This window comes from Variovorax sp. V15 (assembly GCF_041154425.1).
GTDB lineage: Bacteria > Pseudomonadota > Gammaproteobacteria > Burkholderiales > Burkholderiaceae_C > Variovorax > Variovorax guangxiensis.
The window spans coordinates 113,356-336,085 of record NZ_AP028659.1 but is presented as its reverse complement, the minus strand read 5'-3'; the positions used below and the strand labels follow the sequence as shown (position 1 = coordinate 336,085).

At 68.6% G+C, this 222,730-nt stretch carries 211 protein-coding genes and 1 tRNA gene (2 of these 212 running past the window's edge); 83 read left to right on the top strand and 129 right to left on the bottom strand.

Annotation, left to right across the window (positions count from 1 at the left end; all coding sequences use genetic code 11):
• From ACAM57_RS01610 to ACAM57_RS01565, 10 genes are all read right to left on the bottom strand, one after another.
• Nucleotides 1-2,671, bottom strand: partial view of a DUF4118 domain-containing protein gene (locus ACAM57_RS01610; protein WP_369660489.1) — the 5' portion only. Its footprint begins 71 nt before the window's first position; only the first 2,671 of its 2,742 coding nucleotides appear in the window; it begins with the start codon at nt 2,669-2,671; its stop codon lies off the left edge, out of view.
• Nucleotides 2,672-2,683: 12 nt separating this feature from the next.
• A complete protein-coding gene (locus ACAM57_RS01605) occupies nt 2,684-2,818 on the bottom strand; it encodes a hypothetical protein (protein ID WP_276312274.1) in 135 nt (44 codons plus the stop codon).
• Nucleotides 2,808-3,122, bottom strand: a complete 315-nt coding sequence (locus ACAM57_RS01600) for a hypothetical protein (protein ID WP_240650833.1) — start codon at nt 3,120-3,122, stop codon at nt 2,808-2,810. Before ACAM57_RS01600 ends, ACAM57_RS01605 begins: the two co-directional genes overlap by 11 nt.
• 67 nt (nt 3,123-3,189) lie before the next feature.
• Nucleotides 3,190-3,819 carry a potassium-transporting ATPase subunit KdpC gene (kdpC, locus tag ACAM57_RS01595; RefSeq protein ID WP_369660488.1) on the bottom strand — a complete coding sequence of 210 codons (630 nt, stop codon included), beginning with the start codon at nt 3,817-3,819 and terminating at the stop codon, nt 3,190-3,192.
• 13 nt (nt 3,820-3,832) lie between these two features.
• On the bottom strand, nt 3,833-5,932 hold the full coding sequence (gene kdpB / locus ACAM57_RS01590) for a potassium-transporting ATPase subunit KdpB (RefSeq protein ID WP_369660487.1): 2,100 nt from the start codon (nt 5,930-5,932) through the stop codon (nt 3,833-3,835).
• A gap of 10 nt (nt 5,933-5,942) precedes the next feature.
• A complete protein-coding gene (kdpA, locus tag ACAM57_RS01585) occupies nt 5,943-7,742 on the bottom strand; it encodes a potassium-transporting ATPase subunit KdpA (protein ID WP_369660486.1) in 1,800 nt (599 codons plus the stop codon).
• A gap of 1 nt (nt 7,743) precedes the next feature.
• On the bottom strand, nt 7,744-7,842 hold the full coding sequence (kdpF, locus tag ACAM57_RS01580; protein ID WP_019657711.1) for a K(+)-transporting ATPase subunit F: 99 nt from the start codon (nt 7,840-7,842) through the stop codon (nt 7,744-7,746).
• Nucleotides 7,839-7,976, bottom strand: coding sequence for a hypothetical protein (locus tag ACAM57_RS01575; protein WP_184639632.1), 138 nt, complete (start codon nt 7,974-7,976; stop codon nt 7,839-7,841). Before ACAM57_RS01575 ends, kdpF begins: the two co-directional genes overlap by 4 nt.
• Before the next feature lie 31 nt (nt 7,977-8,007).
• Nucleotides 8,008-8,583: a hypothetical protein gene (locus tag ACAM57_RS01570; protein WP_369660485.1), complete on the bottom strand. Its 576-nt coding sequence runs from the start codon at nt 8,581-8,583 to the stop codon at nt 8,008-8,010.
• Nucleotides 8,584-8,587: 4 nt separating this feature from the next.
• Nucleotides 8,588-8,851 carry a M35 family metallo-endopeptidase gene (locus tag ACAM57_RS01565; RefSeq protein ID WP_369662509.1) on the bottom strand — a complete coding sequence of 88 codons (264 nt, stop codon included), beginning with the start codon at nt 8,849-8,851 and terminating at the stop codon, nt 8,588-8,590.
• A gap of 324 nt (nt 8,852-9,175) precedes the next feature.
• Here ACAM57_RS01565 and ACAM57_RS01560 point away from each other — a divergent pair, with 324 nt between their 5' ends.
• From ACAM57_RS01560 to ACAM57_RS01540, 5 genes are read left to right on the top strand one after another with little or no spacing between them, the layout of a single operon-like run.
• Nucleotides 9,176-10,288, top strand: a complete 1,113-nt coding sequence (locus ACAM57_RS01560) for an efflux RND transporter periplasmic adaptor subunit (RefSeq protein ID WP_369660484.1) — start codon at nt 9,176-9,178, stop codon at nt 10,286-10,288.
• Nucleotides 10,285-13,365: a MexW/MexI family multidrug efflux RND transporter permease subunit gene (locus ACAM57_RS01555; protein WP_369660483.1), complete on the top strand. Its 3,081-nt coding sequence runs from the start codon at nt 10,285-10,287 to the stop codon at nt 13,363-13,365. The genes ACAM57_RS01560 and ACAM57_RS01555 overlap by 4 nt, the downstream gene beginning before the upstream one ends.
• Nucleotides 13,366-13,367: 2 nt before the next feature.
• Entirely contained in the window at nt 13,368-14,801 is a 1,434-nt protein-coding gene (locus ACAM57_RS01550; protein WP_369660482.1) for an efflux transporter outer membrane subunit, read from the top strand.
• Between the two features lie 35 nt (nt 14,802-14,836).
• Nucleotides 14,837-15,511 (top strand): helix-turn-helix transcriptional regulator, encoded by a 675-nt coding sequence (locus ACAM57_RS01545; protein WP_369660481.1) that lies wholly within the window; start codon nt 14,837-14,839, stop codon nt 15,509-15,511.
• 43 nt (nt 15,512-15,554) lie between these two features.
• The gene (locus tag ACAM57_RS01540) at nt 15,555-16,136 is read left to right on the top strand and encodes a superoxide dismutase (RefSeq protein ID WP_369660480.1); all 582 of its coding nucleotides are present in this window, start codon (nt 15,555-15,557) and stop codon (nt 16,134-16,136) included.
• A 12-nt stretch (nt 16,137-16,148) separates the two neighbouring features.
• On the opposite strand, the gene ACAM57_RS01535 is transcribed toward ACAM57_RS01540, so the two are convergent.
• Nucleotides 16,149-16,526, bottom strand: coding sequence for a VOC family protein (locus ACAM57_RS01535; RefSeq protein WP_369660479.1), 378 nt, complete (start codon nt 16,524-16,526; stop codon nt 16,149-16,151).
• A 259-nt stretch (nt 16,527-16,785) separates the two neighbouring features.
• Here ACAM57_RS01535 and ACAM57_RS01530 point away from each other — a divergent pair, with 259 nt between their 5' ends.
• Both ACAM57_RS01530 and ACAM57_RS01525 read left to right on the top strand, forming a co-directional pair.
• Entirely contained in the window at nt 16,786-17,781 is a 996-nt protein-coding gene (locus ACAM57_RS01530) for a tripartite tricarboxylate transporter substrate binding protein (protein ID WP_184639614.1), read from the top strand.
• 60 nt (nt 17,782-17,841) lie between these two features.
• Entirely contained in the window at nt 17,842-18,852 is a 1,011-nt protein-coding gene (locus ACAM57_RS01525) for an MBL fold metallo-hydrolase (protein ID WP_369660478.1), read from the top strand.
• A gap of 156 nt (nt 18,853-19,008) precedes the next feature.
• Here ACAM57_RS01525 and ACAM57_RS01520 read toward each other — a convergent pair whose 3' ends face one another.
• Both ACAM57_RS01520 and ACAM57_RS01515 read right to left on the bottom strand, forming a co-directional pair.
• Nucleotides 19,009-19,266, bottom strand: coding sequence for a hypothetical protein (locus tag ACAM57_RS01520; protein ID WP_126021248.1), 258 nt, complete (start codon nt 19,264-19,266; stop codon nt 19,009-19,011).
• A gap of 19 nt (nt 19,267-19,285) precedes the next feature.
• A complete protein-coding gene (locus ACAM57_RS01515; RefSeq protein WP_369660477.1) occupies nt 19,286-20,050 on the bottom strand; it encodes an SDR family NAD(P)-dependent oxidoreductase in 765 nt (254 codons plus the stop codon).
• Nucleotides 20,051-20,223: 173 nt separating this feature from the next.
• Here ACAM57_RS01515 and ACAM57_RS01510 point away from each other — a divergent pair, with 173 nt between their 5' ends.
• On the top strand, nt 20,224-20,499 hold the full coding sequence (locus tag ACAM57_RS01510) for a helix-turn-helix domain-containing protein (RefSeq protein ID WP_369660476.1): 276 nt from the start codon (nt 20,224-20,226) through the stop codon (nt 20,497-20,499).
• Complete coding sequence (locus ACAM57_RS01505) at nt 20,489-21,709, top strand: type II toxin-antitoxin system HipA family toxin (RefSeq protein ID WP_369660475.1); 1,221 nt, start codon at nt 20,489-20,491, stop codon at nt 21,707-21,709. Before ACAM57_RS01510 ends, ACAM57_RS01505 begins: the two co-directional genes overlap by 11 nt.
• Before the next feature lie 15 nt (nt 21,710-21,724).
• Here the strand turns inward: ACAM57_RS01505 and ACAM57_RS01500 are convergent, their stop codons facing one another.
• Both ACAM57_RS01500 and ACAM57_RS01495 read right to left on the bottom strand, forming a co-directional pair.
• On the bottom strand, nt 21,725-22,192 hold the full coding sequence (locus ACAM57_RS01500) for a hypothetical protein (RefSeq protein ID WP_126021244.1): 468 nt from the start codon (nt 22,190-22,192) through the stop codon (nt 21,725-21,727).
• On the bottom strand, nt 22,189-22,968 hold the full coding sequence (locus ACAM57_RS01495; RefSeq protein ID WP_369660474.1) for a Crp/Fnr family transcriptional regulator: 780 nt from the start codon (nt 22,966-22,968) through the stop codon (nt 22,189-22,191). The genes ACAM57_RS01500 and ACAM57_RS01495 overlap by 4 nt, the downstream gene beginning before the upstream one ends.
• An 84-nt stretch (nt 22,969-23,052) precedes the next feature.
• Between ACAM57_RS01495 and ACAM57_RS01490 the strand changes: the two genes are divergently transcribed.
• From ACAM57_RS01490 to ACAM57_RS01460, 7 genes are all read left to right on the top strand, one after another.
• The gene (locus tag ACAM57_RS01490; RefSeq protein ID WP_369660473.1) at nt 23,053-25,008 is read left to right on the top strand and encodes a long-chain fatty acid--CoA ligase; all 1,956 of its coding nucleotides are present in this window, start codon (nt 23,053-23,055) and stop codon (nt 25,006-25,008) included.
• 161 nt (nt 25,009-25,169) lie between these two features.
• A complete protein-coding gene (locus tag ACAM57_RS01485) occupies nt 25,170-25,952 on the top strand; it encodes an ABC transporter ATP-binding protein (protein ID WP_126021241.1) in 783 nt (260 codons plus the stop codon).
• A gap of 160 nt (nt 25,953-26,112) precedes the next feature.
• On the top strand, nt 26,113-27,042 hold the full coding sequence (locus tag ACAM57_RS01480) for a branched-chain amino acid ABC transporter permease (RefSeq protein ID WP_369660472.1): 930 nt from the start codon (nt 26,113-26,115) through the stop codon (nt 27,040-27,042).
• A 164-nt stretch (nt 27,043-27,206) separates the two neighbouring features.
• Nucleotides 27,207-28,271, top strand: coding sequence for a branched-chain amino acid ABC transporter permease (locus tag ACAM57_RS01475; protein ID WP_125950549.1), 1,065 nt, complete (start codon nt 27,207-27,209; stop codon nt 28,269-28,271).
• A gap of 58 nt (nt 28,272-28,329) precedes the next feature.
• On the top strand, nt 28,330-29,661 hold the full coding sequence (locus ACAM57_RS01470) for an ABC transporter substrate-binding protein (RefSeq protein WP_369660471.1): 1,332 nt from the start codon (nt 28,330-28,332) through the stop codon (nt 29,659-29,661).
• Nucleotides 29,662-29,760: 99 nt separating this feature from the next.
• Nucleotides 29,761-30,573 (top strand): ABC transporter ATP-binding protein, encoded by an 813-nt coding sequence (locus tag ACAM57_RS01465; RefSeq protein WP_026346745.1) that lies wholly within the window; start codon nt 29,761-29,763, stop codon nt 30,571-30,573.
• Nucleotides 30,574-30,622: 49 nt separating this feature from the next.
• Nucleotides 30,623-31,873, top strand: a complete 1,251-nt coding sequence (locus ACAM57_RS01460; protein ID WP_369660470.1) for a phenylacetate--CoA ligase family protein — start codon at nt 30,623-30,625, stop codon at nt 31,871-31,873.
• On the opposite strand, the gene ACAM57_RS01455 is transcribed toward ACAM57_RS01460, so the two are convergent.
• A complete protein-coding gene (locus ACAM57_RS01455; protein ID WP_369660469.1) occupies nt 31,864-32,883 on the bottom strand; it encodes a hypothetical protein in 1,020 nt (339 codons plus the stop codon). The two genes, ACAM57_RS01460 and ACAM57_RS01455, sit on opposite strands and share 10 nt — an antisense overlap.
• 103 nt (nt 32,884-32,986) lie before the next feature.
• On the bottom strand, nt 32,987-34,108 hold the full coding sequence (locus ACAM57_RS01450; RefSeq protein ID WP_369660468.1) for a citrate synthase/methylcitrate synthase: 1,122 nt from the start codon (nt 34,106-34,108) through the stop codon (nt 32,987-32,989).
• An 82-nt stretch (nt 34,109-34,190) separates the two neighbouring features.
• On the opposite strand from ACAM57_RS01450, the gene ACAM57_RS01445 reads away from it, so the two are divergent.
• Nucleotides 34,191-35,423: a citrate synthase gene (locus tag ACAM57_RS01445; RefSeq protein WP_369660467.1), complete on the top strand. Its 1,233-nt coding sequence runs from the start codon at nt 34,191-34,193 to the stop codon at nt 35,421-35,423.
• Here the strand turns inward: ACAM57_RS01445 and ACAM57_RS01440 are convergent.
• A complete protein-coding gene (locus ACAM57_RS01440; RefSeq protein ID WP_369660466.1) occupies nt 35,368-35,943 on the bottom strand; it encodes a type 1 glutamine amidotransferase domain-containing protein in 576 nt (191 codons plus the stop codon). The genes ACAM57_RS01445 and ACAM57_RS01440 overlap by 56 nt on opposite strands.
• Nucleotides 35,944-36,078: 135 nt before the next feature.
• Entirely contained in the window at nt 36,079-37,545 is a 1,467-nt protein-coding gene (locus ACAM57_RS01435; protein ID WP_369660465.1) for an NAD-dependent succinate-semialdehyde dehydrogenase, read from the bottom strand.
• A gap of 242 nt (nt 37,546-37,787) precedes the next feature.
• Here ACAM57_RS01435 and ACAM57_RS01430 point away from each other — a divergent pair, with 242 nt between their 5' ends.
• The gene (locus ACAM57_RS01430; RefSeq protein WP_369660464.1) at nt 37,788-38,762 is read left to right on the top strand and encodes a tripartite tricarboxylate transporter substrate-binding protein; all 975 of its coding nucleotides are present in this window, start codon (nt 37,788-37,790) and stop codon (nt 38,760-38,762) included.
• A 170-nt stretch (nt 38,763-38,932) separates the two neighbouring features.
• On the opposite strand, the gene ACAM57_RS01425 is transcribed toward ACAM57_RS01430, so the two are convergent.
• Nucleotides 38,933-41,047: a PQQ-dependent dehydrogenase, methanol/ethanol family gene (locus ACAM57_RS01425; RefSeq protein WP_369660463.1), complete on the bottom strand. Its 2,115-nt coding sequence runs from the start codon at nt 41,045-41,047 to the stop codon at nt 38,933-38,935.
• Nucleotides 41,048-41,178: 131 nt separating this feature from the next.
• Here ACAM57_RS01425 and ACAM57_RS01420 point away from each other — a divergent pair, with 131 nt between their 5' ends.
• Complete coding sequence (locus ACAM57_RS01420; protein ID WP_184639585.1) at nt 41,179-42,459, top strand: helix-turn-helix domain-containing protein; 1,281 nt, start codon at nt 41,179-41,181, stop codon at nt 42,457-42,459.
• Between the two features lie 7 nt (nt 42,460-42,466).
• Here ACAM57_RS01420 and ACAM57_RS01415 read toward each other — a convergent pair whose 3' ends face one another.
• From ACAM57_RS01415 to ACAM57_RS01385, 7 genes are all read right to left on the bottom strand, one after another.
• A complete protein-coding gene (locus ACAM57_RS01415) occupies nt 42,467-44,914 on the bottom strand; it encodes a membrane-bound PQQ-dependent dehydrogenase, glucose/quinate/shikimate family (RefSeq protein WP_369660462.1) in 2,448 nt (815 codons plus the stop codon).
• 68 nt (nt 44,915-44,982) lie between these two features.
• Entirely contained in the window at nt 44,983-46,149 is a 1,167-nt protein-coding gene (locus ACAM57_RS01410) for an ROK family transcriptional regulator (RefSeq protein ID WP_184639581.1), read from the bottom strand.
• 28 nt (nt 46,150-46,177) lie between these two features.
• A complete protein-coding gene (locus ACAM57_RS01405) occupies nt 46,178-46,978 on the bottom strand; it encodes an ATP-binding cassette domain-containing protein (protein WP_184639579.1) in 801 nt (266 codons plus the stop codon).
• 1 nt (nt 46,979) lies between these two features.
• Nucleotides 46,980-48,179: a sugar ABC transporter permease gene (locus ACAM57_RS01400; protein WP_126021227.1), complete on the bottom strand. Its 1,200-nt coding sequence runs from the start codon at nt 48,177-48,179 to the stop codon at nt 46,980-46,982.
• Nucleotides 48,180-48,342: 163 nt separating this feature from the next.
• Nucleotides 48,343-49,377 carry a D-xylose ABC transporter substrate-binding protein gene (gene xylF / locus ACAM57_RS01395; protein WP_369660461.1) on the bottom strand — a complete coding sequence of 345 codons (1,035 nt, stop codon included), beginning with the start codon at nt 49,375-49,377 and terminating at the stop codon, nt 48,343-48,345.
• A 142-nt stretch (nt 49,378-49,519) separates the two neighbouring features.
• Nucleotides 49,520-50,221, bottom strand: a complete 702-nt coding sequence (locus ACAM57_RS01390) for an alpha/beta family hydrolase (protein ID WP_369660460.1) — start codon at nt 50,219-50,221, stop codon at nt 49,520-49,522.
• A complete protein-coding gene (locus ACAM57_RS01385; RefSeq protein ID WP_126021223.1) occupies nt 50,218-50,850 on the bottom strand; it encodes a response regulator transcription factor in 633 nt (210 codons plus the stop codon). The genes ACAM57_RS01390 and ACAM57_RS01385 overlap by 4 nt, the downstream gene beginning before the upstream one ends.
• A 320-nt stretch (nt 50,851-51,170) precedes the next feature.
• Here ACAM57_RS01385 and ACAM57_RS01380 point away from each other — a divergent pair, with 320 nt between their 5' ends.
• From ACAM57_RS01380 to ACAM57_RS01350, 7 genes are all read left to right on the top strand, one after another.
• Nucleotides 51,171-52,160 (top strand): AraC family transcriptional regulator N-terminal domain-containing protein, encoded by a 990-nt coding sequence (locus tag ACAM57_RS01380; RefSeq protein WP_369660459.1) that lies wholly within the window; start codon nt 51,171-51,173, stop codon nt 52,158-52,160.
• Nucleotides 52,161-52,426: 266 nt separating this feature from the next.
• Nucleotides 52,427-53,077 carry an aldehyde dehydrogenase iron-sulfur subunit PaoA gene (paoA, locus tag ACAM57_RS01375; protein ID WP_369660458.1) on the top strand — a complete coding sequence of 217 codons (651 nt, stop codon included), beginning with the start codon at nt 52,427-52,429 and terminating at the stop codon, nt 53,075-53,077.
• On the top strand, nt 53,074-54,024 hold the full coding sequence (locus tag ACAM57_RS01370) for a xanthine dehydrogenase family protein subunit M (RefSeq protein WP_369660457.1): 951 nt from the start codon (nt 53,074-53,076) through the stop codon (nt 54,022-54,024). Before paoA ends, ACAM57_RS01370 begins: the two co-directional genes overlap by 4 nt.
• Nucleotides 54,025-54,026: 2 nt before the next feature.
• On the top strand, nt 54,027-56,237 hold the full coding sequence (paoC, locus tag ACAM57_RS01365; protein WP_369660456.1) for an aldehyde oxidoreductase molybdenum-binding subunit PaoC: 2,211 nt from the start codon (nt 54,027-54,029) through the stop codon (nt 56,235-56,237).
• 97 nt (nt 56,238-56,334) lie between these two features.
• Nucleotides 56,335-57,378 carry a thiamine pyrophosphate-dependent dehydrogenase E1 component subunit alpha gene (locus ACAM57_RS01360; RefSeq protein ID WP_369660455.1) on the top strand — a complete coding sequence of 348 codons (1,044 nt, stop codon included), beginning with the start codon at nt 56,335-56,337 and terminating at the stop codon, nt 57,376-57,378.
• Nucleotides 57,369-58,334, top strand: coding sequence for an alpha-ketoacid dehydrogenase subunit beta (locus ACAM57_RS01355; protein ID WP_369660454.1), 966 nt, complete (start codon nt 57,369-57,371; stop codon nt 58,332-58,334). Before ACAM57_RS01360 ends, ACAM57_RS01355 begins: the two co-directional genes overlap by 10 nt.
• A 12-nt stretch (nt 58,335-58,346) precedes the next feature.
• The gene (locus ACAM57_RS01350; RefSeq protein WP_369660453.1) at nt 58,347-58,772 is read left to right on the top strand and encodes a MarR family winged helix-turn-helix transcriptional regulator; all 426 of its coding nucleotides are present in this window, start codon (nt 58,347-58,349) and stop codon (nt 58,770-58,772) included.
• A 127-nt stretch (nt 58,773-58,899) separates the two neighbouring features.
• Here ACAM57_RS01350 and ACAM57_RS01345 read toward each other — a convergent pair whose 3' ends face one another.
• Nucleotides 58,900-59,676 carry an SDR family oxidoreductase gene (locus tag ACAM57_RS01345; protein ID WP_369660452.1) on the bottom strand — a complete coding sequence of 259 codons (777 nt, stop codon included), beginning with the start codon at nt 59,674-59,676 and terminating at the stop codon, nt 58,900-58,902.
• Nucleotides 59,677-59,801: 125 nt separating this feature from the next.
• Here ACAM57_RS01345 and ACAM57_RS01340 point away from each other — a divergent pair, with 125 nt between their 5' ends.
• Together ACAM57_RS01340 and ACAM57_RS01335 are read left to right on the top strand one after the other, a co-directional pair.
• Nucleotides 59,802-60,749 carry a LysR family transcriptional regulator gene (locus tag ACAM57_RS01340; RefSeq protein WP_369660451.1) on the top strand — a complete coding sequence of 316 codons (948 nt, stop codon included), beginning with the start codon at nt 59,802-59,804 and terminating at the stop codon, nt 60,747-60,749.
• A 91-nt stretch (nt 60,750-60,840) separates the two neighbouring features.
• Nucleotides 60,841-61,866 (top strand): tripartite tricarboxylate transporter substrate binding protein, encoded by a 1,026-nt coding sequence (locus ACAM57_RS01335; protein WP_126021213.1) that lies wholly within the window; start codon nt 60,841-60,843, stop codon nt 61,864-61,866.
• A gap of 121 nt (nt 61,867-61,987) precedes the next feature.
• Here ACAM57_RS01335 and ACAM57_RS01330 read toward each other — a convergent pair whose 3' ends face one another.
• Together ACAM57_RS01330 and ACAM57_RS01325 are read right to left on the bottom strand one after the other, a co-directional pair.
• The gene (locus ACAM57_RS01330; protein WP_126021212.1) at nt 61,988-62,311 is read right to left on the bottom strand and encodes a DUF1840 domain-containing protein; all 324 of its coding nucleotides are present in this window, start codon (nt 62,309-62,311) and stop codon (nt 61,988-61,990) included.
• A gap of 11 nt (nt 62,312-62,322) precedes the next feature.
• Nucleotides 62,323-63,594: a class I SAM-dependent methyltransferase gene (locus ACAM57_RS01325; RefSeq protein ID WP_369660450.1), complete on the bottom strand. Its 1,272-nt coding sequence runs from the start codon at nt 63,592-63,594 to the stop codon at nt 62,323-62,325.
• A 131-nt stretch (nt 63,595-63,725) separates the two neighbouring features.
• Between ACAM57_RS01325 and ACAM57_RS01320 the strand changes: the two genes are divergently transcribed.
• From ACAM57_RS01320 to ACAM57_RS01295, 6 genes are read left to right on the top strand one after another with little or no spacing between them, the layout of a single operon-like run.
• Nucleotides 63,726-66,110 carry a bifunctional salicylyl-CoA 5-hydroxylase/oxidoreductase gene (locus tag ACAM57_RS01320; RefSeq protein WP_369660449.1) on the top strand — a complete coding sequence of 795 codons (2,385 nt, stop codon included), beginning with the start codon at nt 63,726-63,728 and terminating at the stop codon, nt 66,108-66,110.
• Between the two features lies 1 nt (nt 66,111).
• Nucleotides 66,112-66,594, top strand: coding sequence for a MarR family winged helix-turn-helix transcriptional regulator (locus ACAM57_RS01315; protein ID WP_184639551.1), 483 nt, complete (start codon nt 66,112-66,114; stop codon nt 66,592-66,594).
• Nucleotides 66,591-67,445 (top strand): enoyl-CoA hydratase family protein, encoded by an 855-nt coding sequence (locus tag ACAM57_RS01310; protein WP_184639549.1) that lies wholly within the window; start codon nt 66,591-66,593, stop codon nt 67,443-67,445. Before ACAM57_RS01315 ends, ACAM57_RS01310 begins: the two co-directional genes overlap by 4 nt.
• A gap of 4 nt (nt 67,446-67,449) precedes the next feature.
• Complete coding sequence (locus ACAM57_RS01305) at nt 67,450-68,643, top strand: acyl-CoA dehydrogenase family protein (protein ID WP_369660448.1); 1,194 nt, start codon at nt 67,450-67,452, stop codon at nt 68,641-68,643.
• 5 nt (nt 68,644-68,648) lie between these two features.
• On the top strand, nt 68,649-70,271 hold the full coding sequence (locus ACAM57_RS01300) for an AMP-binding protein (RefSeq protein WP_369660447.1): 1,623 nt from the start codon (nt 68,649-68,651) through the stop codon (nt 70,269-70,271).
• Nucleotides 70,268-70,666 carry a RidA family protein gene (locus ACAM57_RS01295; RefSeq protein WP_126021205.1) on the top strand — a complete coding sequence of 133 codons (399 nt, stop codon included), beginning with the start codon at nt 70,268-70,270 and terminating at the stop codon, nt 70,664-70,666. The genes ACAM57_RS01300 and ACAM57_RS01295 overlap by 4 nt, the downstream gene beginning before the upstream one ends.
• 129 nt (nt 70,667-70,795) lie before the next feature.
• Here ACAM57_RS01295 and ACAM57_RS01290 read toward each other — a convergent pair.
• The 18 genes from ACAM57_RS01290 to rplN all read right to left on the bottom strand — a co-directional run bounded on the left by ACAM57_RS01290 (nt 70,796) and on the right by rplN (nt 79,729).
• Nucleotides 70,796-70,872, bottom strand: a tRNA-Met gene (locus tag ACAM57_RS01290).
• Nucleotides 70,873-70,890: 18 nt separating this feature from the next.
• Nucleotides 70,891-71,289 (bottom strand): 50S ribosomal protein L17, encoded by a 399-nt coding sequence (gene rplQ / locus ACAM57_RS01285; RefSeq protein ID WP_126021204.1) that lies wholly within the window; start codon nt 71,287-71,289, stop codon nt 70,891-70,893.
• A gap of 97 nt (nt 71,290-71,386) precedes the next feature.
• Nucleotides 71,387-72,376 carry a DNA-directed RNA polymerase subunit alpha gene (gene rpoA / locus ACAM57_RS01280; protein WP_009124827.1) on the bottom strand — a complete coding sequence of 330 codons (990 nt, stop codon included), beginning with the start codon at nt 72,374-72,376 and terminating at the stop codon, nt 71,387-71,389.
• 142 nt (nt 72,377-72,518) lie between these two features.
• Nucleotides 72,519-73,142, bottom strand: coding sequence for a 30S ribosomal protein S4 (gene rpsD / locus ACAM57_RS01275; RefSeq protein ID WP_126021203.1), 624 nt, complete (start codon nt 73,140-73,142; stop codon nt 72,519-72,521).
• A gap of 131 nt (nt 73,143-73,273) precedes the next feature.
• Entirely contained in the window at nt 73,274-73,678 is a 405-nt protein-coding gene (gene rpsK / locus ACAM57_RS01270) for a 30S ribosomal protein S11 (RefSeq protein WP_009124825.1), read from the bottom strand.
• A 12-nt stretch (nt 73,679-73,690) separates the two neighbouring features.
• Nucleotides 73,691-74,056 carry a 30S ribosomal protein S13 gene (gene rpsM, locus ACAM57_RS01265; RefSeq protein ID WP_013544105.1) on the bottom strand — a complete coding sequence of 122 codons (366 nt, stop codon included), beginning with the start codon at nt 74,054-74,056 and terminating at the stop codon, nt 73,691-73,693.
• A gap of 23 nt (nt 74,057-74,079) precedes the next feature.
• Nucleotides 74,080-74,193 (bottom strand): 50S ribosomal protein L36, encoded by a 114-nt coding sequence (gene rpmJ / locus ACAM57_RS01260; protein WP_013544106.1) that lies wholly within the window; start codon nt 74,191-74,193, stop codon nt 74,080-74,082.
• A gap of 64 nt (nt 74,194-74,257) precedes the next feature.
• The gene (gene secY, locus ACAM57_RS01255) at nt 74,258-75,571 is read right to left on the bottom strand and encodes a preprotein translocase subunit SecY (protein WP_019653976.1); all 1,314 of its coding nucleotides are present in this window, start codon (nt 75,569-75,571) and stop codon (nt 74,258-74,260) included.
• 27 nt (nt 75,572-75,598) lie between these two features.
• Nucleotides 75,599-76,030, bottom strand: coding sequence for a 50S ribosomal protein L15 (gene rplO, locus ACAM57_RS01250; protein ID WP_019653975.1), 432 nt, complete (start codon nt 76,028-76,030; stop codon nt 75,599-75,601).
• Between the two features lie 11 nt (nt 76,031-76,041).
• Nucleotides 76,042-76,224 (bottom strand): 50S ribosomal protein L30, encoded by a 183-nt coding sequence (gene rpmD / locus ACAM57_RS01245; protein WP_019653974.1) that lies wholly within the window; start codon nt 76,222-76,224, stop codon nt 76,042-76,044.
• A gap of 35 nt (nt 76,225-76,259) precedes the next feature.
• Entirely contained in the window at nt 76,260-76,778 is a 519-nt protein-coding gene (rpsE, locus tag ACAM57_RS01240; protein WP_125950502.1) for a 30S ribosomal protein S5, read from the bottom strand.
• Nucleotides 76,779-76,796: 18 nt separating this feature from the next.
• Nucleotides 76,797-77,162 (bottom strand): 50S ribosomal protein L18, encoded by a 366-nt coding sequence (gene rplR, locus ACAM57_RS01235; protein ID WP_026346312.1) that lies wholly within the window; start codon nt 77,160-77,162, stop codon nt 76,797-76,799.
• 14 nt (nt 77,163-77,176) lie between these two features.
• The gene (rplF, locus tag ACAM57_RS01230) at nt 77,177-77,710 is read right to left on the bottom strand and encodes a 50S ribosomal protein L6 (RefSeq protein ID WP_369660446.1); all 534 of its coding nucleotides are present in this window, start codon (nt 77,708-77,710) and stop codon (nt 77,177-77,179) included.
• A 24-nt stretch (nt 77,711-77,734) separates the two neighbouring features.
• A complete protein-coding gene (rpsH, locus tag ACAM57_RS01225) occupies nt 77,735-78,130 on the bottom strand; it encodes a 30S ribosomal protein S8 (protein ID WP_081267428.1) in 396 nt (131 codons plus the stop codon).
• Between the two features lie 20 nt (nt 78,131-78,150).
• Nucleotides 78,151-78,456, bottom strand: coding sequence for a 30S ribosomal protein S14 (gene rpsN / locus ACAM57_RS01220; RefSeq protein WP_019653969.1), 306 nt, complete (start codon nt 78,454-78,456; stop codon nt 78,151-78,153).
• Nucleotides 78,457-78,464: 8 nt separating this feature from the next.
• The gene (gene rplE, locus ACAM57_RS01215; protein ID WP_093196100.1) at nt 78,465-79,004 is read right to left on the bottom strand and encodes a 50S ribosomal protein L5; all 540 of its coding nucleotides are present in this window, start codon (nt 79,002-79,004) and stop codon (nt 78,465-78,467) included.
• A gap of 11 nt (nt 79,005-79,015) precedes the next feature.
• The gene (gene rplX / locus ACAM57_RS01210) at nt 79,016-79,348 is read right to left on the bottom strand and encodes a 50S ribosomal protein L24 (RefSeq protein ID WP_019653967.1); all 333 of its coding nucleotides are present in this window, start codon (nt 79,346-79,348) and stop codon (nt 79,016-79,018) included.
• Between the two features lie 12 nt (nt 79,349-79,360).
• The gene (rplN, locus tag ACAM57_RS01205; protein ID WP_009124801.1) at nt 79,361-79,729 is read right to left on the bottom strand and encodes a 50S ribosomal protein L14; all 369 of its coding nucleotides are present in this window, start codon (nt 79,727-79,729) and stop codon (nt 79,361-79,363) included.
• Between the two features lie 253 nt (nt 79,730-79,982).
• Here rplN and ACAM57_RS01200 point away from each other — a divergent pair, with 253 nt between their 5' ends.
• Entirely contained in the window at nt 79,983-81,116 is a 1,134-nt protein-coding gene (locus ACAM57_RS01200; RefSeq protein ID WP_369662508.1) for an esterase-like activity of phytase family protein, read from the top strand.
• Nucleotides 81,113-81,970, top strand: coding sequence for a pyrroline-5-carboxylate reductase (gene proC, locus ACAM57_RS01195; protein ID WP_369660445.1), 858 nt, complete (start codon nt 81,113-81,115; stop codon nt 81,968-81,970). Before ACAM57_RS01200 ends, proC begins: the two co-directional genes overlap by 4 nt.
• Before the next feature lie 48 nt (nt 81,971-82,018).
• Here proC and ubiA read toward each other — a convergent pair whose 3' ends face one another.
• The 15 genes from ubiA to ACAM57_RS01120 all read right to left on the bottom strand — a co-directional run bounded on the left by ubiA (nt 82,019) and on the right by ACAM57_RS01120 (nt 102,989).
• On the bottom strand, nt 82,019-82,918 hold the full coding sequence (ubiA, locus tag ACAM57_RS01190) for a 4-hydroxybenzoate octaprenyltransferase (RefSeq protein WP_369660444.1): 900 nt from the start codon (nt 82,916-82,918) through the stop codon (nt 82,019-82,021).
• Nucleotides 82,908-83,483, bottom strand: a complete 576-nt coding sequence (locus ACAM57_RS01185; protein WP_126021199.1) for a Dps family protein — start codon at nt 83,481-83,483, stop codon at nt 82,908-82,910. The genes ubiA and ACAM57_RS01185 overlap by 11 nt, the downstream gene beginning before the upstream one ends.
• Before the next feature lie 153 nt (nt 83,484-83,636).
• A complete protein-coding gene (locus tag ACAM57_RS01180; RefSeq protein ID WP_126021198.1) occupies nt 83,637-84,602 on the bottom strand; it encodes a LysR substrate-binding domain-containing protein in 966 nt (321 codons plus the stop codon).
• 74 nt (nt 84,603-84,676) lie between these two features.
• Complete coding sequence (locus tag ACAM57_RS01175; RefSeq protein WP_369660443.1) at nt 84,677-85,915, bottom strand: acyltransferase family protein; 1,239 nt, start codon at nt 85,913-85,915, stop codon at nt 84,677-84,679.
• A gap of 166 nt (nt 85,916-86,081) precedes the next feature.
• A complete protein-coding gene (locus ACAM57_RS01170) occupies nt 86,082-86,303 on the bottom strand; it encodes an MbtH family protein (RefSeq protein WP_126021196.1) in 222 nt (73 codons plus the stop codon).
• 30 nt (nt 86,304-86,333) lie between these two features.
• Nucleotides 86,334-87,656 carry a glycosyltransferase gene (locus ACAM57_RS01165; RefSeq protein ID WP_369660442.1) on the bottom strand — a complete coding sequence of 441 codons (1,323 nt, stop codon included), beginning with the start codon at nt 87,654-87,656 and terminating at the stop codon, nt 86,334-86,336.
• Between the two features lies 1 nt (nt 87,657).
• Nucleotides 87,658-95,187, bottom strand: coding sequence for an amino acid adenylation domain-containing protein (locus ACAM57_RS01160; RefSeq protein ID WP_369660441.1), 7,530 nt, complete (start codon nt 95,185-95,187; stop codon nt 87,658-87,660).
• 70 nt (nt 95,188-95,257) lie between these two features.
• Nucleotides 95,258-95,446, bottom strand: a complete 189-nt coding sequence (locus ACAM57_RS01155; RefSeq protein WP_184639530.1) for a hypothetical protein — start codon at nt 95,444-95,446, stop codon at nt 95,258-95,260.
• Nucleotides 95,447-95,482: 36 nt separating this feature from the next.
• Nucleotides 95,483-96,481, bottom strand: a complete 999-nt coding sequence (locus ACAM57_RS01150) for a TRAP transporter substrate-binding protein (protein WP_369660440.1) — start codon at nt 96,479-96,481, stop codon at nt 95,483-95,485.
• A gap of 10 nt (nt 96,482-96,491) precedes the next feature.
• Nucleotides 96,492-98,222 (bottom strand): biotin carboxylase N-terminal domain-containing protein, encoded by a 1,731-nt coding sequence (locus ACAM57_RS01145; RefSeq protein WP_369660439.1) that lies wholly within the window; start codon nt 98,220-98,222, stop codon nt 96,492-96,494.
• Nucleotides 98,223-98,232: 10 nt separating this feature from the next.
• Nucleotides 98,233-99,795, bottom strand: a complete 1,563-nt coding sequence (locus tag ACAM57_RS01140; RefSeq protein WP_369662507.1) for a 5-oxoprolinase/urea amidolyase family protein — start codon at nt 99,793-99,795, stop codon at nt 98,233-98,235.
• Nucleotides 99,796-99,800: 5 nt separating this feature from the next.
• On the bottom strand, nt 99,801-100,565 hold the full coding sequence (locus ACAM57_RS01135) for a LamB/YcsF family protein (RefSeq protein WP_369660438.1): 765 nt from the start codon (nt 100,563-100,565) through the stop codon (nt 99,801-99,803).
• 22 nt (nt 100,566-100,587) lie between these two features.
• A complete protein-coding gene (pcp, locus tag ACAM57_RS01130) occupies nt 100,588-101,277 on the bottom strand; it encodes a pyroglutamyl-peptidase I (protein WP_369660437.1) in 690 nt (229 codons plus the stop codon).
• Between the two features lie 9 nt (nt 101,278-101,286).
• Nucleotides 101,287-102,243 carry a DUF979 domain-containing protein gene (locus tag ACAM57_RS01125; RefSeq protein WP_126021188.1) on the bottom strand — a complete coding sequence of 319 codons (957 nt, stop codon included), beginning with the start codon at nt 102,241-102,243 and terminating at the stop codon, nt 101,287-101,289.
• A gap of 2 nt (nt 102,244-102,245) precedes the next feature.
• On the bottom strand, nt 102,246-102,989 hold the full coding sequence (locus ACAM57_RS01120; protein WP_126021187.1) for a DUF969 domain-containing protein: 744 nt from the start codon (nt 102,987-102,989) through the stop codon (nt 102,246-102,248).
• Between the two features lie 301 nt (nt 102,990-103,290).
• On the opposite strand from ACAM57_RS01120, the gene ACAM57_RS01115 reads away from it, so the two are divergent.
• Entirely contained in the window at nt 103,291-103,998 is a 708-nt protein-coding gene (locus ACAM57_RS01115; protein WP_126021186.1) for a GntR family transcriptional regulator, read from the top strand.
• A 43-nt stretch (nt 103,999-104,041) separates the two neighbouring features.
• On the top strand, nt 104,042-104,674 hold the full coding sequence (locus ACAM57_RS01110) for a LysE family translocator (RefSeq protein WP_369660436.1): 633 nt from the start codon (nt 104,042-104,044) through the stop codon (nt 104,672-104,674).
• Nucleotides 104,675-104,785: 111 nt separating this feature from the next.
• Here the strand turns inward: ACAM57_RS01110 and recG are convergent, their stop codons facing one another.
• Genes recG through ACAM57_RS01095 form a run of 3 tightly spaced genes read right to left on the bottom strand, consistent with a single transcriptional unit; the run spans nt 104,786 to nt 109,094 of the window.
• Nucleotides 104,786-106,918 carry an ATP-dependent DNA helicase RecG gene (gene recG / locus ACAM57_RS01105; RefSeq protein WP_369660435.1) on the bottom strand — a complete coding sequence of 711 codons (2,133 nt, stop codon included), beginning with the start codon at nt 106,916-106,918 and terminating at the stop codon, nt 104,786-104,788.
• A gap of 11 nt (nt 106,919-106,929) precedes the next feature.
• Nucleotides 106,930-108,420, bottom strand: a complete 1,491-nt coding sequence (locus ACAM57_RS01100) for a TIGR01777 family oxidoreductase (protein WP_369660434.1) — start codon at nt 108,418-108,420, stop codon at nt 106,930-106,932.
• Entirely contained in the window at nt 108,417-109,094 is a 678-nt protein-coding gene (locus tag ACAM57_RS01095) for a DUF4166 domain-containing protein (protein ID WP_369660433.1), read from the bottom strand. The genes ACAM57_RS01100 and ACAM57_RS01095 overlap by 4 nt, the downstream gene beginning before the upstream one ends.
• Nucleotides 109,095-109,248: 154 nt before the next feature.
• Between ACAM57_RS01095 and queA the strand changes: the two genes are divergently transcribed.
• Both queA and tgt read left to right on the top strand, forming a co-directional pair.
• Complete coding sequence (gene queA, locus ACAM57_RS01090) at nt 109,249-110,292, top strand: tRNA preQ1(34) S-adenosylmethionine ribosyltransferase-isomerase QueA (protein ID WP_369660432.1); 1,044 nt, start codon at nt 109,249-109,251, stop codon at nt 110,290-110,292.
• A 5-nt stretch (nt 110,293-110,297) separates the two neighbouring features.
• Nucleotides 110,298-111,470: a tRNA guanosine(34) transglycosylase Tgt gene (gene tgt / locus ACAM57_RS01085; protein ID WP_369660431.1), complete on the top strand. Its 1,173-nt coding sequence runs from the start codon at nt 110,298-110,300 to the stop codon at nt 111,468-111,470.
• Nucleotides 111,471-111,488: 18 nt separating this feature from the next.
• On the opposite strand, the gene ACAM57_RS01080 is transcribed toward tgt, so the two are convergent.
• Complete coding sequence (locus ACAM57_RS01080) at nt 111,489-111,866, bottom strand: hypothetical protein (protein ID WP_369660430.1); 378 nt, start codon at nt 111,864-111,866, stop codon at nt 111,489-111,491.
• 122 nt (nt 111,867-111,988) lie between these two features.
• On the opposite strand from ACAM57_RS01080, the gene ACAM57_RS01075 reads away from it, so the two are divergent.
• Nucleotides 111,989-112,771, top strand: a complete 783-nt coding sequence (locus ACAM57_RS01075; RefSeq protein ID WP_369660429.1) for an SDR family NAD(P)-dependent oxidoreductase — start codon at nt 111,989-111,991, stop codon at nt 112,769-112,771.
• A gap of 81 nt (nt 112,772-112,852) precedes the next feature.
• Here ACAM57_RS01075 and ACAM57_RS01070 read toward each other — a convergent pair whose 3' ends face one another.
• From ACAM57_RS01070 to ACAM57_RS01040, 7 genes are all read right to left on the bottom strand, one after another.
• The gene (locus ACAM57_RS01070; RefSeq protein ID WP_019653942.1) at nt 112,853-113,236 is read right to left on the bottom strand and encodes a DUF3597 domain-containing protein; all 384 of its coding nucleotides are present in this window, start codon (nt 113,234-113,236) and stop codon (nt 112,853-112,855) included.
• Between the two features lie 137 nt (nt 113,237-113,373).
• The gene (locus ACAM57_RS01065) at nt 113,374-114,444 is read right to left on the bottom strand and encodes a serine endopeptidase (protein WP_369660428.1); all 1,071 of its coding nucleotides are present in this window, start codon (nt 114,442-114,444) and stop codon (nt 113,374-113,376) included.
• Between the two features lie 22 nt (nt 114,445-114,466).
• The gene (locus ACAM57_RS01060) at nt 114,467-115,267 is read right to left on the bottom strand and encodes a DUF2145 domain-containing protein (protein ID WP_369660427.1); all 801 of its coding nucleotides are present in this window, start codon (nt 115,265-115,267) and stop codon (nt 114,467-114,469) included.
• Complete coding sequence (locus tag ACAM57_RS01055) at nt 115,264-115,725, bottom strand: hypothetical protein (protein WP_369660426.1); 462 nt, start codon at nt 115,723-115,725, stop codon at nt 115,264-115,266. The genes ACAM57_RS01060 and ACAM57_RS01055 overlap by 4 nt, the downstream gene beginning before the upstream one ends.
• A gap of 29 nt (nt 115,726-115,754) precedes the next feature.
• On the bottom strand, nt 115,755-116,264 hold the full coding sequence (locus ACAM57_RS01050; protein ID WP_369660425.1) for a YiaA/YiaB family inner membrane protein: 510 nt from the start codon (nt 116,262-116,264) through the stop codon (nt 115,755-115,757).
• Between the two features lie 127 nt (nt 116,265-116,391).
• Nucleotides 116,392-118,353: an MFS transporter gene (locus ACAM57_RS01045; RefSeq protein WP_369660424.1), complete on the bottom strand. Its 1,962-nt coding sequence runs from the start codon at nt 118,351-118,353 to the stop codon at nt 116,392-116,394.
• 14 nt (nt 118,354-118,367) lie between these two features.
• Nucleotides 118,368-119,222: a hypothetical protein gene (locus tag ACAM57_RS01040; protein WP_369660423.1), complete on the bottom strand. Its 855-nt coding sequence runs from the start codon at nt 119,220-119,222 to the stop codon at nt 118,368-118,370.
• 145 nt (nt 119,223-119,367) lie between these two features.
• Between ACAM57_RS01040 and ACAM57_RS01035 the strand changes: the two genes are divergently transcribed.
• Nucleotides 119,368-120,102, top strand: a complete 735-nt coding sequence (locus ACAM57_RS01035) for a helix-turn-helix transcriptional regulator (RefSeq protein WP_019653935.1) — start codon at nt 119,368-119,370, stop codon at nt 120,100-120,102.
• 112 nt (nt 120,103-120,214) lie between these two features.
• Here the strand turns inward: ACAM57_RS01035 and pyrF are convergent, their stop codons facing one another.
• From pyrF to ACAM57_RS01010, 5 genes are read right to left on the bottom strand one after another with little or no spacing between them, the layout of a single operon-like run.
• Nucleotides 120,215-121,039, bottom strand: coding sequence for an orotidine-5'-phosphate decarboxylase (pyrF, locus tag ACAM57_RS01030; protein ID WP_369660422.1), 825 nt, complete (start codon nt 121,037-121,039; stop codon nt 120,215-120,217).
• 33 nt (nt 121,040-121,072) lie between these two features.
• Nucleotides 121,073-121,882: a uracil-DNA glycosylase family protein gene (locus tag ACAM57_RS01025; protein ID WP_369660421.1), complete on the bottom strand. Its 810-nt coding sequence runs from the start codon at nt 121,880-121,882 to the stop codon at nt 121,073-121,075.
• Nucleotides 121,879-122,421, bottom strand: a complete 543-nt coding sequence (gene rimI / locus ACAM57_RS01020; RefSeq protein ID WP_126021165.1) for a ribosomal protein S18-alanine N-acetyltransferase — start codon at nt 122,419-122,421, stop codon at nt 121,879-121,881. The genes ACAM57_RS01025 and rimI overlap by 4 nt, the downstream gene beginning before the upstream one ends.
• 10 nt (nt 122,422-122,431) lie before the next feature.
• Entirely contained in the window at nt 122,432-123,148 is a 717-nt protein-coding gene (tsaB, locus tag ACAM57_RS01015; protein ID WP_369660420.1) for a tRNA (adenosine(37)-N6)-threonylcarbamoyltransferase complex dimerization subunit type 1 TsaB, read from the bottom strand.
• A gap of 8 nt (nt 123,149-123,156) precedes the next feature.
• Complete coding sequence (locus ACAM57_RS01010; protein ID WP_369660419.1) at nt 123,157-123,978, bottom strand: DeoR/GlpR family DNA-binding transcription regulator; 822 nt, start codon at nt 123,976-123,978, stop codon at nt 123,157-123,159.
• A gap of 79 nt (nt 123,979-124,057) precedes the next feature.
• Here ACAM57_RS01010 and ACAM57_RS01005 point away from each other — a divergent pair, with 79 nt between their 5' ends.
• From ACAM57_RS01005 to ACAM57_RS00995, 3 genes are all read left to right on the top strand, one after another.
• Nucleotides 124,058-124,645: a GDP-mannose pyrophosphatase gene (locus tag ACAM57_RS01005; RefSeq protein ID WP_369660418.1), complete on the top strand. Its 588-nt coding sequence runs from the start codon at nt 124,058-124,060 to the stop codon at nt 124,643-124,645.
• Between the two features lie 7 nt (nt 124,646-124,652).
• Nucleotides 124,653-126,074 carry a D-alanyl-D-alanine carboxypeptidase/D-alanyl-D-alanine-endopeptidase gene (gene dacB, locus ACAM57_RS01000; protein ID WP_369660417.1) on the top strand — a complete coding sequence of 474 codons (1,422 nt, stop codon included), beginning with the start codon at nt 124,653-124,655 and terminating at the stop codon, nt 126,072-126,074.
• 143 nt (nt 126,075-126,217) lie between these two features.
• A complete protein-coding gene (locus ACAM57_RS00995; protein WP_369660416.1) occupies nt 126,218-127,822 on the top strand; it encodes an alpha/beta hydrolase family protein in 1,605 nt (534 codons plus the stop codon).
• 115 nt (nt 127,823-127,937) lie between these two features.
• Here the strand turns inward: ACAM57_RS00995 and ACAM57_RS00990 are convergent, their stop codons facing one another.
• From ACAM57_RS00990 to purE, 3 genes are read right to left on the bottom strand one after another with little or no spacing between them, the layout of a single operon-like run.
• On the bottom strand, nt 127,938-128,939 hold the full coding sequence (locus ACAM57_RS00990) for an L-threonylcarbamoyladenylate synthase (RefSeq protein WP_184639481.1): 1,002 nt from the start codon (nt 128,937-128,939) through the stop codon (nt 127,938-127,940).
• Entirely contained in the window at nt 128,936-130,144 is a 1,209-nt protein-coding gene (locus ACAM57_RS00985; protein ID WP_369660415.1) for a 5-(carboxyamino)imidazole ribonucleotide synthase, read from the bottom strand. The genes ACAM57_RS00990 and ACAM57_RS00985 overlap by 4 nt, the downstream gene beginning before the upstream one ends.
• On the bottom strand, nt 130,141-130,692 hold the full coding sequence (gene purE, locus ACAM57_RS00980; protein WP_019653924.1) for a 5-(carboxyamino)imidazole ribonucleotide mutase: 552 nt from the start codon (nt 130,690-130,692) through the stop codon (nt 130,141-130,143). Before purE ends, ACAM57_RS00985 begins: the two co-directional genes overlap by 4 nt.
• 36 nt (nt 130,693-130,728) lie before the next feature.
• On the opposite strand from purE, the gene ACAM57_RS00975 reads away from it, so the two are divergent.
• Together ACAM57_RS00975 and ACAM57_RS00970 are read left to right on the top strand one after the other, a co-directional pair.
• Nucleotides 130,729-131,649, top strand: a complete 921-nt coding sequence (locus tag ACAM57_RS00975) for a tetratricopeptide repeat protein (protein ID WP_369660414.1) — start codon at nt 130,729-130,731, stop codon at nt 131,647-131,649.
• Nucleotides 131,650-131,794: 145 nt separating this feature from the next.
• Complete coding sequence (locus tag ACAM57_RS00970; RefSeq protein WP_184639475.1) at nt 131,795-132,244, top strand: META domain-containing protein; 450 nt, start codon at nt 131,795-131,797, stop codon at nt 132,242-132,244.
• Nucleotides 132,245-132,250: 6 nt separating this feature from the next.
• Here ACAM57_RS00970 and ACAM57_RS00965 read toward each other — a convergent pair whose 3' ends face one another.
• The 6 genes from ACAM57_RS00965 to ACAM57_RS00940 all read right to left on the bottom strand — a co-directional run bounded on the left by ACAM57_RS00965 (nt 132,251) and on the right by ACAM57_RS00940 (nt 137,694).
• The gene (locus ACAM57_RS00965) at nt 132,251-133,873 is read right to left on the bottom strand and encodes a hypothetical protein (RefSeq protein ID WP_369660413.1); all 1,623 of its coding nucleotides are present in this window, start codon (nt 133,871-133,873) and stop codon (nt 132,251-132,253) included.
• 111 nt (nt 133,874-133,984) lie between these two features.
• Nucleotides 133,985-134,890, bottom strand: coding sequence for a phosphoribosylaminoimidazolesuccinocarboxamide synthase (locus ACAM57_RS00960; protein ID WP_126021143.1), 906 nt, complete (start codon nt 134,888-134,890; stop codon nt 133,985-133,987).
• A 102-nt stretch (nt 134,891-134,992) separates the two neighbouring features.
• Entirely contained in the window at nt 134,993-136,057 is a 1,065-nt protein-coding gene (fba, locus tag ACAM57_RS00955) for a class II fructose-bisphosphate aldolase (RefSeq protein ID WP_126021141.1), read from the bottom strand.
• 64 nt (nt 136,058-136,121) lie between these two features.
• On the bottom strand, nt 136,122-137,054 hold the full coding sequence (locus ACAM57_RS00950; protein WP_369660412.1) for an alpha/beta hydrolase: 933 nt from the start codon (nt 137,052-137,054) through the stop codon (nt 136,122-136,124).
• Between the two features lie 36 nt (nt 137,055-137,090).
• Nucleotides 137,091-137,576 (bottom strand): Lrp/AsnC family transcriptional regulator, encoded by a 486-nt coding sequence (locus tag ACAM57_RS00945; RefSeq protein ID WP_184639469.1) that lies wholly within the window; start codon nt 137,574-137,576, stop codon nt 137,091-137,093.
• Nucleotides 137,554-137,694, bottom strand: a complete 141-nt coding sequence (locus ACAM57_RS00940) for a hypothetical protein (RefSeq protein ID WP_184639467.1) — start codon at nt 137,692-137,694, stop codon at nt 137,554-137,556. The genes ACAM57_RS00945 and ACAM57_RS00940 overlap by 23 nt, the downstream gene beginning before the upstream one ends.
• Before the next feature lie 35 nt (nt 137,695-137,729).
• Between ACAM57_RS00940 and ACAM57_RS00935 the strand changes: the two genes are divergently transcribed.
• Entirely contained in the window at nt 137,730-138,746 is a 1,017-nt protein-coding gene (locus ACAM57_RS00935; protein ID WP_126021135.1) for a 1-aminocyclopropane-1-carboxylate deaminase, read from the top strand.
• Between the two features lie 103 nt (nt 138,747-138,849).
• Here the strand turns inward: ACAM57_RS00935 and pyk are convergent, their stop codons facing one another.
• The 3 genes from pyk to ACAM57_RS00920 all read right to left on the bottom strand — a co-directional run bounded on the left by pyk (nt 138,850) and on the right by ACAM57_RS00920 (nt 142,610).
• Nucleotides 138,850-140,298 (bottom strand): pyruvate kinase, encoded by a 1,449-nt coding sequence (gene pyk, locus ACAM57_RS00930; protein ID WP_369660411.1) that lies wholly within the window; start codon nt 140,296-140,298, stop codon nt 138,850-138,852.
• A 107-nt stretch (nt 140,299-140,405) separates the two neighbouring features.
• Nucleotides 140,406-141,599, bottom strand: a complete 1,194-nt coding sequence (locus ACAM57_RS00925) for a phosphoglycerate kinase (RefSeq protein ID WP_369660410.1) — start codon at nt 141,597-141,599, stop codon at nt 140,406-140,408.
• 102 nt (nt 141,600-141,701) lie between these two features.
• Nucleotides 141,702-142,610 (bottom strand): LysR family transcriptional regulator, encoded by a 909-nt coding sequence (locus ACAM57_RS00920; protein WP_369660409.1) that lies wholly within the window; start codon nt 142,608-142,610, stop codon nt 141,702-141,704.
• A 93-nt stretch (nt 142,611-142,703) separates the two neighbouring features.
• Between ACAM57_RS00920 and ACAM57_RS00915 the strand changes: the two genes are divergently transcribed.
• The 6 genes from ACAM57_RS00915 to ACAM57_RS00890 are packed head-to-tail and all read left to right on the top strand — an operon-like array spanning nt 142,704 to nt 148,218.
• A complete protein-coding gene (locus tag ACAM57_RS00915) occupies nt 142,704-143,249 on the top strand; it encodes a VOC family protein (protein ID WP_369660408.1) in 546 nt (181 codons plus the stop codon).
• Complete coding sequence (locus ACAM57_RS00910; RefSeq protein ID WP_369660407.1) at nt 143,242-144,363, top strand: alpha/beta hydrolase family protein; 1,122 nt, start codon at nt 143,242-143,244, stop codon at nt 144,361-144,363. Before ACAM57_RS00915 ends, ACAM57_RS00910 begins: the two co-directional genes overlap by 8 nt.
• Nucleotides 144,364-144,376: 13 nt before the next feature.
• Entirely contained in the window at nt 144,377-146,029 is a 1,653-nt protein-coding gene (locus tag ACAM57_RS00905) for an FAD-dependent oxidoreductase (RefSeq protein ID WP_369660406.1), read from the top strand.
• Entirely contained in the window at nt 146,026-146,238 is a 213-nt protein-coding gene (locus tag ACAM57_RS00900; protein ID WP_369660405.1) for a DUF2783 domain-containing protein, read from the top strand. The genes ACAM57_RS00905 and ACAM57_RS00900 overlap by 4 nt, the downstream gene beginning before the upstream one ends.
• A complete protein-coding gene (locus ACAM57_RS00895) occupies nt 146,235-147,200 on the top strand; it encodes an MBL fold metallo-hydrolase (protein ID WP_369660404.1) in 966 nt (321 codons plus the stop codon). The genes ACAM57_RS00900 and ACAM57_RS00895 overlap by 4 nt, the downstream gene beginning before the upstream one ends.
• A 40-nt stretch (nt 147,201-147,240) precedes the next feature.
• Nucleotides 147,241-148,218 carry a tripartite tricarboxylate transporter substrate binding protein gene (locus ACAM57_RS00890; protein WP_126021123.1) on the top strand — a complete coding sequence of 326 codons (978 nt, stop codon included), beginning with the start codon at nt 147,241-147,243 and terminating at the stop codon, nt 148,216-148,218.
• 4 nt (nt 148,219-148,222) lie between these two features.
• Here the strand turns inward: ACAM57_RS00890 and ACAM57_RS00885 are convergent, their stop codons facing one another.
• From ACAM57_RS00885 to def, 5 genes are read right to left on the bottom strand one after another with little or no spacing between them, the layout of a single operon-like run.
• Complete coding sequence (locus tag ACAM57_RS00885) at nt 148,223-148,534, bottom strand: AzlD domain-containing protein (protein ID WP_056594401.1); 312 nt, start codon at nt 148,532-148,534, stop codon at nt 148,223-148,225.
• Between the two features lie 32 nt (nt 148,535-148,566).
• Nucleotides 148,567-149,307, bottom strand: coding sequence for an AzlC family ABC transporter permease (locus ACAM57_RS00880; protein WP_184639450.1), 741 nt, complete (start codon nt 149,305-149,307; stop codon nt 148,567-148,569).
• Complete coding sequence (gene fmt / locus ACAM57_RS00875; RefSeq protein WP_369660403.1) at nt 149,307-150,272, bottom strand: methionyl-tRNA formyltransferase; 966 nt, start codon at nt 150,270-150,272, stop codon at nt 149,307-149,309. The genes ACAM57_RS00880 and fmt overlap by 1 nt, the downstream gene beginning before the upstream one ends.
• Nucleotides 150,269-150,784, bottom strand: a complete 516-nt coding sequence (locus tag ACAM57_RS00870) for a hypothetical protein (RefSeq protein WP_369662506.1) — start codon at nt 150,782-150,784, stop codon at nt 150,269-150,271. Before ACAM57_RS00870 ends, fmt begins: the two co-directional genes overlap by 4 nt.
• Before the next feature lie 5 nt (nt 150,785-150,789).
• Nucleotides 150,790-151,308 carry a peptide deformylase gene (def, locus tag ACAM57_RS00865; protein ID WP_126021118.1) on the bottom strand — a complete coding sequence of 173 codons (519 nt, stop codon included), beginning with the start codon at nt 151,306-151,308 and terminating at the stop codon, nt 150,790-150,792.
• 158 nt (nt 151,309-151,466) lie between these two features.
• Here def and ACAM57_RS00860 point away from each other — a divergent pair, with 158 nt between their 5' ends.
• The 3 genes from ACAM57_RS00860 to ACAM57_RS00850 are packed head-to-tail and all read left to right on the top strand — an operon-like array spanning nt 151,467 to nt 154,432.
• A complete protein-coding gene (locus ACAM57_RS00860; protein WP_369660402.1) occupies nt 151,467-152,684 on the top strand; it encodes a LysM peptidoglycan-binding domain-containing protein in 1,218 nt (405 codons plus the stop codon).
• 34 nt (nt 152,685-152,718) lie between these two features.
• On the top strand, nt 152,719-153,879 hold the full coding sequence (gene dprA, locus ACAM57_RS00855) for a DNA-processing protein DprA (protein WP_184639441.1): 1,161 nt from the start codon (nt 152,719-152,721) through the stop codon (nt 153,877-153,879).
• A gap of 34 nt (nt 153,880-153,913) precedes the next feature.
• Nucleotides 153,914-154,432 carry a DUF494 family protein gene (locus tag ACAM57_RS00850; protein ID WP_369660401.1) on the top strand — a complete coding sequence of 173 codons (519 nt, stop codon included), beginning with the start codon at nt 153,914-153,916 and terminating at the stop codon, nt 154,430-154,432.
• A 117-nt stretch (nt 154,433-154,549) separates the two neighbouring features.
• Here ACAM57_RS00850 and ACAM57_RS00845 read toward each other — a convergent pair whose 3' ends face one another.
• From ACAM57_RS00845 to ACAM57_RS00825, 5 genes are all read right to left on the bottom strand, one after another.
• Nucleotides 154,550-156,982, bottom strand: a complete 2,433-nt coding sequence (locus ACAM57_RS00845; RefSeq protein ID WP_369660400.1) for a DUF1631 family protein — start codon at nt 156,980-156,982, stop codon at nt 154,550-154,552.
• A 159-nt stretch (nt 156,983-157,141) separates the two neighbouring features.
• Entirely contained in the window at nt 157,142-158,095 is a 954-nt protein-coding gene (gene secF / locus ACAM57_RS00840; RefSeq protein ID WP_126021111.1) for a protein translocase subunit SecF, read from the bottom strand.
• 24 nt (nt 158,096-158,119) lie between these two features.
• The gene (secD, locus tag ACAM57_RS00835; protein ID WP_369660399.1) at nt 158,120-160,003 is read right to left on the bottom strand and encodes a protein translocase subunit SecD; all 1,884 of its coding nucleotides are present in this window, start codon (nt 160,001-160,003) and stop codon (nt 158,120-158,122) included.
• Nucleotides 160,004-160,081: 78 nt separating this feature from the next.
• Entirely contained in the window at nt 160,082-160,411 is a 330-nt protein-coding gene (gene yajC / locus ACAM57_RS00830) for a preprotein translocase subunit YajC (protein WP_093196024.1), read from the bottom strand.
• Between the two features lie 280 nt (nt 160,412-160,691).
• A complete protein-coding gene (locus ACAM57_RS00825) occupies nt 160,692-164,303 on the bottom strand; it encodes an indolepyruvate ferredoxin oxidoreductase family protein (protein ID WP_369660398.1) in 3,612 nt (1,203 codons plus the stop codon).
• 175 nt (nt 164,304-164,478) lie between these two features.
• On the opposite strand from ACAM57_RS00825, the gene ACAM57_RS00820 reads away from it, so the two are divergent.
• A complete protein-coding gene (locus ACAM57_RS00820) occupies nt 164,479-164,979 on the top strand; it encodes an Lrp/AsnC family transcriptional regulator (protein WP_184639432.1) in 501 nt (166 codons plus the stop codon).
• Nucleotides 164,980-164,985: 6 nt separating this feature from the next.
• On the opposite strand, the gene ACAM57_RS00815 is transcribed toward ACAM57_RS00820, so the two are convergent.
• The 5 genes from ACAM57_RS00815 to ACAM57_RS00795 form a co-directional block, all read right to left on the bottom strand.
• Nucleotides 164,986-166,677: a M28 family metallopeptidase gene (locus ACAM57_RS00815; protein ID WP_369660397.1), complete on the bottom strand. Its 1,692-nt coding sequence runs from the start codon at nt 166,675-166,677 to the stop codon at nt 164,986-164,988.
• Between the two features lie 190 nt (nt 166,678-166,867).
• Nucleotides 166,868-167,227, bottom strand: a complete 360-nt coding sequence (locus ACAM57_RS00810) for a hypothetical protein (protein ID WP_184639429.1) — start codon at nt 167,225-167,227, stop codon at nt 166,868-166,870.
• Between the two features lie 106 nt (nt 167,228-167,333).
• The gene (locus ACAM57_RS00805) at nt 167,334-167,717 is read right to left on the bottom strand and encodes a roadblock/LC7 domain-containing protein (protein WP_126021100.1); all 384 of its coding nucleotides are present in this window, start codon (nt 167,715-167,717) and stop codon (nt 167,334-167,336) included.
• On the bottom strand, nt 167,714-168,256 hold the full coding sequence (locus tag ACAM57_RS00800) for an ATP/GTP-binding protein (RefSeq protein ID WP_369660396.1): 543 nt from the start codon (nt 168,254-168,256) through the stop codon (nt 167,714-167,716). The genes ACAM57_RS00805 and ACAM57_RS00800 overlap by 4 nt, the downstream gene beginning before the upstream one ends.
• Before the next feature lie 13 nt (nt 168,257-168,269).
• Nucleotides 168,270-168,920, bottom strand: coding sequence for a hypothetical protein (locus ACAM57_RS00795; protein WP_126021098.1), 651 nt, complete (start codon nt 168,918-168,920; stop codon nt 168,270-168,272).
• Nucleotides 168,921-169,201: 281 nt separating this feature from the next.
• Here ACAM57_RS00795 and ACAM57_RS00790 point away from each other — a divergent pair, with 281 nt between their 5' ends.
• The 11 genes from ACAM57_RS00790 (at nt 169,202) to ACAM57_RS00740 (ending at nt 180,059) form a co-directional block, all read left to right on the top strand.
• Complete coding sequence (locus ACAM57_RS00790) at nt 169,202-169,966, top strand: basic amino acid ABC transporter substrate-binding protein (protein ID WP_369660395.1); 765 nt, start codon at nt 169,202-169,204, stop codon at nt 169,964-169,966.
• Between the two features lie 119 nt (nt 169,967-170,085).
• Nucleotides 170,086-170,856, top strand: a complete 771-nt coding sequence (locus ACAM57_RS00785) for an amino acid ABC transporter permease (RefSeq protein WP_126021096.1) — start codon at nt 170,086-170,088, stop codon at nt 170,854-170,856.
• Between the two features lie 29 nt (nt 170,857-170,885).
• Nucleotides 170,886-172,511: an MFS transporter gene (locus ACAM57_RS00780; RefSeq protein WP_184639420.1), complete on the top strand. Its 1,626-nt coding sequence runs from the start codon at nt 170,886-170,888 to the stop codon at nt 172,509-172,511.
• Nucleotides 172,512-172,689: 178 nt separating this feature from the next.
• Complete coding sequence (locus tag ACAM57_RS00775; protein ID WP_369660394.1) at nt 172,690-173,511, top strand: creatininase family protein; 822 nt, start codon at nt 172,690-172,692, stop codon at nt 173,509-173,511.
• Complete coding sequence (locus ACAM57_RS00770; RefSeq protein WP_369660393.1) at nt 173,508-174,320, top strand: ABC transporter ATP-binding protein; 813 nt, start codon at nt 173,508-173,510, stop codon at nt 174,318-174,320. The genes ACAM57_RS00775 and ACAM57_RS00770 overlap by 4 nt, the downstream gene beginning before the upstream one ends.
• Entirely contained in the window at nt 174,298-175,188 is an 891-nt protein-coding gene (locus ACAM57_RS00765; protein WP_369660392.1) for an ABC transporter permease, read from the top strand. The genes ACAM57_RS00770 and ACAM57_RS00765 overlap by 23 nt, the downstream gene beginning before the upstream one ends.
• Nucleotides 175,178-176,563: an FAD-binding oxidoreductase gene (locus ACAM57_RS00760; RefSeq protein ID WP_369660391.1), complete on the top strand. Its 1,386-nt coding sequence runs from the start codon at nt 175,178-175,180 to the stop codon at nt 176,561-176,563. The genes ACAM57_RS00765 and ACAM57_RS00760 overlap by 11 nt, the downstream gene beginning before the upstream one ends.
• Nucleotides 176,564-176,622: 59 nt before the next feature.
• Nucleotides 176,623-177,651, top strand: a complete 1,029-nt coding sequence (locus ACAM57_RS00755) for an ABC transporter substrate-binding protein (protein WP_126021091.1) — start codon at nt 176,623-176,625, stop codon at nt 177,649-177,651.
• A gap of 155 nt (nt 177,652-177,806) precedes the next feature.
• Nucleotides 177,807-178,397 carry an NAD(P)H-dependent oxidoreductase gene (locus tag ACAM57_RS00750; RefSeq protein ID WP_369660390.1) on the top strand — a complete coding sequence of 197 codons (591 nt, stop codon included), beginning with the start codon at nt 177,807-177,809 and terminating at the stop codon, nt 178,395-178,397.
• Between the two features lie 31 nt (nt 178,398-178,428).
• Nucleotides 178,429-179,397 carry a 2Fe-2S iron-sulfur cluster-binding protein gene (locus ACAM57_RS00745; protein WP_369660389.1) on the top strand — a complete coding sequence of 323 codons (969 nt, stop codon included), beginning with the start codon at nt 178,429-178,431 and terminating at the stop codon, nt 179,395-179,397.
• Nucleotides 179,394-180,059, top strand: a complete 666-nt coding sequence (locus tag ACAM57_RS00740) for a TetR family transcriptional regulator C-terminal domain-containing protein (protein WP_184639405.1) — start codon at nt 179,394-179,396, stop codon at nt 180,057-180,059. Before ACAM57_RS00745 ends, ACAM57_RS00740 begins: the two co-directional genes overlap by 4 nt.
• On the opposite strand, the gene ACAM57_RS00735 is transcribed toward ACAM57_RS00740, so the two are convergent.
• From ACAM57_RS00735 to mdeB, 10 genes are all read right to left on the bottom strand, one after another.
• Complete coding sequence (locus ACAM57_RS00735; protein ID WP_369660388.1) at nt 180,052-180,537, bottom strand: RidA family protein; 486 nt, start codon at nt 180,535-180,537, stop codon at nt 180,052-180,054. The two genes, ACAM57_RS00740 and ACAM57_RS00735, sit on opposite strands and share 8 nt — an antisense overlap.
• Nucleotides 180,534-181,733: an amidohydrolase family protein gene (locus ACAM57_RS00730; protein ID WP_369660387.1), complete on the bottom strand. Its 1,200-nt coding sequence runs from the start codon at nt 181,731-181,733 to the stop codon at nt 180,534-180,536. Before ACAM57_RS00730 ends, ACAM57_RS00735 begins: the two co-directional genes overlap by 4 nt.
• Nucleotides 181,730-182,551 carry a 2-oxo-tetronate isomerase gene (gene otnI / locus ACAM57_RS00725; protein ID WP_369660386.1) on the bottom strand — a complete coding sequence of 274 codons (822 nt, stop codon included), beginning with the start codon at nt 182,549-182,551 and terminating at the stop codon, nt 181,730-181,732. Before otnI ends, ACAM57_RS00730 begins: the two co-directional genes overlap by 4 nt.
• A gap of 12 nt (nt 182,552-182,563) precedes the next feature.
• Entirely contained in the window at nt 182,564-183,232 is a 669-nt protein-coding gene (locus tag ACAM57_RS00720; RefSeq protein ID WP_369660385.1) for an aldolase, read from the bottom strand.
• Nucleotides 183,233-183,240: 8 nt separating this feature from the next.
• Entirely contained in the window at nt 183,241-184,512 is a 1,272-nt protein-coding gene (gene otnK / locus ACAM57_RS00715; RefSeq protein ID WP_369660384.1) for a 3-oxo-tetronate kinase, read from the bottom strand.
• A gap of 5 nt (nt 184,513-184,517) precedes the next feature.
• On the bottom strand, nt 184,518-185,534 hold the full coding sequence (gene denD, locus ACAM57_RS00710; protein ID WP_369660383.1) for a D-erythronate dehydrogenase: 1,017 nt from the start codon (nt 185,532-185,534) through the stop codon (nt 184,518-184,520).
• A 20-nt stretch (nt 185,535-185,554) separates the two neighbouring features.
• A complete protein-coding gene (gene ltnD / locus ACAM57_RS00705; protein WP_369660382.1) occupies nt 185,555-186,499 on the bottom strand; it encodes an L-threonate dehydrogenase in 945 nt (314 codons plus the stop codon).
• A 158-nt stretch (nt 186,500-186,657) separates the two neighbouring features.
• Nucleotides 186,658-187,983, bottom strand: coding sequence for an MFS transporter (locus ACAM57_RS00700; RefSeq protein WP_369660381.1), 1,326 nt, complete (start codon nt 187,981-187,983; stop codon nt 186,658-186,660).
• Between the two features lie 122 nt (nt 187,984-188,105).
• Nucleotides 188,106-188,882, bottom strand: a complete 777-nt coding sequence (locus ACAM57_RS00695) for a FadR/GntR family transcriptional regulator (RefSeq protein ID WP_369660380.1) — start codon at nt 188,880-188,882, stop codon at nt 188,106-188,108.
• A 65-nt stretch (nt 188,883-188,947) separates the two neighbouring features.
• A complete protein-coding gene (gene mdeB, locus ACAM57_RS00690; protein WP_369660379.1) occupies nt 188,948-191,602 on the bottom strand; it encodes an alpha-ketoglutarate dehydrogenase in 2,655 nt (884 codons plus the stop codon).
• A gap of 105 nt (nt 191,603-191,707) precedes the next feature.
• On the opposite strand from mdeB, the gene ACAM57_RS00685 reads away from it, so the two are divergent.
• Complete coding sequence (locus tag ACAM57_RS00685) at nt 191,708-192,181, top strand: Lrp/AsnC family transcriptional regulator (RefSeq protein ID WP_369660378.1); 474 nt, start codon at nt 191,708-191,710, stop codon at nt 192,179-192,181.
• A 17-nt stretch (nt 192,182-192,198) separates the two neighbouring features.
• On the opposite strand, the gene ACAM57_RS00680 is transcribed toward ACAM57_RS00685, so the two are convergent.
• Together ACAM57_RS00680 and ACAM57_RS00675 are read right to left on the bottom strand one after the other, a co-directional pair.
• Nucleotides 192,199-194,469, bottom strand: coding sequence for a PhoX family phosphatase (locus ACAM57_RS00680; protein ID WP_369660377.1), 2,271 nt, complete (start codon nt 194,467-194,469; stop codon nt 192,199-192,201).
• A 158-nt stretch (nt 194,470-194,627) separates the two neighbouring features.
• The gene (locus ACAM57_RS00675) at nt 194,628-195,776 is read right to left on the bottom strand and encodes a murein transglycosylase A (protein WP_369660376.1); all 1,149 of its coding nucleotides are present in this window, start codon (nt 195,774-195,776) and stop codon (nt 194,628-194,630) included.
• Between ACAM57_RS00675 and ACAM57_RS00670 the strand changes: the two genes are divergently transcribed.
• The 3 genes from ACAM57_RS00670 (at nt 195,775) to ACAM57_RS00660 (ending at nt 197,446) form a co-directional block, all read left to right on the top strand.
• Nucleotides 195,775-195,939 carry a hypothetical protein gene (locus tag ACAM57_RS00670; RefSeq protein WP_165909574.1) on the top strand — a complete coding sequence of 55 codons (165 nt, stop codon included), beginning with the start codon at nt 195,775-195,777 and terminating at the stop codon, nt 195,937-195,939. The genes ACAM57_RS00675 and ACAM57_RS00670 overlap by 2 nt on opposite strands.
• Nucleotides 195,940-196,134: 195 nt before the next feature.
• Nucleotides 196,135-196,794 (top strand): OmpA family protein, encoded by a 660-nt coding sequence (locus ACAM57_RS00665; protein ID WP_126021074.1) that lies wholly within the window; start codon nt 196,135-196,137, stop codon nt 196,792-196,794.
• An 88-nt stretch (nt 196,795-196,882) separates the two neighbouring features.
• A complete protein-coding gene (locus tag ACAM57_RS00660; protein ID WP_184639379.1) occupies nt 196,883-197,446 on the top strand; it encodes an OmpA family protein in 564 nt (187 codons plus the stop codon).
• A 206-nt stretch (nt 197,447-197,652) separates the two neighbouring features.
• Here the strand turns inward: ACAM57_RS00660 and ACAM57_RS00655 are convergent, their stop codons facing one another.
• The 4 genes from ACAM57_RS00655 to ACAM57_RS00640 form a co-directional block, all read right to left on the bottom strand.
• A complete protein-coding gene (locus tag ACAM57_RS00655) occupies nt 197,653-198,279 on the bottom strand; it encodes a response regulator transcription factor (RefSeq protein ID WP_126021072.1) in 627 nt (208 codons plus the stop codon).
• Nucleotides 198,280-198,322: 43 nt separating this feature from the next.
• The gene (locus ACAM57_RS00650; protein ID WP_369660375.1) at nt 198,323-200,368 is read right to left on the bottom strand and encodes a nitrogen regulation protein NR(II); all 2,046 of its coding nucleotides are present in this window, start codon (nt 200,366-200,368) and stop codon (nt 198,323-198,325) included.
• 135 nt (nt 200,369-200,503) lie between these two features.
• Nucleotides 200,504-201,319, bottom strand: coding sequence for a carbon-nitrogen hydrolase family protein (locus ACAM57_RS00645; protein WP_184639375.1), 816 nt, complete (start codon nt 201,317-201,319; stop codon nt 200,504-200,506).
• Nucleotides 201,316-205,518, bottom strand: a complete 4,203-nt coding sequence (locus tag ACAM57_RS00640) for a YhdP family protein (protein ID WP_369660374.1) — start codon at nt 205,516-205,518, stop codon at nt 201,316-201,318. The genes ACAM57_RS00645 and ACAM57_RS00640 overlap by 4 nt, the downstream gene beginning before the upstream one ends.
• Nucleotides 205,519-205,543: 25 nt before the next feature.
• Here ACAM57_RS00640 and glnE point away from each other — a divergent pair, with 25 nt between their 5' ends.
• On the top strand, nt 205,544-208,357 hold the full coding sequence (glnE, locus tag ACAM57_RS00635; RefSeq protein ID WP_369660373.1) for a bifunctional [glutamate--ammonia ligase]-adenylyl-L-tyrosine phosphorylase/[glutamate--ammonia-ligase] adenylyltransferase: 2,814 nt from the start codon (nt 205,544-205,546) through the stop codon (nt 208,355-208,357).
• Entirely contained in the window at nt 208,350-209,513 is a 1,164-nt protein-coding gene (locus tag ACAM57_RS00630; RefSeq protein ID WP_369660372.1) for a septal ring lytic transglycosylase RlpA family protein, read from the top strand. The genes glnE and ACAM57_RS00630 overlap by 8 nt, the downstream gene beginning before the upstream one ends.
• A gap of 3 nt (nt 209,514-209,516) precedes the next feature.
• Here ACAM57_RS00630 and ACAM57_RS00625 read toward each other — a convergent pair whose 3' ends face one another.
• From ACAM57_RS00625 to ACAM57_RS00615, 3 genes are all read right to left on the bottom strand, one after another.
• Entirely contained in the window at nt 209,517-209,978 is a 462-nt protein-coding gene (locus ACAM57_RS00625; RefSeq protein ID WP_369660371.1) for a carboxymuconolactone decarboxylase family protein, read from the bottom strand.
• Between the two features lie 90 nt (nt 209,979-210,068).
• The gene (locus ACAM57_RS00620; RefSeq protein WP_184639367.1) at nt 210,069-210,959 is read right to left on the bottom strand and encodes an RNA polymerase sigma-70 factor; all 891 of its coding nucleotides are present in this window, start codon (nt 210,957-210,959) and stop codon (nt 210,069-210,071) included.
• Nucleotides 210,960-211,053: 94 nt separating this feature from the next.
• Entirely contained in the window at nt 211,054-211,911 is an 858-nt protein-coding gene (locus ACAM57_RS00615; RefSeq protein ID WP_093195975.1) for a ferritin, read from the bottom strand.
• A 129-nt stretch (nt 211,912-212,040) separates the two neighbouring features.
• On the opposite strand from ACAM57_RS00615, the gene ACAM57_RS00610 reads away from it, so the two are divergent.
• Nucleotides 212,041-212,655, top strand: a complete 615-nt coding sequence (locus ACAM57_RS00610) for a glutathione peroxidase (RefSeq protein WP_184639364.1) — start codon at nt 212,041-212,043, stop codon at nt 212,653-212,655.
• 530 nt (nt 212,656-213,185) lie between these two features.
• On the opposite strand, the gene ACAM57_RS00605 is transcribed toward ACAM57_RS00610, so the two are convergent.
• Nucleotides 213,186-213,797 carry a glutathione S-transferase N-terminal domain-containing protein gene (locus ACAM57_RS00605; RefSeq protein ID WP_126021063.1) on the bottom strand — a complete coding sequence of 204 codons (612 nt, stop codon included), beginning with the start codon at nt 213,795-213,797 and terminating at the stop codon, nt 213,186-213,188.
• Between the two features lie 130 nt (nt 213,798-213,927).
• Between ACAM57_RS00605 and purB the strand changes: the two genes are divergently transcribed.
• The 4 genes from purB to ACAM57_RS00585 all read left to right on the top strand — a co-directional run bounded on the left by purB (nt 213,928) and on the right by ACAM57_RS00585 (nt 219,440).
• The gene (gene purB, locus ACAM57_RS00600; RefSeq protein WP_126021062.1) at nt 213,928-215,307 is read left to right on the top strand and encodes an adenylosuccinate lyase; all 1,380 of its coding nucleotides are present in this window, start codon (nt 213,928-213,930) and stop codon (nt 215,305-215,307) included.
• 130 nt (nt 215,308-215,437) lie between these two features.
• Nucleotides 215,438-216,592 (top strand): PepSY-associated TM helix domain-containing protein, encoded by a 1,155-nt coding sequence (locus tag ACAM57_RS00595; protein ID WP_369660370.1) that lies wholly within the window; start codon nt 215,438-215,440, stop codon nt 216,590-216,592.
• Nucleotides 216,593-216,687: 95 nt separating this feature from the next.
• Nucleotides 216,688-218,829: a TonB-dependent receptor family protein gene (locus ACAM57_RS00590; protein ID WP_369660369.1), complete on the top strand. Its 2,142-nt coding sequence runs from the start codon at nt 216,688-216,690 to the stop codon at nt 218,827-218,829.
• 50 nt (nt 218,830-218,879) lie between these two features.
• Nucleotides 218,880-219,440 (top strand): YaeQ family protein, encoded by a 561-nt coding sequence (locus ACAM57_RS00585; RefSeq protein WP_369660368.1) that lies wholly within the window; start codon nt 218,880-218,882, stop codon nt 219,438-219,440.
• Between the two features lie 15 nt (nt 219,441-219,455).
• On the opposite strand, the gene ACAM57_RS00580 is transcribed toward ACAM57_RS00585, so the two are convergent.
• Both ACAM57_RS00580 and ACAM57_RS00575 read right to left on the bottom strand, forming a co-directional pair.
• Nucleotides 219,456-219,761, bottom strand: a complete 306-nt coding sequence (locus tag ACAM57_RS00580; RefSeq protein ID WP_369660367.1) for a DUF2007 domain-containing protein — start codon at nt 219,759-219,761, stop codon at nt 219,456-219,458.
• 2 nt (nt 219,762-219,763) lie between these two features.
• On the bottom strand, nt 219,764-220,246 hold the full coding sequence (locus tag ACAM57_RS00575) for a DUF3717 domain-containing protein (RefSeq protein ID WP_369660366.1): 483 nt from the start codon (nt 220,244-220,246) through the stop codon (nt 219,764-219,766).
• A 499-nt stretch (nt 220,247-220,745) separates the two neighbouring features.
• Here ACAM57_RS00575 and ACAM57_RS00570 point away from each other — a divergent pair, with 499 nt between their 5' ends.
• The 3 genes from ACAM57_RS00570 (at nt 220,746) to ACAM57_RS00560 (ending at nt 222,496) form a co-directional block, all read left to right on the top strand.
• Nucleotides 220,746-221,495 carry a TerC family protein gene (locus tag ACAM57_RS00570; RefSeq protein ID WP_126021057.1) on the top strand — a complete coding sequence of 250 codons (750 nt, stop codon included), beginning with the start codon at nt 220,746-220,748 and terminating at the stop codon, nt 221,493-221,495.
• 85 nt (nt 221,496-221,580) lie between these two features.
• On the top strand, nt 221,581-222,045 hold the full coding sequence (locus ACAM57_RS00565) for a hypothetical protein (RefSeq protein WP_369660365.1): 465 nt from the start codon (nt 221,581-221,583) through the stop codon (nt 222,043-222,045).
• Between the two features lie 97 nt (nt 222,046-222,142).
• Nucleotides 222,143-222,496, top strand: coding sequence for a phage holin family protein (locus ACAM57_RS00560; RefSeq protein ID WP_126021055.1), 354 nt, complete (start codon nt 222,143-222,145; stop codon nt 222,494-222,496).
• Nucleotides 222,497-222,515: 19 nt separating this feature from the next.
• On the opposite strand, the gene ACAM57_RS00555 is transcribed toward ACAM57_RS00560, so the two are convergent.
• Nucleotides 222,516-222,730, bottom strand: the 3' portion of a protein-coding gene (locus ACAM57_RS00555; protein WP_369660364.1) for a M48 family metalloprotease. It continues 1,351 nt past the right edge of the window; 215 of the gene's 1,566 nt are visible here — the last part of the coding sequence; its start codon lies beyond the right edge, outside the window; it ends in the stop codon at nt 222,516-222,518.

Genomic DNA, 222,730 nt, shown 5'->3' with positions numbered 1-222,730 from the left:
CGCGCGCATTCTCGGCGGCGATCTCGCCCCCATGCGCGCTCACCACCGCCTTGCAGATCGCCAGGCCCAGGCCCACGCCCGGCGTGGCGGATTCGGCCTCGCCGCGCGTGAACTTGTCGAAGAGCTTCTGTTCGTGGCCCAGCAGCGCGGCCGGCAGGCCGGGGCCGTGGTCGCGCACGGTCAGCACCAGCGCGCCGGGCTCGGCACGCGCGCCGACCACGATGGGCGGCGCGCCGTACTTGGTGGCGTTCTCCAGCAGGTTGACCAGCACGCGCTCGATGAGCACCGCGTCGAACTCGACCAGCGGCAGCTCGGGGTCGAGCGCGGTCTGCACCACGGTGCCGCCCAGCGAGGTGCGCGCCGCGCGGATGGCCGAGCCCACCACCTCCTCCACCGACTGCCAGTCGCGCCGCAGGTTCACCGCGCCGCCGGCGATGCCGCTTTCGAGCCGCGCCATGTCCAGCAGGTTGCTCACCAGCGCATGCAGCTCGTGCGCCTGCGCGACGATGGCGCGCCCGGCCTCGGCGTGCGCTTCGGGCGGCAGCGTCTGCAGCGATTCGGCCAGCGCGATGAGCGCGGTGAGCGGCGTGCGCACGTCGTGCGAGATGGCGCCGAGCAGCGCGTTGCGCAGGCGCTCCGATTCCATCTCCACCACCGCCTGCTGCGCCACCTCGACGTAGTGCACGCGCTCCAGCGCGATGGCGATCTGCCGCGCCAGCGTGTCGAGCTGCTGCGCCTGTTCGGGAATGAGCAGCCAGCGCGGCTGCGCGGGCGAGAGCGCGAGCACGCCGCGAACGCGCATCGGCGCGCGCAGCGGCACGTAGTGCCAAGGCTGGGCCGCGAGGGTGGCGGTGGCGAGGCCCGCGCTCTGGCCATGGCGGAAGGCCCAGTCGGCCACCTGCGCATCGAAGCCGTCGGGCGCGTCGGCGGGCATCACGAGCTGGTCGGCCGCGTCGGTCACCAGCACCAGCGCATCGCCGCCGAAATGGCCCCGCACGGCGGCCGTGCCGAGCGCGACCACCTGCGAGCTCTCCAGCGCCGCCGAGAGCTCGCGCGTGAGCTCGAACAGCGAACGCGCGCGCCGCTCGCGGCTGGTCGACACGCCCGCCGCGAAACGCAGCCCGGCCGTGAGCTGCCCCACCAGCAGGCCCACGCCGAGCATGATCGCGAAGGTCAGCACGTACTGCACGTCGCTCACCGCGAACGACAGGCGCGGCGGCACGAAGAAATAGTCGAAGGCCGCGACGTTGAGCAACGCCGCCAGCGCCGACGGCCCGCGCCCGAAGCGCATCGCCACGCCCACCACCCCGAGCAGGAACAGCATGACGATGTTCGACAGCTCCAGCACGTTGGCCAGTGGCGTGCACACCAGCGTGAGCGCGACGCTTGTGGCCGTCGCCCATGCATAGCCGGGCCAGTGGATGGGCGCCTTCTCGTGGTCGTCGCTGTCGATGCTCGCGCCCTGCAGCGGCGCGCGAGAGAGGCGGCGCGAGCTTTCGGCGGGCGCGACTTCCATGATGTCGAGCGCCGGCGCGCGTAGCGCCAATGCGCGCGCGAGCGGCACCGCCTTTGCGGGCCACCAGCGCCGCCAGCCGGCCTCGGGCTGCGAGCGCCCCAGCACCAGCGTCGCGCAGTTCAGGCGCCTCGCCTGTTCGGCCAGTTGCTCGGCCACGTCGGAGCCGGTGAGCACCGCCGTGGCCGCGCCCAGTTCTTCGGCGAGCTTGAGCACCGCGAGGATGCGGTCGCGCTCGGTGGCGGCCAGCCGCTGCAATCGAGGTGTCTCGACATACGCCGCATGCCAGCGCACGTTGAGCTGCCCCGCGAGCCGCGCCGCCGTGCGCACCGTCTGCGCCGCGCCTTCGTGCGGGCCGACGCACGCGAGGATCGCGCCCGATGTGTTCCAGGCCTGCAGGTCGCGCCCGCTTCCGACCGCGCCCGATTGCTCCACTCGCCAGCCGCGCACGTCGTCTTCCACATGCTCGGCGGTGCGCCTCAACGCGATCTCGCGCAGCGCGATGAGGTTGCCCTTGCGGAAGAAGTTCTGCGCCGCGCGCTCGGCCTGCTGCGGCAGGTAGACCTTGCCGGCCGCGAGCCGCGCGGTGAGCTCGTCGGGCGTGACGTCGACCAGCACCACCTCGTCGGCCTCGTCGAGCACGGTGTCGGGCACGGTCTCGTGCACGCGCACGCCGGTGATGGCGCCGACCGTGCCGTTGAGGCTCTCGAGGTGCTGCACGTTGAGCGCGGACCACACCTCGATGCCGGCGGACAGCAGCTCCTGCACGTCCTGCCAGCGCTTGGCGTGGCGCGAGCCGGGGGCGTTGGTGTGGGCCAGCTCGTCGACCAGCAGCACGGCGGGCTTGCGCGCGAGCGCGGCGTCGAGGTCGAACTCGGCGAGCGTGCGGCCGCGGTACGCAATCTCGCGCTGCGGCAGCGCCTCCAGCCCCGCAAGCAGCGCGGCGGTCTCGCTGCGGCCATGGGTCTCGACCACGCCGATCAGCACGTCGCCCCCCGCAGCCCGCTCGCGCTGCGCCGCGCTGAGCATGGCCCATGTCTTGCCGACGCCCGCGCTGGCGCCGAAGTAGATGCGCAGCTTGCCGCGCTGGGCGCGCGCCTCGTCGCTGCGCAGCTGCGCGAGCAGCGCGTCGGGGTCGGGGCGGAGCACGTCGTTCATCGGCGGCACAGGTTAGCGCATCGGGCCGTCCTTGCGGCGCGAACGCTGGTGGCGCCGCGCGGTTCGCGACAGCACCCACCACGCGAAGCCCAGCGGCACGAACAGCGCCGCCATGGCCAGCAGCGCCATCAGCAGGTCAGTGGCCATGGCGCAGGCCGCAGCGTGCGAGGTGCTCGCGCCAGCTCACGAGCCGGCCGATCTCGCCCGAGGGGACGCATTCGATCAGCCGGTGCAGCACGTCGGCGTAGCGCGCGAGCGGCAGGCGGATCATCAGGCGCACGCAGGGCGCGTCGCTTTCCTGCGAGCTGCAGGCATGCAGCAGCGGCTCGCAGCGCACCACGCCGGCCTCGGGGCAGCCGGCGATGCTGCGGCGCACGCGCAGGGCATCGGCGCAGCAGACCGTGACGTCGAGCACGTAGAACGGGCTGCCGTTGCCCTTGCCGGTGTTCATGGAAGCGCGCGTTCTCGGCGCACCGGGATGTTCTCGATAGGCGGCATAGGCCATGGCTTGTTTCTCCTCAACGCGGTGTCGAAGGACTGAATGAACCGGAGGCGGCGTCCAGCGCGATGTTCAGCGCCAGCACGTTGACGCGCGGCTCGCCCAGGAAGCCCAGCAGGGGCTGCTGCGTGTTCCTGTCGATCAGCGACTGCACCTGCGCGAGCGGCATGCCGCGCACGCGCGCCACGCGCGCCGCCTGGTACTGCGCGGCGGCGGGGCTGATGTCGGGATCGAGCCCGCTGGCCGAGGCCGTGACGAGGTCGACCGGCACCCGCGCCGCGTTGTCCGGGTCGGCTGCGCGCAGCGCTTCCACGCGCGCCTTCACCGCATCGGTCAGCGCGGGGTTGAGCGGACCCTGGTTGGAGCCGCCCGAGGCGCTCGCGTTGTAGGGCTGCGGCGCGGTGGCCGAGGGGCGGCCCCAGAAGTGCTTCGGGTCGCTGAAGTTCTGGCCGATGAGCTTCGAGCCGACGGTGGTGCCGTCGAGCACGATCAGGCTGCCGTCCGCCTGCGCGGGGAAGGCCGTCTTCGCGACGCCGGTGACGGCCATCGGGTAGATCAGGCCGGTGAGTGCGCTCAGCAGCACGAAGAGCACGAGCGCGGGGCGGACGATGCCGCCCTCGCCGCCATTGCCGTTGATGGTGTTGTTCATGACGGAATACTCCTCAGACGAGATGCACTGCGACAAGCAGCCAGTCGATCAGCTTGATGCCGATGAAGGGCACGAGCAGGCCGCCCAGGCCGTAGATGGCCAGGTTGCGGCGCAGCAGCGCAGCGGCACCCACCGGCCGGTAGCGCACGCCCTTGAGCGCCAGCGGAATCAGGAACACGATCACCAGCGCGTTGAAGATCACCGCGCTCAGGATGGCCGACGACGGGCTCGCCAGCCGCATCACGTTGAGCGCGCCCAGCTGCGGGTAGGTCGAGATGAAGATCGCCGGGATGATGGCGAAGTACTTCGCCACGTCGTTCGCGATCGAGAAGGTGGTGAGCGAGCCGCGTGTCATCAAGAGCGCCTTGCCGGTCTCCACCACTTCCAGCAGCTTGGTCGGGTTGGAGTCGAGGTCGACCATGTTGCCGGCCTCCTTGGCGGCCTGCGTGCCGCTGCCCATGGCCACGGCCACGTCGGCCTGCGCGAGCGCGGGGGCGTCGTTGGTGCCGTCGCCGGTCATGGCCACGAGGCGGCCTTCGGACTGGTACTGGCGGATGAGCGCGAGCTTGTCCTCGGGCGTGGCCTCGGCCAGGAAGTCGTCCACGCCGGCCTCTGCGGCGATGGCCGCCGCGGTGAGCTTGTTGTCGCCGGTGATCATCACCGTCTTGATGCCCATGCGGCGCAGCTCGGCGAAGCGCTCCTTGATGTCGGTCTTGACGATGTCCTTGAGCTCGACGATGCCGAGCACGCGGTTGCCCTCGGCCACCGCCAGCGGCGTGCTGCCACGGCGCGCGGCTTCCTCGGCGGCGCGAAGCACCTCAGGAGCCGCCGTGCCGCCGATGGCCTCGACGTGGCGGCGCACCGCGTCGACCGCGCCCTTGCGCAGCAGCACGGGGTCGGTGTCCAGGCTGTTGGGGGCGGCCGGCAGGTCGGCGCCGCTCATGCGCGTCTGCGCAGTGAAGGCGACGAAGCGGGCGCCCTCCACCGGCGTCGGCTCCAGGCCTTCGCGGCGCGCGAGCTCGACGATGCTCCGGCCCTCGGGCGTCTCGTCGGCCAGCGAGGCGATCATCGCGGCGCGAGCGAGCCGCGCCTTGGTCACGCCCGGCGCAGGCAGGAAGGCGCTGGCCTGGCGGTTGCCGTGCGTGATGGTGCCGGTCTTGTCGAGCAGCAGCACGTCGACGTCGCCGGCGGCTTCGACCGCGCGGCCCGAGGTGGCGATCACGTTGGCCTGCATCATGCGGCTCATGCCGGCCACGCCCACGGCCGACAACAGGCCGCCGATGGTGGTCGGAATCAGGCACACCAGCAGCGCGACCAGCGCGGTGAGCGACACCACCGTGCCCGCACCCGCGGCCTCCACGCTGAAGATGGAGAAAGGCAGCAGCGTGACCGTGACCACCAGGAACACGATGGTCAGCGCCACCAGCAGGATGGTCAGCGCGATCTCGTTGGGCGTCTTCTGGCGCTTGGCGGCCTCGACCATGCCGATCATGCGGTCGAGGAACGACTCGCCCGGGTTCACCGAGATGCGCACCACCAGCCAGTCGGACAGCACGCGGGTGCCACCGGTCACGGCCGAGAAGTCGCCGCCCGATTCGCGCACCACGGGTGCCGATTCGCCGGTGATGGCGCTCTCGTCGACCGAGGCCACGCCTTCGATCACTTCGCCGTCGAGCGGAATCACGTCGCCGGTCTCGACCAGCACCACGTCGCCCTTGCGCAGGTTGGGCGCCTGCTCGGGAAGCCACTGGGCGCCGTGATGCGGCTCCTGCAGCTTCTTGGCCCAGGTGTCCTTGCGCAGTCCGCGCAGCGATGCGGCCTGCGCCTTGCTGCGGCCCTCGGCAAGTGCTTCGGCGAAGTTGGCAAACAGCACGGTGAACCACAGCCAGATGGTCACGGCCAGCACGAAGGCGGGCTTCATGCCGGTGTCGCCCGGGAAGCTCAGCGCATGCACCCAGAGCACCGTCGTGAGGATGCTCCCGATGTAGACGATGAACATCACCGGGTTGCGCCACTGCGTGCGCGGGTCGAGCTTGGCGAAGGCAGCCCACAGCGCGGGCCTGACCAGCGCCGCGTCGAAGAGCGAGAGAGAGGTTTTTGTATTGGCGGTCATGGCGGGCTCCTTACTTCCAGAGCACCAGGTGCTCGACGATGGGCCCCAGGGCCAATGCCGGCACATAGTTGAGCAGGCCGACCAGCAGCACCGTGCCGATCAGCAACGAGACGAACAGCGGACCGTGCGTGGGCAGCGTGCCGCTGGTGACGGGCAGGCGCTTCTTGGCGGCCAGCGCGCCCGCCACGGCGAGCACCGGCACGATCATCGCGAAGCGGCCGAGCCACATGGCCAGCGCGAGCAGGCCGTTGTAGAAGGGCGTGTTGGCCGACAGGCCCGCGAAGGCGCTGCCGTTGTTGTTGGCGGCGGAAGTCAGTGCGTACAGGATTTCGGAGAAGCCGTGCGCGCCGGGGTTCGCGATGCCGGCCTTGCCAGCGCCCGCGATCACCGCCACCGCGGTGCCGGCCAGCACCAGGATCGGCGTGACCAGGATGGCGATGGAGATCAGCTTCATCTCGCGCACCTCGATCTTCTTGCCGAGGTACTCGGGCGTGCGGCCGATCATCAGGCCGGCGATGAACACCGCGAGCATCGCGAAGATCAGCATGCCGTACAGGCCCGAGCCCACGCCGCCGAACACCACCTCGCCGAGCTGCATCAGCACCAGCGGCACCATGCCGCCCATCGGGGTGAGCGAGTCGTGCATGCCGTTGACCGCGCCGCACGAGGCGGCCGTGGTGATGGCGGCGAAGAGCGAGGAAGCGTCGATGCCGAAGCGCACTTCCTTGCCTTCCATGTTGCCGCCGGCCTGCAGCGCGCCGTGCATCTGGTCGACGCCCAGCGGGGTCAGCAGCGGGTTGCCGGCCTGCTCGGCGGGCGTGATGACGATGACGGCGACGACGAACAGCACCGTCATTGCCACGAGCACCGCCCAGCCCTGGCGCATGTCGCCCACCACGTGGCCGAAGGTGAAGCACAGCGCCGCCGGAATCAGGAAGATCGCGAGCATCTGCAGCAGGTTCACCAGCGCCGTCGGGTTCTCGTAAGGATGCGCCGAGTTGGCGTTGAAGAAGCCGCCGCCGTTGGTGCCCAGCATCTTGATCGCTTCCTGCGAAGCGACCGGGCCCATGGCGAGCGTCTGCACCTTGGTGGTGGCGTCTTCCATCACCGGCTGGCCCTTGTCATCCTTCAGCGGCTGGCCGTCGGCGCCGTTCTTCGGCTGCTGGAAGGCGGTGGTCTCGAGCGTGCTCACCTCCTTGTAGGCGTCGAAGTTCTGGATCACGCCCTGGCCCGCGAAAACCACGGCCAGCACGAAGGAGATCGGCACCAGCACCCACAGTGTGACGCGCGTGATGTCGGCCCAGAAGTTGCCCACCAGCCCCTTGCCGTCGCCCCGGCGCGCGAAGCCGCGCACCAGCGCGAAGGCCACCGCGATGCCGGTGGCGGCGGAGAAGAAGTTCTGCACCGCGAGCCCGAGCATCTGCGTGAGATAGCTCATGGTCGACTCGCCGGCATAGCCTTGCCAGTTGGTGTTGGCCACGAAGCTCACCGCGGTGTTGAAGGCCGAGTCGGGCGACACGGCCGCCATGCCCGCGGGGTTGAGCGGCAGCCATGCCTGCAGGCGCTGCAGCGCATAGACGAAGATCGCGCCGATGGCATTGAAGGCCAGCAGCGCGAAGGCATAGCGCAGCCAGTGCATCGACTGCTCGGGCTTCGTGCCCGCGAGCTTGTAGAGCGGCGCCTCGATGCGCTGCATCCAGCGCGGCACGCGCTCGTTGCACAGCGCGGCAAGGAACTTGCCGACCGGCCATGCGAGCACGCCCAGCAGGACGAGGAAAAGGGCCAGCAGGCCCCAGGCGGAGGAGCTCATTTCAGAACTCCTCCGCGCAGATCAGCGCGAACACCAGGTACGCGAAAAGAACCACGGCGATCAGCGCGCCGAAGCCGTAAAGCACTTCGAGGCTGATCACGATGAGGCTCCATCGGCGGCGTTCGTCGCCTTGCTCGACGGGTTCTTCGGCGCATCGAGCCTGTTCAGCCCGACCACCATGGCCCCCACCACGGCCCATAGCGCCAGCAAGGCGCCCATCCAGACGATGTCCATGCATCACTCCTGCATACGAGAAAGATGGGAGTCAGTCTCGGCAGTCGGGCGTCAAAACGGGGGAAAGAGTGGTGGGGTGGGCGTAAAGAAAGCGTAAAAACGCCACCTCAGTGCCCGTGAGGTGGCGCCGGGAACGGCCCGAGCATCCTTGTCGGGCCAATATTCCCGGCAAGGACACGACACACAATTCGATCAGTACTTGAAGCCAGGTATCGGGACCGGACTGCAGTCCGGCGCATTCACCGGGTTCAGCTGGACAACGGCGTAATTTCCGCTCGATCGGATGAAGTCCGTCGGATAGACGTTCGAGCTGGAATGAATGGGCAAACCTCCCAGCAGTTTTCAAAGCGCTGGCCGCTGCATCGGCTCGGCGCCTTGCGAGTTCCTTTCGGTCCTTGCCGGCCTCATTGCCAACGGCCACGCCCTCGACATCGGCATCGCCGTACTGGAAAAGGCCGCGCACGTCGACCAGCCATCTCGCCAGCCGCAAGATCTGCTTGGATTCGAGTTGCGCAGAGTCTTCCTGGAAATCCAGTGTGATCTGGATCACCCGTGAACATCCCTGCGCGTTGGCGGAGGCCAACGTCAGCGCCAGGACCAGAGACATCAACCTAGTCGACATAGAGCACGTAGCCAGTGATGCTGTCCGCGTTGAAACGCGCTTCCTCGGGGTTCGAGGCCAGAGGGAGGCTTTTCCGCACAGTTCCGACGGTGTCCTTCGAGGAAAAGGTGTCATCGAAGTGAGTCACCTCGTGGATGAGCGTGCTGAGCCGTGAGTCGGTCGAAAAGGCAGCATCAGGAATGCTGCAGAACCCCGGGGGCGATGCCGATGGTATGCGTCCTGGTGGATCACCCACCACGATCACCTTTCGCATCATTGCAATGAATCTCCGAGTTGAGGACATCGACTTGTAGAGAGACCGGGCGGCATCGCTCGCCAAGCACCGCAGACAAAGCTCCGCGACGCGACTTACTTCACGCGACGCATTCAGCCGGACAGAAGAGCCCGACTGTCACAACAAGCCCGGCCGGCACGTCTCAGGTCTGCGGCATTTCCCGCTCGACTCCCGGAGACCCAGACATGCACTGCCTTGCGCGAATAGCCCCGGCCTATGACGGCCATTGCGATGCCTTCATCGACAGGCAAACGACATCAACAAATAATCAAAGTACTTTCTTTGATTAATAATGGACGTCGTATGAACAAGCAATCAAGGGCCTGGCTGGGTGCCGGCCTTGCGACACTGGTATTGGGAGGCGCCGGCTTCGGGCTCGCCACCAAGCTGCGGCCCGCGCATGCGGAGGGTGGAGGCGGCATGCCGCCGGCCAAGGTGGCAGTCGCCGCTGCGCAGAAGACGGAAGTGGCGCGCTTCCTCGGCGGCATCGGCACGCTGGAGGCCAACCGGCAGGTGGAGGTGCCGGCCGAGGTGGAGGGACGCATCGCGAAGATCCTTTTCACGCCCGGCGCCGAGGTGCGCGCGGGGCAGGTGCTGGTGCAGCTCAACGACGCGCCCGAGCAGGGCGACCTGGAGCGGCTGAAGGCCCAGCGCGCCAATGCGAGGGCGCTGCTGGAGCGCACGCGCCGGCTGGTGCCGCAGCAGGCGGCCACGCAGGAGCAGCTCGAACAGGCGCAGGCCGCCTTCGACCAGGCCAGCGGCGAGCTGCGGCGGGTGCAGGCGCTGCTGGAGCAGAAGCGCATCAAGGCGCCGTTCGACGGCGTGCTCGGCATCCGCCGCGTCAACCTCGGGCAGTTCGTGCGCGCGGGCGATGCGCTGGTGTCGCTCACCGACAGCCGCACGCTCTTCGCCAACATCACGCTGCCCGAGACCGCCCTGCCCGCGCTCAAGCGCAACCAGCAGGTGGCGCTGTCGGTCGACGCGTATCCGGGACGCGTATTCCAGGGCAGGCTCAGCACCATCGAGCCACAGATCGGCAGCGACACCCGCACGGTGCGCCTGCAGGCCACGGTCGACAACGCGGACGGCGCGCTCGCGCCGGGCATGTTCGTCAACGGCCGGGTCGCACTGCCGGCGCGCACCGACGCCATCACCGTGCCCGAGACGGCCATCACCTACAGCACGCACGGCGACTCGGTGTTCATCGTGGTTCCCGCTGAAAAAGGCGGCGGCTTCTCCGCGCAGCAGGTCTTCGTGAAGGCCGGCGAGCGGCAGGACGGGCTGGTGGTGATCGAGAAGGGTCTCTCGCCCGGCGACAAGGTCGTCACCTCGGGCCAGTTGCGCCTTTACACCGGCGCGGCGGTCGCACCCGGCGACAAGGACACGCTGTCGCTCACGCAGGAATCGAAGTCATGAAGTTCACCGACCTCTTCGTGCGCCGGCCCGTGCTGGCGCTGGTGGTGAGCACCCTCATCCTGCTGCTGGGCGCGCGCGCCCTGGGCGACCTGCCGGTGCGGCAGTACCCGCTGACCGAGAGCACCACGCTCACCATCACCACGCAGTACCCCGGCGCCTCGCCGGAGCTGATGCAGGGCTTCGTCACGCAGCCGATCGCACAGGCGGTGGCGACGATCGAGAACGTCGACTACCTTTCCTCCTCGTCCACGCTGGGCCGCAGCGTGATCAGCGTGCGCATGAAGCTCAACGCCGACGCCAACCAGGCGCTTACGCAGGCGATGGCGCAGGTCAGCCAGGTGAAGTACCGCCTGCCGGCGGAGGCCTTCGACCCGGTGATCCTGAAGTCGTCGGGCGAGGCCACCGCCGTGGCGTACGTGGGCTTCTCCAGCAAGACGATGCCGATGCCCGCGCTCACCGACTACCTCTCGCGCGTGGTGCAGCCGCAGTTCGCCTCCATCACCGGCGTCTCGGGCGTGGAGGTGTCGGGCGGGCAGACGCTGGCGATGCGCGTATGGCTCGACCCCAATCGCATGGCGGCGCGCGGCATCTCGGCCGGCGAGCTGGCCGACGCCCTGCGCCAGAACAACGTGCAGGCCGCGCCGGGGCAGGTGAAGGGCCTGTACGTGGTGTCGAACATCCGCGTGAACACCGACCTGGTGAACGTGGCCGAGTTCCGCGACATGGTCGTCAAGCGCGAGGGCGATGCCATCGTGCGACTGGGCGACGTGGCCACCGTGGAGCTCGGGGCGGCCAGCGCCGACAGCAGCGCGACCATGGACGGCGTGCCCGCCATCTACCTCGGCCTGCAGGCCGCGCCCAACGGCAATCCGCTGGTGATCGTCAAGCGCATCCGCGAGCTGCTGCCCGGCATCAAGCAGAACCTGCCACCAGGCGTGGAGGTGCAGCTGCCCTTCGAGCTGGCGCGCTTCATCGAGGCGTCCATCGACGAGGTGCGCCACACGCTGCTGGAGGCCATCGCCATCGTGGTGATCGTGATCTTCCTGTGCCTGGGCTCAGTGCGCGCGGTGCTGATTCCGGTGGTGACCATTCCGCTGTCGATGCTGGGCGCGGCCGCGCTGATGCTGCTGTTCGGCTTCAGCATCAACCTGCTGACCTTGCTGGCGATGGTGCTGGCCATCGGGCTGGTGGTGGACGACGCCATCGTGGTGGTCGAGAACGTGCACCGCCACATCGAGGAAGGCAAGTCGCGCGTGCAGGCCGCGCTGATCGGCGCACGCGAGGTGGCCGGCCCGGTGATTGCCATGACGCTCACGCTGGCAGCGGTGTACGCGCCCATCGGCCTCATGGGCGGGCTCACCGGCTCGCTCTTCAAGGAATTCGCCTTCACGCTGGCGGGCGCGGTGGTGGTGTCGGGCGTGATCGCGCTCACGCTGTCGCCGGTGATGAGCTCCTTCCTGCTGCCGCAGGACGCCACCGGCAGCCGCATGGCGCGCGCGGCCGAGAGCTTCTTCCACCGGCTCGCCACGGGCTACGGCAGGCTGCTCGACGTGTCGCTGCACCATCGCTGGGCCACCGGCATCTTCGCGGCGCTGGTGCTGGCGAGCCTGCCCTTCCTCTACAACGCGGCGCAGCGCGAGCTCGCACCCGGTGAAGACCAGGCCATGGTGCTGACGGCCATCAAGTCGCCGCAGCACGCCAACATCGACTACGTCGAGAAGTTCGGCAAGAAGTGGGACGACGTGTTCGCCTCGCTGCCCGAGAACACCGGCCGCTGGCTCATCAACGGCTCGGACGGTGTCTCCAACAGCATCGGCGGCGTGCAGCTTTCCGACTGGAAGGACCGCAAGCGCAACGCCGACCAGATCCAGGGCGACACGCAGGGCCGCATGAACGAGGTGGAAGGCAGCAGCGTCTTCGCTTTCCAGCTGCCCTCGCTGCCGGGCTCGACCGGTGGGCTGCCGGTGCAGATGGTGATCCGCAGCGCGGGCGATCACCGCACCGTGTTCGAGGCGATGGAGGCGCTGAAGAAGTCGGCGCGCGACAGCGGCAAATTCATCGTGGTCGACAGCGACCTGGAGTTCAACAACCCCACGGTCGAGATCCGCGTGGACCGCGCCAAGGCCAACAGCATGGGCGTGACGATGAAGTCCATCGGCGACACGCTCGCGGTGCTGGTGGGCGAGAACTACGTCAACCGCTTCGGCATGGACGGCCGCTCGTACGACGTGATTCCGCAGTCGCCGCGCGAGCAGCGGCTGACGGCCGAGGCGCTCTCTCGCTACTTCGTGAAGAGCGCGAGCGGCCAGCCGGTGCCGCTGGCCAACCTGGTGCAGCTGTCGACCAGCGTGGGCCCGAACAAGCTCACGCAGTTCAACCAGCTCAACGCGGCCACCTTCCAGGCCATTCCGGCGCCGGGCGTGACAATGGGCGACGCGGTGGCCTTCCTGAGCGAGGAGGCGAAGAAGCTGCCGGCCGGCTTCAGCTACGACTGGCAGTCGGACGCGCGGCAGTTCACGCAGGAAGGCTCGGCGCTGGTGATGGCCTTCGTGTTCGCCATCGTCGTGATCTACCTGGTGCTGGCGGCGCAGTACGAGAGCCTGCGCGACCCGCTGATCATCCTGATCAGCGTGCCGATGTCGATCTGCGGCGCGCTGGTGCCGCTGGCGCTGGGCTTCGGCACCATCAACATCTACACGCAGATCGGGCTGGTGACGCTGATCGGGCTCATCAGCAAGCACGGCATCCTGATGGTGGAGTTCGCCAACGAGATCCAGATGCACAAGGGCCTGGACCGGCGCTCGTCCATCGAGGAGGCCGCGCGCATCCGGCTGCGCCCCATCCTGATGACCACCGCCGCGATGGTGGTGGGCCTGGTGCCGCTGCTCTTCGCGAGCGGGGCCGGCGCCAACAGCCGCTTCAGCATCGGGCTGGTGATCGTGGTCGGCATGCTGGTGGGAACACTCTTCACGCTCTTCGTGCTGCCCACCATGTACACGCTGCTGGCGCGCGACCACCGCGCCGAGGGCCGCTCGCAGCGCGCGGCCGAACTCGAAGCGCTGGCCGAAGGAGCGTGACCATGAACAGACTCTTTTCCTACGCGGCTCCCTTCGCGCTGGGCATGCTGGTGCTCGCCGGCTGCGCCGTCGGGCCCGACTACAGGGCTCCGGCGGATGCGCCGGTGGTCATCCGCGCACCGGAGAGCTCGCTCTTCGCCAACGACGCGGTGCAGCGCGACTGGTGGAGCCAGCTCGACGATCCGCAGCTCGACGCGCTCGTCGACCGCGCGCTGGCCGAGAACCACGACATCCGCATCGCGCAGGCCCGCCTGCTCGAAGCCCGAGCGGTTCAGACCGGAGCGGAGCTAGACCGGCTGCCGGTGGTGACCGCCAGCGCGAGCAAGACACGCGGCATCGCCCAAGGCAACAGCGGCGCGCAGCCCGATGTGCGCTCGCTGGCACAGAGCAGCCGCGCGGGTTTCGACGCCTCGTGGGAGATCGACCTGTTCGGCCGCCTGAAGCGCCTGGACGAGGCCGCGACCGCACGCGCCGAGGCCAGCGCGGCCGACCTGGAGCAGGTACGCATCGTCGCGGTGGCCGAGCTGGCGCGCAACTACTACGAGATGCGCGGCGCCGAGCAGCGCATCGCGGTCACGCGCCGCACGCTGGACAGCCTGCGCCAGAGCCTGCGCGTGACCGAGGCGCAAGTGCAGACCGGCCGCGCCCTCGAAGGCGACCTGGCGAGCGCGCAGGCCAACCTCGCGACCACCGAGAGCCAGCTGCCCGCGCTGGAAACCACGCGCCGCCAGTCGGCCTACCGCGTCGCGGTGCTGGCCGGCCTGCGCCCGGGCGAGCTGGAGCCCATGCTGCAGCCGCGCCAGCTGCGCGCGATCGACAAGCGCCTGCCCGTGGGCGACCTGAGCGAACTGCTGCGCCGCCGGCCCGACGTGCTGCGCGCCGAGCGCGGGCTTGCCGCGAGCACGGCCGACGTGGGCGCGGTCACGGCCGAGCTGTATCCGCGCTTCGACATCGGCGGCTTCCTCGGCTTCGTCGCGTTGCGGGGTTCGGACCTCGGCAGCTCGTCGAGCCGGGCCTTCAGCGTGACGCCGGGCGTGAGCTGGCCTGCCCTGCGGTTGGGCTCGGTGAAGGCCCGCGTGCGCGGCGCCGAAGCCCGCGCCGAGGGCGACCGCGCACTCTACGAGCAGACGGTGCTGCGCGCCATCGAGGACGTGGAAGGCGCGCTCACCGGCTATGGCCAGAACCAGCTGCGCCTGCAGCGGCTGGTGGAAGCATCGGCCCGCAGCAGCCGCGCCGCCGAACTGGCCGAGGTGCGCTACCGCGAAGGCGCCGCGCCCTATCTCAGCGTGCTCGATGCCCAGCGCAGCCTGCTGCGCGCGCAGGACGCCGTGGCCGAGGCCGAAACCGCCTCATACACCAGCCTCGTCGCGCTCTACAAGGCGCTGGGCGGTGGCTGGCAAGCACCCGCGGTGGCGAAGGGAGCGCCAACCACCTGACAATGGTGCTGTTTTCCATGCCAGAAGCCGCCGCCATGTCCGCCCCCGATGCAAAGCCAACCTGGATGCCGCACCAGCCGGCAGACCGCATCCTCTCGACGCTCAAGACCCGAGGCGCGCTCGGCATACCCGACATCGCCAAGGTTCTCAACGTCACGGTGGAGGCGGTGCGCCAGCAGATGGCCAAGCTGGAGGCCGAGGGGCTGGTCGACTCCGAGAGCCGCTCCAGCGGCCGGGGCAGGCCCACGCAGATCTGGCGGCTCACCGGGGAAGGCCACAAGCGCTTTCCCGACACGCACGCCGAGATGACGGTGCAGATGATCAGCGCCGTCATCAGCGTGTTCGGGCAGAAGGGCATGGACCAGCTCATCAACGCGCGCGAAGCCACGATGCGCACCAACTACGCCGAGGCCATGCGCGGCGCGCGCAGCCTGAAGATGCGGCTGGAGCGGCTGGCCGAGATCCGCAGCCGCGAGGGCTACATGGCCGAGTTCCGGCCCGACGAGGAGGGCCGGGGCAACGGCTTTCTCTTCATCGAGAACCACTGCCCCATCTGTACCGCGGCGCAGGCCTGCACGGGCTTCTGCCGCAGCGAGCTGCAGCTCTTCAACGAGGTGCTGGGCCCCGACGTGAACGTCAGCCGCGTCGAGCACGTGCTGGCGGGCGCGCGGCGCTGCGCCTACCGGGTCGAGCCCAAGGCGGCCGCCTGAGATTTCTTTCTCCCTGCTCTTTCACCAACCCAAAGGAACCACGATGGAACACAAGCTCCCACCCCTGCCCTACGCGCTCGACGCACTGGCACCCGAGTATTCGAAGGAAACCCTCGAGTACCACTACGGCAAGCACCACAACGCCTATGTGGTGAACCTCAACAATCTGCAGAAGGGCACCGAATTCGAGTCGATGACGCTCGAGGAGATCGTCAAGAAGTCCAGCGGCGGCATCTACAACAACGCCGCCCAGATCTGGAACCACACCTTCTTCTGGAACTGCATGAAGCCGCAAGGCGGCGGTGCTCCCACCGGCGCGCTGGCCAAGGCCATCGAAGCCAAGTGGGGCAGCTACGACGCCTTCAAGGAAGCCTTCGTGAAGTCGGCCGTGGGCAACTTCGGCTCGGGCTGGACCTGGCTGGTGAAGAAGGCCGACGGCTCGGTGGACATCGTGAACACGGGCGCAGCCGGCACGCCGCTGACCACCGCCGACACCGCGTTGCTGACGGTGGACGTCTGGGAGCACGCCTACTACATCGACTACCGCAACCTGCGCCCGAAGTTCGTCGAGACCTTCCTGGCCAAGCTGGTCAACTGGGACTTCGCAGCCAGGAACTTCGGCTGATCGATCGTTCGATCAGTCGTTGATCAGGTTCAGGATGTTCCCGTCCGGGTCCTTGAACCACGCGACCTTCATGTCGCCCATGACATGGAGGTCGCCGACCAGCTGCGTGTCGGGCATGTCGTAGTGCTCGAAACGCACGCCCCGCGACTTCAGCGCGTCCACGAGGCGTTCGATGTCGCCATCGACCGACCACGTCACGGCCGTCGCCTGGTTGGTGCCCGCGAACTGCGATCGGTACACATTGATGCGCGTGTTGCCGCTGCGATAGACGATGACCTCGTCCCCTTCCGCATCGACCTGGTTCAGGCCCAGCGTGTCTTCGTAGAAGCGACGGGCCACGGCGAGATCCTTCACCGCGAGATTGGCCACTGCGTTGATGTTTCCGAGCATGCGAGTCTCCTTCCAGGCCCCGCGCGCCATCGAAAATGAAGGGCGCCGAGCTTGCCAAAATTACTCAACCATGCGGTGCAGTATTTGCGTCGGACAGGGCCCTGTCAAGGCATCGGAAAATGGGGCCCCGCAAGTCGATACGTGCCCCATCGCGAATGAAGAAATCCTTCTTACGCGGCTTCCGGCACACTGCACCCCCGGTGCAGTGACCGCAGGCGACGGCTGCAACCCCCGATCCATTCCGACGAAGAGACAACCCATGATCCGCAGACATCTCGGCAAGCTGGCCACCTCGCTGGCGTTCTCGCTGGCACTCCCGCTGGCCCTTACCGCCACCGCCCACGCACAGGCCACCGCCTACCCCGCCAAGCCCGTGCGCCTGATCGTGCCCTTCCCGCCCGGCGGCGGCACCGACATCCTGGCCCGCCTGGTGGCCCAGAAGCTCACCGAGGCCAAGCACTGGACCATGGTGCCCGACAACCGCGCGGGCGCCGGCGGCACCATCGGCATCGCCGAGGCCGCGCGCGCGGCGCCCACGGGCTACGACATCGTGATGGGCCAGAAGGACAACATGGTCGTGGCGCCCTGGCTCTACAAGAACCTGAGCTACAACCCGGTGAAGGACCTGACCGCGGTAGCCCATGTGGCCTACACGCCGGTGGTGATCGTCACGCAGGCCAACTCCAAGTTCAAGACGCTCGACGACGTGGTGAAGGCCGCGCGCGCCGCGCCCGACACCGTCACCTACGGCTCGCCCGGCAACGGCACCACCATCCATCTGGCCGGCGAGATCTTCAACGGCGCCGCCAGGATCAAGATGCGCCACGTGCCCTACAAGGGCTCCAACGCGGCCATGATGGACGTGCTCGCGGGCAACGTCGACCTGATGGTGTCGTCGGTGCCCTCGGCCATGGCGCAGATCAAGGCCGGCAAGCTGCGTCCGCTGGCCGTCACCTCGGCCAAGCGCAGCACCTCGCTGCCCGAGACGCCCACCGTGGCCGAGCTCGGCTACAAGGACTTCGACGTGAGCACCTGGTACGGCATCTTCGTGCCGGCCGGCACGCCCAAGGACGTGGTGACCACGCTCAATGCCGAGATCAACAAGCTGCTGGCCACGCCCGACATGAAGGCGGCCATCATCGCGCAGGGCGCCGAGCCGCAAAGCATGACGCCCGAGCAGTTCGGTGCGCTGCTGAAGACCGACTACGAGAAGTGGAAGGGCATCGTGCAAGCCTCGGGCGCGACAATCGAATAAGACTTCGCGTCGCAGAATGGTGTCTCCAGAACAGGCCGCAACGACGGCATGGAGACACCGATGGTTCCTTCGCTTCCCCTGAAGACGGCTGCCCTCGCGGCGGCCGTCGTCCTTTTCCAGGGCTGCGCGCAGACGCCTGCCGCGCAGAAACCTTCAGATGCCACCGTCGCCGCCCACGTCGCGGCAGCCACGAAGGCCGCGGGCACCGACCTCGGGCCGCTGCTGTCGCTGTGCAAGCCCGCCCCCGCCACGCGCCCGCCGCAGGAAGAGCTCGACAAGGGCCTGCCGCTGCTCATCAACAAGCCGGCACCGCCGCCCGCCAAGGCCTTCGACAACCTCTACTTCGTGGGCGCCGACTGGGTCAGCGCCTGGGCCATCAAGACCTCGGACGGCATCATCCTCATCGACGCGCTCAACAACCAGGTGGAAGCCGCAGCGCTGATCGAGGGCGGCATGCGCAAGCTGGGCCTGGACCCGGCGCAGATCAAGTACGTGATCGTCACGCACGGACACGGCGACCACTACGGCGGCGCGCCGTATCTCGCGCAGAAGTACCGCGCGCGCGTGGTGATGAGCGAGCCCGACTGGACGATGACCGAGACCAAGCTCGAATTCGCCACGCCGATCTGGGGCGCGCCTCCGAAGCGGGACATCTCGGTGAAGGACGGCGACCGCGTCACGCTGGGCGACACCACCGTCACGCTCTACCTCACGCCGGGCCACACCATGGGCACGCTCTCGCCGGTGTTCGACGTCAGCGAGAACGGCAGGAAGCACCGCGCCATGCTCTGGGGCGGCACGGGCTTCAACTTCGGCAAGGACATCCCGCGGCTGGACAACTACATCGCCTCCACGAAGCGCATGGATTCGATCGTGAAGGCGCAGAACATCGACGTGATGCTGTCGAACCACTCGAACGTCGACAGCTCGCAGGCCAAGATGGCCGCGCTGCGCCAGCAGCCCGCGGGCGCAGCAAACCCGTTCGTGATTGGCACGCCGACTGTGGAGCGTGCGCTGGGCGTGATGGGTGAATGCGCGCAGGCGCAGCGCGACAGGTTTGCGATGCAGTAGCAAACAGCAGCGCCTCCCCGATGGTTTCACTCCCTCTCCCCTCGGGGAGAGGGCTGGGGTGAGGGGGTAACGGCGGTAGCGAAGGTCGCGCATCTTCCTGAGCCGCTGACCTCACCCTAACCCTCTCCCCAAGGGGTGAGGGAACAACGCCCGAACTCAGTCAGGCACGAACTTCCTGTTGAAGACGTCCACATCCGCCGCGTCCTCGAACGTCGCCACCTGCCCCATCTTCCCGTCGCTCATGCGGCAGGCCGAGAACAGGCTGTAGCGCCCCTTGAAGCCGAATTCGTTCATCACGATCAGCGCATAGGGGTGCGGCACGAACACCTGGTGCTCGAACACGATGCGGTGCACGTTGCGCGGCGAGGGAAAGAGCTTGTACTCGCCGGTGTCGATGGCCTGGGCCGTTGCCATGGGGTCGCTCGCCTTCCGCTCAGTCGGGGTCGCGCACGTCGGCCACGGGCTTGGCGCCGAAGTCCGCGCGCGAGAGGTACTTCAGCACCTTGGCCGCGGCCGTGGCGGGGCTGTCGAGCATGCCTTCGTTCTTCATCTTCTCGAAGCGCGTGCGGTCCGGAAACTTCTCGGCCGAGGCACCGCGCAGCTGCACCTGCATGTCGGTGTCGATCACGCCCGGCGCCAGCGAGACGATGCGCGCGCCGTTCGGCGCATTGGCCTCTTCCAGCGCCACGGCGCGCGAGAAGTGGTCCATGCCGGCCTTCGCGGCGCAGTAGGGCGCCTGGCTGCCCATGGCGTTGCGGCCCAGGCCCGAGGAGATGTTCAGCACCTTGCGCGCACCGCGCCATTCGCGCGTGGCGCCGAGGAACGCCGCCGTCAGCAGCATCGGCGCTTCCAGGCCGATGCGCAGGGCCAGCGACAGTTCCGACTCCACGGCGCGCGACAGCGGCGCGGGGTTGCCCACGGTGCCGGCATTGTTGATGAGCGTGACGCTGTCGAAGCGCTGCGCGTCGACGGTCTTGAGCCAGGCCGAGAGGCGCTCGGCCGCGGCCACCGGGTCGGACAGGTCCTGCTCCCATTGCGTGAGCTCGGCACCGCCAGCCTTGGCTGCCTCGGCCAGCGCGGACGACTGCTTGCGCGAAATGCCGACGACCGTGTGGCCGGCCTGCAGCAGCTGCTCGGCAATGGCCTGGCCCAGGCCGCGCGAGGCGCCGGTGATGAGGGTGAGGTGAGAGGTAGACATGGGATTGCGGTGGAGACGGAAAGAAAACCGCGAGCTTAGGCGATGCGATGAATTTCGATCGGGCCCACGGTTGAATCCGTCGCCGCGGCACCGAGTCCTGAACGTACCGGCGATAGATGGAGTTTTGTCCTTCAAAATGGACAAATTCCGTTTTGAGTCACAAAATGTGGCGAATGAAGGACAAAATCAGGCTTCCCGGCGAGCTTGGACAAGCCATCAAGCGCGCGCGAAAAGAAGGCCGCCTGAAGGCGACCGACATCGCCTCACGGTCGGGCCGCGCGCGCAACGTTCTCTACCGCCTGGAGCGCGGAGAAGACGTCACCCTCGCCTCGCTTTTCGACATCCTGCGCGCCATGGATCTCACGATCAGCCTGGAGCGCCTGGGCATGCCAACGCTGGAGGAAGTCACGCAACGCTTCGGACAGAACGAGGACGACGATGCTTCCTGAAAAGATCAGGCAGCTCGACGTCGAGATCGCCGGCGCGCCCGCCGGGCAGTTGCTCAGGCACTCCGTCTACGAGTTCCGGTACCTCGACGGCCGTGCGGACCAGCCCTCGGTCGCGCTCCTCATGCCGCCGACCCGGCCCACATACCAGGACGGCGACCTCTTCGCGGTCATGGATCAGAACCTGCCGGAGGGCGACCTGTACCTGCGCCTGCGGGCGATGTTCCCCAAGCAGCAGCTCACCCCGATGCACCTGCTCGCGGTGATCGGCTCCAACGGCATCGGGCGGCTGGGCTTCCAGCTGCCGGGAGCGCAGCCGCTTGCGGCGCCTCGGACCATCGACCGCAAGACCTTGCTGCAAACCCGCTACACGCCCGAGGTGTTCGACGAACTGGTGCGGGCGTATCTGAGCACGGGCGCAGGCATCGCCGGCATGCAGCCGAAGATCATGGTGCCGGATCGGGTCACCCTCCCGGTGCCCACGATCATCGTGAAGGCCGCCGCTCCTTCCTACCCGGGCCTGTCGGCCAACGAGTTCTTGTGCCTGACGGCCGCCGGCCACGCCGGCATCGAGACACCCGGCTTCGATCTCTCGGACGACGGACAGCTGCTCCTGGTCGACAGGTTCGACATCGCGGCGGACGGCTCGCGCATCGGGTTCGAGGACATCGCGGCGTTGATGAACCTCCGGGTGCGCGACATCCAGTCCGATCGGAAGTACCACGGCAGCTACCAGCGCATCGCCGAGCTGATGCAGTACCTTCAGCTGCCCAGCGAGAACCTGGCGCGCTTCTTCGAGCAGGTCGCCTTCAGCATCATGGTGCGCAACGGCGACGGCCACCTCAAGAACTACGGATTGCTCTACACCTCGACGGCGGACTGCCGCCTCGCGCCCATGTTCGACGTGGTGACCACCGCGATCTACAGGTACACGCGCTACGAGGGCGGGCCCGAGCTGGAGGACCGCACGCTTGCGCTCAAGCTCTTCGCGGGCAAGGGCCACACCAGGGCCTATCCGACGACCGAGGAGCTGCTGCTTTTCGGCAGCAAGGTATGCGGGGTCGCCAAGCCCGCCCTCGTTCTCGAGCGAATCGCCGAGGGGATGCGAAAGACGCTGGACGAGGCGCGCGGCGACCAGCGGATCCCGAAAGACCTGCTGGCGAAGATGCGAGACACGTGGACCGACGGGATGATCCACGCCAAGACGCGATAACAGCCGGAGGCGGCTCTAGCGGAACTGCTTCCTCAGGAAGTTGCGATGCCGCGCAATGTGCTGCATCTGCGCCGGCGCGATGGTGCCGCCCAGGTCGACCTCGTCCGCACCGTTGAGCACCGCGTTGGCATTGGCCATGGCGCGCGCCACGACTTCTTCCTCGCTCACGCCGAGCTGCGCCGCGAGGTCGAGGGCAACGCGGCGCATGGCGCGCTGCGAGAGCATCCACATCGCGCCGAAGCGATCCCAGGCGAGCGCAGCTTCCTCGGCCTTCTCGCGGTCGGCCAGGATCTCGGCGAGCGGCTTGGCCAGCACCGCGTCGAGCGCTTCTACCTTTTCGGTGAGCGCCTCGTTGCGCTCGATGACTTCCTCCAGCGTGGGGCCGGCGCTTTCGGGCTTGGCCTTGGGTGGTTCCGGAGGCGGGATGAATGCGGCCTCGGCATTCGCGGGCACGATCTGGAGCTTGTCGGAGAGATTGGTCATGATTTTTCCGCCTGGGTTGGCACCGGCTGGGTCTTCTTGTTCGACATCGCGGTCGCGCGCAGGCCCGGCAGGTCGAGCACGCGCAGCCCGCCGTACTCCACGCGGATCAGCCCCTGCGCCGAGAGCGCGTTCAGCGCCTCGTTCACGCGCTGGCGCGAGAGGCCGACGAGGTAGGCCAGTTCCTGCTGGGTGATTCGCAGGACTTCGCCCACGCCCGGATACAGCACCGGATTGAACAGCGACACGAGGTTGCGCGCCACGCGCGCGTCGGGGTTGTTGAGCCGGTCGATCTCGAGCGCGGCGATGAACTGGCCCAGCCGCTCGTTGAGCTGGTTCATCACGAAGCGGTTGAAGCCGATGGAATGGTCGAGCAGCCAGTGGAAGCTGTCGGTGGGCAGGCCGGCGATGAGGCTGCGCCGCAGCGCCTGGATGTTGTAGCGGTAGGGCTCGCGCTTCATCACCGTGCCTTCGCCGAACCAGCCGCCGGGCGGCACGCCGGTGTAGGTGACGGAGCCGCCGTCGGCGTTGTCGTTGCTCATCTTCAGGAGCCCCTCGACCACGCCGAACCAGTAGGTGGGCGAGCGCCCGACGCGGCAGACGAGGTCGCCGGGCTCGGCCTCGCCGACCACCAGCGCGGCCTCGGCGCGGCGCCGCTCGGCGGGCGTGAGCGTGGGCAGCCACGGAATGCCTTCCAGTTCCTGCGCATTGGCTGCGCGCACCCGGTCCCTGATGGTCGAACCGCCGAGCGCGCTGTGGGTGGGATGGCCATGAGGCATCGGGAAACTCCGGGGAGTAGTGTCCCTAGGATTGTCGTTGGAACGACAAGCGGGCGTCAAAGTGAGTCCTACGATCCGGCCACTGTGCAAACACCCGCCCCCACCTTTCCCCGTCTGCTGCTCGCGCACGCCGAGGCCCAGCCCGAGGCCCCAGCCATGCGCGAGAAGGACCTCGGCATCTGGCAAACCTGGAGCTGGAGCGCCGTCGCGCAGGAAGTGCGCGAGACCGCCTGCGGCCTCGCGAGCCTGGGCTTCAGGCCCTTCGACAACCTGGCCATCGTCGGCGCCAACCGGCCCCACCTGTACATGGCGGCGGTCGCGGCGCAGAGCCTGCGCGGCGTGCCGGTGCCGCTGTACCAGGACGCGGTGGCCGGCGAGATGGTCTTCATGCTGCAGGACGCCGGCATCGAGTTCGTGATCGTCGAAGACCAGGAGCAGGTCGACAAGCTGCTCGAGTGCCGCGAGATGCAGCAGGGCAAGCAGCCCGGCATCCGCTACATCGTCTACGACGACCCCAAGGGCCTGCGCCACTACGACCAGCCCGGGCTCATGAGCCACGAGCAGCTGCGCGCGCTGGGCCGCGAGTTCGACAGGGCCAACGTCGGCTACTACGACCGCGCGGTGGCCAGCGGCGAAGCGACGGACGTGGGCGTGATCCTCTACACCTCCGGCACCACCGGCCGCCCCAAGGGCGTGTGCCAGACGCACGCGAGCTTCATCGCGGCGGGCCGCGGCGGCGTGGAGACCGACAGGCTCGGCCCCGGCGACAACATCATGAGCTACCTGCCGATGGCGTGGGTGGGTGACCACCTGTTCTCGGTGGCGCAGTGGCTGGTGGGCGGCTTCACGCTCAACTGCCCCGAGTCGTCGGAAACGGTGATGAACGACATGCGCGAGATCGGCCCGAGCTACTACTTCGGCCCGCCGCGCACCTTCGAGGGGCTGCTGACAGCCGTGTCGATCCGCATGGAAGACGCCGCGGCTCCGAAGCGCTGGCTGTACGCGAAGTTCATGGCGCTGGCGCAGCGCGTGGGCGCCGACATCCTCAACGGCGCGCCGGTGAGCATGGGCGACCGCCTGATGTACCGCCTGGGCGACCTGCTGATCTACGGCCCGCTGCGCAACGTGCTGGGCATGAGCCGCATCCGCGTGGCATACACCGCGGGCGCGGCCATCGGGCCCGACCTGTTCCGCTTCTACCGCTCCATCGGCGTCAACCTGAAGCAGTTCTACGGCCAGACCGAGACCTGCGCCTACGTGTGCCTGCAGCAGGACGGCAAGGTCAAGCTGCAGACCGTGGGCACGGCCGCGCCCGGCATCGAGCTGAAGATCGCCGAAGACGGCGAGGTGCTGGTGCGCGGCGTGTCGGTGCTCAAGGAGTACTACAAGCGCCCCGACGCCACCGCCGAGGTGCTGGACGCGAACGGCTACTTCCACACCGGCGACGCGGGCGTGCTCGACAGCGAAGGCCACCTGCGCATCATCGACCGCGCCAAGGACGTGGGCCGCCTCGTGGGCGGCGCGATGTTCGCGCCCAACTACATCGAGAACAAGCTCAAGTTCTTCCCGCAGATCAAGGAAGCCGTGTGCTTCGGCAACGGCCGCGACGAGGTCTGCGCCGCCATCAACATCGACTACGAGGCCGTCGGCAACTGGGCCGAGCGCCGAGGCCTGGCCTACGGTGGCTACGTCGACCTGGCCGGCAAGCCCGACGTGCTCGCGCTGGTGGCCGAGTGCATCGCCAAGGTGAACGCCGACCTCGCCGCCGAAGACGGCATGGGCGAGACGCAGATCGCGCGCTTCCTCGTGCTTCACAAGGAACTCGACCCCGACGACGACGAGCTCACCCGCACGCGCAAGGTGCGCCGGGGCTTCATCGCCGACAAGTACGCGGTGCTGGTCGACGCGCTCTACGGCGGCAGGAAGGAGCAGTTCATCGAGACCCAGGTCAAGTTCGAGGACGGACGCACGGGCGTGGTGAGCGCGACGCTGAAGATCGTCGAGGCGAAGCGGTTCGCGCCGTTGGGAAAGGCGGCGTGAGATGAATGCACTCGAATTCGGACAGCCGAACGCAGAAGAAATACAAAAACTGCGCAGAAGTCGCAGAGGGAATCGGATGAACTTTTCATGGTCTTCTTTCGCGACTTCTGCGAAACCTTCGCGACTTCTGCGTTCGGCCGTCCGCGTCCAGGAGCCCGTCCATGGCTAGAAAAACCGGCGACGTCATCCTGGACGTGCAGAACATCTCGCTGAGCTTCGGCGGCGTGAAGGCGCTCACCGACATCAGCTTCAACGTGCGCGAGCACGAGGTGCGGGCCATCATCGGGCCGAACGGCGCGGGCAAGAGCTCGATGCTGAACTGCATCAACGGCGTGTACTGGCCGCAGCAGGGCTCCATCACCTTCCGGGGCCAGACCTTCAAGCACATGAACTCGCGCCAGGTGGCCGAGATGGGCGTGGCGCGCACCTTCCAGAACCTGGCCCTCTTCAAGGGCATGAGCGTGCTCGACAACATCATGACGGGCCGCAACCTCAAGATGAAGAGCGGCCTGTTCGCGCAGGCGCTGCGCTGGGGACCGGCCGAGCGCGAGGAACTCGCGCACCGCGAGTTCGTCGAGCACATCATCGACTTCCTCGAAATCCAGGCGCACCGCAAGACGCCGGTGGGCCGCCTGCCCTACGGCCTGCAGAAGCGCGTGGACCTGGGCCGCGCGCTCGCGATGGAGCCGCAGGTGCTGCTGCTGGACGAGCCCATGGCCGGCATGAACGTGGAGGAGAAGCAGGACATGAGCCGCTTCATCCTCGACGTGAACGACGAGTTCGGAGCCACCATCGTGCTGATCGAGCACGACATGGGCGTTGTGATGGACATCTCCGACCGCGTGGTGGTGCTGGACTACGGCAAGAAGATCGGCGACGGCACGCCCGACGAGGTGCGCAGCAACGAAGACGTGATCCGGGCCTATCTGGGTGTGGAGCACTGATGGCCGCGCACGACCGCTTCCTGTCTTGCCCCCTCTCCCGCCTGCGGGAGAGGGTTGGGGTGAGGGTCGACGGCCTCATCACAAACGGCAGCATCTCCAACGCCGCTTGCCCTCACCCCTGCCCTCTCCCGCAAGCGGGAGAGGGAGAAAGAAACTGACCATGGGCTTTTTCCTCGAAACCCTCTTCGGCGGCCTCATGGTCGGCATGCTCTATTCGCTGATCGCCATCGGCTTCGTGCTGATCTACAAGGCCTCCGGCGTCTTCAACTTCGCGCAGGGCGCGATGGTGCTGTTCGCGGCGCTGGCCATGGCGCGCTTCGCCGAGTGGTTCCCGCAGTGGTTCGGCTTCGAAAGCCAGGTCCTCGCGAACATCCTGGCCTTCGTCGCGGCCATGGCGGTGATGGTTCTCGTGGCCTGGCTCATCGAACGGCTCGCGCTGAGCAAGCTGGTGAACCAGGAAGGCATCACGCTGCTGATGGCCACGCTGGGCATCGCCTACTTCCTCGACGGCGTGGGCCAGACCATCTTCGGCAACGACATCTACAAGATCGACGTCGGCATGCCCAAGGAACCGTTGATGGTGCTGGAGAACACCTTCCAGGGCGGCCTGCTGCTGAGCCAGGAAGACCTGATCGCCGCACTCGTGGCCGCGGGCCTCGTGGTGGTGCTGGCCATCTTCTTCCAGAAGACCGCCACCGGCCGCGCCCTTCGCGCGGTGGCCGACGACCACCAGGCCGCGCAGTCCATCGGCATTCCGCTCAAGCGCATCTGGGTGATCGTGTGGTCGGTGGCCGGCTTCTCGGCGCTGGTGGCCGGGATCATCTGGGGATCGAAGCTGGGCGTGCAGTTCTCGCTGTCGCTGGTGGCGCTGAAGGCGCTGCCGGTGGTGATCCTGGGCGGCCTCACTTCCATTCCGGGCGCCATCATCGGCGGCCTCTTGATCGGCGTGGGCGAGAAGCTCTCCGAGATCTATCTGGGCCCCATGTTCGGCGGCGGCATCGAGATCTGGTTCGCCTATGTGCTGGCGCTGGTGTTCCTGCTTGTGCGCCCGCAGGGCCTCTTCGGCGAAAAGATCATCGATCGGGTGTGAGATGAAGAACTTCGAATACGGACAACCGAACGCGGAAGAAATGCAAAAGCTGCGCAGAGGTCGCAGAAGAAAACCTCAAGATTTTCTGCATTCCTTCTGCGACCTCTGCGAGGCCTTCGCGACCTCTGCGTTCGGCTGTCCGATCCCGCTTTCGACCTACTGACATGTTCTACAGAGAAAACGGCCAATTCAAGTCGAGCTACCGCGCCGACCAGCAGATCTTCCCGATCGCGCAGGACCGCCTGGCCATCCTCGTTCTGCTGCTCGTGGCGTTCGTGGTGGTGCCGCTGGGCGTGTCGGACTACTGGATGCGCGCCATCCTCACGCCCTTCCTCATTCTTTCGCTCGCCGCACTGGGGCTGAACATCCTCGTGGGCTACTGCGGCCAGATCTCGCTGGGCACCGGCGCCTTCATGGCGGTGGGCGCGTACGCGGCCTACAACTTCCAGGTGCGCATCGACGGCATGCCGCTCATCGCATCGCTGCTGCTGGGCGGACTGTGCGCCACGGTGATCGGCGTGCTCTTCGGCATTCCGAGCCTGCGCATCAAGGGGCTGTACCTGGCCGTGGCCACGCTGGCGGCGCAGTTCTTCACCGACTGGGCCTTCCTGCGCATCCAGTGGTTCACCAACAATTCTTCCTCCGGCTCGGTGAGCGTGGCGGGGCTCAACGTGTTCGGCGTGCCCATCGAGTCGCCGGCGCAGAAGTATCTTTTCTGCCTGATCTTCGTCTCGGTGTTCGCGCTGCTGGCCAAGAACCTGGTGCGCAGCGCCATCGGCCGCGAATGGATGGCGATGCGCGACATGGACGTGGCCGCCGCGGTGATCGGCATCCGCCCCGTCTACGCCAAGCTCACGGCCTTCGCGGTGAGCAGCTTCATCGTCGGCGTGGCCGGCGCGCTGTGGGGCTTCGTGCACCTGGGCGCGTGGGAGCCGGCGGCCTTCAGCATCGACCGCTCGTTCCAGCTGCTGTTCATGGTGATCATCGGCGGGCTGGGCTCGATCATGGGCAGCTTCTTCGGTGCCGCCTTCATCGTGCTGCTGCCGCTCCTGCTCAACCAGCTGCCGGGCTGGCTGGGCTTCTCGATTTCCACCGCGCTGGCCTCGCACCTGGAGACCATGATCTTCGGCGCGCTGATCGTGTTCTTCCTGATCGTCGAGCCGCACGGCCTCGCGCGGCTGTGGTCCACGGCCAAGGAGAAGCTGCGGCTGTGGCCGTTCCCGCATTGATTGATGAGTTCCCGTTCGTAGAAAACCCGGCACCGAGGTGCCCACAAAGGAGACAGGCATGAAACTGAAATCGCTCGCTCTGACCGCCGCCCTGGTGGCCGGCACCCTCGGCGCCGCGCTCGCGCCATCCGTGGCCGGCGCGCAGGCCAAGGAGCAGTTCTTCCCGCTGCTGGTGTACCGCACAGGCCCCTACGCACCCAACGGCACGCCCTGGGCCAACGGCAAGCAGGACTACATCAAGCTGGTCAACGCCACCGGCGGCATCAACGGCGTGAAGATCGCGTACGAGGAGTGCGAGACCGGCTACGCCACCGACAAGGGCGTGGAGTGCTACGAGCGCCTGAAGGGCCGCCCCGGTGTCGCGCTCTTCGACCCGCAGGCCACCGGCATCACCTTCGCGCTGACCGACAAGGTGCCCACCGACAAGATCCCGCTGATCACGCTGGGCTACGGCCTGGCCGCCTCGCAGGACGGCGGCGTCTTCAAGTGGAACTTCCCGCTGATGGGCTCCTACTGGACCGCGGCCGACATCCTGATCCAGCACATCGGGAAGAAGGAGGGCGGCATGGACAAGCTCAAGGGCAAGAAGATCGCCCTCGTCTATCACGACTCGCCCTTCGGCAAGGAACCGATCCCGCTGCTGCAGGAGCGCGCCAAGCAGAACGGCTTCGAGCTCTCGCTGATCCCGGTGACCGCGCCCGGCGTGGAGCAGAAGTCGGCCTGGCTGCAGGTGCGCCAGCAGCGGCCCGACTTCGTGCTGCTGTGGGGCTGGGGCGTGATGAACTCCACCGCCCTGAAGGAGGCCGTGGCCACCGGCTACCCGCGCGAGAAGATGTACGGCGTGTGGTGGGCCGGCGCCGAGCCCGACGTGAAGGACGTGGGCGCCAACGCCAAGGGCTACCACGCGCTGGCGCTGAACACCTCGGGCACGCAACCCAAGGTGATCCAGGACATCCTCAAGCAGGTGCACGACAAGGGCCAGGGCACCGGTCCGAAGGACGAAGTGGGCTCAGTGCTCTACACGCGCGGCGTGATCATCCAGATGCTGACCATCGAGGCGGTGAAGCGCGCGCAGGAGCGCTTCGGCAAGGGCAAGGTCATGACCGGCGAGCAGGTTCGCTGGGGCATGGAGAACCTCGCGCTCGACCAGAAGAAGCTGGACGCGCTGGGCTTCTCGGGCGTGATGCGCCCGGTGAGCACCTCGTGCCAGGACCACATGGGCTCAACCTGGGCGCGCGTGCACACCTGGGACGGCGCGAAGTGGGGCGACATGTCCGACTGGTACCAGGCCGACGAGCAGATCATCAAGCCGATGGTGAAGGCCGCGGCCGACAAGTACGCGGGCGAGAAGAAGCTCACCCGCCGCGAAGCAGCGGATTGCCAGTCCTGATGCGCTGAGCGAGCGTTCCGTGGCGGCTCGCGAGAGCCGCCATTCGCAAGAGCGGCGGGCACCCCGTGCGCCGTTCTTGCGAATGCTTCGGACCACACCATGAGCGAATCCAACATCCTCCTCAACGTCAACGGCATCGAGGTCATCTACAACCACGTGATCCTGGTGCTCAAGGGCGTGTCGCTCACCGTGCCCGACGGCGGCATCGTGGCGCTGCTCGGCGGCAACGGCGCGGGAAAGACGACCACGCTGCGCGCGGTGAGCAACCTGCTCGCGGGCGAGCGCGGCGCGGTCACCAAGGGCACCATCGAGCTGCGCGGCGAGCGCATCGAGGCGCTGTCGCCGGCCGAGCTGGTCAAGCGCGGGCTGATACAGGTGATGGAAGGCCGCCACTGCTTCGCGCACCTGACCATCGAGGAGAACCTGATGACCGGCGCCTACACGCGCACCGACGGCAAGGCCGCGGTGCAGCAGACGCTGGAGAAGGTCTACGCGTACTTCCCGCGCCTGAAGACGCGCCGCACCTCGCAGGCGGCCTACACCTCCGGCGGCGAGCAGCAGATGTGCGCCATCGGCCGCGCGCTGATGGCCAATCCGACCATGGTGCTGCTCGACGAGCCCTCGATGGGCCTCGCGCCGCAGATCGTGGAGGAAGTGTTCGAGATCGTGAAGGACCTGAACGCCAAGGAGCGCGTGACCTTCCTGCTGGCCGAGCAGAACACCAACATGGCGCTGCGCTACGCCGACTACGGCTACATCCTGGAGAACGGCCGCATCGTGATGGACGGCGAGGCGAAGAGCCTGCGCGAGAACGAGGACGTGAAGGAGTTCTACCTCGGCGTCGGCGGCGCGGACCGGAAAAGCTTCCGCGATGTCAAGAGCTACAAGCGGCGCAAGAGGTGGCTGGCCTGACTCTCCCCCGCCGGAGGCTGAACCGAACAGAAAGACAAAGGGTACGGACATGACCGACCACTACGACAAACTCGAGATCCGAGACCCCGCCGAACGCGAGCGCGACCTGCTGGCCGCGCTGCCGAAGCAGATCGCACAGGCCCAGACAGCGGCGCCCGCCTTCGCGAAGATCCTCGACGGCGTGAAGCCCGCCGACGTCACCACGCGCGAGGCGCTCGCGAAACTACCGGTCACGCGCAAATCGGAATTGCTCGAATTGCAGAAGGCACGGCGCGCGGACGACCCCTTCGGCGGCTTCTCGACGATCGTGCGCGGGCCGCGGATGCCGCGCGTGTTCGCGAGCCCCGGCACCATCTACGAGCCCGAGGGCGAGGCGCGCGACTACTGGCGCACCGCGCGCGCATTGCATGCGGCGGGTTTTCGCGGCGGCGAGCTCATCCACAACAGCTTCAGCTATCACATGACGCCCGCGGGCTCGATCATGGAAAGCGGCGCGCGCGCCATGGGCTGCACCGTGTTCGCGGGCGGCACCGGGCAGACCGAGCAGCAGCTCGAAGCCATGGTCGACCTCAAGCCCGAGGGCTACGCGGGCACGCCCAGCTTCCTGAAGATATTGCTGGAGAAGGCCGAGGAGAAGAGCGTCAAGCTGCCATCGCTCACCAAGGCGCTGGTGTCTGGCGAGGCCTTCCCACCGAGCCTGCACGACTGGATCGCCGCGCGCGGCGTGAAGGGAACGCAGTGCTACGCCACCGCCGACCTGGGCCTCATCGCTTACGAAACCAGCGCGCGCGAGGGGCTGGTGCTCGATGAAGGCGTGCTGGTCGAGATCGTGCGCCCCGGCACCGGCCACCCGGTGCCCGACGGTGAAGTCGGAGAGATCGTCGTCACCACCTTCAACCCCGACTACCCGCTGGTGCGCTTCGGCACCGGCGACCTCTCGGCGGTGCTCGCGGGCACCTGCCCCACGGGCCGCACCAACAAGCGCATCAAGGGCTGGATGGGCCGCGCCGACCAGACCACCAAGGTTCGCGGCATGTTCGTGCACCCGTCGCAGGTGGCCGAGATCGCGCGGCGCTTTCCCGAAGTGCAGCGCGCGCGCCTCGTCGTCTCGGGCGAGATGGGCGACGACAGGATGACGCTGCAGCTCGAATGCGCGGGCGCCGCGCCCGAGGGGCTGGAAGCGCGCGTGAGCGCGGTGATCCGCGAGGTGACCAAGCTGCGCGGCGAGGTCGTCGTCGTGGGCGCGGGCTCGCTGCCCAACGACGGCAAGGTGATCGAGGACGCGCGCAGCTACAAGTAGCGGCGGTAGAAGCCGCGCGTCGCGGCGCGCGTGAGCAGCACCGCGAGCAGCGTGTAGACCAGCACGAGCGCCAGCGCGAAGCCGACGAGGCTACCCGCGCTGTTGAAGCCGTGCAGCCAGACCGCCAGCGCCAGCCAGGCCAGTGCAATGGCGATGCAGCCGATCTGCACCAGGGCGAAAGCCAGCACCGATGCCGCCACGGCCCTGAAGGGCCGCACCCTCGAAAGGCCCGCCGTCGCGCCCAGCCAGCCGCCCCAGAAAGCCAGCGCGAAGGCGGCCAGCGGCGGCACTACCCATGCCACCAGCAGCCCGGCGCCGTCCAGGCCTTGCGACACGGAACTCCAGCGGCTCAGCGCCGCGCCGCTCCACATCTGCAGCGACGCGAACACCGACGCCCCCACCAGCGCCACCGCGCGGCGCGGCGAAGAGCCCGCGGGTACGTCATCGCCCCGCGTATCCGAGGCATCGGCACGGCCGGCCCTCAGCGCGAACCATGCCGCGACCCACACGCCGAGCACCAGCACGATCAGCTGGGCCACGGACTGCAGGAACATGAACACCGGCATCGCCGCGCGCATCGAGGTGTCGCCCAGCGATTCGTGCAAACGCCCGCCCGGCATGAAAAGCAGCTGCAGGTCGTAGAGCAGCGGGCTCAGCGCGTAGAAGTTCAGCAGCAGCACCACGACGTATGCCGCGCCGTAGCGCACGCGCGGCTGGGGCAGCCGTACCACGCTGTCCACGCCGCGCTTTTCGAGCGCATTGCGCCCGTGGCTCCAGGCCAGCGCGGCCGCCAGCACCCAGGCCATGCCGATGCTGAACACCATCGGGACCCACACGCCCGGCAGCGCATAGGCGCTGCGCAGCTGCTCGGCATTGGGCGAGTCGGGCCAGAGCTGCAGGGTCATGTTGACCAGCACCATCACGGCGTCGATGGCCACGGTGATGAGCGCGAAGTCGCGCGGCAGGCGCAGTGCCTGCCGTGCTTGCGGATGGGAAGAAGTCGCCGTCATGGAAGAGATACTTTCGCCTTTCACGACGCATGGCGCGGCCGGCGCGGCCGCGTCATGCAAAAAAGGCGAGCGTATCGGATGACGGCGGGTGCGCCCTGTAGGCTCAGTGCGCGAGTGCGGCCTCGCCCGATTCCTCCGGTGCAGGCCCGACGTAGACCGACTGCGGACGGATCAGCCGCCCCTTCTTCACCTGCTCGCGCGCATGCGCCACCCAGCCGCTCACTCGGCCCGCCGCGAACACGCAGGTGAAGCTCTCGCGGCCGAAGCCCAGCGCTTCGAGCAGCAGCGCGGTGTAGAACTCCACGTTGGTCTCCAGCGCACGGCCCGGCTTCTTCTCGCGCAGGATGGCGAGCGCGGCCTGCTCGGCGGCTTCGGCCAGCGCGAAGCGCGCGGCGTTCACGCTGCCTTCCTCGCCGAGCCTGCCGAGCGCGCCCTTGAGCGCATCGGCGCGCGGATCGCGCACGCGGTAGATGCGATGGCCGAAGCCCATCAGCCGCTGGCCGTCGGCCACGGCCTGCTCCAGCCATGCGCGCGCGTTGGCGGCAGTGCCGATGGCATCGAGCGCATCCAGCACCGGGCCGGGCGCGCCACCGTGCAGCGGCCCCTTGAGCGCGCTGACGCCCGCGAGCACCGCCGATGCGAGACCCGCGCCTGTCGATGCAACCACGCGCGCCGCGAAGGTCGATGCGTTGAGGCCGTGATCGCACACGGTGACGAGGTAGGTGTCGAGCGCGGCGCTCTGTGCGGGGGTAGGCGATCGGCCATGCAGCATGCGCAGCATGTCGGCGGCGTGCGTCAGCGCCTCGTCCGGCGCGAGCGCCGGCACGCCCAGGCGCCAGCGCATCACGGCGGCGGTGTAGACGGCCGGCGCGGCCACCAGACGCAGCGCGGTCGACAGGTCGTCGCCATCGGGAAGCCGAGCCATCAGCGCGCGCACGGCCTCGATGGGCGGCATGCGGCGCAGCTGCGCATCGTCGTTCGGCTGCAGCAGCTCGAAGGCCTCGCGGCGCGCGCGGCCGAGGGCGCGGCGCAGGGCCGAGGCGGCGGGCAGCGTGTCGAAGAAGCCTTCGAACAGCAGGCCCACCACGTCTTCATAGCGCCAGCGCTGCGCGATCTCGTCGAGCTCGTGGCCACGGATCACCAGCCGGCCGGCCTCGCCGTCCACCTCGGACAGCACGGTATGCGCTGCCACCACGCCTTCGAGGCTACCGTCATCGTTGTTCATCGCTCTTTGCTCCTGGGTTGTCACGATGACATCGATTCTGGTCCGATGGATATTGACGTCAATCTTGATCTATTCTGTCAACATGACCATGAAGAGAAGCACGCCCCTGTGGCTGCCGGCCACCGAGGCGCTGGAGCTGATGCAGGTGCGTCCGCAGACGCTCTACGCGAGCGTGAGCCGCGGCCGCATCCGCGCCAAGCCCGATGCGGCGGATCCGCGCCGCAGCCTCTATCACCGCGACGACGTGCAGCGCGTCGCGGCGCGCGCGCGGGGCAGGCGCAGTGTCGAGACAGTGGCCAGCGAAGCCATCCAGTGGGGCGAGCCGGTGCTGGCCTCTGCCATATCGACGGTGGCCGAAGGGCGGCTGCTGTATCGCGGGCAAGATGCCTGCGTGCTGGCGGAGCAGGCCGCGCTGGAGGATGTGGCGGGGCTGCTGTGGGAAAGCACGCCACCGCGCTTTCCTGCTTCGGCCGCATCCGCTGCTTCAGGCAACGCACCGCTGCAGGCCGGCCTGCTCGCGCTCGCGGCGCGCGCCGCCACCGACCTGCCATCGCGCGGCCGCTCGCGCAGCGTGCTGCAGGCCGAGGCGGCGGGCGCGATCGGCGCGCTGGCCGATGCGATGCTGGGCACCACGCCTGCCGCGCGCGAGATGCCGCTGCACATGCGGCTGGCCACGGCGTGGCGCCGGCCGCGCGCCGCCGACGACCTGCGCCGCGCCCTGGTGCTGCTGGCCGACCACGAACTCAACGCTTCGACCTTCGCCGCGCGCGTGACGGCATCGACCGGCGCGTCGATGGCGGCCTGCCTGCTCACCGGCCTCTCGACGCTGACCGGGCCGCTGCATGGCGGCGCCTCGGCAGCGGTGCAGGCACTGATGCACCGTGCGTCGGACATCGGCGCCGAGGCCGCGGTGCGCGAGTGGCTCGCGCACGACCGGCCGCTGGCGGCCTTCGGCCATCCGCTCTACCCGGGCGGCGACGCGCGCTGCGGCGCCCTGCTCGCGAACATCGAGCTGCCGCCCGCCTTCGAGGAATTGCGTGGCGTCGGCGAGAGACTGCTGGGCGAGGCCGCGAACATCGATTTCGCGCTGGCCGCCCTCGCTGCCGTACACAGGTTGCCGCCGGGCGCGCCGCTCACGCTCTTCGCGCTCTCGCGTACCGTCGGCTGGACCGCGCACGTGCTGGAGCAGCAGGCCACGGGGCAACTGATCCGTCCGCGAGCCCGCTACACGGGGCCGATGCCCGGCGCGGCCGAAGAGATCAGTGAGCCGCGGTTTCCCGCGCGAGCGCGAAGGCCTTCGTCATCTCGCGGTTGAAGGCGGGCAGGTCGTCCGGCTTGCGGCTGGTGACGAGGCTGCGGTCGACCACGACTTCCTCGTCGGTCCACTTCGCGCCGGCGTTCTTCAGATCGGCATGCAGCGAGGGCCACGAGGTCATCTTGCGACCCTTGACGCCGCCGGCATCGATCAGCGTCCAGGGTCCGTGGCAGATCGCCGCGATGGGCTTGCCGGCCTCGACGAAGGCACGCACGAAAGCGACCGCCTTCTCGTCGATGCGCAGCGCGTCCGGATTCACGACGCCGCCGGGCAGCAGCAGTGCGTCGAAGTCGTCGGGCCTCGCATTCGTCAGCGGCACGTCGACGGGGAAGCTGTCCGCCGGGTCGTGATGGTTCCAGCCGCGCACGCGCCCGACGGGCGAGACGATCCGCGTCTGCGCGCCGGCGAGGTCGAGCGCCTTGCGCGGCTCGGTCATCTCGACCTGCTCGAAGCCGTCGGACACGAGGATGGCAACCTTCATTCCGTCCAGCGAGGATGACGATGTGGTGGTATTGGGCATGGGTTGAATCTCCTTCAAAAGCCCTTCACCCTAGGTCCGGCATGCGCCGGCCGCATCGTCCGGCGCCGGCTCCGCCTGTCGGACAGTTCGACGGCCGGCAAACTTCCTTTACGAAGAATGTGCAGCCGCTTGCTGCTACTTGTCGATCCCCGCGAGGCAGACGTACTTCACCTCGAGGAAATCGTCGAGACCGTACTTCGAGCCCTCGCGGCCGAGCCCCGACTGCTTCACGCCGCCGAAGGGCGCTTCGGCCGTGGACACGAGCCCGGTGTTCACGCCCACGATGCCCGACTCCAGTGCCTCGGCCACGCGCATGATGCGGCCGATGTCGCGCGCGTAGAAATACGAGGCCAGGCCGAACTCGGTGTCGTTCGCGGCGGCGATGGCTTCCTCCTCGGTGTCGAAGGCGAAGATCGGTGCGAGCGGCCCGAAGGTTTCTTCGCGCGCGAACAGCATGCCGGCGGTGGCGCCGCCTATCACCGTGGGCTCGAAGAAGAGGCCACCCAGCGCGTGGCGCTTGCCGCCGGTGAGCACCTTGCCGCCCTTGGCCACGGCGTCGGCCACGTGCTCCTCGATCTTCTCGACGGCCTTGGCGTCGATCAGCGGCCCCTGCGTGACGCCGGGCGCGGTGCCGTCGCCCACCTTCATCGCCTCGACCTTCGCCACCAGCTTGCGCGTGAAGTCGTCGAGCACGCCGCGCTGCACGTAGATGCGGTTGGCGCACACGCAGGTCTGGCCGGTGTTGCGGTACTTCGAAACCATCGCGCCCTCGACGGCCGCATCCACATCCGCATCGTCGAACACGATGAAGGGCGCGTTGCCGCCGAGCTCGAGCGAGAGCTTCTTGATGGTGTCGGCCGACTGCTTCATCAGCGTGCGCCCCACTTCGGTCGAGCCCGTGAAGGTGAGCTTGCGCACGACGGGGTTGCGCGTCATCTCGCCGCCGATCTTGCTGGCCGAGCCAGTGAGCACCGACAGCAGGCCCTTGGGCACGCCCGCGCGCTCGGCCAGTTCGGCGAAGGCCAGCGCGGAGAACGGCGTCTGCGTGGCGGGCTTCACCACCATCGCGCAGCCGGCAGCGAGCGCGGGGCCGGCCTTGCGCGTGAGCATGGCGGCGGGAAAGTTCCACGGCGTGATGGCGGCCGTCACGCCCACGGGCTGCTTGAGCGCGAGGATGCGGCGGTCGGCCTGCGGCGCGGGAATGGTGTCTCCGTACACGCGGCGCGCCTCCTCGGCGAACCATTCGATGAACGAGGCTGCGTAGGCGATCTCGCCGTGGCTCTCGGCCATGGGCTTGCCCTGCTCGGTGGTCATGATGAGCGCGAGGTCGTCCACATTGGCCAGCATCAGGTCGTTGAGCCTGCGCAGCACGGCGCAGCGCTCCTTGGCCGGCACCTTCGCCCACGCACGCTGGGCAATCTCGGCGGCGGCGATGGCGCGCGCGGTCTCTTCGGCGCCGCACATCGGCACGGTGCCGATCTGCTGGCCGTTGGCCGGGTTGGTGACGGCCACAGTCTCGCCGCCGTCGGCGTCGGCCCATGCGCCTGCGATGTAGGCCTGCTGGCGCAGCAGGGTCGGGTCTTTGAGCTGGATGGTCTGCATCGGTGGTGGTCTCCTGGTGTCGGGATGGATGAGGGGGCCTGCAGGACGAGAGGACCACGCCGGCGGCATCGCCGCAAGCGGCCCACCGCAAAACCCGTTCGCGAGGCCCGGGTTTGCAAGCCCCGCCATGCACCCCGCCGAGGTGCGCAAGACGGCCTTTGGCTAAGGGCTATTCGCTATAGGTCAGGCCCTGGTCAGCCCTTAAGATCGCGGCGTTTTTATTCCCCCCTTTCGGAGACGACATGAAGAAACTGTTCGCCCTCGCGGCGATTGCCGCCGCGGCCGTCGGTGCACACGCCCAGGACTTCCCCGCGGGCAAGACCGTGACGCTGGTGGTGCCTTTCGCCGCCGGCGGCCCGACCGACCGTGTCGCGCGCGACCTGGCCGAAGCCATGCAGAAGACGCTGGGCACCACCATCGTGGTGGACAACACCGCCGGCGCGGGCAGTTCCATCGGCACCGCCAAGGTGGCGCGCGCCAACCCCGACGGCTATACCCTGCTGCTGAACCACATCGGCATGTCGACGATGCCGGCGCTCTACCGCAAGCTGCCCTTCAACGTCGAGAACGACTTCGAGTACCTGGGCATGGTCAACGAAGTGCCGATGACGCTGATCGGCAAGCCCGGCCTGCCGGCCAACAACTACAAGGAACTGACGACCTGGATCGCGGCCAACAAGGGCAAGATCAACCTCGGCAACGCCGGCCTGGGCGCCGCCTCGCACCTGTGCGGCCTGCTGTTCCAGAGCGCACTGAAGGTCGAGATGACGCCGGTTCCCTACAAGGGCACCGCACCGGCCATCGCCGACCTGCTGGGCGGCCAGATCGACCTGCTGTGCGACCAGACCACCAACACCACGTCGCAGATCGAGGCCAAGAAGGTCAAGGCCTACGCCGTGACCACCAGCAAGCGCCTGACCACCCCCGCGCTGAAGGACCTGCCGACGCTGGACGAGTCGGGCCTCAAGGGCTTCGAAGTGACGATCTGGCACGGCGTGTACGCGCCCAAGGGGACGCCCGCGCCGGTGCTGAAGAAGCTCAACGAAGCCATCAAGGCCGCGATGAAGGACCCCGGCTTCATCAAGCGTGAAGAGGCGCTGGGCGCGGTGATCACCACCGACAAGCGCACCGAGCCGGCGGAACACAAGAAGTTCGTCTCGGCCGAGATCGCGAAGTGGGGGCCGATCATCAAGGCCGCCGGCGTCTACGCCGATTGACCTGGTTCGCCCCCAGGCTGCGCGCACTTCGTGTCGCTACGCCAACCCCCTTCCGGGGGCAACACCTGAGGCCCGGCGAAGCCGGTTCCTCGGTGTTCCTGGAATTGACAAATTGAAGCCGCTGTCCTTTGGGACGGCGGCTTTCTTTTTTGTTGGTGCTGCTGCGTCCTCTACTTCGGGCGGATGGCGTCGGCGGTTCCCTGGATGAAGGCCTTGATGCTCTCGATGTCGTCGTTCGAGAGCTTGCCCGTGAAGTCGGGCATGCCGCGCGACATGGCCGGGCCCTTGAGCACGAACTTGTCGAGGTTCTCGATGTAGGCCGCGTCCATGTAGCCGAGGTTGGGGATGTTGCCGCCGCGGTCCACGCCCGGCACGCCGTGGCAGAACACGCAGTTGCTCACGTAGAGCATGGTGCCGGCCTGGACCTTGGCGGGGTCGTACTTCACGCCCTGCACCAGTTTGTCCATGCGGTACTGCACGAACTCGGGCATCTTGGCGGTACCGCCCACCGCGAAGGTGTAGACCGTGCCCGGCCCCTGCCGCTCGGTGGCGCGCTGCGCGAGGCCGTAGACGCCGCCCCAGCCCACCGCGACCGACACGTACTGCTTGCCGTCGACCATGTAGGTCGATGGCGCGGCAACCACACCGGTGCCGGTGGGCGTTTCCCAGAGCTTCTCGCCGGTCTTCGCGTTGTAGGCCAGCAGGCGGCCATCGGCCGTGCCCTGGAACACGAGGTTGCCGGCGGTGGTGAGGGTGCCGCCGTTCCAGGGCGATGCATAGTCCACGCCCCAGGCTTCCTTCTGCGCCACCGGGTCCCAGGCCACGAGGCGGCCGAAAGGCTTGCTCTTGGGAGGCTCGGCGTTGGCGAACTTGCCCAGGTTCCAGCCCAGGCCCGAATGCGGACGGCCGGGCACGTTCTCGTCGAACTTCCAGTCCTTGTCGTCCATGAGGTTGATCGGCACATGCTGCGCGGGCAGGTAGGCGAAGCCGGTCTGCGGGTTGAACGACATCGGATGCCAGTTGTGCGCGCCGAAGGGCCCGGGGATGCTGTCGCCGGGCTTGGTGGCGTCGCGCGCGGCGGCGATCTCGATGGGGCGGCCGTTCCTGTCGTAGCCGGTGGCCCAGTTGACCTCGACGAAGTTCTTCGCCGAAATGAACTTGCCGTTGGTGCGGTCGATGACGAAGAAGAAGCCGTTCTTCGGCGCATGCAGCAGCACCTTGCGCTGCTTGCCGCCGATCTTCACGTTGGCGAGGATCATCGACTGCGTGGAGGTGTAGTCCCAGTTGTCGCCGGGCGTCTCCTGGTAGTGCCACACGTACTTGCCGGTGTCGGGGTCGAGCGCCACCACCGAGCCCAGGTAGAGGTTGTCGCCGCCCTTGGGGCTGCGCGCCTTGTGCGACCAGGGCGAGCCGTTGCCGGTGCCCACGTACATCAGGTTGAGCTCGGGGTCGAAGGCGAAGCTGTCCCAGGCGGTGCCGCCGCCGCCGGCCTCCCAGTACTTGCCACTGGGGTCCCAGGTCTTGGCGGCGCGCGCCATCGACTCGTCCTCGAAGGGCTTGCCCGGGTCGCCCGGCACCACGAACCAGCGCCACTTCTGGTCGCCCGTCTTCGCGTCGTAGGCGGTGACGAAGCCGCGCACGCCGTATTCGGCCCCGCCGTTGCCGATGATGACCTTGCCCTTGAACACGCGCGGCGCGCCGGTGATGGTGTAGCTGCCCTTCTGGCCCTCGATGGTGTTCTTCTCCCAGACCTTCTGGCCGGTGGCGGCATCGAGCGCGATCAAGCGCCCGTCGTAGGCCGCCACGTAGACCTTGCCCTCGTAGATCGCGACGCCTCTGTTCACCACGTCGCAGCAGCCCCTGAAGCCCTTGGACCTGTCGACCTGCGGATCGAAGGTCCACAGCCGCTGGCCGGTGCGCGTGTCGATGGCGTGCACCACGCTCCAGGAGGCGGTGATGTACATGATGCCGTCCACCACCAGCGGCGTGGCTTCGACGCCGCGCGTGGACTCGAGGTTGTACGACCAGACCAGCCCGAGGTCCTTCACGTTGCCGGCGTTGACCTGGTCGAGCTGGCTGAAGCGCGATTCCGAATAGTCCAGGCCCACGCTGGGCCAGTCCGGCGTCTTCTTCTGCGCGGCGTTGGCGCGGATGAAGCCGCCGTCGACGCGTTTCGTGGCGGCTGCCGCGCGGTCCTGTGCGTTCTGGGCCGTGGCTGCGGTGGTGGCGCCCAGGCACAGCAATGCGCCGGCGAGCACGAGCAGCCCGGAGTGTGTTTTTTTCATCGCAGGTCTCCTTTGTGCGCCAAGAATCGTCGGGACGGGCCGCGCGTTCATCTTCGGGATTTCCCCAGTCCGGCGCTGTTCCATTGCGGAACACATTCGACGCTGGTCCTGAACCGGGAGGCAGCTCACCCATGGCCCTCGACAGAAGCCTTGTCGGAAGAATCGGTACACCCGATGCCCCGCGCCAGCTCTTCGCCAGCACGCCCGCGCAGCGCGTGGCGCTCGCGCGGCGGCAGTTCTTCGAGGAAGGCGTGCGCCCCTCGGGGCTGGTGGGCGAGGCGGTGATCCAGTCGTGGATGCGCTGCAGCCGCACCCACGCCGACCGCCAGCGCATCGTGCCCTTCGATCCGGTCACGCCCAGCCGGCTGCACGCCACGCTCGCGCGCAACCGCCAGCTGCTCGAAGCGGCGCGGCAGGAACTCGGGCAGATGGAGCACGCGCTCGCGGGCACCGACTGCCGCGTGATCCTCACCGACCGCGAGGGCGTGGTGGTGCACGTCACGCAGCATCCCGCCGCCGCGCACCAGCCGGTGCTGCGCAAGACCGCGCGCGTGGGCGTGAACATTGCCGAGCACATCGTCGGCACCACGGCGCCGGGCATCGTGGCGAGCACCGGGCAGGCCTGCACCGTCGACGGCGCCGAGCACTACTTCGACCTGCTGTGCCACATGCAGTGCGCGGCCGCGCCGATACGCGATGTGACAGGGCAGCTCGCCGGCGTGCTCGACCTCACGGTGGAGGCGCGGCGTTTCGGCTTCGACGCGGCGTCGATGGTGTCGCTGTACGCCACCACCATCGAGAACCGGCTGCTGCAGGCGCAGTCGCGCGACCACCTGATCCTGCGCTTCCAGGCCAGCCCCACGCTGCTGGGCACGCCGCTCGAAGCGCTGGCCGGCATCGCGCCCGACGGCACCATCGCCTGGCTCAACAACGCGGGCGCGCGGCTGCTGGGTCGGCTGCCCGAGGCGGCGGACGAGCGCGACGTGGAGTTCCTGCTCGGGCACGATCTTGCGAGCCTGCTGCGCTTGGGCCGACGCGAGGCTGCTCAGCCGTTGCGGCTGGCAAGCGGCCTTGGCGTGTGGGTGCAGGCACAGTTGAAGGGCGGCGCGGATGGCGCGGACTTCCGGCACGCAGTGGCGATGCCGGGCGAGGCTGCCCCACTGGCCATCGAGCGGCACGATGCGATGCCGGCCGCACAGGCCAGCGAGCACGCAGATGGTGACGAGGCCGCGCCGCACGAGCAGACCACGCTGCGCGAGCACAGCCGCAAGCTGATCGAGGAGACGCTCGCCGCGCATGGCGGCAACGTGTCGCAGGCGGCGCGGCAGCTGCGCGTGTCGCGCGGCACGCTCTACCGGCGGCTGCGGGGCTGGCGCGACGAAGCCGCGGCCGTGGCCGACGCACGCGACTGAAGGCCGTTCAGCGCCTGGGCAGCGCGTAGGCGATCACATGGTCGCCGGTGCGCGTGCCCAGCGAGCCATGGCCGCCGGCCACCACCAGCAGGTACTGGCGCCCGTCGGTGCCGCGGTAGGTCATCGGCGTGGCCTGACCACCGGCCGGCAAGCGGCTGCGCCAGAGCTCCTTGCCGTCGTTCACGTCGTAGCCGCGCACGAACTGGTCGAGCGTTCCCGAGAGAAAGGCCACGCCGCCGGCCGTCAGGATGGGGCCGCCGAGGTTGGGCACGCCCATCGCGAAGGGCAGCGGCAGCGGCGAGCTGTCGCGCACCGTGCCGTTCTTGTGCATCCAGGCGACCCGGCCGGTGCGCAGGTCGGCCGCGGCGACGTAGCCCCAGGGCGGCGCCTGGCACGGCAGGCCGAGCACCGAGGTGAAGGCGCTGAGCTTCACCGCGAAGGGCGCACCGAAGTTCTCGTTGAGCGCGGGCAGGCTGTCGTTGGGGCGCTGCTTGCCCTGCACGTAGAGCGAGGTGTCGTCCGCACGCGGCACGAGCCTGGAGACGAAGGCCAGCGACGCGGGCGTGGCGAAGACGATCTGCCTGCGCGGATCGACCGCCACGCCGCCCCAGTTGAAGACGCCGAAGTTGCCCGGATGGATCAGCGAGCCCTGCGTCGACGGCGGTGTGAACCGGCCCTCGTAGCGCAGCCGGTGGAAGGCGATGCGGCAGGCCAGCTGGTCGAAGATGGTCGCGCCCCACATGTCCGACGGCTTGAGCGCGGGCGGATCGAAGGACAGGGCCGATGACGGCTGCGTCGGCGCGGTGGCGTCACCCGCAGCGGCGCCCTGCGGCGCGGCGCGCTCGTTCACCGGAAGGATCGGCTTGCCGTTGCGGCGGTCGAGCACGAAGAGCTCGCCCTGCTTGGTCGGCTGCACCAGCGCGGGCACGGTCTCGCTGCCCGCGCGCAGGTCGACCAGGCTAGGCTGCGCGGGCACGTCGTAGTCCCACAGGTCGTGGTGCACCGTCTGGAAGCTCCAGCGCACGCGGCCGCTGGCCAGGTCGAGCGCCACCACCGCCGACGAATACTTCTTCGCGCCTTCGCTGCGCGCGCCGCCCCACTGGTCGGGCGGCTGGTTGCCCATGGGCACGTAGACCAGGCCCAGCGCCTCGTCCACGCTGGAGATCGACCAGCTGTTGGGCGAGTTGGCGGTGTAGGTGCGGTCGGCCGCGATGGGGGCGGTGTCCTCGGGGTTGCCGGAGTCCCAGTTCCACACCAGCGCGCCGGTGTTCGCGTCGAAGGCGCGGATCACGCCGGAGGTTTCCTTCGTCGAGACGTTGTCCAGCACGGTACCGCCCACGATGAGGAGCGAGCGCGTCACGACCGGAGGCGAGGTCGAGTAGTAGGAGCCTGCCTTCACGTTCGGCATGTTCTTCCAGAGATCGATCTGGCCAGCGCCGCCGCCGAAGGCCGGGCAGGGCTGGCCGCTGGCGGGATCGAGCGCGATGACGCGGCCATCGGCTGTGGGCATGAACAGCTTCGCGTCGCAGGCGGCCGGCGACCCGGATGCGGACGCGGATGCGGGCGTGGATCCGGCAGATGGCGCCGCCGCAGCACCCGGGTAGTACGAGAGCCCCCGGCAGGTCAGGTGCTGCAGCGCGAGCGGCCGCGCGATCTGGGGCGTGTAGCGCCAGACCTGCTGGCCGGTGGTGGCGTCGAGCGCGATCACCGACTGGTGCGGCGTGCACAGGAACAGCCTGCCACCGATCTTCAGGGGCGTGACCTCGAAGGTCGTCTCCTCGGGGTCGCCCGGCTGGCCTCGCACGTCGCCGGTACGGAAGTGCCAGGCCTCCTCGAGCTGGCTCACGTTCTGCGGCGTGATCTGGTCGAGCGCCGAGTAGCGCTGGCCGAAGCCGGTGCCGCCGTAGGCCGTCCACTCGTCCGTCGCGGCCGTGGGGCCCGCGGGCGCGCTCGCCGTGGCGGCCGTGGCATCGGCCGGGGGCGAGATGCCTTCGATGCGGCGGGGATCGCGCATCCACGAGAACACCGCCGCCACCAGGAAGGCCACGAGCACCACGCCGAGCACGGCGCGCGCGCTTCCAACGCCCGCGGCATTGCGCAGGGCGAGCGCACGCGCCACCCACGGCGTGAGCAGCAGCAGGCCGATCACGAAGAACACGTCGCCGCGCGCGGCCATCGGCCACCAGTCGAGCCCCACCTCCCACAGTGCCCAGGCCAGCGTGAGCAGGACCACCGCCGCGTACACCATCAACCCGGCACCGCCGCCGCGCCGCAACAGCAGCGCCGCCGCCGCCAGGCCCAGTCCCGCGACGAGGTAGTACCACGAGCCGCCGAGCGCGATCAGCCATGCACCGGCCACGGCGAGCGCCACGCCTGCAAGCCCGATCAGCACGGCCATCGCGGCCAGCAACACGGAAGCGGAACGGGCGGGCTCGGCGGACGGGCGCGGATTCATGGCGGGAACTCCAGGGACGGAGTCCGAACGCTAGACCGCTGCGGGCAGCCCGTGCGTAGGCCGAAGGCTCAGGTGGCGGCGAGAACCTGCGCGGCGCGCGCCCTGCGTGCCTTCGCATCGGGCTGCAGCGGCCTTAAGTATTCGTGCAGCGCGAGCGCCGCCGCGCCCACCGCGGGCGCCAGCTCGCCGTAGCGCGCTGTGCGCAGGTCCGGTGCCGGCATGCCGGCGTCGTCCGCGTGCCGCTTCATGCATTCGAAGGCAGCCTGCGCGAAGCCCTTGTGGTCGGCGCAGGCCTTGCCGCCGAGCACGATGGCGCGCGGATTGAAGGTGACCCACAGGTTCTGCAGCAGCACGCCGAAGAATGCGGCGGCGCGCGGCAGATCGGCGCCTTCGCGCTCCAGCACGCGCGAGCCGAAGAAGGCCTCGGCGCAGCCACGACGGCCGCACGAGCACAGCGGCCCGTCGAGCTGGAGGATGGTGTGGCCGATCTCGCCGGCCATGCCCTGCGCGCCGGTGAAGAGCCGGTCGTTGAGCACCACGCCCGCGCCAACGCCCACGTCGCAGTTGACGAAGATCAGCGGGTCTTCGCCCTCCTGGCCGACGCTGGAGGCGAACTCGTATTCGCCCAGCGCGGCGGCATCGGCGTCGTTCTGCAGCTGCACCGTCACCCCGGGTAGCCCGACGGCGGCGAAGGCTTTCTCGAGCGCCGGCAGCAGGCTCACGTTGCGCCAGCCGAGGTTGGGCGCGAAGCGGACGACGCCGGTGCAGTCGTCCACCGCGCCGGGCACGCACACGCCGATGCTCGACAGCTGCAGGCCGAGCTGCTGCAGCTTCGCGTGCGCGGCCGCTGCCATGCGCGCGACCTGCGCGCACACGCCGGCGGGCGAACCGTCGGTCAGGTCGTGGCTCTGCGAATGCAGCACCTCGCCCTGCAGCGACATGCACACGAGGCGCACGGTCTCCACGGCGATCTCCACGCCCATGAGCGCGCGCACGCCCACGTCGATCTGCAGCGGCGTGGAGGGGCGGCCGAGCCCGTCGGCCACGGTCGCGCCGGCCTCGCTGAGCCAGCCCTCGTCGATCAGCTCGCGCACCAGCAGGCTCACGGTCGACTTGGTGAGGCCGCTCTCGCCGGCCAGCCGTGCGCGCGAAAGGCCGGGCTGCGCGCGCAGCAGCCGCAGCAGCACGCTGCGGTTCATGCGCTTCACCAGTTGCAGGTCGGCCGTGGTGGTCACGTCGGGTCTGTCTCCGTCTACCTGTGCGTCAGGCGGGTGCCGCCGCGGTATCGGCGTGATGGGCCTGCTCCTTGCCCTCGGGCCGCTTGCCGGCAATGATCATCCCGAGCACCTCGTCCTCGGTCACGTCGGCGGTGCGGTAGGTGCCCACGAGCCTGCCGTTCTTCATCACCGCGAGGCGGTCGCTCAGCGAGAACACGTCGGGCATGTCATGCGTGATGAGGAAGATGCCCACGCCGTCGGCCTTGAGCTGCTTCACCAGGCCGCCGACCATCGCCGTTTCTTCGGGGCCCAGCGCGGCGCAGGGCTCGTCCATGATGAGGATGCGCGCATTGAAGTACAGCGCGCGCGAGATCGCCACCACCTGCCGCTGCCCGCCCGAGAGCCGGCGCACCGGCACGCGGATATTGGTGAAGTTCCTGTTCAGGCGCTGGAACACCTTGCGCGCCTGCACCTCCATGAAGTGGTCGTCGAGCGTGTTCCACGGCGTCATCTTCTCGCGGCCGAGGAAGAGATTGGCCACCGAGTCGAGGTTGTCGGCGAGCGCGAGCGTCTGGTAGATGGTCTCGATGCCCTGCGCCTGCGCCTCGGCCGGCGTGCGGATGTTGACCTTCTCGCCCGCGATCAGCGTGTCTCCCGAGTCGATGGGGTAGGCACCCGCGAGCATTTTCATCAGCGTGGACTTGCCCGCGCCGTTGTGGCCCAGCAGCGCGACCACCTCGCCGGGGTAGAGGTTCACGCTCACGCCGTCCACGGCCTTCACGCCGCCGAAGGCCTTGCGGATCTCGCGCAGTTCGACGAGGGGTCTGGAGGTGTCGATATCTGCCATTTCAGTTTTCCCCAAACTTGCGGCGGTAGAGCACATCGAACACCACCGCCACGATCAGCACCTGGCCGATGATGACCATGCGCTTGCCGATGGGCACGTCCAGCAGCAGCATGCCGCTGTCGAGCGACTGCATGATGAGCGCGCCCAGCACCGAGCCGAAGATCGAGCCGCTGCCGCCCGCGAGCGCGGTGCCGCCGATGACGGCCGCGGCGATCACGTACAGCTCCATGCCCGTGCCCAGCGAATTGGTGCCGGCGTTCAGGCGCGCGATCGACACGATGGCCGCGACGGTGACCAGCACCGCCAGCAGCGCGAACAGCATCAGCGTGACGCGCTTGACCGGAATGCCCACCAGCGCCGCGGCGTCGGGGTTGCCGCCCATCGCGAACACGTAGCGCCCGAAGCGCGTGCGGTGCACGATGAACGACAGCACGATGGCCACCACCGCCCAGATCAGCACCGGGATCGGAATGCCCTGCGGCTCGTTCTTGGACGAGATCTGGTAGCTGTTCATCACCCAGGCGAAGCCGAACACCACCGCCACCGGCACGGCCGTGATGAGCACGTCCAGCCACAGCGCCTCGGTGGGCATGTCGTAGCGCTGGCGCGCGCGGCGCTTCTGCACCATGCGCGCGAACAGCACCACCGCCACGAACGCCGCGAGCACCCAGCTCGCGGTGACGCCGATGCCGCCGTCGTAGCCGCCGCCCAGGCGCTGGAAGAATTCGTCGTTCACCGGCTGCGTCTTGCCGTCGGCCACCAGGAAGGCCGCGCCGCGGAAGGACATGAGGCCGCCCAGCGTGACCACGAAGGAAGGCACGCCCAGCACCGCGGTGAGCCAGCCCTGGTAGATGGACACCAAGAGCGCCACCGCGAGCCCCGCGAGGCAGGCCGTGGGCCACGACCAGCCCGAGGTGTATTGCAGGTAGGCGATGAGAACACCGACGAAGCCCATCACCGAGCCCACCGACAGGTCGATGTGCCGCGCCACGATGATCAGCACCATCACGGTGGACACGATGCCCACCACCGCCGTCTGCTGCGCGACGTTGTAGAGGTTCTCGGGCGAGAGGAACACGCCGCCGGACATGACGCTGAACGCCACGGCCATGATGACCAGCAGCACGCACATCAGGATGAGCCGCAGGTCGACGCCGGTGCGGCGCCACCAGCCCGGTGTTGATGACGATGGGTTGCTCATGTTTCGGATCCTTTTTCTGGACTGCGCGGACTACGAAGAGATGCGCAGGCCCTGCCGGCCGGGCCCGTGGGCGCCGGCAGCTGGTGCGTTGCATGGGAAAGGGAAAAAAGCCGGCGCGCTTTCCGCGGATGGCGCCGGCGCGTCGCTCGGCTGTCGTGCGGCGTTACTTGCAGGCCGCGGGCGCGCTCGCGCCCGACACGCCCTTGCAGAGCTCGTCCTTCTTGATCCAGTCGGCCTTGACCACGAGGTCGAGGTTGTCGCGCGTCACCGCCACCGGCGTCAGCAGGCGCGACTGCAGTGCGACCTTCTTCGGGCCCGAGTTCCACGGCGCGGCCTTGTCGACAGGCTTGCCCTGCGACAGCGCGATGGCCGCTGCGGCGGCTTCGCGGCCGAGCTCGCGCGAGTCCTTGAAGATGGTGGCGGTCTGCGTGCCCAGCGCGATGCGGTTGAGCGCCGCGAAGTCGGCGTCCTGGCCCGACACCGGAATGCCGCGGATGCCCTTGGCCGTGAGCGCCGCCACCGCGCCGCCGGCCGTGCCGTCGTTGGCGGCCACCACGGCGTCCACCTTGTTGCCGTTCTTGGTGAGGATCTGCTCCATGTTCTTCTGCGCGACCTCGGGCTTCCAGCCTTCGGTGTATTCGTCGCCGACGATCTTGATGTCGCCCTTCTTGATGGCGGCATCCAGCACTTCCTGCTGGCCCGCGCGCAGGAAGTCGGCGTTCGGATCGCTGGGCGAGCCCTTGATGATCACGTAGTTGCCCTTGGGCTTGACCTTGAAGACCTCGCGCGCCTCCATGCGGCCGACCTCGACGTTGTCGAAGGTGATGTAGAAGACGCCCGGCGCCTCGATGAGGCGGTCGTAGGCGATCACGGGCACCTTCTGGCGCGTGGCCTTGGTGACTGCCGGCAGGATGGCGTCCTTGTCCATCGCCAGCACGATGAGCGCCTTCGCGCCCTTCGACATCAGGCCCTCGATGTCGCCCAGCTGCTTCTCGGGCGAGCCGCCCGCATCGGCGCTGATGTACTTGGCGCCGAGCTTCTCCAGCTCTGCCTTGATGGCGGCCTCGTCGGTCTTCCAGCGCTCTTCCTGGAAGTTGGACCAGCTCACGCCGACCACGGTCTGCGCCATCGCGCCCACGGCCGTGGAACCGAGTGCCGTGGCGAAGGCCATGGCGGCCAGGGTTTGTTTCAGTCGCATCGATGTCTCTCCTGAGTTGAGTCGCCCGCAGGCGCCAGCCGTGTAAGAAATTAGTTAGTTTGAAGGGCGAACTAACTATCCCATCGAGGTGCGATCGTGGGCATCCGGGAATTCCCGGAGCGGCTTGCAAGGGTTTGTTCGTTCAGCCGATGCGCCAGGCCTGCGTCCACACGGCGATGCCGTCGAGCAGCTCGTCGAGCGCCTCGGCATCGGTGCGGCCGCTGCGCCGCAGGACGCTGAAGGAGTGGTCGGCGCCGTCTATCTCGAGCACGCTGGCCATCGGGCCGAGCGAACGGGTGGTTTCGTCGAACTCGCGCGGTTCGGCCAGCGTGTCGCGCGGGCCGTGCGCGAAGAGCATGGGCACGTCGACATCGTGCAGATGTTCCGCGCGCGTGGTCGATGGCGCGCCCGAAGGATGCAGCGGAAAGCCGAGGAAGATCAGCCCCTTCACGCCCGGCAGCGGCTCCAGCGCCTGGGCCTGCGAGGTCATGCGGCCGCCAAAAGATTTGCCGCCAGCGAAGAGGCGCAGTCCGCCGAAGTGCGCAGCCGCGCAATCGACCGCCGCGCGCACAGTGGCATGCGCGAGGGCCGGCGCGTCGGTGCGCTTGCTGCCTCGCTCCATGTAGGGAAACTGGTAGCGCAGCGTGGCGATGCGCCGCTGCGCGAGCCCGGCGGCCGTCGCTTCCATGAACGGATGCGTCATGCCGGCACCGGCGCCATGCGCCAGCACATAGCAGGCCTCGGGCGAAGGCGGCGACACCGCGAGCGCGGACACGGCGACCTCATCGGTCACCTCGATGCGCAGTTGCCGTGTGGTCGTGGCCGTCGCCGCGGAGGTCGTCAATCGATGAGCTGTGTCTTGATGGCGTAGTAGGTCAGGTCGCTGTTGGTGGAAAGGTTCATCTTCTCCATCAGCCGCGTGCGGTAAGTACTGATGGTCTTCACCGAGAGCGACAGCGCCTCGCCGATGGCGCCCACCGATTCTCCCTTGGCCAGCTTCAGGAACACCTGGAATTCGCGCTCCGACAGGTGCTCGTGCGGCGGCGCGTTGTCCTTGCGCTCCAGCTGGCCCGCGAGCAGCTCGGCCACCGAGGGCGAGATGTAGCGCCGGCCCAGCGCGATCGTGCGGATGGCCTTGGCGATCTCCTCGGGCTCGCATTCCTTGTTGAGGTAGCCGGATGCGCCCTGGCGGATGAGGTTCACCGCGTAGTGCTCCTCGGGATAGCCGCTGAGGATGAGCACGCCGAGGTCGGGCGCCTTGGCGCGCACCATCGCGAGCGCGTCGATGCCGCTCTGGCCGGGCATGGAAAGGTCCATCACCAGCACGTCGAGATCGGCCGTGCGCACCAGGTCGATGGCCTCCCGGCCGGTGCCGGCCTCGCCGACCACGCGGAAGTCGACGAAAGTGGAGAAGAACGACTTCAGGCCTGTGCGGACGACCGCGTGGTCGTCGACGATGCCGATCTTGATCATGGTGATGTGCCTCCTGCGCTGTGTTGGGTGGATGGCCGCGAGCCGGCACGCGGGCCGGCAGACGGAATGAGTAGGTGAAGATGCCACAGGCCCTTGCGCCGCGGGGCCTCGCCAGGCGGGTCGGGCATTTGTCCTGCACGCGTTCGCAGAAACGTCCCGCAACGATGTAGGAGGGCAGGCAGGTGCCCGCTGCGCCGAGGGATGCGAAGGCTTGCTCACTCCTCTGGATTTCTTGCCCGATCCTTCGGGGACACGACTCTTTTGTGGATGACGAAGCGCCCCGCGGGTAGAGTCCTGCGCAAAGTCTCGAAGCAAGCAAGATGGCCCCCAGACAGGACGCGGACGAGGACGCCGCAGCGCGGTGCAGGGCGCTGCAGCAGGCGATGGCGCGGATCATCGATGCCCGCACGCCGCTGCCGGGCGACTACGACACGCCCATCGCCAACCTCGGCTTCTTCAGGCGCGAATCTCCCGCGCCACCGGCCGTCTGCATGGTCGAGCCGAGCATCGTGCTCGTCGCGCAGGGCGCCAAGCAGATGTGGGTGGGCGGCGAGGCCTATCCGTACGACACATCGCGGTTCCTCATCACCTCGCTGGACATGCCCGCCAATTCCGAAGTGAAGACGGCGAGCCCGCGGCAGCCCTGCCTGGGCCTGATGCTCAAGCTCGACGTGCGCGTGCTGGCCGAGCTCATCGCGCAGGGCGGCCTGCCGCCGCATCGCGAGCGGCCCATCGGCATCGGCGTGGGACTCGGCGAGGCGACGCCTGCGCTGCTGGCGCCGATCGCCCGGCTGGTGGAACTGCTGGACGAGCCCGAGGCCATTCCCGTTCTCGCGCCGATGATCCATCGCGAGATCCACTACCGGCTGCTGATGAGCGACCAGGCCGCGAGGCTGCGGCAGATCGCCTCGGTCGACGGGCAGGGCCACCGGATCGCCAGGGCCATCGACTGGCTGAAGCAGAACTACGCCTCGCCCTTTCGCATCGACGAGCTCGCGGCCCGCGTGCAGATGAGCGCGCCGACCTTCCACCATCACTTCCGCCAGCTGACGGCGATGAGTCCGCTGCAGTACCAGAAGTGGCTGCGGCTGAACGAGGCGAAGCGGCTGATGCTCAACGAGCACTTCGATGCGGCGAGCGCGGCCTTCCAGGTCGGCTACGAAAGCCCGTCGCAGTTCAGCCGCGAGTACAGCCGTCTGTTCGGCGCACCGCCCAGGCGGGACATCGAAGTGCTGCGCGGCGGTGCGCGCGCGGGTGGCAGGGGAATCGACGCAGCGGGAGCCGGGCAAGGCCAGGCCAGCGGGGCCTGAGGCAAGGCCCGTTGCCGCCGCGCCTCATCGGATCGGGCAAGAAATGAAGAGGATTGCGCTATCGATCCTCGCGCGGCTTCAGAAGAATGGGAATCGGCCGGTCTGCCCCCGCGGCTTCCCAAGGTGAGAACCATTTTCGGAAGCGGGGGAGCCCCACGGGCCGCGGGCAGGGATCAACAGCAGCCGTTTTCCTACCGCCACCGCCCATGGCACGCGCTATCAGCAGTACTCGCCATCCCCACGAACCTCGAACAGCAGGAGCTGACATGGACAGTCCCACGACACAACTGATCTCGCGGCGCGACGCGCTCATCGTCGGCGCCGCGACCGCCGCGGCGGTCTCGGCATCCACCGCGCCGCCCGCGTCGGCGCAGACCGCGGCCCCGGCAGCGGCCGCGGGCGGCTCGCGCATGAAGCTGACGCTGAACGTCAACGGCACGGCGCAGGCGCTCGACCTGGACACGCGCACCACCCTGCTCGACGCACTGCGCGAGCACCTGCACCTGACGGGCACCAAGAAGGGCTGCGACCACGGCCAGTGCGGCGCCTGCACGGTCATCGTCGACGGAAGGCGGATCAACTCCTGCCTGACGCTCGCCGTGATGCACGAGGGCGCGCAGGTCACGACCATCGAAGGGCTGGGCACGCCGCAAGGCATGCATCCGCTGCAGGCCGCCTTCGTCAGGCACGACGGCTACCAGTGCGGCTACTGCACGCCCGGCCAGATCTGCTCGGCGGTCGGGGTGATCGACGAGGTCAAGCGCGGCGTGCCGAGCCACGTGAGCGCCGACCTCACGGCGCGCCCCATTCTCTCGGCGGAGGAGTTGCGCGAGCGCATGAGCGGCAACATCTGCCGCTGCGGCGCCTACTCCAACATCGTCGATGCCATCACGGAAGTGGCGGGGAGCAAAGCATGAAGGCTTTCACCTACGAGCGCGCCGCGACCCCGGCGCAGGCGGCGTCCGCCGTCGCGGGCAGGCCCGGCGCGAAGTTCATCGCCGGCGGCACCAACCTGCTCGACCTCATGAAGCTGCAGATCGAGGCGCCGGTGCACCTGGTCGACGTGAACGGCCTGGCGCTGGACCGCATCGAGCCGACGCCCGAGGGTGGCCTGCGCATCGGCGCCCTGGTGCGCAACACCGACCTGGCGGCCGACGAGCGCGTGCGACGCGACTACGGCGTGCTCTCCCGCGCGCTGCTGGCCGGCGCATCGGGCCAGCTGCGCAACAAGGCGACCACCGCGGGCAACCTGCTGCAGCGCACGCGCTGCCCCTACTTCTACGACACCGACCAGCCCTGCAACAAGCGCCGCCCCGGCAGCGGCTGCGGCGCCATCGGCGGCGTGACGCGGCAGCTCGCGGTGATCGGGGGCAGCAAGTCCTGCATCGCGACGAATCCGGGCGACATGGCCGTGGCGATGCGCGTGCTGGATGCGTCCGTCGAGACCGTGCGGCCCGACGGACGCACCCGCGTGATTCCGATCGCCGACTTCCATCGCCTGCCAGGCGACACGCCGCACGTCGAGACGACGCTGGAGCGCGACGAGCTCATCACCGGCGTCACGCTGCCCAGGCCCGTGGGCGGCACGCACGTCTACCGCAAGATCCGCGATCGCGCCTCCTATGCCTTCGCGCTGGTGTCGGTCGCGGCCATCGTGCAGCGCGACGGCTCCGGCCGGGTGGCGCTCGGCGGTGTCGCGCACAAGCCGTGGCGCGTGGAGGCTGCAGAGACCGCCATGCCGCAAGGCGCCAGGGCCGTGACCGCGCGGCTGCTCGCCGACGCGCAGCCCACCCACGAGAACGCGTTCAAGCTGCAGCTCGCCGAGCGCGCGCTGGCCGCCGCCATCACGCAAGCGAGGAGCTGACCATGAGGTTCGACACACCCGCCACGACAAACCCCATCGACCAGCTGAAGATCATCGGCAGGGCCACGGACCGCATCGACGGCCCGATGAAGACCACCGGCGCCGCGCGCTACGCCTACGAGCGCAACACCGAGATGCCCGGCGCAGCCTACGGCTACGTGGTGGGCGCGGGCATCGCGAAGGGCCGCATCGCGTCGATGGACCTGGCCGCTGCCCGGGCGGCGCCGGGCGTGCTGGCCATCGTCACCGCGCGCAACGCGGGCAAGCTCGGCAAGGGCGACTTCAATACGGCGAAGCTCCTGGGCGGGCCGGAGATCGACCACTACCACCAGGCGGTGGCGCTGGTCGTGGCCGACACCTTCGAGCAGGCGCGCGCGGCCGCGCAGCTGGTGCGCGTCGAGTACGAGCGCACGCCGGGCCGCTTCGACCTGTCCGCCGAGAAGGACGCGGCGAAACTGCCCGCGCCCAACCCCTTCGCGGGCGAGCCGCAGACGAAGACGGGCGATTTCGCGGGCGCCTACGCGGCGGCCCCCGTGCAGCTCGACGCGACCTACACCACGCCCGACGAGTCGCACGCGATGATGGAGCCGCACGCCTCCATCGCGCAGTGGCAGGGCGACAAGCTCACCATCTGGACCTCGAACCAGATGATCGCCTGGGGCGCCGGCGACGTCGCCAAGACGCTCGGCATCCCGAAGGCGAACGTGCGGCTGATCTCGCCCTTCGTCGGCGGCGGCTTCGGCGGCAAGCTGTTCGTGCGGGCCGATGCGCTGCTCGCGGCGCTGGGTGCGCGGGCGGCGCGGCGGCCCGTGAAGGTGGCGCTGCCGCGGCCGCTGATGGCGAACAACACCACGCACCGGCCGGCGACCATCCAGCGCATCCGCCTGGGCGCCGGCCGGGACGGCAGGCTCACCGCCATCGCGCACGAAGGCTGGTCGGGCGACCTGCCGGGCGGCCAGCCGGAGACGGCCGTGAACCAGACCCGCCTGCTGTACGCCGGCGCGAACCGCCTCACGACCACGCGCCTGGCCGTGCTCGACCTGCCCGAGGGCAACGCGATGCGCGCACCCGGCGAGGCGCCCGGCATGATGGCGCTGGAGATCGCCATGGACGAGATGGCCGAGAAGCTGGGTATCGACCCGATCGAGTTCCGCGTGCTCAACGACACGCAGGTCGACCCCGAGAAACCGCAGCGCCCCTATTCGCAGCGCAAGCTGATCGAATGCCTGCGCACAGGCGCCGAGCGCTTCGGCTGGAACAGGCGCAACCCGGCGCCGGGGCAGCAGCGCGACGGCCGCTGGCTCGTCGGCATGGGCGTGGCCGCCGCGTTCCGCAACAACCTGGTGATGAAGTCGGGCGCGCGCGTGCGTCTGGACAACCGGGGCATGGTCACGGTGGAGACCGACATGACGGACATCGGCACCGGGACCTACACCATCATCGCGCAGACCGCCGCCGAGACCATGGGCGTGACGCTCGACAAGGTGCAGGTGCGCCTGGGCGACTCGGCGCACCCGGTTTCGGCCGGCTCGGGCGGCCAGTGGGGCGCCAACAGCTCGACCTCCGGCGTCTTCGCGGCATGCATGAAGCTGCGCGAAGCCGTGGCGTCGAAGCTGGGCATTCCGGTAGCCGAGGCGGAGTTCTCCGAAGGCATGGTGCGCGCCGGCTCGCGCGCGGTGCCGCTGGCCGAGGCGGCGGGAGCGCAGGAGCTGGTGGTGGAGGACAGCATCGAATTCGGCGACCTCGACAAGAAGTACCAGCAGTCGACCTTCGGCGCGCATTTCGTGGAGGTCGGCGTCGATGCGGCCACCGGCGAGATCCGCGTGCGGCGCATGCTCGCGGTGTGCGCGGCGGGGCGCATCCTGAACCCGAAGTCCGCGCGCAGCCAGGTGATCGGCGCGATGACGATGGGCGTCGGCGGCGCGCTGATGGAAGAGCTGGCGCTCGACAAGCGGCACGGCTTCTTCGTCAACCACGACCTTGCGGGCTACGAGGTGCCGGTGCACGCCGACATTCCGCACCAGGACGTCGTCTTCCTCGACGAGACCGACCCGATCTCCTCGCCGATGAAGGCCAAGGGCGTCGGGGAGCTCGGCATGTGCGGCGTCGCCGCGGCGGTGGCGAACGCCGTCTACAACGCAACGGGCGTGCGGGTGCGCGACTACCCGATCACGCTCGACAAGTTGCTGGATCGCCTGCCGCCGGTGGCCTGAATTTGCCGGCACGTGGCGGGTAAGCCCGGTGCCGCGAGTCCGTATCGCTTGATACGATTTTTTTCGGAACGCCCGCCCCAAGGGCGTCGGAGACAAGATGGACTCGAGCATTTCCGGCAGCGCCGCTCACGGCGCGCACGGCGCGGGTGTGGCCCTGTACCGCGTCATGGTGCGGATACGGGCCTTCGAGAACGCGGCGGAGACCGCCAGCCAGGGCGGCGTGAGCGCCTATGGCCAGCAGGCGGCGGGCGCCGCCAAGGTGCGCGGGCCGCTGCACCTCTCCACCGGGCAGGAGGCGGTACCGGCCGGCGTCTGCGCCCACCTGCGCGCCGCCGACTACCTCACCTCCACCCACCGCGGCCACGGCCACACGCTGGCCAAGGGCGCCGACCTCGCGCGGATGATGTGCGAGCTGTTCGGCAAGGCCACCGGCTTCAACGGCGGCAAGGGCGGCTCGATGCACATCGCGGATTTCTCGGTCGGCATGCTGGGCGCCAACGGCGTGGTGGCGGCGGGGCTGCCGATCGCGGTGGGCGCGGCGCACGCGCAGAAGCTGCTGAACAAGGCTGACGACATCACCGTCTGCTTCTTCGGCGACGGCGCGATCAACCGCGGCCCCTTCCTCGAGGCGCTGAACTGGGCGCGCGTGTACGAGCTGCCGGTGCTCTTCGTCTGCGAGGACAACCGCTGGAGCGCGACCACGGCGAGCGGCCCGATGACGGCCGGGGAAGGCGCCTCGGTGCGCGCCGAGTCGCTCGGCATCGCGTCCACGCAGGTCGATGGCAACGACGTGTTCGCGGTGCATGCGGCCGCCGCGAAGCTGGTGGCGCAGGTGCGCAGCGGCGGCGGGCCGCGCCTGCTGCATGCGCTGACCTACCGCGTGAAGGGGCATGTATCGGTGGACGTGGCGGCTTACCGCGATCCGGCCGAACTGGCCGCCGCGCTCGAGACCGACCCGATCGCACGGGCACGCGCATATCTGCTTTCGGCCGGCGTCGCGGCTTCCGCGCTCGACGCCATCGAGAACGCCGCGCGCGACGAGGTCGACACCGCCCTCGCCATCGCCGACGCGGCCCCCTGGCCCGAGCCAGCCGCCGCCTTCACCGACGTGCAGACCGTCGGGGAGGGCCAATGGCGATGAAACACGAACTGAGCTATTCGGAAGCCGCCCTGCTCGCCCTGCAGCGCGAGATGGAAGCCGACCCGCGCGTGGTGGTGCTCGGCGAGGACGTGGGCCGCGGCGGCATCTTCGGGCAGTACAAGGGGCTGCAGCAGAGCTTCGGCCCGGGACGCGTGATCGACACGCCGATCAGCGAGGCCGCGATCATGGGCGCCGGCGTGGGCATGGCGCTCGCAGGGCTGCGGCCGGTGGTCGAGATGCGCGTGGTCGACTTCGCGCTGTGCGGCATGGACGAGCTGGTGAACCAGGCCGCCAAGAACCGCTTCATGTTCGGCGGCCAGGGCCGCGTGCCGCTGGTGGCGCGTATGCCCGGCGGCATCTGGGACGCCTCGGCGGCGCAGCATTCGCAGTCGCTCGAAGCCTGGTTCGCGCACCTGCCGGGCCTGGTGGTGGTGTGCCCCTCGACGCCGCAGGACAACCACGGCCTGCTGCGCGCGGCGCTGCAGTGCGGCGACCCGGTGGTCTACATCGAGCACAAGACGCTGTGGGGCGCGCGCGGCGAGGTCGACGAAGGCATCGCCGTGCCGCTGGGCAAGGCGGCACGCGTGCGCGAGGGCGATGCGCTCACTCTCGTGAGCTGGAGCCGGCAGATGCAGGCCTGCGCGGCGGCTTGCGATGCGCTGGCGGCCGAGGGCATCGCGGTGGACCTGATCGACCTGCGCACGCTGTGGCCGTGGGACCGCGAGACGGTGCTGTCGTCGTGCGCGCGCACCGGCCGGCTGCTGGTGGTCCACGAGGCGGTGCAGGCGGCGGGCTTCGGTGCGGAGATCGCGGCCAGCGCTGCGGAGGCCACCGGCTGCCGCGTGGCACGGCTGGGCGCGCCGCGCATTCCGGTCGGCTATGCGCCGGTGCTGGAGGCGCAGTCGCGCGTTGGCACCGAGGCCATCGTGGCGGCGGCGAAAAGGCTCGCTGGCTGAACGCGACCCGCCATGGACCCGCTCTTCTTCAAGCTGGTGCGGGTCGTGAATCTCACGGCGCGGCCTTTCCACGAGCGCGTGGGCCGCGAGCACCGGATCACGCTGAACGAGTGGCGCACGATGGCGGTTCTGGCAGCGCAACCCGGCCTCAACGCCACGCAGGTGGCCGACCAGACCGGCCTCGACAAGATGGCAGTGAGCCGCGCTCTCTCCGGCCTGCGCCGTCACAAGCGCCTGCAGCGCCACGACGACCCGACCGACCGACGCCGCAGCCGGCTCTATCTCACGGCCGTCGGCAAGGCGCTGCACGAGACGGTGGGCGCGCTCGGCCGCGAGCGCGAGGTCGCACTGTTCGGCGGCATCGGTGCCATCGAACTGGCCCAGCTCGACGCCACGCTCGACAAGCTCATCGAGGCCGTGCAGCGCGGCACCCCCTGACCTCCCGAGCAAGGCACGCCCCTTTCCAGAAACACCACGGAACCGGCTCTGCCGGGCCGTAGGTGTTGCCCCCGGAAGGGGGTTGGCGCAGCGACACGAAGTGCGCGCAGCCTGGGGGCGAACCAAGTTATGCCGCGAAGCCACCGTCGATGTTGAGGCTCGCGCCCGTCACGAAGCCGGCTTCGGGGCTGGCGAGGTAGCCGACCATGGCGGCGATTTCATCAGGATGGCCGTGGCGGGCCAGCGCCATCAGGCCGTGCATCGAGGCGGCATTGGGGCCGTCGACGGGGTTCATGTCGGTGTTGACGGGGCCGGGCTGCACGTTGTTGACGGTGATGCCGCGCGGGCCGAGGTCGCGCGACAGGCCCTGCACCAGGCCGACCAGCGCCGACTTGCTCATGGCGTAGGCGCTGCCGCCGGGCCAGGGCATGCGCTCGGCATTCGTGCTGCCGATGTTGATGATGCGGCCGCCCTCGCCCATGTGGCGCGAGGCCGCCTTGGCGGCGACGAAGACGGCGCGCACGTTGATGGCCACCGTCTTGTCGAAGTCTTCGAGCGAGAACTCGTCGAGGGTGCCGCCGAGGAACACGCCGGCGTTGTTCACGAGGATGTCGATCCGGCCGAAGGTGCGGGCGGCCTCGTCGATGCCGGCGGTGAGGGCCGCGGCGTCGGCGCTGTCGATCTTCAGCGCGAGGGCGCGGCCGCCTTCGGACTGGATGCTGCGCACCAAGTCGTCGGCGGGAGCTGCCGAGGCCGCGTAGCTGAAGGCCACGGCGGCGCCGTCGCGCGCCAGGCGGCGCACGATGGCCGCGCCGATGCCGCGCGAGCCGCCGGTGACGAAGGCGACCTTGCCGGCCAGGACGGAGGAAGAAGAAGCAGAAGAAGAAGCGGTGCTGGAGGCCATGATTTTTTCCTGTGCGATGGTGGAGAAGAAGGCCTCAGTTTGGGCGCTTCATTCCTTCTTCGGTAGCCGTCAATCGGGTCAATCAGATTCAACCGATGGTTGAAGATGGGCGCCACAATGCGGCCATGGAACCGCTCAATCACCTCGAATCCTTCGTGCAGAGCGCGGAAGGCGGCAGCTTCTCCGAGGCCGCGCGGCGCCTTGGCCTGACGCCGGCCGCCGTCAGCAAGAACGTGGCAAGGCTGGAAGCGCGGCTGGGGCTGCGGCTGTTCCAGCGCAGCACGCGCAGCCTGACGCTGACGGAGGGCGGCGAGCGCTTCCTGGCGCAGATCGGCGGCGCGCTGGCCACGCTGCGCGAGGCGGTGGCCGGCATCGACACCGACGACGGCCAGCCCTCGGGCACGCTGAAGGTGAGCATGGGCCAGGCCTTCGGGCGCGAGCACGTGCTGCCGCTGATGGGCGGGTTCCTCGCGCGCTACCCGGCCATCGTGCCCGACTGGCACTTCGACAACCAGCAGGTCGACCTGGTGGGCGAAGGGTTCGACGCGGCCATCGGCGGCGGCATCGAGCTGCCGGCCGGGCTGGTGGCGCGCGAGCTGGCGCGCATCCATGTGGTGGCGGTGGCCTCGCCCGCGTACATGCAGGGGCGCAAGCCGCCCCGGCATCCATCGGACCTGGCGGCGCTCGACACGCTGATGCGCCGCTCCTCGCCCACGGGGCGCGTGCGCAGCTGGACGCTGCGGCGCGTGCGCGGCGCGGGCGGAGGCGAAGGCGAAAGCGAGGTCAGCGTCGAGCTGCCCCGGCCACGCGCGATCTTCAACGACCCTGAGGCGATCGCGCATGCCGCGCTGATGGGGCTGGGCGTGGCGATGCTGCCCATGCCCTTCGTGGAGCGCGGGCTGCGCAGCGGGGAGCTGCTGCGGCTGCTGCCCGACTGGTACCAGGACGCCGGTGCGGTGTGGCTGTACTACCCGAGCAAGAAGCTGCTGCCGCCGAAGACGCGGGTGTTCATCGATTTCGTGCTGGAGCGCTTCCGCGAGGAGCGGTTCGCGCAGCGGATGCAGGTGGCCTGAGGCGCCCCAGACCACGCGCTGTCAACTCCCTCACGCGGCCACGGGGTTTTCACCCGCGACGGCCGGAGCGCGCACCTGTACAAACGCGCGCATGACCCATCAGACTTTCTCTTCCTCCCCGAATCGCCGCACCGCGCTGGCCGCATCCGTCGCCGCCGCGCTGACCCTCATCACCGCTCCCTCGTGGGCACAGAGCACCTGGCCGACCAAGCCGGTGCGCATCGTCGTGCCCTTCGCGGCCGGCGGCACGACCGACATCCTGGCGCGCGCGGTGGCGCCCGAGCTTTCCAAGGCCTTCGGCCAGCAGTTCATCGTCGACAACCGCGCGGGCGCGGGCGGCAACGTGGGCGCCGAGATCGTGGCGCGCGCGCCGAACGACGGCTACACGCTGCTGATGGGCACGGTGGGCACGCACGGCATCAACCGCGCGCTGTATCCCAAGCTGCCCTTCGACCCGATCAAGGACTTCGCGCCCATCACGCTGGTGGCCGCCGTGCCGAACGTGATGGAGATGAACGCCGACAAGGCGAAGTCGCTGAACATCCACAACGTGCAGGACTTCATCAAGTACGCCAAGGCCAACCCTGGCAAGCTGAACATGGCCTCCAGCGGCAGCGGCACCTCGATCCACCTGGCGGGCGAGCTGTTCAAGAGCATGACGGGCACTTTCATGGCCCACATCCCGTACAAGGGCTCGGGCCCGGCGCTGCTGGACATGGTGGGCGGGAATGCCGACGTGATGTTCGACAACCTGCCTTCGTCGATGGCGCAGATCAAGGCCGGCAAACTCACCGCGCTGGCGGTGACGAGCGCGCAGCGTTCACCGGCCCTGCCGGACATTCCGACGGTGGCTGAAGTGGGCGGCCCCTCGCTCAAGGGCTACGAGGCGAGTTCGTGGTTCGGGCTGCTGGCACCGGCGGGCACGTCACCGGAGATCGTGAACCGCATTCAGCAGGAAGTGGCCAAGGCGCTGGGCACGCCGGCCATGAAGGAGAAGATGCTGGCTCAGGGCGCGATCCCGAGCGGGAATTCGCCGGCCGACTTCACGAAGCTCATCGCGAGCGAGCATGTGAAGTGGGCGAAGGTGGTCAAGGACTCCGGCGCGAAAGTTGACTAACCCCCAGGCTGCGCGCACTTCGTGTCGCTTCGCCAACCCCCTTGCAGGGGGCAACACCTACGGACCGGCAGAGCCGGATCCGTGGTGTTTCACGCAAAGACCGGTGGCTGATCTTTGGTGATCAGGTCTTCCAGGTCACGTCCTTCTTTTCGGCAAGCGAGTCCTTGAGCATGTGCAGCAGCGGGATCGCACGCTGGTGCAGGCCCACATGCTGCTTCTCGGCCTCGTTGGCGTGGCCTTCGACGGCGTAGTCGTCGTTGTTGTGGGTGTTGGAAGCCTCGCGTGCCAGCGCGGCTTCGAGGGCCGCGATGGCGCCGGGGATCTGCTCGACGGTGATGATGCCCTGCGGGGCGATCGACTTGCCGACGATCTCCAGCAGCTGGCGGGCATGCACTTCGAGCATCACGAAATCGGGAGAGGCGCGGGACTGGAATCGATAGAGCATGGTGTTCTCACTCACTTGTTGTAGATGTAGTCACGTGCAAAAGGGTACACGGATTGCGCGCCGCGAAGGACGCCGTGTTCGACGTTGCCGTCGGGTTTGGTGGAAAGCATCTGGTGCAGCGAGATCCAGCCCTGCTCGAAGCTCATGGCGGAGCCGGCCAGGTACAGGCGGTAGGCGCGCAGCACGCGCTCGGCGTTCTCGGCCTGCCGGCCGCCGCTGCGCTGGAGCACTTCGCGCGCGGCGTCGAGCTGCGCTTCCAGCGCGTCGGACCATGCCCAGAGCGTGCGCGCGTAATGCGGGCGCAGGCTCTCGGTGTCGACCATCTCCAGGCCGGCCGCGGCCGTCTCGCGCAGCACATGCGTCACGTGCAGCAGCTCGCCGCCGGGGAAGATGTATTTCTCGATGAAGTCGCCCATGCCGGCGCCGAGCTGGCGGTAGTTGAGCTCGCCGGAGGTGATGCCGTGGTTCATCACCAGGCCGCCGGGCTTCAGCAGCGCATGGATCTTGCGGAAGTAGGTCGGCATGTTGGCGGCGCCCACGTGCTCGAACATGCCGACGGAGGAGATCTTGTCGAAGGGCTTGTCGGTGGGCACTTCGCGGTAGTCGCGCAGCTCGACGCGCACGCGGCCCTGCAGGCCCTTCTCCTCGATGAGCCGCTGCACGTGCGCATGCTGGTTCTTCGACAGCGTGATGCCGGTGGCGTCCACGCCGTAGTGCTCGGCCGCCCACAGCAGCAGTGCGCCCCAGCCGGAGCCGATGTCGAGGTAGCGCTCGCCAGGCTGCAGCATCAGCTTGCGGCAGATGTGGTCGAGCTTGGCTTCCTGCGCCTGCGCCAGCGTGAGGTCGGGCGTACGGAAGTACGCGCATGAATACACGCGGCGCGGGTCCAGCCACAGCGCGTAGAAGTCGTCGGAAACGTCGTAGTGGAACTCGATCTGCGCCGCGTCCTTGCGCAGCGAGTGCGAGCCGTGCGACTTGGCCCGGCGCTGCAGGCGGCTCCACCAGCCGGTGTCGGTCTCCGCCGGGTTGCCGGGGAGCATGCCGACCGTGGCATCGATCAGGTCGCGCATGGCGCCTTCGATCTGCACCTTGCCCTCGACGTAGGCCTCGCCGATGGCTCCCACCTGCCTTGCCGCCAGCTTGGCCAGCACCGCCCACTCCTTGAAGGCCAGGGTCACGCGGGCTCCGGCCTGTGCGACGCGCCGGCCATCGGGCAGCTCGAGCGCGATGGGGACAGGCAGCGAAGCCAGCTGCGACTCGATCTTGGGTATCAAGTGTTGCATGGGGCCATGGTATTGATTTTTCCAAGCTTTTGCATGACTTCCCGTGTCGGCGCAAGCCGCGATCTGAGGCGGCTTCGGGCCTGCGCGAACCCGGATTGACATTGGATTGTTTATGTCTAAACTATTTAGCCATGAACAGCCTCGACCCGTCCAAGTCCGCTCCCGCCTCGGACCTCCAACGCATCCTGTGCATCGGCGGCGGGCCGGCGGGCCTGTACTTCGCCCTGTTGATGAAGGCGCGCAACCCGGCGCTGCAGATCACCGTGGTGGAGCGCAACCGCCCCTTCGACACCTTCGGCTGGGGCGTGGTACTCAGCGACCAGACGCTCGCCAACCTGCGCGCGGCCGACGCGCCGACCGCGGCGCTCATCGGTAACGAGTTCCACCACTGGGACGACATCCAGGTCTTCTTCAAGGGCCGCCAGGTGCGCTCCGGCGGCCACGGCTTCTGCGGCATCGGCCGCAAGCGGCTGCTCAACATCCTGCAGGAGCGCTGCCTCGAGCTGGGCGTGGAGCTGGTGTTCGAGACCGACGTCGCCGACGACCAGGCGATGGCCGCCAAATACAAGGCCGACCTGGTGATCGCCAGCGACGGCCTCAACAGCCGCATCCGCCAGCGCTATGCCGACGTGTTCAGGCCCGACATCGACCTGCGCAACTGCCGCTTCGTGTGGCTGGGCACGCACCAGACCTTCGACGCCTTCACCTTCGCCTTCGAACAGACCGAGCACGGCTGGTTCCAGGCGCACGCCTACCAGTTCGACGACAAGACCTCGACCTTCATCGTCGAGACGCCCGAGGCCGTCTGGAAGGCCCATGGCCTCGACCAGATGGAACAGCCCGAGGCCATCGCCTTCTGCGAGAAGCTCTTCGCCAAGTACCTCGGCGGCCATTCGCTGATCAGCAATGCCACACACCTGCGCGGCTCTGCCAACTGGATCCGCTTTCCGCGCGTGGTGTGCGAGCGCTGGACGCACCGCATCGACGTAGAGGGCCGCAGCGTGCCCGTGGTGCTGATGGGCGACGCGGCGCACACGGCGCACTTCTCGATCGGCTCGGGCACCAAGCTGGCGCTTGAAGACGCGATCGACCTGGCCAACGAGTTCGCGCAGGGCGGCACTGTCGACCATGTGCTCGAAGGCTACGAGGCACGCCGCAGCGTCGAGGTGCTGAAGATCCAGAACGCCGCGCGCAACTCCACCGAGTGGTTCGAGAACGTGCCGCGCTACACAGGCATGCAGATCGAGCAGTTCGCCTACTCGCTGCTCACCCGCTCGCAGCGTATCAGCCACGAGAACCTGCGCCTGCGCGACACGCAGTGGCTCAGCGGCTACGAGCAGTGGCTGGCCGGCGGCAAGGCGCTGCCGCCGATGCTCATGCCCTACAAGGTGCGCGGGCTCACGCTGAAAAACCGCATCCTGGTGTCGCCGATGGCCACCTACAGCGCGGTCGACGGCGTGCCGCAGGATTTCCTGCTGGTGCACCTGGGCGCACGCGCGCTCGGCGGCGCCGCGATGGTGTTCGTCGAGATGACCAGCCCGACGCCCGAAGGCCGCATCACGCCCGGCTGCACCGGCCTCTACAACGATGCGCAGCAGGCCGCCTTCAAGCGCATCGTCGACTTCGTGCATACGCAGTCCAGCGCGAAGATCGCCATGCAGCTCGGCCACAGCGGCCCCAAGGGCTCGACCCGCGTGGGTTGGGAAGGCACCGACGAGCCGCTCGAGAGCGGCAACTGGCCGCTGCTGGCCGCGAGCGCGCTGTCCTACGGCGAGCAGAACCAGCTGCCCGCGGCCATCACGCGCGCCGAGATGGACACGCTGCGCGACCAGTTCGTCGACTCGACCCGCCGCGCCGCCGAATGCGGCTTCGACTGGCTCGAGCTGCACTGCGCGCACGGCTACCTGCTGTCGGCCTTCATCAGCCCGCTCACCAACCTGCGCACCGACGAGTACGGCGGCGACATCGAGGCGCGCTGCCGCTACCCGCTCGAGGTGTTCCGCGCCATGCGCGCCGCATGGCCCGCCGACAGGCCGATGAGCGTGCGCATCTCGGCGCACGACTGGGCGCCCGGCGGCAACACCGATGCCGACGCCATCGTGGTCGCGCGCCTCTTCAAGGAGGCCGGCGCCGACTTCATCGACGTGTCGTCCGGCCAGACCACGCGCGCCGCGAAGCCGGTGTACGGGCGCATGTACCAGACGCCGTTCTCCGACCGCATCCGCAACGAGGTCGGCATCTCGACCATCGCCGTGGGCGCCATCACCGATGCCGACCAGGCCAACAGCATCATCGCCGCCGGCCGTGCCGACCTGTGCGCCATCGCGCGTCCGCACCTGGCCGACCCGGCATGGACGCTGCACGAGGCCGCCAAGCTGCAAAGCCGCGACGTCGAATGGCCCGTGCAGTACCTGAGCGGGCGCGACCAGATGTACCGCGAGATCGCCAAGCAGCAGCAGCTCGCCGCGGCCGCCAATGCAGCGATGGCCGCGCAGAACAGCGAGGAGACGCACTGAGATGGACCTCGAAGCGCGCGCGCACAGCGAACACCCGGAGGCGCTGCGGCTTTGGCTGCGGCTGCTCACCTGCACCCAGCTGATCGAGAAGCAGGTGCGCAACGAACTGCGCTCGCAGTTCGCGACCACGCTGCCGCGCTTCGACCTGATGTCCCAGCTCGAGCGCTCGCCCGAGGGGCTGAAGATGAACGAGCTCTCGCGCCGCATGATGGTGACGGGCGGCAATGTGACCGGCATCACCGACCAGCTCGTGTCCGAAGGGCTGGTGGAGCGCATCAACGTCGAGGGCGACCGCCGTGCATGGCGCGTGCGCCTCACGCCGCGCGGGCGCAAGCTCTTCAACGACATGGCGCAGCAGCACGAGGACTGGATCGTCGAGGCCTTCGCGGGCCTCAGCGCCAAGGAGATCGCGCAACTGCACAAGCTGCTCGGCAAGGTCAAGCAGCACTCGCACAACCAACTACTGATGGCGGAGACCGAATGAAGCACTACATCGGCGCGGGCAATCCCATGCGCGCCCAATTCGAACCCAAGGCAGCCTACAAGGCCGAGCACTTCGCATGGAGCTACGAGGCCGGCGTGGGCACCATCACGCTGAACCGGCCCGACCGCAAGAACCCGCTGACCTTCGACTCGTACGGCGAGCTGCGCGACCTGTTCCGCGCGCTGGTCTACGCCACCGACGTGAAGACGATCGTCGTGACCGGCGCGGGCGGCAACTTCTGCTCCGGCGGCGACGTGCACGAGATCATCGGCCCGCTGACCGGCATGCGCATGCCCGAGCTGCTGGAGTTCACGCGCATGACGGGCGACCTGGTGAAGGCGATGCGCGCCTGTCCGCAGCCCATCGTCGGCGCGATCGACGGCGTGTGCGCCGGTGCCGGCGCGATGATCGCGCTGGCCTGCGACCTGCGCTACGGCTCGCCCGCCACGCGCACCGCCTTCCTCTTCACGCGCGTGGGCCTCGCCGGTGCCGACATGGGCGCCTGCGCGCTGCTGCCGCGCGTGATCGGCCAGGGCCGTGCGTCCGAACTGCTCTTCACCGGCCGCGCGATGACTGCGCAGGAAGGCCATTCGTGGGGTTTCTTCAACGCGCTGCACGAGAGCGATGCGCTGCTCGAGGCCGCCACCAAGGTCGCGCGCGACCTGGCCGAAGGCCCGACCTTCGCGCACGGCATGACGAAGACGATGTTGTCGCAGGAATGGTCGATGACCATCGACCAGGCCATCGAAGCCGAGGCGCAGGCACAGGCCATCTGCATGCAGACCGAAGATTTCAAGCGCGCCTACGAGGCCTTCGCGGCCAAGCGCAAGCCGGTGTTCGGCGGGGACTGACGCGATGATGACCAAGGCTCCCGCACCACCCTCGACGGCGCACCTTGCGCTGCCCTTCTTCGACGACGCGCACCGCACGCTGGCCGACGGCCTGCTGCCCTGGGCCGACGCGCAGCAAGTCGACGAACACGACGACCGCGCGGCCTGCCGCGACTGGGTACAGCGGCTAGGTGCCGGCGGCTGGCTGCGCTATTGCGTGCCGGGCAGCTCCGGCGGCGCGCTGGAGCGGCTCGATTCGCGCGCCCTGGTACTGCTGCGCGAGACGCTCGCCTACCACTCGCCGCTCGCCGACTTCGCCTTTGCGATGCAGGGCCTGGGCAGCGGCGCGATCACGCTCGCGGGCACACCGCAGCAGCACGCCGACTACCTGACGGCAGTGGCCAAGGGCGCCAAGATCGCGGCCTTCGCGCTCAGCGAGCCCGAGGCCGGCTCCGACGTGGGCGCGATGGCGATGCGCGCCGAGGCGACCACCGACGGCTGGAAGCTGAACGGCGAGAAGACCTGGATCAGCAACGGCGGCATCGCCGACTTCTACTGCGTGTTCGCGAAGACCGACCCGACAGGCGGCACGCGCGGCATCACCGCCTTCATCGTCGACGCGACGACGCCCGGCCTCGACACCTCCGCGCACATCGACGTGATGGCGCCGCACCCGCTGGCCACGCTGCGCTTCGAGAACTGTGTCGTGCCGCGCGCCGCGCAGCTGGGCGAACTCAACGGCGGCTTCAAGCTCGCGATGCGCACGCTCGACATCTTCCGCTCCTCGGTGGCCGGTGCGGCGCTCGGCATGGGACGCCGCGCACTGGCCGAAGCCATCGCCCATTCGAAGAAGCGCCGCATGTTCGGCCAGACGCTGGCGGACTTCCAGCTCACGCAGGCCAAGCTCGGCGAGATGGCCGCGCTGATCGACAGCGCTGCTCTGCTCACCTACCGCGCCGCATGGATGCGCGACGACGCCGAGCGGCGCGGTGCACCGGCAGTGGGCGACGTGTCGGCCGCCGCCGCGATGGCCAAGATGTGCGCAACCGAGAACGCGAGCCGCGTGATCGACATGGCGCTGCAGATGCATGGCGGCCTCGGCGTGAAGGTTGGCACGAAGGTTGAAAGCCTCTACCGCGACATCCGCTCGCTGCGCATCTACGAAGGCGCGACGGAAGTCCAACAACTGATCATCGGCAAATCCGTTCTACGGGGATAAACACCGTGTCTGCCCAAGTCGACCGCTTCGTTCACGACCGCTTGCCGCCCGCGGCACAGCTGCCCGTCTTTCGCTACGACCTGCCCGAGCTGCAGCTGCCCGACCAGCTCAACCTGGTCGAGGAGCTGCTCGACAAGGCCGCAGCGAAGGGTTTCGGCGACAAGCCGATGCTGCGCTCGCCGCAGGGCACGCTGACCTATGCGCAGGCGGCCGTCGAGGTCAATCGCATCGCGCAGGTGCTGGTGGAAGATCTCAAGCTGGTGCCGGGCAACCGGGTGCTGCTGCGCGGCGGCAATTCGGTGGCGATGGCGCTGGCATGGCTGGCGGTGGTGAAGGCCGGGCTGATCGCGGTGGCCACGATGCCGCTGCTGCGCGCGAAGGAGCTGGGCGACATCATCGAGAAATCGCAGCCCGTGGCCGCGCTGTGCGATGGTCGGCTGCTCGATGAGTTGCTGCTGGCGCAGCAGGCGCATCCGGTGCTTGCCACGGTGGTTGCATTCAACAAGCCCGATGCGGAAGATTCGCTTTCGGCACGCGCGGCGAAGAAGAACGGTGTGTTCGAGGCATGCCCCACGGCATCCGATGACATCGCGCTGCTGGCTTTCACCTCGGGCACCACGGGCAAGCCGAAAGCGCCTGTCACCACGCACCGCGATGTGCTCGCGATGTGCGAGACCTGGCCGCGCCACGTGCTGCGCGCGCGCAGCGACGACATCGTGGTGGGCTCGCCGCCGCTGGCCTTCACCTTCGGGCTCGGCGGACTGCTTGTGTTTCCGATGTGGGCCGGCGCCTCCGTCTACTTCCCCGATGCGCCGTTCACGCCCGAGGGGCTGGTGAAGCTCATCAACGAGGTCGGCGCGACCATCTGCTACACGGCACCCACGTTCTACCGGCAGATGGCACCGTTCGTGAAGCAGCACGGCATGCCCAGCCTGCGCATCAGCGTGAGCGCGGGCGAGGCCCTGCCCGATGCCACACGGCAGCTGTGGAAGGAAGCTTCCGGCATCGAGATGCTGGATGGCATCGGCGGAACCGAGGTGTTCCACATCTACATCTCTGCCGCGGGCAACGACGTGCGCCGCGGGGCAGTTGGCAAGGCAGTGCCCGGTTTCACCGCGAAGGTGGTGGACGGCGAAGGCAACGAGGTGCCCCATGGCACGGTCGGCAAGCTTGCGCTGCAGGGGCCGGTGGGCTGCCGCTACCTCGACGATCCGCGCCAGACAGACTACGTGAAGAACGGCTGGAACTATCCGGGAGATTCGTTCGTGCAGGACGACGACGGCTACTTCTTCTACCAGGCACGCGCGGACGACATGATCATCACGGCCGGCTACAACGTCGGCGGGCCGGAAGTGGAGGATGCGCTGCTCAAGCATCCTGCCGTGGCCGAGTGCGGCGTGATCGGCAAGCCCGATGCCGAGCGGGGCATGATCGTGAAGGCGTTCTGCGTTCTCAAGCCCGGCAACGAGGGCAACGCAGCCCTTGTGAAGGCGCTGCAGGACCACGTGAAGGCGACCATCGCGCCATTCAAATACCCAAGGGAGATCGAGTTCGTGCCGGCGCTGCCGCGCACGGAAACCGGCAAGCTCCAACGATTCAAACTGAGACAACTCAACACGACATCATGATCAACAAACTCCTGCAACCCGAAGGCTGGCTGCCTCCCAAGGGCTATGCGAACGGCGTCGCCGCTCGCGGAACGATGCTGTTCATCGGAGGCCAGATCGGCTGGAATGCACAGCAGCAATTCGAGTCGGACGACTTCATCGACCAGTGCGGCCTGGCGCTGCGCAACATCGTCGAGGTGCTGCGCGCAGGTGGTGCGGGCCCCGAGCACATGGTGCGCATGACCTGGTATGTGACGGACCGTGACGAATACAGCCGCCGCCTCAGCGAGCTCGGGCCTGTCTATCGCGAAGCGATGGGACGCAACTTCCCGGCCATGACCTGTGTGCAGGTGGCGGCGCTTGTGGAGCACCGGGCGAAGGTGGAGATCGAAGTGACGGCGGTCATCCCGGACTGACCTCTTGCGCCGACCGAAATAAAAATGCCCTCATTGCGAGGGCATTTCTTTTTGTCATTGACCGGCAATTGATAAACAAATACCGGCAAAGAAAAAGGCCCTTTGATTTCTCAAAGGGCCTTTTCGATTTGGTTGCGCGAGCAAGATTTGAACTTGCGACCTTTGGGTTATGAGCCCAACGAGCTACCAGGCTGCTCCATCGCGCGGCAGACTTAGAGTATAGCTTATTCAGCGGCGTTTTGCTCGGCTGCGTCTTCTTTAATTTCAGGACGGTCAACCAGTTCGACGAGCGCCATCGGGGCATTGTCACCCACACGGAAGCCCATCTTCAGGATGCGGGTGTAGCCGCCCGGACGCGTTGCGAAACGCGGGCCGAGGTCGCCGAAGAGCTTCACGACGGCGTCGCGGTTGCGCAGGCGGTCGAAGGCCAGGCGCTTGTTGGCGACGGTGGGCTTCTTGGCGAGCGTGATCATCGGCTCGATGACGCGGCGCAGTTCCTTGGCCTTGGGGACCGTGGTCTTGATGACTTCGTGCTCGATGAGCGAATTCATCATGTTCTGCAGCATCGCGAGGCGGTGCGAGCTGGTGCGGTTGAGTTTGCGGAGTCCGTGTCCGTGACGCATGGTGCTTTCCTTTACTTTATAAAAACAGGCAGCCGTGTCAGGTACTGCCCGGTGCACTGGCCCTTTTCAGGGGGCCTCTTTCAAAAAATTCAAATGATCAACGCTTGTCGAGGCCGGCCGGCGGCCAGCTTTCGAGCTTCATGCCCAAGGTCAGGCCGCGCGAGGCAAGCACTTCCTTGATTTCGTTGAGCGACTTGCGACCCAGGTTCGGGGTCTTGAGCAGCTCGTTCTCGGTGCGCTGGATCAGGTCACCGATGTAGTAGATGTTTTCGGCCTTCAGGCAGTTGGCCGAACGCACCGTCAGTTCGAGTTCGTCGACAGGGCGCAGCAGGATCGGATCGAACTGCTGTGCGCTGCGCGGAGCCGGAGCGTCGAACGCAGCGAGTTCGCCGCCTTCGAGCTGCGCGAACACGGCGAGCTGCTCGACCAGGATTTTAGCCGATGCGCGCACTGCGTCTTCGGCGGTGATCGCACCGTTGGTCTCGATTTCGACCAGCAGCTTGTCCAGGTCGGTGCGCTGCTCGACGCGGGCGCTCTCGACCGTGTAGCTCACGCGCTTGACGGGCGAGAACGAGGCATCGAGGACGATGCGGCCGATCGACTTCGTCGGCTCGTCCGCATAGCGGCGCATCGTGCCGGGCACATAGCCGCGGCCCTTCTCGACCTTGATCTGCATGTCGAGCTTGCCGCCTTGCGACAGGTGGGCGATCACATGGTCGGGGTTGATGATCTCGACGTCGTGCGGGGTCTGGATGTCCGAGGCCAGGACCGGGCCTTCGCCGTCCTTGCGCAGGCTCAGCGTGACTTCGTCGCGGTTGTGGAGCTTGAACACCACGCCCTTGAGGTTCAGCAGGATGTTGACGACATCTTCCTGCACGCCGTCGATCGACGAGTACTCATGCAGAACGCCAGCGATCGTGACTTCGGTGGCCGAGTAGCCCACCATGGACGACAGCAGAACGCGACGCAGCGCGTTGCCGAGCGTGTGGCCATAGCCGCGCTCGAAAGGCTCGAGCGTCACCTTGGCCTTGTTGGCGGCAAGTTGCTCGACCTGGATGGTCTTGGGTTTCAGCAGGGTGGTTTGCATGCAGACTTCCTCTCAATACCCCCGGCTCGTTACACCGGTAAGGCTGGTGAAGCACCTGAGCCGCGACGGAGCGCGGAACAGGAACGTGAACAACAAAAACAATCTCCCGCCGGCGCGTGGAAGCGCAGGCGGGTAGAAAAAATCAACGCGAATACAGTTCGACGATCAGCGATTCGTTGATGTCGGCTGCGAATTCGTCGCGATCGGGCACCTTCTTGAACGTGCCTTCGGCCTTGTCGGCATTCACGTCGACCCATGCCGGGATACCGACTTGCTGGGCGAGTTGCAGCGCTTCGACAACGCGGGTCTGCTTTTTCGACTTCTCGCGCACGGCGATCACGTCGCCGGTCTTGACCAGGTACGACGGGATATTGACCGACTGACCGTTCACCGTGATCGCCTTGTGCGACACGAGCTGGCGCGCTTCGGCGCGGGTCGAGCCGAAGCCCATGCGGTAGACGACGTTGTCCAGACGGGATTCGAGAATGAACAGCAGGTTGGCACCGGTGTTGCCACGGCGGCGATCGGCTTCTTCGAAGTAGCGGCGGAACTGCTTCTCGAGCACGCCGTACATGCGCTTGACCTTCTGCTTCTCGCGCAGCTGCAGGCCGTAGTCGGAGGTACGCTGACCCGAGGTGCGGCCGTGCTGGCCGGGCTTGGAGTCGAACTTGGCCTTGTCCTGGATCGAACGACGAGCGCTCTTCAGGAACAGGTCGGTGCCTTCACGGCGGGAAAGTTTGGCCTTGGGGCCGAGGTAACGTGCCACGATTTTTCCTTTGTGTCATCTACCGCAGTTGCCTGCGGGAGCCATCAGCGGAATGCCGATGGCGGTGGGCTTAGTAAAAAAACAAACGCGCAGCCGCTATTCAAAGCCGGCTGCGCCTTGCGGACTGGCGATCAGATGCGGCGACGCTTCTGGGGACGGCAGCCGTTGTGCGGAACGGGCGTCACGTCGGCGATCGAGTTGATCCGGATGCCGAGCGCAGCCAGTGCGCGCACCGACGATTCGCGACCGGGGCCGGGGCCCTTGATCTCGACGTCGAGGTTCTTGATGCCTTGTTCGACAGCAGCACGGCCGGCCACTTCGGAAGCGACCTGCGCAGCGAACGGCGTCGACTTGCGCGAGCCCTTGAAGCCCTGGCCACCCGACGAAGCCCACGACAGGGCGTTGCCCTGGCGGTCGGTGATCGTGATGATGGTGTTGTTGAACGAAGCGTGCACGTGAGCGATACCGTCCGCGACGTTCTTGCGAACCTTCTTGCGAACGCGCTGTGCGGCGTTGTTTGCAGGTGCTTTAGCCATGCTGTTCTATCCTTATTTCTTCAGGGACTGCGCAGCCTTGCGCGGACCCTTGCGGGTGCGGGCGTTGGTGCGCGTGCGCTGGCCGCGCATCGGCAGGCCGCGACGGTGACGGAAGCCGCGGTAGCAGCCGATGTCCATCAGGCGCTTGATGTTCATCGTCGTCTCGCGACGCAGGTCGCCTTCGATCGTGAACAGGGCGATCTGGTCGCGGATCTTCTCGAGATCGGCGTCGGTCAGATCCTTGATCTTCTTCGAATACTCGATGCCGCTCGCTTCGCAGATCTGGCGGGCGCGGGTGCGACCGATGCCGAAGATGGCGGTCAGGCCGATTTCAGCGTGCTTGTGCGGCGGGATGTTGATGCCAGCAATACGTGCCATGTGCGTCCTCTAATACTCTTCAATCAACCCTGGCGCTGCTTGTGGCGCGGGTCGGTGCAGATCACGCGCACCACACCCTTGCGGCGGATGACCTTGCAATTACGGCAGATGGTTTTGACCGAAGCCGAAACTCTCATTTCACTCTCCTAAAACTGTTTAACGTGGCGGTCTACCGCCCGGACTCAATACTGAAACACAGCCCTACGATGTCTTGAAGTTCGCCTTCTTCAGCAGCGATTCGTACTGCTGGGACATCATGTAGTTTTGCACCTGGGCCATGAAGTCCATCGTGACGACCACGATGATCAGCAGGGAGGTACCACCGAAGTAGAACGGCACGTTGTACTTCAGGATCAGGAACTCCGGCAGCAGGCAGACGAAGGTGATGTACACCGCGCCAGCCAGCGTCAGTCGAACCAGGATCTTGTCGATGTAGCGAGCGGTCTGGTCACCCGGACGGATACCCGGGATGAATGCACCACTCTTCTTCAGGTTGTCGGCCGTTTCCTTGCTGTTGAACACGAGTGCCGTGTAGAAGAAGCAGAAGAAAACGATCGCAGCGGCATACAGCAGCACGTAGATCGGCTCGCCAGGACGCAGCGCACTGGCGACGTCCTTGATCCAGCGGAAACCGCCGTCACCGGTGCTGAACCAGCCGACCACCGTCGCCGGCAGCAGGATGATCGACGAGGCGAAGATCGGCGGGATCACGCCAGCCATGTTCAGCTTCAGCGGCAGGTGCGACGACTGGCCGCCATACACCTTGTTGCCGACCTGGCGCCGCGCATAGTTCACGAGGATCTTGCGCTGGCCGCGTTCCACGAACACCACGAAGTAGGTGACCAGCACCACCACGGCGACGATGAAGAGCGCGACGATCACGTTCATGGCGCCGGTACGCACCAGCTCCAGCAGGCCGCCGATGGCATTGGGCAGGCCGGCCGCGATCCCCGCGAAGATCAGGATCGAGATGCCGTTGCCCAGGCCGCGTTCGGTGATCTGCTCGCCGAGCCACATCAGGAACATGGAACCTGCCGTCAGACTCACCATGGCGGTGATGCGGAAGCCGAAGCCGGGCGAAATCACCAGGCCTGCCGACGACTCGAGAGCCACCGCGATGCTGAACGACTGGAACAGGGCCAGGCCCAGCGCGCCATAGCGCGTGTACTGCGTGATCTTGCGGCGGCCGGCCTCGCCTTCCTTCTTCAATTGCTCGAAGGTCGGAAGCACGTAGGTCATCAGCTGCATGATGATCGACGCCGAGATGTACGGCATGATCCCCAACGCGAACACGGTGAAGCGCGACAGCGCACCGCCCGAGAACATGTTGAACAGGCTCAGAATGCCGCCCTGCTGGCCCTGGAACAGCGCAGCCAGCTGGTCCGGGTTGATACCCGGCACAGGAATGTGCGCGCCAATCCGGTAGACCACGAGCGCGAGCAGCAAAAAGACGAGCCGACGACGGAGGTCGCCGAACTTGCCTGTTTTTGCGATCGTTGCCGCGTTAGTTGCCACGAAGAACTTCTTTCAGTCCGATGGTGATCAGGCGATGCTGCCGCCGGCCGCTTCGATCGCAGCCTTTGCGCCAGCCGTTGCGCCCACGCCCGTCAGCTTGACGGCCTTGGTGAGCTCACCGGTCTTCACGACCTTGACGACCTTGGCGAGCTGGCCCACGAGGCCGGCTTGCTTCAGCGCCAGGATGTCCACTTCGGCCAGGCCGAGCTGCTCGAGAGCGGTCAGCGTGACTTCGGCGTTGAACTTCAGCAGGTGCGACTTGAAGCCACGCTTCGGCAGGCGACGCTGCAGCGGCATTTGACCGCCTTCGAAGCCGACCTTGTGGAAACCGCCTGCGCGCGACTTCTGGCCCTTGTGGCCGCGACCCGAGGTCTTGCCCAGGCCGGAACCGATACCGCGGCCGACACGGCGCTTGGCGTGCTTGGCGCCATCCGCCGGCTTGATGCCATTGAGTTCCATATCAGTCTCTCTTACAGGACTTTGACCAGATAACTGATCTTGTTGATCATGCCGCGCACCGCGGGCGTGTCTTGCAGCTCGCTCACGCTGTTGAGCTTGCGCAGGCCGAGGCCGCGCACGGTCGCGCGATGCGATTCCTTGGTGCCGATCGGGCTCTTGACCAGTTGCACCTTGAGGGTCTGTTGTTGCGTCATTTGAATGCTTCCTTGAGGCTTGCGACGGCCTGCGCTCAGGCGAAGATTTCTTCGACGGTCAGGCCGCGCTTGGCAGCCACTTCGCTGGCGGTCGTCGAGTTCTTCAACCCGTCGAGCGTGGCGCGAACCATGTTGTAGGGGTTCGACGAACCATGGCTCTTGGCCACGATGTCGGTGATACCCATCACTTCGAACACGGCGCGCATCGGGCCGCCGGCGATGATGCCGGTACCCTTGGGAGCCGGGTACATCACGACCGTCGAAGCGCCGTGGTGGCCTTGCACCTGGTGGTGCAGCGTGCCGTTCTTGATCGAAACCTTCAGCAGGTTGCGACGCGCTTCTTCCATTGCCTTCTGCACTGCAGCGGGCACTTCCTTCGACTTGCCCTTGCCCATGCCGACGCGGCCATCGCCGTCACCGACCACGGTGAGTGCTGCGAAACCGAGGATACGACCACCCTTCACCACCTTGGTGACGCGGTTGATCGCGATCATCTTCTCGCGCAAACCGTCCTCAGGGCCTTCGTTCTGAGCTCTTGCCTGAATCTTTGCCATTTTGAATCTCGTGTCCGGTTAGAACTGCAGGCCGGCTTCGCGGGCGGCTTCGGCCAGCGCCTTGACGCGGCCGTGGTAGGCGAAACCTGCGCGGTCGAAAGCGACCTTCTCGATGCCGGCTGCCTTCGCCTTTTCAGCGATGCGCTTGCCGACGGCGGTGGCGGCGGCAGCGTTGCCGCCCTTGCCCGAACCGCCGAGCGAGGTACGCACTTCGGCTTCTGCCGTCGATGCGGTTGCAATCACCTTGGCGCCGTCGCCGGAGATGACGGTGGCGTAGATGTGCAGGTTGGTGCGATTCACCGTCAGACGGGCCACGCCCTGCGTCGCGATGCGGATGCGGGTCTGGCGCGAGCGGCGGAGACGCTGTGCTTTTTTGGTCAACATCATTTTGCTGCCCCTTACTTCTTCTTGGTCTCTTTGATCACGATCTTCTCGTCCGCATAGCGGATGCCCTTGCCCTTGTAGGGCTCTGGCGGACGAACGGCACGGATCTCAGCGGCCACCTGGCCGACGCGCTGGCGGTCTGCGCCCTTGACCACGACTTCGGTCGGGGTGGGCGTCGCCACCGTGATGCCTTGCGGCATGTCGATGTTGACGGGGTGCGAGTAGCCGACCTGGAGGTTCAGCTTGGCGCCCTGGGCGGCGGCCTTGTAGCCCACGCCGATCAGGCTGAGCTTCTTCTCGAAGCCCTTGGTCACACCGACCACCATGTTGTTCACGAGCTGGCGAACCGTGCCGCTCATCGCGTTGGCTTCACGCGAATCGTTGGCGGGCTCGAAGCTCAGCTTGCCGTCCTTGCTGACGACGTTGACCAGCGCGTTGCGCGCGAGGTTGAGCGTGCCGCCCGTACCCTTGACGCTGATCTGGTCTTCCTTGATCGACACATCCACGCCTGCGGGGATGGCGACCGGCGATTTTCCTACTCGGGACATTTCAGTTACTCCTCGATGTCTCGGTTAGGCGACGTAGCACAGGACTTCGCCGCCGACACCGGAGGCGCGAGCCTTGCGGTCGGTCATCACGCCCTTGGGGGTCGTGACGATGGCGACGCCGAGGCCGTTCTGGACTTGCGGAATGGAAGCGCTGGCCTTGTAGACACGCAGGCCAGGGCGGCTCACACGCTCGATGCGCTCGATGACCGGACGGCCAGCGTAGTACTTCAGCGAGATTTCCAGTTCACTCTTGCCGGCTTCGGTCTTGACCTGGAAGCCGTCGATGTAGCCCTCGTCCTTCAGGACTTGTGCGATCGCGATCTTCACCTTGGAAGACGGGACCGACACGGTGGGCTTCGCCACCATCTGCGCGTTGCGGATACGCGTCAGCAGGTCGGCAATGGGATCACTCATGCTCATGTTGTTTGCTCCTGCCTGGCTTACCAGCTGGCCTTGGTGACACCGGGGATGTCGCCGTTGAAAGCCAGTTCGCGGATCTTGGCGCGGGCCAGACCGAATTGACGGAAGGTGCCACGGGGACGACCGGTGATTTCGCAACGGTTGCGCTGGCGCGTGGGGTTCGCGTTGCGCGGCAGCTTCTGCAGCGCCAGGCGAGCAGCGGCGCGCTCTTCCTCGGTCTTCTTCAGGTCGTTGGAAGCCGCCTTCAGTTCGGCGTGCTTCGCTGCGAACTTGGCAACCAGCTTGTCGCGCTTGAGTTCGCGCTGGATCAAAGATGCTTTAGCCACAGGTCACCTCAGTTCTTGAACGGGAAACGGAAGCCGGCGAGAAGAGCCTTGGCTTCTTCGTCGGTCTTGGCCGTCGTCGTGATGCTGATATTGAGACCGCGCAGGGCATCGACCTTGTCGTACTCGATCTCGGGGAAAATGATCTGTTCCTTGACGCCGATGTTGTAGTTGCCACGGCCGTCGAAAGCACGGCCGGAGATACCACGGAAGTCGCGAACGCGCGGCAGCGCGATGGTCACGAAGCGATCCAGGAATTCGTACATGTGCACGCCACGCAGCGTGACCATGCAGCCGATCGGCTGGTTTTCGCGGATCTTGAAGCCGGCGATGGCCTTCTTCGACTTGGTGACCACGGGCTTCTGGCCGGCGATCTTGGTCAGGTCGGCGACGGCGTTGTCGAGGACCTTCTTGTCGGCGACTGCTTCACCCACGCCCATGTTCAGGGTGATCTTGGTGAGGCGCGGAACCTGCATCGGCGACGTGTAGCCGAACTTTTCCGTCAGGTCTTTCGCGATCTTTTCGCGATAGTGTTGTTGGAGACGTGCCATGTGAGTACCTCTTAGGCGAACTTGATTTCTTCGCCGCTCGACTTGAACACGCGAACAGCCACGCGCTTGCCGTCAGCATCCTGGGTGACCTTGACGCCCACGCGATCGGCCTTGCCAGTCGCGGCGTTGAAGATCGCCACGTTGGACTGGTGAATCGGCATGGCCTTCTCGACGATGCCACCGGTCGTACCCTTCAGGGGGTTCGGCTTGGTGTGCTTCTTGACGAGGTTGATGCCTTCGACGACCACATGCGAGTCGTCCTTGCGCAGCGAGACGGTGCCCCGCTTGCCCTTGTCGCGGCCGGCCAACACGATGACCTGGTCGCCCTTGCGAATCTTGTTCATGGCGTTGTGTCCTTAGAGAACTTCGGGGGCCAGCGACACGATCTTCATGAACTTCTCGGTGCGCAGTTCGCGCGTGACCGGTCCGAAGATGCGGGTGCCGATGGGCTCCAGCTTGGCGTTGAGCAACACTGCTGCGTTGCCGTCGAACTTGACGAGCGAACCGTCGGCGCGACGGATACCCTTGGCGGTGCGGACCACCACTGCGCTGTAGATCTCGCCCTTCTTGACGCGACCACGCGGAGCGGCTTCCTTGATGCTGACCTTGATGACGTCGCCCACGCTGGCATAACGCCGCTTGGAGCCACCGAGCACCTTGATACACAGGACGGATTTCGCGCCCGTGTTGTCGGCCACTTCGAGCCGGGATTCAGTTTGGATCATTTCTTGATATTCCCAACTTGTACCGATGTGCATCCAGGAGGGAGGCAAATCAGTCAGTCTTGGGCCCGTCGTCCATGCCCCGAACCACTCGGGACACTTTCGCTTTGGGCTGAAAGCTTCGCCTTTTGAAAGCGAAGCCCGCGATTGTTGCACGCGAGAAGCCGGAAGTCAACAACCCTGCTTGCCGTCGAGCACTGCCACTAGACTCCGGGGCGTGCAAGCGCCCGAAAACCCCGTTCTTTCGACCTCGTCAATACAGCGCCGGCGCCTGCTGGCCGCCGGGGTCGGCTTCGCGGGGCTGGCACTGGCCGGTTGCAAAGGTGGCGCGACACCGAACCCGGACCCCGGCCGGCTGCGCCTCGTCGCCGAAGCGCGTTGGCCGCACCGCCTTCATATAGAAGGAACCACGGCCGGAGGCCTCTCGGGCATCGACTACGACCCAATCCGAGGTGAGTACCTGCTCATCAGTGACGACCGATCGGATCTCGCCCCCGTCCGCTACTACACCGCCCGTTGGTCCTCCCCGCAGGCCGCGCCGCCGGAGTCGACCGGCGTGGTGCAGCTGCAACGCCCGGGCGGCGGTCCCTGGCCCAGCCGCCGCAACGCGGTCGACGGCCTGCCTGTGCCCGATCCTGAAGCCCTTCGGCTGCGCCCCGCCGCCAACACCCTGCTGTGGACCAGCGAGGGGGACGTCGCACGCGGCTTCGGGCCGGCCTTGTACGAATCGGCCCGCGACGGCCGTTTTCTGCGCGAATTCCGGATGCCGGCGATGTTCCAGCCCGATCCGGCAAAGCGCCGCGGCCCGCGCGACAACCTGACTTTCGAGGGCGTCAGCCTCACGCCCGACGGCCGCTTCGCCTGGCTGGCGATGGAAAACGCCCTGATCCAGGACGGCCCCGAACCCGCCGTGGGCGCCGCCGGCGGTCCCTGCCGCTTCACGCGGATCGACCTGGAGACCGGCCAGCCCGACCGCCAGATCGCCTACGTTCCCGATGCCATCCCGCTGCGCCCGCTCGTTCCCGGAAGCTACGCCGACAACGGCGTGAGCGAGATCCTGATGATCGACGCCGACCGCATGCTGGTGCTGGAGCGCGCCTACGCCACCGGCCGCGGCAATTCGCTGCGCCTGTATGAAATAGACACCCGCGCCGCCAGCGACGTGCTCGCGGTCGATGCGCTGGCGCCCGGCAACCACCGGCCGGCAGCCAAGACCCTGGTGGCCGACTTCGCCACGCTGGGCCTCTCCCGGCTCGACAACACCGAAGGCATGTGCTGGGGCCCGCCGCTGCCCGGCGGCAGGCGCATGCTGGTGGTCGTGAGCGACGACAATTTCAATCCGCTTCAAATCACCCAGTTCGCCGCCTTCGAATACGCCGACCGACCATGACCATCGCCGTGACCTTCCTGCCCCGCACCGGCCCTGCGCCGCTGCCTCCCGTCGCCTTCATCGGGGGCGGCAACATGGCCAGCGCCATCATCGGCGGCCTGATCCAGCAAGGCACCCCGGCGGATGCCTTCGAGGTGGTCGAGCCCTTCGAGGAGGCCCGGAAGAAGCTGGCCCAGTCCTTCGGCATCGTCGCCAGGGCCGAGGCGAGCGAGGCGCTGTCGCGCTGCGGCGTGGTGGTGTGGGCGGTCAAGCCCCAGACCTTCGCCGAAGCCGCCAGGCCGGTGCGCGCCTTCGCCGCCGATGCCCTGCACCTGAGCGTGGCCGCGGGCATTCCGTCCGACAGCATCGCCCGCTGGCTCGGCACCGAGCGCGTGGTGCGCGCCATGCCCAACACACCCGCGCTGGTGGGCAAGGGCATGACAGGCCTGTACGCCCGCCCCGGCGTCGAGGGCAGCGACCGCTCGATGGTCGGCCAGCTGCTGGCGCCTACCGGCGAACTGCTCTGGGTCGACACCGAACCCGCCCTCGATGCAGTCACCGCCATGTCCGGCTCCGGCCCGGCCTACGTGTTCTATTTCATCGAGGCAATGACCGAGGCCGGCGTCGAGATGGGCCTCTCGCCCGAGCAGGCCCAGCGGCTGGCGATCGGCACGTTCACCGGCGCCTCGGCGCTGGCGCACAGCGCGACCGAGCCGCCGTCGGTGCTGCGCGAGCGCGTGACCTCCAAGGGCGGCACCACCTACGCGGCCATCACCTCGCTGCAGGCGGCGGACGTGAAGTCGCAGTTCAAGACCGCGATCCGCGCGGCACAGAAGCGCGCCGCCGAGCTGGGCGAAGAATTCGGCCGCGACTGAACAACTGGTTGGATAGAGCCACAACGCCCGCCGGGCAGCGCGGCGTGCTCAACGCAGCGCGTAGCCGGCCACGACGCCGGCGAACACGGTGAAGCCCAGCCAGTGGTTCAGCCGGAATGCCTTGAAGCAGCCTTCGCGCGTGCGGTCGTGGATCAGCCGCCAGTGCCACAGCGCCTGCGCCGCGGCCACCGCGATGCCAACATAAAACAGCACGCCCAGCGAACGGCTGGCGCCTGCCCAGGTCCAGACCGCGAGGAAGATCGCGTAGCTCGCCATTACCGCCGCGACATCGAAGCGGCCGAAGGTGATGGCCGATGTCTTCATGCCGATCTTCAGGTCGTCGTCGCGGTCGACCATCGCATATTCGGTGTCGTAGGCCAGCACCCAGAACAGGTTGCCCGCGAGCAGCACTGCCGCAAAGAGCGGCACGGTCGACTGCACCGCCGCGAACGCCATCGGAATACCGAAGCTGAAGGCGATGCCCAGCACCGCCTGCGGCACCGAGACGAAGCGCTTGGCGAAGGGATAAACGAGCGTGATGGCCAGCGCCGCGAACGACCACAGTACCGTCGTGCGGTTGGTCGTGAGCACCAGCCCGAAGGACACCAGCGCCAGCACCACGCCCAGCCCCAGCGCTTCCTTGACCGACAGCTCGCCGCTGGTCACGGGCCGCTGCGCGGTGCGCTTGACGTGGCGGTCGAAGTCGCGATCGGCCACGTCGTTCACGCAGCAGCCGGCGCTGCGCATCAGGAAGGTGCCGAGCGTGAACACGATGAGCAAGTGCCAGCCCGGCCAGCCGCCCGCCGCGAACCACAGCGCGCCCAGCGTGGGCCACAGCAGCAGCAGCCAGCCCGCCGGGCGGTTCCAGCGGATCAGGTCGAGATACAACGCAAAACGCCCGCGGCGAGCCGCGGGCGCGATGACGGAGGGAGCGGAATCAGTCTTCAAGGAGGGAACGCAGCATCCAGGCCGTCTGATCGTGCACCGTGCAGCGCGCGGTCAGCATGTCGGCCGTCGGGTCGTCGCCGGCTTCCTCGGCGACAGGAATGAATTCGCGCGCGATGCGCGACACGGTCTCGTGGCCCTTCACCAGGATGCGCACCATCTCCATCGCCTTGGGCGGGTTCTGAGGCACATCGGGCACGGTGGCGATCTTGCTGAACTCGGCGTACGAGCCAGGGGCGTAGTGGCCCAGTGCGCGGATCCGCTCGGCGATCACGTCGGTCGCGCCCCACAGCTCGGTGTACTGCTGCATGAACATGGCGTGCAGCGAGTTGAAGTGCGGGCCCGTCACGTTCCAGTGGAAGTTGTGCGTGGTGAGGTACAGCGTGTAGGTGTCGGCCAGCACGCGGCTCAGGCCTTCGGCGATGGCGGCGCGGTCCTGGCGCTCGATGCCGATGTTGATGATGGGCGCATTGCGGCTGCCCGACTCCTGCGCGACCTGCTTGCCGCCCTTCTTGGGCACCTTGCCGGCGGAAGCTGCTGACGATGGTTTCTTGGAGTCTTTGGCCATGGCGGGAGATCCTTTTCTTCAGTCGAGTTCTTGGAGGGGTGTTCGCTTCGATTCTGGAAGCCGGCACGCGGCTTCGCAACAGTGCCACTCTATCTCAGCGATCAACGATTCAAAACAGCCCTCGCGTAGGCCAAGTTCTCGACATTCGATCCGCTACGAAAGGCGCTTCACGCCCGGCAGCTCGCACGCATAGATCGCGTTGCGAAGCGCGGCGATGGCCTCGTAGCGCGTGAAGGTGCGCCGCCATGCGAGCACCACGCGGCGCGTGGGCGGGTCGCGGTCCTGCGCGTCGCGCACCGGCAGGTAGCGCACCATCTGCTCGGCCTCCTTGCGGCCCTTGACCTTGGGCTTGAGCGCATCGGCCGGCACCGACAGGCGCGGCACCAGCGTCACGCCCATGCCCGAGGCCACCATGTGCTTGATGGTCTCGAGCGACGAGCCCTCGAAGCTCTTGCGGATGCCCTCGGCGTTGCTCGAGAAGCGCGCGAACTCCGGGCACACCTCCAGCACGTGGTCGCGAAAGCAGTGGCCGGTGCCCAGCAGCAGCATGGTCTCGCTCTGCAGTTCTTCGGACGTGATGGATTCGCGGTCGGCGAACTTGTGCTTGTTGGGCAGCGCCGCCATGAAGGGCTCGTCGTACAGCGGCGCCATCGCGAGGCCGGTGTCGGGAAAGGGCTCGGCCATGATGGCGCAGTCGATCTCGCCGGCGCGCAGCATCTCCAGCAGCTTGGCGGTGAAGTTCTCCTGCAGCACCAGCGGCATCTGCGGCGTGCGCGCGATCACCTGGCGCACGAGGTCGGGCAGCAGGTACGGGCCGATGGTGTAGATCACGCCCAGGTTCAGCGGGCCGGCCAGCGGGTCCTTGCCGCGCTTGGCGATCTCCTTGATGCTGGCTGCCTGGTCGAGCACGCTCTGGGCCTGCTGCACGATCTGCTCGCCCAGCGGCGTGACGGTCACTTCGCCGGCACTGCGCTCGAAGAGCTTGACCTCGAGTTCGTCCTCGAGCTTCTTGATCGCAACCGAGAGGGTCGGCTGTGAAACGTAGCAGGCCTCGGCCGCCTTGCCGAAGTGCCTTTCGCGGGCCACTGCGACGATGTATTTGAGTTCGGTGAGAGTCATAGCTTGCGTCAATTATGCGCAAGGGTGTGTCATGAGGATGGCCTGGGGTCTTCAGGACCACGGCCATCCCCCGTTCAAGGCCCCGCCGCCTGCGCCGCGGGCATCCCGCGCGGCCCGGCCCGCAGGCGCCGGCCCCGCGCGATTCCCGGCTTCTCGACCAGCCGGTAGCTGACCACCGAGGCCGCCACCAGCAGCAGCGCGCAGGCGGTGCCCACCAGCCAGTACTGCATCGCCCCGGCCATCACGAACTCTCTCACCGGCCGCAGGCCGAACACCAGCGTCAGCACCAGCCCCTGCAGCAGGTAGATGCTGTAGCTCGCCGTGCTCATGCGCCGGGCCGCGCGCGTGGCCAGCAGGCCGAAGAGGGTGCTGCCGGTGCACACCAGGTGGAAGAACACCCAGAGCAGCAGCACCTGCACTGGACCGACCATGTGCTCGAAGCCCAGGAAGACGCCTCCAAGGCAGGCCAGCGCGAGCAGTGAAGCCGATCGCTGCGGCAGTTTCGGCCCGCCGCGCCGAACCAGCCAGGCCGACAGCATGCCCATGAGAAACGATGCCAGCACCCAGGCCAGTGCCCCGATCACCAGCGCGAGCGTAGGCCGCGAGGGCGTGGCGCCCGGCGACAGCGCCGCGAAGCACAGCAAGGGCAGGCACAGCAGCATAAGGCCGAGCACGAACCGGGGTGTGCGATCGCCGCGCGCGAGCGGCGCCATCGGCCGCAGCGCCCCGTAGAACAGCCACTCCACGAAGACCGTCCACGTCACGCCAGCGAGGATCAGCGTCGTGCCGGCATAGCCGTTGATGTCCGGCTGCAGCGGCCAGATGCCGAGGGCCAGCCACTGCAGCACTGCGCCGAGCAGGGACCACACCGGCTCCCTGAGCTCGAAACCGGTGCGCCATGCGACCGCAAGAAACATCAAGCCCACCGCCAGCAGATAAGTCGGGCCGATGCGCCAGAGCCGGCCGGCATACAGGCCGCGCCAGTCCGGCCGCCCCTGCGCGTCGAGCAGCTTTCCCCAGAACAGGAAGCCGGTGATCATGAAGAAGACGCCAACGCCCGCCTGCCCCAGCAGCGTGTGGAAGCCCGAGGGCGGAAAAGTCCACTCGCCATGCTCGATGTAGCCATGGGTCACCATCAGGTGATGCACGAACACGCTCAGCGCGAGAAAGCCGCGCAGCCCGTCGAGCGTGGCGGTGCGGTGGTCGCGTGAGCTGTGCCGCGGCTCGTCGGCCGCACGGAACACCGGGAGCGCCATCGCGCCGAGCACCACCAGCACGAGCACGAAGTACGGCCAGGCAGAGAAGACGCTCATCGCCGGCTCGGCCCGCCCCGCTGCCGCGGCTTTTCCCGCCTCCCTTCGGCAGAGCCGGCGCGTTCCTTCCGCTCGCCGGAGGCGGCGCTCACATCACCGGCCGCGGACGAGCGCAGGCGCGCCGCATACGCCCATGCGGCGCCGCGCCGGTGCAGGGCGAACACCCTCATGCGCCGGCAGCATCGAGATCCTTCGCCGCAAGGGAGCGCGGGCGCATGTCCGTCCAGTTCGCCTCGATGTAGGCGCCGCAGGCGGCCCTGTCGGTGGCGGGCAGCGCCACCTTCCAGCCGGCGGGCACGTCGATGAAGGCGGGCCACAGCGAGTGCTGGCCTTCGTCGTTCACCAGCACCTGGAAGGTGCCGTTCTTGTCATCAAACGGGTTGCTCATCGTCGGTTTCCTTGCGGGGTTCGTCTTCAGTCAGGCCATTTCCACGGATTCGGCAGCAGCGGCCTCGCGCAGCGCCCCGAGCGCGGCCGATATCCCGGTGAGCGCGTGATGCCGCGCGAAGTCGTCGCGCAGCACGCCCGCGCGCTGGCGGTAGGCGGGGTCGTTCAGCAGCCTGCGCACCGCGTCGCCGATCTGGCGCGCGGTGGGCTGTCCGTTGCCCAGGTTGATGCCTGCCCCCGACCACGCCACGCGCGCGGCGATCTCGGGCTTCTCCTCGGTGGCGCCAGCCACCACCAGCGGCACGCCGAGGCTCAGCGCATGATTGACCGAGCCGTAGCCGCCGTTGGTGACCATCGCGTGCACCTTGGGCAGCAGCCGGTCGTAGGGCAGGAAGGGCAGCACGCGCGCATTCGCCGGCACCGCCATGTTCAGTGCTTCGGGCTGCGGGCCGCCGGTGGTCGCGATGACCTGGATGTCGCCAGCGCCGGCCAGCCCCTGCAGGGTCGGCCCGATCAGCTGCGCCGGGTTCTGGTTGGCCAGCGTGCCCTGCGTCACCAGCACCACCGCGCGGCCGTCGTCCAGCTCGTGCCACCAGTCGGGTTCCACGAAGTCGCGGCTGGCCGGCGCCAGCAGCGGGCCGACGAAGCGCACCGAGGCCGGCAGGTCGCTGCGCGGGTACTCGAAGGATTCGGAAGTGAGCTGCAGGTAGACGTCCGGCAGCTTCACCATCGCGTCGATGAAGAACTCGGGCAGGGCCGGCAGGCCCGCGCAGGTCAGCAGCGCGTCGAAGTAGCGCTGCACCTCGCCGAACATCGCCTGCTTGAGGTTGGCGTTCATCGCGCGGTTGCGCACCCGCCCTTCCGGCGTGGACGACGGCGGCAGCGCGGTGCCGAAGAAGGCGGTGTCGCAGCTCGACAGCGGCAGCGCCGAGATGCCGATGGCCACGATGGCAGGGCGCTGCTCGCGCGGCCCCAGCAGCAGCGGGAAGGTGCCGCAGAACATGGTGTCGACCACGATCGCGTCGGCCGCGAAGTCGCGCAGGATCGCCTCCAGCCCGGCCCGCTGCGCCGCCATGGCGTCGGCGAAGAAGTGCTTGAGCCCGAAGCACAGCTGCGCATGCGCCGACGGCAGCCGCTGGCGCTGCGGAAAGCGCTGGTCGAGCTCATGGTGGTCGAAGTCGATGGAGGCGTCGAAGGGCGTGAAGCCCGCGCCGGTGGCCTCGGCCTGCGCGCGGAAGCGGCTCGCCGTGTGCACCCGCACCTCGTGCCCGAGGCCCACCAGATGCTGGGCGATGGCCAGCATCGGCAGCACGTGTCCCGGCAGCGCGGTTGCCGCGATGAGGTAGCGCGCCATCTCAGGCCACCTGCGATGCGCTGGTCTCGACCGGAGGGCGCGCCTTGGTGTCGATGCCGAGGTCGACGAAGTAGCGCTGCAGCAGGTCGCGGTCCACCGGGCGGATCGCCGCGCCGATGGCCTGCAGCTGCGCGTGCGTGGCCTCGCCGCTCACCTTCGGCGGCGTGGCCGAGGTGTCGTAGCGGTCGAGGATCGCCAGCACCGCCGCGAGGTCGCGGTCCTGCCCCACGGCGAGCCGCGCATGCGCGCGCTGCAGCCACGGTTCGAGCCCGACGGGTTCGAGCCGCATGCCGAGCCGCTCGAACACGGCCGGAATGTCGCGCACCCGCAGCGCCTCCTGGCTGGTCAGGTGGAACACCTGGCCCCACGACGACTGCAGTGCCGCGAGGCCGAGGATGGCGCGCGCAACGTCGTCCACCGGCGTGAGGTTCAGCGGCAGGTCCATGTCGGGAATGGCTTCGAGTTCGGCATAGAGATGCGCCACGCGCCAGATCAGGTCGTCGGCGTTGCAGATCGCGTGCGTGTGGTCGCCGGTGACCGCGCCCAGCCGGTAGATCGCCACCGGCATGCCGCGCGACTGCGCCTCGCGCGCCAGCGCGTCGCCCACCCACTTGCTCTGGCTGTAGCCGTCGACCAGCCCGCGCCAGGAGGCCAGGGCCGACTGCTCAGTGACGGTGGCGCCTTCCTTGCCGTTGTTCTGGTCGATCACCGCCAGCGTCGACACGTAGTGCATGCTCTTCGGCCGGCCCTGCGCGGTCCATTCGAGCAGCGTGACCACGCTGTCGACGTTGGCGGGCTTCAGGCTGGCATAGGGATGCAGGAAGTCCACCTGCGCCGCGCAGTGGTAGATGGCGTCGCAGCCCTCGCGCACCAGCTGCACCGCGCTGTCGTCCAGCCCCAGGCGCGGCTTGCCGAGATCGCCGGTCACGACCTCGATGCGCGCGTCGTCCCAGATCGCGCCGAGCTGCCGCTGCGCCAGCGTGAGCTGCAGGCGGCGCCGGCCGGCCTCCTCGTCGGCGGCGCGCACGTGGCAGACCACGCAGGCCGAGGTGTCGCGCAGCAGCGCGGCCAGCAGGTGGCTGCCGACGAAGCCGCTGGCGCCGGTCAGGAACACGCGCTTTGCAATCAACGGCGGCAGGGCCACATGGGGCTGGATGTACGCCGGCAGGTCGAGCTCGCGCGACAGGTCCAGCGCCTGGGCGCCTTCCGTGTTGTCGTCCAGCCATGCGGCCAGCGCCGCAATGGTCGGCCGGTTGTAGACCTCGGCATGCGGAAAGTCCGCGCGCACCTGCTGACGGATGCGCATGCCGAGCTGAATGGCCATCAGCGAATGCCCGCCGAGCTCGAAGAAGTTGTCGTGGATGCCCACGCGCTCCAGGTGCAGCGTCTCGGCCCACAGCGCGGCGAGCTGCGTTTCGGTGGCGGTGCGCGGCTCGGCATATGCCGAGGCGGCCTGCTGGCCCGGCGCGGGCAGCGCCCTGCGGTCGAGCTTGCCGCTCTGGGTGAGCGGCAGGAACGGCAGGTGCACGAAGGCCGAAGGCACCATGTAGTCGGGCAGCGACTGCGCCATGTGGGCGCGCAGCTCGGCGGGCTGCGGATCGGACGACGCCACCACGTAGGCCACCAGGCGCTTCTCGCCCGGCATGTCCTCGCGCGCGATGACGGCCGCCTGCGTCACCTGCGGATGGCGCAGCAGCACCGATTCGATCTCGCCGGGCTCGATGCGGTAGCCGCGGATCTTCACCTGCTGGTCGGCGCGGCCGAGGAAGTCGAGGCTGCCGTCGTTGCGCCAGCGCACCAGGTCGCCGCTGCGGTACATGCGGCTGCCGGGCTCGCCGAAGGGATCGGCGACGAAGCGCTCGGCACTCAGCAACGCGCGGTTCAGGTAGCCGCGCGCGACGCCGCTCCCCGCGATGTAGAGCTCGCCCGCCACGCCTGGCGGCACCGGCTGCAGCGCGTCGTCGAGCACGTACACGCGCGTGTTCCACACCGGGGTGCCGATGGTGGGCGGCTCATCGCCATTCATCGGCGCGCTGGTGCTCGCACAGATGGTGATCTCGGTCGGGCCGTAGGCGTTGACCATGCGGCGGCCGCTGGACCAGCGCGCGGCCAGTTCGGCGGAGCAGGCATCGCCGCCCACCACCACCGTCCGCAGGCAGGGGTACTCGCCCTCGGGCAGCGTCGCGAGCGCGGCCGGCGGAATCAGCGCGTGGCTCACGGCCAGCCTTTCGATCAGCGCGCCCAGTTCGGCGCCCAGCACCTGCTGCGCCGAGGGCACCACCAGCGCGGCGCCGGCGTGGAAGGCCATCAGCAGGTCCATCACCGAAGCGTCGAAGCCGCTGGAGGAGAACTGCAGCACGCGCGAGCCGTGGTCGATGGCGAAGCGCTGCGCCATCGAGGCGCCGAGGCTGCTCAACCCTTGGTGCGGCACCACCACGCCCTTGGGCTTGCCGGTGGAGCCCGAGGTGTAGATCACGTACGCGGCGTCGCGCGGATCGGCGGCGCGCGGCTGCGCCACGGGCCCGTCCGACTGGATGGCCAGCGCTGCGACGGTCTCGTCGCTGTCGAGCGCCAGGCAGTGCGCAATGCCGGCCAGTTCCGGCAGCAGCGACGTGTGCGTCAGCACCGCGGCAGGCGCCGCCTCCTCGAACACGAAGGCGCTGCGCCCGGCCATGTGGTTCGGATCGACGGGCAGGTAGGCCGCGCCGGCCTTCACGATGGCGAGGTGCGCCACCACGAGGTCGAGCGAACGCGGCAGCACCGTGGCGACGATGTGGCCTGCGCCCACGCCCCGCCCGCGCAGCAGGTGCGCGAGCCGATTGGCGCGCACGTCGAGCGCGGCGTAGCTCACCACCGAGGCGTCGTCGAGCACCACCGCAGCCGCATGCGGGCGCGCGGCGGCGTGCGCCTCCACCATGGCCGCGAGCGAGAGCGGCGCGATGTCGTCGCGCGTGCCGGCACTCCTGCCGCTCCAGTCGGCCAGCAGGCGATGGCGCTCCTCGTCGCCGAGGATGTCCAGACTGCCCAGCGCGGCATCGGGCGCATCGCAGGCCTGCTCCAGCAGGCGCACGAGCCGCTGGCCGATGGCCTCGACGGTCGCGCGGTCGAAGATGTCGGTGCTGAACTGGATGCCGCCCGCGATGCCGCCGGGCAGCCCGTCGGCGCCGCGCTGCTCGTCGAGGATGAAGGACAGGTCGAACTTGGCCGTGTCCACCTCCACCGGCTGCGGCGTGATCGACAGGCCCGGCAGCCCGAAGGACAGGCGGTTGCTGCCGCTCTGGAAGCCCAGCATCACCTGGAACAGCGGCAGGTTCGCGCCGCCGCGCTGCGGGCGCAGCAGCTCCACGATGCGGTCGTACGGGAACTCCTGGTTCGCATAGGCCGCGAGGTTGGTGGCGCGCACCCGCGCGACCAGCTCGCGCAGGCTGGGCTGGCCTGCGAGGTCGGTGCGCAGCACCAGCGCGTTGACGAAGCAGCCGATGAGCTCGTCCAGCGCGTGATCGCTGCGGCCTGCCACCGGCGTGCCGATGACGATGTCGTCTCCCGCGCCCAGCCGGTTGAGCAGACCCGCGAGCGCGGCCTGCAGCACCATGAAGACGCTGGCCTGGCCGTCGCGTGCGAGCTGCAGCATGCGCTCGTGCACCTGCGGCGGAATCTGCAGCGGCACGACGTCGCCGCGATGGCTCGGCACGGCCGGATGCGGCCGGTCGACCGGCAGGCTCAGCCGCTCGGGCAGGTCGCGCAGGGTCTCGCGCCAGAACTCGCGCTGGCGGCCGGCCATGCTCTCGGGGTCGTCTTCGCTGCCCAGCAGCTCCTGCTGCCACAGCGCGTAGTCGGCGTACTGCAGCGGCAGCGGCGCCCAGCCAGGCGCCTTGCCTTCGCTGCGCGCGGCGTAGGCCACGCTCAGGTCGCGAGCCAGCGGCAGCAGCGAGGCGCCGTCGCCCACGATGTGGTGGGTGAGCAGCAGCAGCACGTGCTCGTCGTCGGCCAGCCTGAAGAGCTGCGGGCGCAGCGGCGCGGTGGTGCCGAGGTCGAAGCCGGTGCGGGCGGCGGCGTGCAGCTGCGCGGCGATCCCGTCCTCGCTGCTGTCGGCCTCGACCAGCAGCGCGCGCGCCTGTTCGCCTTCGAGGATGTGCTGGTAGGGCAGCCCATCGTCGCTTGGGTAGATGGTGCGCAGGCTCTCGTGGCGCTGCACCAGGTCGTCGAGCGCTGACTGCAGCGCGGCGCGGTCGAGCGTGCCCGACAGGCGCAGTGCCAGCGGCATGTTGTAGGCGGGGTTGGCGTTCTCCAGCTGGTTCATCAGCCAAAGGCGGCGCTGCGCGAACGACAGCGGAATGCGCGCCGGACGCGGCATCGGCACCAGGCTCGGGCGCGCCTGAGAGGCCTGGTCGAGCAGCTCGGCGAGGCCGGCGATGGTGGAGACCTGGAACAGCGTATCCAGCGGCAGGTCGATCATGAACTGCTGGCGGATCATCGAGATCAGCTGCACGATCATCAGCGAGTGCCCGCCGAGCTCGAAGAAGTTGTCCTCGATGCCCACGCGCGGCAGGTGCAGCGTCTCGGCCCAGAGGCGCGCGAGGATCTTCTCGGTGTGCGTGCGCGGCGCCACGTAGGGTGTGGCCGCCTGCAGCTCGGGCGCGGGCAGCGCGCGGCGGTCGAGCTTGCCGCTGGGGCCCAGCGGCAGCGCCGGCACGTCGACGAAGGCCGAGGGCACCATGTATTCGGGCAGCGACTGCGCGAGATGGGTGCGCAGGTCGGCCGCCTGCGGATCGGCTCCCTCGGCGGCCACCACGTAGGCCACGAGGCGCTTCTCGCCCGGCACGTCTTCCCGCGCGACCACCGCCGCCTGCGCGACCTGCGCGTGCTGCAGCAGCGCCGATTCGATCTCGCCGGGCTCGATGCGCAGCCCGCGGATCTTCACCTGCTGGTCGGCGCGGCCCAGGAAGTCGAGGCTGCCGTCCTCGCGCCAGCGCGCGAGGTCGCCGGTGCGGTACATGCGGCTGCCGGGCTCGCCGTAAGGGTTGGCCACGAAGCGCTCGGCGCTCAGCAGCGGGCGCTCGAGATAGCCGCGCGCGAGGCCGACGCCCGCGATGTACAGCTCGCCCGCGGTACCGGGCGGCACGGGCTGCAGGCCGCTGTCGAGCACGTGCATCTGCGTGTTCCAGATCGGCCGGCCGATGGGCACGCTGCTGCGCGAAGACGGCGCGTCTTCAGCCTCGCGCGGGCACTCCCACGAAGTGACGTCGACGGCGGCCTCGGTCGGCCCGTAGAGGTTGTGCAGCTCGCAGGGCAACTGCCGCTGGAACTGCGTCACCAGCGCGGGCGACAGCGCCTCGCCGCTGCAGATCACGCGCCGCAGCGAGGCGCACTCGCGCGCCTTCGGCTCGAGCAGGAACACTTCCAGCATCGACGGCACGAAGTGCGCGGTGGTGATGCCTTCATCGGCGATCAGCTTCGCGAGGTAGGCCGCGTCCTTGTGGCCGCCGGGCTTCGCGAGCACCAGCGTGGCGCCGTCGATCAGCGGCCAGAAGAACTCCCACACCGACACGTCGAAGCTCGACGGCGTCTTCTGCAGCACGCGGTCGTCTGCCTTCAGGCGGTAGCGGTCCTGCATCCACTGCAGGCGGTTGACGATGGCGCGGTGCGACACCACCGCGCCCTTGGGCTTGCCGGTGGAGCCGGAGGTGTAGATCACGTAGGCCGGATGCGCGGAGTCGATGGCCACGCCGGGCGCGGCATCGTCGCCCTTCGCCGTATTCGCCAATGCGGCAAACGTTTGCGCTACATCGAGCAAGAGCTTCGGCGTATCCACCGGCAACGACTCCGCGAGCGCTTCGGTGGTGACTAGGCAGGCGGGCCGCGCGTCGCCGAGCATGAAGGCGATACGGTCCTGGGGGAAGTCCGGGTCCACCGGCAGGTAGGCGGCGCCGGTCTTCAGCGTGGCGAGCAGCGCCACCATCAGGTCGAAGGAACGCGGAATGGCCAGCGCCACGGTGCGCTCGGGGCCTGCGCCACGCGCGCGCAGCAGGTGCGCGAGGCGGTTGGCGCGGCGGTCGAGTTCCTCGTTGCTCATCGCCTCGCCCTCGAAGCGCAGTGCGATGCCTTGCGGGTTGGCGACAAGCTGCGCTTCGATGAGCGCGACGAGGTTCGTCCCGGGCACTGCGTGCACCGTGTCGTTCCACGTCACCAGAAGCTGCTCGCGCTCGGCGGCATCGAGCAGGTCGACGTGGCCGATGGCCTGCGCGGGCTGGCGGATCACCGCCGTCATGAAGGCCAGCAGCCGGCGCTGGTGGTCGGCCAGCGATTGCGCGGTGTGGATCGCGGGGTTGGCGTCGAAGTCGATCTGCAGGTCCTGCCCGTTGCCGCGCTCGTACAAAAAGATGCCCAGGTCCTCGGCCGTGCCGTTGGACAGGTTGCGCGGCCATGCGGCGTGGCCGGCGAAGCGGAAGTCGTAGTCGAAGGGCTCGACGTTGACCACCGTGGTGAAGAGCTGCCGGTTGTTCACCAGCATGTTGAGGTCGCCGCGCAGGTGCTCGTAGCGGTAGGACTGGTGCCGCAGGATCTGCCGCATCTGCCGCCCCACTTCGGCGATCAGCTCTGCCACCGGCAGGTCGGGGCGCATCGCCAGGCGCAGCGGCAGCGCGTTGGCCACCATCGCGGGCACGCGGCGCATGCGGTCGTTGTGCCGCGCGGTGACCGGGATGCCGATCACCGTGTCCTCGACGCCGGTGGCGCGGTACAGGTAGGCGGCGGTGGTCGCGATCAGGATCTGCGGCAGCGTGGCGCCGAACTGCTGCGCGATGTCGGCCAGGGCGCGCACGCTTTCGGCCGGCAGGTAGGCGGTCTGGCGCAACAGGCCGCCGACGTTCACCGAGCGCTGCGAGGCCAGGCTCAGCGGATCGGGCGCGTCGGCGAAGCGCTCCGTCCAGTACTGCCTGTCGCGCGGGTACCGTCCCGATTCGCGATAGGCCTTGTCTTCCTCCATCAAATGCGAAATGGGTGCGAGGCGCGAGGCCTCGGACACCTCGGTGCCCGCGATGCGGGCGCTGTACACGTCGGCGAAGCGCCGCGCGATGAGCCCGCCGCCGAAGCCGTCGAGCACGATGTGGTGGCTGCGGTGGTACCAGACGTGGTGGTCGTCCGCGAGGCGGATCAGCGCGGACATCCAGAGCTGGTCGCGCGCGAGGTCGTCCTTGCGCGTGAAGTCGGCCTGCATCCAGGCTTGCGCGGCGGCGCCCGGATCGTGCTCGCCGCTGAAGTCCAGGAAGGGCATCTCGCGGTTGAAGACGGGCGCCACCACCTGCCGCGGGCCCTGCGCGGTGTCGACGAAGCTCAGGCGCGTGGCCTCGGCCTCTTCGGTCACCTGCCGCATCGCGGCCATGAAGACGTCCGCGTCGATCCAGCCCTCGATCTCGATGGCTTCGGCGAGGTTGAAGTTGGTGTCCGGCGAAGCGAACTTCGCGCCGAGCCACATCGCCATCTGGCCCGTAGTGAGGACCGATGCGGCACCCAGGGGATCGACCGTGCTCATGAACTTCTCCACGTCTTGAATTGAATCGGCGAGCGATCGTTTCCCGCAGGAAACATTCGCAAACTCCGAATCAATGTACAAGCTGTTTCAATAATTTCAGCGACAGCTTCCCGGGTGAAAACATTTCACGTGGGGCGTTGAGAGAGAAAGATTTCATCGGGAAGTGGTCACCCGATTCGCGGCCGGAAAATCCGATGGCTTTCGTCGTAACCGCAAGCGCAAGCGCAGGAAATGGAATGTTGCAACGCAGCAACTTCATCTGCTGGGCGTAGGGTTTTCGCTCCGCCCGCGGTCTTCAGCGCTTCTCGAAATACGGAATGAAGATGCCGTTGGCGGCCGTGCCCACCTGCTTGACCCAGTTCAGCGAAAAGTTCTCACCGAGGCGCTGCAGGTCGCGCCCCAGCAGGAAAGGCACCGGCTCGATCTTCACGCCGTTGCGCCGCAGTTCGTCCGTCGAGCGGGCGGCGGCCTCGGCGCTGCGGGCCCATCCGCGCGTCTCGGCGAGCGCGCACGCGGCGGCCAGCGAACTGCGCGACGACGGGTCGAGCCCGTCCCACGCCCTGGCGTTGACGAACACGAGGTTCTTCGGAAACCACGCGTTGATCTCGTAGAAGTAGCGCATCGACTGCCACGCCTGGTTCTCCACGCCGGTCACGGCGGAGGTCAGCATGCAGTCGATGCGGCCTTCGGCCAGCGCCTTGCCCAGGCCGGTGGCCGGAACGTCGACGGGCACCGCGCCCATCAGCGTCGCGATGCGCGCGGTGGTGTCGTTGTAGGCGCGCATGCGCATGCCGCGCAGGTCGCCCACGCCGCCGAGCGGCCGCGTCGAGAAGAGGCCCTGCGGCGGCCATGCCACCGCGTAGAGCACGCGCAGGCCGCGCTGCGCGAAGTCCTGCTCGATCAGCGGGCGCTGGATGCGCCACAGCAATTGCGCATCGGCATAACTGCGCGTGATGAAGGGAACGGAGTCGGCGCCCGCCAGCGGCACGTCGACGGCGAGGCTGCTCATGATGGCTTCGCCGGCCTCGACCCTGCCCTCCTGCACGGCCGCGCGGATCGCGTTCAGCGCGAACAGCGTGTTGCCCGGATGCACCTCGATACGAAGCTGCCCGCCGGTCGCGGCCTCCACCTCCTTCGCCATCGCCAGCAGGTTGGCGGTGTGGAAGTTCTCCGCCGGATAGCCGGTGGCCAGCCGCCACACGACGGCCTGCGCCGACCACGCGGCCGGCGGCAGAAGGCCGGCCCCGCATGCCAGCCATGCGAAGCCGCGCCGCGTGATGCTGCCGCTGGTCATGCCGCTGCCTTCAGGCGATGGTCGCGATGGCGGCGCCGACCGCCACGTAACCGCCCGCGGCCACCGAGATGGCGATGCGCCCCGCGCGATGCGCGAGCACCTGCATCTCCATCTTCATCGCCTCCATCACCGCGATGACGGCGCCCTCGGCGACCTCGTCGCCGTCGGCCACCTTCCATGCCTGCACCGTGCCCGAGACGGGCGCGGCCACCGCGGCTGCATCCGCCGCGGGTGCCTGCGACGCGGGAGCGGTCACGGCCCCCCCGGCCGCCGACGAGAGCCCGCTCAGCAGCACCGCCGGCAGGCCCACCGCCATGCGCCGCCCATCGACTTCGATCGCCGTGCGCAGCAGCGCGGCGTCGGGCAGCGGATCGGGGCGCAGGGCCGGTGTCTCACCGTTGGCGAAGTCGGTCTCGATCCAGCGCGTGTGCACCTTGAAGGCATCGCCCGAGACGAAGTCCGGGTGCGCCATCACCGCGCGATGGAAGGGCAGCACCGTCGGCAGGCCCTCGATGCGGAACTCCTTCAGCGCGCGCCGCGCCCGCGCGATGGCCTGCTCGCGCGTGGCGCCTGTGACGATGAGCTTGGCCATCAGCGAATCGAAGGTGCCCGGCACCTGCGAGCCCGACTCCACGCCGGCATCCACGCGCACGCCGGGCCCCGAGGGCGCGTCGAACACCTTGACCGGCCCGGGCGAGGGCAGGAAGCCGCGCCCCACGTCCTCGGCGTTGATGCGGAACTCGAAGGCATGGCCGCGCGGCGCGGGCGTCTGCCTGATCTGCAGCGGCAGGCCTTCGGCGATGCGCAGCTGCTCGATCACGAGGTCGATGCCCGTGGTTTCCTCCGTCACCGGATGCTCCACCTGAAGCCGCGTGTTCACTTCGAGAAAGGAGATCGCGCCGCTCGCGCTCAGCATGAACTCGACCGTGCCCGCGCCGGTGTAGCCGGCTTCCGCGCAGATGTCGCGCGCGGCCTGATGGATGCGCTCGCGCTGCGCGTCGCTCAGGAAGGGCGCGGGCGCTTCTTCCACCAGCTTCTGGTTGCGCCGCTGCAGCGAGCAGTCGCGCGTGCCGAGCACCACCACGTTGCCGTGCGTGTCGGCCAGCACCTGCGCCTCGACATGGCGGGGGCGGTCGAGGAACTGCTCCACATAGCACTCGCCGCGGCCGAAGGCCGTCACCGCCTCGCGCACCGCCGATTCGTAGAGGCCCTCGACCTCGTCGAGCCGCCACGCCACCTTGATGCCGCGCCCGCCGCCGCCGAAGGCCGCCTTGATCGCGACCGGCAGGCCGTGCTTCTCGGCGAAAGCCAGCACCTCGCTTGCGTCCTTCACCGGATCGGCCGTGCCCGCCACCAGCGGGGCGCCCACCTTCATCGCGAGCTTGCGGGCCTGCACCTTGTCGCCCAGCATCGCGATGGCGGCCGGCGGCGGGCCGATCCAGGTGAGCCCGGCGTCGATGACGGCCTGCGCGAAGGCCGCGCTCTCCGAGAGGAAGCCGTAGCCCGGATGCACCGCGTCGGCACCGCTGCGCGCGGCCACGTCGAGCAGCTTGGCAATGTTGAGGTAAGTGTCGGCGGGCTTGTTGCCGTCGAGCCCGTAGGCCTCGTCGGCCATGCGCGCATGCAGCGCATTCAGGTCGGCGTCGGCATACACCGCGACCGACTTCACGCCGTGGTCGGCGCAGGCGCGCGCGATGCGCACGGCGATTTCGCCCCGGTTGGCGATCAGTACTTTCTTCATGGGGAGGCTTTCACTGGGCCATGGGCCTGAATCGGACGCGCGCGTTCACGGGGATCTGCCCCGCGCGGTCGAGGTGATGGGTGGCGACGGAGGCGATCACGGGATAGCCGCCCGTCAGCGGATGGTCGGCCAGGAACAGCACAGGCTGGCCGCTCGCCGGCACCTGGATCGAGCCGCGCGCGGTGCCTTCGCTGGGCAGCTCGGCGTGGTTGGCGCGCTGCAGCGCTTCTTCGCCGGCCAGGCGGATGCCGACGCGGTTCGACTGCGGCGTGACGGTCCATGCCTGGCCGCAGAGCAGCTCGACTGCGTCGGGCGTGAACCAGTCGGTGCGCGGGCCGAGCACGATGTCGAGCACGACTTCTTCCCGCACGGTGGGCAGGTCCGTGGGCGGAGCTTCCGGCTCGCCGACCAGCGCACCGGCGGACACCGCGCGCACGGGCAGCACGTCACCCGCGGCGAGGGCGGCGGGGCCGACGCGCGCGAGCGTGTCGGTCGAGAGGCTGCCGAGCACGAGCGCGATGTCGAAGCCGCCGCGCACCGCGATGTAGCTGCGGATGCCGGCCGTCGGCTCGCCGAGCGCGAGCACGTCGCCGTCGGTCAGCGCGACCGCCTGGTAGCGCGGCAGCGGCCATTTCGCGCCATCGGCGCGGGTCAGCGTGACCGGAGCTTCGGCGCCGGTGACCGCCACCACCGCATCGCCACGGCAGGCGAGCTGGAAGCCGCCGTAGGCGACCTCGATGCACGCGGCGTCGGAGGCATTGCCGACGAGCCGGTTGGCCGCCTGCAGCGAGCGCCGGTCCATCGCGCCGGAAGCCGACACGCCCTGCTTCGCCTGGCCATGGCGCCCGCCGTCCTGCAGCAGCGACTGCAGGCCCGGGGCGCGAATCTCCAGGGCGCAGCCGCTCTTCGGCACGGCCGGTTGCGCAGGCGCGGCAGCGGCCTGCACCTTCGCGCCCGGCTGGCCGGTCACGTCGACAAAGCGCACTGCATCTCCGGGTTGCAGCAGCGCGGGCGTATCGCGCGACAGGTCCCACATCGGCGTGTCGGTCACGCCGATGATCTGCCAGCCGCCAGGGCTGGCCTGCGGATAGACGCCGCTGAAGCTGCCCGCGAGCCCGACGGCGCCGGCGGGAATGCGCGTGCGCGGCACCTTGCGGCGCGGCACGTTCAGGCTCGGGTGCCCGCCCGAGAGGTACGCGAAGCCGGGCGCGAAACCGGTGAAGGCCACGGTGTAGTCGCTGCCGGTGTGGCGGCGCACGACTTCATCGGGCGTGATGCCGAGCAGCCCGGCCACTTCGGCCAGGTCCTCGCCGTCGTAGCGCACCGGAATCTCGATGCGCCTTTCGCTGCGCGCCTCGCTCGCGTCGAGGCTGCGCGCGCCGACCTGCCGCGCGAGCTCGTCGGCTGAAATTGCGGCCGGCCGGAAGATGATGAGCAGCGTGCGCGCCGCGGGCACCAGCTCCTCGATGCCCGCGATGGGCTCGGCGCGCAGCGAGGCCAGCAGCGCGAGCGTCTGCGCCAGGTCTTCGAGCTCGACCAGCACCGCATTCAGGTTGACCGGCAGGAAGCGCATCGTCGTCATGCGGCGTCCACGAAGGAGCGGATCGCCACGCCCGACTGCTCCAGCAGCGCGCGCAGCCGGCGCGCCATCTCCACCGCGCCGGGGCTGTCGCCGTGCACGCAGACCGACTCGGCCTCGATGCGCACGCTGCTGCCGTCGATGGCCGTGACCACGCCTTCGGAGGCCAGCCGCAGCATGCGCGCGGCCACCTCTTCGGCGTCGTGCAGCACCGCGCCGGGTTCGCGGCGCGACACCAGCGTGCCATTGGGCGTGTAGGCACGGTCGGCGAAGGCCTCGGCCACCACGCGCAGGCCAGCGTCGCGCGCCCAGCCCGGCAGCGGCGAGCCCGCGAGCGCCACCAGCACCAGGCTGGCGTCGATCTCGCGGATGGCGGCGATCACGTCGCGCGCCTGGCGCTCGTCGTGGGCGATGGTGTTGTAGAGCGCGCCGTGCGGCTTCACGTAGCGCACCGTGGTGCCGGCCGCGGCGGCCAGGCCCTTGAGCGCGCCGATCTGGTAGATCACGTCGGCGCGCAGGTCGGCGCTTTCCACGTCCATGTTGCGGCGGCCGAAGCCCACGAGGTCGCGGTAGGCCACGTGCGCGCCGATGGCCACGCCGCGCTCCTTCGCCTGCCGCAGCGTGCGCAGGATGCCGGCCGGGTCGCCCGCGTGGAAGCCGCAGGCCACGTTGGCGCTGCTCACGAGGGAAAGCATGGCGGCGTCGTCGCCCATGCGCCATGCGCCGAGGCTCTCGCCGAGGTCGCTGTTCAAGTCGATGTTCATCGTTCGGTCTTCAGTGAGTCAGTCAGTGCAGGCGGCCGGCGGTCTCGCGCACGTCGTCGCGCACGAGCAGCGCGGTGCGGATCGCTACGCGGAAGGCTTCCACCTGCGCCTGCAGCGCCATGCTCGCCACGCCGGGCCTGGAGGCGGCCTGCTCGGGCAGGTAGGGCACATGCACGAAGCCGCCGCCGCGCGTGCGCGCCAGCATCGGCCAACTCGCGAGGCGGTGCATCAACGCATAGAAGATGTGGTTGCACACGAAGGTGCCGGCGCTGTTGGACACCGCCGCGGGCAGCCCGGCGGCGCGCATGTCGCGCACCATGGCCTTGATCGGCAGCGTCGAGAAGTAGGCGGCGGGGCCGCCCGCCTCCACCTCGATGTCGATGGGCTGGTAGCCGGCGTTGTCTGGAATGCGCGCGTCGTCGACGTTCAGCGCGGCGCGCTCCAGCGAGATCTCTGTGCGCCCGCCCGCGGCGCCGATGCACAGCACCAGCGGCAGCGGCCTGCCGCTCTCCGCGATGCCCGCCATGGCGGCGTCGAGCACGTGGATCGAGCGGCCGAACACGCAGGGCAGCTGCAGCGCCTGCACCACGGTGCCTTCGCAGCGCCAGCCCTCGAGCACCCGGGCGATCTCCCACGCGGGGTTGACGGGATCGTTCTCGAACGGCTCGAAGCCCGCGACCAGCACCCGGGGCGCCTTGTCATCGGTGGTCATGCAGCGGCCTCAGCGGAACATCAGGAAGTACATCAGGAAGATGTTGACCACCAGCAGCGTGGCCGCGGTCGGTATCTGCACGCGGATCACCGCGTTCTTGTCGGGCAGCTCCAGCAGCGCTGCCGGCACGATGTTGAAGTTGGCCGCCATCGGCGTCATCAGCGTCCCGCAGTAGCCCGAGAACATGCCGATGGCCGCCATCACCGCCGGGTCGCCGTGGTACACGCCCACCAGCACCGGCACGCCCACGCCGCCCGTCATCACCGGGAAGGCCGCGAAGCCGTTGCCCATGATGATGGTGAAGAGCGCCATGCCCAGCACGTAGACCGCAACGGCAACGAAGCGGATGTCCATGTTGATGTAGCTGGTGGTGACGTACGCCACCGCCTTGCCCACGCCCGCGTCGGAGAACACCAGGCCCAGCATGCCCAGCATCTGCGGCAGCACCACGGCCCAGCCCAGCGCGTCGGTCAGGCGGCGCGACTCGCGCATGCCCTGCACCGGCGTCTCGCGCGTCAGCCAGCAGGCCAGCGCCAGCGCCGCCACGCAGCCCACGCCCAGGCTCACCAGCGTGGTGTTCTTGGGGTCGAGCAGGAAGGCGTCGCCGATCTTGACCTTGCTCACGAGCACTGTGCCGATCACGGTGACCAGGGGGATCGCCAGCGCCGGCATGAAGAGCTTGTTGCCCAGGCGCTTCGCACTGGCCTCGTACTGGGCGGGCGTCGGCTCGTCGTGCTTGCCCGCGCCCACGCCGCGCATGCCGGCGATGACGGCCATGGCGATGGCGCCCACGCCCACCAGCGCGGGCGGCAGCTTGTCGCCGACCAGGAAGACCAGCGAGTAGAGGCCCCAGAAAAGCGCGCTGGTGTAGCGCTTGGGATGCTGGCGGTCGGCCAGCGTCATCACCGCCGTGATCGCGAGGATCAGGCCGACCAGGATGTAGAGGTGCTGGATCGAGAGGATCATGATCAGCGGCCCTCTTGCGTTGCGGGGACCGAGGGAACCGTGGGCACTTCAGGCTTGCCGTCGAGTTCGCGCGCCAGCGCCTGGTCGAGCCGGCGCAGGCGCCAGGCGTGGATCACGAAGGCGGCGATGGCCGTCGGGATGCCCCACATCGCGACGTGCAGCGGCTCCACGTCGATGCCGGCCTCGTGCAGGAAGGTGGTCATCAGCACGATGGCGCCGAAGGCCACGAAGATGTCCTCGCCGAAGAACAGGCCCACGTTGTCGGTGGCCGCCGCATAGGCGCGCAGCTTGTGGCGGATGCGGTCGGGCAGCTTGCCGTAGCGCGTCTCGGTAGCGCCCTCGGCCATCGGCGCGAGCAGCGGACGCACCATCTGCGGATGGCCTCCCAGGCTGGTCAGGCCCATGGCCGCGGTCAGCTCGCGCGCGGCCAGGTAGACGATCAGCAGGCGCCCGGCGGTGGCCGACTTGATGCGGCTGATCCAGTTCTGCGCGTGCTGGCGCAGGCCGTGGCGCTCGAGCAGGCCGATCACCGCCAGCGGCAGAAGAATGATCAGCGGCAGGTTGCGCGTCTTGATGAAGCCGTTGCCGATGGCCGTGAGGATCGCCATCGGGCCGAAGCCCGCGGCCGCCGCGGTGGCTACGGCGGTGACGATCACCACCAGCATCGGATTGAAGCGCAGGACGAAGCCCGCAATGATCACGGCGACGCCGATCAGCGGCCAGAGGTGAGGGATGTCAGGAGTCATGTTGGTCTTTCGTTTGGTGATTCGGAGACACCTTGCGCCGGGATTCCGGCTGGCCGCTTCTTGCAAGCTGCGTGCCAATGAATGAGCAATTAATTTCTCCTGAACCACTCATTTCAAATAAATTGTTGAACAATTTATGAGAGTGTGCCCAACAACAGTGCCTGCATGACCCCATGAAAACCCTGAGCGCGCCACCGTCTGGTGCATCCGGCCGGGCCCGTCTTTTGCCGGTCCGGCGGGGAAAACCTGCTAAAAACGCCCGGGTTCACGGACCCTCCCTTAGCTGCCTTCCCCTTTCGGCATGACCCCTCCGGCCTCGACGACCCCATCCGCCCCGCCTGCCGCAGCCGGCGCACAGACGCTCAACGACCGGGTCGCGGAGCTGATCCGCCAGAAGATCGTGAAGGGCGAGTTCTCGCCGGGGCAGCGGCTGTCGGAGGCCGCGCTGGCCGACAGCTTCGAGATCTCGCGCAACACCCTGCGCGAGGTGTTCCGCACGCTGACCAAGGAAGGGCTGCTCAAGCACGCGCCCAACCGCGGCGTGTTCGTGGCGGTGCCGAGCATCGCGTCGATCATCGACATCTACCGCGTGCGACGGCTCATCGAATGCCAGGCGCTGGCGCAGGCCTACCCGCGGCACCCGGCCAAGAAGCACATGCGCGAGGCGGTCGAGATGGCGCTGAAGTGCCGCGAGGCCGGCGACTGGCTGGGCGTGGGCACGGCCAACATGGAGTTCCACAAGGGCATCGTGGAGCTGGCCGACAGCGAGCGGCTGAACAACCTGTTCGCCCACATCCTGGTCGAGCTGCGGCTGGCCTTCGGCCTGCTGAAGGACCCGGAGTTCCTGCACGCGCCCTACGTCGACATGAACATGAAGCTGCTCGAACTCATCGAGGCCGGCAAGTTCGCCGAGGGCTCGGCCGCGCTCAACGACTACCTGGTGCACTCCGAGCGCATCGTGCTGGCGGTCTATGCGCGCAGCATGCCCGAGGGCGGCATCGACAGCTAGGGCCTGCGGATAATGGCTGTCCGCCCCCTGAAGGACACCCGCCATGACCCTGTCTGCCTACCTGCTCTTCCTGCCGGCCTGCTTCGCCATCAACATGGCCTTCGGGCCCAACAACCTGCTGTCGGTGACCAACGGCGCCAGGCACGGCGTGTCGCCCGCGGTCATCGCGGCCAGCGGCAGGCTCGTGGCCTTCGCGATCATGATCGCCATCGCCGGGCTGGGCATGGGCGCGGTGCTGGTGGCCTCGGAGCTGGCCTTCGACGTCATCAAGTACATCGGCGCGGCCTACCTGGTGTGGATCGGCGTGCGCCTGCTGCGCGCGCCGGCGCCCACGGCCGAGGTGCAGGCGCGAGACGCCGTATCCGCGCCGCCCTCGATGCGCGCACTGGTGCGGCAGGAATTCACCGTGGCGGCGGGCAACCCGAAGGCGATCCTGGTGTTCACCGCCTTCTTCCCGCAGTTCGTGGTGCCGGGCGCCTACGCCTCCAGCTACGTGCTGCTGGGCCTGACCTTCCTGGTGTTCGAGCTGGTGGCGATCGCGCTCTACGCGCTGCTCGGCGCGCGCATGCGCCGGCTGGCCAACGGCAGCCGTGCGATGCGCTGGTTCAACCGCATCAGCGGCAGCATGATGGTCGGCTTCGGGGTGATCCTGGCCTTCACGCGCCGCCCCGCATAGGAAGCGCTCCCCCAGGGCTTCGCGCACTTCGTGTCGCTGCGCCAACCCCCTCGCCGGGGCAACACCTGCGGCCCGGCAAAGCCGGTTCCGCGGTGTTCCGCGAAAAAATCTTCAGGCTTTGAGGTATTCGGCCTTGGTGCCCAGCCAGCGGTCGATGTGCCGCTGCGCCAGGTCGGGGTGCTTGCGCAGCATGACCGGCGCGAGCTCGCGGGCCCAGTCGAGCAGCAGCGTGTCGGTCGTGAGGTCGGCAAAGCGCAGCAGCGGCGCGCCCGACTGGCGAGCGCCGAGGAACTCGCCGGGGCCGCGTATCTCGAGGTCGCGCCGCGCGATCTCGAAGCCGTCGCTGGTCTCGGCCATCGCCTTGAGCCGCGCGCGTGCCGCCTCGCCGACGCGGCCGCTGTCGCCCGGCGCATAGAGCAGCACGCAGGCCGAGGCCGCCGCGCCGCGCCCCACGCGGCCGCGCAGCTGGTGCAGCTGCGAGAGGCCGAAGCGCTCCGCATGCTCGATGACCATGAGCGAGGCATTCGGCACGTCCACGCCCACTTCGATCACGGTGGTGCTCACCAGCACCTGGATCTCGTTGGCGGTGAACGCCGCCATCACCGCCTGCTTCTCGGCCGTGGGCATGCGCGAATGCAGCAGGCCGACCTGGATGGGCTCGCCCAGCGTCTCGGCCAGTTCGTCGCGCGTCTCCGTGGCGTTGCGCAGGTCGACGGCCTCGCTCTCCTCGATCAGCGGGCACACCCAGTAGACCTGCCGGCCCTGCGCGATCTGCGAGTGGATGCGGTCGATGACCTCGTCGCGCCGGTGGTCGGCCACCAGCCTGGTGATGATGGGCGTGCGGCCCGGCGGCAGCTCGTCGAGGGTGGAGACATCGAGGTCGGCGTAGTAGCTCATCGCCAGCGTGCGCGGGATGGGCGTGGCGCTCATCATCAGCAGGTGGGGTTCCAGGTGCCCTTGCGCCTTGCCGCGCAACGCAAGGCGCTGCGCGACGCCGAAGCGATGTTGCTCGTCGATGATCGCCAGCGCGAGGCTCCTGAAGCGCACCTTCTCCGAGATGACCGCGTGCGTGCCGATGACGAGCACGGCCTGGCCGCTTTCCACCGCCGCCGACATCTCGTCGCGCTCTTTCTTTTTCTGGCTGCCCGTGAGCCACGCCACGCGCTGGCCGCGCGCCGCCAGCAGCGGATCGAGCCAGCCGACGAGCTTTCCGAAGTGCTGGGCCGCGAGGATCTCGGTGGGCGCCATCAGCGCGCACTGGAAGCCCGCGTCGATGCAGCGTGCCGCAGCAAGCGCCGCCACCACCGTCTTGCCCGAGCCCACGTCGCCCTGCAGCAGGCGGTGCATCGGGATCTCGCGGCCGAGGTCGCGCGTGATCTCCTCGCCGACGCGCTGCTGCGCACCCGTGAGGCCGAAAGGCAGCACGGCGAGCAGCTGCGCATGCAGCGAGGCCGCGTCGGGCTCGGGCGGAGCGGGCGGCAGCACCGGCGCGCGCTGCGCCGCGCGCTCCATCCGCGCCTGCAGCTGCGAGAGCTGCTGCGCGAGCAGCTCCTCGGCCTTGATGCGCTGCCAGGCGGGATGGCTGTGGTCTTCGAGCGTGGCGATCGCCACGTCGGGCGTCGGGTAGTGCAGGAAGCTCAGCGAGTCGCGCAGGTTCCACGCGCCGCGAAAGCCGATCTGCACGGGAACGGTTTCGTCGAGCACCGCGCGCGCCAGGCCCGAGCGCACCTCGCGCCGCAGCACCGGCTGCGCGAGCCCCGCCACCGTCGAGTACACGGGCGTGAGCGCGTTCAGCAGCGCGGTGCCGGCCGCCTTCACCGTGGGGTGCATGATCTGCCGCCCCACGAAGCCCCCGCGCACCTCGCCACGCACGCGCACCTTCGCGCCCACCGCGAGCTGCTTCTGCTGCGAGGGATAGAAGTTGAAGAAGCGCAGCTGGCAGGTGTCGCTGCCGTCGTCGATGGTCGCGATGAGCTGGCGGCGCGGCCGGTAGACCACCTCGCATTCGGTGACGACGCCTTCGACCTGCGCCACGTCGCCGTCGCGCGTGTCGGCGATGCGCACGATGCGCGTCTCGTCCTCGTAGCGCATCGGCAGGTAGAGCGCGAAATCGATGTCGCGCACGAGGCCGAGCTTGCGCAGCGCGCGCTGGACCTGGCTCAGGCCGGAGCCCGGCGGCGACGGCTTCTCCGGCGCGGCGGCGGCCGCTTCGGCGGTGGGAGTCGGGGCTTTCTTGGCGGGCACGGAAGAGTCTTCTAGCGCGGCCGGCAAAGGTCCGTCAAGGCGCTGCGGGCGTCGGGGAACATGAAGCCGAAGCCCGACTGCAGCAGCCGCGCCGGCACCACGCGCTGGCCTTCGAGCAGCAGGTCGGCCTGCTCGCCGAGCAGCAGCTTGACGGGCGCGGCGGGCGTCGGCATCCAGCAGGGCCGGTGCAGCACGCTCGCGGCGACGCGGGCGAATTCCTCCTGGCTCAGCGCGCCGGGCGCGGTGAAGTTGAACGCCTGCGCGGCCGGGGGCGCCGCAGCGTTCTCGGTCAGGGTCCACACATGCGCCATCGCGCGGATCAGGTCGTGCACATGCACCCACGACAGCCACTGCCGCCCGCGGCCCAGCCGTCCGCCGATGCCCAGCGAGATCGGCAGCAGCAGCTGCGGCAGCGAGCCCTGGTGGCCCAGCACGAAGCCGAAGCGCATGCAGGCCACGTGCACGCCGTACGCCACCGCGGCTTGCGCCGCCTGCTCCCAGCGCTGGCACAGCTGCGACATGAAGATCGGCTGCGGCGGCGCGTCTTCCGCGAGTTCGCTCGCGTCGCCCTTCGGCTGCACACCGTAATAGCCGATGGCGGAGCCGGACAGCAGCAGCCATGGCTTGCGCGGCCGTTGCGCGATCCAGGCGATCAGCTGCTGGGTGAGCCCTTCCCGGCTTCTCAGCAGCTGCGCCTTGCGCCGCTCGCTCCAGCGCATGCCCAGGATGCGCGCACCCGCGAGGTTGACGACCACGTCGATGTCGTCGGCCGCCGGCACTTCGTCGAGCGACTGCACGCAGCGCACCGCGCCGCCGAAGTTCCAGGCGGCCGATCGCGCATCGCGCGTCCACACCGTCACGGCATGGCCGTCGGCCACCAGATGACGCACGAGCAGCTGGCCGATGAAGCCCGTGCCGCCCGTCACCAGCACGCGCTGCGGCTTCGATCCGAAGCGCACCGGCGCCTGGGCATCGCGCGTCTGCTCCTGCGCGCCGCGCCTGAAGAGCGCGCGCGCCGCGAAGGCATCGCGCAGGCCCGACAGGCCCACGCCCACGCCGCACAGCGCGAGGAAGGCGCCGAGCCAGCCCTGCGGCTGCCACACCATCGCGGTCGGCTGCGCGGCCCATTCCGTGGCGCTCATCGCCAGCAGCGCGATGAAGGCGCCCGCATTGATGGCCAGCACCGTGTGCGTCACGCGCTCGGTGGGCGGCAGCAGGCGGCTGCGGTCTTCGACCACGAAGTCCCACAGCGTGAGCACGATCTCGACGCCGAACACCGCGAGCAGCACCCACGCCCATGCGCCATGCCAGGCCCAGGACGACAGCCCGATGAAGAGCGCGCAGTAGATCGACGAGCGCGTGGCGTGGATCGCCAGCTCGCGCCCGGCCGTGCCGCGCCGCGGCAGCGCCTCGGTGCCCTCGTGGTGATAGAGCGTGTCGAAGGCGCCGAGCGCGCCCTGCGCCGCCATGAGCTGCAGCGCAAGCAGGTGCGTGTCGATCATGCGGCCACCGCCTTCGGCTCCGGGATTTCCTCGAACACGCCGACCTGGGTGAAGGTCGTGCCCATCAGGCAGTGGCGGATCTCGATGCGGATGTTGAAGCGCTCCGGCGTCTCGTTGTGGTGCCAGAGGAAGGTCTTGCCGGGCGTGAGCACGCCGGGCAGCGGAATGCGCCAGCCGAAGACGTCCCAGAAGTAGCCGTCGCTCTGGAAGTGCAGGCTGCCGTTCTCCACGCTGAGCACCAGCTTCATGCCCAGCCCCATGCCCACGTACTCCAGCACCTCGCCGCGCTCGCTCTCGCGCATGAAGCTGGTGAACTGGATCGGCTTGCGATTGCGCAGGCGGTAGATGCGTTGCTTGTAGATGGCCGGGTCCCGCGGCTTGGCGTAGACCTGGATCTCCACGGGGAAGTCGGCGTCGCTGTAGGGAATGAGTGCGCCCTGGATCATCGGCTGCGTGATGTGCCCCAGCAGCTTGCCGAAGCGCGAGCAGCGCAGCTCGCTCAGCGAGCCCAGGTAGTGCAGCGCCTTGCCCGGCGACGGGTTCTTGTCGAAGCGGCGGCGGATGTCGGGATGCAGGCCCTGCCAGGCGCTGCCGAGGATCTTCTTGAAGAGCTCGCCTTCGGAGGGGCCGGACGACGAGCCCGAGGCAACACGCGCAGCTTGTGAATCGACCATCCGCCGATTCTGCCTCGACAACCCTGCGGAAAAGGCCGGCTTTCGCGGCATGGGACAATCCGGGCCTTCCCCCGCACCGTGCATCCACGGCGTCGAGTGGAGCCCCACCGCTTCCCGTCTTTTCTTGGAACGGGCCCGTCCGGCCCTCAAGCACATGCGCGCTTTCACGCTCTCCGATTTCGATTTCGCCCTGCCGCCCGAGCTGGTGGCGCAACACCCGGCCCCCGAACGAACCTCCTCACGCCTGCTCGACGGCACGGGGCCCGCGCCGGTCGACCGCATCTTCAGGAACCTGCCCTCGCTGCTGCGCCCGGGCGACCTGCTCGTCTTCAACGACACCCGCGTGGTGAAGGCCCGCCTCTTCGGCGAGAAGCCCACCGGCGGCAAGCTCGAGCTGCTGGTCGAGCGTGTGCTGCAGGGCCAGGAGGTCGTGGCGCACATGAAGGTCAGCAAGAAGCCGACCGTGGGCACCACGCTGGAGATGGTCGGCGGCTTCCGCGCCACGCTGCTGGGCCGCTGGCCCGACGAGAACGGCGCCCTCTTCCGCTTCGCCTTCGAGAGCGACACCGGCGAGAACCCCTACATGCTGATGGAGCGCTGCGGCCACGTGCCGCTGCCGCCCTACATCACCCACACCGATTCGGCCGAGGACGAGAGCCGCTACCAGACCGTGTTCGCGCGCGTGCCCGGCGCGGTGGCGGCACCCACCGCCGCCCTGCACTTCGACGAAGGCCTGCTGGCCGAGCTGGAGGCCAACGGCGTGCAACGCGCCAACGTCACGCTGCACGTGGGCGCCGGCACCTTCCAGCCGGTGAAGACCGAGAACATTTCGGAACACACGATGCATGCCGAGCGCTACGAAGTGCCCGAGGCCACGCAGTGCGCGATCGCCGAATGCAAGGCGCGCGGCGGACGCATCGTGGCCGTGGGCACGACCACCGTGCGCACGCTCGAGTCGTGGGCCAGGAGCGGCGAGGCCGCGGGCGACACGCGCATCTTCATCACGCCGGGCTTCGTCTTCGAGCACGTCGACCTGCTGGTGACCAACTTCCACCTGCCCAAGAGCACGCTGATGATGCTGGTCTCGGCCTTCGCGGGCTACGAGCGGGTGATGGGGCTGTATGCCCACGCCATCGCCGAACGCTATCGCTTCTTCAGCTATGGCGATTCCATGCTGCTCGCACGCACCCAGGACTGAACGACATGCTGAACTTCGAACTCCTCAAGACCGACCCCGACAGCCACGCGCGACGCGCCACGCTCACGCTCAACCACGGCAAGGTGCAGACGCCGATCTTCATGCCCGTGGGCACCTACGGCACGGTCAAGGGCGTGATGCCGCGCAGCCTGGAAGAGATGGGCGCACAGATCATCCTGGGCAACACCTTCCACCTGTGGATGCGCCCGGGCCTCGACGTGATGGCCAGCTTCGGCGGGCTGCACCAGTTCGAGAAGTGGGACAAGCCCATCCTCACCGACTCCGGCGGCTTCCAGGTGTGGTCGCTGGGCGCGATGCGCAAGATCAGCGAGGAGGGCGTGAAGTTCGCGTCGCCCGTCAACGGCGACAAGCTGTTCCTCACGCCGGAGGTCTCGATGCAGATCCAGACCATCCTGAACAGCGACATCGTGATGCAGTTCGACGAGTGCACGCCCTACGACACCAAGGGCCACATCACGACCGAGGCCGAGGCGCGCGTCTCGATGGAGCTGAGCCTGCGCTGGGCCAAGCGCTGCCAGGCGGAATTCACCCGCCTGCAGAACCCGAACGCGCTCTTCGGCATCGTGCAGGGCGGCATGTACGAGAACCTGCGCGAGGAGTCGCTCGCGGCATTGGTCGACATGGATTTCCCCGGCTACGCCATCGGCGGCGTGAGCGTGGGCGAGCCCAAGGAAGAGATGCTGCACATCATGGGCCACACGCCGCACCGGCTGCCCGCGAACAAGCCGCGCTACCTGATGGGCGTGGGCACGCCCGAGGACCTGGTGCAGGGCGTGGCCGACGGCGTGGACATGTTCGACTGCGTGATGCCCACGCGCAATGCGCGCAACGGCACGCTCTTCACCCGCTTCGGCGACCTGAAGATGCGCAACGCGCGCCACAAGAGCGATCCGCAGCCCATCGACCCGAGCTGCACCTGCCACGCCTGTGCGGGCACCTCGGGTGTGAGCTGGAACGACGGCGGGCGCGAAGGCTTCAGCCGCGCCTACCTGCATCACCTGGACCGCTGCGGCGAGATGCTGGGGCCGATGCTCACCACCATCCACAACCTGCACTACTACCTGAACCTGATGCGTGAGATCCGCGAGGTGCTCGACGCGGGCACGTTCACGGAGTTCCGCGCGCGCTTCAAGTCCGACCGGGCGCGAGGAGTCTGAAAAAGAAGCAGCCGGCAGCTACTTCAGCGGCTGGATCGGCAGCGGCGTGGCGTAGGGCTCGATGCGCAGCGCATCGTTCCTGAACACCACGATCTGCCTGAGCGGCGCCTGCACCAGCGCGCCGCCCGCGTCCTTGCTCGAGGCGTACTGCCACAGGGTGAGCTGGCCCTTGGCGGCGAGCTGGGTCGCCAGCCGCTCGACCGCGGGGCCGGCGCCTGCCCCGAGCATCGCGGCGTCGGCGCCGACGATCACCTCGTCGCGCGCAGAGACCACCTTGAAGAGCTGCACGCCGGATGCTGCGGCCTGCGCCCGCACGGAGCGCACCGCCAGCGCGGCGGGAACGAGCATCGCGAACGCAATGAGGGTGCGGCGGCGGGGAAGTGCTTGGGTCTTCATGGGAGCAAGCGTAGCCACGCCCGCGCGCGCCGCCCATTCGCCGGAAGCCATACATCGGATACACCGGCCGGCCGCTATCCGCTACGCTTGCCGTCCGTCTCCGACTCCGTTGCCACACGCCCATGACCGACGCATCACAACTTTCGCCCTACACCGCCCGCTATCCCTCGCTGGCCGGACGCACCGTGTTCATCTCCGGCGGCGCCAGCGGCATCGGCGAATCGCTTGTGCGGGCCTTCCATGCGCAGGGCGCGAAGGTCGGCTTCTGCGATCTCGACACCGCCGCCGGCAACGCGCTCGCGGCGCAGCTGCAGGGCGAGCACCCCGCGCTCTTCGTGCCCTGCGACGTGACCGATACGGCCGCCCTCGCGGCCACCATCGACGCGGTGCGCCAGCGCTTCGGGCCGGTGTCGGTGCTGCTGAACAACGCCGCCAACGACCGTCGCCACGAGATGGCCGACGTGACCGACGAGGACTTCGACCGCCTCGTGGCCGTCAACTTCAAGCACCAGTTCTTCGCCGCGCAGGCGGTGGCCGACGACATGCGCGCGCTGGGCGGCGGCTCGATCGTCAACTTCGGCTCCATCAGCTGGATGATCAAGGGCAAGGGCTACCCGGTGTACCAGGCCTGCAAGGCGGCGGCGCGCGGCCTCACGCGCTCGCTGGCGCGCGACCTGGGCAAGCAGAACATCCGCGTGAACTCGATCGTGCCGGGCTGGGTGATGACCGAGCGGCAGATCAGGCTGTGGGTCAAGCCCGAGTCGGGCGCGGAAATCGATGCGGCGCAATGCCTGCCGGGGCGCGTGATGGCGGAGGACATCGCTGCGATGGCGCTCTTCCTGGCCGCCGACGATTCGCGCATGTGCACCGCGCAGGACTACGTCGTCGACGCCGGCTGGACCTGAAAAAAAGCCTCGCGCATCGCGCGAGGCTTTTTCTTTCGAGAACACCGAGGAACCGGCGTTGCCGGGCCGCCGGTGTTGCGCTCAATCCCGCAGTTCTGCGGGCACCGTACCGCCGTTGGCGGCCAGCTTGGTCATGACCTGGCGGTGCAGCCAGATGTTCATCTTGGCGCTGTCGCTGGTGTCTTCGCCGTAGCTCAGCTCGGCTGCCAGCTGCTTGCGCGCTTCGAGGCTGCTGTCCAGGCCCAGAAGCTTCATCAGGTCGACGATGGAGGTGCGCCAGTTCAGGTTCTTCGAGCCCGGCATCGCGTCGAGCACGGCGGCCACGTCGCCCAGCGGAATGGCGGGCGGCGGCGCTGCCACGGCGGGCGCTGGTGCATCGGCTGGCGCCGCGGGGGCAGGCGCGGGGGCCTCGGCGGCTTTGGCGCCCGGGAAGATCTTGGAAAGGATGCTGCCAAAAATGCTCATGCTTTTGCTCCGTCGAAGGGGGTGGCTGGAAGTCTGCGGCAACACTTGTGTCGCAGCCGGGGGTTGTAGCACGGCCTCGCGGCATGTCCGCTACATGACGTGTCGAAGCTTCCGCGGGCCGTGACCGAATTCGCAGACTACGCCTCGGCCGTCCCGAGGGCCGGCAACACGCGATTCGCGGCCGAGGTGCCGCACGCGTGGCAGAACTTCGAGAACGCGCTCTTGCGGGTTTCGCAGTTGCCGCAGTGGTCGAACAGGCCGATGCCGCAGTGCGGGCAGAAGTCGATCTCGTTGTTCTTCAGGTCCACCGGCCGCTCGCAGCCTGGGCACACGCTCTTGGCCAGGCGCGCGAGCGCGGTGTCGTAGCTTAATTCCTCGCGGCGCACCTGGTCGGGCTGCTGCTCCGCCAGCTTCTGCCGCGCGAGGTAGCGGTTGAGCGCGACGATGGCGTAGCGCCCCACCAGCACCGTCAGCACGATGCCCACCACGTATCGAACATAGCCGCCGTAGCTCGGCAGGTAGGGCACCAGCTCGACGAAGAAGGCGAACAGCGCGAAGAAGATGAAGCCCCACACGAAGGGCCAGTAGGTGCTCTTGCGCTTCTTCGCGAAGAGCCAGCCGGCCACCACCAGCAGCGGCAGCGTGAGCACCAGCCGGTAGGCGAACACGCGCAGTTCGATGCGGCGGTACTCGGCGTCGAGCTTGCGTTGCGCCTCGTACTCGAGCACCGACAGCGCCGTGCGCGCGCCCTGCTCGGCCTGGCGTGCGTCGAGCGCAATCTGCTGCTGCGCGTTGACCTTGCGCTGCAGCTCCTCTTCCTTCTGCTTGAAGGCGTCGAGTGCCTTGGTGCGCGCGATGAGCTCGGTGTCCTGGTCGGGCTGCGCGGTGGCGCGCCGCGTGGCGAGCCAGTTGGAGAAGGTCTCGCGCGCGTTGGTGCTGGCCTGCTGCGCGGCATTGAGCTGCAGGCGGATCTGGTCGAGGTCGCGCGCGGCCTGCAATTCGGCGGCCTCCGAGGCCTTGATGGTGGCGCGCAGCGGCTCGGCCCTGGGCTTGTCGATGAAGTCGTCGAGTTGGCGCACCCGCTCGACCTGCGGCAGGTCGCTCACCACCGTGCTGCCGAGTCCGATGAGGAAGCTCGCGAACACCAGCGCCACCAGCCAGAGGCCGCGGCGGAACCATTTTTCTGAAAGTCTCAAAGACTTGCTCATGTTGTTTTCTCCTCGTTCTTTCTCATTGCAGCTTCAGCGTCACCGGCGCCGCGCCCAGGCCGGCGCGCGGCATCCAGGCGAAAACCGAGTCGACCGTCACCGTCTCGATGCGGTCTGAAAAACGCTTGTCGTTCGGATGATCGTCGAAGGCCACGTTGGCCGAACCCACGCGCCCGCCCAGCCGCGTGAGCGGGCCCAGCTTCAGCGTGGTGGGCTCGTAGCCCTTGGACTGCATCCATGCCTGCGCCTGCGCGCGGTTGGCGACGGTGGCGGGCTCCATGGCAGCGGCCAGCGTCTCCATGGCCCACTGGTTCGACTGCTGGTACTTGCGGCCCCACGCGTAGCTCACGATGCTGTAGGGCTCGGTGTGCAGCCGCACGATGCGCGCGGGCGATTCGTTCAGCGCGGCCAGCAGGCGCGCCTGCACCTCGGGCGTGGGCACCACCCAGGCGGCCTCGTAGCGCCACGGGTCGTCGAGGAAGAACTCGCCGAGCCCCTGCCGGTAGACCTCGGCGATGGCGGTGCCGCACTGGTTGAGCTTGTGCACCACGCGCCACGGCCCGGCCTCGGTCTTGTAGGCGAAGCCGAGATGCGAATAGCGCAGGCCGTACTTGCTCAGGTCCTGCCCGGCGCGCGCCAGGAGCACGACGCGCGCGCCGCTGGTGTCGAGCGCCTGCGAGGTGCGCTCGGCCATCCGCATCCCCTTGACGATCACGTCGGGCGTGGGCTTGACCTGCTCGCAGGATCGGCCGGCCTGCGCCTGCATGGGCAACAAGGCCGCCGCGACCGCCAGCGCGAGCAGCGGCACCAGCGCGCGGCTCACGACAACCTCTCGTTGTGCAGCAGCGCGCGTCCGATGGCGTTGGGCACGAAGGCCAGCACCTCGCCGGCGGCCGACAGCACGACACCCGAGCCGATCACGGTGACGAGCACGCTGGTACCCACGGCCTTCGAGGCGCCATCGGCCGCGCGGCCCGCGACCTTGATGCTGGCGCGCGCGCCGTCGGAGGCGCGTTCGAGCACGTACACCGTGCCGTCCACCGAGGCCTCGACCGCGACCACGGCGAGGGTCGAGCCGCCCACCGACAGCGCGGCGGGCAGCGCGACCGCCGTGGTGGCCGAGGCCCCGACGGCGGAGCCCGCGACCACCACCGACGCCACCGGCATCAGCGAGAGGGCGAGCGAGGCGTCGCTCTGGGCCTGGGCCTGCATGGGAACCGCGACACCGGCGAAGACAGTGCTGGCGGCGACGAGGGCGGCGGCAATCGACTTCCTGATCATGATGAGTCTCCGTTCTTGGGGTGCGTGGGTCATTCGGTGGCGGCTGCGGCAGCAGCTTCGGCGCGCGCCATGCGGCGGCCCTGCATGCGGGCTTCGGCGATGTCGGCCTCGTGGCGGTCGCGCAGCGTCTTGGCCAGCGTGAAGGCCGAGCTGATGAGGAAGAGCCAGCTCACGCCCAGGAAGGCCTTGTAGGCCTCGTTGATCTCCATGCGCACGAGGCCCCAGCCGGTCAGGCCCATCGCGACGAAGAAGCTGCCCCAGACGACCAGCTTCCACATCGGCACGTCGCGCGCCGCTTCGGAGCCGCGCTCGGCAGCCTGCTGGCTGTCGCGCACGAACTTGGACAGCATGAAGGCGGTGCTCAGGCAGAACACGTAGCCCATCACCATGAACGCCCGGTCCAGCGCCTCGCCCGGCAGCCAGCTCAGGCCGGTGGCGCACAGGAAGACGGCGATCGCGAACGAAGCCCAGGCCTGGAACTGCCAGGCCCGCGTGTCGCGCTGGATGAAGACGGTCGTGGTCGATGAGAGGGGTTGCATGTGTGCCTCGCGGCGTAGTGAAGGTGAGCGAATGATGGTTCGCTCCCGCACCGCGAGGCTTGAATGCTTGCACCGGTGGCGGTTTCCAGCGCCTCCGGTATCCGCAATCGATACTTTTTGGGGTGTTTCAGCTGGCCAGCAGGGCGCTCACGCGCTGGCGCAGCGCGTCGGGCTGCACCTCGGCCGGCGGCACGGGGGCGCCGACGTTCAGGCCCACGCGGCTGAAGAAGCCGCGGCGGAAGGGCCTGGCCATGGCCACGCGCTCGCCGCCGCGCAGCTCGATGCGGCTGAAGTACGAGCCCCACAGGTTGGTGAGCGCCATCGGAATCACCGGCGGCTCGATGCCCTGGGCGCGCGCGCCCTCGAGGATCTTCATCACGCCGCCCTTGAAGGGCTGCAGTTCGCCGTCGCGCGTGATCGCACCCTCGGGGAAGATGGCGAGCAGGTCGCCCTCGCGCAGCACCTCCTGCGCCTTCGCGAAGGCTGCCTCGTAGGCCGCCGGGTCGTCCTTCTGCGGCGCGATCGGAATCGCCTTGGCCAGCTTGAACAGCCAGCCCAGCACCGGCACCCTGAAGATGCGGTGGTCCATGATGAATCGGATCGGCCGCGGGCTCGCCGCCATCAGCAGCACCGCGTCGATGAAGCTCACGTGGTTGCACACCAGCACGGCCGCGCCCTCGGTGGGAATGTGCGTCTCGCCCTTGATGTCGAAGCGGTAGACGAAGCGCGACAGCACCCAGGCCACGAAGCGCAGCAGGTACTCCGGCACCAGCATGAAGATGTAGAACGCCACCACCGCGTTGGCGATGCCGGTGAACAGGAAGATCTGCGGAATGGTGAAGCCCGCGCCCAGCAGCGCGCCCGCGATGACCGAGCTGCCGATCATGAAGAGTGCATTGAGGATGTTGTTCGCCGCGATGATGCGCGCGCGGTGCGTCGGCTGGCTGCGCAGCTGGATCAGCGCGTACATCGGCACGCTGTAGAGCCCCGCGAACAGCGACAGCAGCGCGAGGTCGGCCATCACGCGCCAGTGCGCGGGCTGGTGCAAGAAGGCGCCGATGCCCATGTCGTGCGTGGCGGGCGCGAGGCCGCGCGAGGCGAAGTACAGGTCGATCGCGAACACGCTCATGCCGATGGCGCCCAGCGGCACCAGGCCGATCTCCACCTGCCGGCGGCTGAGCGTCTCGCACAGCAGCGAGCCGACGCCGATGCCCACCGAGAACACCACCAGCAGCAGCGAGGCCACCTGCTCGTCGCCGTGCAGCACTTCCTTGGCGAAGCTGGGGAACTGGCTCAGGAACACCGCGCCGAAGAACCACATCCACGAGATGCCCAGCAGCGAGCGGAACACCACCACGTTCTGGTTCGCGAGCTTGAGGTTGCGCCAGGTCTCGCTGATCGGGTTCCAGTTGATGACCAGCCCCGGGTCGGTGGCCGGCGCCCGTGGAATGGCCTGCGCCACGCCCCGGCCCACCAGCGCCAGCAGCACGCAGCCCACGGCCACGCTCGTGTGGCCGACGTTCGGCAGGGCCACCAGCAACCCGCCCGCCACCTGCCCGAGCAGGATGGCGACGAAGGTGCCCATCTCGACCATGCCGTTGCCGCCGGTGAGCTCGCGCGCGTCGAGCACCTGCGGCAGGTAGGCGAACTTCACCGGCCCGAACAGCGTGGAGTGCAGCCCCATGAGGAACACGCAGCCCAGCAGCACCACCGCGTTGGCCGTGACGAAACCCCAGGCGGCGATCAGCATGATCACGATCTCGAGGTCCTTGACGAAGCGGATCATCTTCGTCTTGTCGAACTTGTCGGTGAGCTGGCCGGAGGTAGCCGAGAACAGCAGGAAGGGCAGGATGAAGAGCGCGCCGATCACAAGGCCCGCCATCGACGGCGGCATCCAGCTCAGCTGGAGCTGGTAGGTCACCATGACGGTGAAGGCGAACTTGAAGAGGTTGTCGTTCGCGGCGCCCGCGAACTGGGTCCAGAAGAAGGGCGCGAAGCGCCGCTGCCCGAGGAGCGCGAACTGGTTGGCGTGGGCGTTCTCCTCGTGAACCACTGGCGTGGCTGTTGCTGCGGCGGAGGGATTTGTCATTCGAAGAGTGCTCCTCATGCGGCCACGGCGGCGGCGCCCGGATTGTGCCGCAGCGCGGCTTCCCAGCGCATCTCCAGCTTGCGCAGCGCGAACACCACGGGCAGCCCGGCGAGCGAGGCCGTCAGGTGCTTGAGCGTGTGGCCCGACACCGTCTGCTGCGTGAATTCGTATATCTGGTGGTCGGCCATCTCGAAGCCCTTGGCCAGCACGTAGAAGAAGATCACCCAGCCCAGCTTCAGCCCCACCGACTTGCGCATCGGCGTAGCCAGCGCCAGCGTCAGCACCAGCGCCATGCCGCCGAACTGCACCAGCGCCCAGGGCATGACGTTGCCTGTCTCCTGGAACACCTCGGCCGACAGCAGCCCGGCCGTCAGCACGAACCAGGCGGCGGGCCAGCCGGCGCGCTGGCTCACCCGCTCGCACACCGCCACGCCGATCAGCCCGGCGAAGGCCACCGCCATGCCGGCGCGGTCGGCGGCGAGCCGGGGGCCGTCGGGCATGAGGTGGTAGAAGGCCGAGCCGGTGGCGGTGGCGATCAGGCCGGCAAAGAAGAGCCAGGCGCAGTCGAGCGTGTTGTCCGGCGGGTCGCTGGCCGGCGGGGCCAGCGGGAACTGCGAGAGCGCCTCCTGGTGCGAGCGGTCGATGCGGTTGAGCCGGTACAGGCCCCACAGGCCGATCACCACGAAGGGGAGGTTGCTCAGCACGTCCATGGCGTTGGGCAGCCCGTGCCAGCCGCGGGTGTCGGCGAACACCGATGCGATGGCGACATCGGCGGCCGGCAGCTCGGGGCCGAAGAAGCCGATCAGCGCGAGCAGCGCGAAGGCGAAAAGCAGCCCGCGTTCGCGGCGGCTGAGGGAGGGCAGAAGCATGGCGGTCCTCGGTGGTGGTCTGAACTGGCGCGGAATTTAGGGTCCGCACCCCTCCAGAGGCATCGAGAATCGATACGAGGTACTAATTCACACCCGGTGGTATCTCCAATTGATACTCCCTGGCGCCCGTGTACGCTTCCGCCCCATGAGTACCACCGTCGATCTCGTCCAGGCCCTGAAGAACGAACTCAAGAACGCCCGCATGACCTACGCCGACCTGGCGCGGTCGCTCGACATGGCCGAATCCAGCGTCAAGCGGATGCTGGCCAAGAGCGACATGCCGCTGTCCCGCGTGGACGCCATCTGCCGGGCGCTGAAGATCGATTTCGCCGAGCTGGCGCGCCGGGTGGCCGACGCCCAGCCGCTCCTGAAGGAGCTGACGCACGAGCAGGAGAAGGCCGTGGTCAAGGACAAGAAGCTGCTGCTGGTGGCCATCAGCGTGCTGAGCCAGTGGACGCTGGAGCAGATCGTGGCGGCCTACCGCGTGAGCGAGGCCGAGTGCATCGGCTTCCTGGCGCAGCTCGACCGCATCGGCATCATCGAGCTGCGCCCGCTCAACCGGTATCGCCTGAAGCTCGCCAAGACTTTCCGCTGGCGCCCGCACGGCCCTGTGATGGAGTTCTTCCGCGAGAACGTGGTGCTCGACTACTACAAGGGCGGCTTCGACGGCCCCGCCGAGGGCCTGCTGCTGGTGCACGGCCAGATCAGCCGCTCGCTGGCGCCCGCCTTCCTGGAACGCCTGCAGCGCGTGGCGCAGGACTTCGCCCAGCAGCACCAGACCGACCAGAAACTGGCCGCCAAGGACCGCGAGGGCTACACGCTGCTGCTGGGGATGCGGAACTGGGAGTTCGAAGCCTTCACGCGGCTCCGTCGAGCATGAACTGGCTCTCCCCCAGGCTTCGCGCACTTCGTGTCGCTACGCCAACCCCCTTCCGGGGGCGACTCCTGCGGCCCGGCGAAGCCGGTTCCGCGGTGTCCCTGGAAGGAATTCTTCAGGGCTTGGCTGATTCCAGGGTGTCGCGCATCGTGCGCGCGGCGGCCTTCGCAGCTTCGGCGAAATCGTCGCCCGGCGAGGCGTAGATGATCGCGCGCGACGAGTTCACGACGATCGGCGCATCGGGGCGCCAGCCGGCTCGCACCGTGGCGACGGCATCGCCGCCCTGGGCGCCGACGCCGGGGATCAGCAGCGGCACCGTCGGCGCGAGTTCGCGCACGCGCTCGATTTCTGCCGGGTAGGTCGCGCCCACCACCAGGCCGAGCTGGCCGTTGAGGTTCCACGGCCCCTGCGCCAGCCTGGCCACGTGTTCGTAGAGGAAGGGCTGCCCTTCGACGTCCGCCAGCCGCTGGCCCTGCAGATCGGAGCCGCCGGGGTTGCTGGTGCGGCACAGCAGGAAAGCGCCCTTGCCTTCGTGCTTGAGGTAAGGAGCGACCGAGTCGAATCCCATGAAGGGCGACAGCGTCACCGCATCGGCGCCGTAGCGCTCGAAGGCTTCCAGAGCGTACTGCTCGGCGGTGGAGCCGATGTCGCCGCGCTTGGCGTCGAGGATCACGGGCACGTCGGGCGTGTTCCTGCGCATGTGCTCCATCAGCTTTTCGAGCTGGGCTTCGGCGCGATGCGCGGCGAAGTAGGCGATCTGCGGCTTGAAGGCGATGACCAGGTCGGCCGTGGCGTCGACGATGCGGGCGCAGAAGTCGTAGATGCGGCTGGTGTCACCCTTGAACTGTCCCGGGAACCTGGTGGGCTCGGGATCGAGCCCCACGCAAAGCAAAGAACCGTTTTTTTGCTGTGCGGCGGCCAGCTTGTCGAGGAAAGTCATGGGCCGTGATTTTAATTGGCCCGTCGCCTGGGCTCAGTTCGGGCCGGGCGAGTGCTGCTCGGCGGCCAGGCAGAGGTCGGCCCAGGCGCGGGCCTTGTCCGCCGGATTGCGCAGCAGGTAGGCCGGGTGGTAGGTGGCGACCACGCAGGCCCCTTCGATGGAATCCAGCGGCACGATGCGTCCGCGCAGCTTGCCGAGCGGCTCGCCGCTGCGCATCAGGCTCTGCGCGGCCAGCGGCCCCATGGCCAGCACGACGCGCGGGGCGATCGCTGCCGCATGCTCGCCGAAGGCTTCGTCCATGGCGCGCGGGCTGCCGGGCTGGCCGGAGGCCACGCCGCGGTGGGTCCGCATGAGGTGCACGGGCGTGCTGCCGTCGTGCAGCTTCAGGGCGCGCAGCATGTTGTCGAGCAGGCGGCCGGCATCGCCCGCGAAGGCATCGCCGTGGCGGCCGTCGGCCTCGGGCGGCATGTCGGCGACGACCAGCCAGCCGCCCTGCACGGCATCGGCGGCGCCGACATCGGCATCGGCATAGAGGCGGCAGGGAGCTTCGACCAGCACGGCCGCGCCCTGCGTGACTGGCGCGGCGGCACGGGGAGCTGGCGCAGGGGCCTGCACCGGAGGGGCGACAGGCCGGGCAACGGGCGGTGGCGGTGCGGCCACCGGCATTTCGGCCTCCTGGCGCTCGTCGACGGCGGGCATGTCCTCCTCGACCGGCGCTGGAGCTTCCGGCGCTGCCGCCACCTCGACCGCCTCGGGAACGGGCCACCAGACCTTCACCCCCATCTCGTCGAGCATGGCGCGCTGGCGGGCGTCCAGCCTCAGCGTCTGCACGGCGGCGCTCATCGCAGGCCACCCCAGGCCGTCGGGCTTTCGTTCAGGCGCAGGCTCATGACGACAGCGTCCTCGCGCTTGCCGCCGTGCGCCGGGTAGTAGCCCTTGCGCACGCCGACGCTGCGGAAGCCCTGGCGCAGGTAGATGTCGAGCGCGCGCTGGTTGCTCTGGCGCACTTCGAGCCAGAGCCACTGGGCGCCCTCGGCGCGCGACCAGCCGCCCAGCGCCTCGAGCATGAGCGGCGCCCAGCCCTGGCGCTGGAAGGCCGGCGCCACGGTGATGTTCAGCAGGTGCACCTCGTCGACGCCCTTCATGGCGACGAAGTAGCCGATCAGCGTCTCGCCCAGCTGCGTGACCGGCGAATCCACGCCCGGCGCCGTGCCGGGGGCCAGCAGGCACTGGCAGTGGTAGCCCACGGCCATGGAATCGGTGAAGTTGGCGCGCGTCCAGGGGTGGCTGTAGGCCGTCTGCTCGACCGCGCAGACGGCATCGATCCGCTCGACGGTGAGCGGTTCGAGGCGGGCTTCGACGGGCTGGAGGACGGCGCTCATGCGAGGGTGGCTAGCGTTGTGCTGCGGCAGCCTTGATGGCGGCGCGCTCTTCTGTGGTTTGCGCCACTTTATCGCGAACATAGAGCGGCCAGGCCTGCGCGGCCGGCACGGTGCGCCCGGCGGCGAGCAGCGCGGGCGCCAGCCGCAGCATGGCCGCGGCCATCGGCAGCGCCTCGTGGCGGGCGGCGGCCGGGGCCAGTCGCGAACCGTAGGCGGCGAAGGCATTGCCGGCGAGCGCCCAGCCGGCAGGCACTTCGAGCTCCTCGGGCGCCAGCAGCAGCGGCTCTTCGCCGCCCTCGGGCTGGCCCAGCGGGCCGTGCGCCGCGAAGTCGTAGCGCGCGGCGTAGACCTGCTCCATGCGCGCGTCCAGCGCCGCCACCACCTGCTGCGCGCCGAAGGCATGGCGCGCTTCCTCGGCCACCGCGAGCAGCGTATCGACCGGCAGCAGCGGCACCTTGGCGCCGTAGGCCAGGCCCTGCGCCACCGAGCAGGCGGTGCGCAGCCCCGTGAAGGAGCCCGGGCCGCGGCCGAAGGCGATGGCGTCGAGCTCGGCCAGCGCGAGCCCGGCTTCGCCCAGCAGCTGCCGGATCAGCGGAAGAAGGGTGCTGGAGGCCTGCGCGCCGCCGGCGCCCTCGTGCGCCAGCAGCCTGTCGCCATGCAGCACGGCCACGGACAGGTGTTCGGTGCTGGTGTCGAAGGCGAGCAGCTTGGGCGAGAAGGGAGACATCCCTGCGATTATCGAGCGCCGGGCAATTCCGAAGCCCCGCCTGCGGTATCGGCAGCTTTCCCGCCGTCGGCATCGTCGCTGCGCAGGATCGCCAGCCCCGCCCGGCGCAGCGGCACCAGCGCCGCTGCCGGCGCCTGCGGCGAAACCAGCAGCGTGCCGACCGACGCCACCGGGTTGACCACCCAGGCCGAGGCAGCGCCGATCTTTTCCGAGGACGCCATCACCACCGTCTCGGCCGCCGAGCCCATCAGCGCGCGCTTGATCTCGGCCTCTTCCAGGTCGCCGGTGGTCAGCCCGGCCTCGGCGTGCACGCCGGTGACGCCCATGAAGTAGGTGTCGGCGTGGATGCGCGAGATGGCCGCCATCGCCGCCGAGCCCACCGCCACCATCGAGTGGCGGAAGAGCCGTCCGCCGACCAGCACCACCTCGATGCCCGCGTGCGAGGCCAGCTCCACCGCCACCGGCGGGCTGTGCGTGACCACCGTGGCGCGCAGGTTCACCGGCAAGTGGCGCGCGAGTTGCACGGCGGTGGTGCCGCCGTCGATGAACACCACCTGCCCCGGCTTCACCAGGCGCGCGGCGGCGCGGCCGATGGCCACCTTTTCGTCGGGCGCGAGCTGCTGGCGGCCGGCGAAGTCGGCCTCGGCCGCCGCCAGCGGCAGCGCGCCGCCGTGCACGCGCAGCAGCAGGCCCTCGCCCGCCAGCTCGCGCAGGTCGCGGCGGATGGTGTCTTCCGACAGGCCCAGTTCTTCGCTGAGCGACTTGGCGACGACATTGCCGTCGCGCCGCAGGACCGAGAGGATGTGTTGCTTGCGCTGGCTGGTGAGCATCGGCCGATGGTATCGGCTGGCGTCGCCTTTTGCACGATTTTTCTTGTTATTGCACGAACATGCACATATGCTCGGCGCCATGACTCTTCAAGACCGCGTCCGGGTGCACGAAGTCACCCTCCTTTCCGACAACTGGTACACCCTGCGCACCACCGCCTTCGACTGGCGCCGCAACGACGGCCAGTGGCAGCGCATGCACCGCGAGACCTACGACCGCGGCAACGGCGCCACCCTGCTGCCCTACAACCTGCTGCGGCGCACGGTGCTGCTCACGCGCCAGTTCCGCTACCCGGCTTTCGTCAACGGCCATGACGACCTGCTGATCGAGGCCGCCGCCGGCCTGCTCGACGACGCGGCGCCCGAGGAGCGCATCCGCGCCGAGGTCGAGGAAGAACTCGGCTACCGGCTCGGCGAGGTGCGCAAGGTGTTCGAGTGCTTCATGAGCCCGGGCTCGGTCACCGAGAAGCTGCATTTCTTCGTCGCGCCCTACGAATCCTCGATGCGCGTGGGCGAAGGCGGCGGGCTGGCCGAGGAAGGCGAGGACATAGAGGTGCTCGAAACCGGCATCGACGAGGCACTGGCGATGGTGGCGGACGGCCGCATCGCGGACGCCAAGACGGTGATGCTGCTGTATCACGCGAAGCTGCATGTTTTCCCGCCGGGATAATGGGCGGATGCCTTCTGCCTTTCGCCGCGCGGCCTGCGCACTGACTCTCGCAACGCTGTCGTCCGCCGGCGCGTTCGCCCAGCAAGCCCTTCCCACCCAGGTCGACGCCGCCCTCGCCCGCGCCAAGGTGCCGCGCGAGTCGGTGACCATGCTGGTCGCCGAGGCCGACGGCACGCGCCAGCCGCGCCTGGCGTGGCGCACGCAGGCGCAGGTGAACCCGGCGTCGATCATGAAGCTGGTGACCACCTACGCCGCGCTCGACCTGCTCGGCGCGGCCTACAGCTGGACCACGCCGGTCTACGTCGACGGCACGGTGAACAACGGCGTGCTCAACGGCAACCTCTACATCAAGGGCCAGGGCGATCCGAAGCTGGTGCTGGAGCGCGTGTGGCTGCTGCTGCGCCACGTGCAGGGGCTGGGCATCACCACGGTGAGCGGCGACATCGTCCTCGACCGCGGCGCCTTCGAGACCACGGTGGAGGGCGACCCCGCCGCCTTCGACGGCGAGCCGCTGCGCCCCTACAACGCCTCGCCCGACGCGCTGCTGGTGAACTTCAAGTCGGTCAACATGACCTTCGCGCCCGACCGCGCCGGCCAGGTCGCGCGCGTGAGCTACGAGCCTCCGCTGGCCAGCGTAGCCATGCCGCAGACCGTGGCGCTGGTGCCCGGCGAATGCGGCGACTGGCGCGGCACGCTGCGCGCCGACTTCTCCGACGTGAACCGCATCCGCTTCAACGGCGGCTTTCCCAGCGGCTGCGGCGAGAAGAGCTGGGCCGTGGCCTATGGCGACCCGCGCACCTATGCCATGCGCGCCATCGGAGGCATGTGGGCCGAGATGGGCGGGCGCGTCGGCGGGCAGATGCGCGAGGGGCGCGTGCCGGCGGGGCTGAAGCCGGCGTTCGAGTTCGAGTCGCCGCCGCTGGCGGAGGTGATCCGCGACGTCAACAAGTACAGCAACAACGTGATGGCGCAGCAGCTGTTCCTTACCATCGGGCTGGCACAGAAGAACCGCGGCACCTTCGAGGCCTCGCGCGCGGCCATGGGCCAGTGGTGGCGCGATCGCATCGGCACGGGCGAGGCGCAGCCGGTGTTCGAGAACGGCTCGGGCCTGTCGCGCGACGAGCGCATCAGCGCCGCCGCACTCGGCAGGATGCTGCAGGTGGCGTGGCGCTCGCCGGTGATGCCGGAGCTGATGTCCTCGCTGCCGGCCATGGGCGTGGACGGTACGCTGAAGAAGCGCACGCTGCGCTCGGGCGGCTCGGCGCACCTGAAGACGGGCACGCTGCGCGATTCCTCCGGCGTGGCCGGCTACGTGGACGGCGCGAGCGGCCGGCGCTACGTGCTCGTGGCCATCGCCAACGGCGAGAACGCAGGGGCCGCGCGCGCGGCCTTCGACGCGCTGGTCGACTGGGCCTCGCAGGACAACTGAAGGCTTCCCGCTGGCCTGTAGCGCTGAGTACTGAAAACTTCTGAGGGCAAACGCCCGGTTGCGCGCGGCCTTGCCGCTGCACAGAATCGGACGGTCGTTCGATTCCACGCAAGCCAGGCGCCGACCGGCGCAGGAGACATCACTTGAACCAGCCTCAAACCCAGCCCTCCCGCCCCCTGCGCAAGACCGCCGCCTTCACGGCCGTCGCAAGCGCCGCGACATTGCTGCTGCTCGCCGCCTGCGGCGGGGGTGGCGGAGGCGGGGGAGGCATCGGCATCGGCGTGGGCGTCCCCCCGCCGGCGGCAGACAACGGCCGGGGCTCGGTGGTCACCGACCCGCCCGAGAAGACAGCCGCGCTGACGGCCACGCAGTTCACCGCCAGCCTGCAGGCCAGCGACCAGGGCAAGGCCCTGCTGCAGGTGGCGGGCACGCCCAAGTGCGGCGTGGACCTGCGCTACCTCGAATACCGCACCGTCGGCGCGAAGAACGAGGCCACCAACGCCACCGCCGCCATCATGGTGCCCACCGGCTCCGACGTGGCCTGCAGCGGCCAGCGCCCGGTGGTGCTCTATGCCCACGGCACCACCGCCGCCAAGGCCTACAACCTGGCCAAGTGGACCGACAGCACGCAGGCGGCCGCCGGCGAGGGCCTGATGATCGCCGCCATGTTCGCGGCGCAGGGCTATATCGTGGTGGCGCCCAACTACGCGGGCTACGACAAGTCGACGCTGCCCTACCACCCGTACCTCGACGGCGACCAGCAGGGCAAGGACATGGTCGACGCGCTCACCGCGGCGCGCAAGACCTTCTCGGGCATCGGCGCGAACGATGCCGGCTCGCTCTTCATCACCGGCTACTCGCAGGGCGGCTACGTGGCGATGGCGGCGCACCGCGAGATGCAGGCCACGGGCAAGGCGGTGACGGCGTCGGCGCCGCTGTCGGCGCCCTCGGCCATCAGCCTGCTGACCGACTACACCTACCTGGGCTGGCCGGCGCTGGGCGCCACGCTGTTCGTGCCGCTGCTGTCGACGAGCTGGCAGCAGCAGTTCGGCAACGTCTACGGCTCCACCAGCGACGTGTACGAGGCGCAGTACGCCAGCGGCATCGACACGCTGCTGCCCAGCACCTCGCCTGGCACCTTGTTCAGCAGCGGCAAGCTGCCCCAGCTCGCGCTGTTCCCGGCGAACGCCACGCCGGGGCCGGTGAGCCCGGAGCTGTCGATCTTCTACGGCGCCAACAACCTCATCAAGCAGAGCTTCCTGACGCAGGCGGCGGGCGACATCCAGGGCAACCCCTGCCCCGGCAACGCGCTGCCGGCCACGGCCGCTTCGCTGAGCACCACATCGCCGCTGGACTGCAAGCCTTCCACGGGCTTCCGCAAGGCCGCCATCGCCAACGACCTGCGCAACTGGGTGCCGACCCGGCCGATGCTGATGTGCGGCGGCGCCAACGACCCGACGGTGAACTTCGTGAGCACCCGCGCCACCTCGGGCTACTTCCGCGCCAAGGGCATGCCGTCCAGCATTCTGTCCGTGGTGGACCTGGAGGACTCGGCGGCCATCGACGCCTACTCCACCGCCCGCGCCGGCTTCGCGCAGGCCAAGGCACTGCTCGCGCAGAACACTTCGGGCAGCGCATCGGACAAGGCCCAGGCCGTCACGCTGGCATACCACGGCACGCTGGCACCGCCGTTCTGCCTGGCGTCGGCCCGTGGCTTCTTCCAGGGCGTGCTCGCAGCCGGAGGCTGAACGAAGAGCCCATTCCAGGAACACCGCGGAACCGGCTTTGCCGGGCCGCTGGTGTTGCCCCCTGCAAGGGGGTGGGCGGCCACACGAAGTGGGCAAGCCTGGGGGTTAGCCAGGTTTAAGCGGCCGATGCGCGCTGCAAGCGGTCTTTCACGCCTTCCCATTCGTGCGTGTCGGGCGGCGTCTCGACCCAGATCAGCTTGACGCCTTGCGCGTCGAACTCGCGCAGCACTGCGAACAGCAGTTGCGCACTCGCTGCGGCGTCGTCGGGCATGCGCCGCAGCAGCACGCGCTGCGAGCGGCTGCGCACCGCAGCGCGCGACCACACTGCGATGTGGGCGGCGTTCGCGCCGAGCACGTCGAGGCCGGTCTGGATCGACTTGGCGTCCATCAGCCGCACCTTGGCGTTCGGGGCGTAGTGCGCTTCGAGCGTGCCCGATGCGCGCGGATCGGGCGTCTCGAGCACCTCGCGGTCGGCGAGCTTCTCGCCGCAGGCGGCCTCGATCTGGGCACGCGTGATGAGGCCGGGGCGCAGCAGCACGGGCGCGCCACGGCTGCAGTCGACGATGGTCGACTCGATGCCCACGTCGCAGGGGCCGCCGTCGATCACCAGCAGCTCGTCGCCGAACTCGTCGTGCACGTGCTGGGCGGTGGTCGGGCTGACGCGGCCGAAGCGGTTGGCACTCGGCCCCGCGAGGCCGGGCACGCCCTGCTCGGCGCAGGCTTCGAGCAGCGCCTGCGCCACCGGATGCGAGGGGCAGCGCAGGCCGATGGTGTCCTGCCCGCCCGCAGCCGCGGCACCCACGCCGGGCTGGCGCGTGACGATCAGCGTGAGCGGCCCCGGCCAGAAGGCCTGCACCAGCTTCTGCGCGAAGGGCGGCAGCGGCTGCGCGAAGCGCGAGAGCGACTCCGTGCCCTTGGTGCCGGCCGCCACGTGGACGATCAGCGGATGGTCCGACGGCCGGCCCTTGGCCTCGAAGATGCCGGCGACGGCGGTGTCGCTGCTCGCGTCCGCGCCCAGGCCGTAGACGGTCTCGGTCGGGAAGGCCACCAGCCCGCCGGCGCGCAACACGCGCGCGGCCTCGGCGATGGCTTCGGGAGAGCGGCCGTCGAGGATCATGCGAGATCGGCGGTGGCCACCGCCGGCAGGCCCAGCAGCAGCGCCGCCTGCGAAGCCGTGGCGCGCACCGCCTCCAGCGTGGCGCCGGTCAGCGTGAGGTGGCCCATCTTGCGGCCGCGGCGGGGTTCGATCTTTCCGTAGAGATGCAGATGCGCGCCGGGCAGCGCGAGCACCTCGCTCCAGCGCGGCGCGACAGGCTTGTCGGCCTTGTTGTCGGCGCCCCCGGGGAACCACAGGTCGCCCAGCAGGTTGAGCATGATGGCCGGGCTGTGCTGGCGCGGCGCGGCCAGCGGCAGGCCCGCGAGCGTGCGCACCTGCAGCTCGAACTGCGAGACGTCGCAGGCTTCCATGGTGTAGTGGCCGCTGTTGTGCGGGCGCGGCGCCATTTCGTTGACCACCAGCGAGCCGTCGGCCAGCGCGAAGAACTCGACGCACAGCACGCCGACGTAGCCCAGGCCATTGGCGATGCTCTTGGCCGAGTTGATGGCGCCCTGCGCCACCGTCTTGGGCATGTTCTGCGGGTGCACCTCGGTCACGGCCAGGATGCCGTCTCGGTGCAGGTTGCGCTGCGGCGGGAAGTGCACGATCTGGCCGTCGCGGCCGCGCGCGAGGATGACCGAGCACTCGAATTCGAGCGGCAGCATCTTCTCGAGCACGCAGGGCACGCAGCCCGCGGCCTGCCAGGCCTCGACCAGCTCGTCGCGCGTCTTCACGCGCTGCTGGCCCTTGCCGTCGTAGCCCAGGCGCGCGGTCTTGAGGATGCCGGGCAGCAGGTTGTCGTCGATGGCGGCGAGCTGCGCGGCCGTTTCGATGACGGCGTAGGGCGCGCAGGGCACGCCGCAGCGGGTGAAGTGCGCCTTCTCGGCGATGCGGTCCTGCGCGATGGCGATGGCCGGCGCGGCGGGCGACACCGGGCGCGCCACCGCGAGATGCTCCAGCGAGGGCGCGGGCACGTTCTCGAACTCGGTGGTCACCGCGTCGGCCAGGCCGGCCAGACGGGCGAGGCCGTCGACGTCGTCGTAGTCGGTATGGATGTGATGATGGCTCACGCGGCCGGCGGGGCTGTCGGTGTCGGGGTCGAGCACCGCGGTGAAGTAGCCCATGCGCTGGGCGGCATGGACGAACATCCGCCCCAGCTGTCCGCCGCCGAGCACGCCGAGCGTGGCGCCCGGGAGGATCGGCAGGTCGCCGTTGCGGCCGCTCACAGGGCACCCCCGCCTTGCGGCGAGAAGGGAGATACGGGAGCTGCCTCGCCGGCGGGCGGCGGGGGCAGGGTCATGGCCTCGGCGGCCGCCGTCTGCGCGGCGCGGAAGGCGTCGAGCTTCGCGCGCAGGGCCGGGTCGTTCACCGCCAGCATCGACACCGCGAACAGCGCCGCGTTGGCCGCGCCGGCATTGCCGATGGCGAAGGTGGCGACCGGCACGCCCTTGGGCATCTGCACGATGCTGTAGAGCGAATCGACGCCCTGCAGGTGGCGGCTGGCCACCGGCACGCCGAGCACCGGCACCGTGGTTTTCGACGCCAGCATGCCCGGCAGGTGGGCCGCGCCACCCGCGCCGGCGATGATCGCGGCAAGGCCGCGCCCGGCGGCGCTTTCGGCATATTCGAAGAGCGTGTCGGGCATCCGGTGGGCCGAGACCACCCTGGCTTCGTGCCCGATTCCGAATTGCTGGAGAATCTCGACCGCGTTGCGCATCGTCTCCCAATCGGAGTTCGAGCCCATCACTACACCGACCTGAATGGTTTCGTTCATGGTTTCAATTTTACGTTTCACCCCCAGCTGGTTCCGATGATCGACATCACTCTCGAAAATTTCCAGGCCGAACTGATCGAAGCCTCGGTCGCCACGCCGGTGCTGCTGGACATCTGGGCCGAATGGTGCGGCCCCTGCAAGCAGCTCGGCCCGGTGCTCGAAAAGCTCGAAGTCGAGTACGGCGGTCGCTTCACGCTGGCCAAGCTCGACGCCGACAAGGTGCCGCAGATTTCCTCGCAGCTGTCCGAGATGTTCGGCGTGCGCAGCATCCCCTTCTGCGTGATGTTCAAGGACGGCCAGCCGGTGGACGGCTTCGTCGGCGCCATCCCGGCCGAGAAGATCCGCGAATTCCTCGACAAGCACGTGCCCGGCGCCGACGAAGCCGAAGCCGCCTCCGAGGAAGCGGCTGCTCAGGAAGCGCTGGCCGGTGGCGACACCCAGGGCGCGCTCGAGAAGCTGCAGCACGCGGTGGCCACCGACCCGGCCAACGACGACGCCCGCTTCGACTACGTGAAGCTGCTGCTGCAGGAGGGCCGCATCGACGACGCCAAGGTCGCCTTCGCCCCGGTGATCGCCAAGACATCGCTGGTGCGCCGCTTCGACGCGCTGCAGCGCTGGATGGACGCTATCGATTTCGCAGCACCGCCTTCTGGGGCCGCGCCTTCCATCGCCGATTTCGACGTGAAGATCGCTGCCAACAAGCGCGACTTCGATGCCCGCTTCGGCCGTGCCCGCCTGCTGATGGCCGCGCAGCGCTGGACCGACGCGATGGACGAGCTGCTCGACATCCTGATGCGCGACAAGGCCTGGAGCGAAGACCTGGCGCGCAAGACCTACATCGCGATCCTCGACATCATCGAGCCGCCGAAGGTGAAGGTGGCCGACGGGCAGATCCCGCCGGACGACCCGGTGGTGGCTTCGTACCGCCGCCGGCTCAGCAGCATCGTGCTGAGCTGACCGTTCTCCACTCGGGAAGAAAGCGACCTCCGGGTCGCTTTTTTCATGGTCCGGCGGCAGGGGGCACGGCATTGGCGGGCCAGGCGCCGTCGCATACGATCACGCCCGATTCAACTTGTTGCAGATCGAAAAAGGAACACTGGCCATGCGCTCCTTCGCCCGCCGCACCGCGCTCTTCCCCGCCCTTGCCGCCACTGCCCTGCTGGCCACGCTGGCCGGTTGCGGCAGCGGCATCAGCCTCGACGAGCCGATCGAGGGCCCGGCCTGGCAGCTGGTGCAGCTGGGCGAGGAGCCGGTCGCGCCGGGCAACGGCGCCCAGGTGCAGTTCGACCGCAGCAGCGGACGCGTCAGCGGCTCGGGCGGCTGCAACCGCATCTCGGGCACCTTCACGCGCACCGGCGTCGCCCTGAGGATCGGCCAGATGGCCTCGACCCGCATGGCCTGCACCGATCCGACGCGCGGCGCCAACGAGGCGCAGTTCATCTCGGCGCTGCAGAACACCACGAGCTACCGGCTGGCGGGGCCGAACCGGCTGGCCCTGCTCGATGCCAACGGGCGGACGGCGGCGCTGCTGAGCAGCGGCGGGGGGCGCTGAAGAAGACTACTTGGCCGATGGCGTATCGACCGTCAGCTGGATCTCTTCGGTAGCTAGCCCCTGATCGGAGATGCTGACGTCCACAGTGCCTTTTGCATCGGCCTTCACCATGACGCGTACGGTGTACTGATTCGGTCCGGAGACAAGAACTTCCAAGGTTGCCGGCCCCTTGGCTGATGCCATCGGCGGCTTGGCAACGCCGTTCACGGTGATGAGGTAGCGCTGGCCGGGCTTGACCTTTGCATCCTCGGCCGGGGAAACGGTCATGGCGCTGCTACCGCCGGCGCAACCCGGATTTCGGGCGGCTGCCTTGCGCGCATCGTTGAAAGTCAGAAGGCGATTGCTCAGAGGACGTCGTGCGGCATAGATCTCCGCCGTGCTGGCAGCAAGAGAGACAGCGATGACATCGGCCTCCAGAGGCCCGCAGTCGCGGCGGCCAGCTGCCTTGCAGGCATCAATCACCTTTCTATTTGCGGCGGTGGCGGCGACCGCTTCCGCAGCTTTGGCCCGCTTGAGCGCCGCCTGGGACTCCTTCAGATTCTTCTGGGCTCGCGCGGAAGCGTCCTCGGACTCCTTCTTCTGAATCGCGGCCAACTCCGCCAGCAGTTTCGCCTTCTTGGTCTTGGCTGTCGGCGCACCGGCAGGCTCTTCGCCAAGCGTCTCTTCGTCTTTGCTGTCGGCGCCCGTTTCGGCGTCCGACTTCTTCCCGGCCGCATCTGCCGCCGGCCGACCTGCACCTTCGGAGTCGCCTTGGGTGCTCTCACTTGCGGCGTCGATCTTGACCGCCCGGAACTTGCCGATGATTCCCGTGGCTTGGGTGACCAACTCGTCAGGGCTGGATACCGTCTTGTTGGCCGCGTTGATATGTGCAGCCACGCGGGCAAAGACCAGATCGCCCTCCCGCATCAGGATGACCCCGCTGTTCCCGAGCTGGGAGTACAGCTGCTCGCTGGAAGCGAGGGTCTTGCGCGCCCGCCACAAGGCCGAAGCAGCCTCGCGGCGCACATGGGCCTGCGGCAGTTCGCTGTCACGGGCGTAGCGCAAGACGGCCTGAGCCCCGAGCAACTGCGCGTCGAGCTTGTTGATGGCCTGCGTCAGTCGGTATTGCTCGGCCCACATCCTGTCGAAGCTCCCGACCTCCAGCCGCAACGGCTCAATGGTCAGCATGGCGCAGGTCAGTCCGAGAACGCCTTCGACGTAAGCCTTCTCCTGATTGGGATTGACGAACCAGTTGCTCGCCGAATAGGCGGTGAAGCCCACGGCGCCGGCCATTGCGAGCCGGGTCTTCTCGCGATCGCTGGTGACACCGGATTTCAGGCCCCCATATAGCGCGGCAGCCGTCACGCCCAGCAAGCCGAGTTGCGTCATCGTGCGAACGCGTGCCTGCGCCGACAGCGAGTCGAACCACTCGCGGCGCTGGTCTTTCAAGGCACCCAGCGCGCCCTGCAGGTTGCCGGCAAGGGGCCTGGCGTTGGCGAGAGCGACTTCCTCGTAGCCGAGCTGGTTGATCGGTATGTCGGCGCGCTTGCTGCGCTGGTACGGATCGATGCTGCTGCAGCCCGCAATGGCCACGATAAGCCCCGCCGCCACGCAGCGCTGCCACCCACGAACGCTTCTTCCGGTTTCCATCTTCCCCACTCCCTCATGTTCTGTACGCACATGATGGCGGGGCGGGGACGTCCGGACATCCCCTGTTCCCGTGGCGACAAGGCGCCCGGGATGGACTACTCAGCCAGCCTGTCAGCCCGTGAGGCGCTCCAGCGCCTCGCGGTACTTGGCCGCCGTCTTCTCGATGACCTCGGCCGGCAGGCGCGGCGCCGGGGGCGTCTTGTCCCAGGGCTTGCCGTTGATCTTGGTGCCTTCGAGCCAGTCGCGCACGAACTGCTTGTCGTAGCTCGGCGGGTTGGCGCCGGCGGCCAGCGCGGCCTGGTAGCCCTCGACCGGCCAGTAGCGCGAGCTGTCGGGCGTGAGCACCTCGTCCATCAGCACCAGCGTGCCGTTCTCGTCGAGGCCGAATTCGAACTTGGTGTCGGCGATGATCATTCCCTTGGCCAGGGCGATCTGCGCGGCGGTTTCGTAGATGGCGATGCTGGTGTCGCGGATCTGCTGGGCCAGCTTGGGGCCGACGATCTCGACCACGCGCTCGTAGCTGATGTTCTCGTCATGCTCGCCGGCGGCGGCCTTGGCAGCGGGCGTGAAGATGGGGCGCGGCAGCTTGCTCGCGTTGGTCAGGCCCTCGGGCAGCGGCACGCCGCAGACCGAGCGGCTTTCCTGGTATTCCTTCCAGCCGCTGCCGGCCAGGTAGCCGCGCACCACGGCCTCGACCGGGATCGGCTTCAGGCGCTTGACCAGCATCGATCGGCCTGTGACCTGCGGCACCTCGTCGGCCGTGACTGCGCTCTCGGGCGCGTCGCCGGTCAGGTGGTTGGGGCAGATCTGGCCGAGGCGGTCGAACCACCACAGCGCCATCTTCGTGAGGATCTCGCCCTTGCCCGGAATGGGCTCGCCCATGATCACGTCGAAGGCGCTGAGCCGGTCGCTCGCGACCATCAGGATGCGGTCTTCGCCGACGGCGTAGTTGTCGCGCACCTTGCCGCGCGCAAGAAGGGGCAGGCTCTGGATGGAGGAGGTGTGGACGGTGGTCATGGGGCTGGTGCGGTGGGGAAACGGATGGCTGACGGGAAAAGCGGATTGTGCGCGCAGAAAAAAGCCACCGCGAACGGTGGCCGTCTGATCGCGGGGAAGTGCCTAGATGACTTCCTGGGCCAGTTCGCCCTTGGCGTACTTGCCGGCAACGACCTGCAGGCTGTCGCCCTTGATCTTCGCGCCCTGCCCCTCGCAGCCGAATTCGATGTAGCGCTGCTTGCAGATCTGCTTGGCGGCTTCGCGCGCGGGCTTGAGCCACTCGCGGGCGTCGAACTTCTCGGGGTTCTCTGCCATGAACTTGCGCACGGCGCCGGTCATCGCCAGGCGGATGTCGGTGTCGATGTTGATCTTGCGCACGCCGTACTTGATGGCTTCCTGGATTTCCTCGACGGGCACGCCGTAGGTTTCCTTCATGTTGCCGCCGTACTTGCGGATGATTTCGAGCAGGTCCTGCGGCACCGACGACGAGCCGTGCATCACCAGGTGGGTGTTGGGCAGGCGGGCGTGGATTTCCTTCACGCGCTTGATCGACAGGATGTCGCCGGTGGGCTTGCGGGTGAACTTGTAGGCGCCGTGGCTGGTGCCGATGGCGATGGCCAGCGCATCGAGCTGCGTGGCCTTGACGAACTGGGCGGCTTCCTCGGGGTCGGTCAGCAGGGCGGAGTGGTCGAGCACGCCTTCGGCGCCGATGCCGTCTTCCTCGCCGGCCATGCCGGTCTCGAGCGAGCCCAGGCAGCCCAGCTCGCCTTCGACGGTCACGCCGACCTTGTGCGCCAGCTGCACGACCTTGCGGGTCACGTCGACGTTGTAGTCGAAGGAGGCGGGCGTCTTGCCGTCTTCGTGCAGCGAGCCGTCCATCATGACGGAGGAGAAGCCGAGGTCGATGGCGCCCTGGCAGATGGCCGGGCTCTGGCCGTGGTCCTGGTGCATCACCAGCGGGATGTTCGGGTACTGCTCGATGGCGGCCTGGATCAGGTGCTTGATGAAGGCTTCGCCGGCGTACTTGCGGGCGCCTGCGCTGGCCTGCAGGATGACGGGAGCGCCGGTTTCCTTGGCGGCCTCCATGACGGCCTGAACCTGTTCGAGGTTGTTGACGTTGAAGGCCGGAATGCCGTAGCCATTGGCTGCGGCATGGTCGAGCAGTTCGCGCATCGAGACGAGTGCCATGGGAAATACCTCGCGGGAATTAGGAAAAGAAGAAGACGGAAAGACGAGAAAAACTGCCCTAATTCTACCGAGCCCCCTTGTGGGACAGGACCGACGCCAGCCCGAGGAAATCCATGACAGGCGGCAGCACCGGCCCGCCCAGCCACCGCACCGGCCTGGCGAAGGCGCCGACCAGCGTCGCATGGTTCAGATCGTCGAAGAGCCTGACCTGGACCGGCACGCCCGCCTCGCGCAGCGCCGCGGCCATCCGCAGGGTGTTGCGGTCGGGGTAGACCAGGTCGTCCTTCGAGGCCGCCATGAGCAGGGCTCGCGGCGAAGCAGGCGTGACGTGCGCCAGCGGCTGCGAGTCGCGCGGCGTGCCGGGCCAGTTGAAGGCGACCTTCACCTGCGGATCGCCGATGGGCAGGAAGTCGTAGGGTCCCGCCAGGCCGATCCAGCCCGCGAGCTGCTTCGGGCTTGCGCCCAGCTCGCCGAGCCAGCGCGCATCGAGCGCCACCATGGCGGCGTTGTAGGCGCCCGAGCTGTGGCCCATCATGTACACCTGCCTGGGGTCGGCACCCAGCCGCGCCGCGTTGTCCAGCGCCCACTTGACGGCCAGCGCGCTGTCGCGCACGAAGGCCGGATAGGTGAAGGCCGGCGACAGCCCGTAGTCGGGCACCAGCACCACGGCGCCCTGGGCGGCCAGGGCCTCGCCCATGAACCTGTAGCTGGCGCGGTCGCCGGTCGTCCAGGTGCCGCCGTAGAAGAACACGACCAGCGGCCGCGCGCCGCGCTCCGGCGGGATGGACGGCAGCGGCCGGTACGCGTCGAGCAGCTGGCGCGGTTCCTGGCCGTAGGCGATGCCGCCCTCGAACCGGTAGGTGTCGGTGGGCACCAGGCCGTTGAGCACCTTGACCGGCGAGCAGGCCGAAAGCAATGCGGCGGCGATGCCAGAGCCTGCGAGGGCGAAGGCGCCGCGGCGCCGCAGGAATGACGCGGGGGTGGTGGGGAAGATCATCCCCTGCTGTACGCAGGCAGCCAGGCGGCGGTTTCGTCAAACAGGCAGCTGCGTGGTCGAAAGCACCTGCTTGAGCACGACGAAGGTGCGGATCTGCCGCACCCCCGGCAGGTAAAGCAGCTGCTCGGCGTGCAGGCGGTTGAAGCTGTCGTTGTCGCGGGTGCGCACGAGCATGAAGTAGTCGAATTCGCCCGAGACCACGTGGCATTCGAGGCAACCCGAGACCTTCTGGGCGGCTTTCTCGAAGTTGGCGAAGGAGTCGGGCGTGGAGCGGTCGAGCACCACGCCGATCATCACGAGCATGCCCACCTCGAGCGCGTCGGGGTCCAGCAGCGCGACGATGCCCTTGATGAGGCCCGCCGCCTTGAGCCGCTCCACGCGGCGCAGGCAGGCGGCCGGGCTCAGGTTGACCTTGGCGGCCAGCGCCACGTTCGACAGCGAGGCGTCGCGCTGCATGGTGCGCAGGATGGCGCGGTCGGTGCGATCGAGCTCCGGCGTGTCACGCAATTTTGTTGTGCTCATCGGATTTTTGTCGGAATGAAAGTTTTACTTCTTTCGATAGTGCATCTTTTTCTCTGATGAATCCAGAAAACTTCGCAAGCACGTTGCGCGGCATTGTTTCTACGATGAGGGCCTTCACCACCTCCCACCACCTCCTTCCTTGGAACCGCTGCGATGAACCTCAAGAAGTTTCCCCGTCACCCGCTGACCTTCGGCCCCACGCCGATCCAGCCGCTGAAGCGGCTGAGCGCGCACCTGGGCGGCAAGGTCGATCTCTATGCCAAGCGCGAGGACTGCAACAGCGGCCTGGCCTTCGGCGGCAACAAGACGCGCAAGCTCGAGTACCTGATTCCCGAGGCGATCGAGGGCGGCTACGACACGCTGGTGTCCATCGGCGGCATCCAGTCGAACCAGACGCGCCAGGTGGCGGCGGTGGCGGCGCACCTCGGCATGAAGTGCGTGCTGGTGCAGGAGAACTGGGTCAACTATTCCGACGCGGTGTACGACCGGGTCGGCAACATCGAGATGTCACGCATCATGGGCGCCGACGTGCGCCTGGACGCAGCCGGCTTCGACATCGGCATCCGCAAGAGCTGGGAGGACGCCATGGAGAGCGTTCGCAAGGCTGGCGGCAAGCCGTTTCCGATTCCGGCGGGCTGCTCCGAGCATCCGCGCGGCGGCCTGGGCTTCGTCGGCTTCGCCGAGGAAGTGCGCCAGCAGGAGGCCGAGCTGGGCTTCAAGTTCGACTACATCGTGGTCTGCTCGGTGACGGGCAGCACGCAGGCCGGCATGGTGGTGGGCTTCGCGGCCGACGGCCGCGCCGACCGCGTGATCGGCATCGACGCCTCGGCCAAGCCGCAGCAGACCTTCGACCAGATCCTGCGCATCGCGAAGAACACGGCCGAACTGGTGGAGCTGGGCCGCGACATCACCGAGAAGGACATCGTGCTCGACCGCCGCTTCGGCGGCCCCGAGTACGGCCTGCCCAACGAAGGCACGCTCGAAGCCATCCGCCTGAGCGCGCGCTTCGAGGCCATGCTGACCGACCCCGTGTACGAGGGCAAGTCGATGCACGGGATGATCGAGAAGGTGCGCCTGGGCGAATTCCCGGCGGGCTCGAAGGTGCTTTATGCGCACCTGGGCGGCGTGCCGGCGCTGAACGCCTACAGCTTCCTCTTCCGCAACGGTTGAGTTTCCAGGAACACCGCGGAACCGGCTTCGCCGGGCCGCAGGTGTTGCCCCCTGCAAGGGGGTTGGCGCAGCGACACGAAGTGCGCGAAGCCTGGGGGTTTGCTCAACTTGCTCGGCAGATCTTGAGCATGTTGGTGCCCCCAGGGGCACCCATCGGCTCGCCGCAGGTGATGGCGTAGACGTCGCCGCTTTGCACGATGCCGCGCTTCTTCAGGTGGTTCTCGGCCTGCAGCAGCGCGGTGTCGCGGTCGCTCTCCGAGTCCATGAGCAGCGGGCGCACGTTGCGGTAGAGCGCCATCTTGCGCTGCGTGGCCAGGCGCGAGGTCAGCGCGTACATGGGGATGTGCGCGCGGTGGCGGCTCATCCACAGCGGCGTGGAGCCCGACTCGGTGAGCGCCACGATGGCCTTGGCGCCCAGGTGGTGGGCGGTGAAGAGCGCGCCCATGGCGATCGACTGGTCGATGCGGCTGTAGTTCTGGCCGCTGAAGTCGGCGTCGAGCTGCTTGTCTTCGGCGGCTTCGGCGGCCTCGCAGATGCGGCTCATCTCCTGCACGGTCTCGAGCGGATAGCGGCCCGAGGCAGTCTCGGCCGAGAGCATGACGGCATCGGTGCCGTCGAGCACGGCGTTGGCCACGTCGCTCACCTCGGCGCGCGTGGGCACGGGGTTGGTGATCATCGACTCCATCATCTGGGTCGCGGTGATGACCACCTTGTCCATCTCGCGCGCCATGCGGATCATCTTCTTCTGCAGCGCGGGCACCGCCGCGTTGCCCACCTCGACCGCGAGGTCGCCGCGCGCGACCATGATGCCGTCGCTGGCGCGCAGGATCTCTTCGAGCTTCGGAATGGCCTCGGCGCGCTCGATCTTGGCGATCATGCCGGGCTTGTGGCCGTATTCGGCGGCGGCCACGTTGCACAGCTGGCGGGCCATTTCCATGTCGGTGGCGTTCTTGGGGAAGCTCACGGCCACGTAGTCGGCCTGGAAGCTCATCGCGGTCTTGATGTCTTCCATGTCCTTGGCCGTCAGCGCGGGCGCGGTGAGGCCGCCACCCTGCTTGTTGATGCCCTTGTTGTTCGAGAGCTCGCCGCCGAGCTTCACGGTGGTGTGCACCGCCTCGCCCTTGACGGCGTCGACGGTCAGCACGATGAGGCCGTCGTTCAGCAGCAGCCTGTCGCCGGGCTTCACGTCGCGCGGCAGGTCCTTGTAGTCGAGGCCCACGGCATCGACGTCGCCGGGCTCGGTACGCGAGGCGTCGAGCACGAACTTGGCGCCCTGCTCGAGCCAGACCTTGCCCTGCGCGAACTTGCCCACGCGGATCTTGGGGCCCTGCAGGTCGGCCATGATGGCCACCTCGCGGCCGGCCTTGCGGGCGGCTTCGCGCACCATGGCGGCGCGGTCGATGTGGTCCTGCGCCGTACCGTGGCTGAAGTTCAGCCGCACCACGCTGACCTTGGCCTGGATCATCTTCTCCAGCAGATCGGGCGAACTGGACGCCGGACCGAGGGTGGCGACGATCTTGGTGGCGTGGCGGGGAATGCGGTCCGTGCTCATGAGGGTAGTCTCCGTTTTGTATTCGCTACTGTATACAGTTTGTGTGTCGGACGGAAGTCACCCATGGGTTTTTCCTCGATGAGCTCCGGCCACCGGCCCGAGCCGGTTCAGCCGGCAGCCCGCTTCGACAGGATCTCGAAGGCCGGCAGGGTCTTGCCTTCCAGCACTTCCAGGAAGGCACCGCCCCCGGTGGAGATGTAGCCGACCTGCTTCTCGATGCCGTACTTGGCGATGGCCGCCAGCGTGTCGCCGCCGCCGGCGATCGAGAACGCGCTGCTCTCGGCAATGGCCTGCGCGATGGCCTTGGTGCCGCCCGCGAAGGCGTCGAACTCGAACACGCCCACCGGGCCGTTCCAGACGATGGTGCCGGCCTCGCGCAGCTGCGCGGCGAGCTGGGCAGCCGTCTTCGGGCCGATGTCGAGGATCAGGTCGTCCTCGGCCACGTCGCTCGCGTCCTTGACGGTGGCGGCCGCGTCGGCCGCGAAGGTCTTGGCCGTGACCACGTCCACCGGAATGGGCACGTCGGCGCCGCGCGCGCGCATGGCATCGATCACCGCCTTGGCTTCGTCGACCAGGTCGGGCTCGGCCAGCGACTTGCCGATCTTCAGGCCCGCGGCCAGCATGAAGGTGTTGGCGATGCCGCCGCCCACGATGAGCTGGTCGACGTTGGCCGACAGGCTCTTCAGGATGGTCAGCTTGGTGCTCACCTTCGAGCCCGCCACGATGGCCACCAGCGGGCGCTTGGGCTGCGCCAGCGCCTTGGTGATGGCGTCGATCTCGGCCGCCAGCAGCGGGCCGGCCGCGGCCACCTTGGCGAACTGCGCGATGCCGTAGGTGGTGGCCTCGGCGCGGTGCGCGGTGCCGAAGGCGTCGTTCACGTAGATGTCGGTGAGCGCGGCCAGCTTGCGGGCCAGGCCTTCGTCGTTCTTCTTCTCGCCCTTGTTGATGCGGCAGTTCTCGAGCAGCACGACCTGACCTGGCTTCACGTCGACGCCGTCGACCCAGTTGGAGACGAGCGGCACTTCGCGGCCGAGCAGCTCGCCCAGGCGCCTGGCGACGGGCGCCAGCGAGTCTTCCGGCTTGAACTCGCCCTCGGTCGGGCGGCCCAGGTGCGAGGTGACCATCACGGCCGCGCCGGCGTCCAGCGCCAGCTTGATGCAGGGCACCGAGGCGCGGATGCGGGTGTCTTCGGTGATGTTGCCGGCGTCGTCCTGCGGCACGTTGAGGTCGGCACGGATGAAGACGCGCTGGCCGGCGGCCTTGCCCTGCGCGCAGAGGTCGGTGAATCGAATGACGTTCATTGGGAAAACCTGGAGAAGATTGGAAGACGGGGATCGGATGCATTGTAGTTTTGGCCCCATCGCCGGCTCTACGCGCCTCTTGCCGCGCGCTGATGCTTTTCCTCAGTCTTTCTGCTGCTGTTCGCGCGCGAAACTTTCCAGAACCTCCACGAAGCTCGCGGCCGCAGGCGACAGCGACCGCCGCGCCGCGCTGTAGACGCACACCTCGCGATGGAAGTCGGGCGACTCCAGCCGCACCATCTGCAGCCCGTGGGCGCGCACCAGCGGCGCCGAGTAGGTGGGGCACACGGTCAGCCCCAGCCCCGAGGCGACCATGCCCAGCGCGGTGGTCATGTACGACACCTCCTGCGTGCCGGGGCGCAGCATGTACTCGCGCTCGGCGGGGGCCAGCTCGGGCAGCACGCGCTGGCGGAAGTCGCGCGTGGGCGCGATGAAGGTGTAGGGGCCGAGCTCGTGCCAGCGCACCTTGCGGCGGCCGGCGAATGCATGGCCGGGCGGGCAGATCAGCCAGTGCCGGTCGCGCAGCAGCGTGCGGCGCTCGACGGCGTCGTCGACCGCCACGTCCTGCCCCACGGCCAGTTCCACGTCGCCGGCCGTCACGCCCGCGAGCAGGTGCTCGGGCAGGGTGTCGGCCAGGCGCACGTCCACGTCGGGGTACTGCTCGCGGTAGAGGGCGATCACGCGCGGCATCAGGGTGCAGGCCATGAGCTGCGGCGCGGCAAGCCGTAGCAAGCCTTTCTTCTTGTCACGCAAATCCGTGACGCCGGCCACCGCGCCGGCCAGGTCGCCCAGCAGCCGGTGCACCGAGGGCAGGAACTCGCGCCCCGCCTCCGACAGCTGAACGCGTCGCGTGTTGCGGTCGAGCAGCTGCACGCCCATCTCGCGCTCCAGCTCGCGCACCAGCACGCTGAGCGCCGACTGCGTGAGGTGCAGCTGCTGCGCCGCGGCGGTGAAGCTGCCGGTCTCGGCCACGGCGGCGAAGGCGCGCAGCTGGCGCAGGGTGAGGTTCATATATACGTTTATTTCATCAATCGATGAATTAATTTCGATTGCATCATAAGACGCGGCATCGCCCAATACCGGCTCACCGGAGACATACGAGCCATGCCTACCCCACCGCCGCCCGTGCGCGGCCTGCACCACTTCGCCTGGCGCTGCCGCGACAGCGAGGAAACCCGCCGCTTCTACGAAGACCTGCTGGGCCTGCCGCTGGCCCACGTCATCAAGAGCGACCACGTGCCGAGCACCGGCGAGTACTGCCCCTACGTGCACATCTTCTTCCAGATGCGCGACGGCTCGTACATCGCCTTCTTCGACCTCGGCGACGACGTCGCCGCGCTGCCCTCGCCCAACACGCCCTCGTGGGTGAACCACATCGCGCTGCGCGTCGACTCGGTGGCCGACCTCCTGGCCGCCAAGGCGCGGCTCGAAGGCGCCGGCGTCGAGGTGCTGGGCGTGACCGACCACCACATCATCGAATCGATCTACTTCTTCGACCCCAACGGCATCCGCGTGGAACTCACCACGCCCACCGTGCCGCAGGCCGAGATGGACGCGCACGCGCTGCGCGCGCGCGCCGAACTCGACGCCTGGACCGAGCGCAAGGCGGGCCTGCGCGCCGCCGCCGCGAAGGGCACGCCGCATGCCTGAACTGCAACTCGCCGTCATCGACGTGAAGCCCGGCGCAGCCATGGAGAGCCAGTCGGGCCTGCAGCTGCTGCGCCCGCGCATCTATGGCGCCTACCGCGCGCCGCAGGGCCCGAAGAAGATCGCCGCCATCGTGATGCACCCCACGAGCAACTTCATGGGCCACTACCTCATCGGCCCGCTGGCCGAGCGCGGCATCTGTTGCATGGGCCTGAACTCGCGCTTCGTGGGCAACGACACGGTGCTGCTGATGGAGCGCGCCATTCAAGACCTGGGCGCGGGCGTGCAGTACCTGCGCGCCGCCGGCTACGAAAAGGTGTTCCTCGTCGGCAACTCCGGCGGCGCGGCACTTTCGGCCTTCTACCAGGCGCAGGCCGAGAAGCTCACCGCCACGCACCTGCCCGACGGCGACCCCACGCACCTCCACGCGAGCGACCTGCCGCCGGTGGACGGCATCGCCCTGTGCGCCGCGCACCTGGGCCGCACGCGGCTGATGCGCGACTGGATCGACCCCTCGGTCACCGACGAGCACGACCCGCTCTCGGTCGACCCCGAGCTCGACATGTACGACGCGCGCCACCGCGTGCCCTACGACCGCGACTTTCTCGCGCGCTTCAGCGCCGCCCAGAAGGCGCGGCTCGATCGCATCGAGCAGTGGTGCCTCGACCGCCTCGCGCTGCTGCGCGGCACACCCGGCGCGCCGCGCGACCAGACCTTCATCGTCTACCGCACGCATGCCGATCCGCGCTGCGTCGACCTCTCGCTCGACCCCAACGACCGCCTGCCCGGCAGCGTGTGGGGCGACGCGCGGCAGGTGAACTACTCGGCCAACGCGATGGGGCGCACCACCTCGCTGACGGCATTCCTCTCGCAGTGGTCCTCGCGCTCGCAGGCCGACGGTCCGACGAATCTCGCGCGCACCACGGTGCCGAAGCTGCTGCTGACCTACACGGGCGACCAGTCCACCTTCCCGAGCACGCGCGATGCGTGGATGGCGGCGGGCGGCTCGCGCATCCGCAACGTCGACATCGTCGGCGGCAACCACTACCTCGCGGGGCAGCCGGAACTGATCCCGAAGGCGGCGGACGCCATCGCCGAGTTCGCGCACGCGCTGTAGCCGCAAGGGCCCCATGGAAAACTTCGCTTTCGCCCCGGCCTACGAGCTGCCGGTCTGGCCCTTCACGCCACCGCCCGAGCTGGGCAGCACGAAGCCCGCGCGGCACCCCATCGTGATCGTCGGCGCCGGCCCCTCGGGCCTCACGCTGGCCTGCGACCTCGCGCAGCGCGGCGTGCGCGCCGTGCTGCTGGACGAGGACGACACCGTCGGCGTGCGCGGCGCCTCCTCGCGCGGCATCTGCTACGCGCAGAAGAGCCTGGAGATCTTCGAGCGCCTGGGCATCTACGAGCGCATCGCGGCCAAGGGCATCACCTGGTCGTTCGGGCGCACCTTCTCGGGCGAGCAGGAGGTCTACAACTTCAACCTGCAGGCCAACAGCGTTTCGCGGCAGCCGCCCTTCATCAACCTGCAGCAGTTCTACGTCGAGTGGTTCCTGGTCGATCGCATCCTCGAGCTGGGGCTGACCGACCTGCGCTGGAAGAACCGCGTCACACGCGTCGAGCGGCTCGCCGACGGCGTGCGCCTGGAAGTCGAAACGCCCGCAGGCAGCTACACCATCGAGGCCGACCGGCTGATCGACGCCACCGGCGCCAACAGCGCGATCCGCACGCAGCTCGGCATCGACGCGCATTCCTCGCGCAGCACCGACCGCTGGTGCATCAGCGACGTGCGCTTCAGGAAGCCGCTGCCCACCGAGCGCTGGACCTGGGTGGACGCGCCCTTCAACGAAGGCCGTGGCGTGTGGCAGCACCTGATGGCCGACGGCGTGTGGCGCATCGACTACCAGATGCCCGAGGACTGCGACACCGCCTACATCAGCAAGCCCGAAGTGGCGGGCGCGCGGCTGCGCGAGCAACTCGGGCCGGACGTGGAGTTCGAGTTCGTCTGGATCGGCCCCTATGGCTACCGAGACCACCTGCTCGACAGCTTCCGCCACGGCCGCGTGTTCTTCATCGGCGACGCGGCGCACGTGGTGAGCCCCTTCGGCGCGCGCGGCGGCAACAGCGGCATCCAGGACGCGGCCAACCTCGGCTGGAAGCTCGCGCTGGTCGCGCAGGGCAAGGCCGGCGATGCGCTGCTCGACAGCTACGACGCCGAGCGCCAGCCCGCCGCGAAGCAGAACCTGCAGGTTACGAGCCGCTCGGCGCGCTTCCTCGCGCCACGCTCGCCGGCCGAGCACACGCTGCGCCGCGCGGTGGTGGCGCTGGCGGCGCGCCATCCGTTCGCGCGGGCGCTGGTGAACACCGGCCGCATGTCGGTCGCCAACGACTATCCGTCCGCACCGCTGCTGCCCGAAGGCGCGCGCTCGGTGCAGAACCTGCCACTGCGCTGGGCCGATGGCTGCGAGACCACGCTGATGCAGCTGCTGGCCGAAGGCACCGAATGCATCGGCCTATGGTTCGCGCCGACACGCGAGCAGGCAGGAGCGGCGCTCGATGCCATCGCGTCGCTGCCGCTGCGCCTGCTGGCGGTGGGCGGCGACAGCGGCCTGCCCACGCTGCAGGCCGACGAAAAGCTCGCGAACCATCTCGGCGCAGGCGACGCAGGCAGCTTCGTCCTCGTGCGCCCCGACGCCTACCGGGCCGCCGTGCTGCCGGGCGCCACGCCCGAAGCCATCGCCACCGCCGTGCGCACCGCACTGGCCGCCAACGAGCGCAACCCATGATCACCGAGCCCCGCATCCCCGACTCCGACGGCTTCTACGCCGCACTGCTCGCCGCCCACGAGGGCCGCAGCGAGGAGCAGAGCGCCGACCTCAACGCCCGCCTCGTGCTGCTGCTGGCCAACCAGTGCGCCGACCAGGACGTGCTGCTCGCCTGCATCCGTGCGGCGGCCGAAGAAGAACCCACGACGACGGAGCAAGACACTCCATGACCACGAGCGTTTCCTTCGCATCCGCCTCCGACACCCGCGAGCAGAAGCCCGGGCTGCAGGAGTTGGGCCCCGGCGCCTACGGCTACATCAGCGACTTCGATCCCAACTGCGGCTTCGTCGTCGGTGGCGACCACGTGGTGCTGATCGACACGCGCCCCACGCCGCGCATGGCGCGCGACTTCCTGGCCGCCATCCGCACGGTGACCGACAAGCCCATCCGCACCATCGTGCTCACGCACTACCACGCGGTGCGGGTGATGGGCGCCAGCGCCTTCGCCGAGGTGCGCGACATCGTCGCCAGCAGCGGCACGCTCTACTGGATCCGCACGCGCGGGCAGGCCGACTTCGACTCGGAGGTCGGCCGCTTCCCGCGCCTGTTCGCGGGCGTGGAAGAGATACCGGGCCTGACCATGCCCACCAAGGTCTTCGACCGCGAGATGACGCTGCCGCTGGGCGGCGGCCGCGAGCTGCGGCTGATGTCGCTGGGCCGCGGCCATTCGGGCGGCGACGCGGTCGCGTGGCTGCCCGACTGCGGCGTGCTCTTTTCCGGCGACGTGGTCGAGAACCGCTGCGGCGTGTATGCGGGCGACGCCTACATCGGCGACTGGGCCGGCACGCTCGATGCAGTGGCGGCACTCAAGCCGCGCGTGCTGGTGCCCGGCCGCGGCGCGGTGCTGCAGGACGAGGCCGCGTGCGCCGAGGCCATCGGCCTCACCAAGGCATTCCTCTCGACGCTGCTGGAAAGCGTGAAGGCCGGCATCGCAGCCGGCGAAACGCTCAAGGGCTGCTTCGCGCGCGCCGAGGCGGCGATGACGCCACGCTTCGGCGACTGGCCGGTGTTCCAGCACGTGCTGCCCTTCGACGTCTCGCGCGCCTACGACGAGCTGCGCGGCGTCGAGCACCCGGTGGTGTGGACCGCCGAGCGCGACCGCGAGCTGTGGCAGGTCCTGCGCGGCGAGTGAGCTGAAGTTATTTCAAAACAAGCAACGGAGACAAGAGACGATGAAGCGATTCCTTCTTCCCCTGCTGGCCTCGGCCTTCGCGCTGATCGCCACCGGCCCCGCATCGGCGCAGCCGGCGGCCTACCCCACCCAGCCGATCAAGTGGATCGTGCCCTACGTGGCCGGCGGCGGCACCGACAACCTCGCGCGCACGCTGGCCGAGGCGATGCAGCCGTCGCTGGGGCAGCCGCTCATCATCGACAACCGGCCGGGCGCCTCCACCAACATCGGCGTGGGCGTGATGATGCAGGCCAAGCCCGACGGCTACACCATCATGCAGGCGGAGAACGCCGCGCTGCTCTTCAACGAGCACATGTTCGCCAGGCTGCCCTACAAGCCCGCGAGCGACTTCACCTACATCGGCACCATCGGCCGCTTTCCGGTGGCGCTGGTGGTGCACCCGGACTTCCCCGCGAAGAACGTGGCGGAGTTCGTGCGCTACGTGAAGGCCAACCCCGACAAGGTGAGCTACGCCTCGCCCGGCAACGGATCGCCGCACCACATGGCGATGGAGCTCTTCAAGCAGAAGGCCGGGCTGACGATCACGCACGTGCCCTACAAGGGCGCGGCACCCGCCATGACCGACGTGATGGGTGGCCAGGTGCCCACGATGATGCTGGACCTGGCCTCGGGCCTGCCGATCATCAAGTCGGGGAAGGTGCGGGTGCTGGCCATTGCGCTGCCGCAGCGCGCGGGCGCCCTGCCCGAGGTGCCGACCTTCGTCGAGGCTGGCTTCCCCGACGTCAACGCCTACGCCTTCCACGGCCTGATCGGCCCGGCCGGCATGCCGCCGGAAGCGGTGGCGCGGCTCAACGCCGAGCTGCACAAGGCGATGAAGGCGCCGAAGGTGGTCAAGCTGTTCGCGGACTTCGGCTTCGAGGCGCTGCCGGGAACGCCGCAGGACTTCTACAAGCTGTCTCGCGCGGAGAGCGAGCGCTGGGGCAACATCATCAAGACGGCCGGCGTCAAACTCGATTGATCGCCTACCAGCCCAGCCCCAGGTGCAGCGGCAGGTACACCGCCATGCCCGCGAGCATCGTGCCCAGCACGCCGCGCCGCCAGTAGAAGTACGCGGCGCCGACCACCGCCGCGTACAGGCGCGCGTCGTGCAGCGTGGTGATGAGGTGGCCCTGCGTCATGACGATCTCGGGCGCGATCACGCCCGCGAGCGCGGCCGCCGGCGCGTAGTGCAGCGCGCGGTGCGCCCAGTCGGGCAGGCCCCAGGGCCGGTCGAGGATGAAGAAGAAGCAGCGCGTGAGCACGGTGACCAGGGCCAGGCCGACGATCACGGCCATGGTCCACCAGTCGGTGGTTGCGGCCGCGGCGCTCACTTGTCGTCCTCCGCGTTCGGGTCGAGCCCGAGCTGCTTCTCGAGCCAGAAGCACAGCAGCACCGCCACGCCGATGGCGACCACGATGTTGAGCTTGAGCGGCAGCGCGTAGGCAGCGACCGCCGTGGCGCCCGCGATCAGCGCGGCCAGCACGCGCAGGCGCGTCGTGGCCATCGAGCACACGATGGCGACCAGGCTCAGCACGCCCGCGAAGCTCAGGCCCCACGTCTGGGGAATGAAGTTGGCCAGCGCGATGCCCACCAGGCTCATGCCCATCCAGGCGCACCAGGTGACGAAGTAGTTGCCGGTGAGGTAGGCCTCCTGCGCCTGCTGCTCGGCCACGGTCAGCGGCGGTTTGGGGTACTTCTTGGTGAAGAGCGCGTAGCTCATGTCGGCCGTGAGGTAGCCGTGCACCATGCGGCGCCAGCGCGGCATGTGCATGAGGTAGGGCCGCAGGTGCAGGCTGAACACCACGAAGCGCAGGTTGACGCAGAAGCCGGTGGCCAGGATCACCCAGGCCGGCGCCCCGGCGAAGAGCAGCGGAATGGCCGCCAGCTGCGAACTGCCCGCGTAGACCAAGAGCGTCATCGCCACCGCCTCGATCAGGCTCATGTTCGACTTGACCATGGCCACCCCGGTCATGAGCCCCCAGGCGCCGATGCCCAGCGCCACAGGGGTCATGTCGCGCACGCCGACCCGGAATTCGGGGCGGCCGCGGATGCTTTGCGAGAGGAACATCAGCCGAACGCCTGCCCGGGCTTCAGGTCGAAGCCGTGCAGGAAGGCGGCCACGGGCAGGCGCTTGCCCCCGGGGCGCTGCAGTTCGGTAAGGACGACGGCCGAGCCGGCTGCCGCGGCCACCGTCACGCCGGTGTCGTCCACGGCCAGGATGGTGCCCGGCGCGGCCGTAGAGGCTGCGGGAGATTTCTCGGCGCGGGCGGCCCAGAGCTTGACGGTTTCGCCGTCCAGCGGGCTGTTGGCGCCCGGGAACGGGTCGAAGGCCAGCACGCGGCGCACGATGGCGTCGGCGGGCTGGGCCCAGTCGACCTGCGCCTCGTGCTTCTCGACCTTGCTGGCGTAGGTGACGCCTTCGGCCGGCTGCGGCGTGCGGGTGAGCGTGCCGATGCGCGCGAGCGCCTCGACGATCATCCTGCCGCCGAGCTCGGCCAGGCGATCGTGCAGGCGGGCGGTGTTGTCGCCCGCGCCGATGTCGACAGCCTCGCGCAGCAGCATGTCGCCAGTGTCGAGGCCGGCGTCCATCTGCATGATGGTGATGCCGGTCTGTGCGTCGCCCGCCTCGATGGCGCGGTGGATCGGCGCCGCGCCGCGCCAGCGCGGCAGCAGGCTCGCATGGATGTTCAGGCAGCCGTGCGCCGGCAGGTCGAGCACCCACTGCGGCAGGATCAGGCCGTAGGCGGCGACCACCATCACGTCGGGCTTCAGCGCGAGCAGGGTGTCGCGCGCGGCGGAGGCCTCGTCGGGGTACTTGCCGTCCAGGCGCAGGCTGCGCGGCTGGGCCACCGGCCAGCCATTCGCGACTGCGCACTGCTTGACGGGAGAAGCCTGCAGCTTCATGCCGCGGCCGGCGGGGCGGTCGGGCTGGCTCATCACCAGCACGACCTCATGGCCGGCGGTGGCGATGGCTTCGAGCGCGACGCGCGCGAACTCGGGCGTGCCCGCGAAGACGACTCTGAGGCGGCTCAATCCCGGATCCGATCGAACTCGAGATCGTCCCCCGTGTGGTAGCGCCGGACCACGCCGGTCGGGTCGATGTAGATGTACAGCATGCGGCGCTCGTTCACTGCCTTGTAGCGCCAGGTCCAGACGGCGCCATCGAAGGAGCTGACGCGGGTGATCTCATAGGGCCGGCCGTAGAAGGCCATCACGTCGTTCTGGCGCCACTGGTTGACCTTGATGTCCTGGCCGAAGCGCGCCTCGCTGAGCACCTGCGTCACCGAGACCACCTTGCCCGAAGAATCGACGTCGATATCGACCACCTCGAAGCCGGCCGGCATGCGCGAGTACTGCAGCCGCTCGCCGCCGCCCGTGAGCGGATAGCGGCCCGTGGGCGCGCCCAGTCGCTGAAGGGTGTCGGCGGCGGTGGTGCCGGGCTGGATGCGGGTGGGTTCGCTGGCGCAGCCGGCAAGAAACCCGAGGCTCGCGGCCGCGAGAAGTGCCAGCGCCGCGAGGGAGCCGGAGCGCCGGCCTGCGTTCATGGGGTTCAAGCCCGCTCCCGCATTTCTTCGCGCTGCTGCTTCAGCAGCTTGCTCTTGATGCGGTTGCGCTTCAGGGGGGAGAGGTATTCGACGAACACCTTGCCCAGCAGGTGGTCGAGTTCGTGCTGGATGCACACGGCCAGCAGGCCTTCGGCTTCGATGGTGCGCGTCTCGCCGTTCTCGTCGAGCGCCTGCACCTTCACCGAGGTGGAGCGCAGCACGCCGTCGTAGATGCCGGGCACCGAGAGGCAGCCCTCCTCGTTCACGACCTTTTCTTCGCTGGCCCAGGTGATTTCGGGGTTGATCAGCACGATGGGCTGGTTACGCTCTTCGGACACGTCGATGACGACGAGGCGCTCGTGCACGTCGATCTGGGTCGCGGCAAGGCCGATGCCGTTGGCGTCGTACATGGTCTCCAGCATGTCGGCGACCAGCGTCTTGATGCGCGCGTCGACGCCCTGCACCGGCTTGGCCACGGTGTGCAGGCGCTTGTCCGGGTAACTCAGAATGTTTCGTTTGGCCATGAAATCGGGGGAAAGTTGTGGCTATTTTCGCCAATTCCGCGACGACACGCGGCTCCGGAGCCCGAAAACGTTGCCCTCCCAAGGGCTTCAGCGCAGAATTCGTAGCAAATTGTGAGATTCGTATGCGCAGCGATACGTCGCGCGCTCACCCATCAGACATGAAAAAGCTCAGACTCACCGACCGCCAGCGCCCCTCCTTCCTTGCCACGCTGACAGCCCTGGCGGTGATCGGCAGTTGCGGCGCCACGACGGCCTGGGCTCAGAACTACCCCATCACGCCGCAGCAACGCGCCACCGCCCAGCAGACCGCCCAGGCCGGCGTACCGCTGAGCGAACTGTCGCCCAAGGCGCCCGACGAATACACCGTGAAGTCGGGCGACACGCTCTGGGCCATCTCCCGCCTCTACCTGCTGCGCCCCTGGCGCTGGCCGGAACTGTGGGGCATGAACATCAATGAAATCGCCAATCCGCACCGGATCTACCCCGGCCAGGTGCTCTACCTGGACAAGAGCGGCGGCCGCGCCCGCCTGACCACCCGCCGCGGCGGCGTCAGCGGCGACGGCGGAACCATCAAGCTGTCACCCCGCACCCGTTTCGACTCGCTGGCCGGCATGGCGCTGCCCACGCTCAACCCGAGCATCATCGAGCCCTTCCTGAGCGAGCCCATCGTGGTGGACGCCGGCACGCTCGAGGCCGCACCGCGCATCGTGGCCGGCAACGACAGCCGCGTGCTGCTGTCGCGCGGCGACCGGGCCTATGCCCGCGGAACCGCCGAGGCGCCGCTGGTCGAGGTGCCGGGCCCCGTGCAGAACTTCCGCATCTTCCGCAATGCCACGCCGCTGAAGGACCCGGGCACGGGCGAGATCCTCGGCTACGAGGCGCAGTACCTGGGCAAGGCCCGCCTGCAGCGCGGCGAATCGACCACCGTCGAGACGGTCGAGGACAAGGACGTCATCACCGTCGTGCCCGCCAGCATCGACATCATCGCCTCGCGCGAGGAAATGCGCGCCGGCGACCGCCTGCTGCCCGAGCCGCCGCGCCAGTTGCTGAGCTACGTGCCACGCGCGCCCTCCACGCAGGTCGAGGGACGCATCATCTCGGTCTACGGCAACGCGGTGCAGTTCGCGGCGCAGAACCAGGTGGTGGCCATCAACAAGGGCACGCGCGACGGCGTCGACAACGGCCACGTGCTCGCCATCCTGAAGAACGGCGAGACCATCCTCGACCGCACCGGCGCGCGCAAGGAAACCATCAAGCTGCCCAACGAGCGAATCGGCCTGCTGATGGTCTTCCGCACCTTCGAGAAGGTCTCCTACGCGCTGGTGCTCGAAATCAACGACACTCCGCGCGCCGGCGACTTCCTCGTCAATCCCTGACCCGCGACCCCGGCCTTTCTTCTCTCACACTCGATTGGAACGCGCAGAACTCGCAGGCTGGCTGCGGCTTTCGCTGACGCCCGGCATCGGCGATGGTGCCGCGCGCCGCCTGCTCGCGGCCTTCGGGCTGCCCGAGCGAATCTTCAGCCAGCCAGACGCCGCCTTGCGCGAGGTCGTCTCGCACGCACAGGCCGAGGCGCTCGCGCAGCCGCCCAACGGCCTGCAGGCGCAGATCGATCTCACCTGGCAATGGCTGCAGGCGGGCGACGACAAGGTCTCGCGCCGCGTCGTCACGCTCGGCGACGCCGGCTACCCGGCCTCCCTGCTCGAAATGGCCGACCCGCCGCTGATGCTCTACGTGCTCGGCGCCACCGGCTTCGACCTCACGCAGCTCGGCCACAGCATCGCCGTCGTGGGCAGCCGCAACCCGACGCCGCAGGGCGCGACCAATGCGCGCAGCTTCGGGCGCGCGCTCGGCGAAGCGGGGCTTCCCGTGGTGTCGGGGCTGGCGCTGGGCGTGGACGGCGCGGCGCACCAGGGTGCGCTCGATGCGGCAGGCGACGCGCCCGTGCTCGCGACAGTGGCCGTGGTGGGCACCGGGCTCGATCGCGTCTACCCCGCGCGGCATCGCGACCTTGCGCACCGCATCACGCTGCAGGGACTGATCGTGAGCGAGCTGCCGCTGGGCACGCCGCCGCTCACGCAGAATTTTCCGAAGCGCAACCGCCTGATCGCCGGGCTGGCGCGCGGCACGCTGGTGGTCGAGGCCGCGCTGCAGTCGGGCTCGCTGATCACCGCGCGGCTCACTTCGGAGCAGGGCAAGGAAGTGTTCGCGATCCCCGGCTCGATCCACTCTCCGCAATCGCGCGGCTGCCATGCGCTGATCCGCCAGGGCGCGAAGCTCGTGGAATCGGTGAACGACATCCTCGAAGAGCTGCCGCCGCTCCACGCACCTCGCACTGCCTCGGCTTCGCCCCTCTACGGCAACGCGACGGGCGTGGCCGCTGCATCTTCTTCATCGCCGGAAGACCCGCTGCTGGAGGTCCTCGGTTTCGAACCGGCGAGCCTCGACGCGCTCAGCGCACGCACCGGCTGGGGCGCCGCCGAGCTGCAGGCGAAGATGCTCGAGCTCGAACTGGACGGGCATGTGTCCCGGTTGCCCGGCGGTCTCTTCCAGCGCGTGGCTTCCACCTAGTTGGCATTGCATGAACGTCGGCTATATTGGGCCCATGTTCGAAGTGCTTGTTTTTGTCTACGAAAACTACTGGCGCGGCGACGCCTGCCCCGAACCCGAGCAACTGGGCCGCAAGCTCAGCGCCCATGGATTCGAGGCAGAAGAGATCCGCGAAGCCCTTCACTGGCTCGACGGCCTCAGCCTTGCGACGCAAGGCCTGCAGATCGAACGCAGCCCCGACGACGAGGCCATCGCCACCGTCGTGATCGGGGGCAGGCCCGAAGCGGCGCTGCCGCAATCGGGCAACGCGATGCGCATCTACTCCCAGGCCGAGCAGGAGCACCTCGGCGCCGAGTGCCTCGGCTTCATCCGCTTTCTCGAATCGTCGGACGTGCTGCCCTGCGGGCTGCGCGAGATCGTCGTCGAGCGCGCGATGGCCGCGCCGGGCGATCCGGTCGCGCTCGACGAGCTGAAGATCATCGTGCTGATGGTGCACTGGAGCACCGGCATCGAGCCCGATGCACTGGTGCTCGACGAGCTGTGCGAAAGCCGCGAAGGCCGCACCGCGCATTAGGCTCGCCCCCAGGCTGCGCGGCACTTCGTATCCGCTACGCCACCCCCTACCGGGGGCAGCATCTGAGGCCCGGCAGAGCCGGTTCCTCGGTGTTCCGCGAAAACAGCCGCGCAGCAGTTAGTTCAGAAGGCGCTCCGGATTTGCATCGAGCTTCGCCAGCGCTTCGCGCGTGGCGCGCACCGTGAGCGTTTCTTCTTCCGCTGGCACCAGCAGGCCGGCCTGCAGATAGGCCGCCAGCCGTCCGGCCTGGATCAGGAAGCTGCGGCCGTCGCCCGAAGCGAACAGGTGCAACTGCTTGCGGTCGCTGCGCCAGACGAACTGCACCTGGCTCACGCGGTCGTTGTGGTCGAGCATGAACCAGTTGCCCACCTGCAGCTCGTGCGCCCAGGCGATCATGTCCTCGGGCACCTTGGCGCCTGCGGTGTCGGGAATGACCTCGATGGACGCGGCATCCACGCCCAGCAGCAGCTCGATGCTGTGCGCGTCCAGTGGCAGGTCGGCGGTGCCGCCCACGTCGCTCACGAAGTCTTCCAGGTGCGCCAGCCGCTCGGCCATGGCCTCGATCTTGGCCTGCGGGATCGCCTCGGTCTTCGACATGAAGGCATCCGACAGCGTGGCGCCGATGGTCTTGATGTGCGCTTCCTGCGGCTCGTCGACGATGCCCAGCAGCGCCATGCCCTGGCGCAGGCGCTGCAGCAACTGCGGCAGGTCCTGGATCACGCGGGCGCGGTCGGTGCGGTTGGGCTTGGCGCTCGCGGCCCACACCAGCTCGGAGGCCACTCGCTTGAGCATCACGGTCTGCTCGCCCTGCGCGCCGTAGCGCAGCGCGGCGATGGCCAGCACCTCGGCCCAGATCTTGAAGAGAAACTCCCGGATCTCGTCGCGCACCGGCATGTCGTTCAGCATCTTGCGCAGCTCGATGGTGTACTGGATCGCCATCGTCTCCTTCTGCTCGACCTGCTGCGCCACGCTCATCACGCGCTGCGTGGTGTCGCTCTGCGTGAGGTAGCGGTTGAGGAAGGCGACGAATTCGTCGAACACCAGCTTGAACACGCGCTGGCCGGTCTCGGGGTACTGCTCGATGACCTGCACCACGCGGCGGATCTCGCCTTCGAGCGCACTGCCGGTGATGGCGGCAGCATCGAAGCCCATGACGCACGAGCCCATGCGGTCGATCAGCATGCGCGCGGGGTGTTGCAGGGTGCCGAAGAACTCGGGCTCGGCGATGGCCACGCGCAGCACCGGCATCTGCAGGCGCGCGAACCACACGCGTGCCGAGAACGGAATGCGCTCCTCGGCCAGGATGGCCTGGAACATCAGCGCGACGATCTCGACGGTGGCCTTGTCGGCTGTGGTCGGCGCGCGCTTCTTGAGCTCCGCCGTGCGCCGGCGAAGGTCGACGGCCGTCTGCTGCATCAGCGTGGCCTGCTCGGCCGCGCCTTCCATGTACTGCGTGGCGGCCATCCGGTAGGCGGCTTCGGCCTCGGCGATGGCGCCGGCGAATGTCCGGGAGAAGGCACGCGGCGCCGGGCTGACGCCGCCGCCGACCTGGTTGCCCGGCTGGCTGCCGGGACTCATGGTGCGGCCTTCCGCGCCGACGGCCTGGAACGCGCCACCGGCGGCGCCCGGGTCGCCGCCGATGCGGGCGGTGACGAAACGCTTGAGGCTCAGCAGCGCGGTCTGCGCACGCTGCCGCGCGATCATCAAAGGCGAACCGCCGGTGGTTGTCGTGGTGGTGGTAGTGGGAGCCCCGCCCGGCACGGAGAACTGTTGCTGCTGGCCTTCGAATCCGAAGCCGGGCCGCTGCACGGCCTGGGGTTGGGCCTGGTGTGCGGCCGGCACGCCGCCGTCCATCGGTGCGGCACCCGATCCGCCGCCGGTGCCGCCCGCGCCCGCGGCATTGCCCGTGCGCCGGACAAAGCTCTTGAGGTCGATCTCCGGCATCACGCCGTTGGCGATCAGATAGGCGTTGGCGCTCTCGTAGGCCTTGACGATCACGTCGACCAGGCCCTGCTGCACCGTGTCCTGCACGCGAGTCCAGAGGCCCCGGCTCAGGCCGGCCGCGAGCCATTGCTCGACCAGCAGCTTGGCCAGCGTCTCGGGCTTGAGCACGTCCTTGGAGTCGAGCTCGGTGGTGCCTTCGAGATGCTGGATGCGCAGGCGCAGGTCGCTGAGCTCGAAGCTGGCCTTGTCGTGGATGAGCTGCGCGAGGCGCGAGGAGAGGATGTTGCTTTCCACCACCTCGTCGCCGATCAGCTCCAGGCGCAGCGCCGAGGGCAGGGTGCCCGTGCCGCCGGAGCTGGCGGCCAGCGCCTTGCGCCAGCCAGCCTGGCTGAGGGTCACCCACTGGGTGGCCTGCCCCTGGAAGGCGACGAAGTCGTCGCGGTTGTCCTGCATGGAGCGGGCGGTGCCGGCCTCGGTGGATAGCGTGGTCAGCCGGTCCCGGATCGCGCGCGCCAGGGGGGCGATGGCGCCTTCCGTGGCCGAGACGAAACGCTCACGCGTCTCGCGTGCGAGCTGCAGGGAAGAAGCGGACCGCGCAATGCTCATTGAAAGGTCGGAAGGGCCAGGGTAGTCGATTCGTTGGCGACAACCGGAGCTTGCATCGGGACGGGCCGCCGCACAAGTGTGGAGATTGCCCGGCGTTGCATGCGAACCGCGGCGGTTGCCGCCGCGGTCGCCCTGGGTTGTCGAACCCTGGAGTATCCGTCAGACGACGGCGCCGGCGTTCGGGTCGTCCTCGGAGCCGCCGTCGCGCTTGGTCGGGCCGCCCTTGACCAGGTCCTCGCGCTTCACGCCGAGCCACATGGCGATGGCCGCCGCCACGAAGGCCGACGAGTAGATGCCGAAGCAGATGCCGATGGTCAGCGCCAGGGCGAAGTAGTGCAGCGTCGGGCCGCCGAAGAAGAACATCGACAGCACCACCAGCTGGGTGGAGCCGTGGGTGATGATGGTCCGGCTGATGGTCGAGGTGATCGCGTTGTCGATGATCTCGGTGGTCGACATCTTGCGGTAGCGGCGGAAGTTCTCGCGGATGCGGTCGAAGATCACCACCGACTCGTTCACCGAGTAGCCCAGCACCGCCAGCACCGCCGCCAGCACCGCCAGCGAGAACTCCCACTGGAAGAAGGCGAAGAAGCCCAGGATGATCACCACGTCGTGCAGGTTGGCCAGCACGGTAGCCAGCGCGAACTTCCACTCGAAGCGGAACGCCAGGTAGATCATGATGCCGACGACCACCATGCCCAGCGCCTTCAGGCCGTTGGTGGTGAGTTCGTCGCCGACCTGCGGGCCGACGAATTCGTTGCTGCGCAGCTCCACCGACGGGTCGGCCGCCTTCAGCGAGTCCATCACCTCGGCGCTCTGCTGGGCGGAGGTCACGCCCTTCTTCACCGGCAGGCGGATCTGCACCGACTTGCCGAAGCTCTGCACCTGCACTTCGGTGTAGCCCAGCTTGCCGACGATGTCGCGTACCTTGCCGACGTCGGCCGACTGGTTGTAGGCAACTTCCATCACCGTGCCGCCGGTGAACTCCACCGACAGGTGCAGTCCGCGGTGGAACAGGAAGAACACCGCCAGCGCGAACGTGACGACGGAGACGATGTTCAGCACCAGCGCGTGGCGCATGAACGGAATGGTCTTGTGGATGCGGAAGAATTCCATGGCTGTGCGTCCTTCTTCTGCCGCTTACTTGGTTTCGGCCGCGGCCGTGCCGTCGGTCGAGGGGCGCCACACCGTACCGATGGACACCGACTTGAGCTTCTTCTTCTGGCCGTACCAGAAGTTCACGAGGCCGCGCGAGAAGAACACGGCCGAGAACATCGAGGTGACGATGCCGATGCAGTGCACCACCGCGAAGCCGCGCACCGGGCCCGAGCCGAAGGCCAGCAGCGCGATACCCGCGATCAGCGTGGTCACGTTGGAGTCCAGGATGGTGCCCCAGGCGCGTTCGTAGCCCGCGTGGATCGCCGCCTGCGGCGACGCCCCGTTGCGCAGTTCCTCGCGCACGCGCTCGTTGATCAGCACGTTGGAGTCGATCGCCACGCCGATGGCCAGGGCCATGGCCGCGATGCCCGGCAGCGTGAGCGTGGCCTGCAGGATCGAGAGGATGGCCACCAGCAGCAGCAGGTTGACGGCCAGCGCGATCGACGAGAACAGGCCGAACAGCGCGTAGTAGATGCACATGAACACCATGATCGCGGCGAAGCCGTACATCACGCTGTCGAAGCCCTTCTTGATGTTCTCTGCGCCCTGCGTCGGGCCGATGGTGCGTTCCTGGATGATTTCCATGGGCGCGGCCAGCGAGCCGGCGCGCAGCAGCAGCGCGAGGTCGTTGGCCTCGGCCACGCTCATCGAGCCCGAGACCTGGAAGCGGTTGCCGAGTTCGCCGTTGATCGAGGGAGCCGTGAGCACTTCGCCCTTGCCCTTCTCGAAGATCAGCATGGCCATGCGCTTCTTGTAATTCTCGCGGCTGACGTCACGCATGATGGTGCCGCCCTTGGAGTCCATGGTCAGGTCGACCTTGGGCTGGTTGCTCTGCTGGTCGAAGCCGGGCTGCGCGTCGGTGAGGTTCTCGCCGGTGACGAGCACCTGCTTCTTGACGATCACCGGGCGGCCCTGGCGGTCGAGGAATTTCTCGGAGCCGAAGGGCACGGGGCCGCCGCTCAGTTCGGCGGCGCGGCCTTCGGCGCTTTCGTCCACCAGGCGCATCTCGAGCGTGGCGGTGCGGCCGATGATGCGCTTGGCCTGGGCCGGGTCCTGCATGCCGGGCAGCTGCACGACGATGCGGTCGATGCCCTGCTGCTGGATCACGGGTTCGGCCACGCCGAGTTCGTTGATCCGGTTGTGCAGCGTGGTCACGTTCTGCTTGAGCGCCGCGTCCTGGAAGCGGCGGGCGGCCTCGGGCTTGATGCTCGCCACGATGCGCCATTCGCTGCCCTGCTGGGTCTCGACGGTGCTCAGGTCGGGCATCTGGTCCTGGATCAGGCGCCGGGCGATCTCGACGCTGTCGGCGTCACGCAGCGTGATCTCCACGCTCTGGCCGTTGCGGTTCACGGCGCTGCCGCGCACCTTCTTCTCGCGCAGGCCCATGCGGATGTCGCCGGCGAAGGACTCGGCCTTCTTGTCGAGCACGCCGCGCATGTCGACCTGCAGCAGGAAGTCGACGCCGCCGCGCAGGTCGAGGCCCAGGTACATCGGGAAGGCGTGCAGCGCTGTCAGCCACGAGGGCGAGCGCGACACGAGGTTGAGCGCCACCGTGTATGAAGCGTCGTCGGCGTCGGGCACCAGCGCCTGCTGGAGCGTGTCGCGCGCCTTGATCTGGTCGTCGGTGGTCGCGAAGCGGGCGCGCACCGCGGTGGGTTCGAGGGTCAGCAGGTCGGGCGTGAGGCCGGCCGTCTTGAGCAGCCCCTCCACCTTGGCCTGGGTCGACGCGTCGATCTTGACGGTCGACTTGGCTGCCGACACCTGCACCGCAGGCGCCTCACCGAAGAAATTGGGGAGGGCGTAGATGAGCCCCACGAGCAGCACGACCACGATGATCGCGTACTTCCAGACCGGGTAACGGTTCATGAGAAAGCGCTTTTTCTGAAACGGAACACGGCGTGAATTGGGGCCCCGCGCCCGAAGGCGCAAGGTCAGCTCACGCCTTTATTTGACGGTGCCCTTGGGCAGGACCTGCACCACGGCGCTGCGCTGGATCTTGATCTCGACGCCGTTGGCGATCTCGAGGCCCAGGTACTGGTCGTTCAGCGAGGTGATCTTGCCGAGCAGGCCGCCGGCGGTGGCGACTTCGTCGCCCTTGGCGAGCGCCTCGATCATGGCGCGGGCTTCCTTCTGGCGCTTCATCTGGGGCCGGATCATGACGAAGTACAGCACCACGAACATCAGCACCAGCGGCAGCATGCTGCCGAGCGAGGACATCATGTCGCCGCCGCCTGCAGCGGGCGCGGTCTGGGCGAAAGCAGAGGAAATGAACAAGAGAGTCTCCAGCAGAGGGAAGAGAAAGAAAACGTGTGGGAGCGCGGGCCACGCCCGCGGTTCCTTGGGGTTCGCGGCCACGCGGGATGCGGGTGCGCCAAGTCAAAGCGCGGCGGGGCCTGGCCGCGCACAGCACCGGGCATTGTATTCGGCGCGGATCGCCGCCCGGAGCGCTTATCCGGCGCGGCGGGGAGGGCTTTCCGCGCCGGCGGATTGCTATTGAATCAATAGCAAAGGGCGCCCGCGGGCGCCCTTTGCGTGGCCGATCGGCTCGAAAGGCTCAGGCCGCCGCGCGCTGCCCCTGCGGGTTGCGCCACTTGGCCATCAGCTCGCTCCAGCGGGTGCGGGCGGCCGCCAGGTTGCGGTCCTTCACGTGGCCGTAGCCGCGGATCTGCTCCGGCAGGCTCGCGATCTCCAGCGCCAGCGCGTGGTTGTCGGCACGCAGGGCGCCGATGACTTCCTCGATGGCGGCGCGGTATTCGCCGATCAGTGCGCGCTCGGTCTTGCGCTCTTCCGTGCGGCCGAAGATATCGAGCGCCGTGCCGCGCAGGCCCTTGAGCTTCGCGAGGAACCTGAAGCCAGTCAGCATCCAGGGGCCGAACTTCTGCTTCTGCAGCTGCCCCTTGGAGTTCTTCTTCGCGATGATCGGCGGCGCCAGGTGGTAGTTGAGCTTGTAGTCGCCTTCGAACATGCCCTCGATGCGATCGAGGAAAGTGCGGTCGGTATGCAGGCGGGCGACTTCGTACTCGTCCTTGTACGCCATCAGCTTGAAGAGGTAGCGCGCCACCGCCTCGGTCAGCGCGGTGCTCTTGCCCACGGCCGACTCGGCCTGGCGCACCTTGCCCACGAAGTGCTTGTATTCGTCGGCATAGGCGGCGTTCTGGTAGCCGGTGAGGAACTCCGCGCGGCGCTCGACGATGCTCTCCACCGACTCGCGCTTCTTGAACTCGATGACCTGCCCCGGGCGCACGCGCTTGACCAGCTCTTCCGGCCGCACGGCTGCCTGGCGGCCCCATTCGAAAGCCGCCTTGTTGTTCTCGACGGCCACGGCGTTCAGCTCGATGGCGCGCATCAGCGACTCGTGCGCCAGCGGGATCCAGCCCTTCTGCCAGGCGTAGCCCAGGATCATCGGGTTGACGTAGATGGTGTCGCCCATCAGCGCGGTCGCGGTGGCATCGGCGTCGAAGCTGCCTACGCCGTCCACGCCCACGGCACGCGCGATCTCGGCGGCGCAGGCTTCCTCGGGGTTCTTCCAGTTGGCATTGCGCACGAAGGCAGCCGTCGGCGAGCTGTGGCTGTTGAGCGCGACGTGCGTGCGCCCTTCGCGCATGCGCGCCATGGTCTCGGCGTTCACCGTGACCAGCGGGTCGCAGGCCAGGATCAGGTCGGCCGCCGCCGTACCCACGCGGGTGGTGCGGATGTCGTCCTGCGTGTCGCCGATGAGCACGTGGCTCCAGGTGGCGCCGCCCTTCTGCGCGAGGCCGGCGGCATCTTGCGTGACGATGCCCTTGGCCTCGATATGCGCCGCCATGCCCAGCAGCTGGCCGATGGTGATGACGCCGGTGCCGCCCACGCCCGCCACCACCACGCCCCAGACCCTGCCGCCGGCCAGCGACGGAATCGAGGGTTCGGGCAGCAGGCCGAACTCGGCCGGCGTGGCCGCCTTGTTCTTGCCCTTCTTCTTCAGCTGGCCGCCCTCGACGGTCACGAAGCTCGGGCAGAACCCCTTGAGGCAGCTCATGTCCTTGTTGCAGCTGCTCTGGTTGATGGTGCGCTTGCGGCCGAACTCGGTCTCCAGCGGCTCCACGCTCAGGCAGTTGCTCTGCACGCTGCAGTCGCCGCAGCCTTCGCAGACCAGTTCGTTGATGACCACGCGCTTGGCCGGATCGACCGCCGTGCCGCGCTTGCGGCGGCGGCGCTTCTCGGTGGCGCAGGTCTGGTCGTAGATGATGGCCGTGGTGCCGGGGATGGCGCGGAACTCGCGCTGCACGTCGTCGAGCAGGTCGCGGTGCTTCACCTGCACGTGGTCGCCGGGGATGCTCACGCCCTCGTATTTCTCGGGCTCGTCGGTGACGATCACCACCTTCTTCGCGCCCTCGGCATGCAGGCTCTCGGCGATCTGCAGCACCGAGTGTCCCTCGGGCCGTTCGCCGACCTGCTGGCCGCCGGTCATGGCGACCGCGTCGTTGTAGAGGATCTTGTAGGTGATGTTCACGCCCGCCGCGATGCTCTGGCGGATGGCCAGCAGGCCGCTGTGGAAGTAGGTGCCGTCGCCCAGGTTCGCGAAGATGTGCTGGTCGGTGGTGAAGGGCTGCTGGCCCACCCACGGCACACCCTCGCCGCCCATCTGCGTGAAGCCGATGGTGGAGCGGTCCATCCAGGTCGCCATGAAGTGGCAGCCGATGCCACCCATCGCGCGCGAGCCCTCGGGCACCACGGTGCTGGTGTTGTGCGGGCAGCCCGAGCAGAACCACGGCTGGCGCGTGGCGTCGGCCACCCCGGTGGAGGCCTGCTGCAGCGCCATCGAGCGCTCCTTGGCTTCCAGGATGGCGAGCTGCGCGTCGATGCGCGCGGCCATGTCGGCGCCGGCCGCGGCCAGGAGGCCGGTCTTCTTCAGGCGCGAGGCGATGGCCTTGGCGATGAGCGCCGGGTTCAGGTCGGCGTTGGCGCGCAGCAGCGTGTGCGAGGTCGGGTTGGGCATCGACCATTCGCCGCCCGAGTAGCCCTCGGCCGCATGCACCTCGCCCTCGTCGAACTTGCCGACCACGTTGGGCCGCACGTCGGGGCGCCAGTTGTAGAGCTCTTCCTTGAGCTGGTATTCGATGACCTGGCGCTTCTCTTCCACCACCAGGATCTCCTGCAGGCCGGTGGCGAACTGGCGCGTGAGCTGCGCCTCCAGCGGCCACACCACGCCCACCTTGTGCAGGCGGATGCCGAGCTGGCGGCAGGCCGCGTCGTCCAGGCCCAGGTCGATGAGCGCCTGGCGGGTGTCGTTGTAGGCCTTGCCGCTGGCCATGATGCCGAAGCGGTCGTTGGGGCCCTCGATCACGTTGTGGTTGAGCCGGTTGGCGCGGATGTAGGCCAGCGCGGCGTACCACTTGTAGTGCATGAGCCGGGCTTCCTGCTCCAGCGCGTGGTCGGGCCAGCGGATGTGCAGGCCGCCGGGCGGCATCTCGAAGTCGGTGGGAATGACGATCTCGACGCGGTCGGGGTCGATCATGGCCGTGGCGCTCGACTCGACGATCTCCTGGATCGTCTTCATGCCCGACCACACGCCCGCGAAGCGGCTCATGGCGAAGGCGTGGATGCCCAGGTCCAGGATTTCCTGCACGTTCGCCGGGAAGAACACCGGCGTGCCGCAGGCCTTGAAGATGTGGTCGCTCTGGTGCGCGGCGGTGGAGCTCTTGGAGATGTGGTCGTCGCCCGCCACCGCGATCACGCCGCCGTACTCGGTGGTGCCGGCCATGTTGGCGTGCTTGAAGACGTCGGAGCAGCGGTCCACGCCCGGGCCCTTGCCGTACCAGATGCCGAAGACGCCGTCGAACTTGTTGGTGCCCTGCGGGGAGAAGCCCAGCTGCTGGGTGCCCCAGAGCGCGGTGGCGGCGAGCTCTTCGTTCACGCCGGGCTGGAAGACGATGTTCTGTTCTTTAAGAAACTTGCTGGCCTTCCACAGCGCCTGGTCGTAGCCGCCGAGCGGGGAGCCGCGGTAGCCGCTGATGAAGCCGGCGGTGTTCTTGCCGGCCTGCTGGTCGCGCAGCCGCTGCAGCATGGGCAGCTTCACCAGGGCCTGCACGCCGCTCATGAACGCGCGGCCGTAGTCGAGGGAGTACTTGTCGTCGAGCGTGACGGTTTCTAGGGCCTTGCGAATGTGCGCGGGTAGCGGTGCATTCATGTCGTCTGTCTCCGTTTGGCAGGGCCTCGTGGGCCTGGCTGTTTCTGGGTCTGTGCCCGGGTAGGGCACGAGCCCATGATCACGCAAAGTGTATGCCGGGGTCCGCGACAGGTGTTTGCGTTCTTTGCCTGAAAAAACGAGCTTCCAGAAAGAATCTTGCTTAACATCGGCATCCATGGAAAGCATCGACAAGTTCGACCTTGCAATCCTGCAAGAACTGCAGGCCGACGGACGCCTTACCAACGCCGAGCTTGCGCAGCGCGTGGGCCTGTCGGCCGCGCCCTGCTGGCGCCGGGTGCGCGCGCTGGAGGAAGCGGGCTTCATCAAGGGCTACCACGCCGAGATCGACCGCCACAAGATCGGCCTGGGCGTGCTCGCCTTCGTGCGGGTCGACACGGAGCGCGTCACCCACGAGGCCACGCGCCGCCTGGAGGACGCGATCCGCAAGCTGCCCGACGTGATCGCCTGCCACTACATCAGCGGCACCGGCACCTTCGAGCTGCAGGTGGTGGCGCAGGACCTCGACAGCTTCTCGGCCTTCGCGCGCCAGCACCTGATGAACCTGCCGAACGTGAAGGACCTGCACACCAGCTTCTCGCTGGGCGAGGTGAAGGCCAGCAGCGCGCTGCCGCTGGCGCACCTGGGCGGCGGCGCCGGCCGGCCGCGCGCGGCCTAGGACGGATCAGCGCCGCTCGGCCCTGCTCGCCTCGCGCACCGCGCGGAATTCCGAAGACTGCCCCCACTCCGGCCAGCGCCGGCTGTTCGCCAGCGTCTCGCCCACACGGTAGAGCAGCGGCAGGTCGTGCGCCATGCCGGTGAAGGACCAGTCCGCGCGCCATTCGTCGGCCGGCTGGTGGTAGCGCTCGGCGTTGTAGGCCTTGCTCGCCGCCTCGCCGGCAGCGAGGCCGCCGTCCACCAGGTCGTTGCCCGAGGCGAACGAAAGTGCCGGCACGCCGCGCTTGGCAAAGGAGAAGTGGTCGGAGCGAAAGAAGTAGCCGGCCTCTGGATGCGGATCGGGTGCGTAAGCCAGGCCGAAGCCCCGCGCCTGCTCCACCAGCAGGTCCTGCAGCTGCGAGACCGCGCTGCCCGAGGTGCTGAAGTTGCGCGCCGGGCCTTCTGGGCTGAGCGCGTCCATGTTGATGACGGCCACCGTCTTCGCCAGCGGGTACAGCGGCTTCGCGCCATAGAACTCCGAGCCGAGCAGGCCGCGCTCCTCCGCCGTCACCGCGAGGAACACGACCGAACGCTCGGGCCTGTGGCGCGCGCTCGCGAAGGCGCGGCCCATCTCGATGAGCGCGGCCAGGCCGGTGCCGTTGTCGACGGCGCCGTTGTAGATGCGGTCGCCCTTCGCATCGGGCGCGCCCACGCCGAGGTGGTCCCAGTGGGCGCTGTAGATCACCGTCTCGTCCGGTCGCTTGCGGCCTTCGATGCGGCCGACCACGTTCTTCGAGACGATCACCTGCCGGTCGATCGCGTACTCCGCCGACAGGCTCGCGCCCTTCAGCAGCTGCGGCTGGAACTCGCGCGTCTGCGCGAGCTTCTTCTGCGCCTCGAAGTCCAGGCCCGCGCGGCGCAGCAGCTCGACCGCCACGTCGCGCTGTATCCAGCCCTCCAGCTTCGGATGCACCGACGCGGGCTGTTCGCGCTCGATGTCGAGCATGGTCGCGGTGTTGGAGTTCCTGACCGTGGCCCAGCCGTACGAGGCCGGCGCGGTCTCGTGGACGATCAGCACACCCAGCGCGCCGCGGCGCGCGGCCTCCTCGAACTTGTAGGTCCAGCGGCCGTAGTAGGTCATGGCCTTGCCGCCGAAGTCGCCGCTGCCGCTTCCACTCGCTTCGAAGTCGGGGTCGTTCACCAGCACCACCGCGATCTTGCCCTTCAGGTCGACGCCCTTGTAGTCGTCCCAGCGCCGCTCGGGCGCGCTCACGCCGTAGCCCACGAAGACCAGCGGCGCCTGCTGGATCGACACCGCGGTCGAGCCGTCGAGCGCCGCGCGCACCGCGATCTGCTCGCCCTGCGCCAGCGCGTCGCGCTGCGCGCCCACCTGCAGCGTGATCTGCGGCGTGCCGCGGAACTCGGTCTTCACCAGCGGCACCGACTGCGTCCAGCCGCGCCGGCCGCCTTCGAGATCGCCGCCGGGCGCGAGGCCGGCGGCCTTGAACTGCGCGACAAGGTAGTCGAGCGTCTTCGCTTCCGCCGGCGTGGCGGGCGCGCGGCCCTCGAAATCGTCGCCCGAGACCGTCTTCACGATCTGCGAGAGGCGCTGCGGATCGAAGGGCCGCGTTGCGGGATCGGCCGCCAGCGCGACCGCGGCGCCCGACGCAAGGCCGATGCCGCAGAGAAGATGGGAAGCAAGCCGCTGGATCGTCGTCATGCAAGGCTCCTGAACCGCAAAGCCCCGGATGCTAGCCAGCGGGCCGCGCCCCTTCGCCGATGTCCTTCGTCCTGCGCCGAGAACCTTGGTTGTCCCGTCGCCGCGCGACAAGCCGGGTGGAATGAAAAAGGCCGGCTCCGTGAGGAAGCCGGCCTGGCGCTGCGCCCGCGGTTGGGCGAACAGTGCCTGCTCAGAAGCTCATTTCCTTCTCGACGTCCTGCAGCTTGCGGCGGGCCAGCGCGAGGTTCGACTTGGCCTTGTCCAGCACGAAGTAGATGAACACGCCTTCCTTCTGCGCCATCGGGCGCAGCAGGTGGTACTGCTTGCCGAGGGTGATCAGGATGTCCTCGATGCTGTCGTTCAGGCCGAGCGCGCGCATCGTCTTGAGCTTGGCGCGCACCACCTCGGTGTTGCCGGCGGCCGCCACTTCGAGGTCGACGCCGGTGCCGATGGCGCCCAGCATCATGCCGCTGCCGGAGTCGACCACGGCTGCGCACAGGGCGCCGTCGGCGGTCAGGAGGTTTTCGAGGCTGTTCTGGATCGAGGCCATTTCAATGATTTCCTGTGGTTCGGTTCGATTCATGCGACTGAGGGATGAAGCGGGGGCGTCGCATGCAACCCGTCCCCGCCCGATGTTTTTTCTTTCTGCAGGCTGCTCAGGGCGCCTCGAGCAGCCGCACGCAGGCGGCGCTCCGGTACATCACCTGCGCCAGCACCGCATTGGCGTCGGCGATGACGTTCACCACCAGTTCGGTCTCGCCGTTGCGCACCGGGCTGACGAGCGCGAAGCCCTTGTCGGTGGCCACCGTGATGCAGGTGCAGCGGCCCAGCCGCGCCTCCTGCGACACGACGGCGCCGATGGCGGAGATGGAGCTGGCCATCGCGGCGATGCGCGCGGGCTCGAAGTGGCGCTGGCTGGCGCTGGCGATCTCGAAGCCGTCGGGCGTGGCGATCACCACGGAGGCGATGCCGTTCACGTCTTCCAGCACGCGCAGCACCTCGGCCGCGGCGCGCAGCTTGATCTCGTGGGGAATCCTCATGGCGCAATCTCTTCGTCGAGCGCCTCGATCTGCATCAGCAGCGTCTCGATCAGCGCGACCACGTCGTCCCTGCGGCGCGGATCGGTCGCCATCACCGGCAGCACCAGTCCGCGCGCCGTCAGGGCGCGCGCATAGTCGTCAAGCGTGGGAAATGGATGGCTCGGCAGCCGGCTCACGCCGATCGCGCAGGGCATCTGCTGGAGCGCGCCCGCGAAGCCGTCGAGGTAGGCAGCGAGGTCGGCGAGCGGGTCGGGCCGGCTGTTGTCGATGAGGATGGCGAAGCCCAGCGCGTCGCGCACCAGGATCTTCCACATGAAGTCGAAGCGGGCCTGCCCCGGCGTGCCGTACAGGCGCAGCCGGTCGCCGTTGTCCAGCGTGACCTGGCCGAAGTCGAGCCCGACGGTGGTGGTGGCCTTGGCGATCGAGGCGTCGGCATTGGCGACCTCGGTGCTGACCGGCGGTGTTTCGCTGATGGCGGCGATGGCCGTGGTCTTGCCCACGCCCATCGGGCCCGTGAAGACGAGCTTGTAGTCCCTCATGGCAGCGCTCCGCTCAGGCCAGCCCGAGGCGCTGCCGGATGCGCGAGAGCAGGCCCTGCTTGCGCCGCGCGGCCTCGCCGCCGGCGTGCGCACGGGACGCGGAAGATGCGGAAGGCGCTGGCGCCTGCTCGGCCCAGGCCAGTGCGCCTTCGCCGTCGAGCAGGCCGAGAAATGTGCTGCACACCTCGACATCGACACGGCCGAGCACGCTGAGGCTCTCCGCAGATTGCATGCTCCTGGCAAGCGCGGCGGCGAGCCGCACGAAGGCCGGATGGCGCCGCAGCGTCGCCTGCGAGGGCCAGCGCACCAGCGAGGCACGCATGCCGGGCGAGCGCACAGCAGCACGCGCGGCTTCGGCGGGCGCGTTGCCCGGAGCGACTTCGTTGAGCAGCTCCACCAGTTCCTCGGCGTAGATGGGCCGTGCGAGCGCGCGGCTCGCGCTCCTGGCGGTGGTATCGCCGCGGGTCACCATGGGCACGACGAAGCGCGCCCTGAGCGCCTGCCATTCGGAAGCGGGGAAATCGCCGTCCATCAGCAGCAGGTCGCACGAGCGCGATTCGCTGACGGTCCAGCGCGAGCGGAGATTGGAGCTGAGGCGCACGATGATTCTCAGGAGCTCGACCTCAACCTGAGGGAGCCCCATGACGCCCAGTACGAGAGACATACCTTCTTCTTCCCTGATTACTTGTTTTCAAAGCTTCGCCATTGTTGGTGTTGTTAACTATTGGCGTATTCAAAAACGGGCCGTTGCCCGAAATTGGGGCATGCATCGAGAAGAAATCCACAGCATTTGTTACCAGCGAAGGCTTCGGCGCCACACCCATGCAGGGCGGAACGCGGCGGGGGGCCCCGCAGCCGGGGGCCTAAAATCCCGCACCTTTGCCCTTTTGGACGGCCATGGCCGCCCAAAGCCTCCCCAAAGCCTCATTTCCCCGGAGATACCCCATGAACCGCATCCGGCGCGCCCTGTCGCTCGTTCTTCTTTCCGCCAGCGCGGCCTTCTCGCTGGGCGCCCAGGCCCAGAACCGCGAGCTGATCGTGGCCTCCAGCGCCACCTACGCGCCCTTCGCCTTCGAGAACAAGGACAAGCAGATCGTCGGCTTCGACATCGACATCATCAACGCCATCGCCAAGCAGCAGGGCCTGAAGATCAAGATCGTCAACACGCCCTTCACCGGCATCTTCGGCGCGCTGAACAACGGCGACGTCGACCTCGTGATCTCCGGCGTGACCATCAACGAGAAGCGCAAGCAGAGCTACGACTTCACGCCGCCGTACTTCGCGGCCCGCCAGCTGATCGCGCTGCCGAAGAACAGCAAGGTCGCCTCGCTGAAGGACCTGGCCGGCAAGAAGATCGCCGTGGTCAGCGCCTCCACGGCCGACGACATCGCCTCGCGCGAGTTCGGCAAGACCAGCCCCGACATCCGCCGCTTCGAGAGCACGCCGCTCATCATTTCCGAGCTGGCCAGCGGCGGCGTCGATGCCGCCATGGGCGACAACGGCGTGATCGCCTACCGCGTGGCGCAGAACCCCGACCTGAAGACGCTGGACGACAAGTCCTTTCCCGAAGAGGGCTTCGGCATCGTCGTGAAGAAGGGCGACAAGGCGCTGCTGGACAGGCTCACGGCCGGCCTCGCCGCCATCCGCGCCGACGGCAGCTACGTGACGATCTACAAGAAGTGGTTCAACAAGGACCCGAACGTCCGATGAACCCCCACGGCATAGGCCAGGAATACCGCGGAACCGGCTCCGCCGGGCCGCTGGTATTGCCCCCGGTAGGGGGTGGGAGAAGCGACACGAAGTGCGCGCAGCCTGGGGGGGAGCAATAGATGGAACAACCAGTGCTGCTTTTTGGATGGTTCCGATGGGACATCCTCGTGGAATACAAGGACCTGTTCTGGCAGGGCGCATGGATGACGCTGCGCATGACGGTGGTCTGCGTGCTGCTGGGCGCGAGCTGGGGGCTGTGCCTCGCGCTCGCGCGGCTGGCGCACCCGCGCCACGCGCCGTGGACCTGGGTGGCGCGCTTCTTCCTGCGCTGGCCGGCCACGGTGTACGTGAGCTTCTTCCGGGGCACGCCGCTGTTCGTGCAGATCCTGTTGATCCACTTCGCGGTGATGCCGGTGTTCATCCACCCGACCTCGGGCATCCTGATCGACGGCGAGCTCGCGCGCACGCTCAAGCAGGAGCACGGCGCCCTCATCTCGGGCGTGGTGGCGCTCACGCTCAACTCGGCCGCCTACATCTCCGAAGTGTTCCGCGCGGGCATCCAGTCGATCTCGCGCGGCCAGTTCGACGCGGGCCGTTCGCTGGGCTTCTCGCCCGCGCAGGTGATGCGCTACGTGGTGCTGCCGCAGGCCTTCCGCCGCATGCTGCCGCCGCTGGGCAACAACGCGATCGCGCTGCTGAAAGATACGTCGCTGGTCTCCGCCATCGGCCTGGCCGAGCTGGCGTATGCCGCGCGCACCGTGGCCGGTGCGTATGCGCGCTACTGGGAGCCTTACCTCGCGATCTCGGTCATCTACTGGGTGATGACGCTGATCCTCACCACCCTGCTGCGCCGCCTCGAGCACCGCCTGGCCCGAAGCGACAGGGGCTGACGGCGGCGGCCGCGCCAAAATAGCGCCACATGCCGCCCATATCCCCCGAAGAGACGCCCATCCCGCCCGCGAGGCCGCAGCCGACGAAGTTCGCGGCCCTCGTGCCCCTGAAGCTCCCCGTGTTCCGCATGCTGTGGAGCACCTGGCTCGTCGCGAACATCTGCATGTGGATGAACGACGTGGCGGCAGCGTGGATGATGACCACGCTCACGTCCTCGCCGATCTGGGTGGCGCTGGTGCAGTCGGCCTCCACGCTGCCGGTGTTCCTGCTGGGCCTGCCCAGCGGCGCGCTGGCAGACATCCTCGACCGCAGGCGCTGGCTGGTGGCCACGCAGTTCTGGCTGGCCGGCACCGCCATCGTGCTGTGCGCCGCGCTGGCGCTCGACCTGATGACCGCGCCGCTGCTGCTGGCGCTGACTTTCGCCAACGGCATCGGGCTGGCGCTGCGCTGGCCGGTGTTCGCGGCCATCGTGCCCGAGCTGGTGCCGCGCACGCAGCTGCCGGCCGCGCTGGGGCTGAACGGCATCGCCATGAACGCTTCGCGCATCGTGGGCCCGCTCACCGCCGGCATGCTGATCGCGAGCGCGGGCAGCATCTGGGTGTTCGCGCTGAACGCGGTGCTGTCTGTGGCCTCTGGCTTCGTGGTGCTGCGCTGGCGGCGCGAGCACACGCCCAACCCGCTGGGCCGCGAGAAGCTCGTCAGCGCGATGCGCGTGGGCGTGCAGTTCGTGCGGCAGTCGCAGCGCATGCGCGCGGTGCTCACGCGTATCTCGATCTTCTTCTTCCACTCGACCGCGCTGCTGGCGCTGCTGCCTCTGCTGGCGCGCAACCTCCAGGGCGGCGGCGCGGGCACCTTCACGCTGCTGCTGGCGGCCATGGGCGCGGGCGCGATCGTCGCGGTGCTGTTCTTGCCCCGGCTGCGCCAGGCGATGGGACGCGACCAGCTGGTGCTGCGCGGCACGCTGCTGCAGTCGGGCGCCACGGCGGTGATGGCCTTCGCGCCCAACGCATGGGTCGCGGTGCCGGCGATGTTCTTCGGCGGCATGGCGTGGATCACGGTGGCCAACTCGCTGTCGGTATCGGCCCAGCTCGCGCTGCCCGACTGGGTGCGCGCGCGCGGCATGTCGATGTACCAGATGGCGATCATGGGCGCGAGCGCGATCGGCGCGGCCATCTGGGGGCAGGTGGCCACCGTCAGCTCGCTGGTCGCGAGCCTGTGCGTGGCGGCCGCGAGCGGCACGCTGCTGATGCTCGCGGCGCTGCGATGGGTGACCGACCTGAGCGGCGAGGACGACACCAGCCCCGCGCAGGCCGGCTGGGCCGTCGGTCCGCCCGCGGAAGCGCCCGAGGAAAGCGGCCGCGTGGTGATCACTGTCGAGTACCTGATCGATCCGGCGCGCGCCGCCGCCTTCCACCTCGTGATGCAGCAGACGCGCCGCGCGCGCCTGAGCCAGGGCGCCATCGGCTGGGAGCTGCTGCACGACATCGCGCAGCCCGAGCGCTACGTGGAGCAGATCGTCGACGAGTCGTGGACCGACCACCTGCGCCGCTTCAACCGTGCGACGGCCAGCGACATGGCGCTGCGCGAACGCAGGCTCGCCTTCCACATCGGCGAGTCGGGGCCGGTCGTCACGCGCTACATCGTGCGGCGCTGAGCCGGCACTGCGGGGTGGGCGGGGCCGTGCGGACGGCTATTTCATACCATCTGGGCAAATTTGATGGCACGACGCTTGCATGGCGAAATTTGCCGGGTATCCACGGATAGCCCTCCTTTTTTGACCGTATGGATAATTTAAGCCACCGCCACGCCCGGCGGCACGAGGTACACCCACGATGAATCCGCCGCCCCTGCGCAGCCGCTTCTGGTCCGACCTGACCAGCGAAGAGTTCTCCCGCCTCGACCGCGAACGGCTCATCGCCGTGCTGCCGGTGGGCGCCACCGAGCAGCACGGTCCGCATCTGCCGATGTCGACCGACACCGCCACCATCGACGGCATGGTGCGCGCCACGCTGCCGCACCTGCCCGCCGACCTGCCGGTGCTGTTCCTGCCCACCGTGCCCTACGGCAAGAGCAACGAGCACTCGCGCTACCCCGGCACGCTCACCGTGTCGGCGAACACGCTGATCTCGATGTGGAAGGACATCGGCGCCTGTGTCGCGAAGGCCGGCGTGCGCAAGCTGGTGCTCTACAACAGCCACGGCGGCCAGATGAGCGTGATGGACATCGTCGCGCGCGACCTGCGCGAGGAGCACGACATGATGGTCGTGGCCGCCAACTGGTACACGCTGGGCCTGCCCGAGGGCCTGTTCACGGCGCATGAAGGCAGGCACGGCATCCATGCCGGCGACCTCGAAAGCTCGGTGATGCTGCACCTCACGCCCGACTACGTGCGCAAGGACCAGTTCCGCAACTTCAGCTCCATGACCGAGCAGCTGGCCGAGGAGAACAAGTTTCTCTCGATCACGCCCAGCGGCAAGCTCGGCTGGCAGATGCACGACATCAACCCCGCGGGCGCCGCCGGCGACGCCACGCGCGCCACCGCCGAGAAGGGCGCCACCGTGCTCGACCACGTGGGCCGACGTTTCGTCGAGCTGCTGCAGGAGGTCGACCGCTTCCCGCTCTCGCGCCTGGCCAACCAGCCCGCCTGGAAATGAGCGCCGACGCCACCACCGCCGCCGGCACGCCGCTGGTCGGCCTGCGCAACGTCAGCAAGCGTTTCGCCAACGGCACGCTCGCGCTGCAGGGCATGTCGCTGGACATCGGCGAGCACGACTTCATCAGCTTCCTCGGCCCCTCGGGCTGCGGCAAGAGCACCGCGCTGCGCCTCATCGCGGGGCTCACGCGCCTGAGCTCGGGCGACATGCACTGGAGCGGTGCCGCCGCCGGCACCAAGAACGGCGAGACCGACCGCGACCTGGGCTTCGTGTTCCAGGAGCCCACGCTAATGCCCTGGGCCAAGGTGTTCGACAACGTCTGGCTGCCGCTGAAGCTCGCCGGCACCAGCCGAGACGCCGCCGCGCCGGTGGTGAAGCAGGCGCTGGAGATGGTCGGCCTCTCGCGCTTCGCCGACGTGTATCCGCGCGAACTTTCGGGCGGCATGAAGATGCGCGTGTCGATCGCGCGCGCGCTGGTCACGCACCCGCGCCTCTTGCTGATGGACGAGCCCTTCGCCGCGCTCGACGAGATGACGCGCATCAAGCTCAACAACGACCTGCTGGCCATCTGGCGCGAGCACCGCTTCTCGGTGGTGTTCGTCACGCACAGCGTGTACGAGTCGGTGTACCTGTCGAACCGCATCGTGGTGATGGCCGCGCGGCCCGGCCGCGTGATCGACGAGATCCGCATCGACGAGCCCTATCCGCGCGGCGAAGACTTCCGCACATCCAGCCGTTACAACGCGCACTGCACTGCCGTGTCGCAATCCCTGCATGGAGCCCTGCATGGCGTCGACATCGATCACTGAGCCCGCCGTCGCCGTGCCCGCTGCCGAAGCGGACGCCGCGCCTTCCGAGGCCGCGCTGCGCGCGCACGAGGACCGGCTGCGCCGGCGCGAGTCGATGCTGCGCATCGTGGTGCCCGCGGCCATCGTCGCGCTGCTGCTGCTGGCGTGGGAATGGACGGTTCGCGCCAACAACATCCCGCACTACATCCTGCCCGCGCCCTCGCTCATCATCCGCACGCTGTTCGACAACTGGGAATCGCTTTCGAGTGCGCTGTGGTTCACCGTCAAGCTCACGCTGCTGGCGCTGGTCGCGGCCATCGTGGGCGGCGTGCTGCTGGCCATTGCCTTCGCGCTGTTCAAGTGGGTGGAGATCGGCCTGTTCCCCATCGCGGTGATCCTGCAGGTGACGCCGATCATTGCGATCGCGCCGCTGATCCTGATCTACGTGTCGAGCACCACGGCCGCGCTGCTGCTGTGCGCATGGATCGTGGCCTTCTTCCCGATCTTGTCGAACACGGTCATCGGCCTGAAGAGCGCCGACAGCAACCTGCGCGACCTGTTCCAGCTCTACAAGGCCTCCCCCTGGCAGACCTTCCGCTACCTGCTCGCTCCCAGCGCGCTGCCCTACTTCATGGCGGGCCTGAAGATCGCGGGCGGGCTGAGCCTGATCGGCGCGGTGGTGGCCGAGTTCACCGCCGGCACGGCGGGCAAGGAAACGGGGCTGGCCTCGCGCATCCTCGAATCGAGCTTCCGCACCGAGATCCCGATGATGTTCGCGGCGCTGCTGCTGGTGTCCCTGCTGGGCATCGTGATCTTCATCGTGTTCGCGGCACTGTCCAGGCTGGTGCTCGGCCACTGGCACGAAAGCGAGATGCGCCGTGAACGCTAGGACGCCCACCCCTGCGCCGGCAGTCGACTGGGACGCCGTGCGCGCGGACCTGCGCGGCCTCAACGTGATCACCGCGCCGGGCCAGCGCAAGCAGCTGTCGAAGGACTTCTACTGGTACAGCCCCATCCTCACCGCGCAGCTCGCGGGCTGCGTGGCCGATCTGGTGGTGAAGGTCGGCACCGAGGACGACGTGCGCCAGGCCGCGGCCGTGGCCGCGAAGTGGAAGCTGCCGCTCACCGTGCGCGCGGGCGGCACCGGCAACTACGGCCAGTGCGTGCCGCTGGAAGGCGGCATCGTGCTCGACGTGACGCAGATGTGCCGCGTGCTCGACATCCAGCCCGGCAGCATCCGCGTGGAGGCCGGCGCCCGCATGCACGACATCGACCTCGCCGCGCGCGAGACCGGGCAGGCGCTGCGCATGTGGCCCTCGACCTGGCATGTGGCCTCCATCGGCGGCTTCATCGCGGGCGGCTTCGGCGGCATCGGCTCGTTCCGCCACGGCATCCTGCGCGACCCCGGCAACCTGCTGCGCGCGCGCGTGATGACGGTGGAGCGCGAGCCGCGCGTCATCGAGCTGCACGGCGACGAGATCCAGCAGGTGCACCATGCCTACGGCACCAACGGCGTGATCCTCGACGTGGAAGTGGCGCTGAGCCCGGCCGTCGACTGGGTGCACTGCACGGTGCTCTTCGACACCTACCGCGGCGCGCTCGACTTCGGCATCGCCGCGCAGGCGCCCTCGCTCGACATCTTCCTGCTCTCGACGGTGGAGGCGCGCTTCTCGCCGTACTACACCGCCATGCGCGACCGCTTCCCGGCCGACCGGCACGCGGTGTTCGCGATGGTCTCGCCCGAGTCGATGGCCGACTTCCGCGCGCTCGCCGCGGCGCAGGGCGGCACCATCTCGGTGGCCGGCACCGAGGCCGAGTTGCTCGCCGAAGGACTGCCGCCGGCCTACGAGTGCGCCTTCAACCACACCACGCTGCAGGCGCTGAAGGCCGACCGCGGCTGGACCTATCTGCAGGTGGCCTACGCCCAGCCCTTCGATCCGTCGGTGGTCGAGCGGCACCTGGAGATCTTCGGCGACGACGTGCTGCAGCACCAGGACTTCGCGCGCGCCAACGGCGAGTGCGGCACCTTCGGCATCCTGCTGGTGCGCTGGAAGGGCGAGGCGCACCAGTACGAGGTGATCCGCGAGATCGAGTCGCAGGGCGGCTGCGTGATCTTCAACCCGCACGTCGTGACCATCGAGGACGGCGGCATGAAGACCATCGACACGCAGCAGATCGAGTTCAAGAAGCGCAGCGACCCCATGGGCCTGATGAACCCCGGAAAAACACGCGGATGGCGTGCCGACATGGCCGTCGGGCGCTGAAAAGCCTTAGTCTCCGCATCCCGTACTTTTCAACGAAACCTCCACAGGAGCACGTTCCCATGCGCATTCCCGCCTTCGCTCTCCGTCCGCTCGTTCTCGGCCTCGCCCTCGCGGGCGCCGCCTTCGCCGCGCAGGCGCAGGAAAAAGTGGTGTTCGCCACCAACTGGAAGGCGCAGGCCGGCCACGGCGGCTTCTACCAGGCGCTGGTGGACGGCACCTACAAGAAGTACGGCCTCGACGTCGACATCCAGCAGGGCGGCCCGATGGTCAACAACCGGCCGATGCTGCCGGCCGGCAAGGTCGACTTCCTGATGACCGGCAACCTGCTGCAGTCCTTCGACAACGTGAAGAACGGCGTGCCCACCGTGGTGGTTGCGGCCTTCTTCCAGAAAGACCCGCAGGCCATGTTCGCGCACCCCGGCCAGGGCTTCGACACCTTCAAGGACATGACCAAGGCGCCGGTGGCCTTCATCGGCAAGGACGGCCAGTTCAGCTTCTGGCAGTGGATGAAGTCGGAGCACGGCTTCAAGGACTCGCAGCTCAAGCCCTACACCTTCAACGTGGGCCCCTTCCTGGCCGACAAGAAGTCCATTCAACAGGGCTACGCCATCTCCGAGCCGCTGTCGATCAAGGCGCAGGCCGGTTTCGACCCGGTGGTGCAGCTGCTGGCCGACAACGGCTTCTCGACCTACTCCACCACCATCGAGACGCGCGCCGACCTGGTGAAGACCAAGCCCGAGACGGTGCGCAAGTTCATCGAGGCATCGATCATCGGCTGGAACAACTACCTCTACGGCGACAACAAGGCCGCCAACGAGATGATCGCCAGGATCAACCCCGACTCGCCCGTGGCCTCCTCGCAGGGCTCCATCGAGCTGATGAAAAAGATGGGCATCGTCGACAGCGGCGAGTCGCTCACCAAGGGCATCGGCGCGATGGACGAGGCCCGCGTGAAGGACTTCTACGACAAGATGGTCAAGGCCGGCCTGTACAAGCCCGGCGAGGTCGACCTGTCGAAGGTGGTCACCACGCAGTTCGTGAACAAGGGCGTCGGCATCGACGTGCGCAAGAAGCTCACGGGCAAGTAAGCACACCGGTTTTTCCCGCGGGTCGCGCGGGGCTTGCGCCGGGGTCAGATGCCGGCGCCTGGGTTGCCATAAGGCACCGCGCGGCCTTTCACCCCCTGGGCTCTGACCCCGTCTCGCCGGCGGCCAACAACCGCCGGGCGAACCGGCCCTCAACCATGAAAACGCTCGTCGTCCATTGCCATCCGAATCCTGACAGCTTCAACCACGCGCTCTACCGCACCGCCCTCGAGGCGCTCTCGCCGCGACATCCCGTCAAGGCCATCGACCTGTACGCCGAGGGCTTCGACCCCACGCTGACATGCGAAGAGCGCATCGCCTACCTCGACAACCCCGACCTGATACGCGAGCGTGTGAAACCCCACGTCGAAGCGCTGCTGTGGGCCGAGCACCTGGTGTTCGTGTTTCCCACCTGGTTCCACGGGCCGCCGTCGATGCTCAAGGGCTGGCTGGAACGGGTGTGGCTGCCGGGCGTGGCTTTCCTGCCCGCGGAACGCAAGGGACAGCTCGCGAAGTCGGGCATGCGGCACATCAGGCGGCTCACGGTGGTGACCACCGGCGGCTCGCCGCGCTGGTTCGTGATGGTCATCGGCGACCCGGGCAGGCGGCTCTTCACGCGGGCGCTGCGCGCGCTGTTCGCGTGGCGCTGCAAGGTGACGTGGCTGCAGCTGCACGACATGAACGCCGTCACCGCGAGCGACCGCACCCATTTCATCGAACGCGTCTCGCGCAAGCTGGGCAGCATCTAGGCGGCAGAAACGACCGCAGGGAGACACATCCATGAGCCTCGAACGCACGCTCACCGTCCGCGTCGAACGCATCTCGCGCCAGACGCCCGAAATCCTGGCCTTCGAGATGGCCCACCCTTGGGGCCGGCCACTGCCTTCCTACGAGGCCGGCGCGCACATCGACGTACACATGCCGGGCGGCTTCTCGCGCCAGTACTCGCTGGCGCGCGCGCCATCGGCCGCCAGCGCGGGGCGCTACGTGATCGGCGTGAAGCGCGAGCTCGCGAGCCGCGGCGGCTCGGCGTCGATGCACGAGCGCGTGCGCGAGGGCGACCTGCTGCCGATCAGCGCGCCGCGCAACACCTTCCCGCTGCGCGAGGAGGCCACGCACCACCTGCTGCTGGCCGGCGGCATCGGCATGACGCCGCTGCTGGCGATGGCACAGGCGCTGGCCGCGCGCGGCGCCGCCTTCACGCTGTGCGTGTTCGCGCGCAGCGAGGAGCACCTGGCCTTCGCCGACGCGCTGCATGCCCCGGCGCTGGCGCCGCACCTGCGGCTGCACCTGGACCAGGGCGATGCCTCTTCGCAGCGCATCGACCTGCGCTCGCTGCTGGCCCAGCGCGCGCCCGGCACGCATCTGTACGTGTGCGGCCCCGGCGGCTTCATGCAGGCGGTGCGCGACGCCGCCGCGCACTGGCCCGAGGATGCGCTGCACGCCGAGTACTTCGCCGCGCCAGCCGACGCGGGCGCCGTCACCGGCCTGCCCTTCACGCTGAAGCTCGCGCGGCGCGGCATCACGGTGCCAGTGGCGGCCGACCAGACCGCCGTCGACGCGCTGCACGAGGTCGGCATCGACATTCCGGTGTCGTGCCAGCAGGGGCTGTGCGGCACCTGCGTGGTCGAGGGCGACGGCGAGGGCGCCGAGCACCGCGACTTCTGCCTCACGGGCAGCGAGCGCCGCCACAAGGTGGCGCTGTGCTGCTCGCGCGCCAAGGGGCTGGAACTGGAACTGCAGCTGTGAGCACACGCGCCGCGATCACGGAAGAGAGCGACGGCGAAGCCCCCGCCACGCGCGGCCGCTCGCGCAAGTACACGCAGGTGCTCGGCCTCATCAACCAGGCCGCCATCGAGGTGTTCGCGAGCGAGGGGCTGGCCGGCGCGTCGACCCAGGCCATCGCCGACAAGGCGGGACTCTCGAAGGCGCAGCTGCACTACTACATCGACAGCAAGGAGGCGCTGTACCGCCAGGTGCTGCAGGACATCCTCAACGACTGGATCGTGGTGTTCGGCTTCAGCGACGAGGCCTTCGGCCCGCGCAAGGTGCTGGGCGACCTGATCCGGCGCAAGATGATGTTCTCGTTCGAGCACCCGCTGCGCTCGCGCATCTTCACCGCCGAGATGATGCGCGGCGCGCCGGTGCTCAACAGCATGATGGACACGAGCAAGCAGCGCACCGACCAGGCCGCCGCCGTGATCCGCAACTGGATGAGCCAGGGCCTGATGGACGAGGCCGACCCGATGCTGGTGCTGTTCCACATCTGGGCCGTGACCCAGTTCTACGCCGACCACGCGACGCAGGCCGCCTACTTCCGCGACACCGCCCAGCAGGGTGAGGAAAAGGACCGGCGCTACCTGATCGAGCAGGTGACCGAGTTCCTGCTCAAGGGCGCGGGCGTCAGGTAGACGAGGAAGACGACGAGAACGAGGTCCGGGGCAGGTACATGGTGGCTTCGACTTCCACCAGAACCTCGTCGCCCGGCAGGAAGCGCGACACCTCCACCACCGTGCTCACCGGCGGCTCGCCCGGATAGAACAGGCCGCGCACGCGGTTGTAGAAGGCGTAGTGCGGCAGGTGGCGGAAGTACTGCACCAGCTTCACCACGTCTTCCATCGTGCCGCCGTGCTCGGCCGCGATCTGGCGGATGCGCTCCAGCACGAACCAGCTCTGCGCGACGATGGGCGCCTCGAACACGTCCACCGACATCTGTCCGGTGGCGTAGCCCACGCTCTGCAGCGCGGTGCGCGCCTCCTCAGATATGGCGTCGTAGCCGGCGACCGCGCGGCGCGTGGCCGGGTCGACGGCGACCACGCCGCTCATGAAGACGAAATCGCCCACGCGCTTGGCGGCCGCGTAGTTGGCCATCGGCTTGCCCATGCTCATCGTTCGTTGCTCTCCAGTGGCTGGCCGGCGCGGATGACGGTGCGTTGCCGTCCGCGCGGGCCGATCAGTTCATGTTCCCCGGTGGCCGACAGCACCAGCAGGTCGGCCGGACAGCCCGGCGCGATGCGTCCGTCCCACGCGAGCCCCAGCGCCTTCGCGGGGCTCACGGTGATCGTGTCGAGCCAGTCTTCAGCCGGCGCGAGATGCGCCGCCTGCACGCCGAGGCCGAAGGTCTCCAGCAGGTCGTAGCTGCCGTAGGGATAGAAGGAGTCCTGCACGTTGTCGGTCGCCAGGCTCGCACGCAAGCCCCGTGCCGCCGCCTCGCGGATGCGCGTGATGCCGCGTTGCACGGGCGTGCGGTCCCAGGCGCCCTGCAGGTAGAGATTGGTGGTGGGCAGCGCGACGATGTGGATGCCGGCGCCCGCGCACAGCGCGAGGGTTTCGGCGGCAACGGTGTCTTCCTGCACCGACAGCGAGCAGGCATGGCCGCAGACCACGCCCTGCCTGAAGTCGCGCGCACGCACCAGCTGGGCGATGCTGCGCAGGCCGGTGGCCTCGACGTCCAGGCCTTCGTCGACGTGGAAGTCCAGCGCCAGCGCGTGCTGCTGCGCGAGGTCGAACACGCGGCCCAGCTTGTGGACGATGCCGTCGTTGCGGTAGACGAAGGCGCCGAGCACGCCGCCCGCGCGCTTCACCTCGCGCGCGATGCGATCGCCTGCGGCGATGTCGGCGAACAGGTCCAGCGGCGTGAGCGAGACGAACTGCAGCTCGACGCGCCCGCGCCATTCCTCGCGCAGCGCCTCGAAAACCGCCAGCGCGGCCGGCGGCTCGGGCTGCACCCAGTCGAGGTGCGTGCGCAGCGCGCGCGTGCCCGACAGCCAGGCGTCGTGCAGCGCGCGCTCCATGCGCAGGCGCAGCGACTCGCCGGTCCAGCTCTCGCGGTGGCGGTTCATGCGGTCGATGGCGACGAACAGGTTGCCTTGCGCGGCGCCCACGTCCTGCACGGTGTAGTTCTTGTCGATGTGCGCATGCGCCTCGACCAGCGCGCTCAGCAGCGTGCCCTTTGCTTGCTGCTGTTGCGCGGCGGCCGTGATGGCGGCGACCTTGTCGCCCTCGATGGTGACGTCGAACAGCTGCGCCTCGCCCGCCGCGAAGCCACGCAGCGGCGCCGGAATGCGCAGCGCTTCGAGCTTCATGCGTGCCGCTGCCGCCACTCGCGCAGCCAGCCCAGCCCAGCCGAGGTGCCGCCGGGCTCCGTGCCGCGCTTCGGCCGGTATTCGCAGCCGACCCAGCCCTGCCAGCCGCACTGCGCCGACACCTCGTCGAGCACGTCGAAGAGGTACGGGTAGTTCTGCTCGCCGATGTCGGGCTCGTTGCGGTCGGGCACGCCGGCGATCTGGATGTGGCCGACGCGACCGGTCGGCAGGTACTTGCGGATCTTCATCGCCACGTCGCCCTCGACGATCTGGCAGTGGTACAGGTCCATCTGCACCTTGAGGTTGGGCGCGCCCACGGTCTCGACGATCTCGTGCGCATGGTCCTGCCGGTTGATGAAGAAGCCCGGGATGTCGCGCGTGTTGATCGGCTCGATCAGCACGTCGCGGCCCGCCTTGGCGGCCTCGGCCGCGGCCCAGCGCAGGTTGTCGACGTACACCGGCTGCAGCGCGTCGCGCTGCTGGCCTGCGGGCACGAGGCCTGCCATGACGTGGATGCGCGGGCAGTCGAGCGCCACGGCGTAGTCGATGGCCTTGGCGATGCCTTCGCGGAACTCGGCCTCGCGCCCCGGCAGGCAGGCCAGGCCGCGCTCGCCGCTGTTCCAGTCGCCCGGCGGCCCGTTGAACAGCACCTGCTGCAGGCCGTTGTGCTTCAGCCGGGCGACGATTTCTTCCTTGGCGAAGTCGTAGGGGAAGAGGTACTCCACGGCCTTGAAGCCGTCCTTCGCGGCGGCGTCGAAGCGGTCGAGGAAGGCGAGCTCCGGGTAGAGCATCGAGAGGTTGGCTGCGAATTGGGGCATGGGGTGTTTTTACTACCAGCGCGCGCCGAAAGTGCGGCGCAGTTCATCGATCTGTCGGGCATCCAGCGGCTGGGGCCTTGCGGCCTGCGCGAGCTGCTGGAGCCTGGCGGTTTCCTCGAGTTCCTCGAGCACGGCCATGGCGGCGCCCGGTGTGTCGTGCCACACGTTGGGGCCGAGGCGCGTGAGCATCACGGCGCGGATCGGCGTGCCGGCCGCGCCGAAGCGCCCGATGGCCTGGGCCACCTGCTCGGCGGCTTCCGGCGCGCCGGGGCGGTGATACGGAATGACCGGCACATGGCCCACCTTCATCACGAAATAGGGCGTGAGCGCGGGCAGCAGTTCGTCGCCGGGCGACTGCAGCGTGAGCGCCACGCAGTGCGTGCTGTGGGTGTGGATCACGCAGGCGGTGTTCGCATCGAAGCTGCGCGCGGCGGCATAGATGCGCGTGTGCAGCGCGATGGTCTTGCTGGCGCGGTCGCCGCCGGTCTGCCGGCCCTGCGCGTCGAGCCGCGCGAGCCGCGCAGGGTCGAGAAAGCCGAGGCAGGCATCGGTGGGCGTGATGAGGAAGCCGCCGTCGTCCAGCCGCACGCTGATGTTGCCGGCCGTGGCATGCACGTAGCCGCGCTCGAACAGGCTGCGGCCGACGCGGCAGATTTCCTCGCGGGCTTGGTTCTCGCTCATGCTCTCGGTCATCCGAGCACTGTAAATGCCTTGGTGAAGAAATCGTCGCTGCCGAAGTTGCCGGACTTCAGCGCGATGTGCAGGCCGGCCTCGGGTGCGGCTTCGGAGCGCGCATGGCACCACGGCACGCCGGGGTCGATCTGCGGGCCGATCTGCATCTGCGCGATGCCCAGCGCCTGCACGCAGGCACCCGAAGTCTCGCCGCCGGCCACCACCAGCCGATGCACGCCGCGCTCGACCAGTCCGCGCGCGATGGCGGCGATGGTGCGCTCGACCATCGCGCCGGCTTCTTCCACGCCGAGCCGGCCCTGCACCGACTTCACGGCGCCGGCCTCGGCGGTGGAGTAGACGAGCACCGGGCCCTTGTCGATGAGCGGCGTGGCCCAGGCCAGTGCTTCGGCCGCTACGTCCACACCCGCCGCGATGCGCAGCGGATCGATGGCCAGCGCCGCGCCGCCGCGCTGGATGAAGTCGAGCACCTGCCGGTTGGTGGCGAGCGAGCAGCTGCCCGAGACCACCGCCGACTTGCCGCCCGCCTTGGGCAGCGCGCTCGCCTGCGACGAGGGCGCGAGGCCGAAGTTGGCAGGCAGGCCGATGGCCACGCCCGAGCCGGCCGTCACCAGCGGCATCTTCGCGAGCGCCGGGCCCATGCGCAGCAGGTCGTCGTTCGACACCGCGTCGACGATGGCGATGGAAACGCCCCCGGCCTTGAGCTGCGCGATGCGCTCCCCGATGGCGGCGGCGCCGCGCGCCACCACCGCGTAGTCGACCAGCCCCACCTTGCGCCTGCACTGCGCCTGCAGCACGCGCACGAGGTTCGGGTCGGTCATCGGCGTGAGCGGGTGGTTCTGCATGCCGCTCTCGTTGAGCAGCACGTCGCCCGCGAACAGGTAGCCCTTGAACACGGTGCGCTTGTTGTCGGGGAAGGCGGGCGTGGCGATGGTGAAGTCGCACGCCATCGCGTCCATCAGCGCCTCGGTCACGGGGCCGATGTTGCCTTGGGGCGTGCTGTCGAAGGTGGAGCAGTACTTGAAGTAGATCTGCTTCGCACCCTGCGACTGCAGCCAGCGCAATGCATCGAGCGACTGCGCGACGGCTTCGGCCGGCGCGATGGTGCGCGACTTGAGGGCGACGACCACCGCATCGACGTCGGCATCAAGAGGACCGTCCGGCACGCCGATGGCCTGCACCACGCGCATGCCGGCGCGCACGAGGTTGTTGGCGAGGTCGGTGGCGCCGGTGAAATCGTCGGCAATGCAGCCGAGCACGAGCTTGGACATGGCGTTCAGTCCTTCGCGATGGGCAGCTTCACGGCCTGCGCGTTCTCGCGCACGTAGTCGCGCAGGATCGCGTCGAAGCTGGCGTCGGCCTTCAGGCCCAGCGCCTCGGCGCGCGCGGCGTGGATGCGGCTGGGCCAGCTGGTGACGATCTTCGCGACGGCGGCGTCGGGCTCCCAGTCGATCAGGCCGGTGGCCTCCTTGCCGGCGATGCGTTCGAGCGCCTGCGCCATCTTGCGCACGGTGGTGGTCAGCGCGGGCAGGTTGATGGCGGTGCGAGCACCCCACTCGGCGGCGCTGGCAGTGGCCGCGCGGACGATACCGGCGACGGTGTTGCCGGGCGAGGCCAGCGCGACGGGCGTGTCGGGCGACACGGGGCAGCGCGCACGCTCGCCGGCCAGCGGCTCGCGCAGCATGCCGCTCAGGAAGCTGGAGGCCGCGCCGTTGGGCCGGCCGGGGCGCACCGATACCGTCATCAGCCGCACGTTGCGGCCCTGCACGAAGCCCTTGCGCGTGAAGTCGGCCACCAGCTGCTCGCCTATGAACTTCTGGATGCCGTAGCTGTTCTGCGGCGTCGGCAGCGTGGTGTCTTCGATCACCGCGGGCAGGCGCTGCTCGGGCGAATCGCCGAACACCGCGACCGAGCTGGAGAACACGAACACCGGCGAGTGGCCCGCGCGGCGCGCGGCTTCTAGCAGGCCGCGCGTGGCGTCGAGGTTGCTGCGCATGCCGAGGTCGAAGTCGGCCTCGCACTCGCCGCTCACGGCGGCGGCGAGGTGGAACACGAGCTGCGTGTCGGCGACGGGCAGCGCGCCGTTCGAAAGCTGCTCCAGCAGGTCGCCCTGCACGAACTGCACGCGCGCGTCGGAAGCCAGGTCGGCGGGCGGCGGCACGCGGTCGGCCAGGGTGATGCGCGAGACGGGCTGCGCGGCCGATCCGGCCAGCGCGAGGCTGCGGCCCGCGAGCAGCGTGCGTGCGAGGCGGGCGCCCAGGAAGCCGCAGCCGCCGGTGATGAGGATGTTCATGTGCGTGTCTCTTCTTTCTTTCAGGCTTCTTTCTTCGGACCCGGCACCTCGATGCCGGGGAAGATCTTGATTACCGCGCTGTCGTCCTCGCGAGCGTAGCCCGCCGTCGAGGCCTGCATGAACATCTGGTGCGCGGTGGACGACAGCGGCAGCGGAAACTTGCTCGCGCGCGCCACGTCGAGCACCAGGCTTAGGTCCTTCACGAAGATGTCCACGGCCGACAGCGGCGTGTAGTCGCCCGCGAGCACGTGCGCCATGCGGTTCTCGAACATCCAGCTGTTGCCCGCGCTGTGGGTGATGACCTCGTACAGCGCCGCCGGGTCCACGCCCTCGCGCAGGCCCAGCGCCATGGCCTCGGCCGCCACCGCGATGTGCACGCCGGCCAGCAGCTGGTTGATGATCTTCACCTTGCTGCCCGCGCCCGCCTTGTCGCCCAGGCGGTAGACCTTGGCGGCCATGGCGTCGAGCACCGCGCCGGCCTTCTCGTACGCGGCGGGCCTGGCGGCGGTCATCATCGTCATCTGGCCGCTCGCGGCCTTGGCGGCGCCGCCGGAGATCGGCGCGTCGATGTAGAGGATGCCCAGCTTCTCCAGGCGCGCCTCCAGCGCCACCGACCAGTTCGGATCGACGGTGGAGCACATCACGAAGACGCTGCCGGGCTTCATCGACGCGGCGCAGCCGGGCAAGGTGCCGTCGCCGAACAGCACCGACTCGGTCTGCGCGGCGTTCACCACCACGCTGACCACGATGTCGCATTGCGCGCCGAGCTCGGGCAGCGTGGCGCAGGCCGTGCCGCCTTCGCGCGCGAAGGCTTCGGCGGCCTCGCGGCGCACGTCGAACACATGCGGCGCATGGCCCGCGCGGCGCAGCGACTGCGCCATGCCGGCGCCCATGGCGCCCAGGCCCACGAGGCCGACGACGGGAGTGGCAGCGGAGATGGTGGAAGGGGTCTTTTCTTGGTTCATTGCGTTGCTTCCGTTCAGTTGCAAGGCCGGGCACCCGGTGCGACGCGCCCCGTTCGGGAAACACCGCGGAACCGGCTTTGCCGGGCCGCAGGTGTTGCCCCCGGCGAGGGGGTTGGCGCAGCGACACGAAGTGCGCGAAGCCTGGGGGTGTACTTCATCTAACGGTTGACCAGTTGCTTGGGCGTGAACCACACGCCGATGGCGCCGAGCACCAGCGCGCCGGCCAGCACGTACATGCCGATCTGCGTGCTGCCCGTGAGGTCCTTCAGGTAGCCGATGAGGTAGGGGCTCACGAAGCCCGCGAGGTTGCCCACCGAGTTGATGGCGGCGATGCCCGCGGCGGCGGCCGTGCCCGTGAGGAAGGCGGTGGGCAGCGACCAGAACAGCGGCGCGCAGGTCAGCACGCCGGCCGCGGCGAGCGAGAGGAACGCCAGCGACACGGCCGTGTTCTGCGTGTACGAAGCGGCCACGGTGAAGCCCACGGCACCCATCATGGCCGGCACGATCAGGTGCCAGCGGCGCTCCTGGCGGCGGTCGGCGCTGCGGCCGAAGAGGTTCATCGCGACGATGGCGCAGAGGAACGGAATCGCGCTGAGCAGCCCGATGTTCAGGTTGCCCTGCACGCCCGTGGCCTTGACCAGCGTGGGCAGCCAGAAGGTGAGTGCGTACTGGCCCATGACGAAGGCGAAGTAGATGAACGCCATCCACCAGATGCGCGCATCGCGGAACACGCCGGCCACCGAGTGCGGGCCCTTGGCGCCGTGGGCGGCGTCGTTCGCCACCTCGCGCTGCAGCAGGGCCTTTTCCTCGGCGCTGAGCCAGCGCGCCTGGGCGATGCCGTTGTCCAGGTACAGCAGCACCATCACGCCGATGAGCACGGCGGGGATGGCTTCGATGAGGAACATCCACTGCCAGCCGCTCATGGCCGACACGCCGTGGAAGCTGTCCATGATCCAGCCCGACAGCGGGTTGCCGAAGATGCCCGCCACCGGAATGGCCGACATGAACACCGCGATGATCCGCGCGCGCCGGTGCGCCGGGTACCAGTGCGTGAGGTAGAGGATCACGCCCGGATAGAAGCCCGCCTCGGCCAGCCCGAGCAGGAAGCGCAGGATGTAGAAGCTGGTGGGCGTCTTCACGAACATGAAGCAGGCCGACAGCAGGCCCCAGGTGATCATGATCCGCGCGATCCAGATGCGCGCGCCCACGCGGTTGAGCAGCAGGTTGCTCGGCACCTCGAACAGGAAGTAGCCCAGGAAGAAGATGCCGGCGCCAAGACCGAACACGGTTTCGCTGAAACCCAGGTCCTGGCCCATCTGCAGCTTGGCGAAGCCGACGTTCACGCGGTCGAGATACGCGATCACGTAGCAGAGCATGAGGAAGGGCACGAGGCGCCAGAACACCTTGGAATAGGCGCGCTTTTCGAGCGCGGCATCGGCGGCGGCGGGCGGCATGGCGCCGGCCTGGAGGGTCGAGGAAGTCATGGAAGGCTGCGTCTCAGATGATTTGTCAGGTCATCATACAAATCTGAGTTTTCCTGGCCGACCCGGGTAAACCCTCGGAAATGGCGCCTCGCGGCGACTTTGCGGTGTCTTTGTGTGTCGGCTCAGCCGCCGACGGGCCAGCCCTCGACCAGCGGACGGGCGAGCTGCTCGCCCTCCTGCTGCCAGAACACCGGATCGGCCAGCTCGATGCGGCGGATCGCGTTGTCCATGTGGCTCTTGGCGGCTTCGCGCGCCCGCAGCGGATCGCCGGTCTCGATGGCCTCGACGATGCGCGCGTGCTCCTGTGCCACCTCGCGCGCGAAGTCGGCGCGGCGCGCCTCGTTGGCGCGCGTGACGCGAGTGGCGCCGTGCAGGAACTGCCGCAGGTACTGCAGCGTGCCGATCAGGAAGGGGTTGCGCGCCGCCTCGGCGATGGCGCGGTGGAAGCGCACGTCCTCGTCCGCGCCGTTGCCGCCCGCCTCGACCGCCGCGTGCAATGCGGCGATGGCGTCACGGATGCGCTGCACGTCTTCGTCCGTGCGGCGCTCGGCGGCCAGCGCGGCCACCTCGGCTTCGAGCGCGCGGCGCAGCTCGACCATCTGGATCACCGCCTCGCGCGAGGCCACATGCGGCATCTCGAAGCGCAGCGGCTCGACGCCGGCAGCGCGCACGTAGACGCCGCTGCCCTGGCGCGAATCGAGCAGCCCCAGCGACTTCAGCCGCGACACCGCCTCGCGCACCACGGTGCGGCTCACGCCGAACTGCTCGGCCAGCGCGGTCTCCGTGGGCAGCCGGTCGCCTTCGGACAAGCGCCCGCTGCGCACCTCGGCCGCGAGCGCATCGGCCACCTGGTCGGCCAGGCGGACGGCGGGGGCGATGGACTGGAAGCGGGCGGTCATGGGCGCGAAGGTGGTGGGCCTGCGACTCTAACGCAGGGCCCACCCCATCGCGGAACCCGCAGGAATCAGCTCAGCGCGTAACGCGCGGCCTTCGCGATGCTCTGCGCATCGACGCCGAAGAAGCCGCGCAGCGCCGCACGCGTGTCGCTGCGGCCGAACCCATCGGTGCCCAGCGTGATGTAGCGGCGGCCTTCGGGCAGGAAGGCGCGCACGCTCTCGGGCACGGCGCGCACGTAGTCGGTGGCGGCGATGATCGGCGTCTTTCCAGCGCTGAGCTGCCGCGCGATGAACGGTGTATCGGCCTTCTCGCCAGCCAAGGCGCGCTGCTCGCACGCCAGCCCGTCACGCGCGAGTTCGCTCCAGCTTGTCACGCTGAACACCTCGGCCTCGATGCCCTCTTCGGCCAGCAGCTGCGCGGCCTTCACGACCTCGGTGAGGATCGCGCCCGAGCCCATCAGCGTCACTTTCTTCTTCGCCTTGCCCGAAGCCGGCGCATAGGTGCCGAAGCGGTAGCAGCCGCGCAGGATGTCGCCTTCCGCGCCGGCCGGCACGTCGGGCTGCGCGTAGTTCTCGTTCATGAGCGTGACGTAATAGAACACGTCCTGCTGCTCGACCATCATTTCGCGGATGCCCGCGTCGACGATCACCGCCATCTCGCCCGCGAAGGCCGGGTCGTAGGCCTTGCAGTTGGGGATGGTCGCGGCCACGAGGTGGCTGCTGCCGTCCTGGTGCTGCAGGCCTTCGCCGCCGAGCGTGGTGCGCCCCGAGGTGGCGCCCAGCAGGAAACCGCGCGCACGCTGGTCGGCCGCGGCCCAGATGGCGTCGCCCACGCGCTGGAAGCCGAACATCGAGTAGTAGATGTAGAAGGGCAGCATCGCCAGGCCGTGCACGCTGTAGCTGGTGGCCGCGGCCGTCCAGCTCGCGATGGCGCCGGCCTCGCTGATGCCCTCTTCGAGGATCTGTCCGTCGGTGGCTTCGCGGTAGCTCAGCACCGAGCCGATGTCTTCCGGCGCATAGCGCTGGCCCACGCTCGAATAGATGCCGACCTGCTTGAACAGGTTGGCCATGCCGAAGGTGCGCGCCTCGTCGGCCACGATGGGCACGATGCGCGGGCCCAGGGCCTTGTCCTTCATCAGGTTGCCCAGCATGCGCACGAAGGCCATGGTGGTGCTCATCTCCTTGCCGGCCGCGACGGTGGCGAACTGCGCGTAGCTCGAGATGTCGGGCTTGGCCACCACCTCGCAGGCGGTCTCGCGGCGCGGCATGGCGCCGCCGAGGGCCTCGCGGTGCTGGCGCAGGTAGCGCATCTCGGCGCTGTCCTCGGCCGGGCGGTAGAAGTCCATCGCGGTGGCCTGCGCGTCGGTCAGCGGGAGGTTGAAGCGGTCGCGGAACTCGATGAGGTCCACGTCGCCCATCTTCTTGTGCGAGTGCGTGGTCATCTTGCCCTGCGCGGCGCTACCCATGCCGTAGCCCTTCTTGGTGTGGGCGAGGATCACGGTGGGCTGGCCGCGATGCGCCGCGGCTGCGGCATAGGCGGCGTGGATCTTCACGAGGTCGTGGCCGCCGCGCTTGAGGCGGTCGATCTGCTCGTCGGTCATGCCTTCGGCCAGGCGCGCGAGCTCGGGGTTCTGGCCGAAGAAGTTGTCGCGGTTGAAGCGGCCGTCCTTGGCGGCGAAGGTCTGCATCTGGCCGTCGACGGTGTTGGCGAAGACGCGCGCAAGCGCGCCGCTCGCGTCCTGCGCGAAGAGGCCGTCCCAGTCGCTGCCCCACACGAGCTTGATGACGTTCCAGCCCGCGCCGGCGAAGAGCTTCTCGAGCTCGTCGATGATGCGGCCGTTGCCGCGCACTGGGCCGTCGAGGCGCTGCAGGTTGCAGTTGACGACCCACACGAGGTTGTCGAGCTTCTCGCGCGCAGCGAGCGTCAATGCGCTCATCGATTCGGGCTCGTCCATCTCGCCGTCGCCGAACACGCCCCACACCTTGCGTCCCTCGCAGTTCAGCAGGTTGCGGTGCGTGAGGTAGCGCATGAAGCGCGCGTGGTAGATCGAGCTGATGGGGCCGATGCCCATCGAGCCGGTCGGGAACTGCCAGAAGTCCGGCATCAGGTACGGATGCGGGTAGCTGCACAGGCCGCGCGCGCCGCTGCCGTCGGTGAAGGCGGGCGCGGTGAGTTCCTGGCGGTAGTGCTTCAGGTCTTCCTCGCTCAGGCGGCCTTCGAGGTAGGCGCGGGCGTACACGCCCGGTGCGCTGTGCGGCTGGAAGAACACGAGGTCGCCGCGATGGTGCTCGCTGCGCGCATGGAAGAAGTGGTTGAAGCCGGTCTCGAACAGGTCGGCCGCACTCGCGTAGCTCGCGATGTGGCCGCCGAGCTCGCCGTACGCCTGGTTGGCCTTGGCCACCATCGCGAGCGCGTTCCAGCGCATCAGCGAGGCGAGCTTCTCCTCGATGGCAAGGTCGCCCGGGAACGGCGGCTGGTCTTCCACCGCGATGGTGTTGACGTACGGCGTCGCCAGCTCGGGCTGCCAGCCGATGCGCTGCTGCCGCGCGAGGCGGGCCAGTTCGGCCAGCATCTGCCTGGCGCGCTGCGGCCCCTGCGTCTGCGCCAGCGCCACGAAGGCATCGCGCCACTCGGCGGTCTCGGCGGGGTCGGGGTCGTGCGAGAGCTGCGTTTCATCCAGCAGCAGGGCGCGCATCTGGTCGGGCGAAATCGGGGCGTTCATGACGGCACTTTAGGCCGCCGTGAGGAAAATTAGCTACCGGCAGCGCCAAGCCCATGGCGGCGTTGCAGCATAAAATTCCGCAAAACCAGCTCTACACAGCATTTCATGCAACTCGACGCCATCGACCTGCGCATCCTCGACGAGCTTCAGCGCGACGGCGCGCTGTCGAACGTGGAGCTGGCGCGGCGCGTGCACCTCTCGCCGTCGCCCTGCCTGGCTCGCGTGAAGGTGCTCGAGGCCAACGGCGTGATCGACCGTTACGTCGCCCTCGCCAGCGCCAAGGCGCTGGGCCTGGGGCTCAACGTGTTCATCTCGATCAGCCTCACGACGCAGAGCAAGCAGTCGCTCGCCGACTTCGAGCAACGCATCGCCGAGCACGACGAGGTGATGGAGTGCTACCTGATGACGGGCGACAGCGACTACCTGATCCGCATCGCGGTGGCGGACATGGCGGCGCTGGAGAAATTCATCCTGGAGCAGCTCACGCCGATTCCGGGGATCGAGAAGATCCGCTCGAGCTTTGCGCTCAAGCAAGTGCGATACAAAACGGCGCTGCCGTTGCCGGCAGCGCCGCTGTAGGAACGCTCGGAGATCGATCAGAGGCCGATCAGGCCGCCGTCGTTCTTCGTGATGACGATGGTCGCCGAGCGCGGGCGGGCGTTGCCGCCTTCCGGCCAGTGGCTCAGGAACTTCGTCGGATCGCCGATGTCGGCCTTGGCCGTGTTCTCGCCCGGATGCTGGATGTTCACGAACAGCGCGCGGCCATCGCCCGATTCGGCGATGCCGGTGATCTCGCAGTCGATCGGCCCGACCAGGAAGCGGCGCAAGCCGTCTGTGCCCGGTGCCTTGCCGACGAAGGTGGCCTGCGTGGCGGTGGTGGAGCCGTCGACGTTGGTGATGGTCTTCGCGCCGCCGTCGCCGACCTTGCCCGGCAGGGCGCCGAGCAGCATGCAGTTGGTCACGTCGGTGTACTTGCCGTCGTCGGTCTCGATCCACAGCAGGCCGGGCGCGGCCTGGCTGAACCACATGCCGTCGGGGCTGGAGAAGTCGTTGTCCGCACCGAGGGCCGACAGGTTCACGTCGGCCGATGCGGTCGAACGCGCGCCGAAGAGGTACACGTCCCACTTGAAGGTGACAGCAGCGGGGTCACCGCCGGCGTCGGCGAAGCGGATGATGTGGCCGTTCGGGTTGCCCTTCTGAGCCGTTTGACTCGGCCCCTTGGGATCGTTGTACGAACGCGGGTTGGCCGCGTCGGTGCCACCGACCGGGCGTGCCGAGTTGTTGGTGAGGGTGAGATACACCTCGCCGTTCTTCGGGTTCACAGCCGTCCATTCGGGGCGGTCCATCTTGGTGGCGCCCGCGGCATCGGCGGCGTGACGGGCGTTGATCACCACATCGGCTGCGTCGGCGAAGGCGTACTTGGAATAGCTGGCATTGATGTTGTTCACACCGAGCTTGAGTTCCAGCCAGTCGCCCGTGCCGTCGGCCTTGAACTTGGCGACGTAGAGCTTGCCATCGTCCATGTACTTGTCGCCTGCCGCGATACCGCCGCCGATATCGGCAGCGTCCCACGCCTTGGTGGAGACGAACTTGTAGAGGTATTCGTTCTGCGAGTCGTCGCCCATGTACCAGACCAGCGGCTTGCCGACCACGACCGGCCCCAGGCAAGCGCCTTCGTGGCCGAAGCGGCCGAGCGCGGTGCGCTTCTTCGGCGTGCTGGAGGGGGTGAACGGATCGATCTCGACCACCCAGCCGTAGGTGTTGGAACCGTTGCGATAGTCGTCGGCGGACGTGGCGCCGAGGACCTCGGTATTCCAGCGGGCGTGGATGTCATCGCCTCCGGCAACAGTGGCCCAGAGTTCACGGCCAGTGCCAGTTTCTGCGCCCTTGCTGTCTATCCCGCCGATGCCGTAGCGCGCGAAGGAGGCCAACTCCTTGGCGGTGCGGTTGGCGTTATCGGTCGCAGTAATGCGACGGAAATAGCCGGCCCAGTTCTCTTCGCAGGTGAGGTACGTGCCCCACGGCGTGGTGCCGTTGGCGCAGTTGTTGAGCGTGCCGCGGGTCTTGCTGCCGTCGGCCGAGTACTTGGTCTTCACGTAGTCGGTCTTGGCGGCCGGACCCGAAAGGGTCATTTCTGTGAGCGTGTGGACGCGGCGGTTGAAGCTCGAGTCCTGCTTGTAGCTCCAGGTGCTGCCGCTCTTGTTGACCTCGATCACGCTCACGCCGTGCAGGTAGAACTCGCGCAGCACTTCGTCGGCCACGGTGCGTGCGGCCGCGGTGCCGCTGCCGCTGATGGTCTGGCCGGTGGGGTGCAGGAACAGCGGCGTGATGGCCTCGTGGTTCATCACCAGCAGACCGCGCGATGCACCGGCGGGGTCCCACTTGTTCGACGCGTTCATGCCGAAGTAGGTCATGCCGTCGTGGTGGTCGCCAGCGCGGCGGTCGTAGGTAGTGGCGTCGTCAGTGCCGTTGTTCTGGTAGGCGGGCACGCCCGAGGCGATCGGGTCACCCAGGCGATACAGCACGCTGGCGGTGTAGCCGGCCGGCACGGTGACCACGTCGGCGAGGCTTTTGGCCACGGCATTGAAGCCGAGCTTCATCGGTGCGGGGCTGGGCGCCGGGGTCGGAGCGGGCGCCGGGGCGGGGGCCGGTGCAGGGGGAAGGACGGGGAAGGCAGTGCCGCCGCCGCCACCGCCACCGCATGCCTGGAGCAGCGCGGTGCCGGCGGTGCCGACGCCCAGGCCGAACAGGTGGCGACGGCTCAGGCGCGAGGCGATCAGGTCGGTGAAGGAGGGGTTCGACGTGGTGTTGGTGCCGATGTCTTCGATTTCGACCGGGCGATCGTCGGAGCGGGTGTTTGCGGTCATGCGCAATGTCTTTCTTCGTGGGTTGGGGAAAAACCAGCCCGCGAAGTTAGGCACTTCGTATGACGACTCCGTGAATTGATCAGCCTCCAGTCAGGTTAAATCAGGTCTTTTCAGAAACCCTTCATCGAAACCTGGTCCGGATCTGCCCGCCTGGCGATTCAGGGCGCGGGCAATTGGCGCGGCCACAGCGCCCACAGCCGCAGCGGCTGGTTCATGCTCGCCGCGAAGCGGCCGGCCTCGGCGCCGGTGCCTGCGAAGTAGTCGGCGCGCACCGCGCCGAGGATGGCGCTGCCGGTGTCCTGCGCCACCACCAGCTTCTGCAGCTGCGCCGCCGGTCCGCTGGAGGCCAGCCACACCGGCGTGCCGTAGGGAATGCTCTCGCGGTCCACCGCGATGGAGCGGCCGGCCGTGAGCGGCACGCCCTGCGCACCGCGCGGGCCGAATGCGGCATCGACCTCGCTCATCGTTTCCTCGCGGAAGAACACGTAGCGCGGGTTGCTCCACATCATCTGCGCCACGCGCTGCGGGTTCTGCGCGGCCCAGGCCTTGGTGTCGTCGGGCCACTTGCCGACCTTGGTCACGCCCTGGCTGAGGAGCCACTGCTGCACGCTGCGGTAGGGCTGCTCGTTGGTGGCCGAGAAGGCCATGCGCACGGTGTGCTGCCAGCCGTTGGCCTCGGTGATGCGCAGCCGGCCGGAGCCCTGGATGTGCAGCATCAGCGCGTCGATCGGGTCGGCCATCCAGGCGATCTCGCGCCCGCGCAGCGCGGCCTGTGCCTCGGGCAGGGTCTCGATCTCCTGGCGCGTGTACCAGGGGCGGCGCGGCACGAGGCCGTCGGGCGCCTGGTAGATCGGCACGTTGAAGGTGGCGGTGGGCACGCGCGAGGCCTCGTACACCGGCTCGTAGTAGCTGGTGAGCTTGCCCTCGATCTGGCCGTTGAGCGCCTCGACGCGATAGGGCTGCAGCCGCTCGGTCATCCACTGGCGCTGCTCTTCGGGGGTGGCGATGGCGAGCTGGCGCACGTCGCGGCACAGCGGCGCGAAGGCGGCGTTGGGGCGCGAGCAGTTCGCCAGCAGCGCGATCCACGCTTCGTGCAGCGGGTCTTCGCCGAAGCCGGGCAGCTCGCCCCAGCCGACAGGCACCCACCGGCTCTTGGGGTGCGCGAGCGAGCCTGTGAGCGGACCGAGGTCGCGCGGCTGGCTGACAGGGGGGCGGATAGGCGGCTCGGGGGTGCGCGGGCCGGTGGAACAAGCGGCGAGCGTTGCTACGATCACAAGCCCGACCAGCCACTGGAGTCCATTTCTCATGGGTTTGATTCTGCTTGAAGCCCTCGCCGCGGGACTCGTGTTCATCCTGATCATCTGGTGGACCATGTTTTCCGGGCGCAACAAGGGTGAATTGCACGATGACGGCGACGAGCCCGAAGCCGGCCGCGTTACCGAAGAAGGGAAGCGCCCGCCCGAAGCGTGAATTGCTCGTGCAGTCCCCTGCCGCTGCGCACTGTCGGACAACCACTCCATTGCTATTACTTTGGTAGCAATCATCGCAGCATTCATGCGCGATGACGAAACTTTTCTTATTTTCCGTAGGGCTTTGAGCCCGTACCATCACGCACTCCCCGAAGGCTAAGCTGTGCCGCCTGATCCAACCTTGAAAGGGAACGCCATGAAAAAGTTCGTACTCGCCACCACCGCCGCCGCGCTCGTCCTGTCCGGCTGCGCGGGCGGCATGACCGACACGCAGCGCAACACCGGCATCGGTGCCGGCATCGGTGCGCTTGGCGGCGCAGCGATCGGCTCGGCCACTGGCGGCAACCGCGGCGCCATCGGCACCGGTGCGGTGGTCGGCGCGGCAGCCGGCGCGCTGGGCGGCTACCTGTGGTCGCAGCGCATGGAAAACCAGAAACGCCAGATGGAGGCCGCCACCCAGGGCACCGGCGTGGCCGTGACGCAGACGCAAAACAACGAGCTGAAGCTGCAGATTCCGAGCGACGTGTCCTTCGACGTGGGCCGCGCCAACATCAAGCCAAATTTCGCGCCGGTGCTCGACCAGTTCGCCAGCGGCCTGCGCGGCAACCCGAACGCCGAGGTGCGCATCATCGGCCACACCGACAGCACCGGCTCGGACGCCATCAACAACCCGCTGTCGGTAGAACGCGCCGCCAGCACCCGCGACTACCTCGTGGCGCGCGGCGTGAACGCTGCGATCTTCCGCATCGAAGGCCGCGGTTCGCACGAACCGATCGCCGACAACAACAGCGACGCCGGCAGGGCACAGAACCGCCGCGTCGAAATCTACGTGGGCGAGCGCGCGCCGCGAGGCTGACGATCTCCAGCACACGAAGGGAAACCGGCCGCGCTGAAAGGCCGGTTCCCGCCATCACCGTTCCATTGGTCCATTAAGAGGGAATCTCATGAGGAAGTTTGTTGTTTCTGGCGCCGCCGCCGCCGCGTTGCTGTTCATCGCGGGCTGCGCATCGCAGTCGGCGCCGCCGCCGGCCCCCGCGCCCGCAGCCGCTGCGGCCGCACCGGCCAACAGCTGGACAGCCCGCCTGGCCGCCCTGAAGACAGACCTCGAGACCTCCACCAAGGGCACGGGCGTCGTGATCGAGCAGACCGCCGACAACCAGCTTCACCTTGTGATCCCGAACGAGCTGTCGTTCGACACCGGCCGCGCCAACGTCAAGCGCAACCTGGCGCAGGTACTCGACAAGGTCGCCGAAGGCTTGAAGAGCGCCACCGCCGCCAGCGTGCGCGTGGTCGGCCACACCGACAGCACCGGCAGCGAGGAAGGCAACGAGCGCCTCTCGGTGAGCCGCGCCGACAGCGTGCGCAACCACCTCGTGAGCCGCGGCGTCTCGACCACCGTTATCACCACCGATGGCCGCGGCTCGCGCGAACCGCTGGCGGACAACGGCACGGCAGCCGGCCGCGCGCAGAACCGCCGCGTGGAAATCTTCGTCGCGGAAAAGGGCTAACCCCCAGGCTTCGCGCACTTCGTGTCGCTGCGCCAACCCCCTTGCAGGGGGCAACACCTGCGGCCCGGCAAAGCCGGTTCCGCGGTGTTCCTGAGCTAACCCCCAGGCTTCGCGCACTGCGTGTTGCTGCGCCGCCCCCCCTTGCAGGGGGCAACACCTGCGGCCCGGCGAAGCCGGTTCCGCGGTGTTCCGCGAAGAATCCGGCGCTAGAGTTCTCGTAGACGGTTGGCCAGTTCGACGGCCGACTTCACTTCCATCTTTTCGAACACGCGCGCGCGGTGGACCTCCACCGTGCGCACGCTGATCGCGAGCTGGTCGGCGATGAGCTTGTTGGGCAGGCCCTCGATCACCAGCCGCATCACGTCACGCTCGCGCTCGGTCAACTCGCTGACGCGCTCGGCAAGGCCCCGGCGCGCGCGCTGCACTTCCAGCGCCTGCAGCGACGCGTTCAGCGCGTGCTCGATGCGGTCGACCAGCGCGTTGTCCGAAAAAGGCTTCTCGCAGAAATCGAAGGCGCCGCGCTTGACCGCGTCGACGGCCGTGGGCACATCGGCGTGGCCCGTGAGAAAGATCACCGGCATCGCCGGCAGCAGGCCGCGCTCCACGATGCGGTCGAACAGCACCAGCCCGCTGGTGCCGGGCATGCGCACGTCCAGCAGCAGGCACAGCGGCTGCTGCGGCAGCGGGCCCTGGTCGAGAAACTGCTCGAACGCCTCCGCGCTCGCGAAGTGCTCGCTGGCCAGCCGCCGCGAACGCAGCAGCCAGGCCAGCGCCTCGCGCACGCTGGCGTCGTCGTCCACGATGAAGATCAAGCCGTCGATCAGCGGTTGCATGCCATGAAGTCCAGCAAAAAGTTGTTTGTCGTCTGAAGCGAGCTCAAGCCGCCGCCGGAAGCGTGAACCTGAACACCGTGCCGCGCGGTTTGTTGGGCTCGTACACCAGCGCCCCGCCGTGCTGCTCCACCACCGTGCGGCACAGGCTCAGGCCGAGCCCCATGCCGTCGGCGCGCGTGGTGAAGAAGGGCGTGAAGAGCCGCTCGGCCACATCCTGGCCGATGCCGCTGCCGAGATCGGCCACCGAGAACTCCAGCCAGCGCCGGCCGTCCTCCTGCACCGCGCCGCCCACCGCCGTGGCACGCGCCACGCGCAGCCGCAGCACGCGGCTGCCGACATTGTCGGGGCTGTCCATGGCCTGCATCGCGTTGCGCGCGAGGTTCAGCAGCACCTGCTCGACCAGGGTGCGGTCGCACATGGCCGCGGGCAGCCGGTCTTCCAGCACCACCTCGATGATCACGCCCAGCTTGCGCGCCTGCAGCCGCACCAGTGGCAGCACCGCGTCGATCAGCGCTTGCGGCGCCACGGCCTCGCGCGTGCGGTCGCGCCGGCGCACGAAGTCGTGCACGCTGCGGATCACCTGGCCGGCTCGGTCGGCCTGCTCGGCGATGCGCTTCACCGCCATCGCCACCTCGCCCTGGTCGCCCCTGGCGTCGGGGCCCAGCAGATTGAGCGAGCCGCTCGCGTAGCTGGCAATGGCGGCCAGCGGCTGGGTCAGCTCGTGGCTCAGCAGCGAGGCCATCTCGCCCACCGTGGCCAGCCGCGCGCTGGCCTGCAGGCGCTCCTGGCTGGCGCGCGAGAGCTCCTCGATGCGGCGCTGCTCGCTCACGTCGATGAACGCGCTCATCCAGCCGGTCTGCACCTTGTGCGCGTTGATCAGCGGCGCCTCGAAGATCAGCACCGGAAAGCGCGTGCCATCCTTGCGCATGAAGACCGATTCGAAGCCCTCGCGCGGCGGCATGCCGCCCGCGAGCCGGCGCGCCTGCCGCTGCTGGTACTCGTGGGCCAGCTCGGTGGGCCAGTAGGGCGCCTCCGCGTTGTCCGCCATGAGTTCCTCGGGGCTGAAGCCCACCATCTCGCAGAAGGCTGGGTTCACGTAGGTGATGCGGCCCTGCAGGTCGCGCGCGCGCAGGCCGGTGATGACCGAGTCTTCCATCGCCTTGCGGAAGGCCAGCGCATCGGCCAGGTCGCGCTCGGCGCGCAGGCGGCGGCGCGTGTCGCGCGCCAGCAGCACCAGCACCGACACCAGTGCGATGGAGATCGCCGTGACCAGCGCCGTCAGCATGTTCGGGAACAGGTCGGGCGCCGCGCGCCAGCCGTCCACGCGCAGCATCAGCGAGGTGCCCGGCAGGTCGATGAGCTGCTGCGAGGTGAACACGCGCGTGCCGGTGCGCCGCGAGCTGCCAAGCGCCACCAGCCGCGTGCCGTCGGCCTCGGTGAAGGCCACTTCCTGGCCGCGCGTGAGCGTGGGGCCGACCAGCTCGATCAGCGCGTCGCGCAGCGAATAGCTCGCCACCAGATAGCCGCCTGCGTCGATCGGCACGCACAGTTCCATCACCTCGATGCCGCCGCCGCCCGCGATGGGCACGTAGTGGCTCGGCGAATAGGCCGACGCACCCAGCTTGCGCGCGGCGGCGCAGGCCAGCGTCACGTCGGACTGATCGGGGCCGCGCGTGTCCTCGTCGAGCACGCGCATGCGGTAGGGCGTATTGACGGCCTGAAGCGGGCGCAGCGCGGAGTCGCGCCATTCGAGCCGCAGCCATTCGCGGTGCTCGCGCAGCAATGCCGAGGCCACCTCCGACCACTTCGCGGCATCGGCGCCCGGCGCCTGCGTGGCGCGCAGGCTCTGCGCGTTGCGCTGGAAGCCGCTGCGAAGGTCGGAGACCGCGTCGGCGGTGTCGCGGTCGAGCGCGGCCTGCACCTGCTCGACCTCGTGCCGGCCCGCGAGCCACACCACCGTGACCAGCAGCACCGACACCAGCACCGCCAGCAGCAGCCACAGGAACCAGCGCTGCCACAGCGAGCGCAGCCGCGCATAGGCCAGCAGCGCCCATCGCTGCGGTGCAACGGTCAGCAGCGCATCAGACATACCGGCAACACCGCCGCACGCAAGGTACGTGGCTTGTTCCAGGAACACCGCGGAACCGGCTTTGCCGGGCCGCAGGTGTTGCCCCCTGGAAGGGGGTTGGCGGCCACACGAAGTGGACAAGCCTGGGGGTCATTCCTAGATCACGCTGTGCGAGAGCACGGGCAGTTGAGTGCGCGTGCTCTGCACCTTCGCGGCGTCGATGTCGAACAGCACCACGCCTTCTTCGGTGGCCTGCTGCGCCACCACCGTGCCCCAGGGGTCGACGATCAGCGACTGGCCCCAGGTCTGGCGGCCGTTCTCGTGCGTGCCGCCCTGCGCGGGCGCGACCACCCAGGCCAGGTTTTCGATGGCGCGGGCGCGCAGCAGCACCTCCCAGTGCGCGGCGCCGGTGGTGCGGGTGAAGGCGCTGGGCACCAGCAGCAGGTCGGCGCCCTGTTTGGCGAGCGCACGGTACAGCTCGGGAAAGCGCAGGTCGTAGCACACGCTCATGCCCACGCGCCAGCGGTGGCCGTCGCGCGAGGGCAGCTCGAACACCACCGGCTTCGCACCGGGCGCGATGACGCGGCGCTCGTCGTAGCGCTCGGTGCCGTTGTCGAAGAAGAAGAGATGGATCTTGTCGTAGCGCGCCACGCAGCGGCCGTCGGGCGAGAAGGCCAGCGAGCTGTTGAACACGTGCTCGGCATCGGTGCTCTCGATGGGCAGCGTGCCACCGACGATCCACAGCCCGAACTCGCGCGCAGCATCGGCCAGGAAACCCTGCACCATGCCCGCGCCGGCGGTTTCGCGCAGGCCCAGCTTGTCGGTGTCGCGCGCGCCCATCATGCAGAAGTACTCGGGCAGCACCGCGAGCTCGGCACCGGCCGCGGCGGCCTGCGCGAGCAGGTCGTGGGCGCGCGCGAGGTTGGCTTCGCGGGCGATGGCCGACACCATCTGGATGGCTGCGACTTTCATTGCTTGTTCTCCGTTTTCTTGCCGTCGTCCGCGGTCTGCGAGGCCGGCGGCAGGCCGGGCGCGCCGGGAATGCTCTGCGGCAGCAGCTGCAGCGTGCGCGGCACCTTCGCTATTTTGGGGTCGGTCCAGGTGCCCTCGATGTGGAACTCCTGCGTGGCCGCGGCCGCGAGCGGCTTGCTCAGCACCCACTGCGCAAGAAAGGTGCCCAGGCCGATGGCCGGGTTGATGGCGGTGGCCACCAGCGCCGCGGTGCCGGCGTTGATCTCGGGCACCACCACCACGCGCAGGTTCTGCGTCTCGCGCACGATGTCGGCCGAGCCGTCCATCAGCGCGGCGGCGTTGACGCCCTTCATCTGCAGGTTGTTGGTGCTGGCGATGCCCTTGCTGATCTTCGCGTCGCCGCGGATGAAGTCGAAGGCGAAGCCTTCGCTGAACACGTCGCGGAAATCGAGCGTGAGCCGGCGCGGCAGCGCCTGCAGGCTCAGCACGCCCAGCAGCTTGGCCAGGCCGGGGTCGGCCTTGAGGAACTGGCCCTGCTCCACGTCGACCTGCAACTGCCCGCCCAGGCTCGGGTAGTCGAGCGAGAAGGGCGAGCCGCGCCAGTTGACGTCGCCCTCCATCCGCCCGCGCCCGCGCCGCAGCACGCCCGGCATGCCGAAGCGCGTGAGCAGCTCGCCGGCATCGGCGACGTCGAGCCTGAAGGTCATGGCGGTGCGGCGCTGGCCGGCCGGCGCGCCGGGCACCGCGGCCCAGGTGCCCTTGGCCGCGAAGCTGGCCTCGGGCATGGTGAAGGTCAGCTTGTTGAGCAGCCATTCGCGGCCCGCGCCGCCGCGGTTGACCGCGTCGATCTCGGCGCGGCCCAGGCGCTTGCCCAGCAGCTCGAAGTCGTCGATGACGATGTCCAGCGCCGGCAGGTTGCCGGGCTGCTCGTCGAGCAGGGTCTCGACCTGCGTGGCCTCGGAGGGCGCGATCTTCAGCCGCGCGAGCCGCGCGTAGAGGCGCCCGGCCTGCGCATGGCGGTACTCGGCATAGCCGCTGAGTTCGGTGGCGTCGACGTTGGCGCGCCAGACGCTGCCCTCGCGCGTGCCGCCGAGCACCACGTTGTGCAGCGTGCGGCCCGCGATGCCCAGCTGCTGCGCGCGCACCGCGATGCGCGTGGGCAGGTAGGCCATCGACGGATCGTCGGGGCGCTCGGGGGCATCCGCGCTCGTGCCGGTGGCCTCGCCCAGCAGGGCCTGCCAGGCCGCCATGTCGAGCTTGGCGACGTTGACGTTGGCGAACACACCCTTGTCGGGCAGGCTTGCCGTCTCGCCCTGCGCCAGGCCCACGCCGATGCTGCCGCGCAGCACGCGTGCCTCGTTGCCCACGAGATCGCGTACGTACTGGATGGCGCCGACGCGGCCGAGGTCCAGCGAGAGCTGGTCCTGCGTGGCCACCGTCGCGCCGTGCTTCGTGGTCTCGCGCGCGAGCACCTTCTTCTCGATGCGCAGCGGCATCTGTTCCTCGGCCGTCTTCACCAGCGGCGGCGGCAGCTGCAGCGCCAGGCCCTGCAGGCTGCTGGTGAGGGAGAACTCGGGCGCGCCGTCGCGCACCGAGAAGGTGGCGGCGTAGGGCGTGCTGCCGGTCGCCTTCTTCGCCAGGCGCGCGAGCCAGTCGACCTCGCGCGCGCCGCGCAGGCCGTCGGCGGTGGCCGTGCCCTGGGCCTTCAGCGCGACCTCGCGATTGGGGCCGCTGAAGCGGCCGCGGCCTTCGACACGGATGTCTCCGCCCAGCAGCCTGGCCTGCACGCCGGCCAGCGAGAAGCCGGTCTCGGTGAAGCTGACCGTGCCCTTCGTCTGCGTGAACGACGGTGCCTCGGGCACCACCTGCAGCTCGTTGTCGGCCAGCGCCACGCTGGCCTGCACCCTGGCGTTGTCCATGGCCTCCAGGGGCAGCTCCAGGTGCAGCTTGTAGTCGGCCGAGCCGGTGGCGCGCGCGGCCTGCATGATTTCGCCCACGCCGCCCGGCTCGAGGCCGGCCAGCGGCGCGCCCGCGCGCAGCACCTCGCCCAGCGGGCCCTTGGCCTGCACGTCGACGCGAAGCACCTGCGCGTGGTGCGACAGCTCCGGAATCAGCGCCTCGCCCTTGGTCACCTCGACGCCGTTGGTGCCGGCCAGGCGGCCGCGCGCGTTGCGCACCAGCATGCTGTCGCGCTCAAACACCAGCTCGCCCGACAGGCCCGTGAGCGCAGGCCAGACGCGAGGGGGCGTGCCGTTGCGCGAAGGCGCGGCGTTGGCGATGGAGGGCGGCGCGTAGGCGTAGTTGACGTCCGACACCTTGGCGACGATGCGGAAGTCGCCCTGCTTCGGGTCCTTGAACGGCATGTCGTGCAGGTCGCCGCGCACGCGGAAGTCGACGCTGCTCGCGACGCCCTTGGTGACGGCCTCGCGCACGTAGTCGCGCGTGTGCTGGGGAATGTCCATCGGCAGGTAGCGGAACACGCGCGTGCCGTCGGCGCGCGTGAGCTTGCCCTGCAGGTCGAGCACGCCCGGAAAGCGCGACTTGCTGCTCGAGGTGGCCGGATCGCTGGTACGCCAGCTGGCCTGGGCCTCGCCCTCGGCGTCGACGTTGGCGAAGCTGAGCTTGGACATCTGCAGCTGGGCGTTGCCATTGCCGTTGTCGAGCTTCCATTGCAGCTGCGTGGAGAGACGATCGACGGGAATGACCGGCTCCTCGAACACGCCGGGGAATTCGAGCGTGCCCTTCGCAATGGCGAGCGTGGCGGTGCCGCCGGTGTGGGTGGCGTCGAAGTCGACGGTGGCGCCGCTCAGGCCGGGGGTGCCGGTGTGGATCCTGTGCGGTGCCGTGGTGGTGGTGGTGGCGGCGGTCGTCGTTGCCGTTGTTGCAGCGGGCGTCGCTGCATCGGCCGCCGCCGGCTGGGAAGCGATGCGCAGCCCGCTGACCCGGCCCTTGGCCTGGTAGCGGGTGGGCGCGCCCAGCGAGCCCTGCCAGTTCAGGTCGACGTGCTCGACCAGGCCGCGCGGCCCGTAGCTGTCGAGCAGGCGGTGCGTGGCGTCGCCCAGCGGCAGCCGGTCGGCGATGAGGGCGAGCGCGGCCAGGTCGAGCCGGTCGGCGCGCAGCGCGCCGTGCTCGGGGGTACGGCCCCTGGCGGGCGTGTGCTGCAGCCAGAGGTTGCCGCCGGGCCAGCGCAGGCCGTCGGTGGTGTCGAACTGCAGCGCGGTGGTGGCGAACTCCAGCGTCTCCTCGGTGAGCTGGCCCGAGAGTCGGCCGGTGACGGCGCGCAGCACCAGCGGCTGCAGGCCCTTGTCGAGCGAGACGTCGACCTTGTCGAGCCCGAGGTCGGCCGCGCCGCCGACGACCTGGCCGTCGTCCACGTCGGCCCACAGTCGCAGCGCGCCGTTGCCTTCGCGGATGCGCGCGTCGAGCGAGACGTACTGGCCGAGCCGGGTGACGTCGATGTAGGGCAGGTCGACATAGATCTGGCCGTCCCAGGTCTGCCAGTGGCCGCTGCGGATGGACAGAAGAGGCTGGCGGAACTGGCCGCGCAGCGTGAAGCGCTCGCCCCAGCCGGCAGGCGGCGTGGCGTCCAGGCGCAGGCCGTGGCGCCGGGCGCTGTTGCGCGCGACGAAGCGCACGTCGGTCAGCAGCAGGGGCTCGGCCTGGCGCTGCTCGTCGGTCCAGCGCACGGTGCCGCCTTCGATGACCAGCTCGCGCTGCGCGAAAAACCAGTCGGCACCCCGGGTTTCTCCGGTCGTATCGGTGGCCATGTGCAAACCAGCCACATGGAGTTTTCCCTGAGAGTCGCGGCGCACATCGAGCTGCGGGCGCTCGATGTAGAGCTGCTCGAAGTTGAGCCGCCAGAGCGAGCGCGGCGACACGCTGGCCACCACGCGCGCGAGGCGAAGAGCCTCGCGGTTGTCGGAATCCTGCAGCACCACGTCGCGCAGTTCGAAGGCTGGGAAAAGCCCTTCGGAGCGGGCGGTGATCGATCCGATGCGCACCGGCACGCCGATGGCCTTGCTAGCCTGCGCCTCCAGCGCGTCTCGGAAATCGCCGATTCGCGGCACAATCCACGCGTGTAGGACAACGACCGACAGCGCCAGCAGAAGCCATGCAGCGATCAACAGACCCAGCAGCCAGCGCGCCGTCACAGCGGTGATTTTGAGCAGACGTGAAGGGGAAGACGCCGTGTCGTTCATTGAGGATCGCGCTGTGTCCGGAATTATGACCGCCAGCTTTCAGACGGGTTCCACGGAAACCAGCATCGGTGTGAACCAGTTGCCAGACACCATTTCTCCCAATTCTTCGGCGCCGAAAGACGCCTTCTCTTCGTATTCGAGGTTCGTGCAGCGCCTGCGCCGCAGGTATGCAGCCGAGCTTTCATTACTTCCCCCTGGCGCGCCGCGGCGCGAATCGATGACGGTGGCCTACGAGGCACTGCGCCAGCGCGGGGACGGCGTCGGCGACGCTCTGCGCATTGTGCGGCAGCTCGTGATGGAGCGGCTTGTAACTCTTGATTGCGACGAGCAGGCCCCGCTGGCCGTGGTGACCACCGCCGTCACCGAGCTGGCCGAGCTGGCGCTCGACATCGCGTGCCAGGAGGCCTGCCGCGAACTCGACGCGTCGCACGGCGCCCCGCTGGGCCCCGAAGGCCAGCGCGCGCAGCTGTGGATCGTGGGCATGGGCAAGCTCGGCGCGCGCGAGCTCAACGTGTCGAGCGACATCGACCTGATCTACCTCTACGACGTCGACGGCGAAACCAGGGGCGACGCCGACGGGCGTGGCCGGCTGGCCAACCAGGAGTACTTCGCGCGCGCCGTGAAGCGCATCTACGCGCTGGTGGGCGACACCACCGAGCACGGCTTCGTGTTCCGCGTCGACCTGGCGCTGCGGCCCAACGGCAACTCGGGCCCCAGCGTGGTCTCGCTCGATGCGCTGGAAGAGTATTTCCAGGTGCAGGGACGCGAGTGGGAGCGCTTCGCCTGGATGAAGAGCCGCGTGGTCGCGCCGCGCGACATCGTGCTCGCAGGCCAGGCCCAGGCGCTGCGCGGCGCGGTGCTGCCCTTCGTGTTCCGCCGCTATCTCGACTACAGCGTGTTCGATTCGCTGCGCGTGCTGCACCGGCAGATCCGCGAGCAGTCGGCGCGCCGCAGCGCCGGCCGGCCAGAGCGTGCCAACGACGTGAAGCTCTCGCGCGGCGGCATCCGCGAGATCGAGTTCACGGTGCAGCTGCTGCAGGTGGTGCGCGGCGGCCAGTTTCCGGAGCTGCGCACGCGGCCCACGCTCGACGCGCTGCAGCGCCTTGCGCGCGCCAACCTCATGCCGCAGGAAACGGCCGATTCGCTGGCCGCGGCCTACGAGTTCCTGCGCCGCGTCGAGCACCGCATCCAGTACCTCGACGACCAGCAGACCCACGTGCTGCCAGTGTCCGACGACGACCTGCGCTGGATCGCCCAGAGCATGGGCTACCCCAGCTGCTGCCCCTTCCTCGAGCAACTCGACACGCACCGCGAGTTCGTCGCGCAGGAGTTCGACAAGCTGCTGGGCGGCGAGAAGCCCTGCAACGGCAAGTGCAATGGCAAGAAGGCCGCCGCGCCCGCCGATCTGGCCGACCTGCTCGGCGACCTGCCCCCGGTGTTCGCCGAGCGCATCCGCGACTGGTGCGAGCAGCCCCGCGTGCTGGCCCTGCGCGAGGAAACCCGCGCGCGCCTGCGCCAGCTGGTGCAGCGCACCGGCCAGTGGCTGAAGGAACCCGATGGCGACGGCGCGGGCCAGACCCCGCGCCATGTCGACGCCGCCATGCGCTGGGCCGACTGGATCGAGCCGCTGCTGCGCCGCGAGAGCTACCTGGCGCTACTGGTCGAGCGCCCCGCCGTGCAGGAACGCCTCCTGCGCCTGCTGGGCGCCGCCAAGTGGCCCGCGCGCTACCTGATGCAGCACCCCGGCGTGATCGACGAGCTCGCGAGCGACGAGATGCTCTCGGGCCGCTTCGTCGCGGCCGAGTTCGAGCGCGAACTCGACGCGCGCCACGCATCGCTCACCCGTACCGGCGAAGCCGACGAGGAGCGGCTGCTGAACCTGCTGCGCCACGCACACCACGCCGAGGTGTTCCGCACGCTGGCGCGCGACGTGGACGGCCGCCTCACCGTCGAGCAGGTGGCCGACGACCTCAGCGCGCTGGCCGACGCCACGCTGCGCGTGACCGCCCGCTGGTGCTGGCCGCACGTGCGCAACCGGCATCGCGAGGTGCCGCAGTTCGCGATCATCGGCTACGGCAAGCTGGGCGGAAAGGAGCTGGGCTACGGCAGCGACCTCGACATCGTGTTCGTCTACGACGACGACGACGAGCGCGCCGGCGAGGTCTATGCGGCCTACGTGCGCAAGCTCATCAACTGGCTCACGGTGAAGACGCGCGAGGGCGACCTCTTCGAGATCGACACCGCCCTGCGGCCCAACGGCAACTCCGGCCTGCTGACCACCAGCTTCGAGGCCTACGAAAAGTACCAGCTCGGCCGCGGCAGCAACACCGCGTGGACCTGGGAGCACCAGGCCATGACGCGCGCGCGCTTCGTGCTGGGCAGCGAGGACCACGGCGCCGAGCTGGGCGCGCGATTCGACCAGGTGCGCGAGGCCGTGCTCGTGGCGCCGCGCGACCGCGAGGCGCTGAAGGCCGAGATCATCGCGATGCGCAACAAGCTGCGCGGCGCGCGGCCGGTGAAGGCCGACCGCTTCGACGTGAAGCACAGCCCGGGCGGCATGGTCGATGCCGAGTTCGCGGTGCAGTTCCTGGTGCTGTCGTCCTCGGCCGAGCATCCCGAGCTGATTCCGAACGTGGGCAACATCGCCCTGCTGCTGCGCGCCGAACTGGCCGGGCTGCTGCCCGAGGGCGTGGGCCGCGGCGCTGCGCGCGCCTACCGCGAGCTGCGCCGCGTGCAGCACCGCGCGCGCCTCAACGAGGAGCCCACGCAGGTCACGCCGCCCGCGCTGGCAGCCGAGCGCGACGCCATGCTGGCGCTGTGGAAGGCCGTATTTGGCTGAGGGAACCCGTTCCCCGGCCACCACCGCGCTGGCGGCGTGCGCGGTAGCCGTCGCCGTTCTTCTCGCGGGCTGTGCCAGCGGTCCGCGCAGCGGCGGCGGCGTGGCCAGCGGCCGCGACGGCCCCGGCACCAACATTCCGCCCGACCTCGCCAGCGTGCCCGACGCCGAGCCCCGCGTCGAGCCCATCCGCAGCATGGGCGGCACCAGCAAGCCCTACACGGTGCTGGGCCGCGGCTATGTGCCGATCACCGACGACCGGCCGTTCCGCGAATCGGGGCTGGCCTCGTGGTACGGGCGCAAGTTCCACGCGGCGTCCACGTCCAGCGGCGAGCCCTACGACATGTACGCCATGACGGCCGCGCACAAGACGCTGCCGCTGCCGAGCTACGTTCGGGTGCGCAATCCGGCCAACGGGCGCGAGGTGATCGTGCGCGTCAACGACCGCGGACCCTTCGTGGACGGCCGCATCATCGACCTGAGCTACACGGCCGCGCTCAAGCTCGACCTGCTGCGCGGCGTAGCGCCGGTGGAGATCGAGCGGATCACGAACGACGACATCCGCACGGGCGCATGGCGGCGCGATTCGGGGACTGCGTATGCGGCGGCTCCGGTTCCGGCTGCCGTTCCTGCGCCCGTACGTGTGCCGTCGGCGCGCGTGCCACAACAACCGGTGCAGGTGCCGGCCGAATGGACGGCGCCCGTCGCAGCAGCGAGCAACGATGCATCGCAGGTTTCGACGATGCCGGTGGCGCCGCAGACGCCGATGGCCGCTGCACTGCCGCCCGGGGCAGAGCCCGAATCGGCGCAGTCGCCGCCATCGATTCCGCCCTCTCGGCAGGCCATCGTGGTCAATGACCTGGCGCCGCTGCAGGCGGCGCCGGCGTCACCCTCTCCTGGCGCCGCGCAACCCTCGGCGGCGCTGCCGGGCTTCTGGGTTCAGCTCGGCGCTTTTCGCGAGCGGGATGGTGCACAGAGCCTGCTGACCCAGGCCGCGCGCGGCGTACCTTCGCTGGCGTCGCAGCTGCGCGTGTTCAGCGAAGCCGGAACGCATCGGCTGCAGGCGGGGCCCTTTGCCTCGCGCAACGCGGCGGGCGAAGTCATCGCCCAGTTGCGCGAGAGCCTGCACATCTCGCCGATGGTGGTGGAGCGCCGGTAGCAATCAGAGCAGCGGCTTGACCGCCACCGGCACGCCGCTGGCGACGTTGAGGCGGTTCCAGGTGTTGATCTGCGCGATCGCCACCGACAGCTCGGCAATTTCCAGGTCGCTGAAGTTGGCCTTGAGCGCCGCGAATTCGGCTTCGCGCGCGTCGTAGCGGTCGGCCAGCCGCGTGAGCGACTCGGCCCATGCCAGCGCGGCGCGTTCGCGCTCGTTGAAGAAGCTAACCTCGCGCCAGGTGGCGAGGCTGTTGATGCGCTGCCATTCCTCGCCCTGCTTGCGCAGGTCGCGCACGTGCATGTCGAGGCAGTAGGCGCAGCCGTTGATCTGCGAGACGCGGGCGTAGACGTAGTCGACCAGCACCTTGCCGAGCGTGCTCGACTCGATGGTGGCGTTGACGCCGAAGATGGCCTCGAAGGACTTCGGGACGAGCTTGAACCAGTTCAGGCGTGCGGTGGTGTTCATGGTTTGGTTTCTCCGGTGGGTTGCGATGGAATCGATCTGCTTACCTACCGAAGACGGGCGAGCCGGGCGCCCTGTGACACGCCGCGCGAATTATTTCGAGGAAAAGATCTGAGCGATGCGCGCGAGCTTGTCGGGGTTGCGCTGCGCGCGGATGCGCACGATGCGGTCGTTCTCGATCTCGAAGGTCTGGGCCGATTCGAGCTCGCCGTCGAGAAAGCGCAGCATGCCGGGCTCGCCGTTGATGTCGACGATCTCCATGCGCACCGCCGGGCCCATGCGGCGCCACAGCGAGTAGTAGAGCTGCGCGAGGCGCTGGCTGCCGCGCAGGATCTTGCTGAAGGTCTGCACCTTGCCGCCGCCGTCGCCGATGAGTTCGACGTCCTCGGACATCAGCGCCTTCAGCTCATGCAGGCTGCCGCGCGCGGCAGCGTCGGCGAAGGCGCGCAGCAGGCGCTCGTGGGTCTCGCGCGGCACGGTGAAGCGCGGGCGCCCTTCCTGCACCTGGAGCTTGGCGCGGTGCACGATCTGGCGGCAGGCGGCCTCGGTCTTGCCGAGGGTGAGGGCGATCTCGCCGTAGTCGGCGTCGAACACCTCGCGCAGCAGGAAGGCGGCGCGTGCCTCGGGCGCAAGGCGCTCCAGCATGGCGAGAAAGGCGACGGAAATGTTGTCGGCGCGCTCGAGCAGCTGTTCGGGCGTGGCGGGCGAATCAGGCTGACCGGTCAGCGTGGGCTCGGGCATCCAGGCGCCGATGTAGTGCTCGCGCTGGATCTTGGCGGCGCGCAGCCGGTCGATCGACAGGCGCGTGACGACGGTCACGAGCCAGGCTTCGGCGCTGTCGAGGGTGTCCCTGGCGGCTTCATGCCAGCGCAGCCAGGCGTCCTGCACGACCTCTTCCGCCTCGGCCATGGAGCCGAGCATGCGGTAGGCGATGCCCTGCAGGCGCGGGCGGTGGCGGTCGAAGGTGAGGGTTGCGTCGTCCATGCGGGAAAGACGGCCAGCGTCCCCGGTTTGTGACATGGATTCTGCAAAAAAACGCCCCGGCATGCGGGGCGTTTTCTGGTCTAGGTGCCTGGGCTTATGCGCCCTGGTATTCGGGCTTGGGGCCGAGGGTGGCCGCCAGTTCCTTGCGGTAGCGGTTCAGCTCCTGGACAGTCTTGAAGCTGCGGTTCATCAGCAGGCTCAGGTTGTGCAGGATGCGCTCGCCGACCTTGGTTTCCCAGACGGCGTCGAACTTGATCTGCTTGTCGAGCCAGTGCTCGAGCCAGTCGGGGTCGGGCATGCGGCTCTGCACGGTGTCGCGCGGGAAGTGCGCCTTGCTCACGTGCAGGTTGGTCGGGTGCAGGGCCTGGGCCGTGCGGCGGGCGCTGGCCATCAGGACGCCGACCTTGGTGAAGGCGGCACGGGCCTCGTCGCCGAACTTCTCCATGGCGCGCTTCATGTAGCGCAGGTAGGCGCCGCCGTGGCGGGCTTCGTCCTGGCTCAGCGTGGTGTAGATGTGCTTGATGACCGGCTCGGTGTGCCACTGGGCGGCACGGCGGTACCAGTGGTTGAGGCGGATTTCGCCGCAGAAGTGCAGCATGAGGGTTTCCAGCGGCGGGGCCGGGTCGAAGTCGAAGCGCACCTCGTGCAGCTCTTCCTCGGTGGGCGCGTGCTTGGGGCTGAAGCGCTTCAGGTACTCCATGAGCACCAGCGAGTGCTTCTGCTCCTCGAAGAACCAGATCGACATGAAAGCGGAAAAGTCGCTATCGTGGCGGTTGTCGCGCAGGAACATCTCGGTGGCCGGCAGTGCCGCCCACTCGGTGATGGCATTCATCTTGATGGTCTGCGCCTGCTCTTCCGACAGCAAGGAGGCGTCGAACGACTGCCAGGGAATGTCCTTGTCCATGTCCCAGCGGACGGATTCGAGTTGTCTGAAGAGTTCCGGATAGAGCATCTATATCTTTCTAAGGCCGTCGATTTTAATCGGCCCGTTTGGCGCGCCCATGACAGAAGCGCGATGATGCGGATACGCGCGCCGTCGCGGCACGGATGCGCACATCCCTTTTTGATTCAGGAGCCCGCCATGCGAACCCCCTTCCGATTGTCGATGCTGTGGCGTTGCGCCCCTGCGGTTTCCCTCGTGGCGAGCCTCGTTTCGACCGTTCCGGCCCACGCCCAGACGGCAGCCGCCGCGCCCGCTCCGGCAGAGGCCGCGGGATGCCCGGCGATCCTGCAACACACCTTCCCGCGGCTGCAGGATGAAAAACCCCAGTCCCTGTGCCAGTACTCCGGCAAGGTGGTCCTGGTGGTCAATACGGCCAGCTTCTGCGGCTTCACGCCGCAGTACAAGGGCCTGGAGTCGCTGGACATGAAGTACCGCTCGCGCGGCCTGGTGGTGCTGGGCTTCCCGTCGAACGATTTCGCCCAGGAATCGGGCTCCAACAAGGAAATCGCCGATTTCTGCGAAAGCACCTTCGGCGTGAAATTCCCGATGTTCGCCAAGTCCTCGGTGCGCGGCACCGACGCGAATCCGCTGTTCAAGCAGCTCGCGCAGGCCTCGGGCACCACGCCGAAGTGGAATTTCTACAAGTACCTGATCGGGCGCGACGGCAAGGTCGTGCAGGCTTGGTCGAGCATGACGGCGCCGGACGAGAACGGGTTCGTGAGCGTCATCGAGAAGCAACTCGGGCCGAACTGATCGCCAGCAGTTTTTACCGACCGGTCGATTTTTGCACCACCCCCCAGCCGGCCATCGGGAACAAACGTTTACAAACCAGACGGGAACCGTGCCGCCGATGCCGCGCTCCTAAATCGCGTGGGCAGTGACTGACTACTGACTTTCTGCCCCGCGGTTTTCATGTTGCGAGGTCTTCCGGGCGCTTGCCGTCTGGTCGAAATCCCGAGGCGATTCTTCTCCTCCTCCCTCCCTCCCTCCTTCGCGTCGGGGCGCCTCGCAGCATTTTTGTATTCGGGCCGGGCCAGGGTGGCGCGACAGCGCGAACCCGGTCCGCGCCACCCTCTCTGCTCGTTCCCCTCTGAATCCGGTTCACGCCATTGCGCGCAATCGGGTCATGGCCGAAAACGACGATCCCGACCCGCTGGCAGGACGAGCCCGAGGCGAAGCTCCCTGCTGGGACGTCCTGCGCCGACGCCGGGTTGATACACGCTGCGCGATCGCTGAAAGACAAAAAAGGCGCCTCGCGGCGCCTTTCGTAGGGCCCTGCGAGCTCAGGGCTTGGTGTCGATGAAGCTGGGCCGCAGCATCAGCTTGTCGAAAAGCTTCGCGAGGTTGCCGTAGTCCTTGCGCCAGTCGATCTCGGGGAAGCGCAGGTCCAGCCAGCCCAGCGTGCAGCCCACCGCGATGTCCGACAGGCTCAGGTGGATGCCGCTGCAGAAGGGCTTGTCGCCCAGGCCCTTGGCCATGGCGGCGATGCCGTCCTCGACCTTGGCGCGCTGGCGCTCGATCCAGGCGGCGCTGCGCTCGCCGTCACTGCGGCCGGCCCAGGTGGCTTCCAGGCGCCAGAGCACGCCAGCGTCCATGACGCCGTCGGCCAGCGCCTCCCAGGTCTTGACCTCTGCGCGCTCGCGGCCCTGCTGCGGAATCAGCTTGCCGACCGGCGACAGCGTGTCCAGGTATTCGACGATCACGCGGGAGTCGAACATCGCCTCTCCGCCTTCCATGATCAGGCAGGGGACCTTGCCCAGGGGGTTGGAGTTGGAGATGGTGGTGTCGGCAGCCCAGACGTCTTCGATCACGAACTGGTAATCGAGCCGCTTCTCGGCCAGCACCACGCGCACCTTGCGCACGTAGGGGCTGGCGGCGGATCCGATCAGTTTCATGAAGGCTCTCTCCCTATGTATTGATGACGTTTGTTAATAGTCATTTTAGGTGAACGGGAAAACCAGAGCCCGAATCGACCCCAAAGCGTCGCGCCGGCCCCACCGGGCGGCGGCCGCCTAAAATTGAGGCATGAGCTTTTCCACCGTTTCCGCCCTTTCCCCCCTTGACGGTCGCTACGCGGCCAAACTCGCGGCGCTGCGTCCGCTGATGAGCGAGCAGGGCTATATGCACCGGCGCGTGCAAGTCGAGGTGGCGTGGTTCATTGCGCTGTCCGACTGCGGTTTCGCCGAATTCAAGCCGCTGACCGGCGGCGCGCGCAAGTACCTGATGGGCCTGGTGTCCCATTTCTCCGAGGCCGACGCGCTGGCCATCAAGGAAATCGAGAAGACCACCAACCACGACGTGAAGGCGGTCGAGTACTGGATCAAGTCGAAGTTCGAGGCCCGTCCCGAGCTGCTCGCGGCCGCCGAGTTCGTGCACTTCGCCTGCACCAGCGAGGACATCAATAACACCAGCCACGCCCTGCAGATCCAGGCCGCGCGCGACAAGGTGGTGCTGCCGGCCATCGACGGCCTGATCGCCAAGCTGCGCGAGATGGCGCACCAGTTCGCCGGCGTGTCGATGCTCTCGCGCACGCACGGCCAGACCGCCAGCCCCACCACCGTGGGCAAGGAAATCGCCAACGTGACGGTGCGCCTGTCGAAGGCCCGCGAGCAGATCGCCGCGGTGAAGCTGCTGGGCAAGATGAACGGCGCGGTCGGCAACTACAACGCCCACCTGGCCGCCTGGCCCGACTTCGACTGGGAAGCCTTCAGCCGCAAGGTCGTGGAAACGCCCGCGCCGCTGGGCCTGGGCCTGAGCTTCCAGCCCTACAGCATCCAGATCGAGCCGCACGACTACATGGCCGAGCTGTTCGACGCGGTGGCCCGCGCCAACACGATCCTGATCGACTTCTCGCGCGACATCTGGGGCTACGTGAGCCTTGGCTACTTCAAGCAGCGCCTGAAGAAGGGCGAGATCGGCTCCTCGACGATGCCGCACAAGGTCAACCCGATCGACTTCGAGAACGCCGAGGGCAACCTGGGCCTGGCCAACGCGGTGCTGCGCCACCTGAGCGAGAAGCTGCCGATCAGCCGCTGGCAGCGCGACCTGACCGACAGCACGGTGCTGCGCAACATCGGCGTGGGCTTCGGGTACGCCACGCTGGCCTATGCGAGCCTGGCCACCGGCCTTGGCAAGCTCGAGCTGAACGATGAAGCGCTGGCCGCCGACCTCGACGCCTCGTGGGAAGTGCTGGCCGAGCCGATCCAGACGGTGATGCGCCGCTTCGGCGTGCAGGGCGCCTACGAGCAGCTCAAGGAAGTGACGCGCGGCAAGACCGTGACCGCCGAGGCGCTGCACGGGCTGATCCGCTCGCTGGACATCCCGGAAGCCGAAAAGGCCCGCCTGCTGGCGATGACTCCCGCCAGCTACGTGGGCAAGGCGGCGGAACTCGCCAGTAGAATTTAAGCGTCCTGTATCGATGCAACAGCCGCCTGAAGGCGGCTGTTTTGCGTCGGTGGTTATCCTTTTCCAGCCAACGCCCCGCCGGGCGCCAGCCAGCAACTTCTGCGAGGGGCCCGCCGCCCCTCTGTTGGTCATGCGCGCCCCTCTGAGACGCCTCTGGCTCAAGGTCCATCGCTGGATCGGCCTCACGCTCGGTCCGATCCTCGCACTCACCGCACTGCTCGGCGCCATGCTGGTGGTGGGGCTGCCGCTCGACCGCTGGGCACATCCCGATTTCTTCATCGCCCATTCGGCACGTTCGACCCCGGCCGGCGATGCCACCAAGGCCGTGCTGCCGCTGGAGGCCCTGCGCCAGCGCCTCGCGGCCGAGTTCGGAACCGACGCCGACTTCACGCTGCGCCCGCCGCGCAAGCCCACCGACACGCTGCAGGTGCGGGTGCGGGTGCGCGGCAAATGGGAAGGCACGCTCTACCTCGACCCCGCCACCGGCGCCGAGCAGGGACGCCGGGGCACGCACGAGGGCGCCTACAACATCCTCTTCGAGCTGCACAGCAGCCTGCTGCTGGACGACACCGGCAAGGGCGTGCTCGCCTTCGCCGCGCTGGCCTACCTGTTCCTGCTGGTCACGGGCATCGTGCTGTGGTGGCCGGTGCGCTGGCCGCCGTCGCTGCGCATCGTGCTCGACCGCGGGCTGCTGCGCGGATTGTTCGACCTGCACCGCACCGGCGGCGCGGTGCTCGGCCTGCTGATCGCGGTGTCGGTGGCCACGGGCGCGTACATGGCGTGGCGGCCGCTGGGCAACTTCATCTCCAGCGCGATGGGCCAGCAGCCTGTCAAGGCGCCGGTGATCCCCAAGGGTACGGCGGCCGGCCCGCTCCTGCCGCTGGACGAGCTCGTGGCGCGCGCACAGCAGGTCTACCCCGGCCAGCCCATCGGCTTCATACAAGTGCCTGCCAAGGCCGGCCGGCCGATGCGCGTGCGCTTGCGCCTGCCGGACGATCCGCATCCGAACGGCATCGGCTCGGTGTGGCTGAATCCGGTGACCGGCGAGGTGCTCGCCGCGCGCAAGTGGCAGGACCTCGACGCCGGCAACGGCGCGGTGGCGGTGATCTATCCGCTGCACACCGGCGAGCTCGGCGGGCCGCTGCACGAGGCGGTCACTGCCCTGCTCGGCCTCGCGCTCGGCGGCCTGGGCCTGAGCGGCGTCTGGCTCTGGTGGCGCCGACGCGCCATGGCGAGCGCCGCCCGCGGCGACGACACGCTTTCCCGAGGCACGACCGCGCCCTAGCGGCTCCACGCCGCGCACGACCTGCTTCTTCATCACCAGAAAACCCGTAGGAGGGATCTCCCTTGTCGTTCACGCACAAACGCACAGCCATCGCGATGGCGCTGCTTCCCCTGAGCCTGCAGGGCTTCGCCGCCGAGGCCGAGCCAGCAGCAGCAGCAGCCGACGCGGCCAAGTCGCTGGAAACCATCACCGTCACCGGCGACTGGCTGGGCAGCCCCAGCGAAACCAAGGTGCTCGAGCACCCCGGCGCGCGCAGCATCATCGAGCGCAAGCAGATCCAGGAAAGCGGCTCGTCCAACGTGCGCGACGTGCTGCGGCAGATGCCCGGCGTGCAGGTGCAGGAGAGCAACGGCACCGGCGGCAGCGACATCTCGCTGAACGTGGGCGTGCGCGGCCTGACCTCGCGCCTGTCGCCGCGCTCCACCGTGCTGCTGGACGGCGTGCCGCTGGCCTACGCGCCCTACGGCCAGCCGCAGCTGTCGCTGGCGCCGCTGTCGCTGGGCAACCTCGAAGCCGTCGACGTGGTGCGCGGCGCGGGCTCGGTGCGCTACGGCCCACAGAACGTGGGCGGCATCATCAACTTCGTCTCTCGTTCGATCCCGAAGCGGTTCTCGGGCGAGGTGAGCGTCGGCGTCGAAAGCGCCGGCCACGGCGGCGGCACAAAGACCACGCCCAATCTCTTCATCGGCGGCACCAACGAGAACGGACTGGGCCTGGCGCTGCTGTACTCGGGCACGCATGGCGACGGCTTCCGCCAGAGCAACGACCGCACCAGCATCGACGACCTGATGCTCAAGGGTGCCTACCGCATCTCGAAGACCGACGACGTCGCCATCACGCTGCACCACTTCGAGGGCAAGGGCCGCATGCCCGGCGGCCTGACGACCGCACAGTTCGCGGCCAATCCCTTCCAGTCGGACCGCCCCTTCGACGAGTTCACCGGCCGCCGCACCGACGGCTCGGTGAAGTACACGCACAACGACGGCGTGAACAAGTTCGAGATGCTGACCTACTACACGGACTCGTACCGCAGCAGCTTCCTCGAGCAGGAAGGCACCGGCGCGAACAATGGCCGCCGGCGCCTCACCTCCGCGCCGCGCAACTACAAGACCTTCGCGGTCGAGCCGCGCTACTCGCGCCTGATCGATTCGGGCAGCGTGGTGCAGGAAGTCAGCGTCGGCTACCGCTACCTGAAGGAAGAGGCATCGGAAGTCGCGACGCGCAGCGCCTACTACCAGCCGCGCCCGGGCTTCAACGCCTTCGGCCTGGCCAACCCCGCCTACCAGACCAGCAAGGGCGGCACGACCGCGCATGCGTTCTACTTCGACGACCGCATCGACTTCGGCAACTGGACGATCACGCCCGGCGTGCGGCACGAGTCGATCCGCTCGTTCAACGACGTCTACACCATCACGAACGGCCGGGCCACAGGCGCGATCTATCCGAAGATCGATTCGGACGAATGGCTGCCCACGCTGTCGGTGCTCTATCGCATGAGCGACCGCTGGTCGGTGTTCGCGAACGCGGGCGTGTCGTTCGGGCCGCAGCAGTACGCGCAGCTCGCGCAGTCGACCACCGGGCTGCACCCAGAGAAGGCCAAGACCTACGAGATCGGCACGCACTACAAGGGCGAGGCCTGGAGCGGCGAGCTCACGCTGTTCAACATCAACTTCGACAAGGAGCTGCTGCTGGCGCGCTCCATCACCGGCGACGTCGGCCAGTGGACCGACCTGGGCGCGACGCGTCACCGCGGGCTGGAATCGGCGCTGCGCTACGACCTCGGCACGCTGAGCGAATCGCTCAAGGGGCTGTCGGTATCGGGCACGTACACCTACACGCAGGCCATCTCGAAGGCCGGCGCATTCGCCGGGCGCGACCTGCCCTTCTACTCACGCCAGGTGGCGACGCTGGGCGCGCGCTACGAGCGCGGGCCGTGGACCTTCAACGCCGACATCTACGCGCAGTCGAAGCAGCGCTCGCCGGGTTCGCCTGATGACGGCGCAAGGTACGTCACGCTGGAAGACGCCACCGGCCGGCTGGGCGACATTCCCGGCTATGCCACGATGAACCTGCGCGCGGCCTACGACTTCGGGCCGTCGATGAGCAACCTCAAGGTCGCGGTGGGCGTGAAGAACCTCTTCGACCGCCGCTACTTCAACCGCTCGATGGACAACAACGGCGGCAAGTACGTGGGGCAGCCCCGCACGGTCTACCTGCAGGCCTCGGTGGCGTTCTGAGGCTTCGCCCGAGGGGTGCCGGCGGGCGCCGGGCCTAAACTCGCGCACCCATGGCCCTCAAATCCACCATCTTCAAGGCCACCCTCGCGGTGGCCGACATCGACCACGGCTACTACGCCGACCACGCGCTGACCCTGGCGCGCCACCCCAGCGAGACCGACGAGCGAATGATGATCCGGCTCGTCGCGCTCGCGCTCAACGCCCACCAGCTGCAGGACGTGTGCAACGGCGACGGCACGCTGGCCTTCGGCGCCGGCCTGTCGAACGTCGAGGAGCCCGACGTGTGGCTGCGCGACTTCACAGGCGAGGTCAAGCTCTGGATCGAGGTCGGCCAGCCCGAAGACAAGCCCATCATCAAGGCCTGCAACAAGGCCGACGAGGTGATCGTCTACGCCTTCAACCACGCGGCCGAGATCTGGTGGCGCGGCATCGAGAACAAGCTCACGCGGCCGCAGAACCTCAAGGTGTACCGCGTGCCGACCACTGCCTCGCAGGCGCTGGCCGCGCTCGCGCAGCGCAGCATGCAGCTGCAGGCGACGATCCAGGAAAACACGCTGACGCTGGGCGACGGCGTCAACAGCGTCGACATCGAACTGGCGCGCTGGAAGTAAGCGCCGCAGCCAGACTCAGGCGGCCGGCATCATCTGGCCGCACTGCCAGCACTGCTCGAAACCGCCCTCGACCTGCTCGCCGCACACGCAGCGCCAGCTGCGCTGCGGACGGTGCTGCAACTCGTGCAGCAGTCGCTTGGCAAGATCGAACTGGTTCTCGTCGTCGATCCAGATCTCGGGCAGGCACTGGTCGGGCGGCAGCTGGCCCATCACCGCGCCGAGGAATTCGCGCTGCACGGTGGCGGCCACGCCCTCCTCGCGCAAGGCATGCGCCCACACGGTCGCGATCGCGAGATTGGGAGCTTGCGCGAGGCGGCGCATGGTCAGGGGGCCCAGTTCTTCTCGTCGTCGGGATCGAACTCGGGCTCGTCGGCCGACGCAGGCGAAGACGGATCGCGCTCCGCCTCGCGTGCGCGCTCGGCATAGCGGTTGAAGCGCCAGGCCGAGTCTTCCATGGTGATGCGGCGCCATGTGGCGCGCTTCTCGACGGGCGACATGCCGGGCCAGAACTGCACTTCGTCGAAGCTGCGGCCGCAGCCCTTGCACTCGTCGTCGCCCTGGCTGGTGGAGCAGATGGCGATGCAGGGCGTGTCGGGCGTGCTGTCGTACCAGGCCATCCAGGCGGCCCAGGCCTTCTGCGGAAAGCCGACCTCGTCGACCTCGTCCTCGTGGTGGAAGACCATGAGCGCGTAGACCTCGGCCAGCGCCCGCAATTCGGGACCCAGCGTGACTCCGTCGGGCGAGGGAGTCCTGTCGCGCCAGTAGTTGATGGCGGCCTCGATGTCGGTGATGTGTATGGCGGCCATGGAGCGTGAAAAAGCAGCGGACGGCGATCATAGTCCGGCAATGTCCCGAAGCATCAAAGGGACATGATTGCTATGAAAACAAGAGCATCACACCTTGTATTCATGCGCACTTTGAAGCGGTTCTCTTTAAATTTCTGAAAACTTTCGATTGCGCCACCTGGAGCTTGGATGCTCTAATCCGCCGCACGAAGGGGAGTAGCTCCCGAGCGCTGTCGGCCACGACGGCGCGAATCGTCAGGTCGTCAATACGAAGCAAAACACTTCCGGCCTGCCGGGCAACGTACGCGCTCTATTTTTCGCGCGCACGCTGTCGAGCAAGACCTTCGATTTGAACCTGTGCAGGTTTGGTCGAAGCGTTCGCAAGTCCCCGGAATCACCCGGCCTTCATTCCTCGCTTTCGACCCGCCCCGCACGGGATGAATCGAAACGCATAGACATGCGCCTTCCGTCGTCACCCCTGAAGGGAGAGGCAGGGGCGCGAAGACAAAAGAGGAAAGCTATGGAAATGTTCATGACCCCGGAGTTCTGGGTCGCAGTCGGTCAGATCATCATGATCGACATCCTGCTGGGCGGCGATAACGCCGTGGTGATCGCGCTGGCCTGCCGCAAGCTCCCGCCGGCCCAGCGCACGCAAGGCATCCTGTGGGGTACCGCGGGTGCGATCGCGCTGCGCGTGATCCTGATCTTCTTCGCTCTGACCCTCCTGGCCATTCCGTTCCTGAAGCTGGTGGGCGCGATCCTGCTGCTGTGGATCGGCGTCAAGCTGCTGGCTCCCGAACACGACGACGCGCACGGCAACATCGCCGGCAGCGACAAGCTGTGGGGCGCCGTCAAGACCGTGATCGTGGCCGACCTCGTGATGAGCGTCGACAACGTGATCGCCATTGCAGGCGCCGCCCAGGGCGCCGGCGACAGCCACCAGATGCCGCTCGTGATCTTCGGCCTGCTCGTGAGCATCCCGATCATCGTCTGGGGCAGCCAGCTGGTCATCAAGCTGATGGACCGCTTCCCGATGATCATCACTGCCGGCGGCATGCTGCTCGGCTGGATCGCCGGCACGATGGCCGTGTCCGACCCGGCCCTGGCGAACACCGCCGCCTGGACCTGGGTGCCGAAGGTGCCGCAGACCGACGTGATCAAGTACGCAGCCGGCGTCCTCGGTGCGCTGCTGGTGCTGGTGATCGGCAAGTGGGTGGCCGCGCGCCATGCCCGCAACAAGCACGAGGAACCGGCGGTGACGACCGGCTGAGCGCCGGTGGTCATTGCCCCCGACCGCGAACGAACTTCCTGTCCAACCCAGTCTCTGTCACTCTAACTACCTGAAGGAGCACGCCATGGAAAAGATCATTCTTTACGTCGACGACGCCACCTACGCCTGCGAGCAGTTCGCCGAACTGGCGCCGGATGCCAACAGCGTCGTGGCGCGCCATTGGGTGCTCGTGGCCTGCGCTCCGCGCATGACGCATCGCATCAGCAAGTGGGTGAGCCACAGCGCCCGCGAGAACTGGCGCGCCAAGTGGTTCAGCAAGGTGCAGGCGCAGATGACGCCGCTGCTGGAGCGCAACGGCGGGCAGGTGACGGCGGTGCTGGCCAAGGGCCCGCTGGCCGAACTCACGGCGCAGCTCAAGCGCGAGCATTCGGCCGCCCACGTGGTCGATGCGCGTCGTCCGAAGGTCGGCGTCGACCTTGAGCCGGTGACGCCGGACCAGACGCCGCCGCACCAGTCGGGCTGGGCATTTCCCGGCGCGGTGATGGGCATGGGCGCGCTGCTGGTGCTGGCGAACGAGCTGGCCGAGTAAGACCGCAGGAAGCAGCCTCCCAAATCGACGAGCCCCGGCGCGGCAACGCACCGGGGCTCGTTGTCTTTTGCGGGCCCTGGTGGGGTATCCTGCCGCCATGCGCATCATCCTCAAATGGCTGCTCAGCGCCGTGGCGCTGCTGGCGGTCGCCTATCTCTACAGCGGCGTCCAGGTCAACAGCTTCGGCTCCGCGCTGATCGCCGCGGCGGTCATCGGCCTGCTCAACATGATCGTGCGGCCCGTGCTGGTGATACTGACGCTGCCCGTCACCATCGTCACCCTGGGGCTCTTCCTGTTCGTCATCAACGCGCTGCTGTTCTGGGCCGCCTCCGGCCTGCTGGGCGGCTTCCACGTCAACGGCTTCCTGGCCGCGCTGATCGGCTCGCTGCTGTATTCGGTGCTGGGGCTGCTGATCGAGTCCGCGCTGGGCGGACTGCTCTCCAAACGCTGAGCGCCCGGGAGCGCTCGAGTTACTTGAGCGGCGGTTCCGCCGCCTGCTCCTTCACCAGCACCTCCACCGCACGAGCGCGGGTGTCGATGATCGACGCCTCGTAGTGATCGACCACCTTGGACTGGCGGACGATCTCCTGCGCGGCCTTGAAGCGGTCGCGCGCCGCGGGGTAGTCGAGGATCGCCACGTTCGCCTCGGCGTCGGCGCGCACCGCGCGCAGCGTGTCGTTCTGCG

Bases quoted from the DNA above. Each gene is read 5' to 3' on its own strand.
- ACAM57_RS01605 (WP_276312274.1), bottom strand. From the start codon at position 2,818: ATGGCCACTGACCTGCTGATGGCGCTGCTGGCCATGGCGGCGCTGTTC.
- ACAM57_RS01600 (WP_240650833.1), bottom strand. From the start codon at position 3,122: ATGAACACCGGCAAGGGCAACGGCAGCCCGTTCTACGTGCTCGACGTC.
- kdpC (WP_369660488.1), bottom strand. From the start codon at position 3,819: ATGAACAACACCATCAACGGCAATGGCGGCGAGGGCGGCATCGTCCGC.
- kdpB (WP_369660487.1), bottom strand. From the start codon at position 5,932: ATGACCGCCAATACAAAAACCTCTCTCTCGCTCTTCGACGCGGCGCTG.
- kdpA (WP_369660486.1), bottom strand. From the start codon at position 7,742: ATGAGCTCCTCCGCCTGGGGCCTGCTGGCCCTTTTCCTCGTCCTGCTG.
- ACAM57_RS01575 (WP_184639632.1), bottom strand. From the start codon at position 7,976: ATGGACATCGTCTGGATGGGCGCCTTGCTGGCGCTATGGGCCGTGGTG.
- ACAM57_RS01570 (WP_369660485.1), bottom strand. From the start codon at position 8,583: ATGTCTCTGGTCCTGGCGCTGACGTTGGCCTCCGCCAACGCGCAGGGA.
- ACAM57_RS01565 (WP_369662509.1), bottom strand. From the start codon at position 8,851: ATGCGAAAGGTGATCGTGGTGGGTGATCCACCAGGACGCATACCATCG.
- ACAM57_RS01560 (WP_369660484.1), top strand. From the start codon at position 9,176: ATGAACAAGCAATCAAGGGCCTGGCTGGGTGCCGGCCTTGCGACACTG.
- ACAM57_RS01555 (WP_369660483.1), top strand. From the start codon at position 10,285: ATGAAGTTCACCGACCTCTTCGTGCGCCGGCCCGTGCTGGCGCTGGTG.
- ACAM57_RS01550 (WP_369660482.1), top strand. From the start codon at position 13,368: ATGAACAGACTCTTTTCCTACGCGGCTCCCTTCGCGCTGGGCATGCTG.
- ACAM57_RS01545 (WP_369660481.1), top strand. From the start codon at position 14,837: ATGTCCGCCCCCGATGCAAAGCCAACCTGGATGCCGCACCAGCCGGCA.
- ACAM57_RS01540 (WP_369660480.1), top strand. From the start codon at position 15,555: ATGGAACACAAGCTCCCACCCCTGCCCTACGCGCTCGACGCACTGGCA.
- ACAM57_RS01535 (WP_369660479.1), bottom strand. From the start codon at position 16,526: ATGCTCGGAAACATCAACGCAGTGGCCAATCTCGCGGTGAAGGATCTC.
- ACAM57_RS01530 (WP_184639614.1), top strand. From the start codon at position 16,786: ATGATCCGCAGACATCTCGGCAAGCTGGCCACCTCGCTGGCGTTCTCG.
- ACAM57_RS01525 (WP_369660478.1), top strand. From the start codon at position 17,842: ATGGTTCCTTCGCTTCCCCTGAAGACGGCTGCCCTCGCGGCGGCCGTC.
- ACAM57_RS01520 (WP_126021248.1), bottom strand. From the start codon at position 19,266: ATGGCAACGGCCCAGGCCATCGACACCGGCGAGTACAAGCTCTTTCCC.
- ACAM57_RS01515 (WP_369660477.1), bottom strand. From the start codon at position 20,050: ATGTCTACCTCTCACCTCACCCTCATCACCGGCGCCTCGCGCGGCCTG.
- ACAM57_RS01510 (WP_369660476.1), top strand. From the start codon at position 20,224: ATGAAGGACAAAATCAGGCTTCCCGGCGAGCTTGGACAAGCCATCAAG.
- ACAM57_RS01505 (WP_369660475.1), top strand. From the start codon at position 20,489: ATGCTTCCTGAAAAGATCAGGCAGCTCGACGTCGAGATCGCCGGCGCG.
- ACAM57_RS01500 (WP_126021244.1), bottom strand. From the start codon at position 22,192: ATGACCAATCTCTCCGACAAGCTCCAGATCGTGCCCGCGAATGCCGAG.
- ACAM57_RS01495 (WP_369660474.1), bottom strand. From the start codon at position 22,968: ATGCCTCATGGCCATCCCACCCACAGCGCGCTCGGCGGTTCGACCATC.
- ACAM57_RS01485 (WP_126021241.1), top strand. From the start codon at position 25,170: ATGGCTAGAAAAACCGGCGACGTCATCCTGGACGTGCAGAACATCTCG.
- ACAM57_RS01480 (WP_369660472.1), top strand. From the start codon at position 26,113: ATGGGCTTTTTCCTCGAAACCCTCTTCGGCGGCCTCATGGTCGGCATG.
- ACAM57_RS01475 (WP_125950549.1), top strand. From the start codon at position 27,207: ATGTTCTACAGAGAAAACGGCCAATTCAAGTCGAGCTACCGCGCCGAC.
- ACAM57_RS01470 (WP_369660471.1), top strand. From the start codon at position 28,330: ATGAAACTGAAATCGCTCGCTCTGACCGCCGCCCTGGTGGCCGGCACC.
- ACAM57_RS01465 (WP_026346745.1), top strand. From the start codon at position 29,761: ATGAGCGAATCCAACATCCTCCTCAACGTCAACGGCATCGAGGTCATC.
- ACAM57_RS01460 (WP_369660470.1), top strand. From the start codon at position 30,623: ATGACCGACCACTACGACAAACTCGAGATCCGAGACCCCGCCGAACGC.
- ACAM57_RS01455 (WP_369660469.1), bottom strand. From the start codon at position 32,883: ATGACGGCGACTTCTTCCCATCCGCAAGCACGGCAGGCACTGCGCCTG.
- ACAM57_RS01450 (WP_369660468.1), bottom strand. From the start codon at position 34,108: ATGAACAACGATGACGGTAGCCTCGAAGGCGTGGTGGCAGCGCATACC.
- ACAM57_RS01445 (WP_369660467.1), top strand. From the start codon at position 34,191: ATGACCATGAAGAGAAGCACGCCCCTGTGGCTGCCGGCCACCGAGGCG.
- ACAM57_RS01440 (WP_369660466.1), bottom strand. From the start codon at position 35,943: ATGCCCAATACCACCACATCGTCATCCTCGCTGGACGGAATGAAGGTT.
- ACAM57_RS01435 (WP_369660465.1), bottom strand. From the start codon at position 37,545: ATGCAGACCATCCAGCTCAAAGACCCGACCCTGCTGCGCCAGCAGGCC.
- ACAM57_RS01430 (WP_369660464.1), top strand. From the start codon at position 37,788: ATGAAGAAACTGTTCGCCCTCGCGGCGATTGCCGCCGCGGCCGTCGGT.
- ACAM57_RS01425 (WP_369660463.1), bottom strand. From the start codon at position 41,047: ATGAAAAAAACACACTCCGGGCTGCTCGTGCTCGCCGGCGCATTGCTG.
- ACAM57_RS01420 (WP_184639585.1), top strand. From the start codon at position 41,179: ATGGCCCTCGACAGAAGCCTTGTCGGAAGAATCGGTACACCCGATGCC.
- ACAM57_RS01415 (WP_369660462.1), bottom strand. From the start codon at position 44,914: ATGAATCCGCGCCCGTCCGCCGAGCCCGCCCGTTCCGCTTCCGTGTTG.
- ACAM57_RS01405 (WP_184639579.1), bottom strand. From the start codon at position 46,978: ATGGCAGATATCGACACCTCCAGACCCCTCGTCGAACTGCGCGAGATC.
- ACAM57_RS01400 (WP_126021227.1), bottom strand. From the start codon at position 48,179: ATGAGCAACCCATCGTCATCAACACCGGGCTGGTGGCGCCGCACCGGC.
- xylF (WP_369660461.1), bottom strand. From the start codon at position 49,377: ATGCGACTGAAACAAACCCTGGCCGCCATGGCCTTCGCCACGGCACTC.
- ACAM57_RS01385 (WP_126021223.1), bottom strand. From the start codon at position 50,850: ATGATCAAGATCGGCATCGTCGACGACCACGCGGTCGTCCGCACAGGC.
- ACAM57_RS01380 (WP_369660459.1), top strand. From the start codon at position 51,171: ATGGCCCCCAGACAGGACGCGGACGAGGACGCCGCAGCGCGGTGCAGG.
- paoA (WP_369660458.1), top strand. From the start codon at position 52,427: ATGGACAGTCCCACGACACAACTGATCTCGCGGCGCGACGCGCTCATC.
- ACAM57_RS01370 (WP_369660457.1), top strand. From the start codon at position 53,074: ATGAAGGCTTTCACCTACGAGCGCGCCGCGACCCCGGCGCAGGCGGCG.
- paoC (WP_369660456.1), top strand. From the start codon at position 54,027: ATGAGGTTCGACACACCCGCCACGACAAACCCCATCGACCAGCTGAAG.
- ACAM57_RS01360 (WP_369660455.1), top strand. From the start codon at position 56,335: ATGGACTCGAGCATTTCCGGCAGCGCCGCTCACGGCGCGCACGGCGCG.
- ACAM57_RS01355 (WP_369660454.1), top strand. From the start codon at position 57,369: ATGGCGATGAAACACGAACTGAGCTATTCGGAAGCCGCCCTGCTCGCC.
- ACAM57_RS01350 (WP_369660453.1), top strand. From the start codon at position 58,347: ATGGACCCGCTCTTCTTCAAGCTGGTGCGGGTCGTGAATCTCACGGCG.
- ACAM57_RS01345 (WP_369660452.1), bottom strand. From the start codon at position 59,676: ATGGCCTCCAGCACCGCTTCTTCTTCTGCTTCTTCTTCCTCCGTCCTG.
- ACAM57_RS01340 (WP_369660451.1), top strand. From the start codon at position 59,802: ATGGAACCGCTCAATCACCTCGAATCCTTCGTGCAGAGCGCGGAAGGC.
- ACAM57_RS01335 (WP_126021213.1), top strand. From the start codon at position 60,841: ATGACCCATCAGACTTTCTCTTCCTCCCCGAATCGCCGCACCGCGCTG.
- ACAM57_RS01330 (WP_126021212.1), bottom strand. From the start codon at position 62,311: ATGCTCTATCGATTCCAGTCCCGCGCCTCTCCCGATTTCGTGATGCTC.
- ACAM57_RS01325 (WP_369660450.1), bottom strand. From the start codon at position 63,594: ATGCAACACTTGATACCCAAGATCGAGTCGCAGCTGGCTTCGCTGCCT.
- ACAM57_RS01320 (WP_369660449.1), top strand. From the start codon at position 63,726: ATGAACAGCCTCGACCCGTCCAAGTCCGCTCCCGCCTCGGACCTCCAA.
- ACAM57_RS01315 (WP_184639551.1), top strand. From the start codon at position 66,112: ATGGACCTCGAAGCGCGCGCGCACAGCGAACACCCGGAGGCGCTGCGG.
- ACAM57_RS01310 (WP_184639549.1), top strand. From the start codon at position 66,591: ATGAAGCACTACATCGGCGCGGGCAATCCCATGCGCGCCCAATTCGAA.
- ACAM57_RS01305 (WP_369660448.1), top strand. From the start codon at position 67,450: ATGATGACCAAGGCTCCCGCACCACCCTCGACGGCGCACCTTGCGCTG.
- ACAM57_RS01295 (WP_126021205.1), top strand. From the start codon at position 70,268: ATGATCAACAAACTCCTGCAACCCGAAGGCTGGCTGCCTCCCAAGGGC.
- rplQ (WP_126021204.1), bottom strand. From the start codon at position 71,289: ATGCGTCACGGACACGGACTCCGCAAACTCAACCGCACCAGCTCGCAC.
- rpoA (WP_009124827.1), bottom strand. From the start codon at position 72,376: ATGCAAACCACCCTGCTGAAACCCAAGACCATCCAGGTCGAGCAACTT.
- rpsK (WP_009124825.1), bottom strand. From the start codon at position 73,678: ATGGCTAAAGCACCTGCAAACAACGCCGCACAGCGCGTTCGCAAGAAG.
- rpsM (WP_013544105.1), bottom strand. From the start codon at position 74,056: ATGGCACGTATTGCTGGCATCAACATCCCGCCGCACAAGCACGCTGAA.
- rpmJ (WP_013544106.1), bottom strand. From the start codon at position 74,193: ATGAGAGTTTCGGCTTCGGTCAAAACCATCTGCCGTAATTGCAAGGTC.
- rplO (WP_019653975.1), bottom strand. From the start codon at position 76,030: ATGGAACTCAATGGCATCAAGCCGGCGGATGGCGCCAAGCACGCCAAG.
- rpmD (WP_019653974.1), bottom strand. From the start codon at position 76,224: ATGACGCAACAACAGACCCTCAAGGTGCAACTGGTCAAGAGCCCGATC.
- rpsE (WP_125950502.1), bottom strand. From the start codon at position 76,778: ATGGCAAAGATTCAGGCAAGAGCTCAGAACGAAGGCCCTGAGGACGGT.
- rplR (WP_026346312.1), bottom strand. From the start codon at position 77,162: ATGTTGACCAAAAAAGCACAGCGTCTCCGCCGCTCGCGCCAGACCCGC.
- rplF (WP_369660446.1), bottom strand. From the start codon at position 77,710: ATGTCCCGAGTAGGAAAATCGCCGGTCGCCATCCCCGCAGGCGTGGAT.
- rpsH (WP_081267428.1), bottom strand. From the start codon at position 78,130: ATGAGCATGAGTGATCCCATTGCCGACCTGCTGACGCGTATCCGCAAC.
- rplE (WP_093196100.1), bottom strand. From the start codon at position 79,004: ATGGCACGTCTCCAACAACACTATCGCGAAAAGATCGCGAAAGACCTG.
- rplX (WP_019653967.1), bottom strand. From the start codon at position 79,348: ATGAACAAGATTCGCAAGGGCGACCAGGTCATCGTGTTGGCCGGCCGC.
- rplN (WP_009124801.1), bottom strand. From the start codon at position 79,729: ATGATCCAAACTGAATCCCGGCTCGAAGTGGCCGACAACACGGGCGCG.
- proC (WP_369660445.1), top strand. From the start codon at position 81,113: ATGACCATCGCCGTGACCTTCCTGCCCCGCACCGGCCCTGCGCCGCTG.
- ACAM57_RS01185 (WP_126021199.1), bottom strand. From the start codon at position 83,483: ATGGCCAAAGACTCCAAGAAACCATCGTCAGCAGCTTCCGCCGGCAAG.
- ACAM57_RS01180 (WP_126021198.1), bottom strand. From the start codon at position 84,602: ATGACTCTCACCGAACTCAAATACATCGTCGCAGTGGCCCGCGAAAGG.
- ACAM57_RS01175 (WP_369660443.1), bottom strand. From the start codon at position 85,915: ATGAGCGTCTTCTCTGCCTGGCCGTACTTCGTGCTCGTGCTGGTGGTG.
- ACAM57_RS01170 (WP_126021196.1), bottom strand. From the start codon at position 86,303: ATGAGCAACCCGTTTGATGACAAGAACGGCACCTTCCAGGTGCTGGTG.
- ACAM57_RS01165 (WP_369660442.1), bottom strand. From the start codon at position 87,656: ATGGCGCGCTACCTCATCGCGGCAACCGCGCTGCCGGGACACGTGCTG.
- ACAM57_RS01160 (WP_369660441.1), bottom strand. From the start codon at position 95,187: ATGAGCACGGTCGATCCCCTGGGTGCCGCATCGGTCCTCACTACGGGC.
- ACAM57_RS01155 (WP_184639530.1), bottom strand. From the start codon at position 95,446: ATGAAGTTGCTGCGTTGCAACATTCCATTTCCTGCGCTTGCGCTTGCG.
- ACAM57_RS01150 (WP_369660440.1), bottom strand. From the start codon at position 96,481: ATGACCAGCGGCAGCATCACGCGGCGCGGCTTCGCATGGCTGGCATGC.
- ACAM57_RS01145 (WP_369660439.1), bottom strand. From the start codon at position 98,222: ATGAAGAAAGTACTGATCGCCAACCGGGGCGAAATCGCCGTGCGCATC.
- ACAM57_RS01140 (WP_369662507.1), bottom strand. From the start codon at position 99,795: ATGCGCTTCCTGCCGGTCAACCTGAATGCGGTGCTGGTCGAGCTCGAA.
- ACAM57_RS01135 (WP_369660438.1), bottom strand. From the start codon at position 100,565: ATGAACATCGACTTGAACAGCGACCTCGGCGAGAGCCTCGGCGCATGG.
- pcp (WP_369660437.1), bottom strand. From the start codon at position 101,277: ATGACCACCGATGACAAGGCGCCCCGGGTGCTGGTCGCGGGCTTCGAG.
- ACAM57_RS01125 (WP_126021188.1), bottom strand. From the start codon at position 102,243: ATGATCCTCTCGATCCAGCACCTCTACATCCTGGTCGGCCTGATCCTC.
- ACAM57_RS01120 (WP_126021187.1), bottom strand. From the start codon at position 102,989: ATGACTCCTGACATCCCTCACCTCTGGCCGCTGATCGGCGTCGCCGTG.
- ACAM57_RS01115 (WP_126021186.1), top strand. From the start codon at position 103,291: ATGACCCCTCCGGCCTCGACGACCCCATCCGCCCCGCCTGCCGCAGCC.
- ACAM57_RS01110 (WP_369660436.1), top strand. From the start codon at position 104,042: ATGACCCTGTCTGCCTACCTGCTCTTCCTGCCGGCCTGCTTCGCCATC.
- ACAM57_RS01100 (WP_369660434.1), bottom strand. From the start codon at position 108,420: ATGATCGACACGCACCTGCTTGCGCTGCAGCTCATGGCGGCGCAGGGC.
- ACAM57_RS01095 (WP_369660433.1), bottom strand. From the start codon at position 109,094: ATGGTCGATTCACAAGCTGCGCGTGTTGCCTCGGGCTCGTCGTCCGGC.
- queA (WP_369660432.1), top strand. From the start codon at position 109,249: ATGCGCGCTTTCACGCTCTCCGATTTCGATTTCGCCCTGCCGCCCGAG.
- tgt (WP_369660431.1), top strand. From the start codon at position 110,298: ATGCTGAACTTCGAACTCCTCAAGACCGACCCCGACAGCCACGCGCGA.
- ACAM57_RS01080 (WP_369660430.1), bottom strand. From the start codon at position 111,866: ATGAAGACCCAAGCACTTCCCCGCCGCCGCACCCTCATTGCGTTCGCG.
- ACAM57_RS01075 (WP_369660429.1), top strand. From the start codon at position 111,989: ATGACCGACGCATCACAACTTTCGCCCTACACCGCCCGCTATCCCTCG.
- ACAM57_RS01070 (WP_019653942.1), bottom strand. From the start codon at position 113,236: ATGAGCATTTTTGGCAGCATCCTTTCCAAGATCTTCCCGGGCGCCAAA.
- ACAM57_RS01065 (WP_369660428.1), bottom strand. From the start codon at position 114,444: ATGAGCAAGTCTTTGAGACTTTCAGAAAAATGGTTCCGCCGCGGCCTC.
- ACAM57_RS01055 (WP_369660426.1), bottom strand. From the start codon at position 115,725: ATGATCAGGAAGTCGATTGCCGCCGCCCTCGTCGCCGCCAGCACTGTC.
- ACAM57_RS01050 (WP_369660425.1), bottom strand. From the start codon at position 116,264: ATGCAACCCCTCTCATCGACCACGACCGTCTTCATCCAGCGCGACACG.
- ACAM57_RS01045 (WP_369660424.1), bottom strand. From the start codon at position 118,353: ATGACAAATCCCTCCGCCGCAGCAACAGCCACGCCAGTGGTTCACGAG.
- ACAM57_RS01040 (WP_369660423.1), bottom strand. From the start codon at position 119,222: ATGCTTCTGCCCTCCCTCAGCCGCCGCGAACGCGGGCTGCTTTTCGCC.
- ACAM57_RS01035 (WP_019653935.1), top strand. From the start codon at position 119,368: ATGAGTACCACCGTCGATCTCGTCCAGGCCCTGAAGAACGAACTCAAG.
- pyrF (WP_369660422.1), bottom strand. From the start codon at position 121,039: ATGACTTTCCTCGACAAGCTGGCCGCCGCACAGCAAAAAAACGGTTCT.
- ACAM57_RS01025 (WP_369660421.1), bottom strand. From the start codon at position 121,882: ATGAGCGCCGCCGTGCAGACGCTGAGGCTGGACGCCCGCCAGCGCGCC.
- rimI (WP_126021165.1), bottom strand. From the start codon at position 122,421: ATGAGCGCCGTCCTCCAGCCCGTCGAAGCCCGCCTCGAACCGCTCACC.
- tsaB (WP_369660420.1), bottom strand. From the start codon at position 123,148: ATGTCTCCCTTCTCGCCCAAGCTGCTCGCCTTCGACACCAGCACCGAA.
- ACAM57_RS01010 (WP_369660419.1), bottom strand. From the start codon at position 123,978: ATGCTCACCAGCCAGCGCAAGCAACACATCCTCTCGGTCCTGCGGCGC.
- ACAM57_RS01005 (WP_369660418.1), top strand. From the start codon at position 124,058: ATGACTCTTCAAGACCGCGTCCGGGTGCACGAAGTCACCCTCCTTTCC.
- dacB (WP_369660417.1), top strand. From the start codon at position 124,653: ATGCCTTCTGCCTTTCGCCGCGCGGCCTGCGCACTGACTCTCGCAACG.
- ACAM57_RS00990 (WP_184639481.1), bottom strand. From the start codon at position 128,939: ATGATCCTCGACGGCCGCTCTCCCGAAGCCATCGCCGAGGCCGCGCGC.
- purE (WP_019653924.1), bottom strand. From the start codon at position 130,692: ATGAACGAAACCATTCAGGTCGGTGTAGTGATGGGCTCGAACTCCGAT.
- ACAM57_RS00975 (WP_369660414.1), top strand. From the start codon at position 130,729: ATGATCGACATCACTCTCGAAAATTTCCAGGCCGAACTGATCGAAGCC.
- ACAM57_RS00970 (WP_184639475.1), top strand. From the start codon at position 131,795: ATGCGCTCCTTCGCCCGCCGCACCGCGCTCTTCCCCGCCCTTGCCGCC.
- ACAM57_RS00965 (WP_369660413.1), bottom strand. From the start codon at position 133,873: ATGGAAACCGGAAGAAGCGTTCGTGGGTGGCAGCGCTGCGTGGCGGCG.
- ACAM57_RS00960 (WP_126021143.1), bottom strand. From the start codon at position 134,890: ATGACCACCGTCCACACCTCCTCCATCCAGAGCCTGCCCCTTCTTGCG.
- fba (WP_126021141.1), bottom strand. From the start codon at position 136,057: ATGGCACTCGTCTCGATGCGCGAACTGCTCGACCATGCCGCAGCCAAT.
- ACAM57_RS00950 (WP_369660412.1), bottom strand. From the start codon at position 137,054: ATGATCTTCCCCACCACCCCCGCGTCATTCCTGCGGCGCCGCGGCGCC.
- ACAM57_RS00945 (WP_184639469.1), bottom strand. From the start codon at position 137,576: ATGAGCACAACAAAATTGCGTGACACGCCGGAGCTCGATCGCACCGAC.
- ACAM57_RS00935 (WP_126021135.1), top strand. From the start codon at position 137,730: ATGAACCTCAAGAAGTTTCCCCGTCACCCGCTGACCTTCGGCCCCACG.
- pyk (WP_369660411.1), bottom strand. From the start codon at position 140,298: ATGAGCACGGACCGCATTCCCCGCCACGCCACCAAGATCGTCGCCACC.
- ACAM57_RS00925 (WP_369660410.1), bottom strand. From the start codon at position 141,599: ATGAACGTCATTCGATTCACCGACCTCTGCGCGCAGGGCAAGGCCGCC.
- ACAM57_RS00920 (WP_369660409.1), bottom strand. From the start codon at position 142,610: ATGAACCTCACCCTGCGCCAGCTGCGCGCCTTCGCCGCCGTGGCCGAG.
- ACAM57_RS00915 (WP_369660408.1), top strand. From the start codon at position 142,704: ATGCCTACCCCACCGCCGCCCGTGCGCGGCCTGCACCACTTCGCCTGG.
- ACAM57_RS00910 (WP_369660407.1), top strand. From the start codon at position 143,242: ATGCCTGAACTGCAACTCGCCGTCATCGACGTGAAGCCCGGCGCAGCC.
- ACAM57_RS00905 (WP_369660406.1), top strand. From the start codon at position 144,377: ATGGAAAACTTCGCTTTCGCCCCGGCCTACGAGCTGCCGGTCTGGCCC.
- ACAM57_RS00900 (WP_369660405.1), top strand. From the start codon at position 146,026: ATGATCACCGAGCCCCGCATCCCCGACTCCGACGGCTTCTACGCCGCA.
- ACAM57_RS00895 (WP_369660404.1), top strand. From the start codon at position 146,235: ATGACCACGAGCGTTTCCTTCGCATCCGCCTCCGACACCCGCGAGCAG.
- ACAM57_RS00890 (WP_126021123.1), top strand. From the start codon at position 147,241: ATGAAGCGATTCCTTCTTCCCCTGCTGGCCTCGGCCTTCGCGCTGATC.
- ACAM57_RS00885 (WP_056594401.1), bottom strand. From the start codon at position 148,534: ATGGCCGTGATCGTCGGCCTGGCCCTGGTCACCGTGCTCACGCGCTGC.
- ACAM57_RS00880 (WP_184639450.1), bottom strand. From the start codon at position 149,307: ATGTTCCTCTCGCAAAGCATCCGCGGCCGCCCCGAATTCCGGGTCGGC.
- ACAM57_RS00870 (WP_369662506.1), bottom strand. From the start codon at position 150,784: ATGAACGCAGGCCGGCGCTCCGGCTCCCTCGCGGCGCTGGCACTTCTC.
- def (WP_126021118.1), bottom strand. From the start codon at position 151,308: ATGGCCAAACGAAACATTCTGAGTTACCCGGACAAGCGCCTGCACACC.
- ACAM57_RS00860 (WP_369660402.1), top strand. From the start codon at position 151,467: ATGAAAAAGCTCAGACTCACCGACCGCCAGCGCCCCTCCTTCCTTGCC.
- ACAM57_RS00850 (WP_369660401.1), top strand. From the start codon at position 153,914: ATGTTCGAAGTGCTTGTTTTTGTCTACGAAAACTACTGGCGCGGCGAC.
- ACAM57_RS00845 (WP_369660400.1), bottom strand. From the start codon at position 156,982: ATGAGCATTGCGCGGTCCGCTTCTTCCCTGCAGCTCGCACGCGAGACG.
- secF (WP_126021111.1), bottom strand. From the start codon at position 158,095: ATGGAATTCTTCCGCATCCACAAGACCATTCCGTTCATGCGCCACGCG.
- secD (WP_369660399.1), bottom strand. From the start codon at position 160,003: ATGAACCGTTACCCGGTCTGGAAGTACGCGATCATCGTGGTCGTGCTG.
- ACAM57_RS00825 (WP_369660398.1), bottom strand. From the start codon at position 164,303: ATGAATGCACCGCTACCCGCGCACATTCGCAAGGCCCTAGAAACCGTC.
- ACAM57_RS00820 (WP_184639432.1), top strand. From the start codon at position 164,479: ATGGAAAGCATCGACAAGTTCGACCTTGCAATCCTGCAAGAACTGCAG.
- ACAM57_RS00815 (WP_369660397.1), bottom strand. From the start codon at position 166,677: ATGACGACGATCCAGCGGCTTGCTTCCCATCTTCTCTGCGGCATCGGC.
- ACAM57_RS00810 (WP_184639429.1), bottom strand. From the start codon at position 167,227: ATGGCCTCGATCCAGAACAGCCTCGAAAACCTCCTGACCGCCGACGGC.
- ACAM57_RS00805 (WP_126021100.1), bottom strand. From the start codon at position 167,717: ATGAGGATTCCCCACGAGATCAAGCTGCGCGCCGCGGCCGAGGTGCTG.
- ACAM57_RS00800 (WP_369660396.1), bottom strand. From the start codon at position 168,256: ATGAGGGACTACAAGCTCGTCTTCACGGGCCCGATGGGCGTGGGCAAG.
- ACAM57_RS00795 (WP_126021098.1), bottom strand. From the start codon at position 168,920: ATGTCTCTCGTACTGGGCGTCATGGGGCTCCCTCAGGTTGAGGTCGAG.
- ACAM57_RS00790 (WP_369660395.1), top strand. From the start codon at position 169,202: ATGAACCGCATCCGGCGCGCCCTGTCGCTCGTTCTTCTTTCCGCCAGC.
- ACAM57_RS00785 (WP_126021096.1), top strand. From the start codon at position 170,086: ATGGAACAACCAGTGCTGCTTTTTGGATGGTTCCGATGGGACATCCTC.
- ACAM57_RS00780 (WP_184639420.1), top strand. From the start codon at position 170,886: ATGCCGCCCATATCCCCCGAAGAGACGCCCATCCCGCCCGCGAGGCCG.
- ACAM57_RS00775 (WP_369660394.1), top strand. From the start codon at position 172,690: ATGAATCCGCCGCCCCTGCGCAGCCGCTTCTGGTCCGACCTGACCAGC.
- ACAM57_RS00770 (WP_369660393.1), top strand. From the start codon at position 173,508: ATGAGCGCCGACGCCACCACCGCCGCCGGCACGCCGCTGGTCGGCCTG.
- ACAM57_RS00765 (WP_369660392.1), top strand. From the start codon at position 174,298: ATGGCGTCGACATCGATCACTGAGCCCGCCGTCGCCGTGCCCGCTGCC.
- ACAM57_RS00755 (WP_126021091.1), top strand. From the start codon at position 176,623: ATGCGCATTCCCGCCTTCGCTCTCCGTCCGCTCGTTCTCGGCCTCGCC.
- ACAM57_RS00750 (WP_369660390.1), top strand. From the start codon at position 177,807: ATGAAAACGCTCGTCGTCCATTGCCATCCGAATCCTGACAGCTTCAAC.
- ACAM57_RS00745 (WP_369660389.1), top strand. From the start codon at position 178,429: ATGAGCCTCGAACGCACGCTCACCGTCCGCGTCGAACGCATCTCGCGC.
- ACAM57_RS00735 (WP_369660388.1), bottom strand. From the start codon at position 180,537: ATGAGCATGGGCAAGCCGATGGCCAACTACGCGGCCGCCAAGCGCGTG.
- ACAM57_RS00730 (WP_369660387.1), bottom strand. From the start codon at position 181,733: ATGAAGCTCGAAGCGCTGCGCATTCCGGCGCCGCTGCGTGGCTTCGCG.
- otnI (WP_369660386.1), bottom strand. From the start codon at position 182,551: ATGCCCCAATTCGCAGCCAACCTCTCGATGCTCTACCCGGAGCTCGCC.
- ACAM57_RS00720 (WP_369660385.1), bottom strand. From the start codon at position 183,232: ATGAGCGAGAACCAAGCCCGCGAGGAAATCTGCCGCGTCGGCCGCAGC.
- otnK (WP_369660384.1), bottom strand. From the start codon at position 184,512: ATGTCCAAGCTCGTGCTCGGCTGCATTGCCGACGATTTCACCGGCGCC.
- denD (WP_369660383.1), bottom strand. From the start codon at position 185,534: ATGAACATCCTCATCACCGGCGGCTGCGGCTTCCTGGGCGCCCGCCTC.
- ltnD (WP_369660382.1), bottom strand. From the start codon at position 186,499: ATGAACCAAGAAAAGACCCCTTCCACCATCTCCGCTGCCACTCCCGTC.
- ACAM57_RS00700 (WP_369660381.1), bottom strand. From the start codon at position 187,983: ATGACTTCCTCGACCCTCCAGGCCGGCGCCATGCCGCCCGCCGCCGCC.
- ACAM57_RS00695 (WP_369660380.1), bottom strand. From the start codon at position 188,882: ATGACCGCCCGCTTCCAGTCCATCGCCCCCGCCGTCCGCCTGGCCGAC.
- mdeB (WP_369660379.1), bottom strand. From the start codon at position 191,602: ATGAACGCCCCGATTTCGCCCGACCAGATGCGCGCCCTGCTGCTGGAT.
- ACAM57_RS00685 (WP_369660378.1), top strand. From the start codon at position 191,708: ATGCAACTCGACGCCATCGACCTGCGCATCCTCGACGAGCTTCAGCGC.
- ACAM57_RS00680 (WP_369660377.1), bottom strand. From the start codon at position 194,469: ATGACCGCAAACACCCGCTCCGACGATCGCCCGGTCGAAATCGAAGAC.
- ACAM57_RS00670 (WP_165909574.1), top strand. From the start codon at position 195,775: ATGGGTTTGATTCTGCTTGAAGCCCTCGCCGCGGGACTCGTGTTCATC.
- ACAM57_RS00675 (WP_369660376.1), bottom strand. From the start codon at position 195,776: ATGAGAAATGGACTCCAGTGGCTGGTCGGGCTTGTGATCGTAGCAACG.
- ACAM57_RS00665 (WP_126021074.1), top strand. From the start codon at position 196,135: ATGAAAAAGTTCGTACTCGCCACCACCGCCGCCGCGCTCGTCCTGTCC.
- ACAM57_RS00660 (WP_184639379.1), top strand. From the start codon at position 196,883: ATGAGGAAGTTTGTTGTTTCTGGCGCCGCCGCCGCCGCGTTGCTGTTC.
- ACAM57_RS00655 (WP_126021072.1), bottom strand. From the start codon at position 198,279: ATGCAACCGCTGATCGACGGCTTGATCTTCATCGTGGACGACGACGCC.
- ACAM57_RS00650 (WP_369660375.1), bottom strand. From the start codon at position 200,368: ATGTCTGATGCGCTGCTGACCGTTGCACCGCAGCGATGGGCGCTGCTG.
- ACAM57_RS00645 (WP_184639375.1), bottom strand. From the start codon at position 201,319: ATGAAAGTCGCAGCCATCCAGATGGTGTCGGCCATCGCCCGCGAAGCC.
- ACAM57_RS00640 (WP_369660374.1), bottom strand. From the start codon at position 205,518: ATGAACGACACGGCGTCTTCCCCTTCACGTCTGCTCAAAATCACCGCT.
- glnE (WP_369660373.1), top strand. From the start codon at position 205,544: ATGACCGCCAGCTTTCAGACGGGTTCCACGGAAACCAGCATCGGTGTG.
- ACAM57_RS00625 (WP_369660371.1), bottom strand. From the start codon at position 209,978: ATGAACACCACCGCACGCCTGAACTGGTTCAAGCTCGTCCCGAAGTCC.
- ACAM57_RS00620 (WP_184639367.1), bottom strand. From the start codon at position 210,959: ATGGACGACGCAACCCTCACCTTCGACCGCCACCGCCCGCGCCTGCAG.
- ACAM57_RS00615 (WP_093195975.1), bottom strand. From the start codon at position 211,911: ATGCTCTATCCGGAACTCTTCAGACAACTCGAATCCGTCCGCTGGGAC.
- ACAM57_RS00610 (WP_184639364.1), top strand. From the start codon at position 212,041: ATGCGAACCCCCTTCCGATTGTCGATGCTGTGGCGTTGCGCCCCTGCG.
- ACAM57_RS00605 (WP_126021063.1), bottom strand. From the start codon at position 213,797: ATGAAACTGATCGGATCCGCCGCCAGCCCCTACGTGCGCAAGGTGCGC.
- purB (WP_126021062.1), top strand. From the start codon at position 213,928: ATGAGCTTTTCCACCGTTTCCGCCCTTTCCCCCCTTGACGGTCGCTAC.
- ACAM57_RS00595 (WP_369660370.1), top strand. From the start codon at position 215,438: ATGCGCGCCCCTCTGAGACGCCTCTGGCTCAAGGTCCATCGCTGGATC.
- ACAM57_RS00590 (WP_369660369.1), top strand. From the start codon at position 216,688: ATGGCGCTGCTTCCCCTGAGCCTGCAGGGCTTCGCCGCCGAGGCCGAG.
- ACAM57_RS00585 (WP_369660368.1), top strand. From the start codon at position 218,880: ATGGCCCTCAAATCCACCATCTTCAAGGCCACCCTCGCGGTGGCCGAC.
- ACAM57_RS00580 (WP_369660367.1), bottom strand. From the start codon at position 219,761: ATGCGCCGCCTCGCGCAAGCTCCCAATCTCGCGATCGCGACCGTGTGG.
- ACAM57_RS00575 (WP_369660366.1), bottom strand. From the start codon at position 220,246: ATGGCCGCCATACACATCACCGACATCGAGGCCGCCATCAACTACTGG.
- ACAM57_RS00570 (WP_126021057.1), top strand. From the start codon at position 220,746: ATGGAAATGTTCATGACCCCGGAGTTCTGGGTCGCAGTCGGTCAGATC.
- ACAM57_RS00565 (WP_369660365.1), top strand. From the start codon at position 221,581: ATGGAAAAGATCATTCTTTACGTCGACGACGCCACCTACGCCTGCGAG.
- ACAM57_RS00560 (WP_126021055.1), top strand. From the start codon at position 222,143: ATGCGCATCATCCTCAAATGGCTGCTCAGCGCCGTGGCGCTGCTGGCG.